Consider the following 207,964-nt stretch of genomic DNA (forward strand, 5'->3'; position numbering starts at 1 on the left):
TTTGATAATAATACCGGTGATACGGGCAGGGAAGTATTTGTAATGCCTTTATAAAATCTGGCTCCCAGCCTAGATCGACGATGTTTTTCATCGTCATGCTTTCTCCGCTGGTCAGCTTATCCAATACCTGATTTGTTACTGATTGGCCGTCTAAATAAACATTTAGCCCAAATACCATGTGGTTGAGTCCGGCGAAATCAATGTGTACTCTCTCCGGAGCGACCTCCAGCATTTCTGCTACACTCATCCGCATACCGATCGGCACATTACACAGACCGACCGTTTTATTAATATTGCTGTATCTTAGAACGGCTTCGGTTACCATACCGGCTGGATTAGAAAAATTGATCAGCCAGGCATCGGGGCATAGTTCTTCCATATCCTTGCAAATATCCAAGATAACTGGAATCGTACGCAATCCTTTAAACAAGCCCCCTGGGCCGTTAGTTTCCTGGCCAATAACCCCATATTTTAGTGGTATTCTTTCATCTTTGGCCCTGGCGTCCAATAAACCGACACGAACCTGCGTAGTGACAAAATCTGCACCTGCCAGCGCTTCCCTTCGGTCTAAAGAAAGCTTAATATCCATCGGCACACCGGCTTTAACTGTCATTCTTTTTGCCAATGCTCCAACTGTCTCTAATTTTTCTTCACCCTCCGGTATATCTACCAGCCATAGCTCTCTAATCGGCAGCTCATCATACCTATTAATAAATCCCTCTACAAGCTCTGGTGTATAACTGGACCCTCCACCTATCGTCACTACTTTTATCCCTGTCATTATCCCACGCCTCCCTATGATTTTAAGCTTCCATTAAGAAAACTTCTCGATTAATGAGCCTTTTGGCAACGTTAAAGACATAGTTGCACTTATGCAGGGAGGTTAAGATTTTATACTTTCCTACCTGCCAACAAAATGCGATGGAAATCACATTTTCTCTAGACAAATAGGAGTGCAGGGGGCATATGTTCCCCGCCGCACCCCTATCAGTCAGCCAAAAAGTTGATCAAAAGCCGTTATTTTCAGATACCTGCTTGATCCAGTCAGCGCTTTTCTTTGGTGTTCTTTCTTTCGTTTCTATATCTACGGAAAAGAAGCCGTATCTATTCTTGTAAGCGTTCATCCACGACCAGTTATCCATAAAGGACCATAAGTGATATCCTTTTGCATTGGCGCCTTCTTCAATGGCCTTATGAAGCCATTCCAAGTGACCTTTAATAAATTCAATACGATAATCATCCTGAATTTGGCCATCCTTGATAAATCGATCTTCATCCTGCACGCCCATCCCGTTTTCCGAAATAAAGGATTCGATATTGCCATAGTTCTCTTTCAGATTCATCATAATATCATAAATACCTTTTTCGTAGATTTCCCAACCACGATATTTATTCATTTTTCTTCCAGGCATTTCATAATGATCAAAGAACCATTCCGGCATAAACGGACTATATGGATTAGGAAGTGTTTCTTTTGCCTTTACCCGTCTTGGCTGATAATAATTAACGCCAAGCAGGTCAACTGTATTGCTTTTGATTAGTTGGCCGTCCCCAGGTTCTGTTACCGGCAGCTGACCATGTTCTTCTAATATATCGATTAGTTCTTGTGGATATTCACCCAATACCGAAGGATCGAGGAAGCTCCTATTAAAGAATAGGTCGGCAATCCGAGATGCCTTTAAATCTGCCGGGTTTTGGCTTCTTGGATAAGAAGGAGTCAGATTTAAAATGATTCCAATTTGAGCACCCTTCATATCAAGGGATCGAAATACTTCGACTGCTTTAGCATGAGCAACCATCGTATGATAACCTACTTGGGCAGCACGCTTGGCATCTACCACATTCGGATAGTGGAAATCATATAGATAACCGCCTTCTACGGGTACAATCGGTTCGTTGAAGGTAAACCATTTGCCGACACGGTCGCCGAACAACTTAAATGCTTCCCTTGCATAGTCTGCATAGGCGTCGACGACTGCTCTGCTCTCCCATCCGCCTTCATTTTGTAATTCCAACGGCATATCGAAGTGATATAGATTTACAAATGGTTCGATATCATTCGCTATTAATTCGTCAATGACATTGTTATAAAAAGCTGCCGCCTCCTGGTTGACTTCACCTCTGCCTCCCGGGATCAACCTTGACCAGGAAATAGACAGGCGGAACGTATTATGGCCGATTTGCTTCATCAATTGTACGTCTTCTTTGTATTTATCATAGAAACCGGAAGTCGTTTGCGGCCCTACTCCTTCAAAAAAGCGATTTGGCTCTACCGCATACCATTCATCCCAAATGTTTTTACCTTTTCCTCCCTTGTCGGCAGCCCCTTCAATTTGGGTAGCTGACGTGGCGCTTCCCCACCAAAAACCATCGGGAAACTTAAACTGAACAGACATATATTATACCTCCAATTATTTGAGTCGATAAATTTCTATAATTTCAATTGCCAGATCTCTTACAGTCATAGAGGTCATGAGGTGATCCTGTGAATGGACAAGAATCACATTCACAGAAGTTCCTTCACCGCTTGCTTCTTCTTGCAGCAGCTTCGTTTGGTACCCATGAGCTTTTCCTAATTCAGCACCGGCTTCTTCAATGAGACGGTCGGCTTCTTCAAAGTTTCCTTCCTTAGCCTCTTGAATGGCTTCCATTGCGCTGGATTTACCATTTCCTGCGTACAGGATGATCTGAAATGCAATTTCTGTAATGTTATCCATAGGTAATTTCACCTCTAAGTCTCAAGTTAGTTACATATTCGTGCTTTCGTTTCTTTCATTTTCAGCTGATTGCTCGTTTTCATAATATTGTTTATCCATAATCTTCAAGAATGGCCACCAAATAACGAACACGACGGCGATATTTACTAATTGCAGGACACCGCCCTGCCAGGCGTTCCCGGTAGCGAGAAAACCGCTTAATACAGCTGGTGTCGTCCAAGGGACAATAACGCCATTTGGATATGGTACAAGTCCTCCAGCCATCGTAAAGTAAGTAATAAACGTTACTACTACTGGGGCGATCAGCCAAGGGATAATTACCAGTGGATTCATGATAATTGGCAGTCCAAAAATGATTGGTTCGTTCACATTAAAGATACCTGCTGGCGCACCTAGTTTGCCTAACTCTTTCAATTGACGGCTTCGGCCGATGAGGAAGATTCCAATAATAACTGCGAGAGTCATACCAGAACCGCCGATACCTACGATAAATGTGTCGATAAATTGTTTTGTAACGATGTTAGGAAGCTCTTGGCCAGCATTGAAGGCTTCCAGGTTCTGATTGTTTAATGCATACCAAATTGGATCAAATACTGAGTTGACAATGATTTGTCCGTGTAATCCGAAGAACCAGAATAACTGAATAAGTAAAACAGCAACCAATGTAGCAGGCAACCCGCTTCCTAGAGCGGTTAATGGCTCCTGGATTAGCGTATAGATGAAATCTTGTACAGTGCCGAATGGTGTATAGCTGAAGATGATTCGGACGACTAAGAAAGTAGACAATGTCATTGTAATTGGAATAAGTGCGCTAAATGAACGTGACACAGCATCCGGAACACCTGCCGGCATTTTGATTGTCCAGTCCTTTTGGACAAAGAAACGGTAAAGTTCGGCAGCAATAAATGCTGTGAAAATACCGAGGAACATACCTTCCGCACCTAAACTTGCGGTTGGAATAACGCCTCCTACTTCTTCAGTAACATCTGCAGAAGTTACAAAATCGATTACTTGCGGAGTCAGGATTAAAAATGATGCAAGGGCAACAGCGCCGCCATAAATGGCTTCTCCGCCATAATGCTCCGTTAATTTATAACCAATCCCGAGGATGACAAATAAGCCCATGATACTAAGTGTCGAAGCAGAAGCTGGGCCTAAAGCGGCTTGATAGGCAGCATAGGCATCCTCACTGATCCATTTATCCAAAAATGGAAAATTGGCAATAACAACGAAAATAGAACCAAAAATGATAAATGGCAAAGCTACCATGAAACCGTTACGTAAAGCGGTCAAATAGCGGTTGTTATTTAGCTTATCCGCTATCGGCATTAGAATATTTTCTAAAACCTCCATAAATCTGTTCATTCTTTTCCTCCCCTTTTCTTTAAACAGCCCGACCATAAATAAATATCCAGCATACGGGCTTGATTTTTACTGTAGATAATTTATTCACCGATTAATTCTAACGCTTTATTTAACACTGCTTCCCCATCAACTCTTCCATATGCCATTGGATCGATAACATCCAGCGGAATACCGACTTCTTCAGCAGTTTTGGAAAACTTTTTCTTCATAAAACGCATTTGCGGTCCAATCAAAAGCACATCTGCTCTTTCCATTTCTTTTGGTGCTTTATCTTGGGCAACTGCCCATATTTCAGCATCGATGCCTTTGGCCTCGGCTGCTTCTTTCATTTTTGATACTAGTAAACTAGTGGACATTCCCGCGGAACAAGCTAGTAGTATATGTTTCATTCTTAATTCCTCCTAATAAGCATGATGGTTGCTGTTGAAGCTAATTTCATTCTAGGTTACAAACGCTTTCATTAACACACATTGTTTTTCCGTTGCACAACGGAAATAATTAATCGCTTACATTTTTAACCTGCTTTCTGCAGATGAGTCATCGAGGACATAAGCTCCAGCAGAGAGACTCCTTGCAGAGTCGAATATTCAAGCCAAAAACACTATTCCTTATATAAAAAAAGGCTGCCCCCATCCGGGACAGCCAGTCTCAGTGCTGCTGCTTTATTTTTTTATGGATCCAAATGGCCGCCTGCATGCCATCTCCCATCGCTATCGTCACTTGTTCTGAATGGGCGACAATATCCCCGGCAGCAAACACATTTTCAATATTTGTCATCTTGGTTCTGGGGTCGACGAGAATGTGCTTGTTTTTATAAAGTTCGACACCAAGCTGTTCGGCGAGCCGGGATCGTACTTCATTGCCACCCATTGCGATAAAGGCATGATTTGCTCTCAGCATTTCACCATCAGTAAGATAAACGCCCTTGAATTGTTCTCCTGAAGTCTCTATCTTCTCGATTTCTTTGTTTATACAGACAATTTGTTTCTTATGAAGTTTTTCCTGCAGATTAGCAGGAATCGGTTCCCGTTCATGATTTATAAAGATAATCTGATTGGTCCAGTTTGTCAGAGCGAGCGCCATTCCTGCTCCTGCTTTCCCAGAACCAATCACAATGACCTTCTTATCAAGCACTTCATAACCATCACAATCAGGGCAAATATAAGCACTGATCCCTAAACAAGGCAGCAGGGAATCAAAGGCAGGCAATCGGTCCATCACTCCTGTAGCAATCAAAAGGGCCTTTCCTTGAAATTGCTGACTTGCTGTCTCAACCGAAAAGCCATCGTCTGCTGGTTTTTTGATAACTTTGGTCGCCTTGTCTTTGACAAACTGGACACCGAGCTGTTCCGCCTGTCTTTTGCCAATATTTCTTAGTTGTTGTCCACTTATCCCGTCCGGCCAGCCGATGACATTGTGATAACAGCGGCATAAATTAGAACGGCCATTTTCCGCGTCAATCACGACTACACTGTCCTGGTAGCGCCCCATTTGGATTGCCGCCTGAAGACCCGCTATTCCTCCACCAATAATGATACAATCATGAGACAAATTACCTCACTCCATTTTCAGAAAGCTATTATCTCTATTGTGAACATAACTGCTTATTTCAAGCTGTGAATTTTTGACAAAAAGCATTATTCCTTAATTCTGTCAGCAAAAAAACCACCTATACATCCGGCACAAGGGTGCTCGGACATAGAGGTGGATGACTGCCTCAATTATAGGATTAGCAGCATGAGCAGCGGTATTGTCAGTATGCTTAGCAGCGTACTAAGCAAAGTGGTACTTGAGACAAACGCTGGTTTTGTATCGAATTGCAGAGCGTAAATCGTCGTATTGGCAGCGGTCGGTGTTGCCGCGGTCAGTATCATAATATCTTTGACCATATCATCTACCGGGAGAAATAGTGTTATAACAAAAGCAATCAACGGAGCAACTGCTAATTTTATCGAGAGTGCAGCCGACAGTTTGCTGTAATCTAACTTCTTTAAAGTAATATTGGCCAGCTGCATTCCTAACACAATCATAACGGTCGGAATCGTAGCATCTGCGACCATACTCACTGCCGTTTCCACTTGGCCGCTAATATTTATTTGAACGACATTAAGTATCAGCCCTAAGATTGCTCCATAAACGATCGGCACCTTCGCCACTTCTTTCAAGGGTGAAACCTTTCGCCCACCGTTTTCTCCTCCCTTAGCAGCGTAATAGATGCCTACTGTACACATGATCAACTGCTGCATTACCATCAAAATGACCGCGTAATGAAAGCCCGTTTCTCCGAAAATCAACAACACTAGCGGTGCTCCATAATTGCCGTTATTCATAAAAGCAGATGAAAGGATGAAACCACTCGTAGTATTTGTATCCCAGCGATTCAAGAAACCTAATAGATAACAAATGGCAATCGATACAGCACAGAGTACTGCTAAATAAATACCTAAATAGAGATAGTCCATCGTTATTTCATTTACATAGAATGTTCGAAATGCCAAAAAGGGGGACATTAAGTATATAGCCACAGTCGAAATGGGCTTGATATCGAATTTCCAAACCTTTTGCCCGATAAAGCCAAGCGCAAACACGCCGAATATTGGAATCAGGACACCAATAAAATCCATGAGCTTCACCTCTTCCTGCCAACATTGCCAACAGAAAGGGACCTTAAGCAAGGTCCCTTTTCCTTGTGAAATCAGTCGCCTTGAAGCGTTTTACCATTTTCGGCAATGACTTGTTTGTACCATGAAAAGCTTTTTTTCTTCATCCTTCGCAAATCTTTTTCCCCTTCTTCATCCCGGTTGACATACACAAAACCGTAGCGTTTTTGATAGCCGTTCAACCAGCTCAGCAAATCAGTAAACGACCATACACAGTAACCCAGCAAATCCACGCCATCCGCGATCGCTTGCTGGCACTCCTGCAAATGGCCTTTGATATAATCAATCCGGTAATCATCATTGATAACGTCATTTTCTTCCAGTTTATCAAATTCGCCTAATCCATTTTCGCTGATCAATATTGGCAATCCATAACGGCTGGTTATCCTTCTCATACCAATACGCAAACCGACAGAATCTATTTCCCAATCCCAATTGGTAGCTTCTAAGTTAGGATTTTTCTTTGTTTTGTATAATCCGGGAATGCCCGTTTCAGGTGTTGTCCCCTTTTTACCGGAGGTGTTCATTCCGCCTTCACCTACTCCCCCTTCCAGGGGATTTCTTTCATAGGTAGTCGACTTATAGTAATTGAGGCCCATAAAGTCCGGCTTACCTTTAGCAAGCAATTCAAGGTCGCCAGCTGCCAATTCCGGTGCAAGCCCATTTTTCTCCAGGTAGTTCCAGGCAGCTTCCGGATATTTGCCCCATGCATATACATCCATCCACCAGCTGCTAAGAAACTCCTCTGCATTCTCGGCAGCCAGAATATTTTCCGGGTGGGAAGTGGATGGATAGGCAGGACTATAAGCAAAGCTGGGGCCGATTTTGCCGTTTGGAACATACTGATGAAAGTCGGCAATTACTTTGGCGTTGGCAAGGCTGGCATGATGGTTTGCCTGGTACATCCGCTTTCTGTCTTTTACTCCAGGGGGATGCAGTGCCAGCTGGTAGCCGAGGGTGATGAAGATATTTTGTTCATTAAGGCTGACCCAATACTTGACCCTGTCGCCAAGACGCTTAAACAGCGTAATGCTGTAACGGTGAAAATCATCAATCACTTTCCGCGATTCCCAGCCGCCGTATTGGTCCTGCAGCGCCTGCGGTAAGTCCCAATGATATAAAGTGACGATTGGTTCAATGTCATGTTTGATCAGTTCATCGACGAGCCGATCATAAAAATCAAGGCCTTCCTCGTTTATCTCCCCGTTCCCATTCTTAATCACACGCGGCCAGGAAACAGAAAAGCGATAGGCCTTCAACCCCATTTCGGCCATCAGTTGAACATCCTCCTGCCAGCGGTGATAATGGTCAACGGCAACGTCGCCATTCGTACCTTTATATGTCTTGCCTGGTATCCTTACGTATTCATCCCAGATGGATGGCGTTTTACCTGCTTCGTTCCAAGCCCCTTCAATTTGATAGGCTGCCGAGGCAGCTCCCCATAAAAAGTTTTCAGGAAATGATTTAAGTTGATTATGTATCATCCTAGCTCCTCCTACTATAAGAATAATTAAAAACAGACATCCATTTACTTCAAGTTACTTTATCGCACGCGTCCTGCCGGCTTTTCGAATGATTTGGTTGATCACTTCAGAAAAAACGAGACCGATAGCGATCGCCCCTGAAATCAAGGCAGCTTTAACAGCGAGCTGAACAGCCAAGTTATAATCGTTTTCGACAAAATTCCTCATTGCGTCATAAGCAAGCCCCCCAGGCACTAACGGGATAATACCGGAAACATTAAAAATGATGACTGGTGTTTTATAGTATTTGGCACAAACCTGACTTAGACCTCCCACAAGAAAAGCACCAGCCAGTGTTGCCGGAACTGTATCCGTTCCCTCGGCTGCCAGCCCAAAATATAATACCCAGCCAAGCATGCCGACAAGTCCGCATTGAACCAAAGAGTTACGCGGTGCATTAAATAGCACCCCAAATCCTGCTGCTGCGATAAAGCTTGTTATCAGCTGTTCACCCATAAAAGACAAACCCTTCTATCATAAAAATGAAATTCCGGCAGCTATCCCTGCGCCAATCGCAAAAGCAGTCAACAATGCTTCAGCCCCTTTGGACAAACCGGCAACCAAATGGCCGGCCATGAGATCCCTGACCGCGTTCGTGATGAGTAAGCCGGGGACAAGCGGCATTACAGCTCCAATGATGATCTTATCCATCTCTGCGCCAATACCGACCTGAATGAATAAAATCGAGACAAGACCTATAATCAATGAAGCCAGAAACTCAGCAAAAAAACGAATTTCCACCCACTCGTGAAAACGGACCATGGCAATAAACCCAGCAGCACCAGCCGCCATTGCCGGCACGAAATCAGGCCAGCTCCCTTTAAACATAATAGCAAAACAGCCACTTACCAGAGCTGCTGCAACTGCCTGAAAAAACAGGGAGTATGTAGGGCTGTTGCCTTCAACCTGTTGAAGTTTCTCCTCAGCTTCGGTTATAGACAGCACTCCGCTGCTGATTTTCCTTGAAATATTATTGACGACCGCCACTTTATGTAAGTCCGTCGACCGCTCCGATATTCTTAGAAAATTGGTTGGTTCTGTCCCGTCTATCGAAAAGATAATTCCTGTCGGCGTAACATAGCTTTGGGAAGTATCAATACCAAACGATCCTGCCATCCGCTGCATCGTATCCTCGACCCGATGTGTCTCCGCTCCACTTTGCAGCATAATTTTCCCAGCCAAAAGACAAACTCTTATAATATTAATTGACTCTGTATTAGCATTCATTTTCCATCGCCCCGCAACTATTGCTATACATGTATTATAAGAGCAATGGCTATGGAAAAACAATTACTACGGGTCTAAAGCATGATGATGAAGACTTGGGGAATAACAGTTTATCAGTCTCATCAACTTTTGCTCTAAAATATAAATAAAAGATTGACTCTCACGTTACGTGATAGCTTAAAGTAATCAGTGAAGGGAGGTTGAACCAATGGCCATGACTGTCAAACAAGTTGCTGACATTGTCGGTATCAGTGTGCGCACACTGCATCATTACGACGAAATAGGGCTGCTTGAGCCCGATGCTTTATCAACAAGCGGCTACCGGATATATTCGGATAATGACTTAGAGAAGCTGCAGCAAATCCTTTTTTATAAAGAATTAGGCTTTCCGTTGAAAAAAATTAAAGAAATCATCAACGACCCTTCTTTCAACCGGCAGGAAGCATTGGAACTACAACGGAAAATGCTGTTGGAGAGAAGGCTGCGGCTCGACAAGATGATTGCATCCATCGAGAAGACGATACAGTATACGAAGGGAGAAATTACGATGAGCAATGAGGAAAAGTTCGAAGGCTTTGACTTCAGCAGGAATCCTTATGAACAGGAAGCAAGAGAACGCTGGGGAGATGAAGCAATTGATGCTTCAAATCAAAAAATAGGGAATATGACGAAGAAGGAACAGCAAGCGCTAGGAGAAGAAATGAATGATATTTATAGGGAACTTGCTTCTCTAAGGGACTTGGCACCAGAAGCCGAACAATCCCAAGCTGTGATCGAAAAGTGGTATCTACTATTAAATAAGATGGGGGATTATTCTCTCGATGCGTTTAAAGGATTAGGGCAAATGTATGTAGAAGATGAACGCTTCACCAAAAACATTGACCAGTTCGGTAATGGCTTGGCTAAATTTATGCGTGATGCTATGGCTGTTTATACAGACAATCATAAATAAAACCAAAGAACAGGCACCACCTTTATTGGAGTGCCTGTTCTTGCTTGACTGTTTCACATGAATCAGAGACAGGCAGGCAAGCTTCTACTTATGGAATTTCTTGTCCGTCAGCTCGAAAAATTCTCGAGTAAACGCGTAATCACCAGCCATCCTGCCGATAACGCTTAATTTGTCAGGATTTACTTTATCCACCTCCTCATAGATTTCATCGTTGATGTGATAACAGACGAGCCTCCCTAAGACAAGGCTGCTATTTCCAACCTCCACTATTCGATCCAATTGGCATTCCATTTGCACAGGAGCTAGTTTCACTCTAGGAACCTTAACCCGCTCGCCTGGCTCAGCATCCAGACCAGCGATAGCAAATTCGTCTGTTTCAGCAGGATAAGACTTACTCGTTTCATACATTTGGTTTGCCAGTTTTTCAGAGACAATATTAACAACAAACGCTTGAGATGCTTTTATGTTTGCTAATGTATCCTTTTCTTTTTCTGCTCCTCCTACAGAAAAACACAAAGTTATCGGATCCATTGAGGCAACTGTAAAAAAACTGAAGGGCGCCAGATTACGGACCCCTTCGCCGCTAATTGAAGAAACCCACGCAATCGGTCTGGGAACAACAGCACCTTTAACAAGTTTACTCATATTTCTATGTTTAAATTGAGCAATATCTATTTTCATTTTATCCTCTCCCTTTCATCTATTTTTTTGGAATAACTTTTTCTCGCGCCATTTTCCATAACGGTAATACAGGAAAGCAAAGACGCTGCTAATGACAAAACTTATCCCCATTCCTATCGCGATTCCTTCTTCTCCCAGCCACGATGAGCATAAATATGTCAATGGGTAACGAAGCACCCAGAACGAAATGATATTAAGAACCAACACTTGATACATTGCGCCTGCAGCCCGAACTGTCCCATTCAAAATAAAATTAATGCCAAGGAAAGGATAAAAGAATGCTACTAGCGTCAAGTATTCCGTTCCAAATTGGACAGAACTCTGCTCGTGAATGAATAATTTTATCGCAAATTCTGCTGACAAGACTAGTAAGAGTGCCAGCACCAGCATAATTACCATGTTGTATAACATGCCGTACCTGGTGATTTTATGTACCCTGTCCCACTTGCCGACTCCAATATTTTGTCCTGCCATACTATTAACAGCTGTGCCTAATGCCTGGGCAGGCAGCATGATGATGCTATCCAGCCTTTGTGCCGCACTAAAACCGGCTACTACCGCTTCCCCATGTGAGGTGACAACACTCATAATCGCCGCTACACCAGCAGATATCACCGACATTTGCAGGCCCGATGGGACACCAAGGTTTAGGATCAGGAATACTTCGGCTTTTTTAGGCAGCTTAGGCATTGAAAAGGGAATTAGCTTCTGTCTTATCACGTAATAAATCCCGTAGAAAAAAGCACTGCCCTGGGAACAAATAGTGGCATAAGCAGCACCATTTACCCCTAAATCCAATCCGCTGATAAATAAGGGGTCCAAGCCAATGTTCAAAACTACCGCAATAATGACAAACCGGAGTGGTGTCCGGCTGTCACCGACGGCACGCAGAACCGTTGCGATAAAGTTATATCCTAATAGAAATAAAATCCCCAGGGCATTGATCCGCAAATAGGATACAGCTTCTGTCATCATCCCAGCCGGGGTTCCGAGCAATTGCAGTATCGGTGCAGAAAAGACAAAGCCAATAATCCCTAATACCACCGCCATTGCTGTCAAGACGACTACAAAGGCATTGAGGTATTTTCTCAGCCCTTCCTGATTGTCTTTTCCTTTTTGCTGGGACAATATCGTCAGGGTAGCATTATTAATTCCGATAATAAAAGATAAGATAGTAAAAATGACAGTACTGGAAACAGCCACTGCTCCTAAGGCATTCCCGCCGAGTAGATTTCCTATCCACAAGCTGTCGGTAAACTGATAGGAAACTTGCAAAAAGTTGGTGAAAATAATCGGTGCAGAAAACACCAGCATCTGTTTTACTATATTACCTTCTGTAAAGTCGTGTTGACTGCTCACAGTTAAGACTCCCTTTTCATCGTTCTCACCTTATCTTATCATGGCGTTTTTTGAGAATCATGGCAGGTGGCTTGTTGCTCTTCTTGATCGCAAATAATGCAGCATGGCCGCAGACTAGATACACTCCTGCACAGTGACAGGCAGATTTCTCCTAAGGAACGGGTCTACGGGAGAATAAAACCCTGTAAGATAATCTCACTTAACGACTGCCAACGAGTACAATGTTTCTTAAAATAAAATGAACAACAGGTTTACCTAAGTAAATTGAAAATAACTAGACAAATGTGCATCTATCATTCCAATCACGAAAAGAGGCGGACCAATGGTAAATAAGGAGGCTGTCGATTTGGCTAAAAAAGTCGTAGAACTTGATATCAAAAGAGACGAAGCGTGGGAAAATCTTGCGGCACTTGCAGGCGAGAAAGCACATGAGCTTTTAAGAATGGTGCAAAACAGCTGATTGAAAAAAGGCAGAGGCTCGTTCTTGTGAGCTGCTGCCTTTTTGATTGCATTCCTTCTGTTTCACTTACTGCAAAGAGGTGCGATGCTTTTCTAACCACTGTCGGGCGGTTTCAGCAAGAAGGGAAACACCGATTGGCAAAGCGTCTTCATTCACCACAAATTCCGGTGTGTGAAGGCTGGCAGCTGGTCTGTCTTCCCAGCCGCATCCTAGGAATACCATGGCTCCCGGGATTCTTTCGGCTATATGGCTGAAATCCTCACCGCCCATCCCGAAAGGTTCCTTATAGATAACCATTTCTGGATATAGTGAACAGGCAGTCTCTCTAAAAAGATCCGTCAAATCTCGATCATTAACCAATGCTGGCTCTCCCTGTTGTAAATCCAGATAGGCTTTTGCTCCGAATGCGGCCGCTATTGTTGTAGTCGCCTCTAGCTCCTTGATCAGCTGTGTCCTCGTTTCCTTCGTATAGGCGCGAATCGTCCCTTTGATTTTTACACTCTCAGGGATTACATTAAAGGTGGTGCCGCCCTCGATTGCTCCAATGCTTATGGCGCCAACCTCCAATGGATTGAGTTTTCTGCTGATTAGTCCGTATAAAGCTTGTAATATATGAGTAGCTATCCAAACCGGATCTATCCCTTGATGGGGGTAGCCCGCATGACCGCCTGTTCCTTTTACCGTCAAAGTAAAATTATCAACGCTAGCCATACTCGGCCCGTGATTTATTTGCAGCTCTCCTGCCCGCCGCCACGGGCACATGTGCAAAGCGATAACTGCTTCCAGGTCTGACAGCAACCCAGACTGCAAAAAATAGGGAGCGCCCGTCAATCCATGTAGATCGGTGTCTTCCTCTGCCGGCTGGAAAATGAATTTTACCGTACCGGTAAGCTTTCCGGCTTTATAATCTTCCGCTAGCAAGGCAGCGGATCCCAAAAGGATAGCCGTATGGGCATCATGGCCGCAAGCATGCATGACCCCCTGATGGATAGAGGCGTATGCAAGCCCGGTCGTTTCCTGGATCGGAAGAGCATCCATATCGGCGCGGATTCCGATGGCAGGGCCTTTACCTGTACCAAGAGCAGCCACAATGCCGAACCCGGCAATTCCTTTTTGTATATCAAATACTTTTAACTCTTCCAGCCTTTCTAAAATATAGCTACTCGTCTGCTCTTCCTGATAGCTTAATTCCGGATAGCGGTGAAAGCGGCGGCGCCATTCGACCAATCGAGGTTTCAGCTGAGCAGCCCTTTGCCTGTAATTCAGATTTGCTTCCTGCAACGGAATCCCCCTTCCTTATCCGTTTGCCAACAATTGCTTAGGCAAAGATTGAAATGCCTGTTCTAAGTCCTCGATTAAATCTTCCAAATCCTCAATGCCAGCCGAATAACGGATTAAGCCTTCTGGAATTCCCATTGCCGCCCGTTCTTCAGGCGTACATTCTACATGGCTGGTCGTCCGCGTTGGACCTACGATCGTTTCCACAGAACCAAGGTTTGCTGCCCTGTTGGCGTATTTCAGCTTAGGGAGCAGCAGCCGAAGTGTCTCTACTCCTCCTTTAACGGAAAAGCTGAGCATTCCGCCGAAATTTGTCATTTGTTCACTGGCAATTTCATGGCCCGGGTGGCTGTCAAGGCCTGGATAAAACACTTCTTCAACCATTTCTTTGGTCTGCAAAAACTTAGCAACAGACAGTGCATTTTCACATTGCTTTTCCACGCGTAGCTTCAAGGTTTTCATGCCTCTCAGCAATAAATAAGCAGCCATTGGATCAAGGGTGGCACCATTTATTTCGCGGTAATGATACACTTGTTCAACCAGCTCCTTGCTGCCGCACAAAGAACCTCCTAACGCATCCGCATGCCCGCCGAGAAACTTAGTTGCACTATGGATTACTAAGTCGGCTCCCAATACCAGTGGCTGTTGGTTGATCGGTGTGGCAAAGGTATTATCTACAATAACAATCGCCCCGACACGTTTGGCAGCTGCGGCCATTCTCTTGATATCTGTAATTTTGACTGTCGGATTGGTCGGTGTTTCTAAATACAAAACTTTACAGCCTTTGGCAACTTCCGCTTCTATTGCTTGATGGTTTCCTGTTTCACATAAAACAACTTCTACTTTTTGTCGGGGGAGAAATTCTGTGAAGATTTTATTTGTCCCGCCATACGTATCTTTAATAGATACCACCCGGTCACCAGGGGCAAGGAAGGTAGCCAGCGTATTGCTAATTGCGGCCATTCCCGTGGAAAAACTTGTGGCAGCTTCTGCACCCTCCAATATTCTGATTTTTTCCTCAAATGCCTGTACTGTCGGGTTAGTATTTCGGCCATAGATATGACCCTGCTTTTGCCCAATCGCTACATCGTACCATTCGTCCATATCATCATACCCAAAAGATACACTGTGGACGACAGGCACTTGTGTGGCCCCGAATGCCAATGAATCCTTTTCTCCAGCCCATACAGCCTGTGTACCTTTTCTGATCTCCTTCATGATAGATTCCTCCTTTTATGAATTGATAAAAGTTCTAAGCCCTTAACTAATCTTGCCGTCCTGCGGATTAGTCGTAAACCGATCCTGGATGATGAGATCGCGCGGAAAATTGGTAAATGTCTCGCAGCCGGTATCTGAGATTTTAATCGTTTCGCTTATTTCGATTCCATAATTGTCAAACCATAAAGCCGGAATCAGGTGAAAAGTCATGTTCGGCTGCAGTATCGTTTGGTCCCCGCTGCGCAGGCTGGCGGTATGTTCGCCCCAATCCGGCGGATAATTTAGACCGACGGAATATCCCAGCCTTGCCTCTTTGACAATCCCATGTCTGTGGATTGATGCTTTCCATATATTGTTGACATCTTCACAGGTCATTCCTGGTTTGATTTTTTGCAGGACTTCGTTTAAACCTTCGGTAACATAAGCAGTTAACCCGAGTATCTTTTCCGGAGGTTTACCAATCGCTGCTGTACGCGCTAAAGGGACATGGTAGCGTTTATAACAGCCGGCAATTTCAATGCTGACCGTCTCCCCTTCCTTGAACCTCCTGTCTGACCAGGTTAAATGTGGGATTGCTGTGTTTTCCCCAGTCGGCAGGAACGGGACAATCGCCGGATATTCCCCGCCATATTCCTCTGTGCCGGAAACAATATGATAATAAAGCTCAGCGGCGGTATCGTTTTGCCTAGCTCCCGCCCTTATGCTTTCCCTTCCTTTATACATTGCCTGCTCTGCAATCAACCCAGCCCGTTTCATGTATTCGATTTCCTGCTCGGATTTGATTAACCGGACTTTGTTAACTAACAAATCAGCATCCAAAAACACAGCGTCAGGTAAATGGCGCATCAACTGGGCATGGGCTTTGGCAGTATAATAATAATTATCCATTTCCACCCCGATTCTCCTGTTTGCCTGACCAATCTGTGTGAGAATTTCAGCGATAAATTCCATTGGGTGATGTGTTGGTGAGTGAACATAATAATCTGGATAATCAATGACATTTTCATCATAAATCCACGTACCGGTTTTAGCCCCTAAGGCATCCATGTGCCTGCCAATCCAAATTGGCTGGGGCTGATCAATGATGAGAACTAGCATTTGATGCACATAAAAGGACCAGGCATCATAGCCGGAAAGGTAATTCATGTTGGCAGGATCCGTGATGAGCAAAACTTCTATCCCTTGTTCTTCCATCCGCTGCTTCGTTTCATTCACCCTCGCCTGATACTCCAAAATATCAAATGGAAGCATGGATACCCTCCTCCTCGACAAACTAATTTCTTACTATTATGATAATTCAAACAAAACACTTTTATAATGTTCAATGTGTATGATTTTTATCTTGGGAGGGCTATACAATTTTTCTTGCCGATGAAGGGCGCCGCTTCCCTTGAGAACAAAAAAACACCTTCCTGCCGGAAAGTGGTAAATGGGTTAATCCTAATCAATTGTTTGCATCATCCAAAGCCGGACGCTTAACTCTAATAAAAATAAATCATCTGAATCTACCAGCGACAGTTGTGTCAATGATTCTATGTTTCTTAAGCGATGCAATAATGATTGCCTGTGCAAATTCAAGGCTCTCGCCGTTTGACTGACATTCCCTTTGTACTGGTTATAAGCCAAAAATGTTTGAATTAAATCTGTTTTTCTTTTTTTATCATACTCCAGTAATGGAGAAAGGGTCTGTGAAACCATATCAGTGATCGCTTTATCCCGGGATACAGCCATAAGCAGGCGGTTTATCTTTGTATCTTCAAAGAAAGTCCTTCCGTTTTCAACGTGCTGCTTTAACCCAATTTCTAAGGCCGTTCTCGCCTCCTGATAACTCTTTTGAAAGGTTTTAATGCCATCCCCGTGCTTGGCGATTCCCCAAGCTACATCCAGATTTGGAACAAGTTCGTATAAACGCCGCTCAATCATATCCAAAAATTGATTGGCTGCTTTATAATAAAGCTGTTGATCATCTTCCAAATAAATGATCGCTTCCCCTTTTTCAAACGTTGCCATTGTTCTTCTTTGCAATAAACTGCCAGCATTAGTGATTTCCTTTTGCAGATTGAAGTTGAGGCTTTGCAGCGAAGAATTGGCAGGGCTGTCATTGGTAAATTGGAAAGTTTCTTTGTATGCCAGCTTACCGACAAAGCAAGTGTACGGCAGGGACAAATCATACCCGAGCAGCTGGGCTGACTGCGCTGACCCTTCAATGATTTGATCATTTTTCGCTAAATCCCGTACATAGGTGTCTTTTAACCGGATTTCCGCCATTTCCACTGCGTTCTCTTTGGCAAACTGCAGTGCATAGGCCGTATGGGCATGCTCTAGGACATTCATCACAAACCAGGTTACCTTCTGTCCGCTTTTTGGCTGAAACACAACATAACCTTGAATCTTATTGTTATTTTGAATGGATAGCCGGTAGCAATGGCAGCCATTAAATGCACCAAAATCCATATAGTGATATAAAGGATGCTCATTTACTATCTCCAGGCCGCCAGCAGTATGTGATTGGTTTGAGTCATCAGGAGCGGGCTCATTAAAAGCATCAGCAATTCGTTTATCAAAGTCCTGGCCTGTCAAAGTATTCATCGTACTATCCAAAACAGCAATCGGCATGGCTATCTGCCTATGGACCAGCTTCGTGATTGCCGACAACCCTCCATCCTGGAGGACACAGCTGATCAACTGTTGCCTAACTCCTTCAGCCATTTGTCTTTGCTCTTGTTTTTCCTGGTTGATTTGCTGCAAAACACTCTGCAGTACATCGCCAAACCGCACTTCCCAAGGCAACTCCAAGATGATGAATTGATGCCTGGAGGCTATCGAAATAACCCGATCAGGAATCGTAAACACATACCTGCCAGTTGCAATGCCTAATAAGGAAGCACCCGATTTGATGACATCTAAAACAAATTGTTCTAATCGATCAGGCTGATCCTCACATCCGATCCCGGTACTTAACACAAATTCATTTTTTCTGACGAAATTTTCCACAGGTCCTTCTATGACCGAAATCCATTCGACTTTCGTACTCTCCAGTAAATGGCCGCCTGTTTTAACCATTGACCTATCCATAACCGGCATTTGTACAATTTCCTGAGCCGTCAACCCCATAGAATCACCTCGACTTAAAAATCGCCTAACGAGTCACAATGATCCCTCTCTTTTTACTTAATATTCTGTTAATTAATGCCCTGTTTTGCTTCTTCCCTTATCCCTTAATAACTAACCTAATTTTTTTGTACGCCAAAGCGGGCATTTATTTGGCCTCTCAGCATTTCTTTCTTTATATTTTTGGCTTCTTCCTTTTTCTTTTCCTTTAGCATTTCCTGTCTAATTTCAAAGGTCTGTACGCCTTCTTCTCGTTTATTTGCGATATCGACCAGTTGCTCCACATCAGCAAAGGAGTATTTTCTGTTCCCGCGCGGAGATCGTTCAGGGAAAATCAATTTTCTCTCTTCATAATAGCGTATCTGGCGTTCTGAAAGACCGGTCAACTCACTTACTACACCTATTGTGATTACTTTTCTCTCCTTGTAAGAGGTTCCATGTTCCATTATCTCACCGCCGCAATCAAAGTTCGTAATCATCTTTACGTTGATTATACATGGCAATGTAATAGATTAGTACTCTTATGTAAGATAATCTAACAATGATAAAAAACCATGTTATTAAACCTTACATGTTTACTGAAAATATAACACGAACCTTTTACGATACGTATAACGAAAGGAGGGATGTCATGTCTTATTTGCGAGAGGCCGTCGATAAACAGCGCAGCATTTTAATTCATAAGTTAATCCACGCTGGAGTATATCATCAAACAGACCCCACTATATATCATAAAACGATGACAGAATTAGTATATGAATATGAAAGGTCAGTTATTAACAAAAATCATCATGCCGTCTAGCAAGACCTGCCAAAAAGGCGGGTCTCTTTTTTTTTCAGGCATCTGGCATCCTCATCCGATTAAAAGCGGGGCGTTTTACAATTACTATTCGGGGCTAATCATTATTTTCCTGCTATTTTTGCCTGCTAATATCCCTTTTAGAGAAAAATAACGGATGTATCGCATAAGATAGGAGAGTTGAACAGAACTTTGCTGACTCAAAAAAGGCAGGGCAGCGAGGAGGCTCGGACGTTTATTCGCGAAAAAGGGCTTGGGCCATAATATACATCCACTTACAAAAACCGAACGATAACAGCATATGGAATTTTAAAAGGCCCTCTTCAAGCATTCGATTGTTGACGCAATAGGATATAAAAGGCGATGGAACATTGGGTGATTCCTTAATGGCATTTACCGTATAAGCGTTAATACATCACGTTCTCAAGTGAATCATAAGCATTGTGCTGAAAACAGTACTCAGACCTTAAGTGGAGGAAATCCACGGAGACTCCTGCGGCAGGAAAGGCCTCGGTGAGACCCCGCAGAGCGCTAGCTCGAGGAGGCTCACCAGCCGCCCGCTGAAAGCGCAGTGTATTTCCGTAGCGTCGTCATGCAAGGTAGTAAGAACAGCCCGTCAGCCGTCACATAAACTCTAGTGTGAACAGCACCTGAAGTCCTACTGTCGGACCTAGAGTTGCCACTGTGTCCACAGGGTATATAAAACATTAGAAAAGAAAAATCGAACGAGTTCGATCTTTGCTTTAGCCACTACCCTTTTGTCCCAATCTCATAGAAAAGCCTGTATTTGTTATTGGATTTGATGAAGATTAGCGAAAACGCCGCCTCTTTGGATTAATTCCTGGTGGCTTCCCTCTTCTTCGATTCCATTTTCCGTTACAACAATAATACGGTCCGCATTACGGATGGTTGCAAGTCGATGGGCAATTATCAAGGTTGTCCTGTTTTTCGCCAGTTCATTTAATGCCTTTTGGATAATTAATTCTGTTTCCGTATCCAATGCAGAGGTTGCTTCGTCCAAAATTAATATCGGCGGATTCTTCAAAAACATCCTGGCAATGGCAATTCGCTGCTTTTGGCCGCCGGAAAGCTTTAATCCTCTTTCGCCGACTGGTGTATCATAGCCAAGCGGAAGCGAATCTACGAAGGATTGCAAGTGTGCCTTGCGTGCGGCTTCTTGAATCTCCTCATCAGAAGCACCAAGCTGGCCATAAGCAATGTTCTCCTTTAGAGTTCCAGTAAATAAAAAGACATCCTGTTGGACGATACCGATTTGGGAGCGCAGCGATTGTTTTTTTAAATCCCTAATATCGAGGCCGTCAACGGTGATTTTCCCTTCATCCACATCATAAAATCGGGGAATCAAGGAACAAATGGTTGTTTTCCCTGCACCTGAAGGGCCTACGAAGGCGACCGTTTCTCCTGCCGGAATATCGAGATCGATATTCTCCAAGACTCGTTTTGAATCTTCGTAGCTGAACGAGACATTTGTAAAACGAATGTTCCCTTGCAGCTGATCCACGGCCTGTGCATCCTGTTTATCCCTTATCTCCGGTTCAATATCGATTAGCTCGATAAACCTTTTAAATCCAGCCATTCCTTTCGGGTAAAGTTCCATTAAGGCACTGATTTTGTCAATCGGTTTAAACAACACATTGACAAATAGTACAAAGCCGACTAATTCACCAGAGGATAAATCGCCAGTGAAGTGCAGCCAGGCGCCGACCACAAGAACTACCAGAACAATGAGCCTGGTCATCATATACATGCCAGAGGTTCCGTAAGACATCACTTTATAAGAGTTAAGCTTTGCCTTGCGAAAGTTCCGGTTGTCTGTTTGAAAGCGGGCGATTTCGAAATTTTCATTTGTAAAAGATTGGACGACCCGAACGCCGGAAACACTGTCTTCGACTTTTGCATTTACATCTGCGATTTCCCGGTACATCCTCTTCCAGGCTTCGTTCATCCGGATATTGCAAAAAGAGATCAACCATACAAGGAAGGGTACAATCAACAGGATAATCAATGCCAGTTTGACATTGATAGCAAACATGATAAAAAAGGCGCCCACAAAGGTCATAATCGAAATAAACAAATCCTCTGGACCATGGTGGGCAAGCTCGCCGATATCAAATAAATCATTGGTAATCCGACTCATGATATGGCCGGTTTTCGTATTGTCGAAAAAGCCGAACGATTGTTTCTGAACATGCTCGAACAACTGCTGGCGCATATCCGTCTCAATATTAATTCCCAGCTTATGCCCCCAGTAATTGACGATGTATTGGAGAAAAGTACTTAACACATACAAGGCTAGCAGCCCAATACTTACCCATACAATCGCCGACCAATTGCCGCTTGGAAGCAGCTGGTCGACAAACCGCTGGACAGCGATTGGAAAAGCCAGTTCTAGTAATGCCACCATAATGGCACAGGAAAAATCTATTAAAAACAACTTCCGGTGTGGAAGATAATAAGAAAAAAAACGCCCGATCAATACATCCACTTCCTTTTTCGTCACTAATTCTATTCGGATTATATGTCCTTGCGTTAAATTAAGCAAGAGCTGGCATGCACCAGATTGCTAGGACATACATTAGTAAGTGAACCCATCCACCTATCCCTCCTTAACAAAAATAGGTATAATCTACCATTTTATAGTAAAAATCTATTTTAAAATAGTAATCTACTAGGAAAATGTGGTATTTTATAAGTTGTAAATATTCAGAAAATTGCGAGGGGGAGTTTTTTTGAAGAACAGAAAAATCGCATCAACTGCCATGGCGGTAGCTTTAGGATTAAGCACTTTGGCCGTCGGCGCCTTAACGCCTGTCCAACAAGCACAGGCAGAAGCCTTAAGCACGAAAGTCCCTGATCAAATCGGAGCTCCGGTTGACTTAGGGATCGCAAATGATGAAAAACTGATCGAAATGCTAAAGAAAGAAGGCAAAATCGATAAGGATGCAACAGCAAGCGAGGCTCAGGAAACGCTTAACCGCTATTTAAAAGCAAAGGCAAATGCAGCTTCCAAGGAAGAAGAAACATCAAGTGAAGTAAAAAATAAAAATAGCTTTAATGATGATAAAAGTAACAACGCGCTGACCAACGGGAAAGGAAATAAACTTGGAAAAACAAAGAAAAACAAAGTCGACAGTGTAGAGGAAGAAGCATATGACGGCTCTGTCAGAGAAGATAAAGTATTAGTGCTTGCCATTGACTTCCCGGATTACGAAAAAAGCTCTATTACAGATGAAGAGACTGACATGTTTTATGAAGAGTATAACCTAGATCACTTTCAGGACATGATTTTCGGCGACAATGGCTATGAAGGCCCTAATGGCGAAAATTTAGTTTCGATGAAGCAATATTATGAGCAGCAGTCCGGCGGCAGCTACACCGTTGATGGTACGGTAGCCGGCTGGTACACAGCTGATCATGATGCGGCTTATTATGGAGGTAATTACCCAACTCCGGACGGCAGTGACGCTCGCCCTCGGGAATTGGTATATGAGGCACTGGCAAAAGCAGCTCAAGATCCGAATGTTGAACTGTCAGAATACGACCAGTGGGATCGGGACGATTTTGACGGGGATGGCGTCTACCATGAACCAGACGGCATTATCGACCACTTAATGGTTATCCATGCCGGTGTTGGCGAAGAAGCAGGCGGCGGTAATTTGGGAGCAGATGCCATTTGGTCGCACCGTTGGAACTTGGGCGGTTTGGTTGCCGTACCAGGTGCAAGCTCTGACAGCCCGCGGTTTGGCGGCCAGCTGGCAGCTTATGACTATACCATCGAACCAGAAGATGGCGCAGCAGGTGTTTTTGCCCACGAATTTGGCCATGACCTGGGATTGCCTGATGAATACGATACGCAATATACAGGCGCAGGGGAAGCAGTCTCTTACTGGTCTATCATGTCAAGCGGAAGCTGGGCAGGAGATATACCAGGAACAGAACCGAGCGGATTCAGCCCATACGCCAAAGAATACTTGCAGGCCGCCCATGGGGGTAACTGGCTGACTGGAACTTCCTTGGATTCTGATGAAATCACTGGAGATGGAATAAGTGTCCTGCTTGATGAAGGTGTAACAAAAGGCACTAACAATGATGCAGTAAAAATTAACCTGCCTGATAAAGAAACCGAAGTAAACCAGCCTGCCAGCGGACAGTATGAATATTTCAGCGGTAGCGGTAATAACTTGGATAATTCCATGACTGTCACCCTTGATTTAACCAATGCATCAAGTGCTGAGCTGAATTTCAATGCTTGGTATGACATTGAAGTGGACTGGGATTATGCTTCTGTAAAAGTTAATGGAGAATCCATTGAAGGGAACATCACAACAACCTCAGATCCTCATGATCAAAATCCAGGATACGGGATTACCGGTTCTTCTGGCGGATGGACTGATGCCAGCTTTGATCTATCCAGCTATGCCGGCCAGGAAATTGAATTAGAGTTTAACTATTGGACAGATGTTGCTGTATCACATCCTGGTTTCTACGTCGATGACATTACGGTTACGACAGAAGGAAATACAGTTATAGATGATGATGCAGAGGGAGACTCTCCCTTCACTTTTGATGGGTTTGCAAAAGACGAAGGAAAATTTTATTCAGAAAATTATTATCTGCTAGAATGGAGATCACATAACGGTGTTGACGAAGGGTTGGCTCACATCCGGCGCGGCGCCAGCTTGATGAGTTTTGATGAAGGCCTGGTTGTCTGGTATGTCGATGACTCTTATGATAACAACTGGACAGGAGTGCACCCTGGAGAAGGATTCCTCGGTGTTGTAGATGCAGATCAGCACACCAATTATTGGAGCGATGGTTCTGTAGCTGATACGCGCTACCAGCTTAATGACGCGGCTTTCAGTCTCAACAAGTCTAGCAAGATGTTCCTAGATTATACAGAGGTTCTAGGTACTACCTTGAAGGACAACCATACGAAACGGACACCATTGTTCGATGACAGTGCAGATTACAGCAACCCCGGCCTTCTTGACGCTGGCCGCAACGTACCGACGCAAGGATTGAAATTCCGCATAGTCGGCCAAAGCAACGACGGCACTGTAGGAAATGTATTAATTTATAAGTAAAAACAAAAGCACTCGAATTACCGTTTGGAAACAAACGGAATGCGCAAAGTCAAATAGAAAAAAGGCTGGCCTTTGGCCGGCCTTTTTTGTTTGCGATACCTGAATATATCCTCAGCATAGTCTATAATCGTTATTTTTTGATATAGTAGGGGAGATAAGGAGGCACAACATGATTTCAATTACACAACCTGCAGCACAATGGTACATAAGAGAAATGGATTTATTCGAAGGAGACTCGATTCGTTTCTATGTAAGGTATGGCGGCCACAGTGATATTCACAGGGGGTTTTCCCTGGCACTGTCCAAAGGGGCAGCAAATAACCCTGCCTTCAGCACTGAAGTGTTAGGAATCACTTTTTATGTAGAAGAATCAGATGCGTGGTATTTTGCCGACCATCATTTCCATATTAAATATAAACGAAAATATGATGAGGTTATTTACGAATTTGAATCTAAAGAAAAAGCATAGACAGCAAAATCCTGGAATGCATTATTATCCTAGCTTAAGGCATATAAGTTAAAAAAACTTGGATCGAGGTTGATCCAAGTTTTTTCATCCTGCTGTTGGAAGGTATGATTTTCTATCAATGCTGCAGCTATTTTGCTCAGGATTCACCGCGTTAAAAACGAACGCTCCCTGGTTAGTAGCGGCTGCCTGCATTCGTTTTACTTTTATTCCTGAATTTTCTAATGACCGGATAAATTAACGGGCCCCATTTTATTAATCTTTTCAGCAATCTTCCCATGTATGATCCTCCTTTGTATTTATTTTTATTTTCCTTTTAACTGAAGAATCTAAACGGGATACTGAATAAAATTATTGCCGGTTGATGGGAGCCATGCGAACATCCAGCCATAAATCGGACTGTTCCAGCTGCCCAGCTATTTGAAGCAGCTGATCCTCTCTACCTTTAGAAGCAATAAATTGAACACCCATCGGCAATCCACTGTCCGCCAAATGAACTGGCACGCTCATCGCCGGCTGGCCAGTAAGATTCGCCAGCTGGGTATGCGGAGTATAGGTCAAGCTCGGCTCGAACATGTCATAAACCATAGCTTGCTGAGCCGTTTTGTTTAGATTGCTGACATTCATCAACGACTCAATTTCCTTGCTGCTATGGGTCAATTCTTCATTTTCCGGGGCTGGGTGAGCATTGGCGGGTGTTATATAAAAATCATACGTCTCATGAAAGCCTGCCATTTGTGCTGCAGCAGCATCCCATTCGGCCAAGCTGCGGGAATACTCCGCCGCGGAGACATTTTGACCAGCCTGGTATAAAACCCACGAAACAATTTCCATGTCATCCGCTGTAACTGAACGGTTCAGCCGTTTTTCCATGAGGCTCATCACGGCAGATATTTCCCCGCTGTTCATTATGTAATAGTTTTCCATTAAACGGACGCCGTCTATCGGTGCAGCTTTTTCTTCCACTTCATGCCCTTGTTCCTCCAGCCATCGCACCACTCGATGGACTGCTGTTTCCGCATCTTTACTGACCGGTGTTCCTACCGGTGACTCTGTGGTAAAGGCTACCCGGTATTTTGGCAAAGCCGATTTTGTGAGTTCTTCTATATAACTGCCCGAATGCAACGGAATGTGAAAGGCAGCTTCAGGCTGGAACGTTTGCAGCAAATCCAGCAGTGCAGCACTATCTCTTACTGAGCGTGTCAGCGCAAAATCAATCGAGGCCCCTTGCCATTGGCGCCCCGTCCCCGGCCCCACAGGAGTCCTCCCCCTTGTCGGTTTTAGGCCAAACAGTCCGGTGAAGGAAGCAGGGATCCTTATTGAACCGCCGCCATCACTAGCTCCTGCAATTGGAACAATACCAGCTGCCACACTGGCTGCTGATCCTCCGCTCGATCCCCCAGCCGCATGGTTCGTATTCCATGGATTCCTGGTTGCTCCGTACAATTCTGGTTCTGTAATATTTTTCAATCCGAACTCCGGTGTGTTCGTCTGGCCGATAAATAAAAAACCAGCTTGGCGGAGGCGGGCTACTAAGTTAGAATCTTGCTTGGCAATATTGTTTTTCATAAGTTTAGCACCAGCTGTCAGGGGTTCCCCTTTGATTGCCTGGGAAATATCCTTGAGGACAATCGGAACTCCAGCAAATGGTTGAGACATATCCATGTCTTCCGCCTCTTTTTCGATTTGTTGCTCTCTGTCTCTGATAACCGCATTCAAAGAAGGATTCACTGCTTCCAGGCGTTGAAATGCTGCATCGACTAATTCTTTTGGAGATACCTGTTTTTGTTTTATAAGGTTTGCTAAGCCAATACCATCATAGTTTTGATAATCCATTATTACCACCTGACTTTCATTATCTATATCTTTCCGTTTTGCAATAACTATCACCATATAAAGGTTGAGACATTCCGTTCGTCCTCTACCCAGCGCTTGGATAAAAAGGAAAATTTGGAGCAGTCTACTAGGAGTAAAAGTTTACCACATCCTTTTTATTAAAAAAATAGTATGAAACTGCAAACGAAAGGACTGCTCTTTATGGAGGACTTACTAAAAGATTCTTTGCTTGTTTTTTTTCGCATTATTACCATTCTGCCGCTATTACTAGTCCTTACGTTATTTATGGGGAAACGGGCGATAGGTGAACTGCCTGTATTTGATTTTCTTATTGTAATTACCATGGGTGCGGTAGTCGGAGCAGATATAGCTGACCCTAGCATTAAACACCTGCCAACCGTGGTCGCTATATTAGCTATTTCTTTTCTGCAGCGAATTGTCGCCAAAGGAAAGTTAGCCAACCGCAAATTCGGAAAGCTGGTAACCTTCGAACCAACGATAGTGATCCAGAAAGGAAAACTACTAAACGATAACATGAAAAAAATCCACTATTCCATTGATAACATTTTACAGATGCTGCGGGAAAAAGAAGTATTTGATATTAGTGAAGTAGAAACCGCAATTATCGAAGCCAATGGTTCAATCAGTGTAATGAAAAAGCCAGCAAAAAACAGCGTCACATTAGAAGACATCGGGATTGTGAAAAAGACAGTAAGTCTTGCTTTTCCCGTCATTGTCGAAGGAGAAATTTATTCCTCTGTATTGGAGCAGCTTAACATAGACGAGAATTGGCTGCTAAAGCGGCTATCAGAACAAAATATTCCGGATAAAGACGCTATCTTTTTAGCAACAATCAATAAAGACCTGCAACTACACGTCTCTTTAAAAAATGACAGTACTATCTCACTGCCTCCTATCTTCCATTAACCTCTACTTGCAGATAGATTCACATCATCCTTTCGGGACTTTCCTTTCTGTCCAACGGTTAATAGCACAATACCAGATAGGAGGAGTATAATCCCAGACCATGATACAGGGGAAAGAATCTCTCCAACCAATAACACTCCTAATAGAGCTGCCGTCAGCGGCTCGGCCAAGGACAAGGTTACAGCAGTTGCCGAAGGCACACCTTTCAAACCAAGCGAAAACAGCAAATAGGCCAAACTAGTTGCCACTATACCTAACTGAAGACTAACAACTACTCCTCTCGCTTCTGCCAGCCAAGACAAATCAAACAGAAATAATATAGGCGATAGCAATATTCCACTGATGGTAAATACAATGGCAGTAACCGATAAAGGCTTGTTGGTCAAAATCAATCGTTTACTAGTTAGAGAATAAACAGCAAATGACAGCCCTGCCCCAATCGCCAGCAGAATTCCGGTTGGTTGTACGGTAACAGATTGATTATTTAGAAATAATGTGACACATCCAATGACAGATAAAAAGGTAGCAAACCACCATGCCTTTGTCTGTCTTTTATTGAACACCATCCTTTCCAGCATTCCTGCCAGTACCGGTGCACTACCGATAGCTACAACGGTTCCGACAGCAACTCCTGTTAGGGTAACTGCTGAAAAGAAAAAGGGCTGGTAGCACGCCATACTCACTGCTGCCAGCATTGTTTCCCTGAAAGACAACCCCTTCAGGGAAAAGCTGCCAAACAAAAACAGTATCAGCAGAAGAGTCCCTCCGCCAACGGCAAGACGAATGGCGCCGATGGCGATAGGATGCGCCGCTTCAGGAGCGAAGGTTTGTGCTGTACCTGTAGTTCCCCAAAGAACCGCTGCTGCCAGGACGAAAAGATACGGGATATTTTCTCTCATTTTATCTAGCACATCCTTTTTTCGTAAATTGACTAAGAGCTAAGTAGATTTTCTTTAAAATAAGTATAAACAATTGAGAATATTTTGACGATAAAAAGAATAGGGGGCATTACTTTTTACCTAGGCATTGGACTTACGTCTAGTACGGAGCTGATAGCACAAGACAAGAGCGAACGAAAAAAGAGGAGGTCTACCAATGAAGACAAAAAAGCACCGAAAAAAGAGCAGAGAGAATTTCTTCACCAAAACCTTACAACGTCAAATCCTCATTCCTTTTATAACCCTAATACTACTTGCAGGTGCAGGAATCGGCTATATCAGTTATACATATAGCACATCTCTGACAACCGGTGAGCTTACCAATAGTATTGAAAGCCAAACAAATGTGTTAAACCAGTCTTTCGAAACCTTTTTTAAAGGACAAGAACAAATTATCGACCATTATGCTGAGCAAAACGAATTTACTAACTTTGAAAACGAACGCAGTGCAATGATGGACTCATTAGCTAATATCTCTTCATCAAATGAAGCCATTTCTACGGCTTATTTAGGAACTGAAACGGAAGGAGAAATGCTGACAGCTCCAGCATTAGATCTTCCCGATGATTACGATCCGCGGACAAGGCCATGGTATCAGCTGGCCACGGAGAATGCAGGGGAAGTAATCTGGACGGAGCCTTATCTTGATGCTGAATCAGGAGAACTGATTGTCAGTGCCGCTAAGTCGGTAGCAAATGTCGGTGTCCTATCCATCGATATAAACATGCAGGCAATTCTAGATATGATTGACACCGTAGAAATCGGTGATTCTGGTTATGCTGCGATTTTGGATCAATCCGGCCTTTTCGTTGTCCATCCTGATTCCTCCTATATTGGCAAGGATGTCGCGGAAGAGGACTTTTATAAAGAAATCATGGCACAAAACAGCTCCTCTGGTTCCGTTGACTTTACCCTTGATGGATCTGGTAAAACGTCCGGCTATACGCTAAATGATCGGTTAAACTGGATCATTTTGGGTACCGTGGATAAAGCTGAACTGGCTAAAAAATCACAGCCAATATTAATTCCGATTGCGATAAGTATTCTAGTTGTCTTGCTTTTATCAGCACTTCTTACATGGATGATCGCCAAAAGGATTACAAGTCCGATTAAAACGCTTCAGGAAAAAATGAAAGCAGTCGAAGAAGGCGATTTATCCATTGATCTATCGCACGAAAGCACAAATGAGGTTGGCCAATTATCTAAGTCAATCGATGAAATGAAAGAGAGCCTCCGAGCCATTATCAAGAATGTTTCAGAAGCTACGACAGCTGTTTCCGGCCAAAGTTCGCAATTGACACGTTCGGCCGACGAAGTAAAGGAAGGAAGCCAGCAAATCGCTTCAACGATGCAGGAACTAACTTCCGGAGCAGAAACGCAAGCTAACAGCTCCACAGAGCTATCTGAAATGATGTCCAGTTTTATGGCAAAAATTCAACAGGCACATGAAGGCGGAGAACAAATTGCCGACACTTCCAGCGATGTCTTGAAAATGACAAAAGACGGCAGTTCGATGATGGTTAGTTCCGTCGATCAAATGAAAAATATTGAAAGAATTGTTAAAGACGCTGTTTCCAAGGTACAAGGCCTTGACTCGCAATCCCAGGAAATCTCTAAATTGATTAAAGTAATTAATGAAATAGCCGAACAAACCAACCTGCTATCCTTAAATGCTGCAATTGAAGCAGCCCGGGCTGGCGAACACGGCAAAGGGTTTGCAGTCGTGGCCAATGAAGTGCGAAAGCTTGCTGAGCAAGTATCGAATTCGGTAGTCGATATTACGGAAATAGTCGGCAATATTCAAAACGAATCCAGCATAGTTGCTAAATCGCTTGAAGCCGGTTATCAGGAAGTAGATGAAGGCTCGAAGCAAATCCAAGCAACAGGAGATACCTTTACCAATATCGATAGCTCTGTCAGCCAGATGGTAGAAAAGATTCAGCATATTTCAGAAAATCTGCGTGATATAGCGGACAACAGCAATAACATGAATGAATCCATTCAGGAAATTGCTGCGGTTTCTGAAGAATCTGCCGCTGGCATTGAACAGGTATCTGCTTCCGCCCAGCAATCGACAAGCTCTATGGAAGAAGTTTCAAACAACGCTGGTGAGCTGTCCCGCTTAGCAGAGGAACTCAATGACCAAATCAAAATATATTTAGATTAATAATGGACTTAAAAGATCGAAATGAACCCAACGAAATAATCGAGCAATATTTGAGCCAATCTGTAACTGAGATCACATATGAAGAGGAAAGACCAGAAGCTGCGGTAACGTCAATTATAAAGAGCTATGAAAGCATCCTGGCTGAAGTGAAAGGGCAACGTGACTTACTGCAACAACTTTATGAAGATTCTCAACAGCAAAATAAAATGCTTATGGCTCAAATGCAAGAAAACACAAAGATACTATCTGAGTTCAAAAACTCTATATCTTCCGATAATGAAGAACAGCAAACAAAAGTGGAGGAGTTAAAAAATTTAATAGAAAAAGATAAAGCCAATAGAGAAGAGGAGAAATCAACGGTTGAACAAAGAGATAAAGAATTAATGAAGATGCTTAGACAACTTAGTGAAAACAAAGAAAACCAACAAGAGAAGCCATGGTACAAGAAAATATTCAAGTAAATATAGAGGGATTCACATTAGAAATGTTGAATGTTTAGCATGAACCGCAAATAAAATAAATAAAATATTTAAAAAGAAGGTGATTCAATGTATCTGTGGGATATATTAACACCAATTATATATTTAGTGTTTATAGTTAACTTGTTTTATTCATATAAGACATACAGAAATAAGTCCACTTTACCTTTTACCATTACTATATTAATTAATGCCTTTATAGGCTTCTTAACTCTCTGGTCAATAGGTATGTACTTATTTATTATCAGTGCTCTTCAATTAGTAGGGTTGCTTATAATATTATTAAAAAATAAAAAAAGCATTATATAACTGAACTATAACCCGAATAATGGACAGTAATTAAAAAGCGTCCATTATTCGGGTTTTTCTATGTTTAAATAGATATCCCGTTTATAATGAAACAAAGTATTGGAGCGGAGGGATATTATGGCGAGAAGCTTTTCAACATTCGAATTAAAACAATTGGAGAACAATCCAAATGTACTGAAAGTTTCTGATCGGTCTATAACCTATCATCCAGAATTTAAAAAGTTGGCTGTCCACGCATATAAAGAAGGGGCTAGTCCTACAGAAATCTTTCTTGAACATGGTTTCGACCTGTCGGTCATTGGAAAAGAACAACCCAAACGGTGTCTACAGCGATGGCGTGATACTTATAGTAAGTATGGGGAAGCAGGATTAGAAAATGAGCGTCGAAGTAAGGGAAGCACTGGTCGCCCTTCTTCCAAGCATCTTACAGCTGAAGAAAAACTAAAGAAAGCAGAAGCACGAATCAAATATTTAGAAGCAGAAAATGAATTCTTAAAAAAGCTCGAAGAGATGGAAAGGCAGGCGATGAAGAAGAAACAAAACTAGCCCCTTGCGAGATATATGAACTTATCGAACAGTTGCTACGCAAGTACCAGCTTAAAAACATGGTCTCCTATTTATGCCAGCTGGCTGGTATAAGCCGAAGTGGTTATTATGCCTGGTTAAAAGGCGAAACAAACAGGCAGCTTAAAGAAGAGAGCGATGAAAAAGATGCTGAACTGCTTATAGAAATCTTTCACGAAAACGATGGAAAAGTGGGAGCACTTCAAATCAAAATGATACTTGAAAACAATTATGACATCATTTTGAATCATAAAAAGATTAGACGATTGATGAAAAAGTTTCGTTTAATGACAAAAATCAGGCGAGCAAACCCTTATAAGCATATGATGAAAGCCACGCAAAAACACAGAACCTGTGATAACCTTCTTAACCGGGAATTCGACAAAAGGGGCCTGGTAAGTTTTTCCTTACAGACATCACATATATCTACTATGGCAGAGCACAAAAAGCTTATTTATCGTGTGTGAAAGACAGTACTACAAAAGAAATTATTACTTATGTGGTATCTAAGACATTGGAGATGGAGATTGCCTATCGTACACTTGATCAATTGAAAGAAGCAGTAGGAATGTTTCACCCGGAAGCCATCCTCCATTCAGATCAGGGAGTTCATTATACACACCCTGTGTTCCAGAAGAAGGTGAAACAAAGGGGGCTCCGTCAATCAATGTCGCGACGTGGTAACTGTTGGGATAATGCACCGATGGAGTCTTTCTTTGGCCACTTCAAAGATATGGTGGACCATAAATCGTGTGAGACACTTGATGCATTGGAGAGTAAAGTTAGTAATTATATCGATAGATATAATAATGAGAGGTATCAATGGGGATTAAAAAAAATGACCCCGGTACAATACCGAGGTCATCTATTGGCAGCTTAGGCCTTTTTTATAAACTGTCCATATTATGGGGTACAGTTCAAACATATAATGCTTTTTTTATTTAGTATTTAGATTTAATTTACTTCTACATCTAAGTCTAAAGTGATCGTGCTTTCTCCTCTTCGACCCCAATCTACCACGTAATCATAAGTTCCATCATTTTGAATATCTACCTTGATGTAATGGTCAACTTCTGTAATTTTATCATTATCCAGGAAGTCGTAATTATAATAGTCACCGGTTCCCTCTACACGTAGCTTTTGATTAGAGTAATATAAATATGGGCTGCTTTTCCATCTATCACTTACATACCAATGGGTTCCTAAAGAAGAAGGATTTGCTGCCCAAGTACTAAGCGAAGATGATCTGTGACCCACCGTACTTCCATAGTCATACCAAGAAAAATTTAAAGTGGTTCTAGTTAAGTCAACACCTACTGGATCATCCGTTATTGCTTTTACCCATCCTGTATAAGTTGTGGCTGCAGGAGAAATTAAGGCATCCTCCTTTACCGAAGTAACCTCTTTTGGTTCAACAGTATAAGTATCTGTTTCAGTATTTACTGTTACATCATAAGCTTCAGTTTTTCCATCAGTCTTTTTTGTCCCTTTAATAATTACACGGTCTTCATCTTCACTTTCCTTTAGTATCACATCCTCAAAAGGGGTTTCATACCCTTTTTCCAGCGTTAAACTTTTTCCTGATTCTTCTGCATTAGCAATAGATGGGGATAAAAAAACGAACAAACCAAGCACAAATAAAAAATTAAACTTTTTCACTTTCATTTCTTATCTCCTCCTTTTTTACTAATAAGTAAGTTCTACGAAAAACATTAAAATCCTTGTATTATATTAAAAAAATTGTAAATTTTTTCATTATTATTCCAGATATCTCGATCATCATCTTTTGGCATATTTTTATTTAGTAATTCATCTAATTCCTTACTCAATCTCAATGTTTCAATATGAGTAAAACCTTTCTTTAATCCACATCTAATCATTTCCTGCCTTTTAGATTCAATGCATTCCATCATCAGAGGATTCCCCTTTGTCGTTATAATAACTTTTAATCATCGATTCCAGGTACATTAGAATCTCATCGGATGAAAGGTACCTAATACTTTTCAGAATCTGTGATTGTTCCGAATGGGGCAGTTGACACAAATGGTCAATAACGGTTTTGCTCTCTATATAAAGTTTTTTCTTTGATGAAATAATAAAAACTCTCCACGGAAGTACATCCAAAGCACTTCTTAAATCATCCATTGAAATCAATCCCTCCAAACAAAAATTACTTTTCATATTAAGTATGCATGAGTTCAGTTAACATCCGCCCCTGCTCTGGAAAGCAGGGGCGGATTTTTTTGTACATCCAATGAAAAAAAGGATAGCTCATAGCATTTCTGCTATGAACCATCCTTTTCCTAACTATTCTACTTGTTCCAACAGTTGATATACATCTTGTTTGGATTGGACATTCAACAGCTTTTCACGATACGTATCATCCATTAGCTTGCGGGAAAGCATCTGCAAAATCTTCAGGTGATCATTTCCTTCTGCCTCTTCTGGAACTGCAATCATAAATATTAATTTCGCATCCGTCCCATCCAAGCTATTCCAATCAATTCCTTCCTTCTTCCTGCCAAAGACCACACTCGGTTTAACAACCGCCTGTGATTTTCCATGTGGGATGGCAATATTCATACCGATTCCGGTAGTACTCTCTTGTTCCCTGTCCAGGATTTTTTGCTTGAATGCCGCTGGAGAATTAACCAGGCCGTTTGTTTCCAGCTTAGCAATTAATTCGTCAATTACTTCATCCCTGGTCGTTCCCTGCAATTCGGTATCAATTAACTCCAAACTGGTTATATCCGTCAGTTTGTTTATCTCTTCCACCTTGTCAGCATCCACTTGCAGGTCATGTCCGCCGGCGCTTCCCTCAGATTGCTGGTCGGCATCGATCCCCAATTGCTCTGTTGCCTCTTCTGCATAGGCATTGTTATCTTCCGCTGTTACCGGCTGGCCGCCGACATCTCTCTTAATTAGTTTAATCATCAAGGCCGTCACAAGGGAACCTATGATAATAGCGATGAAGAACATCACTACATTATCTACTGCGCCGAGCACGCCGACGATTGGACCGCCATGGGCTACCCTGTCACCAACATTTCCAAGCATTGCCACGACAGATCCTGCCATCGAGCCAACCATGATGCTTGGGATTACTCGAATAGGGTCTTGGGCTGCAAAAGGAATCGCTCCCTCTGTTATTCCAAATAACCCCATGGTGAACGACGCCTTGCCAGTTTCTATTTCTGTATTTTGGAATTTTTTCTTGAACATGAAGGTGGCAAGCCCTAGCCCGATTGGCGGTACGGCAATGGCCACCGCAATTGGCCCCATAATTTCATAGTTGCCTTCCCCAATCATCGCCGAACCGAAAAGAAAAGCAACCTTATTGACAGGACCGCCCATATCAAAGGAGATCATAGCTCCTAATATAAGGGCGAGCAAAATGGAACTTGTCCCTTGCATACCTGCCAGCCATGCTGTTAATGATTCAAACACTTGCGCTACCGGAGCGCCGATAATGAATACAAAAGCCAAGCCGACGATTAGCGAGGCAAACACAGGAATAATAATAATCGGCATAATCGGCTGAACCGCTTTTGGCACTTTTATCCGTTTAATCAGCAAGGCTACATAGCCTGCCAGAAAACCTGCAATAATTCCGCCGAGAAAACCAGCCCCCGCTTCACTGTTATAAAAGCTTCCATTGGCAGCTATATAACCACCAATGATACCAGGAGCCAACCCGGGCCTGTCAGCAATACTAAAGGCTATGAACCCGGCTAAAATCGGCACCATAAACGTGAACGATGCAGCGCCAAGATTTTCAATCGTTTTCCAGAAAGAATCCTCTGGAATCTGTATTCCTTCTGCAGTCTGCTGACCGCCCAGGGATAATGCAATCGCAATTAATAGCCCACCAACAACGATGAACGGAATCATATAGGAGACACCATTCATTAAATGCTTGTAAATCGGATTTTCTTTTTCCTTTTTGGTGCTGGCTGATTGGCTGTCCGCTCCATCCTGGCCTTTATGTACCGCGACATTCCCGCTGGTTATTTTGTTAATTAACTCTTTCGGCTGGCGTATACCTTCCTGCACCCCGACAGCCAACAGTTTCTTACCGACAAAGCGGTCCTTTGCTACCGTTTTATCTGCAGCTATGATGACTCCATCCGCTTCTTCAATATCTTTTTCCGAAAACTCATTTTCCACTCCAATCGAGCCCTGTGTTTCAATTTTAATATCGATACCTAGCTCATCTGCTGCCTTTTGCAAATTTTCAGCAGCCATATAAGTATGAGCAATCCCGTTCGGACAGGAAGTAATCGCTAACAATTTCATAAATATCCTCCTCACCTTCGCAATCGATTATAAATAATATACCCCAAAACTACCAGGTCAAAAGTTGCCTGTCCAAATTTTTTATGTTTTCCAAAGATCAATAACTGCAAACACTAGTTTACAATCATTTACCTTCTCAAAAAAGTTTGCTAATTTAGGTAACTATTTTAGAATGAGAATTAGATACATATAAAGAAGTGGACCCAATATGCTTAGTCCTTGCCTATATAACTGGCGGGAAGATGATTATGTATTGAAGAAGCAAAGAAGACTAAGTGACGAGAAGAAAAATTAGTTAAATAAAAAATGGAGGGCTTAATGTGAGAACAAGAAGTAGAAAAAGAGAATATATTGAATTAATTTTAGCCACTATATTAGTTTTAATTATTACATTTGTCTTTGATTTACCACAATTTATTATAGCTTCTTTAGTGATAATAATTGTTATAAATATTATAGCTATTGAAATCAGACAAAAAAGACAATAGAGAAATAACAAAACAGCAGCAAAGAATGACCGCCAAAAAAAGGATTCCTCCGTGGCCTGTCCCCTTTTAATTTCTCGCTGATCCCAATGGCGCTGCTCTGCTGCCGCCGTTTGTTTCTGCCAATAATTTTCATGCTTTTTTGGGAATTTATGTTAAGATAATGGTTAAATTGAGGAGTTTTTTTACCAAACATAAGTCAGGGGGAGATTGTTTTGGGAAAGAAACAAAAGAAGAAAAAAGTCGATAAGGAACATTTTGGAGAATTTTTGGCCTATTGGATACCTGAAATGATAGTGTTCCCTGTAAGGATAATCATTTGGCTGCTAAGAGGATAAGGCAGGTTGATTCGCAATGTCTTTGAAGGAATTTAAATTACTAAATATCAAACAATCCCGATAGGCAAAGTTCCCTGAACTATAAAAAACCCGCCGATTGACGGCGAGTTTTTGTTTTAAGGCTGTGTACTAAACGGTTGTTTTATCTTTTCCTTTTTTTATCTGTTTACTTCGCAGCTGTCCGCAAGCGGCGTCAATATCCGAGCCTTGTTCTACGCGGACACCGCAGTTAATCCCCTGGTTCATCAATGTTTCATAAAACTCCAATATCGCTTTTTTTGTACTGCGCTGGTATTGGTTATGTTCATCTACAGGATTATAAGGAATTAAATTCACATAAGATAAATGACGTTTATCCTTTAAAAGCTTAGCAAGCTCCAACGCCTCTTCCTTATGGTCATTCACATCTCTCAACAAAATATACTCAAAAGTAATTCTCCGGTTGGTTTTCTCCAAATAGTAATCAACGGCCGGCATTAACTTTTCCAATGGGAATGCTTTGTTGATTTTCATGATCCGTGTCCGCAAATCATTATTCGGTGCGTGCAGCGATACTGCCAAATTGATTTGCATATTTTCATCGGCAAAATCGTAGATCCTGTGGGCCAATCCGCTAGTCGAAACGGTAATGTGCCTTGCACCGATGGAAAGGCCTTTTTGGTCATTAACAACACGGAAGAAATCCATCATGTTGTCATAATTATCAAATGGCTCGCCGATTCCCATGACAACAATATGGCTGACTCTTTCTTCCTTGGCAGCTTTGTCCAAATGATGCTGGACATTCATAATCTGTTCTACTATTTCACCGCTGGAAAGATCGCGGTTTTTAGTCAGCAACCCGCTGGCACAGAACGTACAGCCAATATTGCAGCCTACTTGTGTAGTTACGCAAACAGACAAACCATAGTTAAACCGCATTAGCACGGTTTCAATTAAGTTACCGTCCTGCAGTTCAAACAAAAATTTAATTGTTCCATCTTCCGATTCCTGTTTGACAGCTTGCTTCAGGGTTTGGATAACAAAGTGCTCCTCCAGCAATTCGATACAATCGCTATTAAGGTTTTTCATTTCCTCGAATGCTGTAACCCGCTTTTTATAAAGCCAATCCCACACTTGCTTTGCCCGGAATTTTTTCTGCCCGTGCTCAACAAGCCAGGATGTCAGTTGATCTAATGTTAATCCATAGATGGATTGCTTGTTCATTGATTACCCTCATTTCAAAACTTTCATTTCTTTTTCCTATACTCATACTACTTTAAAGTATCGCCTTGTAGCAACCCGTATATGCGGTTATGGCAGAATTTGCAGTATAAGACCTTATTATTCCCTTTCTCCAGACGGATATGATAAGCAAGGCTTTTGACACCCCCGTTTGTCTCCTGTATTTTGTAAAGATGAATTCCGAGTAAAATCATCCGAATTAACCGTCATTACTATCGTAAACATCTTTATCCAAAAAGGAAGGAGACTTTTTTTATGAAAAAAGCCTGGAGAGGGTATCTCGAAGTATCGCTCATTTTAAAAATAACGATTGCGCTAATTCTTGGCGTTATCGTCGGTCTCACTTTTGGCGAGCAGGCCGCTGTATTATCTCCTTTTGGCGACCTGTTGATACGTCTGCTTAAATTTCTGATTATCCCACTGGTATTGTTCACCTTAATTGTAGGAGTCAATCAAACAAAGATTAGCAGCTTAGGCAGAATGGGAGGAAAAGTATTTCTTTATTATCTATTGACTTCTGCCTTAGCAATTATTGTCGGGGTCACAACCGCAAGCATATTCGACCCGGGGATTGGCATGTCTTTAAATACAAATGAAACAGTGGAAGTTCCAGATAATCCCGGGATCATCAGCGTACTTTTAAACATTGTGCCTGATAATATCGTCACAGCATTTTCCGAACTTAACCTCCTCGGGATTATCTTTACTGCCTTTGCTTTCGGCATTGCTATTTCCTCGTTACGCTCATCGAAGGAATATAGCAAATGGGGAAACACGCTTTATCAAGTGGCAGCAGGATTAAACCAAGCTACATTAACAATCATGAAGGCCATCCTCCAGTATGTACCGATTGGTATTTTTGCCATTATTGCCGGAACGGTCGGAAATCAAGGGGCTGACACCCTACTATCTTTAGGTAATATGATTGCCGTATTATATATAGCTTTAATTGTACAAGTCGGTTTGTATACGATTTTTATGCTATTATCTAACATTCGCCCACGAGCTTTTTTTGCACGAGCACGCACCCCGATGGTTACCGCATTTGTTACACAGAGCAGTTCGGGTACACTACCGCTCACCTTGAATGCTGCTAAGGACTTAAGCCTCTCGAAAAGCCTATATGGGTTTAGCCTGCCGTTAGGGGCAACAATTAATATGGATGGGGCAGCAATCCGAATCGCTGTTTCAGCAGCCTTTGCCGCCAATGTCATTGGTGACCCGTTAAGTCTTACAGACATATTGGAGGTTGTCTTGATCGGAACGCTTGCTTCCATCGGTACCGCTGGTGTTCCAGGTGCCGGAATCATCATGATTGCGACTGTTTTCGCCCAATTAGGCCTGCCAATGGAAGCGGTTGGGTTATTGACAGCTATTGATGCCCTTGTCGGTATGGGTTGTACCGCCTTGAATGTAACTGGCGACTTGGCAGGCACTGCTATTATTAATAAGACTGAAACGAATCGAACATCTTCGTATGCTTCTTGAGGACATCGACTGAAGGGCCTGGTGCTGGACTGAATAATAAGCCGGCATCAGGCTATTTTAATGCGAAACCTGCAGGGCATTCCGGCCGAAATTTCTGTCGCAGCCACCAGTTCTCAGTGCATTACTTACCTGTTAACAAAGAAGCCTTTCTGGTATCGGAACTATTCAGAAAACGATAAAGGTATTTTTGCGAATGCCTAGAACTAGTAAATACATATGCTTTACCAGAGAGGAGCTAAGAAATTATGGAACTTTCATCTTTTTTTACCTATCCGATCATTCAAGCGCCGATGGCGGGCGGTACGGCTAACCCCGCACTTGCTGCAGCTGTTTCGAATGCTGGCGGACTAGGATTTTTAGCAGCTGGCTATAAATTGCCTGAAGAGGTTCACCAGGAAATCGCAGACATGCGAAAACGTACAGACAAATTTTTTGGAGTGAACCTTTTTGTCCCAGGTGGCAGAAGTGTCGAAACGAAAGCTGTTGAAAGTTATGCAAAACGGCTTGAAAAAACGGCCCGGAGCTTAGGAGTAGATGTAGGAGAGGCTAAAACGGATGACGATGGCTGGGATGAAAAGCTTGCCGTGCTGATAGAAGAGCGGGTAGCTATCGTTAGCTTCACGTTCGGCTGCCCCTCTTCTAACGTTATTGACAGGCTGAAAAACTGCGGAATCTATGTTATAGTCACCGTTACAACCCCAGAGGAAGCAGTAACGGCATATCAGGCTGGAGCTGATGCGCTGTGCCTGCAAGGGATTGAAGCCGGCGGCCACCGTAGTTCGTTTACAAATGATCGGCAAGGCGAAGATTACTCGCTGCTTGTACTTTTACGGCTAGTCTGCCACCAGATCGAATTGCCGATAATAGCAGCAGGCGGTATCATGCACGGCAAAGATATTGCTGCTTTACTAACCGCTGGCGCAGACGCAGTCCAGTTAGGCACTGCCTTTTTGCGCTGTCCCGAAAGCGGAGCCAGTGAGCTGCATAAGCAGGCACTAGCCGACAATAGTTTTTCGGAAACTACCGTAACACGGGCCTTTACCGGACGAAGGGCCAGGGGATTGGTCAATCAATTCATCAATGAATACAGTGAATTTGCTCCAGCGGCCTACCCGCACGTTCATTATATGACCAAAAATATCAGGAAAGCAGCAGGGAAATCAGGAAATCCACAGCTGATGGCCTTGTGGGCCGGACAGGGACACAAGCTTGCAAGTGATTTACCAGCGGAAGAAGTGATGGCTCTATTGTTAAAACAAGCGTTACAAGCCAAAGAAACTGCACATCAAAAAAAGATATAGACGGCTCGGCTGTCTATATCGCTCATTCATTTAATTAGAAATCAAAATTGTCTGCTCAGGTCCAACCCGGCAGTTCTCATCAACCATTACGAGAGCTGGAGGATGACGGTGTGATCTAAACCGCATTGTTTACAACCAAGTTCTAAGTGATTATGGGAGCCATTTTCTGCGTGAGATAGTCGCTGCCGAAGCGTTCCTTATCCTCAGAAGCACAAACGCCTTCTTCCGGTGTCATCAGACTCGTGCTGTTTTTGCAAGGGGATGTATGTTATGTCCCAACCTCTTTTTCTCACTAAAGTTTACCCCGGCTCTCTTCCAGCTCCATCAGCAACGTATAATATTTGATACTCGTCTGGATATGGCTTTGATTACTTAAAAACAGCTTTAACTCCTCCATTCCTATTCCTAATTCTTTCGCCTCCTCCATTAATTCCACCCACTCCTGATCAAGCTTTTTATAAGCATTCATGATAACTCCCCCTAAAATACAATTGTATTTCAGGCGACCCAGCCGTCATTATTGTATTCCAATATTAGACCTGTGGCTTTGCGTCCCTATTTTTCAATAGGTTTGCCTTTTTCTGAGTGTTTCTGAGACGCCAGAAAGAATGAGCCCATGCGTTGAAGATGAATCATCGTATGTATAATCATTTAATCCATCGTAACAAAGAAGCCATTACACCTTCATTACAGCACCCTCCTTTCGTTAGCATTAATGCAAAAATTGAAAATAAAAAAAGCTGCCAGAATGGCAGTTTCGAATTTTCTTTCTTTATATTTCTTTATTTTTATAGTTACTGCGCCGTTCTTTAAGCTCCAGCAATCGCTCGTAGATCAGTTCATTCTCTCCTCCGTTATATTCATAAGCAATTTCCAGATATTCCAATGCCGATTTTACATCGCTTTGTTTTTCATACATATCAGCTAGAAACAGGGACATTTCCCCCCACTGTTTTTCTATCCAATTTCTCAAATCGAGAAACCAGTCATCATACAATCCAGGCATCATGTTCGCTGTTCTCTCTGCAAGCAATTGTTTATACTTAGCAGTTTTCTGAACGCCTTCTGGCAGTCGATTGGTTATTTTTATAGCTTCTATGTGGCTATGTAAATCGGACAGTATTTTGGCTTGTAAAAAAACATGCTCCCTGTCAGTAATTAAAATTGGCGCCGCATAAGAATGATTATTTCTTTCCAATAAATGCTTTAAGTGATGCAAGGCAACCCGTAACCGGTTGCGGGCATTTTCCAGTTCCACCTCTGGCCAGAAAGTATCACACAGTTCTTCCCGGGTTACCGATTGCTGAATGGTTAAGTACACCAGTATTTGTTTAGCCTTTCTTTTTCCCCATCCTTCAAATATCCTGTTTCCATTTACATATACGGAAAAACCTTGCATGGTATTGACTAGCAGCTCATTGAGCCGTTGGGGTCGATCTGCAGCCTGCTCGATCATCCCCCTGATTTCCGAGTACATTTGGGAGGTCAGATGTTTTTGGTAATCGTAGTCAAGTAAGCTAATATCAGAAGATTTATCGTGGTGTTTTCGAATAAAATGATCGATCCAGTCTGCAGTCAGCTCGGGCTGGTCCATCTGTATCATAAAAGCTGCCTGTGGCACGGTATAACACCTGGCGTTCGGATTGAAGTTCAAGCTTGCACTGGAAAGTTCAGGCGGGAAAATGCTATCTTCTGATCCCGATAAAATCAGAATAGGCACATTAATTTTCCGCAGGTTTTCCACACCTGCTTCCCCAAACCCAGTATGAAATAATTCAAAGTACACGGTTGGGGAGACCTTCCGGTAGGCGTTTAACAGCACCGTTATTTTGGGGTCGCTAGGCAGATAGCAAACCTTATTAACGATTTCTTTTCCCATTGCCAGCATCGAAGTCTGCCCTTCTACCATGCGCTTTCGTTGTGTGGCAACTTTGTCACCCATTTGCTTGGGATAATGAATAGGTACACTGAACAAAATCAATGTCTTTAACGGCTGCGGCCGCCTACCTGCAATTTGAACGCCGACAAACCCACCGAGCCCCTGCCCGATCATATGATAGGCGTCAATCTTTAATTCAGCTATGAGAAAGGTTAGATCGTCGGTCAGCAAATCGATTGTTCTTTGCTCGCTGCCTGCATCACTATCCCCATGCCCGCGCAAGTCATAACGGAGAATATGATAATTCTTTTGAAAATAAGGAATGATAAAATCCCATGAATACATATCCAAACCGATTCCATGAATGAGAATCAACGTCTCTTTTGCCAGCGGATCTGCGGACACTATCCACTCGTAATGAATTTTAATAGAATCTCGATCCATCCAGGACAATCGACCACCCCCATTTTATAATAAATGAATAATTGAATTTATCCTCTAGGTAATTAGTTTCGCTAAAAGTTGACGATATCCTTTTACAAAGAAATCTACGTATCAAATAGCACTCGTTATGCATTCAAAGAATTACCGAAATAATTACACAACCCCTGAATAGAACACAAAGAAAATGAGACTCCTCTGCCTTTCATTACATGCCATTTTATGGTATGAACAGTTAGAGAATCAAAGAACCTTGATATCTCTTCGTATAAGTAGTAACAGATTGAAAGATTTAAAATCTAAATCCAAATCTAAATCCATCTATTTTGCTTTTTTAGTGGCTCTGTTAAAGCCTGTTGTTGATAATTGATTTAGAGGAACAAATGTTCTATAATTGAATTATCATATAAGGGTCGGTGATGAACGTGAGCGTAACAGCCATTCTTAAAGACATTCAAAAACTAAATCCCGCAGAGAAACATCGGTTGCGCGCGTATTTAATCGATGCCCTTACTGCGTCATCATCCACAGGAAATGTTCTTCAGGAGATAACGGAACGAAAAAATAAGAATGGCTATCACTGTCCGGATTGTGAATCGGAACATATTGTTCGATTCGGTAAATACTCCATAGTAGTCCATGGTGAAGAAGTGACGAAACAACGTTATCGCTGTAAAGCTTGTAAAGTGACTTTCACCGACCTCACAAATACGGCGCTGTATCGAACCCGTTACCTTAATAAGTGGATTAAATTTGTTGAATGAATAATCGAAGGATATTCTCTGCGAAAAGCTGCTAAATTGGTTGGGAATGTTACCCACGTGACCCTATTTTACTTGGAGACATAAGCTTCTGTCTTCATTGAGACAAATGGAAATATCGAACTTTGAAGGTATCATCGAAATGGACGAGACCTATTTCCTGTACTCAGTAAAAGGACAAAAAAAGGTTACAGGCAGAAAATCCCGCAAACGTGGAGGTTCCGCAAAGAAACGCGACATAAGCAATGAACAAGTATGTGTGTTGGTCGCAAGAGACCGTGAAAAGATGACTTTTTCGCAGGCTTTGGGAATGGGCCGGTTAACAAAAGAGCAATTGGATAAAGCTATCGGACATAAACTTTCAAGTAAGAATGTTTTATGCACCGATTCTTGGCGTCCCTTTAAAACATATGCCGCTGAAAAAGGTATGAACATTTATCAGTTCAAGTCTGATGGTAAAATCCGAACCAAAGGGCTTTATCATATTCAGAACGTCAATAGTTATCATCGCAGGTTAAAAGGCTGGATACAGCGATTTAACGGCGTAGCGACTAAGTATTTAAACAATTATCTTGCTTGGTTTCAAACGCTGGAAACTATCCAACATCAACGAAACGAAATCACGATGAATGACTTGGTTATTAAAGGAAATTTAATACAAAATGTGGAAACGTATGATACACTTAGGTTATCTAGATTCACGATATAAACACTGTTTCTTATTCAACAGATAGTTAAAAAAGGGGAGATTATTTGAATTCCAGATTGAAGTCGTTCCTTTCTGGTCTTGTGTGTGCACTTGTAGGGATTATGATTTTTAGTATCATAGAGAATGGAAAAATAGATTGGGATGCAATCGGTTTTCTATTGACTGCTATTTTCTTAGTATTATTTATTAGATTAGGCTTAAATTTATATAAAAAGAATGAATAATACTATTGAACAATATAGCGTTAATGAACCTATAATACTAAAGCAAAACTTCCATTAAATTGGGAGTTTTGCTTTTTCACTAAATATCAACACTAAACTTTAACAGAGCCTTTTTAGTAACAATGCCTTCCCTGCATTATCCGGGAAGGCATTGTTTTTATAACTAGGCAATATTGTATTGAGCGTCTTTCTGCTTGATGCTGCGGTATTTGATGATTTGGCCTGCGTACCAAAGGATCACTATGAAAGTCAGCGAGAAGCCGATGATGGCGGAAAGCTGATAATCAAGGTTCAAACCTTCTGGTGCATAGAAAATATACATACAGACGACGCCTGTCATGAAGACTGCTGGAATACCGCAAATCCAATGAAGCTTGAAATTCTTTAATAAATACAAGGTTGCTGTCCAAAGCATCACGGTTGCCACAACCTGGTTGGTCCAGCCTACGTATCTCCATAAAAATGTATAGTCTATTGTCGCCAGCAGGAAGGCCGGAATTGATACCGGTATGGTTACTAGCAGTACTTTTACTTTGCTGTCCATCTTATAAAACTTAGCCAATACATCGGTCAATATCATCCGTGAAGAACGGAGCGCTGTATCACCAGTAGTAATCGGAAGAATGATTACTCCAAAAATAGCCAGGATTCCCCCAAGCGTTCCTAACAACGAGGTGGAAATCTCGTTTACTACTCCAGAAGGACCGCCTGCCGCAAGTGCTTCCGCCAATCCAGCCGTTCCATTAAAGAAGGTCATGCCGGCAGCAGCCCAGATTAAGGCAATCACCCCTTCGATGATCATTGCTCCATAAAAAATCTTGCGCCCATCCGATTCCTTTTTCATCGTACAAGCGATGATTGGGCTTTGCGTACAATGAAAGCCAGAAATGGCCCCGCAGGAAATCGTCACCATCAATAACGGCCAAACCGGCAGGTCACCAGGGTGTAAATTGGCTACCGTCAGGTTCGGCATTGGCTTCCCTGAGAACAGGATGGCAACTGCTACAGCAATCGCCATGACCAGCAGGATTCCTCCAAGCAACGGATAAATACGGCCTATAATCCGGTTAACTGGAAGTACCGTGGCTAATAAAAAATAACTAAAAATAATGACTAAAGCTACCAAGAAACTTAGCGGTGTTATTTGTGAAATCAATTGGGCTGGTCCAGCCGTGAAGGCGGCAGCCACTAAAATCATTAATATGAGTGATAATCCATTAATAAACGTTTTCGCAGGCCTGCCCAGATACCGTCCTACCAATGTAGGGAATTGGGCTCCGCCATGGCGTAAAGACATCATTCCGGAAAAGTAATCATGGACTGCTCCGGCAAATATACTTCCGACCACAATCCAGATAAAAGCCACCGGCCCATAAAGAGCTCCGGCAACGGCTCCATATATCGGACCAAGTCCAGCAATATTTAATAATTGAATTAAATTCCCTTTCCACCAGCTCATCGGTACAAAATCCAGATTATCCCGCTTAGTATAAGCTGGGGTGGGGGTATCATCATCAATTACAAAGGTGCGTTCAACGAATTTGGCATAAAAAGTATAGCCTAGTACTAATAAAAGCAGTGCTGCGAAAAATGTTACCATGGTCCAACCTCCTGTTGAAAATCTAGTAGAGTATGAACATATTAACATTTTTATATAGAAAGTAAATACAATTTTCAGAAAAAAATCACTATTTTGTCGAATAAAGGGCTTTCATAGACATTCGCCTGGATGGAGGGCAAAAAATCCATTGATATTTCCTTCGGCTGTCCTCCGCTAGTCCCGTTTATCACAACCACTTCACCAAATATCCATTCCTTCTTTTACCAACATAGCAAGAATAATTACTGCAAATTTGCTATACTTTCCCTAGGTATTTAAAAATGAAGTGTGGTGAGCGTTTTTGTTTAAAATCCTGTTAATAGAAGATGATGCCTCCTTGTTTAATGAAATAAAGGATCGGTTAGCCCAGTGGTCGTATCACGTGGATGGGATTGACGATTATCAAAAAGTGATGGAAAAGTTTGCAAAAGTACGGCCGGATTTAGTAATTATAGATATTCAGCTGCCAAAGTTTGATGGATTCCACTGGTGCCGGATGATACGTGAGCACTCGAACGTTCCAATTATTTTTCTGTCCTCACGCGATCACCCGACAGATATGGTGATGTCCATGAACCTTGGCGCTGATGATTTCATCCAAAAGCCGTTTCATTTTGATGTGTTGATCGCTAAAATACAGGCGATTCTTCGCCGGGTCTACAATTACAATACAGAGGCAACAGAGTTGAAAACATGGCTGGGGGCAACTGTTGACTTTGAACGGAATCAGGTGGCCAATGAAGAAGGGACCATTGAATTAACAAAAAATGAAATGTACATTTTGCAATTACTGATTGAACGAAAAAATAAAATTGTCAGCCGGGAGAATTTAATCAACCGGCTATGGGATGACCAACGGTTTGTCAGCGACAATACACTGACAGTAAACGTTAACCGATTACGAAAAAGGCTCGGTGAGATTGGGTTAGGTGATGCAATCGAAACGAAGGTAGGCCAGGGATACGTGGCGAAAGAGCAGACTGAACAATGATCAGAAACTTTTTAAGGGAACGTTTAACCTGGGTCCTCCTGTTTCTGTTCCTGCAGCTGCTTGCCTTGTTGATCGGATACTTAGATTCGGATGTCCGCTTCTCTTCCATCCTGTACTATGTGTTTCTTTCTGTTGTTATTTTTACGATATTTTTGGTTGTCCGTTATCATCAGGAGACGAGTTTTTTCAGGGAGCTCGCCAATCGTGAATATGATTTAGACGCAACCAGCCTGCCGGAACCAAGCACGCCATTTGAGCGTCTCATTTTTGACAGCATCTTTGAACCGATTGAACAGTTGAAACGGGAAGCTTCGACTAACCAGCAGCTGCTGGAGCAGGAGAAGGATGAGCTTCTATCCTGGATCCATGAAGTGAAAACACCGCTGACAACCATGCATTTAATTATCGACCGGATGGATGATCAGCAGCTAAAAACCCAATTAACAAATGAGTGGCTGCGCATCCACTTGCTGTTGGATCAACAACTCCATCAAAAACGGATTCCTTTTATCGAAAACGATTTATATATGGAAAATATAGAGTTGGAACCACTCATGTTTAGCGAAATTAATGAACTAAGATCCTGGTGCATGCAAAAAAGGATCGGTATAGATGTCGACCTGGCTGTCAACAGTGTATTGAGTGATGCCAAATGGCTCTCATTTATTATTCGTCAGCTGTTGACCAATGCTGTAAAATATAGTGACATATCATCGGAAATTACCATTAAAAGCAGTCAGCAAAATGGACAGACGCTGCTTCAGATAACGGACACCGGGCGGGGAATCGATGCCAAGGATCTGCCGCGCATTTTTGATAAAGGCTTTACTTCAACAAGCCAACACGAAGACAACGCGGCAACAGGGATGGGGTTATATTTAGCAAAGATGGCAGCAGACTTCTTAAAGATCCATATTAAGGTTGACTCTGTACGTGGATCGGGCTCTAGCTTTATATTAACCTTTCCAGATCAGGATGAATTTGTGAAAATTCGGAGCATGTGACAAAAGTGTCACATGCTTTTGTCATTTGTTCGGACAATGAAAGGACTCATAGGATCGGATATTATAGAATAAACCTAACAACGCATTGGAGGGTAAGAAATGAATATATTGGAAGCAACTAAAATCCATAAAAGCTATGGCAATAAATTTACCAAACAGGAAGTATTGAGAGGCATTGATCTAAGCATTGAAACCGGGGAGTTCGTCACCATCATGGGGGCCTCTGGTTCCGGGAAAACCACACTGCTTAACGTCCTTTCATCCATTGACCGTGTCAGTCACGGCACGATTAAAATTAATGGAGAGGAAATCACCGGCAGAAAAGACAAGCAGCTGGCTGAGTTTAGAAAACACCACCTGGGATTTATTTTTCAGGAATACAATTTGCTTGATACATTAACTGCGAAGGAAAATATTCTTTTGCCGTTATCCATCTCGAAAGTGTCCAAACAAGAGGCCAATAAACGATTTAAGGGTGTAGCTGACGATTTGGGTATTACCGATATCCAGAACAAGTATCCAAATGAGATTTCCGGGGGGCAAAAGCAGCGTACTTCAGCGGCACGGGCGTTCATTCATGAACCAAGCATCATTTTTGCCGATGAACCGACCGGTGCACTGGATTCCAAATCGGCATCCGACTTACTAGCAAAAATGAGCGACTTGAACGAAAAACGAAAGGCAACGATTGTCATGGTAACCCACGACCCTGTAGCAGCCAGTTATAGCAGCCGCGTCGTATTCATCAAAGATGGCAGTATTTATACACAGTTGAACAAAGGCGATCAGACAAGGCAAACCTTCTTGAAAGATATTATGAAGACCCAAGGGGTATTAGGCGGGGTCCAATATGAACATTAATCAACTGATTTGGCGTAACTTGAAGAAGAATTTAAAAAACTACTACTTGTATGTGTTTGCCCTGATCTTCAGTGTGGCGCTCTATTTCGCATTTGTGACACTACAGTATGATCCAGCGATGGAAGAGGCAAAATCGGGAGTAAAAGGGGCAGCAGGGGTACGCGCAGCATCTGTCCTGCTGGTCGCGATTGTCTCGGTGTTTCTTTTATATGCCAACAATCTGTTCATCAAGCGGCGCAGCCAGGAAATCGGCTTGTTTCAACTAATTGGCATGACAAAGAACCGGATTTTTCGGATTCTCAGTATGGAGAACTTAACGATTTACTTTGGATCCTTGCTGATCGGCATTGCAGTCGGTTTTTCCATCTCAAAACTAATTACGATGAGCCTGTTCAAAATTACAGGAATCGAAGCAGTGGCCAACTTACACTTTTCTTCGCAAGCACTCGTACAAACCCTGCTCGTTTTCACCGCTATCTACCTATTGATCATGCTGATGAATTATCTATTTATCAGACGGCAGAGCATACTATCCTTGTTCCGTGTCACTTCGCGTACTGAAGGAAAAGTGAAAAGGATTTCCATCTTTGAGATTCTTATGGGCATCCTAGGAATTGGGTTAATCCTGGCCGGGTATTACGTTTCCTCCAAGCTGTTTGACGGGGATTTCAACTCAATCACAAAGTTGTACATGGTAATGATTTTCATCCTTGGTTCTGTCATCATCGGCACCTACTTCTTTTATAAAGGGTCTGTCCGATTCGTGGCTAATTTGATCCGTAAGAACAAAGGCGGTTATTTGAACATCAATGAAGTACTGTCCTTATCATCGATCATGTTTCGGATGAAATCAAATGCCATGCTGCTGACCATCATTACCACCGTATCAGCACTGGCAATTGGCTTGTTATCCTTAACGTATATTTCTTATTACTCAGCGGAGAAATCAGCTGAAACAATGTCTCCGGACGATTTTTCTTTGATCAGCCAAGATGATGCCGAGGCCTTTACAAAAAGGTTGGCCGAGAATGACATTGGTTTCAACGAGAAAACGACTGAAGTAGTAATAGCCGATGTGAATATTGAGGATATTACAGAGGCAAACTTAGACAACTTCAGCACGGATAATGGATTAATGACCGTACCAGTCATCAGTGATGAAGAGGTCGAGGAATTTGATTTGACGGAAAATGAAAGCCTGTTTACCGGATATAATGACGCCCTGCAGAAAATGATTGATCTTGATGGCCCTGGCAGCGTAACCTTTCATGGAAAAACGGAAGATATTTCGCTTCAGTATGCCGGCCTTGCCAAAGACAAAGTCATTTCCAACTATTTTACAGTCGGCGGGCTGCCAACCGCAGTTGTGGACAAAGCCATCTATCAGCGATTAAAAGATGATGCAAACCCAGAGATACAAACCGAATCTAAGCATTATATCGGAATAACCTTAAAAGATGAAGCAAAAATTGAGGAAGCAAATAACATTTTTCAAAGCATGAAAATGAGTGAAGAGTTCGGCAACTACTCTCTTTATCAATCTACACTTAACCAAAAACAAAACATGGGCCTAATCATGTTCATCGTCGGATTTTTAGGATTGACATTCCTAGTCACATCCGGCTGCATCCTATACTTTAAGCAAATGGGAGAAAGCGAGGAAGAAAAACCGAGCTATACGATTCTGCGCAAATTAGGCTTTACCCGAAAGGATTTAGCAAAGGGTATCCGCGGAAAACAGATATTCAACTTCGGTATTCCACTTGTCGTCGGTCTGCTTCACAGCTATTTTGCTGTTCAATCCGGCTGGTTCTTATTTGGTACCGAGCTTTGGACACCGATGTTTATCGTCATGGGGCTGTACACGGCACTCTATTCAATATTCGGATTCCTTTCGTTCCTCTATTACAAAAAAATCATTCGTGAGTCTTTGTGAATATAAGCCCTGATCCCACTGGATCAGGGCTTTTTCTTTATCATGTTCAACTGCAAAGAAAAAATCATTCGTTGTTACTTACTCCTATTTGGCAACCCAAACCTCCTGAACTGCTAGGCAATAATATTTTAATCCTTGCATAAGCATAAGGTAAAGCAATAAAACCCAAGGATGTGAAGGATAATGAGTCACTTAAACCCCGAAAAGTTATCCGTAGAGTTCAGAGGTGGCATCACACCCACAAGTCCCTTCTTCCCTCGCCATTACACCCTGACCCACTCGGATAGTACCGCTGAACTTTTTGTCACCATTGCACGGAGTTTTGCCTGGGATAAGATCAACCCTTTGCGAGACGAAGTAATGGGCAAATGGATAAAATGCAACAACTCCTTTGCCTTCCATGCTTTTGTTCAGGTTGACGGGCCAGATGCCCAAATATCGGCAACTGTGCGGGACGAGATATTCCGGAGAGAACTTCCACTGGCCTTAAAGGCAATCCGTTATGCAGATCACACTTTTTTTGCAATCCATCCTAGTCTTGATAATTTTCCTATTATAATAGATTTTGTCTCCTCGGACCCCCGTTTTCGGAGGAGGGAAAATTGGGGCACCTTTAAGGACTATACCTCATAGTCCTTTCTTTAAGAATAGAATAATCACCTAGAGTATTATCAAACTGTATTTATTGCTCCTTTTCACGAATACTAAAAACCATTCCGAGATAAAGGACAGCGCATAAAGTTCCCATTAGATAAAAAAGAGTGAAGCCGGAAAATAGCGATGTAATTATCCCAATTAACACGCTAATCAGTAGTCCCACAGAGATCCTCTTCGTGCAGGTGTATCGTATCCTATGTGAAATAATTTTCCTCTTCGCTGTCGCTTAAAAATGATTTCCTATATAAAAAAGGCATAAATAGACCGTAACGGTTATTTACGCCTTCTTTTATCTATCAATTATTTCGAATGAGTATACTCCGGTTCTGCTAAGCCAAGCGTCCGTCCTGTTGAGGTGTGAATGTCGCGTACTAGCTCTGGATTTTCCATTAGCGACTCGCCATAGGAAGGGATCATTTCTTTTATTTTTGGTTCCCATTCTTTTAGATGCTGCGGGAAGCATCTTTCCATTACCTCAAGCATGACGGATACGGCGGTAGAAGCTCCCGGCGAGGCACCAAGCAAGGCAGCTATCGAGCCGTCTGCTGCGCTGACTACTTCCGTGCCAAATTGAAGTGTTCCTTTACCGCCATCCTCCGTATCCTTAATCACTTGGACACGCTGACCAGCAGTTACTAAATTCCAATCCTCGCTTTTGGCGTTAGGGATAAATTCACGTAACTCTTCCATACGTTTTTCTTTGGATAAGATAACCTGTTCAATCAGGTATTTTGTCAAAGAAACGTTTTTCACCCCTGCCGCCACCATGGTAGCAAGGTTATCCTGTTTTACGGACGTTAACAGATCAAGCATGGAACCCGTTTTTAAGAACTTTGGCGAAAAGCCGGCAAACGGTCCAAATAACAGGGACTTTTTATTATCGATAAACCGTGTATCCAGATGCGGCACAGACATTGGCGGAGCACCAACCTTCGCTTTTCCATACACCTTCGCATGGTGCTGCGCGATAACCTCCGGATTATCACATACCATAAATAATCCGCTTACAGGGAAACCACCAATATGTTTTGATTCAGGTATGCCGGTTTTTTGCAGCAAATGAAGACTTCCGCCTCCTCCGCCGATAAAGACAAAGTTTGCGGTATGGTATTCAATTTTTCCGTTCTTGTTATCGTGAACTTTTACTTCCCACGTACCGTCACTCGTTTGCTTAATATCTTCCACACTATGCTTATAGTTTATTTCAAGGCCTTTACCTTCCAAATGATCAAACATTTTGCGGGTTAACGTGCCAAAATTGACATCTGTACCCGTATCGATTTTCGTTGCGGCGATTGGCTCATCCATCGCCCGTTCTTCCATGATAAGCGGAATCCATTTTCTCAATTGTTCTGGATCATCCGAAAATTCCATTCCCTCAAACAAAGGATTGTCTGCCATCGTTTTAAAACGCTTTCTTAAAAACTCCACGTTTCGCTCCCCATGGACAAGACTCATGTGGGGCAAGGGCATGATAAATTCCTGCGGATTTTGTATCCGGTTGTGATTTACCAGATAAGACCAAAATTGTTTGGAAACCTGAAACTGTTCATTCACTTTTATCGCTTTCGAAATATCGATCGAGCCATCCGGGTTTTCATGCGTATAGTTCAGCTCACACAGCGCAGAATGTCCCGTTCCCGCATTATTCCATACGTTCGAACTTTCCTCTCCTGCCCTATCAAGCTTTTCAAACACGCGAATATTCCATTCCGGCACTAATTCTTTCAGTAATGAACCCAGTGTCGCACTCATGATTCCTGCACCTATTAAGATAACATCGGCTTTCGTATATGTTTTGCTCATTTTACCTTCAAACTCCCTAACGTTTTGCTAAAGATGTAGTTACTTCTACGAAGGCGTTTCCAATAGCAATGTCCGTTCCGACAAAGTTCCACATCTTTTCCAAATATTTTTATCCTATATCTAGTTTATCACTATTATCAAAAGATTAAAATATTCATTGCTAGTATAAGGCATTTTATGAAGATGGGGGGGTTTTTCGTGATTATAGATATTACTGAAGAAATAATACGTAGTGAGGAAGAGCTTGTTGTGCTGGCCACTAAATAATGGAGGATGAATTGCTTTTTGTTATGATGGACTTAAATCTAAACTTGCAGTCTCCTGAATTTCAAATGGTTCTCGCCATCAAGCTATCTTCCTGTCCTTTCTGGAGCTGAATAAAAAAAGGAAGGAAACCACTCTCATGGCTCCTTCCCCGTTAAAATTACTTTTCACGGCGAGCTAATTGTCACCTATTTTGAATGAATAGGTAAGGGGGCGTTCTCGGCAATAAAGCCTTTTTCCACTAATTCATTCCAGAATTGTTTCGGAATGTCTCTTTGAATCATCTCGATGTCTTCTATGATTCTCCCTGGATGGGTAGATCCAGGAATCACCGCTTTGACAGCAGGATGAGCAGTCGAGAACTGCAGAGCTGCCGCCTTTAATGGAACATCGTATTTCCCACCGATTTTATTTAGCTGGTTTACTCTATCCAGAATCTCGGGACCGGCTTTCTCGTAGTTATAATGGTCGCCGCCAAGCAATACCCCAGAATTATAAGGACTTCCCACCACAATATCGATGCCTTTCTTTTCAGCGGTCGGCATCATCCGCTGCAATGCGTGCTCATGCTGCAAAAGGGTGTACTGCGTTGCCGACAGACAAACATCCGGCTGGGTTTCCTCCAGCATCATTGCCAATTCGATCGGCTCTGTCGTATTAACCCCAAGTCCCCAGGACCGGATAACGCCTTCTTCCCGCAGACGGGTCAGCACACGAAAGGCACCTTTTCTGGCTTCTTCAAACTTCGCAGTCCATTCTTCTCCGTGAAAGTCAGGAGAAACGTCGTGAACAAACACCATATCCAAACGATCGGTCTTCAACCGTTCCAGACTCTGTTCGATTGACCGCTCTGTTGCATCCTCGGTATAGTCGGTAATCACTTTATTGTTACGGGCATACTGGAACAGCCCTTCTTTCTCTTCTTTCTCATCGAGGACATAGCGACCGACTTTGGTACTTATCACATAATCATCCCGATTATACTTGGACAACACTTCCCCGACACGCATCTCCGCTAGGCCGGCACCATAGAAAGGCGCTGTATCAAAGTAGCGTACACCTTGGTCCCAAGCGGTTTGAATAGTAGTTTGCGCTTCATCTTCCGGAACCTCCCGGAACATATTTCCCAAAGGAGCAGTGCCCAGCCCAACTTTATGGTTTAATGCTTCTTCTAGTGATTTCATGGATTCTTTTCCTCCTTTGTTCAAACCATTTTCTATCATTGTATATCCGGGTACAGGAAAAATAAAACAATTGATACAACATTGCTTTTCAGAACGTATCTCTATAACTTTTTAGTTTTGAACGTTAATCTTGATTCATTTTATGAAAAACCCCTTCTAGATTAAAGGGTCTCCTCATAGTTTCTAGAATAAATGTATAATAAGGTAATTCTCCAATTTGATTATTTCATTTGGGAGGTGTCTTGTGAAAGTAATAATTCTTTTATTATCGATGTTTTCGATAGTATGGTTGATTGCTTGTACTGACACTAACAATACAGCGATAGAGGAAAGTGCAAACCAAGATGGTGAAAATCAAGAAAAAACAGAGAAGGTTAACTACGAAATTCCAGAGAGAGACAATTGGACGCTATCCTCAAAATTTGAACATACAGTTGAACCGGAAAGTGGCGAAGGACATACTTACGAGATTGTAGGAAATAAAAACACTTTAGGATTCACCGGTCCTTTTCCAATTGTATCCAAACAGCCACAAAAATATATGTGGTTTTATTTTGGAAAAGAAAATATATATGATATACCAGTAGAAGTAAAAGCTATAAAAAAAGGGACTGACAAGGTTGTTAATATAGACTCCGGAACCTTTTTTGAGGGCGCAGAGGTAAGCCCTAATAGTGTCAATATGCCGTCTCATCTAAGATTTCCATCAGCCGGCGTTTGGAAATTGCTTATATATATCGACAAAAAGCATTTTGAGAGTATCGTAGTACATGTTGAATAAGGAGAAGGAATCACTAATAAAGAGCTTAATTTATTTTTAGAAGGTTTAAAGCAAACCTAGTAAAATCATTTTACTAGGCTTTTCTTGTAGTATTCATTCTCATGCTAAATAAGATCCCCTTAAAAAGGGGGATCTTAAGTATGTTTATTTCAAATATCGGTATTCCAACAAGTCGTTCAGAATAGAAACTTCCTGTAATAACTCCTCGCCGATATTGGTTTCCCGGACCTTCTTCCTTTCCAGTTCTTTATCGACTAGTCTTTTTACGGATAGTACATCCATTCCATTCTGCAAGATTTCTTCTTTGGAATTAAAATGTTCGTGGGCGACGAGCTGCATGCCGTAGGAATTGTATAATAACGTATAACCGGCAATTCCGGTTGTTGGTTGATAAGCCTTGGAGAATCCCCCATCTATCACAACCATCTTTCCATTTGCTTTAATCGGGTTCTCTCCTTCAATTTCTTTTACTGGTGTATGGCCATTGATGATATGCCCCTGATCTGGATCCATAGCAAACTCTTCCAGGATTTTTCGGCAGATTTCTTCCTGTTCGCGTAAATAATAATAAGGATTCTTTCGCTCCTTATGTGTTTTTTTATCTTTGATGAAATACCTTTCGAAGGTTGTCATCTCTCTTTTGCCAAATAAAGACGAATTTTCTCCGGTCCATAAATACCAGACCATGTCTGTTGCCAGGTCATCTGTATCTTCTGGATGAGCGAAGGCATAGCGTAAATAGTATTCAAAAAGATCAAATAGCTCTCGACCTTTATAGCTCTTCCCTTCGACCACCATGCTTTCCATATTGCCTTCTTCATCCAGTGGAATACAACCATGGATTAACAAGTTGCCGTTATACTTCAAATAAAGACTGCCCTTTTTCATCAGGAACTTCATATGTCTGGCCAGCTTTTCCGAATGCTGGACAGAAAACAGGAGCCTGTCCATCACTTCTGCTTCTTCCTCCAGCAATTGTTCTGGCTGGTCCGGATTAACCGTTGCAAAGCACGGGTTCTCGATTTGATAGGTTTTGCCATGAACCGTCACTTCATTATTGTCATAATCAATTTTTTCAAGCAGCAGCCGATCAGACATATTGAAATTTGGACGCCTTTTGATAATCGGGCTTTCGAGCTTGAACTGAATCATCGCGATCGCCTGGTGGATTTTTGTAATCTGCCATTGTTCATAATCGGACAGCTTTTCATCCGACTGTTTCTTTGGTCTGAAAGCTGGATTGTCTCCGTAGTATTTTTCGGCTAGATTAAGAAGCGGCCGTAGATTGATTCCATAAGCATCTTCAATGATATCCAAATTGTTATAGCGGGCACAAATCCGGATGATATTGGCGAGACAAACCTTTGACCCGGCATATGCACCAAGCCATAACACATCATGATTGCCCCATTGAATATCAACGGAATGGTAATTGATCAGCGTCTCCATGATTTTATCCGGCTCCGGTCCCCGGTCGTAGATATCCCCTACGACATGAAGGTGATCGACAACCAGTTTTTGCGTCGTATAAGCAAGTCCGATAATCAGCTTATCCGCCTGTCCGAGAGCGATAATTTGCTGGACGATCTTTGTATAATATTCTTTCTTGTTAGTGAATTCATCTGTTTTGTACAACAGTTCTTCTATAATGTAAACGAATTGTTTTGGCAATGCCTTCCTCAGCTTGGATCGAGTGTATTTGGAGGAAGCATAGGAAATAAGCTTGATCATCCGCTCGATCATTTGCGTGTACCATTCATTTAATTCTTGTGTACTATTGAAGTTGTTTTTTATAAGCTGAATTTTTTCTTCTGGGTAATATACTAATGTCGCAAATTCAGTGATCTCTTCCTCCGATAACTTCTCTGCAAACAGGTCGCTTATTTTTTCTTTCACTTTGCCCGAGCCATTTCTTAACACGTGCTGAAAGGCTTGATATTCCCCGTGTAGATCACTGACAAAGTGCTCTGTCCCCTTGGGGAGATTAAGGATAGCCTCGAGGTTAATAATTTCCGTCACTACTTTTTCTTCGCTATCATATTTCTGGGCTAGTAAATCTAAGTACCTAGTGTTCAAACCGAACGATTCCCCTTTCGATGCTCCGCCTTACGTTTGATATATAAGCAGCCATTGTGTTTTTGCATTCAAGTCCTTTCATCTTTTTCTCCATATACCATTGGATTTCCTGCATGGCTTTGGGATGAAAAATATCCCAAAAAGAGAAGGAAAGTGCACCGTTATGTCTTGGACTCCAAAACATTAACTTTGCACTCCCTCTAGGTGGTACTTTCCCTTGTAAATACCCATTGTCATCTATTACTAATCAGCCCTTAACTAATCATCGGCTACATGCAGCCCGGTAAAATGAAATTACTCCCTTTAAAGATAAATGGTTAATAGCCCTTTTTAGATCAACATCCTCCTTGATATGCTTTGGAGTACAAGGCACGTAAATATCCGGTTTTATCCCGATTCCACTCATCCCGTCCCCTTCATCAACTCTAGATAATTTAGACGTTGGATACCATAATTCAAATTTATCTGCCCAGCTCCTTACAGCTATATTCGCATAATCATTTAAACCTATTGGTCTTCCTATTACCGTAACCATAGAGGAGTTTTTACACACCTCCACAAATGAATCACCCGAACTTCCACAATATACATCCGTTAACAAAATGATCTTGTCGGGACCAGGTTCTGTATTTATCACCAAACTGTCCTCCGTTTCGCCAAATTCAAGCTCAACAAAACTTCTCCCCCTATTACTTTCCAGTTCCCCGATTATGGAGTTTATCTGATTTAAAGTGGTCGAATTATGGTTGGAGGCAGCAACATGTTTTAGTAATTTAATGCGGAGATTGACATCTCGATTAGTTTATTTTAGGGTTGACATTCCTTAGATTACATATGTAGTATTGTATTACAGATGTAATCTATAGGATAGGAGGGATAAATGCTTAATGTAACGTTGACCCGTTGTGAAGTATTTTACTTTGACAGAAAGAAGGAATCATGATGAGAAAAACAACCCGGAACAAGTTCAGGATGATGAAATTCACACTATACATAGCATTGCTATGTATAGCAATGCTTGCGGCATGTTCAAACGCAGAAAATAAAACAGATGCCTCAACCAATGAAAAAAAGAAATCGGAGAAAACCATCGATTTAGATGAAGAATTCTCCCAAATCGAGGAAGCGTTTGACGCCCGACTGGGGGTCTATGCAATTGATACGGGCACGAATCAAAGCGTCAAATACAATCCGGACGAACGTTTCGCCTACTCCTCCACCTTCAAATTACTTGCCTCAGCATTCTTGCTGAAGCAAAACGATCTCAAAGATCTTGAGAAGGTCGTGACCTTCGTTAAGGATGACTTGGTTACCTATTCTCCTGTTACGGAGAAACATGTGGATACTGGCATGACCCTTTTAGAAATAAGCGAGGCGGCTATTCGAAAAAGCGATAACACTGCCGGCAATTTGTTACTCAATGCTCTTGGTGGTCCTGAGAACTATAAGCAAGCCTTGCGTGAAATCGGCGATGATGTTACACAGCCCGAGCGGTACGAAACTGAATTAAATGAATTCTCACCAGGGAATAAACGTGATACCAGCACACCCAGAGCCTTGGCCAACAATCTGAGAAAAGTCGTACTTGGTGATTTCCTTCCGCGTGAGAAACAAGAGTTACTTATCGATTGGATGAAAGGAAATGCAACAGGCGACGCACTAATACGTGCAGGCAAACCGGAAGGGTGGACAGTCGGGGACAAAAGCGGGGCGGGAAGTTACGGCACAAGAAATGATATTGCCATTGTATGGCCACCAGGGAGAGAACCCATCGTCATAGCAGTAATGTCCCGGCATAAGACAAAGGATGCAAAGTATGACGATGAACTAGTTGCAAGGGCAGCTGAAGTCACACTAAACGCTTTTAAGTAAAAGGAGCACACATGTCGGACAGAACTGGCATGTGTGTAACTTTCTTTGTTCCGCTTTGTTGGCCGTTTCTAACATACCCTGTCATTCTTGTACTTATTTTTCTTTATCAAAAATAGTATACTATTTATCATACTGCAGAGGTTGCCTGCCTTGTTTATCCTTCTAACAACAACATGGACAAATCGATTCCGGATAAGGAGATGAATAGAATGCCGGACTTCCACCTGGCTGTATGCATGTTTGTATCGACTTTCGTGGTCATTGCCATCGTACTGATCCGGAAGATTTTTCAGAACCAGTTATCATCCAAATGGCAATACAATTTATGGTTTATTTTGCTGACTTCGCTAACACTTCCCTTTCTCCCTGCGAATTTATTGAACATTGGATCTTCGTTCGTGTGGAATCGCAACCAAAATAACAATCTATCACCGGCCAATACCTCCACAGAGAATCTCATAACGGAAAACGGAAGAGATTGGGCGCACGATTTTTCCATTTCCGTCAATCGGTTTGACGTGACATGGCTAAATCAAATCCTGACTATTGCCTGGGTTGCTGGCATTCTTGTTATGGTTGCTCTGAACCTGCATGCATGGTTGAAACTGAACCAAGTCAAAAAGTCTTCCAGGCCGATGACGAATCAGGAAGTACTCACTATATTCGATAAATGTAGGCAACACCTGCATATTTCGCAAAAAACTGTACTGGCGGATTCACCGCTAGTAAATTCGCCGATGACGTTTGGTATTTTCAAAACCTACATCATACTGCCCTGTGATGCAAAAGCATGGCTATCCGAGGATGAACTGACATACATTTTTCTTCATGAATTACATCATGTGAAATATAAAGACATTGCGACGAATTACTTGATTGTCCTGTTCCAAATGTTGTATTGGTATAATCCGCTAATTTGGATGGCTTTCCGAAAAATGCGGTTAGACCGGGAAATCGCCTGTGACAGTGCCGTCTTAAAAACACTCGATCAAGACAATTATGCAGCATATGGAGACACCATCATCAAGTTCGCGGAGAAGTCCATTTCTGCAAGCCGGTTTGCCATGGTCAACCAGCTCGCCAGTTCCAAGCAGCACTTAAAAGAAAGGATTGTGCGGATTGCTGCCTTTAAAACAGAATCCAGACTGTTAAAAATAAAAAGCATTCTGATTTTCAGCATACTCGCAACAGTGGTCGTTTGCCAGATACCAGTTGTTTCGGCCATGTCTCACGGAGAGGATCGAGTTGATTTTAAAAATAAACAGACAGTATATGAGGATTTAAACGGTTTTTTCGATGGGTATGATGGCAGCTTCGTCCTTTACGATTTGCAGAAAGCACAATACCATATCTATAATAAAGAGAAAAGTGTGTTAAGGGTTTCGCCAAACTCCACATACAAAATTTACGATGCGTTATTTGCACTCGACTCCGGTGTCATTACACCCGGGCAGACTTCCTTGGAGTGGGACGGCACACCGTATCCATATAAAGCCTGGAACCAAAATCAAAATCTATCTACTGCGATGGAAAACTCCGTATCTTGGTATTTCCAAGAGCTGGACAAAAAGATACAAAGGCATCATATCCAAGCCTATCTTCAAAAGATCCAATACGGAAATCAAAATTTATCCGGTGGAATGGAAACATACTGGCTGGAATCTTCGTTAAAAATATCACCAATTGAACAGGTGCAAACACTAAAAGACTTTTATACAAACCAATTTAAGTTCAAGGAGAAGCATGTTCAATTCGTTAAGAAATCCATTAAGCTGGAGTCAAAAGACCATGCAGCACTATATGGAAAAACCGGCACAGGCACGGTCAACGGAAAAAACGTGAACGGCTGGTTCATCGGATATGTAGAAACGAAAAACAACACTTATTTCTTTGCAACCAATATTGAAAACAACCATCACGCAAATGGCAGTATAGCTGCTGAGATAACAAAATCCATTTTAAGAGACAAAGATATTTACTAAAAAGGCAAGGGCAGGGATTCACATGAAAAATGAGATACCCAGCATTTCAGAGTCGGAATGGGAAGTGTTGAAAGTGCTTTGGAATAAAGCGCCGCAAACAGCGAATGAAATCATTTCCTCTTTGCCGGTCCAAACAACCTGGAAGCCGAAAACAGTGCGCACACTGTTAGATCGACTAACCAAAAAAGAGGTCATCGGCGTTAACAAGGACCAGCGAGTCTATACATTTTATCCACTTTATTCTCAAAACGAATGCCAGCGAGCTAAAACAGAATCTTTTGTGAAACGATTTTACGACGGGACATTAAAATCGATGCTCGTTCAGTTTATGGAGGACGAGGAATTGTCCGATGAGGATATTAAAGAACTTCGGTCAATTTTGGATAGTAAGCAGGACAGACAATAAGACTCTGCAAAGATCCTTTGAATGTTTCTAGTTTAAGGTTCTGAGAAAGCTTGGTTTAGCTGTATGTTGGGTTTGAAGCATCCAGCTATTTTCAGCAGAAGAGATATTTGATATTAAAAAAGCATCGGCAGATGACTGCCGATGCTTTTTTCTATAACCTGTTCAGCTATACTCCTCAGTCACTGTTCTTCTGATAAAATGACCAGACCCAAGCCATGCTGACAGAGCGAAAATCAGATAAATAGCTTGTGTTGCTTGAGCACCCTGTAAGAGCACCTGTAGTCCCATTCCAAGTCCAAGTGCCGGTATCACCACCAGGAAGGTGCGAAAGATACGTTCAAAACCTTTGTGAGAAGGCAGTGGCCAGATACGCGAAAAAGCGATTCCTAGTACGACACCCCATACGGTAACCACAAAAAGTTGGATGAGAACCAGTGGGGTTGGAAACGGCCATTCCAATGCGTAAGAGCCTATCAGGTAAAACAGCTCCAAAAATAGAGTGATGCCAATTGTTTTGCGAAAGGTTTGCAGCCCCATCCAAGGATGAAACCATACGAGCACTGTTGCCGAAATGGCGATAATATTTATTAGATCCAACGTATCCGCCTCCTTCTCGCCAATTGGCTAACTACTTATCTTCTGTCGTTGCTGCAGCTTCAAGCTCACTGTCAATTTCAGGCGCGCGGACATTTTCTATCAGCTGCTGAATTTCAACTGGCGGTTCTGGCGTATTTCGCGATACGACAAAACTAACAATGAAATTTAAAGCCATTCCTATAACCCCGACACCTTGCGCATTTATGCCAAAGAAGCTATTCAAGATGGCTCCATCTGTTCCAAAAATAGATTCCGAAAGAATAAGCCCAATCATCAGAAGTGTAAATATCAAGCCTGTAAGTATCCCGGCAATGGCGCCTTCTTTATTCATTCGCTTATCAAATATTCCAAGTAAGATGACCGGGAAGAGACTCGCTGCACCTAAACCGAATGCTAAGGCAACTACTTCCCCAGCGAATCCCGGAGGGTTGATGCCAACATATGCAGCAATAAACAGAGCAACCAATAATGTGATACGACCAACTCGTAACCTTTGCCGTTCAGAAGCCTCTTTATTAAATATCCGGTAATAGATATCATGAGAGACCGCACTCGACATCGTAATCAATAACCCCGAAGCAGTCGAAAGCGCTGCCGCTAAACCACCAGTTGCAACCAGTGCAATGATAAACGGAGCTAAGTTAGCAACTTCAGGAGTGGAAAGGACAATAATATCACCGTCAATGACAACTTCATTGCCTGCTTCTCCTTCTGAAAAATTAACGATTCCATCGCCATTGAGATCATTAAATTGTAATAATCCCGTTGTTTCCCATTTTTTTACCCATTCGATATTTTGTACTTCTTCCAGCGGTTGATCTGCAATTGTATTAATGAGATTGTACTTTGCAAACGCGCCAACTGCAGGAGCAGTTAAATAAAGCAAGGCAATAAATATGATCGCCCATACCGCTGACCAGCGAGCAGCCCGGACATTTTTAACGGTATAGAAACGGACAATGACATGTGGCAGCCCTGCCGTCCCGGCCATTAACGCCAACGTGATCATGAATACATTAAGCATCGATAGATCCGTGAACGGCGCCATGTATTCGGTCATACCTAGATCAACTTGAATGGAAGTCAATCGATCGACAATATCACTGCCAGTAAGCGCAAGCTGTGGAACTGGATTTCCTGTTAACTGAAGCGAAATAGCAATTGCGGGGATTAAAAAGGCGATAATAATGACAAAATATTGGGTAGCTTGCGTCCAAGTGATCCCTTTCATGCCTCCTAGAAGGGCGAAAAAACCAACAATTGCCATTCCAATCAAAACACCAATAATGATATCTACTTGCAAATAGCGGCTAAAGACAATTCCAACTCCGCGCATTTGTCCAGATATATAGGTCAAAGAAATAAAAATCGTCGCTATTGCTGCAACCGTACGAGCAGAATTGGAATAAAACCGGTCCCCGATAAAATCAGGCACGGTGAATTTTCCGAACTTCCTTAAATATGGTGCTAATAATAAGGCTAACAGCACATATCCACCAGTCCATCCCATCAAGTAGATGGTTCCATCATATCCTAAAAAAGCAACGAGTCCTGCCATGGAAATAAACGATGCGGCGGACATCCAATCTGCAGCAATAGCCGCTCCGTTCGCAACCGTGGGGACATTTTGTCCTGCTACATAAAAACTAGATGTATCCTTTACCCTTGACCACCAGCCAATCCCTGTATAGAGACCAAACGTAATCAGAACCATGATGATGGTAATTGCTTCTACACTCAATGCCATACCTCCCTACGTCCATATTTCTTTTATTGCTCCTTCTTTTCGAAATACTCCCGATCCAATTTGTCCATTCTGATGGCATAACTTAAAATTAATAGGATAAAAACCAGAATGGCACCCTGCTGTGCAATCCAAAATGACAACGTTACCCCGAAAAAGGGTACTTCATTTAGAGGAGCGGCAAAAAGTACACCTCCACCTAAACCAACAAGAAACCAAATAATTAATAATCCCGTTATAAGTTTTATGTTTTTCTTCCAATACCAATTCTGTTTATCATCAAGTGATTGTACTTTTTCTGGTTCACCCATTGTTTAGCCTCCTTTGACCGCTTAATTCGATGCTTATCATGCCGACAGCTTGACCATCCAATTTGGATTCATGCTAAGCCTTCCTCACCCCCTCGGTAAGCGTTTACAACATTTGCGATTAGCCACCTCTTGCTTGGACCTCGACATCCCTGCAGCTTCTTTTCCATTATATGAGAAAAACATATTTTTATTTTTGGAATGTTCTGAAAAACATGCTATTTAATGTGAGATGCAAGGATTCAAACATAAATTGTCTTTCGTGTGCTTGTCTTGGGGAATTAACATGGAACGGTCACGTTCCGTTGCAGCTTGGAAACATGCTTTCTCATTTGGTTTAGATAAATAGTCTGTGGCGTGGATATCAAATGTGTCTACTCCATAATTATCGTATGCAGCAGTAAATACAATATGAGGTTTTGATTCGTGGGTAGCCTTTCACAACGTTTGTACCTTCCAATCCGCTTACTCTAGAAAAACTATTGCCGGTTTTTCCGTAGATAGGGTCTTAACAGATGCTCTTCTTTATGTGCATGGAAAGCACGTTACAACATCATTTCAGCAACACCTTGTTCCCTTATAGATCAGTTAAGGAGAACCATTCCTTGCTAAGTCATTATGCCAGGTTCGATGAAAATAAGGACTTATATGACTGTAGTCACACGGAAATAAGACAGCGCAGTTCAACAAGGTATTCCCCCTTTATATTTTACAGATTATTTCGACTACTATTATTATAATCCTCCCTTTATCCAAAAAGTTTTACACTTCCTATCTAATCCTAATCTATTCAGCTTTTAATCAGGCTCTTCCATAAACAGCTTTTGTCACGCGCCCTGGTGTTCTGCCATTCCTAACGATGGATATTATTAGAAGTTTTTTCCGACATTTGGCTTACTTATTCGATACTTTTAAAACTATTTCTCCATTTACTATAAAGACATAGTCTTCCACCTGAAGATTAAATCTACCAAAAAGAGGTGATGATATGCCATTCCATGGTTGTATTTTTCCTAGAATGCCAGTGCAGGGAAAGCTAACTGCCTATGTGGGTACAGAAGACGGGACATAGCTCTTATCCTCTTTTAAATTACCCTTGGCAATCCATCCTTCTACTGTCTCCAGGTCATTTGGAACATCATAGAGTTACTCACTCGTTATGCAATTCGTTTTTTTAGATCAGCTACAAAATAAATTCACTAGAAAAGAGAGGTTATTATTATGGCAGTAACTTATACTAGTACGATCACTTATATTGTACAGGCTGGCGATAACTTGAGCACCATCGCGCAACGGTTTGGAATGACTTTGGCCGAAATTCAGGCACTGAATAACATTAGCGATCCAGACCTGCTTCAAATTGGGCAGGAGTTGCTGGTTTACGATAACACTGGCAGTGATCCGACTCCGAATACAATCACTTATATCGTACAAGCCGGCGATAACTTGAGCAGCATCGCGCAACGATTTGGAATGACTTTGGCCGAAATCCAGGAACTGAATAATATCAGTGATCCAGACCTGCTTCAAATTGGGCAAGAGTTGCTGGTTTACGATAACACTGGCAGTGATCCGACTCCGAATACAATCACTTATATCGTACAAGCCGGCGATAACTTGAGCAGCATCGCGCAACGATTTGGTATGACTTTAGCCGAAATCCAAGAGCTGAATAACATTAGTGACCCAGATCTAATCCAAGTTGGGCAAGAGTTGCTGGTTTTTGATAATGGTGACACTGATCCGACTCCGAATACGATCACTTATATCGTACAAGCCGGCGATAACTTGAGCAGCATCGCGCAACGATTTGGCATGACCTTAGCTGAAATTCAGGAGCTGAATAACATTAGTGACCCAGATTTAATCCAAGTTGGGCAAGAGCTGCTGGTTTATGATAATGGAGATGGCGATGCGCCGGTAACTCGTGTAACCGAAAGCCAACTGAACCAAATCGGATGGTCAAGCGCTTATCTATCAGATGCTATCTTAGAAGATTTGAATAGTTGCTTAGAAAGATATAATATCACGACCAGATCGAGAATTTGCCATTTTATCAGCCAATGCAGTCATGAGTCGGGGGCTGGCCGTTGGACAAAAGAATTAGCATCTGGCGAAGATTACGAGGGGCGCGAAGATTTAGGCAACACGGAACCAGGTGATGGTCCTAAATTCAAAGGTGCAGGTTATATCCAATTAACAGGGCGCTATAACTACACGCAGTTTTCCAATGATATCGGTGATCCCGAAGTTGTAAACCAAGGTGTTGACTACGTTGCTGCCAATTATCCCTGGTCAAGTGCCGGATTTTGGTGGGATGCTAATAATATGAATGCTTTATGTGACACGAACCCATCCGTTGAAGCTGTTACCTTAAGGGTTAATGGCGGATACAATGGATTAGAAGATCGTCGGATGTATTACAACAGATGTCTTTCTGTATTTTACGCATAAGAAGAAGGGGCTGTTTTTTACAGCCCCTTCTTTTTTACATTAATTATGCAGCTTCATTCAATAAGAACAGCTTCTTATTTATGAATTTTCATGATATGAATCAGCCGTTCGACTTCTTCATCATCACCTGGTTCGACGTACACTTCCTCTGCATCTTCGATAATTCCCTCTGTATATTCCTTCATGAAATCTTCATCCACCTCAGCATTGCCATCCCAGCGCAAAGGAACGTTATATACATTAATCGTTCCATCCCCATTGCTGCTATACGTCACAGATCCATCCACTAATCGAGAACCTGCTAACTGGATAACATCTTTTGGATAGACAGCACTCGTTTCATCATCAGGATTGATCAGCTCACCGGCTGGTATATGATGAACATTCAATTCATCTATTTCCTGATTGGGCCCAAGCTGCAGCCAAACTCGCGCGTATTCGATTTCCTCAGCAGAATACTCAGCCAATGGGTCATTATTTTCTTCATTTTTAGAGGTATTAGTAGAATTTTCATCTGAAGAACCTTCATTAGAACTGTCTGCAGTTTCATCTGTTTCTGTTGAGGAGTCCAATACGTTTCCCTCTTCTTCTGCCTCGTCCGCTTTTTCTTCCGATTCTATAGCGGAATCACTCTCTGAAGGTTCTGTTTTTGATTCATCGTTTGTACTGCCCGTACACCCAGTGAGTAAGAGAACGAATCCTAGCAAGGTAATATTACAACAAAAAATCCTTAAAAGTTTCTTCATACAATCATACCTTTCCTTTTTCTTCCTTTAACTACAACTTAGCATACCGAAATTGCATGTCAAGCAACTAGTGAAAGTAGAAGAGTGTGTCCTTACACCCGCGATACGTCTTGTTATGGATAATACCTTTATTAGAACAATGATTTCCCTTATTTAGTCGGGTTAAAAAAATACCACTAAACAGTCCAATGAAGGGGGCATTTAACCAACCATCCCCGTTTTTTATCTACTTATTTTTAAAACGTGCTTTCATTCCGGTGACCCTGGTTCTTTCTGATAACCTTTTAAATCAGGTTCATAGTCAAACTCTTCTAAGTTTTTATCTATTTCCAGTCTTTCCATATAAAGAGAATTCTTCACCTTGCCGGTCGAAGCATATATTTCGTATTGCATTAATATTCCGGTTTTCTTATCCACCCAAAATCGAAAAGAATCTGCTGAATTTAGCTCTTTTCCATAATCACTGAGCTCTCCTGCAATAACAAAAACTTTTCTACCTACTAATTCTCCATTCTGCTCCTCAATCGACCACAAATCCATGCTTGCCAGGTAATCCATGGCTATATCTCTAGGGAAAAGTGATTGTGTAACAGGTTTTAGTTCAGGTTTATTGTCTTCATTTTTCGTCTTAAAATAAGTCTCTTCCGACTCATATACTTCCCAGATATAATCCTCATTAAAGTAATACCTACTTTTCTCTTCACCGTTAGTATTAAGAGAAGTGGCATAACCTCCGAACGGTTCTTCCATGCTTAATTTAAATTGAACGTCCTCATTCAAATCAATGCTACGGCGGTGATAGTTAAATTCCCCTTTTGCTGTAGTAAAGTATTCCTCAGAATGAAGCATTAGATTCTTAATAGCTTTTTTGGTTAATTGATTCTGTTCCTCATTCGTAGACTTCTCGGAGGAAGAATTATTCTCTCCAATCGACGGATTATCCTCTGAAGAAGAGTTAAACTGATCACCATCACTGATGATATCATATCCGATATAGCTTGCAGCTAGCAATAGGATTGCCGTGAGAATAACATTCACCGGTCCCCTCCAATATCTCTTTTTGTTACTTTTCTCCTCTTTTGTATGGTTTAGTTTGTTCAGGACCTGTTCTCTACTCCTTTTGCTAAACTCTACATTTTTAATTCAGGGGAGTTATCCATTCTTTGTTTTAATAATCGAAAAAATTTATCATCCATTTTTGGACACCTCTTTTTTTAATAAATCCTTCGCCCTTCTTAGTTGTGACTTAATGGTATTTTCATTTCTCCCTAATGTAGTAGAAATATCTTTTATGGTAAGTTCCTTATAATAATATAAAATAATGATTTCTCTGTATTTAAAAGGTAGATTCATAACGGATTCCGTCACTTCATCTTCGAGACTTTTCTGAAGCACCTTCGTTTCTACTGACGGGCTTTTCAGTAAACTGATAAGACTCTCTCCTAATAGGGTTCGTTTTTTATATGCACTCCTCAAATAATCTTTTGACCGATTAATGGCTATCCGGATTAGCCAATTCCTCAGCGACTCCCCTCTAAATTGCTTATAATGTGTAAAACATTTAATAAATGTTTCCTGTGTTATATCGTCAGCCAATGAATAATCTCTCACATACATGTAAACAATCCCCTTAATATCGGTACCGTAGAGTTTCATTATTTCATCAAATTCCAGTTGCTGATCATCCATTTTTTCCCCTCACTTATAAGACGGGAAACCACCTAAAAAAGTTTATTTTATTCTATAAAAGAAACTAAATAGAAACCAATGATGCTCCCTTAAAAGAAGACCCATAAAAGTGAATATTCGAAACTTTCCGAAAAAATGTTTAAATAGAATAAATCATGGCTGATAATGAAGGGGATTTTATGTTAGGTAAAAATCCAACTGTAAATCTTATAATTATTACTTTATTTTTTATATTTTTTAACGTAGTTATTTTCAAAGCTTTAGATTGAGTATTGCGGACTTTTGAGCCACTGTTTGCGGACAATAAAGCCACTAGGTGCGAGATAGAGAGCCAATATTTTGGTTTGTGAAGGACAAAGTAATAACCGGCCAATGGGTAGTACCATTCCAAGAAACAAATAAACCTAATTCCTTTTTCTCTTGGGGAATTAGGTTTTTTTCTTCAACAATCGCGCCCGTTTGCGGCATACCAGCAATAATTTCTTGAGTCACTAATTCAAAGCCTATTGCTTAACAGGAATCTTTACTTTTATAATATTATCTACCACAAATCAAGGCCATAAACTTTGTCACCGAGTGAATCGTCCCTATAACTACCACCCTTGAAATCCTGCATAAATGGCTCATAATACATTTTTCCGTCTAAATGATAATGATCCGAAAGATGATTTTCTTTAACAAGTTTAATATCCCAATTCGTTAAATACCAAGAGTACTCGTTATCACTATATAATCCTTGACCATCTTTAAAATACTTGTTTAGCTGTGAGGGTTTTAGTATGATTCTATCTTCATTATCGACTAAATAATCTACGTAAACAGTGTATTGCTCATGCTTATTATCAAAATGAATTGCTCTGGGTCTAAGAGTTTGATTTTCAGGAAGTTTTGGAGCACTTTCTATGATTTTAAAAATATTTTCCACGTCCCTTAAATCAGGAAAAGTCATAGAAACCCTGGATGATAAATAAACAAAATAATCCTTATAATTGGCTGCCCAGAAAGACGGTGATTCAGAATTATAAATTCTCCACCCAACTTTTGATGAGGAGTTTGAGAAAAACATATGTATTAATGGAAAGCTATTTGGTTGAAATAGTCTTTTTTCTATTTCGATGGAATCCCAATATTTAAATAGAATACCACTTGCTTGTTGGGTATCTTCAAGCCTTTTGACTAGTCCGGAAGTTGGTTGTGTCGAGCACGCAAGTAAATAACCCTCTGCTCCAATAGATCGACAAGAATCAACCATTGAGTTAATTTCATTTATTCCAAGAGATTTCCCCGAAATAGCTTTATGCTTACATTCAACCAACCACTTTCTTTCGAACCTACTGAAAGGGCCAGAAGCTTTTTCAATTAAAACTAAATCTTTACCTTGATCCGGCCCCACTCCAGTCCAATGTATTTCAAATCCTTCTCTTATAAAAATTTCTCTAATTAATTGTTCAAATAATATCCCATCTTCTGGTAATTCTTTGAAATCAATCACTTTTATTAACGCACCTCTTTCAAAAGTTCTTTCTTTCTTAACAAAGGTATATTTTTCAGTTGATGGTGTATATGTTTCAAAAAAATCTAGTGTTTGGAAAAATATCCTTTCCTCATTTTCAAACGATTGTGAGTCCACAATGATTAAATCTTTATCAGAGTACTTTTCATTAAGTTCTTGAACCGAATTGACCAAGTCATCTAGTACTCCGTTTAAATAAACCTTCAACTTCATTATGTTTACATCCCTTTTGTTTTTTATACAACACGGTCTTTCTATGTTTTTACTGAATCACAAATGAGCCCCTTTGCTAAATTTATAGGTTATTCCATTAAATGGCCCGATTGTTTAATACAATTTTTTTAATGCATAGTATTCTTGTACTAAGCAGCAACAAATATTCATTTTAATCCCGGATAATTTCTTTATCATAAATTCAGCCTACGTTTCTTGTATTTTCACACATATATGATAGAGGCATGTAGTTTTTCCCGAACGATTATGGGTTGTTGTCATAAACCTTATGTCAGAATATGAATAATCTTTATCAGCATTAATATCTGACGATATAAGCATTACTGGGTATTCATGGTTCTTAACATGGGCACAATACTTATCCCAAAAAGAACCAAAATCTTTAACTTTGACATATGACAGGCATACATTGAAAACATTTCCTGTTGTATCATAGGAATATATTTTGTCAAGATGTGTATTCAGATAACTAGTATTCAAACTAGATAAATTTAGAGCTTCTATAATGGTAAACGGCATACCGTTTTTTTCAATAAATATATCAACTTCGCCAGATGATTTTCCTATGGCAGAACTTCCGCGTCGAGTTTGATCTTTTAGGCGGTATCCGTTTGTTTCTAGTAAATCTGCAATAAAATCATTACGCTCATCCTCTGTAGCATTCACATAAATTTTTCGTGCTTGTAGCTTGATGCAAGCCAAATAAAGATCACGAATAAATATATCGGGCTGTGATTCAATATTATGCGTAGATTTTAAAAAAATGTCGCTTGTAATTCTTTTTACTTTGATTGCATATAAATTTTTACCTTCAATATTAAGGTGACCAAAATCTACTATCGGTTGCTCAGTTAATAAACCGAGTGCCCGTTTAATAGGTTCATCTATCTTAAACCCAGCACTTATTCCAGTAATTGAATACTGATCTGTATTTTTGCTTGCTCCAATTAAAATGTAACCATATTCGTCTGGCATGTTTGACAGAGCAGCGATAAACATAGCCAAATTTTGTGGCCTGAATTCTAGTGTCCTACAGATAAGATTTTTTGACTCTGGGGATTGTAGTAAATTTAACACTTCATTAATGTTTATCACTTTTCTCTTATGCTCCTTAATGGAATCTTGTTAACGCCAGTTAGCTTCAGTATATTCCCAAAAGTTATTTTTTGCGGAATACTTTTTCCATCTTCAACCCACAATTCGCAATCTTTTTCGTAATCAAGAACATCTAACTCAGAATCATAATATAAAATTATTTGACCATAATCGGATGGGCGAGCAATTAAATAAATTTCAGTATTGTGTTTTCTAATTACAAAGATAGTATCGCTGATTTCTATCAAATTTGAAACATCATATTCCGGCTGATCACTTAAAAATTTGATGATATTTCTCTTGGAACGCTCAAGAATCTCCTTGACATAACTAAACATTTCTAAGCTTCTATTAGAATCATGAAGAAATTCTGTGTTAAGTATATTATTTGTTAGAGCACGATTTAAATCTTCTTCAGTTGAAATACCCCATTGTGCGAGAAGTTCTTTTGATAACTTCACCGTTTCACTTGATCTACTTTCATCTTCAGAATGAGACAATCTCTTTTCTAATTCTTGTATTCCAGAAACGCCGTATTTCTTTAGAACATCGTTTAATTCTGCAATTTCTTGATTATTTGGTTCGTCTTCAAAGTTACGACTAATTTCGAATAATCCCTCTGGTATGTCGAGTTCTTCCTGCATAAAGTACTTTTGAATCTCATCAATAGTAGACCTAAGTAGAAAGTCTAATTTCTTATCGTGTCCATCCAGATAAAAATAACGACATAAAACCTCAGATAACTTTAGTAATACACTATTGGCATTCCAAGGATTTGTTACATAAAGGCTGGATTCATTAAAATGAATATTGACGTTCTTGCTAAAATCAATACCCTTATACGTAATTTGAAGCTCCTCAGCTTGAAAAATTTCTAAGGCTTCAATTTTGTCTCCCAGGTTTTCTAAACTGTCTATTGTACTCACATCACTATATTCATTTTCAATCCAAATTTTTAAAAATGGATTTATAATTTTCAATTGATTTTTCAAGCTTAAACACTCTTCTTCTTGAGAGTGAATTAGCTCAAATTCACTTTGTCTCAATAACTTTACTTTAAAGTGCTTTAAGAATTTTCCTAGATTTGGACTTTTTTTGTTTTCAGCACTAAGCATTATAAAACAATACTGATCTTGAAAGATAGCTTCGTTACCATCTAAGAAATATTTGAGAGTGTTGCATTCTGTGAATTGATTTCTTGTATTTAACAAAAACCCAGTATTAGCCCATTCTTCAACTTTTGAAATATCGTTAGTACTCCAATTAGTACATTGAGCTAATAATGCAGAGTAAATAAATTGAATTTTTTTGTAATTATCATTCTTAATTCTTCCTTTTTCGTCAGTATCTAATGAAATTTTACTAAGTAATTCTAAGTAGTCTGGCAATTCTATGCTTGTTCGAAAATTAAAGAAAGATTTCCAATCTGCAGATAGTTCTGGTCCTTTGAATATAGGTAAATATGTTCCGGCAATTGTTTTTATCTCTTCTGTGTTAAGTAATACAGAAGATGCGGTTTCACATCTTTCTGAAAGAGTGGGAATACATTGTATGTTTTCAATAAACCACGGAACAAAGTTTTCAACTTGATCACCACTTGTCCGTCCTGGCCGATTCTCATAACCCCAATATGCAATTGCAGGTGCTTTGATATTATTTGGTGAATAGTTTTCTATATAATCAGACCAAAATTTGTAAGCAAACTTAGGGCTATTTTCTGTAAGTTGAATAAACTTCAAAGTTACTATATCGCAGAAACAATCAGCTCTAAAAGTACTTTGAAAAGGGGTAAACTTTTTATCATTAGTTTCAAAATATTTTTCATTAATCTCAGCATTAGTTAATTCTGATTTAGAAAGTTTATTTGTGTATGATAATGTTGTAATTCCTTCTTGAACCCCAAGCATTTTAAAGAAACGTTTCCACTCGTCTTTTTCAAGGGCATCTGTACAATATGATTCGTGAACAAAAAAATCTTTTTCTAGTATTTTTTCAATTTCTAGCCTTGGTTTATAATAATCTGAAAGAAAACAATCTTTGGCTGGACGCAGAGAACCACTTTGAGTAAGAATTTTTATTCTCGATAATTGTTCTATTAAGTCATGTTTAAGATTTCCCTTTCTATATAAACTAAACAAATCCTGAACTGTTTGTAAGGCATTCTGGGGGGTTACATAATCATCGATTTTGGGTATAATAGTTTGTCTTATATAGGTAGTATCTGTTTTTTCCTTTACTCCTAAATTCTCTAGCCAATGTCTACATTCCAAATCTTCGAAAAGCCAAGTCTGTAAATCTCGATGTAAAAAAGATAAGTCACTATTAGGATTATCCCAGTTTTGATCATCTGCTGTTGGAAAGCATACTTGAGATGAATAATTAATACAATTCTTATGATCCCAAATAAAAGGCAGTTTTGTGATTACGTCTTTTGAAATATCCTTAACCTGATCAGATTCACATATTTTTTTAAGATGTTTTATAAGTTCAATATTATTAGCTGTAGTATGTGAATTTATAAAATATGTAGAGGAAAGGAAATTCTGTATTTGTTTCCATTCAAAACATGAAGAACCTAGCCTTTTAAATTCAACGAAATAACCACAATTTCCAGCAAATTGTTTTGCGTTATCCTTATCAATAAATTTTTTAATAGGTTCTTCTCCTATAAAAGATTTCTCAGATAAATAGGTGAAATCAACTATTGTTTCTTCAATTTTAATTAGTTGTCCCTCTCTTGAAATAATAAACGGAATATTTTTTTTAGCTTCTTGGATTCCTTCATTAAACTTTTTCCCCAATTCGTCAGTTTCGGTGTACTTAGGTATTAATTCATATGCTTGAAAATGTACCTTAGTAGTCACTAAATATGAGATCCATTTAAAAATCTCAGTGGCAATTGTTTTAAAAAGCCATTGATTCCATTTTGAATCCGTATGAAGCGATTCACGATTAGCAGTGGTTAGAAAGCTTGTATTGACAAGCACAGGAAAGGAATACCTTGATTCATCAGTTGGTAAATATGAATATAGAAGTTTTTCTTGATTAGAAAGTTTAGTAATACCATCACTACCCACTTTGGCAGCTAACGATAACTCTATAGAATCAGCGTTTAGTAACTTTTCAGGAATATTTCTTTCATCTTGTAGGAATGTCTTTATATCATTGGGGACTTTTAAACTTATAGTATTTATCAACCAGTCGACTTTTGAATTGTTACCTTTCTTTAAAATTATCCTATCATCTATTCGATTGATATTAACGGAAACTAATTCTGTTATATCAAAATTAATCTCAGAGATATTTTTAAGAAATAAAAACATGTTTAAGTTCTGTGATAGACTTTGAGCAGCTTGACTCGTCTCATTCACATTCTTCATTTGAATAATAGTTGCAACATTTGCATCAACATCTTGAAGAAATCGATTAATTGGATCAAAAACTTCATTTACCTCTGTATAAATCGGGATTATTTGCCAAGGGTATTGGAATTCTCGACCATTATTTTTCTCCCATACCATCTTTGATTCATTCCATTTCCACTCAAATGAAAAGGAAGAATCAAATCTGAAATATTCATCTTTTGTAAAGATCGTTACTTTATCAGATTGTCCAAAAACAGATTTAAAACCAATGCCTTTATAGCCTGTTTTCGTCAAATCTGATTTTTTAGTGCCATTGTTCACATTACAAATTCCTTTAAGATCACGAGCAGTGAAGGGTCTCCCTGAATGGGCAACGACTAAATTATCATCAATAGTTTTTATCCATACTTTAACAGATTCATTGCTTTGAGAAGAATCGTCTGCATTTTGTAATAGTTCATAAATAAATCGCTTTGAATCAGTATATAAGTCAACTGATAATGCGTTAAGCGAACTTGCTTGGTTTACCGCTTGACTAGGGTTTGTATAGTCAGTGTTCTCTAAAAATATTTTTTCAATGTCTTTTCTTAAACTCATTTAAAGCTCCCTTCCTTCAATCTCCTTCTAACATATAAAGTTTATTCCGTATGTAAAGCTCCGTGAAGTAACCTGGATTTTATAAATATCCTAAAATACAACTTTTACACGCTTTTCTGATATTATACCTGATACACCGCAACACCTCCATATTTGTGCAAAAAAAGCTAAGTTCTTCTGAGTGAACGTAGAGTGTTGAATTCTTAGATTTGCAAACTTTCGAATTTAATGTGGACAGCTTAAGTACAAGTGCATTTTCTAAATGTATAACAAACTCTTTTCAGATGTTCTTGTGATGATACGCATTTCTACAATATAACACTTATAAGTTGTAATGACAGGGATTAAAAATGAAAACAGGCTTATGGGGATAAGCTAAGAAGCAAAAACACTTTTGGAGTAATACAAGAAGAAGAGGAAAATTCAAAACGGATTCGAGGTGCAGAGCCCCTAGAAGCGTGTACCCCGTGACTAAGGGCTCGTTCTTTTAAAGGAGTTTGCTAGAAACGTATTAATTTTTAATAAACCCTTAATACGAGGTAGTTTCCTACACAATCTGGCCCGATTGTTGAAGTCAGTTCCTACTTAACTGGTACAATTTTTGTCATTCAAAGATAAAAAGTATATTCCCTTGGTTCGAAATCAAATTTTATTATACAGTAGAGTATTCAATAAATTGTACTGGCTCTCCACTCCGCAAACGGTGGCTCTTTTCTCCGCAAGGACTGGCTTAAAACTTCGCATAAGTGGCTCAATTCACCCGCAATATTCATAGATAGTAATAATCAAACATGGGAGCACATTTTATTAATGTTATTCTATTTGATGTATCTCTTTCTGTTTCTACGAGAAATTAAAAAAATAATATCAAATAAAAAACGAAGTAAACTTTAAATCGAAATAGACTCCCATATTGATATGAGACCACTGATAAAGTCCTTTTTAACCTAAAGCCGCTGTCACCACCGATCGCCAATCGCGGAATCACCAGAGGCCAATCGAAAAAGAGTGATTTTCTTTGATTTATAAAAGGAAATCACTCTTCTATCTTCTATTAAAATTAATTCGTTAAATACCTCTATTTTAACCAAAGAGTTTTTCCATTGATTCCTACCACTAAATATGGCTTTATACTTATACCCAATTTCTAAAGCTGCTTTTTCTATAAGAATTATAGTTAGTTTGGGGCCTTGGTTTATATGGAGTTTTATAAGGATATTATTGACTAATAGCCAATACTTGAAACTAGTCACACTAAAAGAGAAGTTTGTATTTTAACAAACTTCTCTTTTATGGTTACTGAAGATGTTCTATCTAATATTATTGAGACATCTACTTTATTAACATTCTTCAAAAGGCTTATTAGATTATTTATAGGGAGACTTTCAGTAATGACTTTACTTATTACCTCTATTTTACTATAGAATAACCGTTCGTCTAATCTGTTGCAGTTCGTTTCTCTGTTGCCTGATACTTATAATCACCGAATAAACAAGCTACACGAACCAACCCAGCTTCCAGTAAGGGCTCTCCTTTAGAATTAAAGACCTGGCACAACTAGCGGCCATAATCCGAAAATGGTGAATTGCCACATGGATTAATTACTTGAAATTTAATACAGCACTTTTAATTCCTTGACGCCAAACTCTAGTGCGTCTTCCACTTCCTCCATATATACATCCATTCGGCCTTTGGTGATGGCACTCCCTCTATCTTCACAGGTGAACGTTTTATCAAAGTAAGGAATGTACACCTCTGTTCCAAATGAGAAGGACGGTGGGCAGGCAATTGTCTCTCCTTCTTGTACTTTGGCACCTGATGCTGTGATGCCATATCCGGGATCTCCTGGTCGTTTTCCGGTTGATTCATAACCCGCCGTATAAGCAGATACTTTATATGTTTCTCCCTTTGCGTCAGGAATGGTGATCGTCTGGCCGGCAAAGATAATATCCGGGTTTGTAATGACCGAGTTAAACTCCAGCAAGGAATCTACACTCACGTTATGCTCCATTGAAATTTCTGATAGTACGTCGCCTGATTGGACCGTGTACTTGCTGCTTGCAGCAACTTCGCCTGCAAACAGCAACACTCCTAAAGTTAGTAATGTGACTAGTGTTAAGTATTTGATAGTGATAACCTCCTATGTTTTATCTGCTATAGATATCGTATAAGAGGCTATTTCTTCTGTAGGTTTTAATAGAATTGAAATATAGATGTAAAGGTGATCGATTAAAAAAGTTCGAATGGTTTTCTTTACTTCTATATCAGTCGTTGACTTAGAGGTTATCATTTTTATGATAAAATATTTAAATAGTATTACTCTTTCATTTTCAAGGGGTGTTGATATGTTTAAGAAAAAGGTAAAATCTGGAATAATCTCATCAACCTTTTGTACCTTGGTTATCGCAACATATCTAGAACTTATCAGTTTTCCCGATGAGACTTTTCCTTTTTATTTTTGGCTATTTTTTATTGCAATGTTTATTTTTCCAGCTATATTGATATTTGGATTATTAACATCATATATATGGGATAAAATCTCTAACAAGTATAATGTGAATAACATAATTGGTTTGTTGTTTTACCCTTTGTCCGCACTTATGGTAGCCACAATTGTAGGTTTTTTTATGGATTATGAACTCTTTTTAGTTATTTTGAAACCATTATATTTCATTTCTACTATTTTCTGCGCTGTTACTTTTTGGTTTACTTTGTTGTGGGTGAAGTGAGAAATCTAATAGAAAACTTTAATTTAGAAACAAAACTGTCCACTACCTAGCTGGCTGTTTGATTTATAACATCCTGCTAGTCTTTTTTTTGACGTTCCTTTGTATGATTTTTAAGGGAATATGCGCTAGAATGGCTCCAACTCCTATTACTAGGACAATATGCGACTCCTTGGCCACGTCACCTCCAAAGACACATACAGAACCGTCGTCGGCTGCAGCAATGCAGCTAGCATTCTGATCATGGTAGTCTTTCCTTCCCCATTCGGTCCAACACTCCGTAAATCGAACCTGTAAGCACCTTTAGAAATACACCGTCCGGTTTCCTCCAAACGTTTTAACGATCCCTATCGCTTCGACAGCCCACTCGTCGTAGCCTTTTACGGTTTTTTTCTTATTATTCCTTTGCATTCTGTTTAAATCTCTTATAAATTGAAACAACGCTTTTGTGCGTAATAGGAACACAAGCTGAAATTTTCCTTCTGCGTTTGGTTCCGTTGGTGCTCGGTCAAAAAAACATTACCAATAGAAAATTGTCTGATTTTGGTGTTTACTGTTAATCTTATTAAATTTAGGGTAGATATATAGAATCATAGATAGAAGAAAATCGATACATAAGGAAGTGAACCACATGAAAAAGTTTGCCTTTCTATTCTCTGGAGTAGTTCTGATCTTTTTCCTTTTCGCTTGTTCGGAAAACACTTCAACAGACGATAAAAACGAAGGAAAAAACGAAGATTCACAATCGGAGGAAGGCGCATCAAACAAGAAGGATGAAAACAAAGAAACAGAGGAAAAAGAAGAAACGAAGCCTCCACAGCCTTACGAACCAATAAAGCCGGCGGAAGATGCCCAGCCTCTTAAAGATAAGTTATCTGAAGAGGAAATTGCGAAGATGCCTACAGCTGAAGCACACGGAGGCGATCGCACACGCATGGTTCCAGTTGGAGAAACATTGGTAAAAGGAGCCGAGGATCAAACCGACGGGCCGTTGAAGAATCACAGACTTGTAGCTTACTACGGTCATCCGAACTCTACCAATATGGGAATCCTGGGTGAAATGGAACCCGATAAACTCATGGAAAAGTTAAAAGAACAGGCGCAGGAGTACTCGGATGCCGACCCATCCCGTCCAGCGATTCCAACGATTGAGCTAATTTCGACTGTAGCGCAACGGAACCCAGGACCTGAAGGGAATTACTATCACATGACTCCGCCGGAACAAATCGACGAATATGCCAAGCTTGCGAAAGAAAACAACGCTCTACTTATGCTGGATGTCCAGCTGGGAACAGACTCTGTCCTCAATCAAGTGAAGCTATTAGAAAAATGGCTTAAGCTCCCTTACGTCCACCTGGCCATTGATACCGAATTCCACGTAAAAGAAGGGGAAACACCTGGCATCGACCTTGGCCAAGTAAACGGTGCTGAAGTGCAAGAAGCAGTGGACTACCTGACAAAGATGGTGGAAGAAAATAACTTACCGGATAAAATTGTCCTCGTTCATCAGTTCATGGACGAAGCGTTAACGAACAAAGAAGCCATCCAACCGACCAAAAATGTAGAAGTTACCTTGAATTATGATGGATGGGGGGATTCATCCACGAAGATGTCGCTCTATCGCAAATTCGTGCGAAATGAATCTGTCCAGTACGGCGGATTCAAAATTTTTTACAAAAAGGATGAACCTGTCTTGAGCGCTGAAGATGTATTAAAGCTTGATCCCAATCCAGCGATTATTAATTATCAGTGATGAAAGTAAAAAATAGCCTATGTTTGGCACCCATCAGCGGAAGGAATAAAGATTATCCCTCTCGGTTAAATTAATTGCATTCCCTTTATAAAAGTATTACGGTAAAGAAAAAAAGGAGAGTTGATCAATGAACTATATTACCTTAAACAACGGACTGAAAATGCCGCAGCTTGGATTCGGAGTATGGCAAGTGGAAAATGACGAAGCAACAAAAGCTGTATCAAAAGCTCTCGAGGTTGGTTATCGCTCTATCGATACAGCGATGATCTATAAAAATGAAGAAGGTGTAGGAAAGGCGATCAAAGAATCATCCATTCCACGCGAAGATTTGTTTATCACAACAAAGGTTTGGAATAGCGATCAAGGCTATGAAAACACCTTGCGTGCTTTTGATGAAAGCCTGGAACGACTTGGCCTGGACTATGTTGACCTATACTTAATCCATTGGCCGACACCGGAATATGATGACTATGTGGACACATATAAAGCGATGGAAAAGCTTTATAACGACGGCCGCGTCAAAGCGATCGGCGTTTGCAACTTTGAAATTGAACATCTACAACGCCTTCTGGACGAATGCGATGTAAAACCTGTCCTAAACCAAATCGAATGCCATCCACATCTTGCCCAAAACGACATCAAGGAGTTTGGTGCAAAGCATGATATCTTTGTGGAAGCATGGAGTCCGTTAGAACAAGGTGGAGAAATCTTAAAAGATGATGCCATCAAAAACATTGCAGCATCCCATCACAAAACACCAGCTCAAGTAGTGCTGCGCTGGCATCTGCAAAACAACACGATTGTTATTCCTAAATCGGTGACACCTTCCCGTATCGAAGAAAACTTTGATGTTTTTGATTTCGAACTAACGAATGAAGAAATGGAAAGCATTAATAGCCTTAACCTGGACAGAAGGAAAGGCCCTCATCCGAACGAGATGAACAATCGGTAAGGTATTTTAGAAGTAGGTTTTTTGCTCGATTTTTATGCTGATTTCAACTAGTGTTAAACACCGCTTATTGGCCAAATAGATACGGAGAGACAGTTTCTTTAACTGTCTCTCTTTTTGTTTGCTATTTTTTACACTATTCACTATTGGTAGGCTGTGTCTCCATTTTCCACTTATATTTCATGAACAACTTGTTCTCTTTCAATTCTACAGAAAGACTATCGTTCATTTTTCCATTAAGCTTTTTAGAAAGGATAATCCAAAACCTCTTTCCTTCTCCCTATCCTCTTTACAACCGAGAAATCCTTGAGATTAGATTCTTATTGTCCCTTGAAAGTAGGGTGAAATTTATTTATCACCTCGTCACATTTATCCACCCTTCCTCGTCTTGAGTATGAAATAATTAGGTAATCTTATGACTCAAACGTGGGATGTTGTCATTGTTGTTAGTGGATTAGCAGGTTAGGTTGCAGCAAATGACTTAGGAAGAAACGATTTATCAATACTACTATTAGAAAAAGGCGGGAGGGTTAGAACAATTGAGATTAATCGCCAGTATTTGAATCTTGGCCCCCCATGCCTTTTATAAAAAAGGAAAAGCCAGATCCTTCTCGAAGAAAACAGATAGAACACAATTACATCCACCCGACCGAAAATGTAGAAGTCACCTTGAATTTATGTGGATGGGTTTCATCATTTCATGATTTAAGTGTTGATTATGAAAATCTAAAGAAAGAAAGGAAGCGTTACTATTAAGAAATTTTCCAAGCTAAGCTATTGGGCTTTGTTCTTAAGTGTTTTTCCTGTTACATTAGTGCTTGCAAGATTGTATTTCTTGCTGAAAATAAATTTTACCTTATTACTGATTGTAGCTTGGGGAGGATTATTGCTATCAATTTTTCTTTCTATTTGTGCAATTTCTAGAAAAAATGAAAAAAACCTAATTGCCATTTTTTCCATAATTATTTCTATAGGCAGCGGGGCTTTTATAGCGTTTGGTCTATACATGTCACAAATGGCATAATGACCTTGTAACACAAATTATCGAATCTTGATAAATGGCACGATTTCATCCAAAGGGATCCCAATCCGGCGATTATTAATTATCAGTGATGAAATTAAAAAATAGCAGAAATAATCTCAATGGTTATAAATGAAAATAGTTACCTGCTCCTTTTATTATTAGCTTGCAGAGAACCCCTGGTTCTTCTGGAGGGCACTGAAAAACTGAAGCTCTATGATAGGTAGAATTTATAAAAGCGGTCTGTGTGGTATTTAATTTCCATACAAACCGCTTTTCGTCTAATTTCAAGAGTTTTGTGCCCTCTATTCTTTCATTAGTGGAACGATTCGTTTCACATTCGCCGTGAAAATCGCCATCGCCCCTTGAATGCGCATGCCGTCGAAACCCGAAGATGAGGCGACCTCATATCCGTGTCTATGTTGATTCCGCGATGGGCGATCGGTGGTGACGCCTGCGGGAACAGCACGAGCCGAAGATCCACTTGGTCAAGTGATCTTCTTGACCAAGTTAGCTGAGGCCGTGCCCGCGGCAAGCATCCCCCCGACAAGCGATTCGTGGAATCAACAACAAACTTTGACAGCCCCTTTAGATTAAAAAAGACTTTTTCAGTGCTCTCGTCAATTGGAATTATAAATGGTAATTTTCCTGAGCACTGTCACTAGGAGTGATACCCCTTAATCATTTCATGTACTTTTTTAACCTCCTGTTCTGCGACAATGAGATACCATATATCACCGATAAAATCTCCTTCTCCTTGCACTTGATAGGTATGAGTATTTTTACGGGCTCCTCTATAATCAGTCATTAATCTCTTCATATCAGCAAAAGCCATATTAGTGTTTACATTCTCCCCTAATACACCCATGACGTCGCTGATTCGATTGACACCACTAAAGCTTGCACCTTTTTGAATTAATCCTTCAATAACTTGCCGCTGCCTTTCGTTCCGTCCAGCATCACCTTTAGGGTCATCCTTGCGCATCCGTACAAATGCCAAGGCTTCTCTTCCATTTAACTCTAGTTCGCCTTCAGGAAATGTAAAACGCCCATTTTTGAATGCGAGTTTATTATTAACAGTTACTCCATCCACTGCGTTTACGAGCTGCTGCAACCCCTCCATATTGACTTTAATATAATAATCTAACTCGATATCCAAAAAATTCTCCACAGTATCTACCGCCATATCACTGCCGCCAAAAGCATAGGAATGATTGATTTTATCTACTGTCCCATGGCCAATAATATCCGTGCGTGTATCTCGCGGGATACTAATCATTTGCATCCGTTCATTGTTAGGGTCGAGTGTCATAACTATCATGGTATCTGAGCGGCCTTTATCATATTCTCGCTCATCAACACCAAGTAAAAGAATATTTAAAGGCGTTTGATTGTTTATCTTTTGTTGGGTTACTTCATCATCAATCGAATTGACTTTCTCATATAGATCATCGTTAACTGTATTTTTAATATCTGAGTAAATCGAAAAGAGAAAGCCTCCTATCCCGACAATAACTATCCCCAAAATAAGGAGTGATACCTTTTTCCAATTGCTTTTTCTCCTTTGTCTTCTTTTTTTATCAACTCTTCGCATATTCCCCCACCTTTATAAGTCATACGTCCTATCTCATTATACAATAATAGGTGGGAAATTTTACATGGTATTCGACAAAAAATTAACTCATTTAACGTTTATTGCCAATGGGGTATGTACATAAAAAACTTGGATAATTTGAAAGAATCTTAGACTATAGGTTTATAGTTTATGGTTGTAAGAATCAGGAACAGTATCAGAATCCTCTAAGTTTCTGTATTCTATCATCCTTTGTCTTTAGTTCCCTTTTTTGTATTAACCATCGCTTATGATACGATTCCTTAAAGCGGTTGGGTAAAGCCCAAGACTGTATTTGTAGATTTTGATTCCATGAGGTTCTTTAGGATAAAGTAACTGCCTTCCCTTAATAGCACTGGTAATCGGTATCCAAGGGCAGCCTGCCTTTCATGATTGCACCACCCTCTGGGTAATTTTCTGCGATTAGTTCTCCACCATGTTGTCTAATAATTCGCTGTGAAATAGTTAACCCTAACCCGGCTCCACCGATTGATCGATTGCTACTCGAACGCCATAATATATTTTCCATAAAGACAGAAACCATGGTACATCTGGCTATCCTGTCTACAATTTCGTATAGGCGTCATGCTCAGTGACCGCACTTACTCATGGTTCGGTGAAACGTAGCATAAATAGTGGTGAAGCAAAGAATCGAAGTAACTCTGGATAAAGAAGTATAAAAAAGGCTAAGTTAAATTGAAGGAGACCCTTAGTGTATTTAGACGGTCTCCTTTTGGTCTTCTTAAACTTGTTTTTCACTCATCAATTCATGAGTATTATCTTCTGTATCATTAAATACCATCCATGTTTCTGTTTGTCCGATTTTAGCTACAACATGTGGTTCGTCGATAAAAGTAACTTCTTTATCTACTAAGTGTTCAAAAGTATCTTTAATATTATTTACTTGAAAATAAATTACTGAACTTGAATGGATGAGGTCTTCTTTTTTGGAAGTGTTAACATGAGCCGCTGATCATCGCATTCAAAAAATGCCATACTATCAGTGTTAAATAGAAGAGAGAGACCTAATTTCTCGTATCCAATATCACCTTTTTTCAATATTCTATAAGAGATATACCAATATGTTGTTTAAACATTTTACTAAAGAACAGGGTTTTGAAATCCAAGTAAAAAGGTAATATCATTCATATTTTTATCTACATTTGATATAGTGGCTTTTGCTTTTTGTATTCTAAATTCTGAAATATGTTGATGGGGTGTTCTACTATAAATTTGATTTACGAATTACATGTAATGATTCCATTTCTTTATATGTATTAAAGTGTTCATTTAAAATAGGATACATTATATTATGAAATTGTTTCTCATCACCAACGGAAGCAATATCAAGACAGTAATATCTGCATGAAACTTTCCAGTTGTGAAGCTAGAGTATTACTTTTATAATAGGTCTTTTCAAAAAAAACAATAAAACAACGATTATGAGAATAACAAGGACGCTAAACCCTTAAATCATCAGGTTTCGAAAAATACGAACGCTAGATGAAGTAAAATACGAACAACGAAAATCAAAATCCTGTTTTACATATTATTCAGAAACATTTCATGTTTAGAGAATTAGGCGATTTTCTACATGAGAAAGGTTTTGGTTCTAAAACTATCATTCAAACGATTCTAACAACCTATCAAATTGGATTAACATTCTTCAATATAAACACATGACGGAAAAAAGATCATGGTGTAGCTGATAGTCATAAAAATTCCCCTCTATATTTCGCAAATGGGTTACATATGAGAGCAGAACAGACCTTATCAATGTAAAAAGTAACAAAAAAAAGAACGTTAATACAAGCTTGCCATGGAACGTAGAGAAGAAAAAAGAAAGATCAAAACAAAATAAAGAATTATATTATAACTGGTTAGAAGAATATAGATCAGAAGCTACCAATTCATAGAAGTAATAGGAAAGGGTAGTTCCATATTAGAACTAGGTGTATCAGGCTAAACTTTAGCCACTTACTAAGAATCACTATGCACTAAAAAAATAAAAAAGTCCGGTTAAAAATGTGGAATTTAAAAAGGGTAACCGCAGATAAACCGTCTTTATTTAAAATCTAGCATTTTTATACTTTTTGGAAAAAAATAGATATTTTGCAGGAATATAACATTATATCAAGAAGTTGTAACACAGAGGATGAATGGGAGGTGAAAAGGTCCTTATTTTTATGAAATTAATAAAAAACAGGAGGGTATTATTTTGAAAAAGATTATTGCTATTGCCGTATTTGTATTCTCGTTAGCCGCGCTTTCTGTAGGGTTTGGTACAATGACTGCTTCTGCACAAGAAAAGTATGAGGCAGTTAAAACTCCAGGTGACTATATGGAGTATCTAAACGAAAAAATCGAGCAACACGAAACTTTAAATAAAAAAACTTTAAATATGAATTCAAAACCAGCCCCTGCACAAGAAGTACTTCAAAAATTCAAGGAATTGCCTAAAGAAAAACAAAAAAAATTCGTGGAATACCTTAATGATCCTGAGCTTATGAAAGAAATAATGGAAAGTATTAATGAGCTTAAACCTGGCGAAAGCTTAAAATTGAAGGGCGGAGACGTTACAGTGTCTTCGAGTATAAATAAAAGTAACTTTAGCACTATGTCAACTCGATGGGATATTTGGCATGAATGGACTCACTCGCAGTTTGGTCTTGATATAATGAGGCTAAGAGCAGAAGCTGCGTATACAGCTAATAGCTCTAGAGTCACTGGAATGATAGACGGTAGAGGGAATGTGGAAAGAGAATTAACCGCATTTACTACGTTAACTAAAATAAGGGATGAGGAATTTACTAATTTGGGTCTAGCTTATGGGGGAGCTTATTATTCTTATAATATCAGATTTCCTAATGGGGGCATACAAGCAGGTACCGTCACACACCATGTATTTGGAGATGAAGATGGTGTTATAGGTGGTTATGTAGACGGAGATTTGTAAATTTCTATTTTATTTCAGTTTCACATTAACACGGTATTCCAAATTGGAAAATCGTTATGGTTATTCCTTCTTTTAGGGTTATTTGCTTAAACAAAGCGAATAAAGTTGGTAAAGGGGAAAAGCATAATAACTCGGCTGATAACTTTGATTATTGGCTGAGTTGGCCATATTTTTCAACTGCGCTTCCCCTTTTTTCCTCTCTATTAAATTAATTCCAATTCCATAAACGCGCTTCTCCCACCTGAACAGTAGACACCCAATCTTCATTTTGAAGATTAAGAATTTCTTTCTTTGGTCCAGTGATAACAGCGCCATATATATTGACACCATGTTCCTCAATATATCGAATAATATTTTCTAAGTTAAAAGATGGGTATGTTGATATTCCCTCCGCTATATGTTCATAATCTTTTATTAAATGTAGTGTTTGAATAAATTTACTGTTACGAGTATCAGGGTTATTAATTATTTCTTGAGAAGAAATACCCCCACTCTCTGAACTGCTAGTTTGTTTAACAGGAATAAAAGGCATACCAATAGGATTGTTATTTACTTTATAATTGTTATCACCCTCCGTTTTTGGCCCGGAGTTTACAGCAAACCAAACAGGTCTATAATTTTTTCCTTTCAATTTGTTAAATACTTGGGCGGTTGTATAAAATTGGTCAAATGAAATATAAGCTTCCACTACGGTTCCTTCAGGCAACACTTCCAATTTACCCCAATTGTTCCTAAGAGTCTCATTATCATTAGGGCTAATAAAATAACTATTTTGGTCATCTTTAGTCTGTAGATTAAAATTGATAGGAGAATGAAGTAAAAATTTCATATCTAATTTATTTATGGTTTCAACATCATTTCCTATTTCTTTGGCTAATTCCCCACTCCAATTCATAGTAAAAAAAGAGTTGGGAGAAAAGCTTTTACTTGTTACTCTTAAATTTGGTTCAGTTAAAGCTATAGTTGACTCAATAACATCATCGTAAACTGCTCCCCGGTCTCCCCATGCATAGAATACATTAGTGATAAAGCTACATAATATTGTTATAACGACCAAAATGCTTAATGCAGTTATGGCGTTCTGAAAACGAGCTTTCCATTTCCCCTTTTTTAAAATTTCTTTTTGTCTTTTATTGTTAAGTTCAGGGTCTATATTATTTTTATTTGGCCCCACTTGTTCTTCTATATAAGCTTGGTATTGTTCCATTTTTTCTAATTCCCTATTTAATTCCATTTCCTCTTCTGAGGATAATTTCCCTTCTGCGTAATCATCCAATTTTTTTTTAAAATCATCACTCATCGAATTTACTCCTTTCATATTGACGCTTAACAACAGCTTTTCGAGCACGGAACAATAATACTTTTAGATGTGGTACATTCACGCTCATAACGGTTGCAGCCTCTTGGTAAGATAATTGATGAAAATCAACCAACAATATTGCATGCTTTTGTTTTTCTTTCATTTTATTTATAATTTGTCTTATCTCTTGTACTTGCTTTTTAAGTATTACCTTTTTTTCTGGTGAATCCATCTGCATAATATTTCCGAAGAAATAGTCTTCTTTTATAACGTTAAATTTTGCTTTACGTTTAACGTCAACAAAAGTGTGATATGCGACACTAAATAACCAGGGTTTAATATTATTTATATTATTAATATCCTCGATATAAAGGAATGCTCTTAAAAAGGTTTCTTGAACTATATCTTCTGCAAGGTATGAATCTCCACAAAGAGAAAGTAAATAGCGATATATATCTATCATATATGAGCGATATATAGTATCCAATGATTGATTATCCATTTACTTCCCCCTTCAATATATCCACGTATGGATTTAAAAAAAGTTACAGTTATAATTTGTGTATGTTTAAAAAATAGAAACTATGATACTACAACAGTGTAAAAATTTAGACAATAATACAATATTTTTTTTACTAGTGATAGCGAATCAATTTTGGCCTTATTTTCTGAATTGATTTTATCCTCGGAGAGCATACGAATTAATGACTATGTAAATAAGGCTGTATCAAGATGCTAGGGACGATTGAAGAAGCCGTATAATCCCCGTTCCCCCCTTTCAAGATCCGAGGAATCAGTGAAACATCCTCAATATTGAGGATGGGGTTTGGGAGATTTGCGTTTAAGCAAATAATCCTTCTTTTATGGTTTTGACTTTTCAATCGTAGTTGCGATTGATCGACTAGAATAGTCGAACATATTTAGCGTCGCACACCACACGTTAACTTTACGAAGTAAAGTGTAGTGTGGCTACACCTTAACTAGACGCTGACGCTTAATGGGGGCTGTGATTATATGAGTTATGCTGTGGTACATATGCAGAAATTGAAGGGGCAAGCCATAAAGAGAATACAATTTCACAACCAGAGAGAACGTGACAGTAGCACGAAAAACGCGCTCTCCTCGACTGTGAAATTTAGTAAAGTGTATCGGACCTTAACGAAACTGTCCAACCAAGTGTAGCCTATCCAAGTGGCTGTTGGAAAATGAGTTTGTAAATATTAATGTTGATAAGATTTGTACTAAGGAGAAAGAAGGCTTTGTAGATTCGGGTTATAGTTTTGAAATTATTGTTCATAGAGTTTTTAAGCCGGGAAATATTAACACAAGAGCAAATAAAAGAGTTATTGATAAATGATGAAAATTACCATAATTCTTTGATAGTTGATTTTAATGGTTATCCAAGGCTTGTAAAGTTAGTAGGCCAAGCTCCGGCATCATTAAAGGGATATGCTGGTCGTTTCGAAACATTTGGGGCAGGAAATGGCTATGTTGGCTCTTCCTCTAGTTTAAATCATTTAGAGGGGACTTACCAAGCTAAACTAGAAGCATGGTGTTTGCATTTATCTTCGGAAAAAGAAATTAATCGTGATTATTCGACGAATGAATACTCTATAGAAGAACAGATAGATGAAATTAATAGGCAAGTATCAGTATTAAAATAGATAAGATTATTTAATTGATTAGCCAAAGGAGTTGTAATAAAACACCTCTTCATTTATTTTACCCTAAAAAAACCGGTACAGTTAAGGTACCGTATTAACTTGCCGTCTCATCAAAAAAGCCATACACACTTAACCTCAGATACAATCATATAGCTAAGCAGTAAATAGTATTCTTGGATCTGATACACCACCATAAAAATTAAATTTCTAGCTGGACCGCTTTTTCAAGCATAAAAAACAGGCACTCGCCTTCTCTTATAAAGAATGCGTTGCCTGTCAATGAAGAAAATTATCCTAAGTTTATAATTTACTCACTCGTACAGTCAGTCATCTGTCCTTTCCTTTTTAAAACAGATATAAGTGAAGAGTGCTGCGCCGATTGTCCAAATCGCAACCACACCTATTGGGACCCAGGAATTGGTGTCGTGCATTTTGATTAACTGCATGATCGGAAATAGATCTGCTATCGTAATAGCGATACTGTCTTCTCCAAGACCAAAAAATTCAATCATGGGTGTGAACCCAAACAAAAACATAACCGGCATTAGGTAGGCAGATGTTGAGGCAACAGATTTCGTGAATAGGCCGATACCAATGCCAAGGAATAAAAAGAATAGAAATAATAGTATTAACCCAATGATAGCCTGAACACTTAAGAAAGGCTTAACGCCAGCGAAAAACAGAGAGATAGCTAAAGCTATGAAAGTCATGAGCCCCACTACTAGACTTTTACCAATAATGATATCCATAAAAGAGGCGGGTGACAGCATAAGTCCACGTAATGTTTTCTTTTCATTTTCTTCAGCCATCATGGTCATCATGCAGCTTGCTGTTACAGAGGAAAAGGTGACACCGACAATTAAATATAACATTGGGATCGGAAGCTCTTCACCTTCACCCAATCGACTGTAAATTAACGCCAGTATAATAGGGACAATCGGCATCATCAAAAGCATCATGTTCTTCATGAAATCTTTTATATCTTTTTCAAAAATGGCGCCTATACGTTGGGTGTTCATTATACCAGCTCCTTCCCGGTTACTTTTAAAAAGATCTGACCAAGTGTCGGATTGTCCGATTGTATTGATTTTACTTCTCCGTTTGCAATTAGATCCCTAATTTTATCGGCGTTCCCGGCCTCATTTTCAATGACCAGTCGTTCATCATCAAATGTTTCCACATGGAAGGCATGCGTAGAGTATTTATACCGGAGTTCATCCGGGCTGCCCAACTCCTGTATTTTACCTTTGTCTAAAAAGGCGACACGGTCACATAACTCTGTTGCTTCCTCCATATCATGTGTGGTTATAAAAATCGTCGTTCCAGCTTCATTCAGCTTCTGCAGTCCACGATGGATATGGGCAGCATTCCCGGGATCCAAAGCGGAAGTAGGTTCGTCTAAAAATACGAGTTCTGGTTTATGAATAAGTGCCTTTGCCAGCAGAACACGCTGCTTCATCCCTTTCGACAACTTTGACACGACTTTGCTGCGCGCCTCCTTTAAATTTACTTCATCCAGCATTACCTCAATTTGTTCCAGCGGTGCATCATACAACTTACAAAACAATTTCAAATTATCATACACCGTGAGGCGTTCATACAACGAACTATTATCTGATAATATCCCAATTCTGGATTTGAAATCAGCTGTACCAAATAATGGAGCATTTATATCTAATACGTATACGTCACCTGCTGTTTGTCCAAGCTCTCCTGTTAGGATTTTTATTGTTGTTGTTTTTCCGGACCCACTCGGTCCCAACAATCCAAAAATTTCTCCTGGCTTTACACTGAAACTGATATCTTCAATGGCTGCATGTTGATCGAATACCTTTCTCAGCCCAGTTACTTTAATGGCATTTTCCAATTGAACTCCTCCTTTGATGATCTGAACCTATCGTATCCTGTATTGTTTATGAATGCAGTAATATCAAGGCGAGATGTACTCAAAGGAGGCCTAATTGTACCCGTTTAAAGTTGAGTGAATCCCTCAAAAGGAGCTTTGTTTCATGGAACAACCGAACCGTTCGCAACGTCACATGGATACTACTAATATTGCTAAATCAGTTCCGGAATTCGTGGCAGCACTCATTCAAAAAGAACAGGACACTTTATAAAAGCGTCTTGCGCTTACAAAGTTAAACTTAATATTTTAGCATGATTATGTGACTAAGAGTTAACATGTATATAAATGTAACACTCTTACATTTGCTTCAATGTAATCCATCTTAAGGTTATGTGTTATGTAACATATTGTATAGTCTTATTTACTATTCCATTTCTTTAATACACAAAGGGATCAAGGAACTGTTCTACGCACATTTTAAAGGCAACTATGGTAATCCCATTTGTGACATCAGTATCACAAAGTAAAGTATATCCCAGCACTTGCTATCAAAGCGATAATGATAGACCTCCTATTTATCATACGATAGATATAGACACGCCTACATACTAAAGAATTCTGTATTAAAAGACCCGATATTTTCATGAAAATTGTATTGGCTCTCTTCACGCTCCCCCTTCTGCATTAATATTTGTCCATTATGCCAAAGTTAATCAAACATGAAATGATCACTGATACCTGATCAGTATAGTCTATAATATCACCACGATATGTCACACCGCACATTCAAAAACATACATTGCATTACATATCGTATGCGTAAGGAGTCATATATCGTATGAGATCTCATGGTATATCTAACAGTCATACGTCATTTCATATGATATGCATACGGCGGATGATATGTTGTATGAATGAATAGCGTACACACCGAGTGTGTTATTGCGTCCATCTATTATGCGCATAATAGATGATAAGATGATACGAAGTGTGTTTGTTGAGAGATGTTACACAGGATGTGTTTTAAATTGTGTACGGTATGAGACACGGTATGTAAATTACAATGATTAGAACTGGCTGCTCGGTCCTGCAGTAGCAACATACCAATAAGACTATTTTCAAGTTTGGATTTTATTTAAGAATTCCTTTATATAACTATGAAAATTATAAAATAACTAAAAAGACAGCAATCCTACAGATCACTGTCTTTCTTTTATTGATTATTTTTAGTATTCCTCTTTTTTCTATTTCTTAGAATTAGGATGTTATACGGTATAAACACCGCTAGGGGCAAAATAGCTATCGGTACAATCGCTATATCGCTTGGAACAAACCAAAATATTAATAATGCCAATAAAATATAAACGAGCATAAAAATCCAAAATATTTTACCTTCTAGCATATTTTACACTCCTTTCTCTTCATAATATAAATAACCACTCTAGTTGAGTGGTTATTTATATTATATACCTGTGTACTTCTCTTCGTAATCCGTCGAAATATCTAATAGATTATCGTGACTTGCGTTATCCCATGTAATTTTCAAATATATAAAATACACCCCAGAAATCCAAAAACAGCTAACAGAAAGGTGGGCACTAAGATATGCTGTACTTATTTCAGGTTAAACATATCCTGGATACCCTGTATTTTCGTCCGCGCTAACGGAATGGTTGATTTTGCTTGGTTATCAATTCGGAGTGAGTAGGTATTTTTGGACCATGTAATGATTTCACGTACTTTTTGCAAATTGACGATGTATGATCGGTGACACCGATAAAATCCATAAACTTCTAATTTCTTTTCTATTTCAGCCAACGTCGAATCAAGTGCGAAAGATTCATGGTTTATAACAATCGTGGCCTTACCATCCTGGCTTTCGATATAATCAATTTCCATCGGATCGAACAAAATCACTTTATCATCTATCTTCGCAGGAATCTTGAATAATTTTGCTGTGGATAGTGTAAAAGCTGGTTCCTCCGCAGGTGTACTCTCATCCTTCTCCCCGTTATCTAATTCAATTTCCAGTAGACCTTTTTCCTGCAGCCGATAGGCAACATCGCTAAGAAGCAGAGCATGTTCAATATTAGATACTAGAATAAGTGCTGGTATCTTGTTGTCTGTTATCTTTTTAAGCATGTTGATAAAGGTATTGATCGTCTTTATATCAACACCATGAATCGGCTCTTGAAAAACCATTGGATACGTTTTCATCATAAAATACTTAGCATAGTACACACGAGCAATTTCAGACTGCGTGCATTTCCGCAAAGGTTTTTTGGCACACATTTGCAGCTCGAACATCACGAGAATTTCAGGCAATGGTATCGAACAACCGAACCATTTATGATAGAAAGTGACATTATCCATTACTGTCAAACGATCATATAACCCTTCGTTCCGATCAAACACGGTAATATCTTCGTTACGGAGCAGTGTATGTATTAACTCCGCCTGCATATCCGTATCACTGGAAATCGCTGTGGTATGTGATTCACTTAAACTAAGAGAAATCGGCGGCAGTATTCCGCTTTTCCCAGCTTCATAATCTATTTTAAAACTCGTCATCTTACAAACTCCTTTTAAACTGTAAAGTCCACGCATCATTTACATAGTATACCATTATATGTACTATATTCTTCGTTTATCTTAATAAAACCTGTTTATGGACTTTTCAGACTGCAGACAAACTCAGGAATGACTAATTAAAACATTCCTTTTTCTTTTGAATATAGAAATTGATAAGCAGAGGAAAATTACGTAACAAGTTATTCTTTTTAGAATTGATTATGCCTTCCCCCAATATATACAAAGTATTAATTATTTTATAGTTTATATAAACGAAAATAAGCCAGTAATACATTATGATGACTTATTACAAAATCCGCCTTACTTAGTAAAGCGGAATCCATTTAAACATTATTTGATTTATACAGAGGCAATCTTGAATATTTTTGTAATTCATTTCTAAGATTCTCCCAATTCATTTGAGTTGCTGTTGCGTAATGTCCATAATCTGTGCTATAAATGGTTTCTTCTAAACAATTATAATTTGTATAAAAACGCTCATTATAACTTTTTTCAGCAAATAAGAATCCCGTAGTTAATGATTCTAATAATTTTTCTTTGTTATCTCCAGCCCTATAATTTATCTTATACATACCGTTATCTATAATATTTATTATTGACCCTAGTATTAAAATCCAGCGCGCTACACTCGGCAAATGCTTTTTATCTGTTCTATATTCTTCATCGCTTATAATTCTCTGTGTTATTAAAAAATTACTTCTAATTGCAAATGACCACCAGTAAAATAATTCTATTGGTTTTATATTTAAATCTTTGTCAACCATGTCTTCAAATTTTTCATAAAGTAAGATTAAATTTCTAAAATTATCCGTAGCGGCAAATGCATCCGCATCCATTTCTAAAGTTCTGAAATCTAATGATGATACGTTTTTTATAGTTTTGCTATTGTCTTCTTCAAACATCGAAATGTATTGCACACTATTCTTCTCTTTTGAGATTAAATATTCACAATGCCCGTTAAGTAGATGGCCTAATTCATGAGTAATAATAAAACGAGATACAAAAATTGTAAGTAATCCAGCTAATTTGTAATCTATAACTTTACTATCAAAAAGGTCAGCTTTACCATTATCATCAAATTTTATAAACTCATACGATACTTCTCCATCGTCATCAATACGTAATTTTTCCAAAAAACCATCCGTTTGCATTTTTGTAAACCCATAAAAATAATCAAAATAATTATCTATAACCCCTTTATTTACTTGTATATTGTCTAAATAGTTAGTAGACCAAGCTTTTCCTCCTAAATTTGAATCTTCTTTAAGATAAAATTTCAGACTATATTTTGAGATATCATTTTCATTTTTTAAAGCTTTTTTACAAGGTATTGGTATTGTTCATAAATATCCATCGCTCTATTTTTAATATCAATATAAAAATTTTTTTTATTATTCATAATTACTATTTAAAATGACTCCTTCCTAGATTTAATTAATTATTTTTATTAATGAACTATATTAATCTGCTAAAAAAACATATATCCTTTTGACCTGCAATCATATGCCCTAAAAAAATTCAACCTATAAACTTCTAATGTTTAACATTACATAAGTATATTCACTACAAAATTTACCATAAATAATAAAATAAAACAGCCTCACTTCAAATTAGTAAGACTGTTAATTCTATTAATACTAATTATTTAATCATAAATAATTAGTTGATTAAAACCGCACTCACTTATGGTACGGTTCTTCGTGATAAGTCTAAATGAGGTACTTTAGCGCTCTCATTTCTACTGATATTCCTTATTACAACATCTCTCATGTTGTAGTAGACATTTTTTTCTCCATAGACCTCTTGCATAACCAGTTAATTTCCCATTTGAACCAATTACTCTGTGACAAGGAATGACAATGCTTAATTTATTTATCTTTCCATTTGCACTCCCTACAGCTCTGCTGCTTTTTTGTCTGCTGAGGTTTATTAAGAACGGATAGATCTTAAACCTTAATATCTTTTTTACTAAAAATGACCACTGTCACAGATAAAATAGTAACTAGATAGATCGATATCATAAGTAAAGATTCTGTAAGCGTAAAGCCTACACTATTAACCTTGGAGTTGATAAATTCATTTAAATTCAAGTGAGAAAACAGAATATATTTTGCCCATTCTTTTCCTTGAAATAGGTTATAAAAAATAGAGCTGCCAAGAAATAAAAATAAGGATATAGCGGTCGCTATGCTATTGTTCCTTAATAAGGTAGAGATGGTAAATGATATGGCGGCAAACACCAATATTTGAATGGACTGGAAGATGATTTTCAGTAATAACAGCTTTCCAGTTGAATTCATGACAATCTCACCGTCTGCACTGTTTATATGAGGGATGTTAAAATCACCAAGACCGCCAAATAAGGCCGATCCTATGATTAAAGTTAGTATAAACCAGCTTATAATCAACATCCAGGAATATAAAGTTAATGCTGTAAATTTTGATAAGAGTATTTCCCACCTATTTATAGGCCTTATAAGTAATATTTTGATTGTCCCCTTGCTAAATTCCCTTGCAAGTGAATCACTGGAAGCAATAATAATAATGATAGTTAAAATCATCATGACACCAGATGATTTATTAATAAGTTTCCACACATTAGCCTCATAGGGTGAAATATTTTTTTCTAAATAATAGCGATACAGTTCAATCTCATCATTGAGAATTTTTTTGTATTTATAGGGCATTTCTTCCATGTTTTTAAGTTCCATCTCAGTTGACTGTAATTTAGATTCTACATCTGCTTTCCAATCCTGGTTATCCCTGTTTTCTTTAAATAGGCCAACGGCGGTAATGATGCTTATTCCAAGGATGATGATTAAGGTAATCCATGTTCTTTTACCTATTAGAAGCTTAATCAGCTCATTTTGTATACTGGAAATGAACACTCTCATTGGATCCCCGCCTTATTCTTAACAATATCCATAAACTTTTCTTCTAAATTTTCCTTCTGAATTGAGACTTGTATAAACTGTATCTTAACTTTATGGAATAAGTTATTTAATTTAAGTATCTCACTTAAGTGGTTTATCTCAATAGTGATCAGCTTATCCCTATCGTTAATATGGATCTTCATGTTATGTTCCCTGAGGATTTTTTTTGCCTTTTCTGCACTGTCTTTATCCCATAATTGGTAGGTAACTTTATTAATGCTCAGATCTAAATCACTTATTGTGGTGACTTTAATAATATCTATTAACTTTCCTTCTTGAATGATCGCCACTCTGTCACAGATGATCTGCATCTCAGACAGAAGATGGCTTGATATTAATACGGATATCCCCTTTCTTGTTAGCGTATGTATATAATTTCTTAATTCATATATTCCTTCCGGGTCCAGTCCATTCGTTGGTTCATCCAAGATTAATAATTTTGGCTCATGCAATATGGCTTGTGCGATCCCTAATCTTTGTTTCATGCCCAGGGAATAGGTTTTCACTTTTTGATTAATGGATTTTGTTAATCCGACCAGTTCGACTGCTTCTTGTATCCTGCTACTGTTGACATGAGAGTAGAAGCGAGCGCAGAACTTTAAATTTCCCAATCCGGTCATATTGTCATATAGGTCAGGACTTTCAATAATGGCACCAATTTTTTCAAGGCATTTTTCTTTATTACTCGCTATATTAATTCCATCTATATAAATTTCTCCTTCCCCAACAGAGTAAAATCCAACAATCATCTTTAATATGGTTGTTTTGCCTGCTCCGTTAGGTCCTAGCAGCCCTACAACTTCTCCAGGCTTAACTTCCAGTGAAACATTATGTATAATCTGTTTCTTGCTAATCGCTTTACTCACATCTTTAATTTCCAAAATAGATTCGCTCATCATAACAACTCCTTAAATAGAAAAAAGAGCGGGATAAAACCCTCTCCTTTTTCATAGTCTGGCATTTGATAAATTAGAGTTTACCTTTGGTGTAGCCCTATATGAGTCTATTATTCCGTAAATATATACGATAGGAAGCAAGAATGCTCCAACTATAACAGACATTAGTAATATGGAGATAATGTCTGCTAAGACCAGGATTACGCCTTTCTTCGGCTGCCCCAAATAAAAATGTCCAAATCCTGGAAAAATTACTGATAATAAAACGGCAATCCAAGTTCTTTTCAATGTTATTCCTCCTGAATGGTTTATTAAAGATATTGTACCATCAAAAAATCAAAAAATTAAAATTATGGTGTAATTTGTCATTTTTTATACATATCAGGGGAGTAATCATGTGCAAATATATTATTATCGAGAATTTTGTAAATATTTGGACTTTTATTGAGGGAATAATCAACAAAACAGAGACTATAAACCATAAATTGCACTAAATTCATAATTCTCCCATGTTAACCAAGAAAGATTGGTAAATTATTAATGAGCGCTGCGCCAAAAATAATAACACTTGGAGGAGATAATAAGATGAACTTTTTATTTAACGCTTTTACTGGTTCTACTAATCCTGGAGACGTAGCATGGGCAGTTGCACGTGCATTTGCAAGAGAATTTAATGTTGTGGAAAATGTTAATAATATTGCAGCTAGCTTAACAACTAAGATCCGTGCAATCTATAACAGCTTTGGTGGCGATTTTGCCTGGTCTGACCTTGGTGGAGCAATCTTAGACATTGGTGAACTTCTATTAACTTTTGCACCATCTGCAGGTTTATGGAGAATTACTAAATTCTTATGGGCTTCAGCAAACATTCTGTAATAGTCTCAATGAGAAGAACATTAAGTGGCCTCAGCTGATGCTGAGGTCTTTTTTATTCCTTTATTTTTTCTCCTAATTCCCCATTATTCCCGAAAATAGACCCATTATACAAATATTTAGACAAATTAAGACAATTCGATATATGTACAGGCAAAATATTCTATAATCTATTTACACCTATAAGAAGAAGGGGGTTAGGCATTTGATATCAAGCCCAATCAAATATAGTTTATATTTTTTCTTTGGTTCTATACTGTTAGTGGTATTCGGTTATATCAGTACGGAGCATAGTGGCAACCCTGAGGTAATTTCTGATTTGAATATGGTCGATCTAATGTATATTGCTTTGATTAATGGGGGAATTTATCTGCTTCTTTTGCTGTTTTCTTTTACAGGCATCCCGCTTTTATTTGTGCTTAAATTCCTCATCGGTATAGGGGCAAGTGGAAAGCTGAGTGATATTCCTCCCATGCAATATTACCTCTCTTCTTTTATTCATGGTATTGGAGAGATATACATATGTTTTTTAATTACTTCGGTCACTATTACACAAATAGCCATAATATTTGGAGTGATTAGAAAGAAAATGGATGTCAGCGAAATAACCATATTCTTAAAGCGGACATTTCCTAGATACATTCTTATCGGCCTGGGGATAGTAGTTATTAATGCATTTACGGAAGTTTATATTTCTAATACTCTCATTAAACTTTTTCAATAAAAGGAGGCATAGTTTTGGAAATCAGGGTGGATCAAAATAAATTAATAATTCAGCTAAGAGAGCAAATACACTTGTTAAGTTATCAGCAGATTTTATATATTGAAAGATTTGGCAAAAAAACTTTAGTGCACACGCATGATAAAGAAGTTTCTATTCACATGTCACTTAAAAGGATTGAAAAGGTATTACCAGCCTACTTCATACGGACTCACCAATCTTACTTAATTAATAAACATCGGATTAGTGAATTAATAGCCATAAACAAAGATTTATACGAATGTGTATTTGAAAATGAAAAATCTGCACTTGTTAAAAAGAAAGTTATCGAAAAATTAATCTCTTGAGGTGGATTCCGTATGCTGATGAACTTATTGATTGACCTGGTAAATCATTTAGGTCTGCTGCTGAATAGCTATGGTTTAGCTATTGTCCTATTCACAGTATTATTTCGAGTGATATTTTTCCCCTTAGCCATACTCCAGGAGAAAAACTCGAAGTTACAGAAAGAAATAAAACCAAGGTTAAAAGAAATAGATCGTGAATACGATATTTATAAAAAAGATATTACCAAAGAGGAACTGGAAATCCGTAAAACAAAAAGAAGGCAAATCATTCAGGAATCCGGGGTTAAGCCTTTTTCATTAGGCTGTCTGCCGTTCTTAATTCAAATTCCGATCTATATAATTATTTATCGCTCTCTCAGCCAAAATGTTACTCTTTATGAAAATAGTTTTTTATGGTTTTCGTTAGGGGGAAGTGATCCTTATTATTTAGTCCCATTTTTTCTGGGTGTTGTTTCTTACACTCAAATGTTAATTACAAATCCCCAAATGAAGAAAATTGGCATGATTTTGTCTTTAATTTTGGCTGCTTCATCTTTTATCATGCCTGCCTGGATAGCGGTTTACATAGTAACTTTGAATATATATAGCATTTTTCAGCACTTTATCATAAAAATAATCTTGCATAATGGACGGAGGAGCAGTAATGAAAGTGTATACCTTTAAAAGACCATTTATAAATAAATCTCAAAAAGAGTTTGCAGTTTATGATCATATCGGCAAGGAAGCAGGGGTAATGCAAAGGTATTTTAAGAGCAATATTCAACTGGCTACAAGTGCGGTAATTAATGTTTCAAATGTAAAAGTAAAAGATGTTCACAATCATGTATCAATGGATATAAAAGAAAAAGGGATTTTACAAAATTTATTGTTTAATAAATGGGACATTGTATATAGAGTTGATAATGAAGAGCATAAGTTTGAACTACACGATAAGACCAAAATTCAGACGAATGTGAAGATGATCTATTCAATTGGAGACCGGCATGTAACGGTTAAGGATGAGATAGGGGATAAGACGGTTAGATTCTTTAACTCTGATAATAAGATATTTGCTGAAGCTTCTTATAAATCCCTTATTCCCCCGATAGAATATGAAGTTAAGATCTTTGATGAAAACGTCCATTTCTGTGAGATATCCGGCATTTATTTTCTGCTTCTGCTGCATAAAGCTGATTAAAATAGAAAGGCCTTGGTAGGGAATTAGATTGGTTCATGACCTTACATAATAAAAACCCCCACTGGTTAAGGTGGGGGTTTTCGTTTTTCGGTACTTTATTCAATTAAATGAGTCTCAAAATTGTTTAAGATTGCTTCTTTTAAATTCTTATACTTGTGCTTGCTTACTTTTATTTTTGTATTTGTATCTTTGAGAAGCAGGTTATACGATTTCATAAACTCATCTGGTAATATGCCTCTAATATTATTTAAAGGAACCAGATAGGACTGATGAGGACGATAAAATCCATGGGGCCGCAATTTATTCTCTAGAATTCTTAAATTTTCTGTTGTCTCAATATGTTCTCCATTCCTTAAAAAGATATGTGTTTTTCTGCTCACTTTTTCTATGTAAGAAACTTCATTAATATTGACCAGAATTAACCCTTGCCGAACCTTTATTCCAATCCGTACATTCTCCTTTTTGACAGATGTGCTTTCTGTTGCACCATGGCCAGTCAATTTTAGAAGAGTTTTATTTAATCGTAAAGGATTGATTGGTTTGGTAATAAAGTCGAATGGATAATATTGATATCCCTCAATTGCATAATGGTGATGTCCAGACATGAAGATAATCTTTATGTCTGGGTAGTTATCACTAATGAATTGTGCTACCTCAAGACCGTTGATATCTGGCATTTCGATGTCTAACATGACTGCATTCACATCTTGATTTTCCAAAATTGTCCCTACGTTCCTTCCGGTATTAACCGCTTCTATTACTTCAATATCTTTTGAGTATTTTAGGAAATCTTTGATGTATTCCAGAACATGCATGTCATCATCGATAAGTAGTATATTTACTTTTTTCGTTCTCATTGCTTTTCATTTTTGTTTTTTGGTAATTCAGGTTCATAGGCAAACCAAAAGCTTGCAAGGGTACCTTTGCTCGCTAATAACCCCAGTTTTCCTATTAATAATAATAAGATTTTAAATAAGGTTTCCATTTTTCTTCCTCCATTTCAATTTAGTAATATTATCTATATATAAGATTACTTTTTCACCACAATTTGTCAATGAAAAACCCTGAAAAAAGATGGAGATCCAAATGCAGAGTATGTATCTATAATCTTTTACTAAGAATTCAGTTAGTAAAAAGAAAATAATTAATAATAGAATTGATAACAACTTGAATCGTTCTTTTTGTTTTTGGCTAAAAAGTGTCTTTGTTTTATATAATTTGGGTGCATAAAGATAATATATAATGAACAACAAGACAACATTACCATAGTATAAGGACCAATGATTGAATGCCTTAGAATAGAGTTTGGAAACAAATGCGACTATAATTATGATTGTTGAACTAAAATATACGCATTTTATGTAAGTATTGAAGTGTACTCCGCCGGTTAACATTCTAAATATTGCTCCAGTAACTAAAGAAACCAAAGAAAAAGGGGTTAAGTTTAAAAGGTACGATACAGTCAATATTAATAAAGTCTGAAATAAACCGGATAAAATCCATTCTAGACCATACCTGATATAGTCCTCTTGCTGTTTTAAATTCGGGTTATAAGTTGTTACTAAGTTTGCCAGGGAAACACTGAGTGTATTGAGATTTATATTCATCTTTAATCTGCACTTCCTGCCGGTATAATGACAAAGAATTCAATGTCTTCATCTGTTAATTCTGGATAAATTTCCCCGGTATATCTATCGACTATTCTTTTAACAGAAAAAAGACCGTTTCCTTCATTGTTTATATTATTTTTCTTGGAATACCCGTCAAGAAATAATTGGTTTATCTCCTCCGGAAGCAGCTGCCCGGGATTTCTGACTGAAATCACATAATGACTGCTTTGGCAAGAAATCCTAACATTTATTTCTTTTCTTAGTTCCGTGTGTTCTTCGATATGTTCAAAAGCGTTTTTTAGCAAATTCCCTAATACCTGATTTATCTCATAATTCTTCATCGGCATATCCTTTAAGTTGTCTTCTATTTCAAGCTGAAAATCTATTAATGCTTTCTTGGCATATTCAATATAGTATAAAAGCAATCCTGAAACCGGGACCGAATGCAAAGGCAGGATATTGTTTATAGTATTGACTTCATCGGTAATCCCCTCTATATATTCACTAATTTCATGGTATTTGCCTTGTTTTGACATTAGGTTAAGAGTATTAAGATGGAAAACAAAATCATGCCTTTGTGACCTGATCGTACTAATAAAATTGGAGGATTCCCTCTCAATAATTTGTGTGTACTTGCTTTTAATCTTACTGCTTTCGTGCAGAAATATTATTTTAATAATATAGAGAGAAAGTATAATTAATAATATGATCACCAGCATACTCAGTACTCCTAGATTAAGAGTATTATTCACTGTAGAATATGCAGGAAGTGTTGAAATTAGCAAGATTAATAGAAAAACAAGGCCGATATACAAATTATCTTTTCTGCCGTGAAATTTTAAATCTGTATAATCAATTAAATGTAAGTTGTTTTTCTTAAGAAATAAATAGAGCAGAAACATAAAAATACTATGTATGATAGCTGCTTTCATTCTGGTGCCTGAATGCCATACCTCATTGGATTCTAAAGCTGCATTAATAAAAGAGATGCTGAAAAATTCAAAAATAATTAAAATGAAACAGCCAAAAATAATCGAAAACAAGGAATATAAAAAAGGAATTGATAAAGAAAGAGCCAAAAAAGATGAAACAAAAGTGATAACAGATATTAAATATAGGAATTGGTCCGTATTAGGTTTAACCAGCAAAATAAAAACACTCGCTAAGGTGCTAACAAAAAGTAATCTTAGGCTATCTGACTTTTTAATATTTATATTATTTAGTCTGGTACCAACGAGTATAATTACAACGGTTTCTAATAATGCACCTGAAAAATTGAATATGTTCATTGTTTCACTTTCCTTTATACTAAGTCTAATATCCTAGGTTTTCCATTTATAGTGTAATATGAAATGAAGAAGAAAGGAAGGCTCATTCGGTACAAAAGGTTAAATATTACAAAATAGGGATTACCAGGTTGCGTTTTTGGAATCGCTGAGGATCGGGACTCTTGTAAACCATTCATTTTGGTAATTGACCGTACCATCCTCTTCGACACTTATCTCTTCGAAAAACGTATCATTTAATTTCTCAGTTATTGATGAAATATTAATAGACTTTTCTCTAATACTTTCTAATACATAACTTATATCCGGAATTAATGTATTTAAATTATAATTAGCCAAATTCATACTTTGAATTTGCTTACTTAATTCCACAACCGGCATAGTTATACTCTATTAGTACTAATAGAGTGCCTAATACTAGAAAGATTGAGGTTGGAATGTATTTGACTCATTGCCTTTGTCAATTTAGAGATTTCTGTAAAGTAACTCGTATGAACTATTCCTGAAAGTCAGTTGATTGAAGAAATAGACTCACTTATCCCAGATAATCTAAGTGTATCTTGAATATTAATAACAGGTAATTGAATTCTTTGTAATTGATTAACTGCGTCTAGCACGCCACTTATCTGCATGTTTCTGTGCAATTCAAGTAGTGGCATTCTCATTTGTTCAACCATTCGCTTGCTGCAAATCCAATTGTTCGCATTTCTCTATGTGCCCTAAATATAGGACTAAAATCTATTCTACTTGTTAACCTGTTAATCTGTTGTAATTGCTCACGGACGCCAGCAAAACTATCATTGATATTTTTATAGTCTTCTAAATTCAATTAAGTCCCTCCTCTGCTTCTTGTTAATAATGATTAAGCAGTTTTGATATCTTTCTTTTTATTCAAAGCTCTATACGGCTCTCCAGTAACTTCAGATATTAGAAAGTTATCAAGCAATAGATCTAAAACATTCTTCAATTGGGAATCGCTTTCGAATGAGATTGTTTTACTACTTTCGTCAACTACAAAATCAATCCCCCTAGACTGCTTCAATTCTAGAACTTTACTAAAGGTAATTTTGTTAACTGATGACTGGTCGATTTTACTTATCTTTTTTACATAGGATATCCGTTGTTCACAGTGTTCTTTTAATGTATCAAAACCATTAACTAAATTAAGATTTCCAATATCATTTAGTACTTTATCTGCCTTTTCTCTTTCTTTTTTATAATAGCCCGTCATTTGAGCAAATTGTTTATCCCGTAAGACGAACACCTTATCTCCTTGAACAAAAGCGTCAATCGCTGTTTCAAGTGTAAATACCTTATTGTCCTTTACATGCTCAAAAGTATTTTCTTTTCTCACTAGAAGTACTTGTCTTGGTGCCATTAGTTTGTTACAAGAATAACGCCTGATAAAGTAGTGGCTTTCTCCATTATGGCTGAGTTCAAGAACATAGAATTTTAACTTTTCCAAAAAGTTAGTAGAGTCACTGTAACCACATAATCCTCATCCTGCTTGTCCAACTTTTCTATAGCAATTGCTTCTTTTTCTGAAAAGCCTTGCATACATGTAGAAATAATTTCCTTTGCAGTCTCAATCACACTATCGTTTATATTAAGTTTTGCCTCTTTGTAACTATTCTCTTCGTTATATTGAGGATTTACAAAGTATATTCTCACGGTATCTGCATTATCTATCTGTGAAACAATTTGTTTTGAGATATCTTTCAAGTTAACCCCTTCTCTCCTTAATCTCAACAATTAAAAATCGATCCTTTAATTCAGAAAAAGTGGTTCTTTGGGTATTCCTTATCTCCTGTATCGTTCTCTTCGATAACAATATCCTTTTCTGATTATTCTCGAATGTAACGGAATAGATATTGTAACCAAACACCATTAATACAGGATTGATAAATATTAAATCGGCTTTTATATATAATAATCCCACTGCCATAAAATAAGATAATTAACGCTATAGAATCACTTAAATTTGTTAAGTTAAACCCTAAAAAGGGTAGAAGGTACGTTACTAAGTAACTTAATACCTTTTCATTTTCAGCATTAACTTGAATTACTTTTCTAGACTTCCTATTAACCCCGTGGTCTTAATAATAATTAATGTATATAAAACACCAAATAAAGAAACACCCAGCATGCCAAGAGTAATTTTATTAAAGTCATATTTTACTGCAACAGCCAAAAAAAAGTAGAAAATAAGAGGAAAATAACATAGGAAATTTACTTAGTAGTCCTAATTCCATATGAAATCCTCCCTCCTTTTCTAAGTAATTTAAGAATCAATTGGCCAATCTTTAAACTGTTCTTTCGCTTCCTCTACAAAGGCATTAGTCAAAAACTTTAATTGTTCTGGTTTTATTTTATTTTTCATTAATGTAGCCTTTACTGCGAGATTAACTTTTGATAAGATATCTTGGCGGTGTGGGTTGGTCCAATCAACTTGAAATTCTTTTTTCATGTTTTTCACAACTTGATGGACTAAACCTGCCATAAACTGATTATCGAATGTAGCGTTTTCCATATTTGCGATTATTTCATAAAACGCTACTTCCTCTTCAGTTAGCCCTAAATCCATTCTTCGCTTTGTCTCTTCGTCTAGGTTATTTCTCATCTCAACCATAAAGCGAATAACATCTGCTGCTGATATTACTCTGTTGTGATACTCTTCGATCGTTTTATTTAACATTTCACTCATCTGTTTACCTTTTGGGTTCTTCTTTTTAAATTTAACCTTAATTTCATCCTCCAAAAGTTGCCTCAACAATTTCATTCGTAAATCAATATGGGGTTTTTCGACTAATCCTGCCAAAAAAGCATCATCTAGTACTGATATGTTAGGCTTTTCGATTCCTGCAATTTCAAACAGATCCAAAGAACCATAAGAACTTACACTTTCATTTACTATTTGACCTAATTTTTTCTCATAACTGTTATCGTTCTGGCCATCTCCACCAATTGGTTGAGATATTTTTCGTAGTTGTGTCTTAACAATATCATATAGTAAAACTTCTCCTGAAACTGCAGTTACAGAGGAAAGGTGAGAAACAAGTTTGTGGGATTTAGCAAGTTTTACTTGTGATTCTAAAAATACTTTTTCTTCACCACCTAAAAAGTGATTAACCACCTCTGCAATAAAATCTTCCCGTTCAACTTTTGGTAATGCTCGCCACTCATTTATGGACAGGTTGTTTGGATAAAGTTTTTGAGGTATAAGTTCCCTTACATCTTGTAAAAAGCCCCAAAATAAACCTTCTGCTTGCTCAATGTCAAAGGTTAGCAAACTCTCTTTGCCCCAAGCAAGATACAAATTGTTATTATACTTTGATTTTAAATACACTGGTAAATCGACATGATATGCTGGTTCATCATCTAATGAATAGGTTATGGTAACATAGGGGTTTTTTATCTTAGGTGGAGTATTAGTGTGGTTTACAAGTATATCTCTAATCATCTTTTTAAGTTCGACACTGTCTGTATAATCTTCTTTATAAAGGTCAAAGATTACACCCTCGTCTATATCATAATCTTTATCTTCCGGTACAATCCCTAGATCTACAGCATAACTAACTACCTTGGTCAATGAACTCTAGACTAGGAGCATCTTTTTCCATTTCTTCAAACTTGGTCTTAACACCATTCTTTATTTTATCTGTTATAATATCTCTTTTTTCACGTAACCCTTTATTTTCCTTAAGACGTTTTAGTTTAATTGCATCATGGAACTCTTCGAATTGTTTTTGAATATCTGCCATTTTTTAACCCCCAAAATAGTTTATTATCTATTATTATACGACAAAATCTGGTAATCAAATAACTTTCTAAAATAAAATGCATGTTTAATAGAAATATTTTACTTGTTATAGGCTGATTAAGTATTTATAAACTCCTTCGAAAAAATGTAAAATCCTGTAGTTATATTGTACCATAAATTGTATAATAGAGGACAAACAATACGAACGTATTTTCGTAATAAGAATTGGAAGGTTGCATATGGATATATTTAATCAAATGTTTATCAGAAGTAAAGTTTCTCCATTACAACGTAATTACGATATTGGATACGAGGTAAAATATCATACTAATTTAATAACTAATAAAGGCTTTGAAATAATATCAAGCACTCAAAACGGGGAATTCAAACTAATTTTGTATAGACACTTTTACGACGATACTCCGAAAGATAAAGAAAAAACAATCATTCTTGGCATACGAGTCATTACTAATGAAAGGAATACTTTATCCTGATCCCGTTTTAAAAGCCTTTTTCAATGATGACCTTACTGAAATATCTTTAGCAGATATTGATATCGAAGAGTACCTTTCTAATTACGGTGTCGGAAGCATACTATTAAGCACTCTTATTGACATTGCAAAGAACAGAAAAATAAACAGTATTTCTGGCTGGATATCCAATGTTGATATTGATCATATAGAAAGATTGGTTCACTTTTATAAGAAGCACAATTTTGAGGTAATCTTAGATGACAATAATAAAGACAGCCTTAAAATTGGTAATTTAATATGGCAACGTAAGTAATGGAGGGGAGTTAATGGACAGCCTGTTAAGTAGTAATTCATTTGAGTATCTGTTGGAGACAATCATTAAAAATGAGATATCTGATTCATTAAATAATCTGTATCAGGCTAAAGACTATTCCACCAAAAAATATTTAACTATCAAAGAAGTATCCTCATTAACCGGCATTGGCTCTTCCGTAATACGTCAGTTGACATTTTCAAGAGCAATGCCTCACCGAAAAGTTAAATCTCGCATTATTCTAGATAAAAACGAAATAAAAGAAACAATTGATAGTTATAAAAAGTTTGGTTGGACTGATCCAGATAATAATTGGGATGTGAATTCCGTTCAGAATGAAATTGATAACTTCCACAAAACGAAGGGGGAGCCTACAATGATTGATGAAATAATTAGAAAAATAATAAGAGAAGAATTAACTATTTTTTCAAATGAAATAAAAAATTTCACAAAAAAAGACAAAGAAAGTTATTATGGCAGGACTGTTCTAACTATAAAAGAAGCAGCAAATCATTTTCGAACAAGCCCTTCTACTATTTATAGTTTAATTAAAGATGACGGAATGCCTCACTTTAAAATCCATTCTCGCCATTTTATAGTACTTGAAGAGGCAGAAGCATATTTATGGAGAGAAACTGCAAAATCGTATGCTGAAGAGGGAAATATATATTGGCAACGAATTTTACAAAGGCTAGATTGGGAGGAAAAAGAAAGAAACGCCGCATATGAGAAGGCTCTTAAAAGACTTGAAGAAAGTACATATTAAGTTTTAGAATTGCAAAGAGCACATTCCATACAAGGAGTGCGCTCTTTTACCATAACAAATTACTAGATTTTTATTATCCATTCTTTATTTATAACAATTTCTACTCGCTGTTTTACCACTATTTGTGATACGGTTCACCGTTATATATCTAAGTGCGATTTTTATAATTAGTTATGATATTTACTAAATTCTATCCTCCAATAACTCGGTATTACAGGTAATCTATGCAATCTACTTATAATTAAGCCAATTGTAGGGAATGAATATTTATTAAAACTAAACTTTAAAAAATCTTCGAAGTCATCCTTATCATTAAATAAATCTATTAAATCCTTGTCTTCTAATTTATTGTAGCTACTAGTATAACCTTGATTATGTGCTTCAGAGACATTAAATAGTCCCTCTTCATCTAGGCTCTTACAATTCCAATTTTGTATATCAACATCTTTTAAAAGTTCAGTTTCCGATATAAATTCACTTAATTCCTTTTGCTCAGTCAGAACTGTCCATTCTTTAATAATACCCCAAAGAAAAGAACTTTTATATCGCTGCATATAATCAATATCTCCAAACTCAACATCCAAAACTAATGAAAATCGTCTTTCTAGTACTGGATACTTTTTATTTTCTATCATTGATGTTATATGCGCTATGTATCCATTCAATATATTAGCTAGATCTTCACTTCTATTTTGTCGCTTAAGTAAAAGAAGTAACATCGAAATTTCTATTCCATCATTATCATAAAGCGGATAGAAGAATCCAGAATTATTATTTAACAGTTGAATAATTATATTTGTAATGCTTTTCGAAGAATATTTTATCTGACGGAACAATTTTTCTGCACCACATAAAAATAATCCATAAACGGTCAATATTCCTAATATATCAAAGCACAGTAATCTATGTTCTAAAGAATTATGAGCTGGAATTCCTTGTGGCAAATCAATAAATTCAATTAAATTATCAAGGAATCTCTCATTAGTTTTACTATAATTGTTAATTAATTTATACAACCATTCAGTTTCTAATTCCTTTTCAAAAGCTTTCTTTTTCTTCATATATTTCCACATTGAAAACAAAGCAACTTCTGAAAATTCAACGCAGACCCTGTATCTTCCTTTTTCAAACGCATAAGAATTAACAAGATTAATAAGCATCCACATTGAATTAAATATTCTTCTTTCTTTTTTTTCATTTTGTGTATTCAGAAGTTCTTTAAAGTATTCATTAATAATTAATTTAAAGTAGGTAGTTTGATAATCTGTTTCATCCAAATAATATAAACATTTTCGTAAATTTGAGTGCATTTCTATACTAAATAATGTTTCATTAAATCCGAAGTTACTTACCATCTTTACCAGATCTGGTAAAAGTATCGTATCGAATTTAATAAGATTTGTTGTATGTCTTTTTTTATACCCTTCCCAATTAGGTCGAACAGCATCTCTGATAAGACCATTCGTTACAAATACTATATTTTTTTGCTTATTAATATAAATTGGGTCTACCATTGTACTAAGGTACACATCAAATATTTCATCAATACTTTGCCTAACGGCATTGACTTCATTGTCCCACGAATTACGCGTTAAATCCCCTTGCTTTATCACATATAAAAATAATTCATCATTCTTTTCAGCTAATAAATCCACACCAAACTGTCTTTCACCAGTCCTAGGTAAATTTTTAATAGAATAACCTTTTAATTTTAATAGGTTTGGCAAAAGCACATCCAATTCATCTTTTTCTTTTAGGGAAGCTACATAGTCTTCTATTACTAAATTAATCATCTAAAAAACCCTCTTTTAAATTATTAATTTCTATCTTGTAAAATAAAGGATCATGAATAAATCTCACTGGTAGAGCAATGCTGTGTTCCATTTTTGCCATTGTATTCTCTTGTGTATGAACTTTTCCATCTGGGTCTTTATAAATATTCTTAACCTTGTTCCCATAAAGAATTGTTTGATTCTGCACAAAACTAAGTAAAGCTGAGCCCTCTCTTGCCTTTTCATGAATTTTTCTATCTAAGTCGATTTTCTTCTCGAAATAGCTCTCCATATTTTTAGTAGAAGGTTTAAAATCTGGATTACTCATGCCGCGTTCTATTAAGTCATCTTTTTTAATTAAATAATCATTTAAGCTGTCTAATTCTGGATCATTGATACTTGACACCATTTCCTTCATAGTCATGAAGTAATTTTCACTTATACTTGAAACGATATATTCAAGTATCTTATATTTCGTTTTCTCATTTGATGAGTTTAGATAGAATTCGATTGCGATATCACAAATAAACGGAGCCTCACCCATTTCATAACAATGAAAGCAACGTAACAAATATAAATAGTATTTTTCATTAATTGATTTTACATCCACTGTTTTACCTTTTAATAAAACCTTTAATACCTTAATTGCAATCTTAGTTTCCCTATTAAATACCAAAGACGACTCAACCAATCCATTCAAATAGACTTCAATATCTTTTTGCAGTCTTTCCATAATGCTTTTGCCTAAGCCATCTCCCCTGAGTGACAATATGGTAAGATAATATTTCTCAAATTCAATAGGACCTAATTGCGAAAATAAATCATCCAACACATAATCATTACGCTTTTGTTCATCATCTCTCATTTTATTCACAACTAAGAATAGGCTTTCAGCAAGGTTCGCTGACACTTCCTTCTTTATTGGATATATCATTCTCAATAAACCTGCTGGATCCCAATTTTCAAATTTATTTACGATTCTTTTAATTTCACTTATTACTATTGCTTCCTCATCTTCCAATAGAAGATTAAATAATAATAGTATATATTGATTTACTAGCTCTAGTTTGTCCAGTTTGGGAACTACTGCTAATGATAGTTTGCTAGTTATAATATTCACTGTAAATTCCCGTTCATTTTCTATGATTAGTAGGCAAGCTCGGACAATAAATAAAATATTGATATAGTTTTCACTATTAATTTCAGTAATGAAATTTTTAATTTTATCACTTGATTCTAACAAATAGATAGTTAAATAAATGTTTGACTTATTAGGATCTAATTTGTATTCCTCGGTTATTTCATTGGAAAGATTTGTTTTGCTTTTGATAAGATGGGCTAACGATTTATATGTTTCAATATTATTAAACGGAATATCAGCAATCATTTCGCATAATTTATAGACATCATCTTTTGAAATTTGAATTTTTCTTTGTTTTGTTATAGCCAATATTGCATGTGAAAAAACATCGAAATCATAATAATCATTTTTTTGGGGGGAGTTTATTAGTAAGCTTAATAGTGATGTTTTGGTGTTTATATATTGTAATAACACTATTTTAGATTGTTTATCTAATTCGAATTCCGTTTGAAATATATCTCTTATTTCAAAATACAGTTCATCTTCTTCAGCTTTTACTCTATGGCAAATATCTTCAAGTAACGCCGATTGTTCAACTGTCAGTTTCACTTCTAGGTATTGTTCAATAATAGTATTCTGAACTCCTATTTCCCTGAATAAACAAAAATTATTATCCATTTAGAATCATCCTTTAAATAACTTTCAATCTAATTTATCATACACCTTGTTCATGTATCTCTTGAACTTACCTTTGGCATTATTTCACTAAGCGATGCAGCCTCGACTTCTTCAATAAATATTATAAGTTCTATTATAAATTAACAACTACAAACAATATACGGTGAGAACGAATGTTTCCCTACCTATCCTTTTATTTTTTTAGGAAGCTTTTACTCTCAATTTTTGCAAAGTCAAAGAAATAGTCAAAAAAAATTGTCGATAACACCTCTATTAATTTCTATTTTATCAATTTGATTTTCAGACCAAGCCTTCCCACCTAATTCCCGTCTTCTTTATGATAAAATCTCAATTGATGATTTAATGAATTAATTTCCTTTTTGAATACTTCCTTTATAAAGTATTGGTATTGTTCATATATGTCTTGTGCTCTTTTTTCAATATCTGCTTAGGCATTTTGTTTTCCTTGGTGGGAAAAGTATTCTTGAATGAACCATTCACTTTCCTCAAGTGCACGAAACATTGCTGCTTGCCATGAATTTAAATGTACCTGTTCTACACTCTCTGCATAGTCTTTAAGTTGCAACCTAAGTATGTCTGAGCCTGCTTTGTAATAAATCCGATTTAATGTTAATTCTCGCATTGGTAATTCGCCTGCTGCAAGAATACTAAAAAGTTTACCTAGTTCAAATACTTTAAAATGGTTCTTAACACGTTGAAATGTTAGCTCATCCCAATTATCTGGCTTGTCAACATAATATTTAAAGACAATTGGAAATTGCTCGATAACATTAGCTTTTAGCCATAAATCATCCTCCACATTATCAAAATATGGGTGTAATGTTTCCTCTTGAGGAGTTAAAGGTCTAACAGCTGTTTTTGTTTTATTACAATCAAAACAGCTAGGTATTAAATTTGTTGGAGTGACTGCTAATGTTGGGTATTTAGCTTTTGGAAGATGATGGTCTAGGGTAGACACAACTCTATAGCCACAAAAAGGGCATTTGTTTAGTGTAGGAGCGTTTAATAACCTATCATAAATATCACGCCCTGGTTGTCCCTTTTTTACAAATTTATCATTATAAACATTTTTCATTTCCTGTGTGGTTACAATACTCATAACATTATCATGGGGCTCAAGTGTATGTAATCTTTGATTTTTTACTTTATCTTCAAATATCTCCGAAACTGCTTCAACTTCCGGTCCAATTGATTTCAGTCTTTTAACTAGATAACTATCTTGGTAATTACTTATACAAGTTAACAGAACATCTAACGGCAAGTCATTTGGTCTTTTTACTTTTCTCATTTTTATCCTAACCTTTCAGTCTCGAAATAATAGTAGAGCTCTTATAATACCACGAGCTTCCATTCCAAGTTCGTCATTAAAATAATCTATAATATCATCAAAATCCCCTAATTCTTCGACAGCGCTAGACATTAATTTATGAAACCCTGATTGTGTCACCTCTAGTCCAAATACTTCTCTTGTTAAGGTCCCTATGTTCTCTCCAAAAGTTTCAATTTCAGGTCTTTCTATCGATATGTCTCTATTACGCCTATTGACTATTAGTACACAACTTTTTGGAACTTCTTGAAGTACTACCGGTGAATGTGTAGCAATTATTCCAACTCCATTTCGAGATTTTAATAAATCTGAGAGAGCACGAGTAAATGCAGATAATAGGGGAGGATGTAAATGCCCTTCAGGTTCATCCATAATTACTAATGTACGTTCTTCAACAGTTTCAACCAATTTTGTTATAGTCAACAAAACGATCTTGTGACCAGAGCTGAGGTTTTGATAAATCATACCTGCACGCTCTAAATTTCTTTTAAAAACTATTTGTGAGATGCCAATTTCTTTGAAGATTGGATCTGCTTCGAGTGTCCGTAAAGCCTTTAATAATCTAGTTGTTTTTGAAGCTGTAATGATTGCCCCTAAACTTTCGAGAAATTCATTGCCTAGCATCTCAATATTTTTCGGAAAGTATTGCTTTTCTCCTTCAGCCTTTATTAATTCATCAGTTAATACTTTACTATCAGTTGAGCTCTGTATCTGCAATCCTACGTAAGAGTATTTCATACCTTCTGAATTGTCCTCCTTCTGAGGTAGTGGTTTACTCTGGTCAAAAGCACTAAAGGAAACAGAAACTACACTTGCAAATATTTCATCTTCATCTTCTTCAATTTGAGAGTTAAATCTCCCATAGTCTTCCTTACTACTAGATAGCACTAATGATTTAATCATATTATTAAGCATGTGTGTCTTTCCAACCCCATTACGGCCAATTATAATATGGAGATTTGTAGGAGGTTTAGAGTCTGGTACCACTTCAAACATTAATTCATTTAATTGATTTTGCCTTGGAGGAATATATGCAAATTTATAGGGTGTTAAACTTGAATCTCCATTTGCTAAGCGTCTGAATTGTCCCCTGACTGATGTACGGCTTACTGACCTTAATAGAGAACGTCCCATAACATCCTCATTCAATGCACTTTCAAATAGTTTAGTATTTAATGCTATATCATTTAACTTAGTTAAAATTTCAAATCGGAGATCTTCTCCCAATTTATTTAAACTCTTATAATAACTAACATCCTGTCCCAAGGAAAAACAATGAGAGTCAATTTGTTCAAATGTATCTGGTAAATTAGGAGACACATGGCTTTCCTCATTTGGCTCCATGCCAAATTCGCCTATTTTAACCTCGCCTATTTCTTTTACTCGACGTTTATTTTTATAAACCAATCTATACAAAGTTTTGTAATCAAACCAATCATTCCAATTATCTTTAATCAAATAAATTATTTCATCATCTAAATTTTCACTTGATGGAATAAATCCAGGCTCTCTCACTTTAAATAACAAGTTATATCCCCCTTAAAGATTACTTAGCACCCTTTATTAATACTTTATTTTATGTGTTATTCGAATATAAAAACCTTATTTACTTATGATACGGTTCTCCCCGATTAATCCGAAACGCTCTGTACACCTGCTCCAGCAGCACGAGCCGCATCAGCTGGTGGGGGAAGGTCATTTTCGAAAAGGACAAGGCATAGTCGCTGCGTTGTCTGACTTCGTCGCTGAGGCCGAGGGAGCCGCCGATGACGAGGGCGATTTTGCTTTTGCCGTGGGTGGCTAGGTTGTCCAGTTTTTTGGCGAATTGTTCAGAGGTTAACATGTCGCCCATTATTTCCAGGGAAATAATATAGGAATCTGTCGAAATTTTGGAGAGGATCCGTTCTCCTTCTTTCTGCTTCACAATCTCCATATCTGCTTCGCTCAGGTTCTCGGGAGCCTTCTCGTCCGGGACCTCGATTACCTCCACATTGGCATAAGCGCTGAGCCGCTTAATATATTCCTGAATCCCTTGCTTTAAATATTTTTCCTTTAATTTACCGACGGATATAATCGTTATTTTCATTGCCTACTTCCTCTCTGTTCCACTATCTCTATCTTTAGTTTATCAAAATTTCCCCTGCTTCCCTAATCCAATCTGCAGTTTGTTGTTGGTTTTATCCGGGAAATGGTTTGTATAAAGATAATGTTGTCCACCACTGACGCCTAAACAAATCTCTATACAATGAAAAGGAGAGATTTTTCTGATGGATCAAATTTTATTTGTACAAACTGGCACGGGGATTGATGTTCATGGACAAAATATCACCAAGGCAGCTGTCCGGGCAGTAGAAGATGCTATTCTGCCTAATTCCATGCCCGGTATTGAAAAAACACTGCCGGACCATTCCACAGAAAATATGAAAGTAAATGTGCGGCTGGCAGTACCACTCGATCGTCAGCAGGTGGATAAGCAGGAAGTGAAAAAGGTTATACCATTTGGATCAGCAACCGTTGAGATTACCGAAGGCGGTATGGCGACTTCCAGCGGAGTGATCCTGGAAGAGGAAAATGACGATAATGATTTGATGTATATCGTCAATGCTGCCGTTGAAGTCGGCTATTGATGAATCAGTCAGCTCCCGGAAACGGGGCTTTTAGGCTGTCGAGGCTTTCTCGACAGCCCTATTTTTTGGTCTTTTTTCTCTTGGAAATAAAGGGTTTCACCAATTGACACCGAAATTATACAGTGCGCAAGAAGCTCTCACAAGGAGGATACGTAGATGGGTTACATGCCAAATGAAAACCGTTATGAATCAATTACTTATAATCGCTGCGGCCGATCCGGGTTGAAGCTTCCCCCGATATCGCTCGGTTTATGGAACAATTTCGGCGGGGAAGATGTATTGGAAAATCAACGAAAGATGCTGCGCAAGGCATTCGACCTTGGAATTACTCACTTCGATCTAGCGAATAATTACGGTCCGCCGCCAGGCTCTGCCGAAGAAAATTTCCGCCGGATGATGGAAAAGGATTTCACCGGTTACAGGGATGAAATGGTTATTTCTACAAAAGCCGGCTATACGATGTGGCCTGGACCTTATGGCGATTGGGGATCGAAAAAATATTTAGTTTCCAGTCTCGACCAAAGTCTGTCACGGATGGGACTTGACTATGTAGATATTTTTTATCACCACCGCCCAGATCCGGAAACTCCCTTAGAAGAAACAATGGCTGCTTTAGACTTGATAGTCCGACAGGGCAAAGCACTATATGTAGGTATCTCCAACTATAATGCCGAGGATACCGAAAAGGCGATCGATATTTTGGAAAAACAGGGCACTCCTTTTATCATCCACCAGGCTTCCTATTCGATGCTGAACCGCTGGGTGGAAAACGGCTTGACTGATTTACTCGACAAACGCGGTGCCGGCTGCATTGCTTTTGTTCCGCTCGCCCAGGGATTGCTGACAGATAAGTATGTAAATGGCATTCCTAAAGATTCGCGGGCCGCCAAGCAATACATCCGGTCGTTGAACGAGAAAGATATCTCCACAGAAGTGATTGAAAAGGTGCTGCAGTTAAATGAAGTAGCCAAAAACCGGGGACAGACACTCGCCCAAATGGCACTCGTCTGGATTTTACAGGAAAAGTCCGTTGTTTCTGCCTTGATTGGAGCAAGTAAGGTGTCACAAATCGAGGAAAATGTGAAAGCATTGGAAAACCCTGACTTTACCGCTGACGAACTAACCAGAATCGAAGAGATTTTAACATAAAGAGGTTGGGACAAAAGGATAACAGTCAAAACAAAAATCGAACTCGTTCGATTTTTTTCTAACACTTCATTTAACCTGCGGACACAGTGACATCTCTCTTTCTTCCTTCGAAAAAGGTTCAGCGCTCACTTGCGTATTGCTTTCCGTGGGCACGGCTTCTTCCGGGGTGCTGGTCCCACTGGAGTCTACGTATTCTGCCTGCGCTGAGGGGCTGTTGGTTGAAAACAGTACGCATATTTTCAGAGAAGGAAATTCACGGAGACTCCTGCGGGAAGGAAGGCCTCGGTGAGACCCGCAGAACGCAAGCTCGACGAGGCTCACCATCCGCCCGCGGAAAGCGCAGTGTATTTTCGTAGTACTGTACTAGCGCTGATCAGATACTACTGTGTTATGTCCCAATCTCTCATTTTCCCCTGTACAGCTGCTATCTATCGATTACGGATGGGAAGCGATGAAGGTGGCTTTGCCTGATAGCTGGTAGCTGTCTACCGTGTTCGGAATGATAAAGTGGTCGCCCTTCCGTAAGGTAAAGGTGGTTCCTTCCACCGTAATCTCCGCCTGGCCATCCAGTACACTAACCTGGAGAAAATCTCTATCTGCCTTTCGGTCTGCATCCCCATTCAGCTCCCATTGGTAAACAGTGAAATACTCCTGTTTCACCAGCTGTTTGGATAATAACCCTTGATGGGCCGTTTCCTTTTGCTCAATCTTTACTGTTTCATGTGGAACGGTAGATACGGCGATCGCCGAATCAAGATGGAGCTCTCTAGTATTTCCCTGGGCATCGGTACGGCCATAATCATAGACCCGGTACGTTATGTCTGAGCTTTGCTGGGTTTCCAGAATGACGATGCCTTTTCCGATTGCATGGATAGTACCGCTAGGCACATAAACAAAATCGCCTGCTTTTACCTTGACTCGGCGCAGCAATTCATCCCATTGCCCGTTATCGACCATTTCCTGAAATTCTTCCCGGCTTGCGGCATGGTGGCCAAAAATAATTTCCGCATCAGCTTCTGCATCGATTACATACCAGCATTCTGTCTTGCCATACGGCTGTCCTTCTACCTCTCTGGCATACGTATCATCAGGATGAACCTGTACAGACAAATCGTTTGCTGCATCGAGTATTTTGACTAACAACGGGTACTCTTTGCCGCTTCCCTGCTGCTTTGCAAATAGTTCTCCATGGTTTTCCCAGGCATCAATCAGTGTCTTGCCTTGTAACGGGCCATTGATGATTTTGCTTGGTCCATTAGGATGGGCAGAAATGGCCCAAGCTTCTCCTGTCGTTCTGTAAGGTATATCATAGCCGAATTCAGTCTTTAATTTCTGGCCGCCCCAGATTCTTTCCTGAAATACCGGCTCTAAAAAAATCGGTTCTTTGTACATTGCTAGTCCTCCTTTGTTATTTCTCGCCATCTCCATAACGGCGTTCCTCTGTTATTCTCCCAGAATGAGTCCGGCAGCGCCGACTACGCCTGCATTTTGGTCTAGCTGTGCTGGCACTATTTCCGTTTGTCTGCCAGCAGGATTTAAAGCGTAGCTGCTGACATACTCCTTTACTTTGGCAAACAACGGTTCACCGACTTTAGAAACACCTCCGCCGAGTACAATTTTCTCCGGATCAAAGGTATTGATTAGGGAGACGCAGGCAACACCGAGGATACGAAATACATCCTCAATATAAGCGGTAATATCCTTGTTCCCCTGCTGGTAAAGCGCAAAAACCTCTTGAGTGGTCAATTGTTTGCCGGCGATGGCAGATCCCCTGTTGGCAATCGCTGTACCTGAAGCTATATATTCCAGGCAGCCATATTGACCGCACGGGCATTGACCATACGCAGGATCGATAACAGTATGCCCTATATCTCCTGCATTGCCTCTGGAACCTCCAAGCAGCTTGCCATCGGCAAACAGGCCGGCCCCAATCCCTGTACTAATCGTCATGTAAGCAAAATCCTGATTGGCTTGCGCTGCTCCTAGCCACTTTTCTGCCATAGCTGCGGCATTGGCGTCATTTTCTAAAACGATCGGGATCGGAAAATGAGCTTTCATTTGTTCTACGATCGGAATATCACGCCAGTTTGGCAAGTTCGGCGGGTGCGTGATGATACCTGCTTTACTGTTCAATGGCCCCGGAGAGCCAATTCCGATTCCTAGTATCTCTGTTATCGATATATCGGCCGCTGAAATCAGCTTTTCGATCGATTCGATAATTTTTTCAATCATTTGTTTCGGATCAATGGATGTATCTGTCGGTATTTTTGTCTGTTCGCTGATTTCGCCTTGTTGGTCAACTAGCGCGATTGCTACCTTTGTTCCACCAATATCTACTCCTATTGCAAATACCATTCCCTCTCACCTTTTCTGTAATTTTTTATGTAGCCCCTATCTTGCTGACAGCAGTTTATCTGGATGCATAAACAAGTGATCGATAATTGCTGCTGCCGCTCCTATTAATTGTGCATCTTCCTTAAATTGTGACCTTTTAATGATGGTTTTATTGTGCTTATCATACAGGCTGCGGTTGTTCACGATGTGAGTGATGGTTTCCAAGCCTAGAGGATACCCATGCATAATCGCACCGCCAATAATTATTTCTTCCGGATTAAGGATATTGGCTGCATTGGCAATACCAACGCCTAAGTAATTGGCTGCTTCCTCCAATAATTGCTTGGCAAGCGCATCTCCTTGATTGGCAGCTGTGAAAATTGCTTCCAATTTTATTTCCTGCTCCCTGTCAATTGAGGAGGAAACCTTGCTCGTCAATCGCTGCTTTTCTATTTCTGCTTTTTTTATCAGGGCTATGCCCGATGCGAATGTCTCCAAACAGCCGTAACTTCCACAGCTGCACTTCGGGCCATTCATGTCAATGGTATGATGGCCGATCTCGCCGGCTCCGTTTAAAAAACCCCGGTAGATTTCCCCTTGAACAATCAGCCCGCCGCCTATCCCCTGATCCGCCAAAACATAAAGCATGCTGTCCTTTTTTTGGGATGAGCCAAACCAGTGCTCTCCCAATGCAGCTGCGTTGGCATCCCTTTCCACTACTACCGGAAGGCGGTGCCTGCTTTCTAACTGTTCAGCGATCTTTAAATGGCCGATTTCTTTTAGATTGGGAGGCGTCAGGATCATACCTTGCTGAGAATCAACAGGTCCTGGTGATGAGACTCCGATGCCTTTCGTTCGTTCTTTACAGCTGCCTAGCAGCTGATCAACTAACAGATGTACATGGTCTGTAATCGATGCTTGCTCTTCCTGGTTATGGATAGATTTGCTGACGGTATCGATAACTTCTCCTCGAATATTAATTTTGGCAGCTTGAATGTTATCCACATTTATATCAACACTTATCACCTGATTTTTCGTACTCAATCGATATAGTGCCGGCTTTCTGCCTCCAAGGGACGCCCCCATGCCGCTCTCTTCAATGATGTCTGCGGCAAGCAATTCCTGGACAATATTAGAAATAGACATAAACGACAGCTCTGTTCGTTCGGCTAAATCAGCCTTAGAAACAGGTCCATGCTTTCGAAGTTCATGCATCACAACCGTACGATTTTGTTTTTTCATTATATCTGCATTGCTTCTTGTTGATGTTTTCTTCATGGCCTGCCCCCTTATCATTTGGCTTATTAAAACGGTTTTAATAAGTCTAGCTTATAATGATTCTCCAAAAAAAGCAACACCACTGATTAACCCTTTAAACCGCCTTTGAAAATCCACTAAAGTTATACACAGTCTTGTCCACAGCAACCTCATCAACTGTGTTATTCACAAGTTTTCCTACGGCTATGAACAAGTTATCCACTGATTTTATCCACACATTATTTGATTGCAAGCTTATTTTGTGGAAGAATAAATGTTCGCCACCATATATGGTCAGTTATCCTCAATTACATCCACAGGGTGTGCATAACTATGTTAGTTTCTCCAAATAAAAAAGCGGTCTGTGTGGAATTTGATTTCCATACAGACCGCTTTTCGTCTAATTTTTAGAGGTTTATGCCCTTTTTTCCTTCATGAGTTTAACGATTCTTCACATTTGCCGTGAAAATCGCCATCTCACCTTGAATGCGCATGCCTTCGAGACCCGAAGAGGAGGCTGCCTCATATCCGGTCTATGCTTCCTTTCGGCAATGATTTCCCGATTTAGATGGACCTCTGTTGATTCCATGAAGAGCGATCGGTGGTGACGCCTGCGGGAACAGCACGAGCCGAAGATCCACTTGGTCAAGTGATCTTCTTGACCAAGTTAGCTGAGGCCGTGCCCGCGGCAAGCATCCACCGACAAGCGATTGGTTCAACAACAAACGTTGACAGCCCCTTCAGATTAAAACGCACTTTTTCAGTGGCCTCTCCTGTGAATCTGCTTTTTTTATTTAATTGTCCATAATAAGACCCTGTGCAGTAGAGTTTTTTTGTCTACTACACAGGGTACAGTTTATATTGATCCAGCTTTGCTTTTCGTTATTAATATTCTTGAGAAGACAAGGAAACCGTCGTTTCTCTACGTTCGCCGTCGCGATAATAAGTGATCGCCATTTCATCGCCTACTTGTTTCTCCTGGTAAAGGTGTTTTCGCAGGCCAATGACGTCTTGAATAGGCTCTCCGTCCAATTCGGTAATAACGTCCAGTTCTTGAAGCCCTGCTTGATCAGCAGGTGACATCGGCTCAATGCTTCTTAAATAGATGCCGCCCTCTACATCTTTCGGCAGGTTCAGCTTCCGCTGCCATTCTACCTGGGCTACTTCCTCAAGCGAATATGCTTCTACACCTAAGTATGGGCGGGTAACTGTCCCTTCCTGTTCCAACTGCTCGATGATGGGAGTCGCGCTGTCAATCGGGATGGCGAAACCTATGCCTTCCACAGAGGATTGCGCGATTTTCATCGAGTTAATGCCAATTAATTGGCCGCTCATGTTAATTAATGCACCGCCGCTGTTTCCGGGATTTATCGCTGCATCTGTTTGGATAACCTCTGCCTGCCAATCGGCCCGGCCGTCACCGTCAAAGTCCTGAGGAATTGCCCGTTGTTTGCCGCTGATAATTCCTTGGGTTACCGACCCGGAAAACATCAAACCAAGCGGATTGCCAATTGCTATTGCCGGTTCTCCGACCTTTACATTCTCAGAATTGCCAACCTCGATTACTTTGTCCACTTGGGCAGCATCCATCTCCAGCACTGCTAAGTCAGTAAACACATCGCTTCCCAGCAGTTGTGCAGATACGTGCGTTTCATCAGAAAGAACCACTTCAAGTTCATCGGCACCTTCTATCACATGGTGATTGGTAACTACGAAAGCACGGTCGTTCTCTGTTTTATAAATAACGCCAGATCCTGTGCCAGCTTGGCCTGATTGTTCCTGCTGCCAGAAATTCGTCGAGGATTGGATGTTTACTACTCCTACGACAGCAGGGGTAACCTCGCCGACAACCTTCGTTATTTGGGTGGAAACATCGACATTCATATTTGCTGTTGTCCCACCTTGAGTCTCTGTATCTCCGTTACCCTGGGTAATTTCATTGCCAGCTTCCTGCTGGTCAGAATAAAAAGGGAGTAAATCAGCTGCTTGTAAAGCTGGCAACGCCAGAATAATTATCAGTGCGCCGATTACAGCCCCGATGAGAGAAGGCAGGAACCAACCCTGCTTCCGCCTGTTGGACCTGTTTACCTGGTGATGATCATCATAATAGCCCATCACACCCATCCTTTCTGCCATTCAAACGCTAATGTTCAACTACTTTATTGTTTCCTATCTAAATACGGATTAAACTACTTCATACAATGGGGTCGGAACTTTCGGGTCTGTGTCATGCAAATGCAATTTATCGCCGATAGAAAAGCCATATTCGCTTAAATAGTTTTGCACCGACATACGAGCCAATTCTTTCATGTTGTTATCTTTGCTTAAATGGGCCAAATAAATACGTTTTGTCTGGTCACCGATAATTTCGCTTAAGGCCAATGCACAGTCATCATTGGAGACATGCCCGCTGTCTCCGAGGATTCGCCGTTTAACGTTCCATGGATACCTTCCCATCCGTAGCATCGAAACGTCATGGTTTGATTCAAAAATATAAGCATCGGCATTTTCCACCGTTTTTTTTATTCGCTCGGATACATAACCCAAATCGGTAACTAGTGCTACTTTTTTCCCTTCATGATGAAAAGTGAAAAACATCGGTTCTGCTGCATCATGGGAAACGCCGAATGACTCCACATCCAAGTCGCCAAACGTTTTCGTTTCCTCCATATTGAAAAGAAACTTTTGATCGAGGGCAATCTTTCCGATCGATCCGGCCATCGCCTTCCATGTTTTTTCGTTAGCAAAAATGGGCAGCTGATACCTTCTCGCCATGATGCCCAGCCCTTTTATATGATCACTGTGCTCATGGGTGACTAACAATTTCGTCAAACTGTTCGGGTCAATATCCACTTCCGCAAGCAAACGCTCCAATTCCTTGCCGCTCACACCTGCATCCACTAAAATTTTCTCTTTCTCTGTTGCTATATAAAATGCATTGCCAGTGCTTCCAGAAGCAAGCACACTAAAGCTTAATGTCATTCTTCACCACTCACCCTTGTTGATTCCAACAAATCGCTGAAAGTATTTCGCAAATAATCCATATCTTCCTCTTCTAAAAGGGTCGTTCTGAGGCCATCCTGGGCTCGTCTAATCGAGTTTCTGATAAACATCGGGTTATCATGGGATGAAAATTGGCCTTCGAAGCCCATTACCACATAATGCTTGGATTCATTAATCGTAATATCCCATGAAGGAATAAACACCTGCTGTCCTTCATTAAGGTCCACAAACGAATAGTAACCGACTTCCGGCTGCTCGGTAATTTCTGAATCAAGTGTCAGCTCACCAGCATTATACAGGTTAGAGACGGCTTTAAAAGCAGATATCATACTTTTTGGTTCCTTTCTGTCAACTTCATCGAGAGCTGCCTGGATATAACTGGTGATTTCGTTGTCTTTGTTGACAAATGCTGCAATAAAGCCGCTCTGGCTATAATAGATTGGCTTACTGTTATTCGTTTGAAAGAAAATCAAAGCTCCTGTGACTTCATCCTGTCCCCAATAGACATACTCACTGCCAAACAGCATGTTTTCCGTGACTTTCACTTCCTTTTCTGACTTGGTGCTGTCAGCCTCAATCGGTATCGGTTCCTTAAATTGAGAAAAGAGAAGGTCTCCATCACTTAAAATGAAAGCATCCTGCTCTCTCCTGGCAGTCAGTTCTGTTAAATCATCCTCTGTAAAATCCCTTGCTTTGAACGTGATAAATGAATCTTTAGGAGTTTCCCCGGGAAGGTTATCCAGCCCTTTAATATTCTCTTTTATCACTTCCTCCTGCGAGGAATAAGGATTAGATTCTGATGGCGCCCGGGAATCTATCACACTGAGAAATTGCTGCAGTAAAAAGATATCCAAAATAAGAAAACATAGGATAAAAAGCGTTTTTATTTGGTTCCACTGCATTTTTATCCCTCCTCTAATCCGGACAATTCACTTAAATCCAACTCACTCCAGCCTCCGCCATCCTTTTTAAACCACGTGGGTTCAAGTCTGACAGAAATGCCTTCATCTACTAACTTATAACCAATCATGATATCTTTAATTCCGCTGCTTCCTTTCGTGTTATCCAAGAAGTTAACGATATCCGTTCCCATCGGTAAATTGGAAGGACTGCCATAATCAAAGGAATCTCCCAACTGAAACAGCGGACGGTTGTATTTATAAGGCTGGTTTCTCCATACAATGTTAATGGTTGCCAGCTGATCCATCTCGCCGAATACTGGATATTCTTTATAAACGAGACGGTAAGTGACTTCGTTTTGCTGGGCGTTCAATTCATACAGCTGGTATTCATCTTGGGAGGAATTGGTCCAGCCTTTGTGGGTATTTAAAAAATTAACCGTTTGATTGACCAGCTCCCAATTGTCTATTCTTCTGTTTTCCGGGAGCGGATTAATATATTCCATATATTTTTCGCTTTCGTGGGCTCTAAGTTCCCGGATACCATCAGAATAGGAGCGTCCGCCGCCTTCCATCCGGTTGGATTTCAATACTTCCCGATTCAACAACAACGAATTCAATAGCGGATCCAGCTCTGCTGTGGTAGTAAAGGCATCCGCAGAAAAGGTAAGCTCTTTTAGTTCGCGAGATTCCCTCGGAAGGTAAATAGGTGTATCCGCACCAGCCTCATAACGAATATAGTCGATCTGGTCATCGATTTCAGCATATTTTTCCACAAGGTTGGCGGCATTGGCATTTTGGACCGTTGACTCCATACTCATCATTGCTTCTGTATTAAAAAACGTCATATTTATGGTGTCGTCTTCGTTTAAGCGGAGAAAAATCCGGTCGAAAGAACCTCGCTGCACCTGCTCGATGTTATGGTCCTCTACTGTGAACAAATCTCTGATAGCGCTGGCGGGAACTTCTAAAGGAAAGATCAATTCCACCATATATTCATCGCTGTCCGGCAATTCCTGGTCCGTTTTTATTCCTTCTTCAAAGCCGATTAAGGACCAATCTTGCATTTTCCTGTAAAGCTCATCCTGCCTCGTTTTATCATTAAAACCCGAATAGCTGCCATTAGAGTTGATAATAACCTTCGAAGGCTCCACAATGCTTTTTTTGGTCTCTTCTTTCCCGCCTCGTAACGTTTCGTTCGTATAATTGCTGTTGTCCAGCTCATCATAATTAGGCTGATAGTTCCAAATACCAAGTGTCAACAATAAGCTGGCTGCTATCAAAATCGATAATGCTACCGTTTTTAAGAATTCACGCTTCATCGTTTATCTCCTCCGCTTCTCTTGATCAGCGGCAGTGTAAAGTAAACAGTCGTTCCTTTACCTTCTTTGCTTTCCGCCCATATTTGGCCATGGTGGGCTTCGATAATTTCTTTGGCTATCGCCAGTCCAAGTCCGGTTCCGCCCAAATTCCGAGAACGGGCTTTATCCGCACGATAAAAACGATCAAAGATTTTATCGACCTTTTCCTGGGCGATCCCCATTCCCTCGTCAGAAACGGAAACCGTCAGCTTATTACGGTTTTTAGCCGCATTAAACGTAAGCGTTCCGCCACCCGGAGAGTATTTAATAGCATTCGATATAATATTATCGATTACCTGGGTCATCTTGTCCTTATCGATCCAGACATAAGATTCACTGTTCGGCAGCTGCCGGTTGAGTATAATATCATCGGCCTTGTTCATCTCAAAACGGTCAATGATGTTGTGGAAAAAGGTAATAAAGTTGACTCTCTCCATATATAAGTCAGTCGTCTTGTTATCCATTTTCGATAGCTGCAAGAGATCATTAACAAGACGTATCATGCGGTCTGTTTCATTTTGCGTAACATCCAGGAATTTGGGAGCAATTTCTTTGTCCTCCCAGGCACCATCTGTTAATGCTTCCAGATAACTTCGCATCGTTGTCAATGGCGTCCTTAGCTCATGAGAAACATTCGACACGAACTCTCTTCGTTCTTTTTCTACTTTTTCCTGTTCTGTTACATCGCTGATTACAGTAATAAAGCCGCCGATCTTTCCATCTTCATCCTGAATGACAGAAAAATTAGCCTTGATTAAATAAAATTCTTCATCATCGCTGAAGTCAATTGTTACAGAGCCGGTATCTGTCTGAATATCATCGGTGATTTCATCCTCTAAATGCAGTACTTCAATCAATGGTTTCCCTTTTACTTGATCAAATTCTTTGCGCATTAAATAGAGTGCCGGTTCATTCATAAGCGTTACTTTTCCGGTTTCATCCGTAGCAATCACACCGTCTGACATGTTGGACAACACCGAGCTAAGCTTCCTTCGCTCCCCTTCAGTCGCTAAGTGGGCCTGCTTGAGTTTGTCATTCATATCATTAAACGTAGTCGCCAACTGCCCGATTTCATCTGTTCCATATACGTTCACTTTTTGGGAAAAGTCACCTGTCGACACGATTTTTGCCTGTTTACGCATCTCGGTAATTGGCTTTGTAATCGTTCGGGCTACCAAAATCCCCAAAATCGCAGAAATCGCAACAGCTAGTCCGGTACCTTTGGCAAAAATATCATTAATACTTGCCAGCTGCTCATAGATCCCTTCCATGGAAGCCTCTATATAGAGAATCCCTACTGGTTCATCCTCGTCGCCAATCGGTAAAATCCTGACTTTCATCCGTTTGTTGGTCTCCGGGTCTCTTACCACACTGTTCTCTTCCTGGCCGTAAATAAATGCCCGCGTAATTCTCGGGTCTCCAGTAATCCGGCTTCCGATAATATTGCTGTCTATGACATTTTTGGCGCCAACTACCCGGTATTGCCTGTCTAACACTTGCAATGTGGAAAAAACACCGCTGTCCACCCGGTTCAAGATGTTCTGGACATCTTCTTCCAATGTCGGTCCTTCTTCGTCTTCCGGCCGCTCCTTTTGGAAAGCCTGCTCTAAATAGTACGTCAATCCATCAATCCGCTCTTCAATCGTTGCATCAAAATTCTCTTTTAAGTTATCTTCCAGCCTCAAAGCAAAGTAAGAACCGATCACTTGGATTGCCAATAGTAATAATAAAATATAAATAATGACGATTTTTAGCCGAATCGACTGAAAAAAGCCCACTTTCTTCATAAAGCATTACTCCTGTTCAGGGTTACGCAAATAATACCCAACACCTCTTCTAGTTACGATCCATATTGGGGTACTTGGATTATCCTCGATTTTTTCTCTCAATCTGCGGACAGTAACATCAACGGTACGGACATCGCCATAGTAATCATAACCCCATACGGTTTCCAGCAAATGCTCCCTGGTCATTACTTGTCCAATATGCCTTGCCAGATAATGAAGCAGTTCAAATTCCCGGTGGGTCAACTCTACCTGTGCACCATCACGGGTGACTGTATATGCATCGGGATGGATAATCAAGCTTCCAATTTTGATATCCTTATTGGCTCGGCTGTTGTCTTCCGGTACTACCTGCTGCCGTCTTAGATTGGCTTTGACCCGGGCGATTACTTCTCTATTACTGAATGGCTTGGTAACATAATCATCCGCGCCAAGTTCCAAGCCCAGCACCTTGTCGATTTCGGCATCTTTTGCGGTAATCATAATGATAGGCATTGTATGGTTCTTCCTCACTTCACGGCAAACCTCGTTGCCATCTTTGTTGGGGAGCATAATATCCAGCAAAAGAAGATCCGGATTTTCTTTATTTGTTACCTCAATAGCTTCATCGCCATCATATGCACAGACTACCTGGTAGCCTTCTTTTTCAAGATTGAATTTCAATATATCTGCAATTGGTTTTTCGTCATCTACTACAAGAATTTTTTGACTCAATTTTGCCACATCCTTTTCTTACTCTGATAGTTTTATTTTAACGTACTTTCACTTGTCTGTCTTTTGTCACCCTATTTGGCGCAAAATGATATATTAAGAGAACGAGCAGAAACTGTACAAAAGCCCTTGTCATTTCATTGACAAGGGCTGCATCGTTTACTTTAGTAGGTAAATCTATTATTCAGTTTGTTAGAAAAGATTTGCCGGGTTTTGTAAGGAACCGTTCTTGTACACTTCAAAGTGCAAATGCACGCCGGTTGAATTCCCAGTAGAACCCATTACCCCTATTTTACTACCTTTCGTAACTGTTTGTCCAGCACTGGTACTAATCGAAGCCAAATGTGCATAAACAGTGCGGTAGCCGTTTTTATGGTCAATGATTACCTTGTTGCCATAACCACCGCCGTCCCATCCTGCTGAGACTACAACTCCGTTATCTGCAGCAAGGATTGAACGATTGCTGACACCTGCTATGTCGATACCTTTATGGTGTGAACCCCATCTTTGCCCGACATGGCTGGTAATACTGCCTCCGACAGCAGGCCACTGAAAGGAGCCGCTACCTTTCGTCTCTTTTACTTTTGTTCCTTTAATAACTATTTCTTTTACTGGTTCGCTTATCGTTTTTTCGTCAATAACCTGCTTCGAAACAATCTGGCCGTTTTTCTTTTCAATCGCATATGTTACCTCTTTTGTTCCGGTCTTTCCTTCTTGTTTTACTTCCGTCTCGCCTTTATAAAGCTTATCAGAATCAACGGTTTCCTGCTCATAGGCGATCGTTTCTTCCTCGACAGCTTCTTCCTCCGCAATCACATGCAAAAACGGCTGGTGGTTTGTTACCTGGATCTCCTGGTCGATTTGCAGCAAGGATTCTTCGGTTAAATCAGGGTTCAACTTAAGCAATTCATCTATATCCAAGTTATACTTGCTGGCAATTTCACCTAGCACTTCGCCTTCTTTAACGTAATGGACCGTTTCTTTGGCAGTGCCTTTCTGCAACAAGTCCATTGCTTGTTTTTCATCCAGTATTTCACCAAAGTCTGCCTTATCTTCCACATAGGAAATCTCTTCTGAAAGCTTCACTTTCTTAACCACCGATTCGCCAGCGGCTAAATCCGTGTCTGCTGATTCTTCTTCTGCCAGCTTTTCGAGACTATCAGTATCTACATACTTTTGTTTATATTTAGTCAGAACGTCCTCTGCTGCTTGTTTACTTTTAAAGGGACCGATCATATCGTCGCCTATTTTCAGTTGGTATGCTTTTGCCTTTACAGTCAGCTGACTATCCAATGCTTCTGTTATCTGTTCTTCGTCTGTCGAAGGATCAAAGACCTTTTCAGGGACGTAGGTAATTTCCTGGGCCGTTGTCAGCGAGAATCCCTCAACCTTTTCCTGTTCATTTACCAGCATGTCATTGACAAACCCCTCGATGGTTTCTTTGTCATCTACCGTTCCTACATGCTCTCCATCCAAATAAACATGAAAAATAGTAGCAAGTTCATCTTCTGCAGCATGGGCGACATTAAAAGTCAGGCCAATACCAAGCAAGGCAATGACAGCTGCTTTCGTGAAAATCTTCGCTGTTTTTTTTCTAGTTGCATTCGCGTGCTGCTTCTTTCCATCCTTCATCTTCCACATAGCCAGTGTCCTCCTAAATCGTTCCGTTCTATATCCGAGTCTATTATTACACTATCTTAATCTACCATAGGTAATAGAGAGAATGACACCGTTTCTGGACAGATGTAAACAAACTGTATAAAAGCTGGGAAAAATAACCTAGTTAGCCAGCTTTTAAGCGCTCTATTAGTGTATTAGGTTAAATAAAGTGTAAAATTACTATTTACTATGCTGTAAATTTTTCATTTTTGTTACAAAACTATCTCTAAATAACAACAACCCAAGAGAAAGTCCGTTTAAAAGTAAGCAAAAAAAGGTATTGTACTAGTTTTTGATGTATCCATGTGGTTAAAAAAGGTTAGGACACAACATACATCCACTTGCAAAAGCCGAATGGTTACCGAATAGGAAGTTTTAAAAGACATCTTAAAGCATTCGATTGATGATGCTATGGATATAAACGGAGCTGTAACAGTTGGTGATACCTTAATAACGTGTCTCAAGTAAATCTTAAGCATTTGTGTACTGCTGAAAACAGACGCAGACTCAGTGGAGGAAATCCACGGAGACTCCTGCGGGAGGGAAGGCCTCGGTGAGACCCCGCAGAGTGCAAGCTCGAGGAGGCTCACCAGCCGCCCGCGGAAAGCGTAGTGGATTTCCGCAGCGGTCGTTATGCAAGGTAGTGAGAACAGCCGTATCAGCGCAGGCAGAATGCGTAGACTCCCCGTGGAACAGCACGAGTGTGCAGACCTCGGAAGAAGCCATTTCTGCTTCTGAGGACAAGCTTCGGCAGCGACTCATCGCACGCAGAAAATGCCTCCTTATTTTTCAAGGAGGCTGAGGCCGTTGAGGCCGTGCCTACGAAAAGCGAAATATGCTGCCTGAGCAAGTTGAAGCATCCAATCTTGTTAGAAGGAAGAAATAGAGTATATTAAGCTGTAGAAAAAAATCGAACGAGTTCGAATCCTAAGGATTTCGAATCATCGTTCGATTATTGCTTTAGCTTTTGTCCCAAGCTCTGGGTATTTTCATCTATTAGCTATAAACACTTCTTACCACATTGGTTTGTTTGCGGTCAGGCCCTACAGAGAAAACCGACAGTGGGATTTCCGTTAATTGGGAAATCCGCTCTAAATAATGGCGGGCATTTTCCGGTAATTCATGGAGGCTTCTAACTCCTGTAATGTCTTCTGTCCATCCTGGCATTTCTTCATAAACAGGTTCACATTCCGCCAGATCCCTTAAGCTTGCTGGAAACTCATGGATTGTTTCCCCTTTGTATTGATAGGCTGTGCAAATCTTCAATGTTTCAATTCCTGTCAAAACATCCAGTGAATTCAAGGACAGGTCAGTTATGCCGCTGACACGGCGGGCATGGCGGACAACAACACTGTCAAACCAGCCAACACGACGCGGGCGGCCTGTAGTCGTACCATACTCTTTGCCGACTTCCCTGATTTTGTTTCCTATTTCATCATGTAATTCCGTCGGAAACGGTCCGTCTCCTACCCTGGTCGTGTAAGCTTTAGAGACGCCTACTACATGGTTGATCTTCGATGGTCCCACTCCTGAACCAATGGTTACTCCACCGGCAATTGGATTGGAGGATGTTACGAATGGATAAGTCCCCTGGTCGATATCGAGCATCACTCCTTGGGCTCCTTCAAATAACACCCTGCGTCCTTCATCAAGTGCATCATTTAAGACAACGGACGTATCGCAGACATAATCCTTTACTTGTTGTCCGTATTCAAAGTACTCCTCTAGAATATCTTCTACCTTCAAGGTATCTGTCTCGTACACCTTTTCAAATAAGCGGTTTTTATCTTTTAAGTTTTGTTCCAGCTTTTCTCTAAATGCCTCTTTATCCAATAGATCAGCAATTCTGATACCGACACGGGCTGCCTTATCCATGTAAGCAGGGCCTATGCCTTTCTTGGTCGTTCCAATTTTATTGATGCCCTTTTCTTCTTCTTGCAGAGCATCCAGCTTCAAGTGATATGGAAGGATAACATGGGCGCGGTTGCTGATACGCAGGTTATCCGTTGATACCCCTTTATCATGTAAGTATTTTAGTTCTTCCACCAATGCTTTAGGATCGATCACCATGCCGTTTCCTAGTACACAAGTCTTATCATTAAAGAAAATCCCTGAAGGAATTAAATGTAGTTTATAAGTAATGCCATCAAATTTAATCGTATGTCCAGCATTATTGCCGCCTTGATATCTGGCTACAACTTCTGCATTTTGTGATAGAAAATCCGTTATTTTACCTTTACCCTCATCGCCCCATTGGGTCCCGACTACAACTACTGAGGACATATAGGCACCTCCGCCGCAAAATTATTTATTAGTTGTTAATTCCAAAGTAAGTTTACCAACCCAAAACAACAATGTCAATTGTATATACGAACATTACAAACGAAAATCAATTCTTTGTTCGTGAATACAACAGGTATTGTTCTGCTCCTTCCATAATAAAAAGCAGACTGTCTCGTCTGCTTTTTATAGTTTACTCTATATGCTTAAGATTAACCGCCGGCTGCTCCAACAGGCGGGATGTCACTTTCTTGATAGCGGTGGTCTAAGTCGACGAACTTATTATATTCTTTTACGAATGCTAATTCGACGGTACCGACCGGACCGTTACGCTGCTTGGCGAGGATGATTTCAATGATGTTCTGTTTCTCGGATTCCTGATCGTAGTAGTCATCCCTATATAAGAAGCCTACGATATCTGCATCCTGCTCAATACTTCCTGATTCTCTTAAGTCGGACATCATCGGACGCTTGTCCTGACGAGATTCAACCCCACGGGAAAGCTGGGACAAAGCAATCAAAGGTACATTTAATTCTCTGGCTAGCGCTTTTAAGGAACGGGATATTTCCGAAACTTCCTGCTGCCTGTTTTCTTTCGAGTTGGCACTTCCCTGAATCAATTGCAAGTAATCAATCAAAATCATTCCAAGCCCATGCTCCTGCTTCAACCTTCTGCATTTACTTCTAATATCGCTGACACGGATGCCCGGTGTATCATCAATAAAAATGCCGGCGTTGGACAGGCTCCCCATTGCCATCGTCAGCTTGCTCCAATCCTCAGCTTCCAGCTTTCCTGTCCGAAGCCGCTGGGCGTCGATATTCCCTTCCGCACACAGCATACGGGACACCAATTGTTCCGCACCCATTTCCAAGCTGAAGATAGCTACATTCTCTTCCGTATGGATGGAAACGTTCTGGGCGATATTTAAGGCAAATGCCGTTTTACCAACCGATGGACGAGCAGCAATGATAATTAAATCGTTACGCTGAAAACCGGACGTCATTTGATCTAAGTCACGGTAGCCAGTGGCTATTCCGGTTACAGTTTCGTCATGGTGGTGCAATTGTTCGATGTTGTCATAAACCTCGATCAATACATCCTTAATATTTTGAAAAGCTCCCGAGTTTTTCCGCTGCGAAACTTCCAATATACTTTTCTCTGCATCGTTCAGGACGTCGCTTACCTCATCCTCTTTCGAAAAACTGTCCGTGACGATATCTGTCGCTGTCCGTATTAATCGTCTCAACAATGCTTTTTCTTCAACTATCTTACTATAGTATTCTATATTTGCCGCCGTAGGTACCGAGTTTGCCAGATCACTTAAATACGAAACCCCGCCAATCTCATCAAGTATCTTTGTGTTCGATAGAGCAGTAGTCACCGTAACCAGGTCGATCGGTTCTCCTTTATCGGATAAGCTTGTCATTACACCGAAAATACGCTGGTGGCTTGCCCGGTAAAAATCGTCCGGCACTAAAATTTCTGAGGCTCTTGATAAAGCTTCCGGTTCTAAAAAAACCGCCCCAAGAACAGCTTGTTCAGCTTCAATGTTATGAGGCGGTGTACGATCGTTCCATTGTTCATTCATACCTTTATCTTTTCCTCCTTTGCTTGGAAAAGGAAGCGAGCTGCCGCCAGAGCCAGCAGCCCCTTCTTTGAAGACTTCTCATGCTGTTGAATGTTTAAAAATTCCTTTAACGGATGATCCGCTCTAGTTTACTTCGCTTCAGCAACGTGAACCTTCACTGTTCCGGATACTTCTGGATGAATTTTCACAGGAACATTCGTATATCCAAGTGCTCGAATCGGTTCATCTAATTCAATCTTCCGTTTATCTATCTTTATCTTATGGTTTTTCTTAAGCTCTTCAGAGATTTGTTTGCTTGTAATCGAGCCGAACAACCGGCCGCCTTCTCCAGATTTGGCTGTCAATTCGACGGTAAGGCTTTCTAGCTTTTCTTTTAGTTGTTTCGCCTCTTCTACTTCTTCTTGTTCTTTTTGCTGTTCTTTATTTTGTTTTGCTTCCAAGGCCTTCATATTTCCAGCAGTTGCCTCTTCTGCTAAATTGTTTTTCAATAGATAATTACGGGCATAACCGTCTGATACGTTCTTTACTTCTCCGCGTTTTCCTTTACCCTTTACGTCTTTTAAGAAAATTACTTTCATTCTGAAGTTCCCCCTTCAAAGTATTCATCGATAATTTCCTTCAGCTGGCTTGTTGCATCTTCTACAGATGAATCATCCAGCTGCGTTGCAGCGTTTGTTAAATGTCCGCCGCCATTCATCCGTTCCATAATGACCTGTACATTCACGTCGCCCAACGACCTGGCACTTATACCAATTCGATTGTCTGCCCTTTCCGAGATAACAAAAGAGGCTACGATTCCACTCATTGTTAGTAGTGTATCAGCGGCCTGGGCAATCACAACCGGCCCGAATGTTTCTCCAGGATCTCCCGTTGAGATAGCAATGCCGTCCCGATATATGTGAGTGTGTTCGATTAAACGGCTTCGCTTCACGTAAATTTCCAGGTCTTCTTTCATGAATTTCTGGACAAGAACCGTATCCGCACCCTTGGACCTTAAATAGGATGCTGCGTCGAATGTCCGTGATCCCGTTCTGAGGGTGAAACTCTTCGTATCTACAATAATGCCTGCTAGTAAAGCTGTCGATTCAAGCATGGTCAGCTTCAAATTCTTAGGCTGGTACTCGAGTAACTCGGTTACCAATTCAGCCGTTGATGAAGCATAAGGCTCCATATAGACTAGCGTAGGGTGGTTTATAAACTCTTCTGCACGTCTATGATGATCGATGACCACGACATGCTCTGTCTTACTGAGCAGCTTCTCTTCTGCGACCATAGAAGGTTTATGGGTATCCACCACGACCAGCAATGTGTTCTTCGTAACAGTATCCAATGCGGTATCCGGATCTACAAAGTAAGAACGCAGCTCTTCGTTTTCATTTATTTCTTCGACCAAACGCTGGACGCCAGTATCCACATCCTCCGGGTCCATGATAATCCGGCCCTCTACATCACTTGCCTGGGCAATTTTCAGGATACCTATGGCAGCTCCTATCGAATCCATGTCTGGAGACTTGTGGCCCATGATTAACACTTTGTCGCTCTCCCGGACCAGCTGGGTCATAGCATGCGAGATCACCCGCGCCCTGACTCTCGTCCGTTTTTCCATAGGATTCGTTTTTCCGCCATAAAAACGGACCTTCCCTGATTCCTCTTTAATGGTAACCTGGTCGCCTCCGCGTCCGAGGGCAAGATCAAGGCTTGACTGGGCAAGTTCTCCTAAGTTAGGTAAAGATACTCCGCCAAGCCCAATTCCGATGCTCAACGTCAGCGGTACGTTTTTATCTGAAATCAATTCCCTGACTTCATCCAATATCTCGAATTTCGTTTTTTCCAGCTGATTTAAAATCTGCTGATTCATAACTGCCAGGAATCGCTCCTGCGAAGTTCTTTTTAAATAAATACCGTATTCTGTCGACCACTCATTCAAAATTGATGTTACTTTTGAATTGATCTGGCTCTTCGCGGTATCATCCATGGCTTGCGTGATTTCTTCATAGTTATCCAGAAAGATAATGCCAAGCACTGTTTGTTCATTGTGGTACAGATTCTGGATTTCCGTCTGCTTGGTCCGGTCAAAAAAGTATAACAATCGTTCATCCTTTTTGATTAGTACCTGGAATTTATAATCCTCCATTGGCAGCCAAATCTCGTGGTTATCCTCCTTTACCTTTAAAACAAGGTCTTCGGATAGTTCATTTAACGATTTACCAACAAGGGAATCCTCTTCCTTCAGCCTATTCATATATGGATTGGTCCATTCGATGGCATAGTCCTCACTATATAATACAATACCAATCGGCATTTCGAGAAGCGCCTCTTCTCCCACCTTTTTAACACGGTAAGAGAGTGTTGATATATATTCTTCCGTTTCGTTAATCATCATTAATTCTTGTCGATAGCTATAATATAAAGAAAAAGCTAAAAATACTGTCATAATTAAGCCAAGCATCCACTGGTAATACCAAAGAAACCCGAGGAATACCAAGGATAAGATATAGATAAACCATAGATGGCTGCCCATTGTTGGCTTTTTAAATAATTCTGGCATGAAAGTCAGCTCCTAAACCCTTTTCTGAGCTTATTTTTTATCATTGGCGATTCTATCCCGTAAAGAGAATCCTAAATCAATTATACCTAAGATTCGCAGAAGATACAGTCCTATAAAGGGAAAAAGAATCGTAATAATTATAGTAATAATTGGAATCGCTTTTGATTTTCCCTTTTTAAAAGTATAAAAGAAGATAAATGATAATCCTTGCAAGGCAACAAATATTCCTGCCAGATTGGTGACATTTACAGCTCCTACATACCATAGGCTTTCAGTATCTCCGTATAACCAGGTGACTACAAGGGCTGCAAAATAAATCCACACTAACGAGACCGGCAGGCGGAATTCCCTAAACGGAGGAAACGCCAATTCCCGCTTGTCCAATAGACGCAGCGTTTTGTAGCCGATCCACTGGCTGGCCAAGCCTAGCAGCATAGCAATCACTACTAAAATGACTGGCAGTAAATCAAGGATTTGCCTCATTTGATCTGTGATTGTTTGAAGGTTTTCCGAACTGAACGCCATTCCGAAATCCGTTAGAATCTGTTGGCTTTGTTCAATAGATTCATTTATCGACTTATTCATTTCGCTGATTATATTGAGGCTAAACAGCCATTGGACAGTTAAAAACGTCAAAACCAGACCGATAACAAATCCTACGGTTCCTCTGGCCCAAGTCTCATAAGCTGTCAAGTTTTGAGATACTGCACTGCCGATCATCAGGCCGCCAATCACTGTCAGTAACACTAGCGGCAGTGCTGCTAAGGATAGTATCAAGACAGATGCCAATCCAATGATGACAGCCAGTCCTGAAGCACTTTTCCATCCATGCCTTGCTGTAAAAACAATGAATGGTAAAGGTAACAAAAACAGCGTGACAATTTCAATCAGTGGAACAAATAATGTGACAAATAACAATAGTATATATAGAACAGCAATGACTGCTCCCTCTTTTATTAAGTTTTGGTTGTCCATGCAGCGGCACCTCTTTTTCCACTCGCTTCTTAATTACATGATAACATGCTAGCAATAGGATTCTTTTTTTATGCGGCCCAGATCCTCTGCCCTGTTAGAAAAAGCACAGCAAATACGCTGTGCTTTTTCTTATCGTCAAATGGCCTGTTCTGCCATAAACCATAGAGAGCAAAAGACCACTAACCTAATGAAATCCACTAACCGATTATAAACGACCAGAGGGTGTTTTTACAAATCAAACTATCTTTTGTTATGTCTAATTGGCAGGTGTTACAAATTATTTGGCAATATTGCATAGCTGTTTACTTCCAGCGGTTTTCCCTGTAAGCTGTTTTTAATTAAACTAGAAAAGGAGAAGCCCCGATGATTAAAGCGATTTTCTTTGATTTGGATGACACCTTGCTATGGGACAAAAAAAGTGTCAAAGAGGCATTTAAAGCGACCTGCCTGGCCGCCCATGATAAATATGGGATAGACGCAAGCCTTCTGGAAGAAAAAGTGAGAGAAAAAGCCAGTGAGGTATATGCTGGGTATGATACATATGAGTTCACACAGCTAATTGGCATAAACCCTTTTGAAGGGTTATGGGGTGAGTTTCTGGACGACGGAGAAAATTTCCGGAAAATGAGCCAGTTAATGCCAGATTACCGTAAACAAGCCTGGGCAAAGGGTCTGCAAGCAGTTGGCATAAACGATGCCACACTAGCTGCCGAGTTAGCCGAGCGATTTCCAAAGGAAAGAAAAAAACACCCATATATATATGAAGAAACCTTTCAAGTTCTCGATCAGCTAAAAGAGAGTTACCAGTTGATACTGCTAACCAATGGTTCTCCTGATCTACAGCATACCAAGCTGCAGCTTTCTCCTGAAATTCCCCCGTATTTTGACCAGATTGTAATATCAGGGGACTTTGGAAAAGGGAAACCAGATCCTGCTATCTTTGAACATGCATTACAGTTCGTTTCTGCAGAAAAGGATGAAGTCCTGATGGTAGGTGATAACTTGATGACTGACATTTTAGGTGCTTCACGGGCGGGTATTACTTCTGTATGGATCAACAGGCAGGAAGCTCAAGCAAAGGAAGTTATCCCTAGTTATGAGATCACTAGTCTCGACGAGTTATTTCCCATTATTCAACAATTAAACAAACGCTGAGGTTGGGGCATAACATACATCCACAGGCAAAAACCGAACGAAAACAGCATAGGAAATCTTCAAAGGCCATCTTCAAGCATTCATTGTCGACGAAAAGGAATATATATGGCGATTAACAGTATTATCGGAGAAGCGCTAGTACTGCGCTGCGGAAATACACTACGCTTTCCGCGGGCGGCTGGTGAGCCTCCTCGAGCTTGCGCTCTGCGGGGTCTCACCGAGGCCTTTTCTCCCGCAGGTGTCTCCGGGGATTTCCTCCACTGAAATTCTGGGACTGTTTTCAACCAACAGCCCTATCATCGCAGCCAAAAATGGCTCCTTTATTTTCAAGGGGGCTGAAGCCATGCCCGCGGAAAGCGAAGTATTCTGTCGGCGCAAGTAAGTACTGAGCCTTGTTTGAAGGATGAAATAGAGTTGTCACTGTGTCCGCAGGTTATATTAAACAATAGAAAAGAAAATCGAGCGAGCTCGAATCCTAAGGATTTCGAATCATCGTTCGATTTTTGCTTTAGCCAGGGACTACCAGTGACTTGAGGGGCTTCCCTCCCTGCTCCTTCAATAAGTCTAGCTCAAAAAGAAGAACCATCTTTTTGGCTTTCCTTTATCTTGAACAGGTCAGTCCATCCCCTTCGTCACTATCGGTGTCCTACGCTTTTCTTTATAAATCAATGGCGGTTACGTGGTAGATGTCGGTTAGTTCTTTTAATTCATTTAATCCGTTTTCCTCCAAATGTTTGTCTATGGTCAGCATCATGATTGCATCTCCACCGGCATTTGATCGGCCTACCTGCATCGTCGCTATATTGATATCCTGCTGTGCTAACAGGCTCCCGACTCTACCGATAGCTCCCGGCTGGTCTTTATGGTGAATAAAGACCATATGGCCTGCTGGTGTGACATCGACACTGTAATTATCGACTTTGACTATTCTAGGGCCAAAGCCATTGAGCAATGTTCCAGAAACCCGCCGTTTCCCAGATTTTGTTTTTACCTCAACTGTCAGCAAATTGGTGAATCCTTTGGTTGATGAAGTTTTATGTTCATTGACAGTAATCCCCTTGCGGTCCGCTAAATAAGTTGCATTTACATCATTAACATGGTCACCTAAATGCCTTTTCAACAGCCCTTTTACCGTATTCCTCGTCAAGGGGGCTACTTCTACTTCCGTCAGATCGCCAGAGTAATAGATATTGATCTCTTCTGTAACCTCTTTGGTAAGATCGGTCAGAAAGGCGCCTAGTTTTTCTGCTAGGTCGAAATAAGGTGCGATTTTATTCATGATTTCCTTTGGAACAGATGGAAGATTAACCGGATTTCGTGCCAATCCTCCATTTAAAAAGCTCGCTACATCGTGGCTGACATCGATTGCTACATTCTCTTGGGCTTCCACCGTGCTGGCACCTAAATGAGGTGTAGCTATTACTTCTGGTAATTCTAATAATTTATGGTCCTGAATCGGTTCTTCTTCAAATACATCCAAAGCAGCTCCTGCTACTTTGCCATTTTTAATGGCATCGTATAAGTCATCTTCGTTAATAATACCTCCACGCGCACAGTTAACAATTTGGACACCGTCCTTCATAGATTGAAAGGCTTCCTTGTCGATTAGATGCCTAGTTTCTTTTAATAAAGGCGTGTGGACAGTGATGAAATCAGCGTCTTGTAAGACTTCCTGCAGTGTGCCATAGCCTATGCCCATTTTTTCTGCTTTTTCCTCGGTTAAAAATGGATCGTAGGCCTTGATGTTCATCCGCTGCCCTTTCGCCCGGGCAGCAACTTCCGCTCCAATCCGGCCAAGCCCTACAATACCGAGCGTTTTATTTTTTAATTCTACACCGATATATTTTTTTCTATCCCACTTATGATTTTTCAGCGCATAATAGGCCTGCGGAATATTCCTGGCCAAAGACATAATCATTGCCATCGTATGTTCTGCTGCCGAATTAGTATTCCCATCCGGTGCATTGACAACGATGATTCCATGCTCGGTGGCTGCCTCTAAATCAATATTATCAACTCCTACCCCGGCGCGTCCGACAATTTTCAATTTGGCAGCTTTGCTGATTAGCTCTCTTGTAACCTCTGTTTGGCTTCTTACTAATAGCGCGTCAAATTCAGAGATCCGCTCTGCAAGCTCGTCTGGCGAAAGGCCGGTTTCCATTACCACATGGATATTCTCTGCTTCTCGAAGAGGTTGAATTCCTTCTTCACTTAATGGGTCACTGATTAATATCCTAAAAGTCATCCTTGATCCTCCTACGAAATTTATTCTGACATTCAAAATCTATGAAACTCATGGTAAGAAACTAGTAGTTGAGGTAAACCTCCTGGGCCGCTCTTGTTCCTCTGCCCAGTTCTATCTCCTTGCCAACTTTTTTCAAGCCAATTTCCATTGCACCGATGACTTGTAAAACATCGGCAGGGGAGCAATATCCCATATGGCCAATCCGGAAAATTTCTCCTTTCATGTGTTGTTGACCTCCTGCAACAGATAGCCCGAACTCCTGCTTCACAACCTTTCGTAAGTCCTCTGCTTTGAAGTCCTCGGGCTTTATTGCTGTAACTGTTGGAGAAGCAGCTATTTCACTGGTCAGCAACGGCACCTTTAGTGCTCGAAACGCTTCCCTTGTCATTTCCATCATCAATCGGTGTCTGGCATAGACATTTGCAAGGCCTTCTTCCTCAATTAATAGCAGCACTTGATCTAAGCCGAACAAAAGGGATAATCCTGGCGTAAATGGTGTGGAATCCTTTAATTGGTTATCCCGGTATTTTCTTAAATCCAAATAAAAGCGGGATTGTTGATTTGCTTCAATAACCTTCCAAGCCCGATTGCTGGCAGCGATGAACGTTAGCCCTGCCGGCAGCATCATTGCTTTTTGGGAACCGGTCACCAAAACGTCAATTCCCCATTCATCCATTTTTGTCTCCACTCCTCCAACACAGGAAACGCCATCTACAACAAGGAGAGCATCTGAATGATTATGGACAGCTTCAGCAATTTCCTTTATTGGATTCAGGACTCCTGTAGATGTTTCGCAATAGGTTGTAAAGACCACCTTAATTTGTGGATGATCTTGCAAATATTGTTTGATGCTGTTTGGGTCAACTGCTTTTCCCCATTCCACATCATAGCGGTGGGCATTGATTTGATAAGCATCACAAATCTTAGTAAAACGGTCTCCGAAGGCGCCCGTGACTACAACAAGAACTTCGTCACCTGGCTGGACCGTGTTGACAACTGCGGTTTCCAACCCGGAAGTACCGCTGCCTGTAATTACCAACACTTCTTGATCAGTGCCAAAGATAGGCCTTAATCTCGGCCTTATGGCATGTAATAATTCCTTTGTTTCTCCTCCTCTATGCCCAATCATCGGTTGGGCCATCGCCCGCTGTACACTCGGCGGTATCGGTGTTGGTCCAGGTATTCTTAAAAGTTGCTGGTCTGGTAACATCTTCATTCTCCTCTCTTGTATAAGCACAGTATGGAAGCAAATAAATTTGCGTACTAAAAAAACTTTCCACCCCCTATTTGGTAAGGGGCGAAAAGTTATTATTTACGCGGTACCACCCTTTTTCGCTGTTGTGTATCCAATAACAGCCTTCATTGGCGCCATGCGTAACGTGCATGCAGCGGGCAATCCTACTAAAGATTCAGCTTGCCTATTCCGAAGTGCTATCCAAATATAGACAACGCTGGTTTGCACCAACCACCAGCTCTCTAAAGGCTGCCGTATATTGAACCTGTCTTCATCACTATATTTATGTAAAGATTTGAATTTTTATTTATCATAGCAGATTGAATATTATTGTCAATATATTTTGTCAATTTAAATTTGAAGCCTCAGAAGAGACCGCTTTCCATGAAAACGTTTCATCCATTGATATAAATAAGCGGACATTGAATTTTTATTGTTAAAAAAAATTATCATCACTTATTGCTTAATCACTCGAACGATGCTTGAAAGAAAAAGCACTTCTAAAGGTGGATGAAGAAGTGCTTTATTAGTGTTAGTCAATATCGATATTATTGCTGCTTTTCACATCTTTTGGTCCTCTGATTTCTAATATTCCATTATTGTACTTGGCTTTTGTTTTTTGCTTACGGACATTATAAGGCAGTTGTACAATCCTCTCAACGCCTTGGATTCTTCTTTCTCGGCGATAGTAGTTATTGACCTCATTCGATTCTTCTGTTTGTTGATCATCAATGACAGCTATTTTTATTTTGTCGCCCATAGGTTCAATTCTAATGTTCTCTTTTCTGACACCCGGGATATCTGCCTCGATTACCCACTCAGTTGCGGTTTCATAGAGATCGACAGCAATATGTGTTTTATGAAACAATGGCTGCTGAAATAGTGTATCAATAGAACTTAGCAATCCATTATACGGTGCGTTTTTAAAAAAATCTTCCATTTGCTCCATCGGATTGGTTTTTCTGGATTGACGTATCTTTCCATGGTTTTGAGTCTTGTCGTCCTCCATTCAAATTCCCCTTTCACCTATAAATATATATTCTTCTGATAGGATATGGCGGAAACTGTTGAACGGTATGGACGAATGACCCGAACGGGCGGCTATCAAGCTGAAATCTTAAAATATCGAGCAAACAAAAAATCCCTTTACTTTCGTTCCACTTAAGGAAATAAAGTAAAGGGATAATATATTACTCCGTCACGTATGGCAAAAGAGCCATTTGACGAGCACGTTTGATTGCTTTTGTCAGTTTACGCTGATATTTTGCAGAAGTTCCTGTTACACGACGAGGAAGAATTTTTCCACGCTCGGAAACGAAACGTCTTAGCAAATCAACATCTTTATAGTCAATGTGTGTGATGCCGTTAGCTGTGAAGTAACACACCTTACGACGCTTTGCACGACCACGACGAGCTGCCATAGGTATTACCTCCTTTTATTATGAATTTACAATGCTGTGACGCTTTGCCAACTTTTAGAATGGTAAATCATCATCAGATATATCTATAGGTTCCCCGTTATTGCTGAACGGGTCCTCTTCGTTTTGTTTTGAAAAATCATTGTTGTTTGATTGGTTCTGATTCGACTGGTATCCAGATGAACCTTGTCCTCCACCTTGGGATGATCCTTTGGTTTCAAGAAACTGGACAGTATCGGCCACTACTTCAGTGACAAACACTCTTTTTCCATCCTGGCCTTCAAAGCTTCGTGTTTGCAGGCGTCCGTCCACACCAACTAGGCTGCCTTTATTCATAAAGTTAGCCAGGTTTTCAGCGGCACGTCTCCATACAACACAATTGATAAAATCGGCTTCTCTGTTTCCTTGTTGGTTAGAAAAAGGACGATTAACAGCTAATGTGAAATTAGCCACAGCTACTCCATTTGGTGTATAGCGTAAGTCTGGATCCTTCGTTAACCTGCCTACAAGTACGACACGATTTAACATCAGAACCTCTCCTTATTGGTCGTCTTCGCGAATTGCCATGTGACGAATAATGTCATCAGAGTACTTCGCTTGACGATCGAATTCATTAATGGCGGTTTCATCGCCTTTAAAGTTAATTAGTACATAGTAGCCATCACGATACTCGTTGATTTCATATGCAAGGCGTTTTTTGCCTTTTTCATCAACTTTTTCGATTTCCGCTCCATTATCAGTAAGGATTTTGTTAAAACGCTCAATTAAAGCTGTTTGAGCTTCCTCTTCAATGTCTGGGCGGACGATGTACATGATTTCATAATTTCTCATCCGTTTGCACCTCCTTTTGGACTTAGCGGTTCCTTTTTATTAAAGGAACAAGGAGTAATCGTTAATTACTCACAATGTTGAATTATACCAAAGTTGATAGGAATACGCAAGTGCCCGCTGCTATACGTCCTTTTTTTATACAGGCATCTCAACGACTTGTTTACGGAAAGATCTTTCCTTACACATTAAAGCGGAAATGGATAACATCTCCGTCTTTCACCAAATAGTCTTTTCCTTCTAATCGTACTTTTCCTTTTTCTTTTGCCGCATTCATCGTTCCTGCCTCTGTTAAATCATCATAAGAAACGGTTTCCGCCCTGATGAAGCCTCTTTCAAAGTCAGTGTGAATAATACCTGCTGCCTGCGGAGCTTTGATTCCCTTTCGAAAGGTCCAGGCTCTTACTTCCTGTTCACCAGCTGTGAAATAGGTAGCTAACCCTAATAGCTGGTAGGTTGCTTTGATTAATTGGTCTAAACCTGATTCCTTGATGCCCAGCTCTTCAAGGAACATTTCCTTTTCTTCGCCTTCCAATTCAGCAATCTCCGATTCTACTTTTGCACTGATTACGATAACCTCTGCATTTTCCGTTGCTGCAAATTCACGGACAAGCTTCACGTTTAGGTTATTGTCTGCTTCTAATAACTCGTCTTCGCCGACATTAGCCACATAAAGAATTGGTTTGCTAGTCAATAAGTGAAGACCTTTGACTACCTTCTGTTGTTCCTCTGTAAATTCAACCGCTCTAGCCGGCTTCTCTTCTTCCAGTCCATCCTTTAGTTTGCTAAGTACTTCTTGCTCGGCCACAGCCTCTTTATCCTTCTGCCTTGCCATCTTCTCTACACGTAGCAGCCGTTTACTAACCGTTTCCAAGTCCGCCAATATTAATTCCAGGTTAATGGTTTCAATATCGGAAATCGGATCTACTGTCCCGGAAACATGCGTAATGTTTTCGTCTTCAAAGCAACGCACCACATGGCAAATAGCGTCTACCTGGCGGATATGCGACAAAAATTGGTTGCCGAGCCCTTCGCCTTTGCTTGCGCCTTTCACAATTCCTGCTATATCTGTGAATTCAAATGCTGTCGGAATTGTCTTTTTCGGTTTCACCAGCTCGGTTAGCTTGCCTAGCCGGTAGTCTGGAACTTCTACTATCCCAACGTTTGGATCTATTGTACAAAATGGGTAATTTGCCGATTCAGCGCCAGCTTGGGTAATTGCATTAAATAATGTAGATTTCCCAACGTTTGGCAGACCGACAATTCCTGCTGTTAATGCCATAAAAACTTCCACTCCTTAAGGATACCGCTCATATGAACGTTTCAGTCATACCAATTATAGATACACTTTCTTAAAATGACAAGTTATCAAAATAGAAAAACAAGGGGTTCTTCTTCCCTTGTTTTTCTATTCTTTTCATCAGTATCTAACATTTCAATGGTAGGCTTTCCTGGATTCCTGCATTTTCGTCTGAATAATAAATTTTAATGTTTCACGTGAAACTTTCTGTAACGGATGCTGCTAATTCTTTATTCTTCTTCAGCTTTGACCAGTACTTTTTTCATCTTACTGTTGAATTTCTTTCTGGGAATTAACACACTATGGCCGCAGCCTTCACATTTTATCCGGATATCCATCCCCATCCGGATAATCTTCCAGCGATTCTCCCCACAAGGATGGGGCTTCTTCATTTGTACAACATCGTTTAATTGGTATTCTTTTTCCTGCATAAACTCAGTCCCCTCTTTCCCCTTGGTTGCTATTGGCCTTCGCATTATCTCTGGAATACATAACAAGCCGCGGCAGCGGAATGTCTATTCCATGCTGATCAAGCCTTCCTTTAATTTCTTTTCTCAATGCCCGGGCTATTGCCCAATGCTCCATCGGATGGACTTCGGCAATTACCCGCAGAACCACATGGGAGGTCTCAAGCATCTGTACTCCCAATAATTCCGGGATATCGACCATTTCCTCGTATCTAACCGGAAGCTCAGGCAGCAGTGACTCAATGATTCTCTCTGCATTCGCAATATCTGCTTCATAAGGAATATTCACATCCACTACCGCAATGCTGTTATGGATCGAATAGTTGGTCACCTGGTTGATGCTTCCATTTGGGATGATATTTAATTCTCCCGTCCAGCTTAGGACTTTTGTTGTCCGTAATCCGATTTCCTCCACCATTCCTTCTACACCAGAAGTTTGGATATAATCCCCCACAGAGAATTGATCTTCAAAAATGATGAAGAAACCGGTAATTACATCTCTGACAAGGTTTTGGGTGCCAAAGCCTATGGCCAATCCTGCTACACCGGCCCCTGCAAGCAATGCTCCAATCGGAATCGTCAATACGTCCAAAATCATCATAAAAGCAGTGAAGTAAACGACGTAAGTAAGTGTATTTTGGACAAGTTTCTTTAGTGTATTTTCTCTTCTTTCACTTATTCTGAATGGACCGTGGTCTCTCTTGCTGAATATCCTGCTAATTAAGGAGGTCCCTATTTTGATGATAATTCCGGACAGGGCTACTATCAGTAAAATCCTCAATGCTCCCTCGCCCAGCGTTATCCATAGCTCCGGGCCTGCCAGCCTCTCCATTAATGCAGCCCACTGTTGTTTTATTTGTTCCATATGTCCCCCAAAATATAAGGTATAAATTATTTTACCACTTTTCAATCGATTTTGTACCTATTGACGATTGGATAAAGAATAATACAGGAAAGAACATAGAGATTTAAAACACCGTAGAGTGGGTATAGATATTCTATCAAGGTAGAAAAACCTATTTTAGTCAGCGGAACCATCAACAATACAGTTACAATTGCCAGTGTCCATAACGGGTAGTCCAGCTTGTCCTTGACCCTGGTTACCAAACCAAGAGTCCCTGAGACAGCTGTTGTAAAAATGGCGAGCCAAAGTAACACAGAAATGAATAAGAACATCATGTAAGGATAATGTCTTAGTATGGCAAACAACGGTATTTCATATAAAAGTACTTCATCAGAAATTTGGACAAGGCTGTTGTTGTAAATATATGAAATGATGCCTAGGATCAATCCACTGCCCAGGCTGGCGATCCATATCTCCCCCTTGCCCTTCATTTCGTTTCCAACCGCGCCAAGCACGGCAATCAGGGGAAGGATATTTAACGCTGTAAATGGAAAGGCTGCTGTCCAATTTCTTTGTTTTGCTAAATCAGGAAAAAAAGATAGATGCTGTTGTAAAGAAAAGAAAATCAAAATAGCTAAAAGGCCTGTAATTAATAAAGGGAGAATGAAACTATTAAGGGAAAGTACCCCTTTAATATCCCATTTGAACACAAGGATAAGGGGAATTACTATTGCGAGTATGCCCCACCAGTTCGGAAAACTAAAGGCATGCCAGGTAGCGCCGCTTCCTGCCAGCATAATGACAGTGGTAGAAAACAAATACACGATGATCATTCCATCATATAGGATGGTCAGTTTCTTTCCAACAATTGAGCGCAATACTGGCAAGTAATGAGTCGATTGGTTATCATAGCTGATTTGCAAAATGACAAAGCAGCTTAATGAAAACAGTATGGTGAACAACAGGATAGCCAGTCCACTTTCATTGCCGAAAAACTGCCAGAGCTCCCGGCCTGAAGCATAGCCGGCGCCAATCATTGTTCCTACTATTAAAAACATCCATTTTAAACCTGATTTCCACATCCTATTTTCTGCCACCTTCTCTTCACCCTTTGAATTTTATTCTCCAGGTTTTATCAGAACTTTTAGCAACCCTTGTACACAGGTATAAAAGTATGAAAAATCCGTATACTAATACCAATATGTTTCTGGAGGAACAGCTATGAATCTAAAAAAAAGAATTTCCGTTAAAAAGGAAGGCCGGTTCCATTTTGAAGATGCTTCTTTTAAGCAGAATATGCGCCAATCCCTGGCTGAATTACTGCCAGAACACGCCCCTGAAATAGTCGTTGTCTGTATCGGCACCGATCGCTCAACAGGGGATTCATTAGGTCCGTTAACAGGCACTCTGCTAAACGAGAAAGTGAATCACATGATTTCGGTTTACGGCACTTTGGCAGACCCAATTCATGCAGTCAATTTGGAAGAAAAATTGCAGATGATAGAAACCAAGCACCCGGGGGCTTTTATCATTGCAATTGACGCGTGTCTGGGCAGAATCGACTCGATTGGGTCTATCATCCTGTCACCAGGTCCATTAAAGCCTGGAGCAGCACTTAAAAAGCCATTACCGGATGTCGGAGACATTCACCTCACTGGAGTAGTGAATATCAGCGGCTACATGGAGTTTCTCGTTCTGCAGAATACCCGGCTTAACATTGTCATGCAAATGGCTCGCAGAATCACAGAATCGCTTCACCAGCTGGATCTCGAATTAACAAAAAGAAAACCCCTCCCCTTTCAGGTCAAGTAGCTTTGTCCATAGAATGGGCACAAAAAAAGAGCCGAGCCGAGGCCACTCTGAAAAACTGAATCTCTAGGATAGGTAGAATTTAAAAAAAGCGGGCTGTGTGGATTTTAATTTCCATACAGACCGCTTTTTGTCTAACTTCAATCCCCTCATTATTTCACATTTGCCTTTTAAATCGCCATTGCGCCTTGAATACGCATGCCTTCGAAAGCTCGAGGATGACAACCTCCTACCTGTGTCTATGTAACATCACTCTTTTAGATCGGCCTTTGTTGATTCCACGATGAGCGATCGGTAGTGACGCCTGCGGGAATAATACGAGCCGAAAATCCAATCGGTCAAGCGATTGGTGGCATCAACAACAAACTTTAACAGCACCGTTACATTAAAAAGGACATTTTCAGTGACTTCAAAGAGACCGTTTCTCTTTTTAGTAGTATTATTTATCTTCTTATACGATTAATCCATAAATATAATAGATGATACCCACAGTAACTAAAGCTGGCAGCAAATTGGCAACTCGAATATTTATCAATTTCAACAAATTCAACCCAATAGCGACAATTAGCAAGCCCCCTGTTGCTGTCATTTCTACAATAAATCCATCCAAAAACGCTTGAGGTATCCAGCGATCTATCTGGGTTGACAGTAGTGCAATCCCGCCTTCATACAACACAACTGGAATGACAGAAAAAATCACACCGATTCCCATCGTAGTCGTTAACACCAGTGCGACAAAACCATCAATAAATGCCTTGGTTATGAGCACCTCATGATCTCCGCGCAATCCGCTGTCAAGTCCGCCAATAACGGCCATAGCACCAATCACGAAAACCAGAGAAGCGGTAATAAACCCCTGGGCGACACTTGTTTCTCCTTTTGTTGTAAATTTACTTTCTATCCAGTAACCAAAATTGTTCAGCTTTTCTTCTAAGTGAGCAGCTTCTCCTATAATGGCACCTGTTAACAAGCTTAATAATACGATAACAATATTTTCGGAGGAAAACGCCATTTGCATGCCTATCAAAATAACTGCAAGGCCTATTCCATGCATAACCGTTTCTTTGTAGCGCTCCGGTATATTAGTGAAAAACAATCCAATTGCCGCTCCGGCAATGATGCATATTCCATTGACTAGTGCTCCAAGCAAGACCATCATTCCATCTCCATCTCAGTCAAATGATTTTTTCTTTTTTGGCTCGACTGCTTCCAATTCCAACGATTGTTTCACGTGAAACAATCTCTTTCTTCAAACATAAAATAAAAAATGGCCTGGCCCAAAGGGTTTATTTCCCCTCTCGGATCAGGCCTTGCTAGTTAATTATTGAAACTTGCCCAGAATTCTATCTAAATCATCATTTGAAAAGAATTCAATTTCGATTTTTCCTTTGCGCTTTCCTCTATGGATAGTGACCCCAGTACCTAAGTGGTCGCGCAATTGGCTTTCTCGTTCTGAAATGAAAATATCCTTCTTTGGCTTTTCTTTTTTCTTTTTAACAGGGGTTTTCTCGTTAATTTGAACAATCAACTGTTCCACCTGACGGACATTTAACTCTTCTTTACGAATTTTTTCGACTAACGGCATTAGTTTTTCTTTATCCTTCAAGCCAAGCAATGCCCTGCCATGCCCCATAGTTAATTCGCCATTGTTAATCAATGCGCTGATTCGCTCGGGAAGGCTTAACAGTCTGACGAGATTCGCGATATGCGGCCTGCTTTTCCCAAGCCTGCGCGCTAACTCTTCTTGTGTGATTTTTAACTCTTTCATTAAATTTGCATAAGCTGTAGCTTCCTCAATCGGTGATAAATCTTCCCTTTGCAGGTTCTCCAACAAGGCCAATTCCATCATTTTTTCATCGGTAAGATCCTTGATGATCACTGGAATAGTATCTAAACCAGCTTCCTTGGCAGCACGGAAACGCCTTTCCCCTACTACTATTTCGTACCCTTTAATACTTTTTCTCACAATCAACGGTTGGAGAATACCGTATTCGATAATTGAATCTTTTAATTCCTCTATCGCATCAGCATGAAAGGTTTTCCTTGGCTGATATGGATTCGGCCTGCATTCTTTCACTGATATTTCTTGAACAGATTCCTCTTCCTTTGTGTCCAACTCAGGAAAAAAAGCGTTAATACCTTTCCCCAACCCTCTCGCCATTAGCGATCACTTCCTTTGCTAAGTCTAGATAAACTTCTGCGCCTCTAGATTTGGGATCATAAATGATTATAGGTTGTCCATGGCTGGGCGCTTCTCCAAGCCTGATATTTCTTGGAATGATAGATTGATAAACTTTATCTTGAAAATATTTCTTCACTTCTTCAATCACCTGGATGCCTAAATTCGTTCTGGCATCAAGCATGGTCAATAGTACCCCTTCAATCAACAACTGCTTATTCAAATGCTTTTGTACCAGTCTGATCGTGTTTAGCAGCTGGCTTAGCCCTTCCAATGCATAATATTCGCACTGCACTGGGATGAGTACTGTGTCTGCAGCCGTCAATGAATTAATGGTTAATAATCCAAGGGATGGCGGGCAGTCGATGATTACATACTCATAGTCTTCCTTTACGCTGTCTATAGCCTTTTTCAGCCGTACTTCTCTCGAAATAGTCGGAACTAGCTCTATCTCAGCACCGGCTAATTGTATCGTTGCGGGTATGATATCTAAATTTTCTACTGATGTAGGAACACAGACTTTTTCAGCTTCTAAATCTTCAACAAGCACATTGTAAATACACTGTTCCATATCTGCCTTATTTATTCCTACACCACTTGTAGCGTTTCCTTGCGGATCAATATCTACAAGCAGGACTTTATGGTTTAAATATGCCAGGCATGCACTTAAATTGACTGCTGATGTTGTTTTTCCTACGCCACCCTTTTGATTAGCAATGGCGATTACTTTTCCCAATGGTGTCACCTACCTACTTTTTAAAACTTGTTACTGTTTTTTATTCTATCACTTATTTGGCAATATGAATGAATTAAAATCTAGTTTTTATGAAAAGTTACTTATTTGTAATCTTTTTATTATAGAAATGCCTTATTTTATCTGATTTTTAACTGCAAAAAACACCCACCTTTTGGAAAGATGGGATTAGCCTTTGTTGTTTTTTTTCGGGATCTTTATAGTGATTTGATAATAATTTTCGTGGTCTTCTTCATCCGTTTCTAAATCAATACCTGTATCCGACACCATGCTTAATGATTGCCTTATCGTGTTCATCGCGATTCGCATATCTTTATTGATGCCTTTTAATGTGGCCTTTTTCGCTTTTGGCTTCTGATCAAACAGCTTGGCAATACGCTCTTCCGTTTGTTTAACATTTAAATCCTTTTCAACAATTTCATCTAGGATTTTTTCCTGTTTTTCAGGATCCTTTAAGACAATTAACGAACGAGCATGCCGCTCTGTTATTTGTTTTTCCAATAAAGCCTGTTGAACTCTATCTGGAAGCTTTAACAACCGCATCTTGTTAGCTACAGTGGATTGGCTTTTACCAAGCCGCTGGGCCAACGCTTCCTGAGTAAGACCATGAAGATCGAGCAGTCGCTGATATGCCATTGCCTCTTCAATGACAGTCAACTCTTCTCTCTGCAGGTTTTCTATCAGAGCTACGGAGGCCGTTTCTGTATCACTCATATCCCTGATAATTGCAGGAACGTTTTCCCATTGTAAAAATTGGACAGCCCGCCACCTTCGCTCACCGGCGATCAATTCATAACCCGCTTCATCCTGTTCGATTTTTCGTACAACAATGGGCTGAATCATCCCATGTGTATGTATGGTTTGAGCAAGTTCTTCGATTTTTTCCTGAGAGAAAATCGATCTCGGCTGGTACCGGTTGGGCTCTATTTGACTAACAGGAATTTGTATTACTTCGTCTGGATGATATTCTTCTTGCACTTCTGAATCTGCTTTATCACCTATGCCAAATATACGGCTGAAAGGGTGTAACATAGTCAGACACACCACCTTTATTAAACGGTCATCGGCTATCATATTTTCTAGTTAACATTCTATGTTCCACGTGAAACATAGAGACAAGTAAACAGAAAATGCGCTGCAATAAGAAGCTGCTGCGCATTGATTGCCATTTCAGTTTCCTTTTTTTATTTTATCATAGATTTAGAAGGAAAAGTATGGTTCTTGATTGTAATTTAATAAAATTAATCAATTCCCTCTATAATTTTTTCATCCATCATGCACAAGAATATGATCTAACCCCCTTCCCCCTACACTAGGACGCTAAATTAAAATAACCCGGCTCCTGTAGAAAGCCGGGTGGATTAAAACATTCTATTTCCATTTGTTAATCTGTTTGATCAACGAGTTTTTCTTCATCAATTCTAGCAACTAAATCATATCTCGCTAATTCTATATCAGGGGTGGATGATAGCCATTCCTCTTTCATTGTTTTGCCCTCACTTAGTGCGATAAATGCTGCCGGGATATCTGCGCCAGCTGCATGGGAGAAAGCATAACCGCCGCCGAACCTTGGGTTAATGTCAATCACATAATAATCTTTGCCGTCATAAAATACATCCGTATTTAAATAACCTTTATGCTTCAATTTTTCTCCAATTGTTCTTCCTAAATCTATTATAGCTGGTTCATGGCTGATGATGGTTCGATCAACGTCTCCTCCACGCATGGCTAATTGTTTTCGCGCCAATGATGTTAGGAAGTTACCTTCCAGGTCATTTACAATATCCAAGCTGTACTTTTCCCCATCAATTACTTCCTGAATAATGACATTATCTTCTGCGGTTATTTCTGTATCAAAGCGAAGCGGTGATTCCTCAATTTTGTGAACAGCCAGCTTGTATGCTGATTTTAATTCTTCCATATCATTGACTATTTCTATTCCAATGGAAGCCGAACCATTGCGCGGTTTTACAATAAATGGAAAGTTGCTTTCTTTCTTTTTGACAGCTTCTTCTACTTCTTCACTAGTAAAATAGGTTTTTGGGGCTTTTAAACCGAGTTTCCCTAGAAGATTTTCATAGTTGCCTTTATCTCTTACTTTTTTGACTACTTCATAATCTGGAACAAACAATTTAACTCCGAGTCTGTCAAACTCCGGTTTGTTTTCTGCTAGTTTGGGTACTTCCCAATCATTTAATGGGATAAGCATTTCTATTTCATTTTCTTCGCATATATTTAGTATCTTTTCTGTATATTTATCATCGGTTTGATGAGGAATCACATAGGACCTGTCTGCTACTTGAAGGGATGGGGCATTATAATCTGGATCTGCTACAATCACATTTCCTAAGGTTCCTGCATCCTTCAATGCTTGTTGAAAAAATCCGATAAAATCGATGCGCCTTGCTCCGGACGTCAATAAAATGTTCATATTCGTTCCTCCATATCTGTATTTAATGGTTTCTGCAAGTAATATTTATATGCCCCGATTATGTTTAGTACAAACCTTTGTAATGTAATAGTTAACTAAATGTATTACTATCCTATGTACTTTTCCATCGTTATCTAATGAACAGGTAATTTAGGGGTTTTTCTATGAAAAAGGTGGTTGAGGCATAACATATATTCACTGCAAAAACCACTCAGTGGAGGAAATCCACGGAGACTCCTGCGGGAGGGAAGGCCTCGGTGAGACCCCGCAGAGTGCAAGCTCGAGGAGGCTCACCAGCCGCCCGCGGAAAGCGTAGTGTATTTCCGTAGCGGTGGTTATGCAAGGTAGTAAGAACAGCCCTATCAGTGCAGGCAGAAGATGTAGACTCCAGTGGGAACAGCACGAGTCTGAAGACCCCCGAGAAAGCCGTTTTTGTTTCTGAGGACTGGAAGGCTTCGGCAGCGAATCATCGCACGCAGAAAATGGCTCCTTTATTTTCAAGGAGGCTCACCAGCCGCCCGCGGAAAGCGAAGTGTTTTGTCGGCGCAAGTAAGTACTGAGCCTTGTTCGAAGAAAGAAATAGAGTTGGCAGCAATGGTCCAAGGTTATCTTAAACATGTGAAAAGAAAAATCGAACGAGTTCGAATCCTAAGGATTTCGAATCATCGTTCGATTTATTCTTTGGCTACTACAACCTCTTTTATTCTATCGGTGTTCTATTTGGAACTCCTGGTTTTCGCGGATATTTGTTTGGTGTTTTTCTTTTCTTTTTGATAATGGCAATATTTCTTTCCCCGTTATCCCCTGGCAGTTCAAAGGTATGGGTATTTAACAATTCACCGCCAAGCACACTAAGCGCATTCTCTGCATCCTTCATTTCCTCGTTTAAGTTCGGCCCCTTCATGGCAATGAAGGTACCATTTGTTTTGCAAAGCGGTAAGCATAATTCAGCTAACACAGACATACGGGCTACTGCCCTAGCTGTCACAATATCAAATTGCCCGCGGAATTTTTCTTTTTTTCCAAAGGATTCAGCCCTGTCATGATAAAAAGCCACATCACTTAATTCCAATTGGCCTGCCAAATGGTTCAAAAACGAAATTCGTTTTTGAAGGGAATCCACGATCGTCACTTTTAATTCCGGAAAACAGATTTTCAATGGCAGACTGGGGAATCCCGCCCCAGCCCCTACATCGCACACGTGGATAGGCCCCTTGAAATCATGGTAGAAAGCCGCTGATACGGAATCGAAAAAATGCTTTGCATAAACTTCTTCTTTATCCGTAATTGCTGTTAAGTTCATTTTTTCATTCCACTTCACGAGTGTTTGAAAATACGTGCTAAACTGATCCAGTTGTTTTCCGGTCAGTTCTATTCCCTGATTTTTTAAATTCGCTAGAAAGGCTTCCTGGTTCATTTAAAAATCCTTTCCGATCACCTTATTTATTGATTCGCTACGCGAGATACATTTCCTTGTTCGATATAGACAAGTAAAATCGATACATCCGCCGGGTTGACTCCGGAAATACGTGATGCCTGGCCGACAGAAAGCGGTTGTACCTGCTTCAATTTTTCTCTTGCTTCAGTAGCAATTCCGCTAATCGCATCATAATCAATATTTTCTGGTATTTTTTTGTTATCCATCTTTTTCATACGTTCTACTTGCTGATTGGATTTTTCAATATAGCCTTGATACTTCGTTTGGATTTCTACTTGCTCTTTCACGCCTGCCGGAAGTTCTGCTTCCGGAGAGGTTACTCTTTCGATCATTTCGTATTTCATTTCCGGCCGTTTCAGCAAATCAGAGGCTTTAATGGCTTCTTTTAATGCTGTGCCGCCAGCCTCCTCAATGATTGCTTGTAATTCCTGTTCAGGCTTGAGAATCACTTTTGACAACCGTTTCTTTTCTTCCTCAATCAGCCGCTTTTTCTCATTAAACCTATCATAACGTTCCTGTTTGATCATACCCATTTGAAAACCGAGATCGGTTAGACGCAAGTCGGCGTTATCATGGCGCAGAAGCAAACGGTATTCTGCACGAGAGGTCAGTAAGCGGTAAGGTTCATTGGTGCCCTTAGTAACTAAATCATCAATCAGGACGCCAATGTATGCCTGAGAACGATCCAAAATCAACGGCTCAATATCAAGGGCTTTGGCAGCAGCGTTGATTCCAGCCATGATTCCTTGGCCTGATGCTTCTTCATAACCGGAAGTTCCATTGATTTGTCCGGCAGTAAATAGACCGGGGATATTTTTTAATTCCAACGTCGGCCATAGCTGTGTCGGGACCACCGCATCATATTCAATGGCATAGCCAGCTCTCATGATTTCGGCATTTTCTAAACCTGGTATTGTTTGCAGCATATCTTTTTGTACATATTCGGGCAGTGAAGTTGAGAGCCCTTGTACATATACTTCTTCTGTATTACGCCCTTCTGGTTCCAGAAAGATTTGGTGGCGCGGCTTATCATTAAACCGGACAACCTTATCTTCAATCGACGGACAATAACGAGGTCCTGTCCCTTTTATCATACCGGAATACATTGCTGACAAACTTAAGTTATCATCAATAATCTTATGCGTGAATTCATTGGTATAAGTCAACCAACAAGGAATCTGGTCGGGAATGATCTCGGTTGTTTCGTAGGAAAAGCTTTGCGGGTGTTCGTCTCCCGGCTGGATTTCTGTTTTCGAGTAATCAATGGTATGGCTGTTTACCCGCGGCGGGGTCCCTGTTTTAAAACGAACCAATTCAATACCCAGCTCTTCCAAATGTTCAGAAAGAGAAACAGAGGCTCGTTGGTTGTTCGGTCCGCTTTCATAAGACAAATCACCGATAATTACTCTCCCTCGCATGAAGGTTCCTGTGGTAACAACGACCGACTTAGCGTAGTAAGCCGCTTTCGTTTCGGTAATGACTCCTTTACACTCGCCATCCTCCAGGATAAGCTTTTCTACCATTCCCTGCCTCATTGTCAGGTTGTCTTCATTCTCTAAAACACGTTTCATTTCCTGAATATACAATGGTTTGTCTGCTTGTGCGCGGAGAGCACGAACTGCCGGACCCTTTCCTGTATTAAGCATACGCATTTGAATATACGTTTTATCAATTACCTGGCCCATAACTCCGCCTAGTGCGTCAATTTCCCGGACAACTACACCTTTAGCCGGCCCTCCTACTGAAGGGTTGCAAGGCATGAATGCGACCATATCCAAGTTCATTGACAGCATGAGTGTTTTGGCTCCCCGCCTTGCGGAAGCAACTGCAGCCTCACAGCCGGCATGGCCTGCACCCACAACTATCACATCATAATGTCCAGCATCGTAAGTCATTTGCTGTCACTCCTTTTTTTGAAAAAGCTGCTTCCTGTAAGCAGTGCTGTCGCACTAACCCATTCGGCACCTGTTTCTATTATTTACCTAAACAAAATTGAGAAAATAATTGGTCGATTAGACTTTCATGAACCGTGTCTCCAATAATCTCACCAAGTATCTCCCATGTTCTGGTCACGTCGATTTGCACTAAATCAATCGGCATTTCGGTTTCCATGCCATTCATCGCATCTGACAAAGCTTCCAAGGCCTGCTTCAATAACTGGATATGCCTGACATTAGAAACGTACGTCATGTCGCCAGCATCTAAATCTCCTTCAAAGAAAGTGTCAGAGATAGCTTTCTCCAGTTCATCAATGCCTTTCTCTTCTATTAATGCTGTGGTAATAACGGGATTGGCTTGTGCCAATTGTTTTACCTTATTCATATCGATTTTACCCGGCAAGTCTGTTTTATTGATGATCGTAATTACTTCCAAACCTTCTACCGCTTTAAATAAATTGATATCTTCTTCTGATAATTCCTCGCCGTGATTTAACACTAACAGGATTAAATCGGATTCTTGCAGAACTTTTCTTGACCTTTCCACGCCAATTCTTTCTACAATATCTTCCGTTTCCCTTATTCCTGCAGTATCTACTAGGCGCAATGGCACACCACGCACATTTACATACTCTTCAATGACATCTCTCGTAGTTCCAGGGATCTCTGTTACGATTGCTTTGTTTTCATGGACTAAAGCATTCATTAAGGAGGACTTTCCGACATTTGGCCGTCCAATTATCGCCGTGGCCAAACCTTCCCGGAGAATCTTGCCTTGTTTCGCCAATTCCAGCAGACGCTCGATTTCTCGATAAACTTCTCTTGTTTTTGTCATCATCATTTCATGCGACATTTCTTCCACATCGTCATATTCCGGATAATCAATGTTTACCTCAACATGCGCTACTGTTTCTAATAACTCCTGGCGTAATTTCTGTATTAACTGAGATAAGCGTCCATCCATTTGTTTTAATGCTACATTCATTGCTCTATCTGTTTTCGCCCGGATTAAATCCATGACAGCTTCAGCTTGGGAAAGATCAATTCGTCCGTTCAAAAAAGCCCGTTTAGTGAATTCCCCTGGTTCTGCAAGCCTCGCTCCTTGAGCAAGCACAATCTCCAATAAGCGATTAACCGAAACCAACCCTCCATGGCAATTGATTTCTACCACGTCTTCTCGAGTAAATGTCTTCGGCCCTCTCATTATTGTTGCCATTACTTCCTCAGCTACTTCGTTTGTATCTGGATCAATAATTTTTCCATAATGGATCGTATGGGAATCTGCCAAAGCCAATTGTTTGCCGTCAAACAATTTGTCAGCTATCGAAACCGCTTCCGGACCGCTTAACCGGACGATAGCAATCGCCCCTTCACCGATCGGTGTTGATATCGCCGTTATTGTATCGGTTTCCATATGCTTTTCACCTCCATCTTTCCAGGATTTTATATTTATCATGCATCATTATTTGCAGAAATCTTTTTAAAGCAGTGATCTGCCTTATAACAGTCACTAACTTATTAGAATATCATAATCCCTTACTTTTGAGAATATCCACAAGACAATTTCTGTTTTAGGTTGTCCACATGTGCATAAATCCAATCTAACTTCACTTTTTTTATCCACACTTATCTACAACATGCTATTTTACCACCTTAGTGGATAAACACCTAGAAATAAATTTCTCCGATTTATACGCTAATTAAGGAGATAACAATTCATTTTTAGCTTTCCGGAACAATATATGAAATGAATGTTTATTTTTTTGAACATAAAAAAAGCCCCTATATAAGAGGCTTTTCTTGATTGTATTTAAGGTTTAATAACTACATGGCGATTAGGCTCAACGCCAGCAGAAAAAGTGGAAATTCTGCTGTGGTTTTGCAAGGCCGTATGGATGATTTTCCTTTCATACGATGGCATTGGCTCTAAAGCAACTTCTTTTCTCGTGTTCGCCGCTTTATCCGCCATCCTATTTGCCAGGTTTATCAATGTTTCCTTCCGGCGGCTGCGGTAACCTTCCGCATCAAGCACCAACGTATAGTGTTTGTCCGCATTTCTATTCACTACTAATTGCAGCAAATATTGAAGTGAATTCAATGTTTGGCCTCTTTTGCCGATAAGGATTGCGATTTTTTCTCCAGAGAGTTCAAAGGTGACCTGCTTGTCCTGGACGATTGTTTCTACGTCTACTTCTGCTCCCATTTCTGCAATTATCTTTTTTAAATACGTTTCGGTTTTTTGAATCGGGTTTAAAGCAAGGGTTACTTTGACGATCGCTGGCTTAGAACCAAAAATCCCCAAAATCCCTTTTTTTCCTTCATCAATGACTTCCAAATCTACTTGGTCCCTCGAGGTGTTTAACTGCTTCAATGCTGATTGGACCGCATCTTCAACTGTTTGGCCAGTAGCAGTTACTTGTCTCACTATTTGTTTCCTCCTGTTTGAGCATCCTTATCTTTCATCATCGGCCGTCTTATTATCAAAGTTTGGCCTACCATGAAGATATTACCCACTACCCAGTACAACGCTAATGCGGATGGGAAGAAAATAGCAACAACACCAATCATGACTGGCATCATATAAAGCATCATCGTCATTTGCGGCATCATGGAATTCTGAGTAGTATTGGTGCCTGCCATCATTAATTTTTGCTGTAAAAATGTTGCACCCGCAGCAACGATCGGCAGAATAAAATACGGATCTGGTTCACCTAGCTGGAACCATAGAAAACTATGTTCTTTGATTGCAGCTGTACGCATAATGGCATGATAGAATGCTATTAAAATCGGCATTTGCACAATTAACGGCAAACATCCTGCAAGCGGGTTGACCCCGTTTTTTTGGAAAAGCTCCATTGTTTCCTTTTGCAGCTGCTGTTGGGTATTGGCATCCTTGGAGCTGTATTTTTCCCTGACTTTTTGCAATTCTGGCTGAATGTCCTGCATTGCTTTCGAACTCTTTAACTGCTTGATATTCAACGGTAACAGAACAAGTCGTATTAATATTGTAACAATTACTATTGACAGCCCATAGCTATCATTAAAAGTTTCAGCTACATATTTAATTAACATATGGAGTGGATATACAAACCATACATTCCATATCCCGGTGCTTTCCGATGTGATATCCTGGTCTACTTGCGTACACCCGGAAAGTAAGCCTAGTACTACTGTCAAGGCCATTAACAGCAAGACCTTTTTACGCAATATACTTCCTCCTTACTTTAACTTCCTCGATGAATTCATATTATATTCTATCATTTATTGTCTACCTGTTCTATATAAATTATCTTTACCTATTTAGTAAGCAATTTTGATTTATGGAGAACGTGTGACAAACTTTTTTTCATCTGGTGAAAATCCATATCTTTTGCCGGTTTTCGGGCAATGATAATATAGTCATAATTATTGGCGACACGCTCATCAAGTTCATGGAAAGCTTGTCTTAGATAACGCTTTATACGATTACGGACTACAGCATTGCCGATTTTTTTGCTGACAGACAATCCAATTCGATAATGGCTTTGTCTGTCTTTCTTCAGAAAGTAAATAACCAGCTGGCGGTTAGCAAAGGATCTCCCTTTATTAAATACGTGCTGGAATTCCTCATTTTTTTTCATTCGATGGGCTTTTTTCATAATTGGATCCCCTCCATCTGAGAGTACATTCCTCAGCAGCTTAGAGGATAAGGTAGCTTTATCTATTTTCATAACATACAGCATTACACAGCTGCCTGTCCTTTTTTATCAGTAAGTAAGGTTTTTTCTACATTTTATAAGTATATGCCGCTAATTTATCTGGTTTATTCACTATACTTCCCATTTTAAAGTGAAAAAAGACCACTGAGATCTTCAGTGGCCTATGCAGATAATACTTTTCTTCCTTTACGGCGACGACGAGCTAGAACTTTACGTCCGTTCTTTGTGCTCATACGAGTACGGAAGCCGTGAACTTTTTTACGTTTACGATTATTTGGTTGAAATGTACGTTTCATCTATAATACACCTCCCTGAGGATGAAAAAATTCTTCTATTCAAGACAGTCCAATTCATTATACGTAATAGAGGTTTCTCCTGTCAAATAAAATTAGTAAAAGACTAGGGACATACAGAATTTATGACTATTATAGTTTATCATAGTTTTTTCGTCATATCGTTAGTACTATCATCTCAATTTTGTTTATTTTTTACATAATTGGAAGGTTTATTAGTAAAAGTGAAGAATTTGTTTATATATGCCAATTCTTGTCTCAGAAAGGAGGAGAGATAAACAAGTATTGGCTAAATTACTAAAAGGAGATGGTATGACAATGAAAAAAATAGCTACGATCCTAACTTTATTTATGCTTACGTTCCTTATCCCTACGGCTGTCTTTGCAAGCAATGGAACACTAGGAGCTGGGGAGTGGGATTACTTAGGCAGCGATTCAGTATATGCAAACGGGGACTATAACTATACAGATACTTTTTATTCCGGTGGAGGAAACCTCAAAGTTTGTGTTTCTAACTTTGATTCTAATAGCGGAAATGACTCAGTAAGAATAAATTTATACAATTATAATCCAAATCATCACTTTTTAGTAGCAGCTCATGACGAACAAATAGGTTCAGATGGAGTCGCTTGCAAAACATTTACCGATTTATCTTTTTGGGTAGATGGCTCAAATAATAAAGCGGAATTTAAATTTGTAATAGAAGGAACTTATAGTTCCTGGAATCCAGAATGGGTTACAGTTAAAGTTTGGGACTAACAACATGCAAGACAAAAAAACCTGAAGAACTACTTGAAAGGTGGTTTCTTCAGGTTTTTTCTATATCACTTTGTTTATAGTTTCTCACTTATCCACAGTGCATGTAAATAAGTTTTTCATCCACGATTATTTTTCCACACCATTTATCGACAAATTAATCACAAAATATAGTGCTGTGGATAGAGTTTGTCTACAACCTGTAGTTTTTGTGGATAACTGTCGAAAAACCATTGCGTCATCCCTTTTTATTTGATATTATATTTGTGTTTTAACAGTTGAAAACTATCAAGCTCAATTATTGTTATCCACAGATTGTGGATAGTGTGTGGACATTTACACACATGCCTGTTTTTAAAGTTATCAACAATGTTGTGGAATACTTCGATAATTAGACTAATCCCCTGCAATTACCGTACTTATTTATCCACATCTACTATTAATAGTTCATACACCTTTCGATCTTTCTCTGCTTAGGCGTTACTATGAGGAAAGATTGCGAGAGGTTTTTTATTTCCTTCTTACTTATGAAAGGGGTGACGACGAGTTGGAAAACATCCAAGAGTTATGGACAAACACGCTGAAATCCATTGAACAAAAGATTAGCAAACCCAGTTATGATACTTGGCTGAAGAATACAAAAGCGGATGAATTACACGATGATACGTTAATCATTTCAGCACCAAACGAATTTGCACGTGACTGGTTGGAAAGTCGTTATACCAATTTGATATCTGATGCTTTGTTTGAAGTAACTGGAGCTGAGCTTAAAACGAAATTCATTATCCCAGAAACGGTTCATGAACTGGATGAAGTAAAACCGCCAGTGAAAAAAGTACCTGATGTGAAAAACAATGATAATGGAGAATCGCCTAAATCGATGCTGAATTCCAAATACACGTTTGACACATTTGTCATCGGTTCAGGCAACAGATTTGCCCATGCAGCTTCTCTGGCAGTTGCTGAAGCTCCGGCCAAAGCCTATAATCCTTTATTTATTTATGGAGGAGTCGGTTTGGGGAAAACACACTTAATGCATGCGATCGGGCATTATGTACTGGATCACAATCCATCAGCTAAAGTGGTTTATTTATCATCCGAAAAATTCACGAATGAATTTATCAATTCAATCAGGGATAACAAAGCAGTCAATTTCAGAAATAAATACCGGAATGTTGATGTTTTACTAATCGATGATATTCAATTTTTAGCTGGAAAAGAACAGACACAGGAGGAATTTTTCCATACCTTCAATACGTTGCATGAGGAAAGCAAGCAAATTGTCATATCCAGTGACCGGCCGCCTAAAGAGATTCCTACTTTGGAAGACAGACTGCGGTCAAGATTTGAATGGGGATTAATTACAGATATTACGCCGCCTGATTTGGAAACAAGAATCGCTATTTTAAGAAAGAAAGCAAAAGCAGAAGGCCTTGATATACCAAATGAAGTCATGCTTTATATTGCCAATCAAATAGATACGAATATTCGCGAACTTGAAGGAGCACTTATCCGGGTAGTCGCCTATTCGTCCCTCATCAATAAAGACATTGATGCCTCTTTAGCTGCTGAGGCACTAAAGGATATCATTCCTAGTTCGAAGCCGAAGGTCATCACGATTGATGCCATCCAGGAAGTTGTCGGTGATAGGTATAATGTTAAATTGGAGGACTTTGCTGCTAAAAAAAGAACAAAATCTATTGCTTTTCCGCGGCAAATCGCTATGTATTTGACACGGGAATTAACGGATTACTCACTCCCTAAAATAGGAGAGGAATTCGGGGGGCGAGACCATACAACTGTTATCCATGCCCACGAAAAAATATCGAAAATGATTGCCCAGGATCATTTACTGCAAAAAGATATCGAAGAAATTAAAGAGCAGTTAAAATCTTTATAGGCCCGGATTTTTTCATGTGTACATCTCTTTTTATAACTTAAAGGTGTTTTCCACATGTGAATAACGTGGATAACCGGGCCAAACTTACCAACAGTCTATCCACAGCCGGATAGGCTTTGTTTCCAGGAATAAATTTCAGTTATCCACATAATCACAAGCCCTATTACTATTACTACTATTTTTTTATTAATAATAAATATATAATATACTTCCCCTAGGAGGATTATTTTTATGAAATTTGTAATTCAACGTGATGAATTAATGAATAGTGTTCAAGATGTAATGAAAGCTGTATCCTCACGAACGACCATACCTATCTTAACGGGGATCAAAGTAGAAGCTACAGAAGAAGGATTAAAACTGACAGGCAGTGATTCAGACATTTCAATTGAATCATTTATCCCAAAAGAAGAGGATGGCATTGTTTATGTAGAGCAAATTGAACCTGGTTCGATTGTTTTGCAAGCAAAGTATTTCCCCGATATTGTAAAAAAACTGCCGGAAAAAACGGTTGAAATCGAGTCAGATGAACACTTAAAGGTGACTATCCGTTCTGGAGGATCTGAGTTTCATTTAAACGGACAGGATGCAGATGAATATCCACAGCTTCCTCAATTAAATACAGAGGATAGTTTCGAGTTACCCACAGACTTGTTAAAAAACCTGATTAAACAGACCGTTTTTGCTGTATCCACAGTGGAAACACGACCTATACTAACTGGTGTAAATGTGAAAGTCGAAGAGGGTTACCTTAATTTTATCGCAACGGACAGCCATCGATTAGCTTCCAGAAAAATCCCGTTGGATGCTGAAAATAATAATTTAAAGTTTTCCAGTGTAGTAATACCAGGGAAAAGTTTAACCGAGTTGAATAAAATCTTGGAAGGCACACAAGATAGCATCCAAATCAGTGTGACAGAAAACCAGGTATTGTTCAGAACCAAGCATTTATATTTCTTATCTCGTTTACTGGATGGTAACTATCCTGAAACTTCCCGGTTAATCCCTGAACAAAGTAAAACAATCGTTTTCAGTGCGACGAAAGAACTTCTCCAGTCTATCGATAGAGCTTCGCTGCTTGCTAAAGAAAGCAAGAATAACGTTGTACGGCTAATAACTAAACAGAATAACCAAGTCGAAATAAATAGTAATTCGCCAGAAGTTGGAAATGTTACTGAAGAAGTGGCTGCTAAATCGATTGAAGGAGATGAACTGAAAATTTCCTTTAGTGCCAAATACATGATGGATGCCTTAAAAGCAGTTGATAATGATCAAGTGAAAATTGAATTTACTGGCGCCATGCGGCCATTTATTATTAGGCCGATCGATGATGATCATATTCTCCAGCTTATCTTGCCAGTACGGACTTACTAAGATTAGACAAACTCTTGCCGTGAAAGATACGGTAAGAGTTTTCGACTTTAAAGGAACAGCCAGCCGAATCAATATGTACATTCGTCTTATTACTTTTTTGCCCAAGAGGAGAATTTCTCAAAAAGGATGAGGCAAACTACTATTGGTACAGAAAAAGGCACTTGCTCTTTTCTTATTCCTAAATGTTTAGTAAAATAAAAGGAAGGCATAAAAATCAGGTGATATAATGAGCGAAGAAATTGAAATAAATACAGATTACATCCAATTAGGTCAGTTTTTGAAACTGGCCAATATTTTAGAAACCGGCGGAATGGTAAAGATGTTCTTAGCTGAATATGCGGTTTATGTGAACGGTGAACTTGAAAACCGCAGGGGAAAGAAACTATACCCAGGAGATACAGTTGAAATAGAGGAAGTTGGTTCGTTTACTGTGGCTAAACAAAAGTGACGGTTTTTCCTCGTTAATCGGCAAAGAAAGGGAATCCTGATGCATATTCACCAACTAGCCCTTAAAAATTATCGAAACTACGACCAAATGACATTAAAATTTGATGATAAAATAAATGTAATCATCGGAGAAAATGCGCAAGGCAAGACAAACCTTATGGAAGCCATTTACGTATTGGCCTTTTCTAAATCACATCGGACTCCAAGAGATAAAGAACTCGTACAATGGGAGAAAGAATATGCTAAAATAGAGGGGAGTGTCTTCAAAAGGAACAGATACTTCCCTCTTGAAATCGTCATTTCTTCCAAAGGAAAAAAAGCAAAGCTTAATCATTTGGAGCAACGGCGTTTAAGCGATTATATCGGGGCGCTGAATGTAGTTATGTTCGCTCCCGAAGATTTAAATCTTGTAAAAGGCAGCCCCCAAGTCCGCAGGCGTTTTATTGATATGGAAATTGGCCAAATACAACCTACTTATATTTATCATTTAGGCCAATACCAAAAAATATTAAAGCAGCGGAACTTTTTATTGAAGAGTCTGCAAAGAAATCAACAATCAGATCGAACCATGCTGCAGGTACTAACAGAACAATTAATAGAGCATGCAGCATTTATTATAGAAAAACGATTTACCTTCCTGGACTTACTCAGAAAGTGGGCCGGGCCTATTCATAATGGTATAAGCAGAGGAATCGAACAGCTGGAAATAAACTATCATGGTTCTATCGAGGTATCAGAAGAAAGTAATAGGGAAAAAATAACAACTATCTACCATGAACGATTTGCAGAAATGGAAAATAGAGAAGTAGAAAGAGGCAGTACGCTGATCGGTCCGCACCGTGATGACTTGATTTTCCATGTGAATGGAAAAGATGTGCAGACCTATGGCTCTCAAGGGCAACAGCGGACAACCGCATTGTCCTTAAAATTGGCTGAAATCGAATTGATTTTCAATGAAGTCGGCGAATATCCGATATTGCTGCTTGACGATGTCTTAAGTGAGTTAGATGATTTCCGGCAGTCACATCTGCTGAATACGATCCAGGGGAAAGTGCAAACATTCGTATCAACGACAAGTGTGGAAGGCATTAAGCATGAAACATTGGAAAAAGCAGAACTGTTTCGAATTGAAAACGGCAAGCTCTTAACTTAGAAATGGGGGAAAATCTTGTTTATCCATATCGGCGATGATAATGTCATTCGGTCAGAAGAAGTAATTGCAATTATTGACCACCAATTAATCTCTTCCTCTACGATCAACGAACAAATGCTTTTTAATCAGCGCAAGAATAAAAAAGTGCTTGATCCCTCTGATGAAGGGACGAAATCAATTGTCATTACGAGAGACTATATTTATTACAGCCCGCTGTCTGTACTCACGTTAAAAAAGAGGGCAAGCATGATTTCAACCATCAGCAAACTAGAAGACTATTCGGAGTCTTTTGAAGAATAGATCCAATCGATTAAACCCTTTAGAAGTGTAGGTGAAAGAATTGGCAGATAATTTAATGAATGAACAAACGTATGATGAAAGCCAGATTCAGGTTTTAGAAGGTTTAGAGGCTGTTAGAAAACGGCCGGGAATGTATATTGGTTCCACAAATGAACGCGGCCTTCATCACTTGGTTTGGGAAATAGTCGATAATAGTATAGATGAAGCATTGGCTGGCTATTGCGATACGATAGAAGTCATCATCGAAAAAGACAACAGCATAACTGTAACCGATAATGGTCGCGGAATTCCGGTTGGTATTCAAGAGAAAACCGGCAGGCCAGCTGTAGAAGTTATCATGACTGTTCTCCATGCCGGCGGTAAATTCGGCGGCGGCGGTTATAAAGTATCAGGGGGACTTCACGGTGTAGGAGCCTCGGTTGTTAATGCTTTATCGACAGAGTTGAATGTATATGTCCACCGGGATGGGAAGATCCATCACCAAAGCTTCCAGCGCGGTGTACCTACTGGAGAACTAGAAGTAGTCGGAGATACTGAGACGACAGGTACACGGACGCATTTCTCGCCAGATCCGGAAATTTTTGATGAGGTAAGGTACAATTATGACACGCTGGCACTACGTTTAAGAGAATTAGCGTTCCTGAATAAAGGTCTTACGATTACCATCCAGGATAAACGAGAAGACAAAGAAGCGGAGAGCTTTTTCTACGAAGGCGGCATCAAGTCTTATGTGGAGCATTTAAACCGCTCAAGAGAAGTTTTGCATGAACCTTTCTTTGCAGAGAAGGAAGAAGAGGAAATCACCGTAGAGGTTGCCCTTCAATATAACGACGGCTTTGCAAGCAATATTTATTCATACGCAAATAATATTCACACATATGAAGGCGGTACGCATGAATCTGGATTTAAAACAGGCCTTACGAGAGTGATTAATGATTATGCACGTAAAAACAATATGTTTAAAGAAAACGACCCTAACTTAACAGGGGATGATGTTCGGGAAGGCTTAACGGCGATTATTTCTATCAAACATCCAGACCCCCAGTTTGAAGGACAAACAAAAACTAAGCTTGGCAATGGTGAAGCTCGGGCTATTACGGACCAGGCCTTTAGCGAACTCTTTTCTAAGTTCTTATTTGAGAATCCAGATTCCGCGAAAACAATCGTGGAAAAAGGATTAATGGCCTCCAGGGCAAGAATTGCTGCCAAAAAGGCAAGAGAACTGACACGGAGAAAAGGAGCACTGGAGATATCCAACCTGCCTGGTAAATTGGCTGATTGTTCCTCAAAAGATGCTTCTATCAGTGAACTGTATGTCGTTGAGGGAGACTCTGCCGGGGGATCAGCAAAACAAGGTAGAGACCGCCATTTCCAGGCAATACTGCCACTAAGAGGAAAAATTATCAATGTAGAAAAAGCGCGATTGGATAAAATTTTGTCCAATAACGAAATCCGGATGATCATCACAGCTTTAGGAACAGGGATCGGCGAAGATTTTGATATTACGAAAGCAAGGTATCACAAGATTGTGATCATGACCGATGCAGATGTGGATGGAGCCCATATCCGTACATTATTATTAACCTTCTTTTATCGTTATATGCGTCCATTAATAGAATATGGATATGTCTATATTGCCCAGCCGCCTTTATATAAAATACAACAAGGCAAAGCTGCTTACTACGCTTATAATGATAAAGAAATGGAAAGAATCCTATCGGAAATTCCAAAGGCTCCAAAGCCTGGTTTGCAACGTTATAAGGGTCTTGGTGAGATGAATGCAACCCAGCTTTGGGAAACGACGATGGATCCTGATACACGGACATTGCTGCAGGTAGGCCTGGAAGATGCCATTGATGCAGACCAAATTTTCGATATATTAATGGGCGATAAAGTAGAACCGAGAAGGAACTTTATCCAGGATAATGCCCAATATGTTAAAAATCTTGATGTCTAAATTAACGTTTTACATTGAGTTAAACTAAATACTATACAGAGCATATTTGCAGAGACTGACGTTAAGTTGACAGGCCGAAGAAACCCGTGTGCATGTCCGCATAGCTTTTAAATGATCAGTCTCTCTTCCTCATTCGGATAGGAGGTAATCCCATGGCGGACCAACAACGCCCGCAAGTTCAAGAAATTAATATTAGCCAGGAAATGAGAACATCTTTTTTAGATTACGCGATGAGCGTAATCGTCTCTAGAGCGCTTCCCGACGTCCGGGATGGATTAAAACCGGTACATCGCAGGATTTTATATGCCATGCATGATTTAGGCATGCACTCAGATAAAGCTTACAAGAAATCTGCACGTATCGTGGGAGAAGTTATTGGTAAGTACCATCCGCATGGTGACTCGGCTGTTTACGAAGCAATGGTCAGAATGGCACAGGATTTCAGTTACCGTAACATGCTGGTGGACGGGCATGGAAACTTCGGTTCTGTGGATGGAGATTCAGCAGCAGCTATGCGTTATACAGAGGCGCGTATGTCAAAAATCTCCATGGAGTTATTAAGAGATATCAATAAGGACACCATTGGTTATACCGATAACTATGACGGCTCAGAGAAAGAACCGGTAGTATTCCCTGCCCGATTCCCTAACCTATTGGTAAACGGAGCATCCGGAATTGCAGTAGGTATGGCGACTAATATTCCTCCTCACCATTTAGGAGAGACAATTGATGCCGTTTTGGCAGTGAGTAAAGATCCGGAAATAACCATTGAAGAATTGATGGAAAACCATATTTATGGACCTGATTTTCCAACAGCCGGCCAAATACTCGGGAGAAGTGGAATTAGAAAAGCGTTTGAAACTGGTAAAGGATCTATTACTATCCGGGCAAAGGTACATATTGATGAGCATGCAAATGGAAAATCGACTATTGTTGTCTCGGAATTGCCTTACCAGGTAAATAAAGCAAAGCTTGTTGAAAAAATAGCTGATCTTGTCAGGGATAAGCGCATTGAAGGCATCACCGACTTGAGAGATGAGTCAGACAGAAACGGCATGCGCGTAGTTATTGAACTGAGAAGAGATGCCAATCCAAATGTCATCCTGAACAATCTGTATAAACAGACAGCCTTGCAAACTTCTTTTGGCATTAACATGCTTGCCCTTGTTGATGGACATCCGAGGGTTCTGAATCTAAAGCAGACGCTTGTTCATTATTTAGATCACCAAAAAGTGGTGATCAAGAGAAGAACGGCTTATGAACTAAGGAAGGCAGAAGCGAGAGCCCACATTTTGGAAGGCTTACGGATAGCCTTAGACCATCTGGACGAAGTGATTGCGTTAATTAGACAATCAAAAACAACCGATGTTGCAAGAGATGGTTTGATGAATCAGTTTGAGCTGTCGGAAAAACAAGCGCAAGCCATTCTTGATATGCGCCTCCAGCGTTTAACAGGCCTGGAGCGTGAAAAAATTGAACAAGAATACCAGGAGTTGGTTAAACTCATTGATGAGCTAAAAGCTATTTTAGCTGACGAAGAAAAAGTTCTAGAAATCATCCGTGAGGAATTATTAGAAATAAAAGAACGTTTCAATGACGATAGGAGAACAGAGATTATCGTCGGTGGCACTGATTTTATCGAAGACGAAGATCTTATTCCTGAAGAAAGTGTCGTTATTACTTTGACTCATCAGGGGTATATCAAGCGTCTGCCATCTTCTACTTACCGTGCTCAGAAAAGGGGCGGAAGAGGAATTCAGGGGATGGGAACAAATGATGACGATTTTGTTGAGCATTTAGTCTCTACATCGACTCATAATACCGTTCTATTCTTTACGAACAAAGGGAAAGTTTACCGGACAAAAGGGTATGAAGTTCCTGAATTTGGCCGGACTGCCAAAGGCCTGCCGATCATTAACTTGTTGGAAATTGAGAAGGACGAGTGGATCAATGCAGTAATCACAGTTGATGAATTTAACGATGACCATTACTTATTCTTTACGACAAGACATGGGATTTCTAAACGGACCAAGTTATCTCAATTCGCCAATATTCGAAAAGGCGGACTGATTGCTTTGAATCTGCGGGAAGAGGATGAGCTAATATCCGTTAAACTGACTGACGGCGACAAGCACATCATGATTGGAACCCAGAATGGTTATCTTATTCGCTTTCCTGAAGAGCAAATACGTTCAATGGGACGTACAGCTGCAGGGGTAAAAGGAATTTCCTTGCGGGACGATGACAAAGTCGTTTCCATGGAAATCATCGAAGACGGGTACCATGTAATGAATGTGACTAGTAAAGGTTACGGTAAAAGGACACCAGCAGCTGATTATCGGATAACCAACAGAGGCGGAAAGGGCGTCTTTACTTCCAACCTGACGGATAAAACGGGTAAAATTGTTGCTGTAAAAGCAGTAACAGGAGAAGAAGACATTATGATTATTACTGCTTCTGGAGTATTGATCCGTATGCCTGTAGAAGGAATTTCGATCACTGGCCGGAATACCCAAGGTGTCCGACTGATAAGACTCCAGGAAGGCGAAGAAGTTGCTACAGTAGCGCGTATCGAAACAGAAGAAGAAATTGAAAATGAATTGCCTGAAGAAACAGCAGAAGAGAATGAACAGGTTCCAGTAGAACCGGCAGAAATAGAGGAAGCAGAACAACAAGCAGAAACTAATGATGAAGAAGAGTAACAAATGGTTATAAGTTTGAAGGGCTGGCTTGTATAGTCAGCCTCTCTATTCACCAATGAAGTAATCATAATCTCATTACATACAGAATAAGGGGTGGAGTAAAATGAAGGTACACCCGTCTCAGCTAATACCGGGTTGTTTGGTGATAAAAGATGTCAAAGGTAAAACCAATCGCCCTATTATGCAGAAGAATACTGTTTTAGATGAAGAATTGATTGAAATTCTGCAAAAGTTTCTAGTCAAAGAGGTAGAGGTCTCCCCACGCCTTTCTGAGGGCACGCCGTTTATTCCGGGAAAAGTATCTAAGCAAAAACCAACAGAAAAGCGGGAAAGCCAGAAGGATAAAGCCGCTTTGTCTTACCATGAACTCTATTTGGATGCTGTGGACCAGTATAAGCATATGTTTCATGATTGGCAGAATGGTAAGAATGTAAATATTACAAACGTTAGACAGTTGATTAATCCATTACTGGAAAGAATTGATGAAGTCGGCTTAAGCCTGTACAATTTCCATCAAAACTCTACGAAGGATGATTATCTATATCATCACAGCATTGTTACTTCATTGCTGGCGGCCTTTTTAGCCAAAAAAAGCCCATATAAAAATGAGTGGATGCAAATAGGAACAGCTGGTTTTTTAGCTGACTGCGGAATGGCTAAGATAGACGAACAGATTGTAAAAAAAGAAGGTACTCTAACTTCGGAAGAATATGAGGAAATAAAGAAACATCCGGTTCTTTCCTACCGGTTGGTTGAGAAAATTCCATCTTTATCACAGGGAATTAAGCTTGCAATCCTCCAACATCATGAAAGGCTTGATAGAAGCGGCTATCCGCTTGGCGTTGGAGGAGATAAAATTCATCCGTATGCTCGATTTATTGCAATCAGTGATATTTACCATGCGATGACTTCGGAAAGAATCTATCAACCTCAGCAATCGCCATTTAAAGTCATTGAAGAGATGGTTTATGAACAATTTGGCAAATTAGATCATCCATTGGTACAGTCGTTTGTCAGCAGTTTAACTAACTTTGGAACAGGCACAAGGGTCAGGCTTTCCAATCAGCAACAGGCGGAAATTGTATTTGTTGAAGTAAATTATCCAACAAGGCCGATGGTCCGTTTGGATACTGGAGACAAAGTAATTTCCCTCAAGGATGATCAGTCCATTTATATTGATGAAATATTGACATGATTTTAACAAAGGTCTGTGAAGCACTGAAAACTTTCACAGATCTTTGTTTTTTTGATTGAATAGGAAACAACCAAGCAAGTTAGGTGCTTTTTCTGCAGTAGTTTGCAGGAAATGATAGATAAACGGATAATCCTCATTAGGTAATGTGTGCAACAAATCGCCCCACCACTCTGTTTCATATCTGCAAATCATCCCCAAGTTATACAGCAAGAGATAGTGGGCCATGACCTCATGCCAATCGGTAAAGTAATATCGATTGCTCGGAAAGTAAATGGCTTCTTCTTCCCAATGGACAAAAGCCGGACCTTTCGATATCGGGGATATCTCTTCAGCAATATCGATAATCAGCTGTTTATTAGTAGTCCTGCTATGTTGAAAATCAGGAAAATAATTACTTATTTTCGTTTGGAAGCTGCCCGCTGTAGCATGGTACGTATCCAGACAAGTTAACGGGAAAGCTAACTGTTTGTCTTTTATACTGCCTATTTTAATCAGAGGGCAATCATTAAAATGATAGGAAAACAAACGGTTCATTTCCGGTATTTTGGCAAAAAGACTTTTCATAGAAATTTTCCCTGCTTTTCTCGGATCGATATGGAATAGGTTTTCGGAAAAGTAAGGAAACAATCCGTTATGCTGGATTTTCACTTCATCCTTCATAAAAGAGTATTGTTGTTTTTTTCTTTTCCTCGTAGAAACTCCATGGGCCAGCAGTGCTGTGTTCTCTGGATAACCAGGCCTTCTTGTGAGCAAGCAAGCTTTTAAGAGGTGGACCATTCCATAAAACAGCAAAATAGGCTTGATCATTAAGGGAGCATTCCTGCTTGTTTCGTAAAACGTATGCCCATGTTCCAAATAATAGAGAAATCTGTAACAGTTTTGGTAGCTGTTGGCTTCTGGATCTTCCAGTTCAAGTTTCTGGTAACAACCAGCTAAATAAGTTTGGGCTGTTTCTGCTGACTTAAGGTAAGTAAGAAAGTTAATGATAGCGTTCTTATCCATTTGAAAATCCTTCCCGGCCATGGATTAAATGTTTGACTATTCTTTCTGTTTATCACTGAATTCGTTTGCATGCCAACATACTGTCGTCCTTATTATCCATCATTTATTGTAAACAATTTCCGGCTTGTAAATTTGTTAGTAAAAGCTTGAAAAAGCCTAACGGTTGTCGTATTGTAAATAACAATAAGTTTTTATCGTACGCTTAGGTTACCCAAATTTTTATAAAACAATAAGATTAGTTTAAAGGGAGGAAAAAGAAATGAGGGAGGACAAGTTTGCAAAAGAAGGCTTAACATTTGATGATGTGCTTTTGGTGCCAGCCAAGTCAGAGGTATTGCCAAGAGACGTGTCACTTAGCACGGAGCTTTCAGCGAATATTAAATTGCAAATGCCATTAATCAGTGCAGGCATGGATACAGTAACAGAAGCGGCTATGGCTATTTCGATGGCAAGGCAAGGGGGCCTTGGGGTTATCCATAAAAATATGTCAATTGAAGAACAAGCAGAAAATGTGGACATGGTAAAACGTTCAGAGAGCGGCGTCATCACTAATCCTTTTTTCCTGCTGCCGGACAATCAAGTATTTGATGCCGAACATTTGATGGGAAAATTCCGCATTTCTGGTGTTCCGATTGTAAATAATGCAGAAGATCAAATATTGGTAGGTATCATTACTAATAGAGATCTTCGTTTTATACAAGATTATTCCATGAAAATTTCAGATGTGATGACTAGTGAACAGTTAGTTACTGCATCGGTAGGGACTACCCTAGCAGAAGCAGAAGAAATCTTGCAAAAGTATAAAATTGAAAAGCTGCCATTGATCGATGAGCAAGGTGTTTTAAAAGGATTAATTACTATAAAAGATATTGAGAAGGTAATTGAGTTCCCGCATTCCGCCAAAGATAGCCAGGGCCGGCTGTTAGCTGGAGCAGCTGTCGGAGTTACAGCTGATGCCATGACAAGAGTAGACAAACTGGTTGAAGCTGGTGTGGACGTATTAGTAATTGATACAGCCCATGGACATTCGCAAGGGGTTATCGAACAAGTAAAAAGAGTTAGGGAAAAGTATCCTGATATGGATATTATTGCAGGAAATGTTGCTACACCTGAGGCTACAAGAGACCTCATTGATGCGGGTGCTAATATTATAAAAGTAGGTATTGGACCTGGTTCTATTTGTACTACCCGCGTAGTTGCAGGGGTAGGTGTTCCGCAAATCACTGCGGTTAATGATTGTGCGGAAGAAGCCCATAAACACGGCATCCCTGTTATTGCAGATGGTGGAATCAAGTATTCAGGCGATATTGCTAAGGCAATGGCTGCTGGAGCCCATGCTGTTATGCTCGGCAGTCTGTTCGCTGGTGTGTCAGAGAGCCCTGGAGAAACGGAAATCTTTCAGGGAAGGCGTTATAAGGTATACCGCGGCATGGGGTCTGTAGCGGCCATGAAGTCCGGCTCTAAAGATCGTTATTTTCAAGATACAGAGGAGTCCAAGAAGTTGGTTCCAGAAGGAATTGAAGGAAGAGTTGCTTATAAAGGGCCATTAGCAGATACTGTACACCAGCTGCTTGGTGGATTAAGATCAGGAATGGGGTATTGCGGATCGAAAGATTTAGATACCTTTAGAAATGAAGCAAGGTTTATTCGGATGACGGGGGCAGGACTTAGAGAAAGCCACCCTCACGATGTCCAAATCACCAAAGAATCACCCAATTATTCCCTGTAATGAGTAAAACCTGAACCTTTAAGGTTCAGGTTTTTTGTTGGTTGTAAAGCTTCTGGCAGGAAAATTTGTCTGGAAGTTTGTCGAAAGATCAACAAATATTTGAATTAAGAAAACTTACTTTGCTATAATAAGTTATATTTTAAAAGGGGGAATAGTATGAAAAATAAACATTGGTTATTAACGATGATCATGATGATTGCTTTATCCTTGTTTTTAGTTGCCTGCGGCGGCGGAGAAGCTGATCCGGAATCCGATAGCAACGACAACGCTGATGGTGGAGACGGAGAAAGTGCCGATAGCGGCGACGTTCAATTTGTCAGTGTGTTGACAGGTGGAACAGAAGGTACATATTATCCGCTTGGAGGTACCTTTGCTCAAATTATCAATAGTAACGTAGATAATGTTGAAGCAAACGCACAATCCACCGGTGCTTCTGTTGAGAACATGAAGACGATGAGAGACGGAGATGCTGAGCTTGCCTTCACACAAACGGATATTGCTGCTTATGCGGCGGAAGGATCTGTTATGTTTGAAGGTGATCAAATTGATAACATCCAAGCAATTGGAACTCTTTATCCAGAAACAATCCAAATCGTTACTACTGCTGATTCAGGTATTGAAACAGTTGCTGATTTGGAAGGGAAAGTTGTATCAGTCGGTGCACCAGGGTCTGGTACCAATGCTAGTGCAACAGATATTTTGGAAGTATACGGCTTAACCATGGATGATATCACAGCACGTGATTTAGATTTTGGTGATTCAACTTCTGGAATCCAGGACGGCACTATTGATGCCGCCTTCATTACCTCTGGAACGCCGACGGGGGCAGTTGAGAGCCTTGCGGCAACAACCGATGTAAATATCGTTCGGTTCGAAGAAGATAAAATCCAAGAGTTGATTGATTCTCATCCTTACTATGCAGAAGATGAAATTGAAGATGGCACATATGATTTGGAAGAACCAGTAAAAACTGTTGCTGTGCAAGCAATGTTAGTCACTTCTGCTGATCTTAGCGAGGATCTGGTTTATAATATTACTCAAGCTATCTTTGAAAACACTGATCAAATCAGCCATCCAAAAGGAGAGTTTATCTCTGCTGAATCAGCCCTTGAAGGTGTAGGAATTGACTTACATCCGGGTGCTCAAAAGTACTTTGATGAAAAAGGGATTGAATAAAAAACCAGGATAGCAATAAGAGTGTTGATGAGGATGTCCTATCCACAGAGCCACCTCCCATTTCCGCAACAAAATCCGGTTTTATGAGCCGAATTTTAAACATTGGATGGAGAAGGGGGAAGTGGTCCTGCTTGGACAGCCTCATCTTTTCATGTGAGAAGGGATTAGTTATGTTGACTGATAAAAAAAGGTTGTTAGTAATCAGTACAGTTCTATTATTAGCAGCTGCATTATCTATGTTCTTATTTTACCCTTATCGTTATGTGCTCTCTTTCCACGAACCTTTCTCGGAAGAAATTTTGGCTTACTTACCAATAAAGGAAACCGACCACTTTCAAATAAAATACACCCATTCTGTTCACCTCTCCGATGTAATTGAGGAGTACGAAATAAAGGATGAAACGATCTACCCCTATCAGCTGATTTACGAAGATACCGCAATTGGTATGCCTTCCAACGCAGGGGAAGGAGAAACATTTGAAATGAAGGACGGTAAATATTATATTTCCAATCTCCAAGGTTCTTTCCAGGAAATCAATCTTGCAGTTGGACAGGTAAGGGCTAACCATGCCATCATTTACAAAAACCAAAGCTATTTACTTAAGGATTATGTAGGAGCAGGAACAAAAGTCTCCATTGCTCCCACTCGTGAAAGTAACTGGCATCTTTTTAAAGGGGTGAATATTCATGAGCGCAAACAATGAAACGCTTTCAGCTGAACAACAAAAGGAAATGCTGCAGAAGTACGATCAGGAGTCAGCTTTTAGGTATTTAACTGGATTTATGGCTAAAGTGGTGTTCTTTGGGTTGTTGGCTTTTTCACTATATCAACTTTTTGCTACAACTATTTATCCTCTTCCTGCGCAAATGCATCGTTCCATTCATATCGGGTTCGGGCTTGTTCTCATCTTTCTTTTGTTTCCTGCCACAAAAAAAGGAAGAATGAGCGGCAAGATTGCCTGGTATGACTATATTTTAGCAGCTTTAGGCTTTGGTGTCGGGGCATACTGGCCGTTGATGTATGAGGAAATAGTCAGAAGAGCCGGTGAGATAAACCAGTTCGATATGTTTGTCGGTATCGTGGCAGTACTTCTAGTACTGGAAGCGACACGGCGTTCAGTCGGTCTGCCGATCACAGTCATCGCTGCATTGTTTTTGGCGTATGCATATTGGGGAAGGCAAATGCCTGGTTTCCTGATTCACCGGGGAGTGAATCTTGATAATTTAGTGCAATCGATGTTTTTCACTACAGAAGGTATCCTAGGTACACCGATTGCTGTTTCCTCCACTTTTATTTTCCTCTTTCTATTGTTTGGTTCATTTTTAGTAAAAACCGGTGTTGGACAGTATTTTAATGATCTCGCTGTATCATTGGCAGGTAAACGGACGGGGGGGCCGGCAAAAGTTGCTATCTTCTCCAGTGCTTTGCAAGGTACTATCAGCGGAAGCTCTGTTGCAAACGTTGTAACTTCCGGCTCGTTTACCATTCCCATGATGAAACGTCTAGGGTACCGGCGCGAGTTTGCTGGCGGCGTTGAAGCGGCAGCATCTACTGGAGGACAGCTAATGCCTCCAATTATGGGAGCTGCTGCATTTCTGATGATTGAATTTATTGGAATAGATTATTGGACGATAGCTAAGGCGGCCGCTATTCCTGCTTTGCTTTACTTTACTGGTGTTTGGATTATGACCCACTTTGAAGCCAAACGGACAGGTCTAAGCGGGTTATCGGACGAGGAGATTCCTGACCGCAGAGAAGTTCTAAAAAAGATTTATTTACTGCTTCCGATTGTGGCTATTGTCTTCTTCTTAAGCAGTGGGTTAAGTGTCATGCGGGCAGCCATTTACGGGATATTAACAACGATTCTTGTCGGGGTGTTAAGGGAGGAAAGATTTCGAAAGATTTATCCAATCGTATTTGGAATCGTTTTCGTCCTCACTCTCGTTTATGGCTGGATCACCGGGGGAGCTTCCATTACCTCTGGGCTGATAACGGCAGCGCTTGCCACGGTTTTTGTTAGTTACTTTTTTGACGGTAATTTCAAGGAAACAATTGAAGCTCTGGTTGATGGCGCCAGAACGGCATTAGCAGTAGTAGCTGCTACTGCTGCTGCCGGGATTATTGTAGGAGTTGTAACAAAAACGGGACTTGGTTTGAAGTTGGCCAATAGTTTAGTTTCTCTCGCAAATGGCCAAATTCTGCTGACATTATTCTTTACGATGATAGCGGCAATCATACTTGGTATGGGATCGCCTACTACAGCCAACTATGTCATCACATCAACAATCGCTGCACCTGCTATCATTCTGCTAGGTGTCGCTGATTTACCTGCTCATTTATTTGTATTTTATTTCGGGATTGTGGCAGACATAACACCTCCTGTAGCATTGGCTGCCTTTGCTGCGGCGGGAATTGCTTCAGGAGAACCGATACGGACAGGGCTCAATGCTGCAAAAATAGCAATAGCGGCTTTTATTATTCCGTATATGTTCGTCCTGCAGCCGCAATTACTGATGATTGATACAACTGTGATTGAATTGCTTTGGATTTTATTCACAGCTGTCGCTGGCATGATTGCTATCGGCGCCGGCTTAATCGGTTATTGGTATCGGAAAGTTTACTGGCCGGAAAGAATATTTGCGGTGGCCGGCGGACTGACCTTGATTTATCCTGGAGTGCTTTCAGACGTCATCGGATTGTCCGTGTTTGCTATCCTGCTATCCTTGCAGTTCTTTTATATGAAAAACAAAATAGGAGTACCGGAAACGAGAGCAAAAGCTTAATTATTAAAACTGTCCCGTTAGAAATACGGGGCAGTTTTTTATATGATAGGATAAGAAGTTTTGTAAATTTAATAGCAGGCAATTAATAAAAATTCGAAAGGGAAGGCACAGAATGAGTAAACAAATATTGGTGAATGACTGGAAGGATAAGCTTGAACAGGAGTTCGAGCAGGAATACTACCAGGAATTAAGAGAGTTTTTAAAAGCAGAATATGGACAGCAGACAATCTATCCAGCAATGGAGCATATTTATGAGGCTCTCAATCTCACCTCTTATTCAAACACAAAAGTGGTCATTCTTGGCCAGGACCCTTATCATGGTCCCAATCAGGCTCACGGTTTAAGTTTTTCAGTTCAACCTGATGTCACCCCGCCGCCATCTTTAAAAAATATTTTTAAAGAATTGCACAACGATCTTGGCTGTCCTATCCCGAAGCACGGCTTCTTAAAAAAATGGGCAGAGCAAGGAGTTTTATTATTGAACACCGTATTGACTGTCAGGAAAGGACAGGCAGCCTCCCATCGCGGCAAAGGCTGGGAAAATTTCACCAATAAAGTTATTGAAGTATTGAATGAACGCGAGACCCCCGTTGTGTTTATACTTTGGGGGAGACACGCCCAGGAAAAACAAGCACTATTGGATACAGAGAAACATCGGGTAATCACCTCTCCCCACCCTAGTCCTTTTTCAGCCAATAAGGGATTCTTTGGCAGCAAGCCATTTTCTAGGGCAAATACGTATTTAAAAGAATTAAAGGAAACACCGATCGAGTGGTGTTTAGCAGAGGAAGAGAAGTAGAAAAACAGTAATCTATCTATCTTTTACACTACGAGGTAGTGGTATAGGTAAAATTATTCATCTTAAAAAGCAGGAGGAAACGCTTGGCAAAAGCAGTTTCGCTTTCTAATGACCTGTGATAGAATAAGTGAGATGCATACTATTTTTGGTGGAGGTAGAGAAAGTTGAAACATAATTTGAAAGCATCTTTTTTTATAATAATGGCGGTATTTATCGCATGTACGTCACTAATCGCAAATCCTGGTAAAGCAAGTGCTGAATCTTTGGATTTGAACGCTGAATCTGCAATATTAGTCGACGCTGAAACTGGTAAAATATTATATGCGAAGCAGCCAGATATAAAATTGCCTCCAGCTAGTATGACCAAAATGATGACAGAATATCTTGTATTGGAAGCCATCGATGAAGGTCAAATCAGCTGGGATACAACAACACAAATAAGCGATTATCCATATCAAATTTCGGCTAGCAGCATATCTTCAGGAGTTGGCTTAACACAAGATATTGATTATACAGTGAGAGAGTTATATGAGGCAATGGCAATCATCTCTGACAATGGCACAACGATTGCGCTTGCCGAATTAATTGCCGGATCAGAAGGCGAATTTGTAAAAATGATGAATGAAAAAGCAGAAGAAATGGGTCTTCCTGATTATCAATTTGTAAATTCTACAGGGCTTTCCAACTCTGATTTAGGAGAAAATTATCCGGAAGGGACAGAACCAGATGCAGAGAATTTGATGTCTGCTGAATCAACTGCACTGCTTGCTTATCGTCTAGTTAATGATTACCCGGAAGCATTGGAAATTTCCAGTAAGATGACGACGGAATTCGAAGGTAAGACTTTGGAAAATTTAAATTGGATGCTGCCTTGGGACAATGTGAACTTTAAGCAATTTGGTTTTGAAGGTGTCGATGGTTTAAAGACTGGCTGGACAGATCTTGCTGGTTACTGCTTCACCGGTACAGCAGAACGTGACGGAAGACGCCTGATTTCTGTAGTGATGAAAACCGATAGCAAGGAAGCACGATTTGAAGAAACAGCCAAGCTGTTAGATTATGGATTCTCCCAGTTCGAGAATAAAGAAGCTTATCCGGAAGGTTATCAAAAGGAAGATCAGACATCTCTCCCAGTAGCAAAGGGGAAAGAAGATCAGGTAGAAATAGCTGCTAATCAAGCTATCAATGCAGCTGTCAAGAAAGGTGAAGAGGAAAGCTATAGCGTAACCTACAATATTGACCAAGATAAATTAAATGAAGATGGGGAACTTGTAGCGCCTATTGAAGAAGGGGAAACAGTAGGGACAATGGAACTTGCTTACGAAGGCGAAGCTGATTACGGGTATATCACCGGCCAGGAAGCAGCACAATCCGTTGACTTGGTAACGAAAGCTTCTGTTGAAAAAGCAAACTGGTTTGCACTTTCCATGAGTGCTGTCGGCAGCTTCTTCAGTAATATTTTTTCCTCAGTAACAGATACTGTAAAAGGCTGGTTCTAGTCAATATAATAGGCACTTTACAGTTGGGTATTTGGCTAAAATAAGGTACAATATTCTTTAATTAACGAAGAAATAAAATATTATTTAGTTCATTTATATGGGAGGAATACAAGAATGTCTAATTTGGGAACCGATCGTGTAAAACGTGGAATGGCAGAAATGCAAAAAGGCGGCGTCATTATGGACGTGGTAAATGCAGAACAAGCTAAGCTTGCTGAGGAAGCAGGGGCTGTAGCTGTTATGGCATTGGAAAGAGTTCCTTCTGACATTCGTGCTGCCGGTGGTGTAGCAAGAATGGCAGATCCTACAATTGTAGAAGAAGTAATGAATGCCGTTTCTATTCCTGTAATGGCAAAAGCACGGATTGGCCATATTGTAGAAGCTCGTGTATTAGAAGCGATGGGTGTCGACTATATAGATGAAAGTGAAGTATTAACTCCAGCGGATGAGGTTTACCACCTTAACAAAGCGGATTATACAGTACCATTCGTATGCGGCTGCCGTGATTTGGGAGAAGCTTCCCGCCGGATTGGAGAAGGTGCTTCCATGCTTCGTACAAAGGGAGAACCAGGAACAGGCAATATTGTGGAAGCAGTTCGCCATATGCGCGAGGTTCAATCCCAAATTCGCAAGCTAATTGGTATGTCCCAAGATGAAGTAATGACATTTGCTAAAGAGCTAGGGGCTCCTTACAATGTGCTATTGGAAATTAAGGAAAAAGGCCGTCTTCCAGTTGTGAACTTCGCTGCTGGTGGTGTAGCTACTCCGGCAGATGCTGCATTGATGATGCAATTGGGAGCAGATGGGGTATTTGTTGGCTCAGGCATTTTCAAGTCTGACAATCCTGAGAAGTTTGCTAAAGCAGTAGTCGAAGCAACAACACATTATGAAGACTACGAGCTAATAGGACAGATATCTAAAGGGCTGGGTACAGCCATGAAAGGTATTGAAATTGGTACCATAGCTCCGGAAAACCGCATGCAAGACCGCGGTTGGTAAAAAAATATCTACTTCATTTCTATTAACTGAATGAAGGATGACTTTTTTAAAAACTTTGTTAGGTGTTTATGATTGTGGACAGTAACCCTTAAAAGGAGAAATGCATCATGATGAAAATAGGGGTATTAGGCTTACAGGGTGCTGTAAGAGAACACGTGCGTTCTATTGAAGCATCAGGAGCAGAAGGTATCATTGTAAAGAAAAAAGAGCAGTTAGAAGAAATAGATGGCTTGATTCTTCCTGGTGGCGAAAGCACTACCATGCGCCGTTTAATTGATAAATATGGTTTTTTTGATGCACTTGTAGAGTTTGGAAACCAAGGCAAGCCGATTTTTGGTACGTGTGCAGGTTTAATTTTGCTGGCTGGAGAAATTGCCGGCCAGGAAAATGCCCATTTAAAGCTGATGGATATCAAAGTAGAGCGGAATGCCTTTGGACGTCAAAGGGAAAGTTTTGAAGCAGAATTACCTATCAAAGGTGTAGGGGAAGGCTTTAATGCTGTCTTTATCCGTGCCCCTTATATTGTGGATGTAAATGAAAATGTGGATGTGCTGGCTGTCTATAATGATGCTATTGTGGCAGCTAGACAGGGTCATTTCCTTTGCAGTGCTTTTCATCCAGAACTTACCGATGATGACCGCATGACAGCTTATTTTGTAAAAATGGTCGAAGAATCATTAAAGGAACTTGCATCTTAAGGTGATTTTCGCTATTCTATATAATAATATCTGAATGTAATGATAGGAACTAGTAACAGTTCACCTTTCTGAAGAGAGCCGGTGGTTGGTGTGAATCGGCGGAAGGACCTGTGAATCCATCCTTGAACTGGTGTAGAGCAATCTGCACCCGGCAAACGCCGTTATCGTAAGTGAGCCGGAGGACTTTGTTCCTCAACAAGGGTGGTATCGCGGGAAAAATACTCTCGTCCCTATTTTATAGGGATGAGGGTATTTTTTAATGATTTTTAAAGGAGGAAAAAATTATGCTTGATATGAAATACTTAAGAAATAATTTTGCAGAAGTGAAAAATAAGCTGAAGCATCGCGGAGAAGATTTATCGGAGCTGGACAAATTTGGTGATTTGGATGCCAGAAGAAGAGAACTAATTGCCGGTACAGAAGAATTAAAAGCAAAACGGAATGAAGTATCAAAACAAATAGCTGCTTTGAAGAAGGAAAAGAAGGATGCTGACGCCTACATTACAGAAATGCGCGAGGTAGGAGAGAAAATAAAGGCCTTTGATACAGAATTGAAAGAAGTAGAAGAGAACTTAGAGACACTTCTATTGACGATTCCCAATATTCCTCATGAAAGCGTACCTGTCGGCGAAGATGAAGACGATAATGTTGAAGCCAGAAAGTGGGGAGATGCCCCGCAGTTCAGCTATGAAGCAAAAGCCCATTGGGACATAGCGACAGATTTGGATATCCTGGACTTTGAGCGAGCCGCAAAAGTGACCGGCAGCCGCTTTGTATTTTATAAAGGTTTGGGAGCAAGATTGGAGCGGGCCCTAATTAACTTTATGATGGACCTGCATGCAGAGGAACATGGCTATCAGGAAATGCTCCCTCCATATATGGCGAATCGTACGAGCATGACCGGAACAGGACAACTGCCAAAATTTGAAGAAGATGCCTTTAAGGTTGCTGATTGGGATTATTTCTTGATCCCTACTGCAGAGGTCCCTGTCACTAACTACCATCGGGATGATATTCTGGCAATGGAAGATTTACCTAAAAAATATGTTGCTTACAGTGCTTCTTTTCGTTCAGAAGCGGGGTCTGCCGGCAGAGACACAAGAGGATTGATCCGTCAGCATCAATTTAATAAAGTGGAGCTTGTACAGTTTGTTAAACCGGAAAATTCTTATCAAGTTTTGGAAGAATTAACAGGGAACGCTGAAAGGGTGTTGCAGCTGCTGAAGTTACCGTACAGGGTAATGAGTATGTGCACAGGCGATCTAGGCTTTACTGCTGCCAAAAAGTACGATATTGAAGTCTGGCTTCCTAGTTACAATGACTACAAAGAAATATCTTCTTGCTCTAATTTTGAAGATTTCCAAGCGAGAAGAGCCGGAATTCGTTTTCGGAGGCAGGAAAAAGAGAAACCGGAATTTGTTCATACCTTGAATGGTTCAGGCCTTGCGATTGGCAGAACTGTTTCAGCTATCCTGGAAAACTACCAGCAGGAAGATGGCACGGTGATAATTCCGGAGGTATTAAGGTCTTATATGGGTGGGAAAGAAGTAATAAAATAACCCGCTTGCAGTTGTCTGTCGGATCTCCCAAAAGACTTTGAAACAGGATTTATGGAGACCGGCGGACATTTTTAAAAATCTTGTTTTTTCTGTTGACATGGATTTTTAGAGATGTTATATTAAATCTTGTCGGCACGGAGGATTACCCAAGTCTGGCTGAAGGGAGCGGTCTTGAAAACCGCCAGGGGCTTCACGGCCCGCGGGGGTTCGAATCCCTCATCCTCCTCCATTAAATTACACGCAAACAAATTGGAGATTATACATGAAAAATCGTTACTTCGTAACGATTTTTTTTATTGCTAACCAAAAGATCATAAATAGGACTACGGCCTTTTTGTTAAAACATAGATAAATTAATCTTGACAACAACTTGTTTTCCTTGCATAATACATAAAAAATAACTTAATTGCGAAGAACAGGCCAGTAAATAATGATCGGCGAAAGAGATTGGAATTCATCGGCTGAAAGATTCCATCGAAACGACATTATTGAAACCTACCTGGGAGCAGTCAGGCTAAAAACCTGGCCGTTTACCGAACGTTATCGGATCAAGCGGGCATCTGTTTCACATGGAACAATGCCAATTAAGGTGGTACCGCGGTTAACTCCATTCCGTCCTTCATATTCCAAGGATGAGTGGAGTTTTTTATATGCTATGGGACTTAAATTTAAAAATTAACATTTAGTAAGCTGGTGGAAGGTATAAGGGAAATTTTGTTATGGGATGATAAATTACGAACATATAAGGAGGAACATACATGTTTAAAAAAGTTGCTTTTATCGGAGCAGGCTCAATGGCAGAAGCAATAATGACAGGTATTTTGGCAAAGGGTTTTTTACAATCGGAACAAATTTGGGTAACGAATAAAGAGAATAAAGAGCGGTTGGAACGCTTGAAAAATATCTACCATGTACAATGCTCAATGGATAAGCAAAAGGTGGTCGTAGAGGCGGATGTCATTATCTTATCGATGAAGCCTAAGGACATTACCGAAGCCCTTCACAATATTAGACAGTATATTCAGCCAAACCAGGTGGTTGTTTCTGTTTTGGCCGGAGTTTCAACTGGCTATATATCTGATCAATTGGAGAAGAATTGTCCTGTTGTCCGAGCAATGCCTAATACCTCAGCGACTATCGGCTTTTCAGCGACTGCAATAGCCGGAGGACAATATGCTGAGGAACGGCACATTGAATCAGTCAAAAATTTGTTTCAAACGATTGGTACTACCACCGTTGTAGAGGAAAACGACCTACATGCGATTACTGGTTTGTCCGGAAGCGGCCCTGCTTATATTTATTATTTTGTAGAAGCGATGGAAGAAGCAGCATCAGAAGCAGGATTAAAACAAGACGTTGCAAAAGAATTGATCATCCAGACGCTTGTCGGGGCTGCCGAAATGCTGAAAAGCTCCGATGAACAACCCTCTGTTTTAAGAGAAAAAATAACCAGTCCTGGCGGTACTACTCAAGCAGGGTTGGAGACGCTGGAGAAATATAAATATCAGGAAGCAATGATGGCTTGTATTAAACAGGCGGCAGCACGTTCTATTGAATTGGGAAGTCCTTACCGAAGTAAAACAGATAAAGACAACTAAAAAAGTGGTTGGGACTTAACATCCCTCCACTTGCAAAAATTGAACAATTACAGCAGATGAAGTTTTAAATGGCCCTCTTCAAGCATTCGATTGATGACGCAATGGTTATGAATGGCGATGTAACAGTAGGTGGTTTCTTAATAGCATTTATCGGATAAGCGCGAATACATCGCGATTTCAAGTAAATCATAAGCAGTTGTGTACGGCGTAAAACAGTACGCAGACTTTCAGTGGAGGAAATCCACGGAGACTCCTGCGGGAGGAAAGGCCTCGGTGAGACCCCGCAGAGCGCTAGCTCGAGGAGGCTCACCAGCCGCCCGCGGAAAGCGTAGTGTATTTCCGCAGCGGTCGTCATGCAAGGTAGTAAGAACAGCCCTAACAGCAGGCAGAATACGTAGACTACCAGTGGAAGAGCACGAGTATGAAGATGCCGGAAGAAGCCGTTTTTGCTTCTGGACAAGGAATGCTTGGACAGTGACTCATCACATGCAGAAAATGACTCTTTATTTTCAAGGAGGATGAAGCCGTGCCTATGGAAGGTGAAGGATTCGACCGGGGCAAGTAAGTACTGAACCTTGTTCGAAGGAAGAAATAGAGTTGTCACTATCCGCAGGTTATCTTAAATATTCGAAAAGAAAAATCGAACGAGTTCGAATCCTAAGGATTTCGAATCATCGTTCGATCTTTGTTTTGGCCACTATACTCTTGTGTGCAAATCTCTTTTTTAAATTAATTATGTTACCGTACCGCAATCATTCTGTCTCTACGATAAGTTCCTGCGGCGCAGTCCAGCCCGTACATCGCCAACCGGTCGCTTTCGCTTCCAATCTAGCTCCAGCTCCCGGCGATTAGCGTGACTTCCTTTACCTTCGTCCGATAAGTCAACATCATCGCTGCTGCTCTGTGTTTCCTTTATCTCCTGCGGCGCAGTCCAGTCCGTACATCGCCCAACCGGTCGCTTTCGCTTTTTAGGTTAACTGTCGGGATTTCCATTTTCTTGACTGTTGGATAAAGTGTCCGATTTTCTCTAATACTGGTTCAATCGATCCTTCATCATTTAATAAATCATAGTCAGCTATGTTAATGCGAAGAATCGGACAAGAATTGAAGTTATTTATCCAATTTTCATACCGTTTAAACATTTCATCCCAGTAATCTAATGGGGTCTGTTGTTCCATAGGCCGTCCGCGTTCTTTAATGCGTCCGATAATGTCCTCAAAGGAACCTTCCAGATAAATCAGCAAATCCGGATGCGGAAAGTAAGGGGTCATAACCATAGCATCAAATAAACTCTTGTAGGTTTCATAATCGACCTCTGACATGGTTCCTTTATCGTAATGCATCTTAGCAAAAATTCCAGTATCCTCATAGATGGAACGATCTTGGATAAAACCGCCGCCATATTCAAAGATGCGCTTTTGTTCCTTAAACCGTTCAGCAAGAAAGTATATTTGCAGGTGGAAGCTCCAGCGCTCGAAGTCTGCATAAAACTTATCTAGGTAAGGATTAGTATCTACTTTCTCCAGTGAAGTACGGAAATTCAGGGCCTCTGCTAATGCATTAGTCATTGTCGATTTTCCAACACCAACAGTACCGGCGATGGTAATGACGCTGTCATTCGGGATATTATATCGTTCTCTCAAGCTCATTTGATTACTTCCCCTTTTCTTAAATGCTTGTCAATGGTATCGATAATTTCGTCTAAATCCTCCTGGTGCTTCACAAAATCCAAATGATCTCCATTCAAGCGAATAACAGGAATCCCAGGATTCATTCGTTCAAATTCATTCATAAAGTTGCTATAATCATGAGATAATTGCTCAAGGTATGCCGGTTGTATATTTTGCTCTACTTCACGGCCGCGCATGCGAATTCTTTCCAGCAAAGTGGTTAGGCTCGCGTCAAGATATACCATCATGTTAGGCTGTGGCATATCAGCCGTTAAAATGTCGTAAATCTTTGCATACTTATCAAATTGTTTATCTTTCAATGTCCGTTTAGCAAAAATCATGTTTTTAGAAATATGATAATCAGCAATCACTGCTTTGTTGTCATTTAAGTATTTGTTCTCTATATCTTCTAACTGTTTATACCGATTACATAAGAAAAACATTTCCGTTTGGAAGCTCCATTCTTCAATGTCATCATAAAACTTCCCCAAGAAAGGATTCTCTTCCACTATTTCTTTTAATAAATGTAATTCAAAATGAGCGGAAAGCTTCCTGGCAAGTGAAGTTTTACCCACTCCAATTGGTCCTTCTACAGCAATAAAAGGAAGTTGTCCCATTTTTTCCTCCTCCAATCATCCATAACCTTATCTTAAAAGAAAACACATGCTCAGTGCGCTTCTCAAATCGTCTTTCGCTTTCTATTATATTACTCCAAATTCCATTATAATTCGACAGACAGCTTCCATTTTATCATAAGATGATATATCTGGAATAGGATTCGGAGAAATTGTTATGTTTTTCCCTTTTACAAGCTGCCAAGTATTTTGTATAATGAATATTGCTTCCATTTTTCTTGTGGAAAATATGGCTCCATAGCTCAGGGGATAGAGCAATGGTTTCCTAAACCATGTGTCGCAGGTTCGAATCCTGCTGGGGCCACTAAATAAGGGGCTGTCCTTTTTTCAGGACAGCCCCTTATCATATTTCTTAGTTATGGGTAATCTTATGAGGAACATCAAAACTTGAAAAATAAATACGGAGAGGCAAGGGCACAGATTACTAAAAAACCAATGGCAACGGCGCCGGCCTTATTCCCTTCTTTATAAACTGTCCGGGAATAGGAACCGCAATAAAATGCTATATACAAAGAAAAAAGCGCAATAATTATTACCGCCATTATCAATCCCTCACTTCACCTAAATTGGAGTCATCAATCATTTTTCCAAAATATAATTGTTTTAATTTATAGTCTACATTGATTTCTGCATTGGGATAAATTTTGTTGTTCCAATCCGCTTTTTCATATTCATCAATCGAGGTAAAGTATTTTCTAATATACAATGACCAATAAAATATATCTGTTTTATACTGTTCCTGTGTTTTCTTTACTAGGTTATTTGCTTGCTCCTCAGCCAGCTTTGGAATATATGCTTCTAAAAGCTTTCGGTTCTCTTTATTTTTGGAATAATCCACAAGGCTTGGCACCCCGACCACTTCAATTGTAAATGGGATAGTTACATTGATCTTAGTTGGTTGATTCTTGTGATACTCAATTTTCACATCAGTAGGCCGATCCTTGGAAAAATTTGTGGCAATCCGATATCTTTTATCTTTAGGGTCGGGAAAAGTACTATATAAAGCCTCCATATCCATCGTGTCATCGAGAATATTTGCCACTCTAGTCTCCTGGCCGCTGAGGATATCGATCATTTTTCCTTCAACAAAGACTGCTGACCCCATAAATTGGGTAGGATTACCGCCTTCAACTGGAATCTCCCCTGCGATATATTGATCCTCATTTCCAGTTTCTTTCGGTTCCGTCTGTTCTGTAGTTGCATATATAGCCAGGAAAGCATCGGCATCCCCCTCAGTGATTTGGAAGAAGCGATGAATTTCTGATTCGGGAATAATCCCTGTTTGGGTGGCACGTGTGAGCATATATTGATAATACTTATGCGGGCGGGTTTCCAGCAATGGCTGATTATTCTTCAGAAAATCACTAGCATTTTCTTTTGATACGATAATTTGAACCGATCGCCTTAATTCCGTCGTCCGGGTGGCCGCTTGGATAATGCGGAGAAATTCACCAGATCTGGCCAATTCCTCTGAAACCACGACCACTTTTGTGTGGTCTAAGGCAATTTGTTTGGTCATTACAGAGTTTGCTGTATCTTTGGCTGCTATCAAGTCATTTCCCTCTAGGGTAACAGTCTCTCTAGGTTCTTCCTGTGAGCCCCCGCTGCTAAGCGTACTGCCGACCTCCGGGTTTGCGGCTTGAAAAGTTATCCGAAATGTACCTTCATCATCTGTTTTATCTAGTCCGATGGCGATGACATAGGATTGTTGCTCTACTTCGGTTTGGTCATAGCAGCCAGCAAGCGGCACAAGCAAGACAGTAAACATCAATAATTTTCTCATCATCGTTTTAAGTCTCCTTTGAATTTAGCTGTTACCCACAATAAAAAGGGGAAGAAAATAAGAAAAGGAGTGATCATATCCATAAAGTTGGACTTGAATACAAGTTCATTAATTACGGCATTTTCTGGAACCATTCCTGCTACGATCCCGAAAAAAGCAAACGGCAAAATCAGTGGTTCAAATTCTTTAATATTGAAAACCGCACCAAATATCCAGGAAATCAAATACAAGTAGATCATATATTTGATTAGAGCAGCAAATAACCAAAAAATCATGAAAAAGGTTTCGATGTTGGTAAAAAAGTTACCCATATTGACATACTGAGTTATCTCGTGAAAGGGAAAGGCAACTTTGTCAATCGAGTTATAGTCAAAAATAGTACAGTAGAGGAGGAAAAAGAACGTCATTTCCAAAAATACGAAGGCAAAGCCGCTAAACACACCCTTTCTGAATTTTTTTGTACTGTCAAAGGCCGTATAAGCCATTGCTAGCAGAAATATATCAGAAAATAGTGATGCTTTTTTTGCTCCTTCCGTTAAAAGGGGCACCAAGCCATTTCCGAATATAGGGAAGATCCTGGCGAAAATCACCTCTCTTAAGGCAAGGAAAGCCAGTAAGATCACAGAAGCCTTGATATAAAAAAAGAATGCCCAGGCGGTTGATCCAATCGTCTCCAATCCTCTTTTTGCTCCATAAAAAGCTATCATGAAAAAAATAAAAAAGATAAAGGGAGTCGGAGATTCCGGGAAGTAGAGCATCTTCAGCTGTTCAGTATAGCTTCTTCCTTCGATTGCCAGCAGTGTAAAGAAAATAACAAACAACAGAAAAGCGACAAACTTTCCCACATGTTTACCTAAAATGTGCTCGGTTAGCTCAACTAAATTTTTATCTTTGTATCTTTTTAGTAAGTAATACAACAAAATAACAGAAGGAAGGATGACAGACATCGATATCAATGGCATCAGCCAGAAAGCATTAGCTCCTGTTTGGGCAAACATAGAAGGTGTTGTATTAGATATTTTTACACCTATCATCATGGTAATCATTGCAAAACCTTCTCTGGCTCCCAGCCGTGATTCTTTTTTGAACATCATCAACCCTCCCGTTCCATTATCCTTTTTTTCTCATATCCTTAGGTTTTAGCTGGCCTGGCCTAAAGTACTCATTTTTTATCATTTTTCTAAATATTGTATCCCGGTTAGACTGAAAGTTAGGAGATAATGGTGCAAGGAAAGGCACTCCAAAAGATCGAAGAGATGCTAAGTACATCACCCACAACAAAAATGCGCCAGTTAAAGTTAACATGCCGAAGAAGGCAGCAGAAAAAATGAAGATAAACCTGGTTAGGCGTATCGTATAATTCATACTAATATTAGCGACGGCAAAGGAAGACAGTCCAGAAAGGGCAACGATAATGACAACAATCGGGCTGACAATGTTCGCTTCAACGGCTGCCTGGCCGATGATTAAAGCTCCGACAATCCCAATCGTAGGTCCTAAAGGGTTTGGAATCCGTAAACCTGCTTCCCTGATTAACTCAAAGGATACCTCCATAAGCATTATTTCGAAGACGACTGGAAAGGGTACTCGTTCTCTCGCGCTGACAATTGCTAAAAGCAAGTCAGGAGGAATCATTTCATTATGATAGTTGGTTACCGATACATATACTGCTGAAATTAATAAAGAGATAAGAAAGGCTAAGAACCGGATCAGTCTGGAAAAATTTCCGAACAAAAATCGTAAATAACGATCCTCTTCTGAATGAAAAAAAGACCAAAAGGTAACTGGTAATATCAAACAAGCTGATGAATTTTCCATCAGCAGGACAATATATCCATCTTCCAAATAAGAGGCTGCACGATCGGGACGCTCCGTGTACAACAAACTGGAAACAATCGAATAAGGCCGATCCTCAATATATTGCTCAAGTGACTCAATATTCCTGACATTATCGATGGTTAAATTATCCAGACGTTCCCTTACATTTTCGAGCACTTCATTATTGACCACATCTTTAATGTACATGACGGTGACATCAAGTTTGGAACGGGCTCCTACTGGTTTTGCTTCAGCAATAAGTTGTTTATCATGAAATCTTTTTCGTATCAATGAAATGTTCACATATAAAGATTCCGTGAAAGCCTCTTTAGGTGCCTTTACAGCATTCTCATTCTCTGGTTTTTCAATCCCGCGGTGTTGGAAATCAGCTACATTTACGGAAAAAGCTTTATTGCTGTCTTCTAAAAATAAGACAATGTTTCCGCTGTTAATATCATCCACTACTTCTCCGAAATCTTTGCTCTCTTTAATATTTTCGAGCGTAATGATTGTAGTTAAATCGTCTCCTTGCGCTTCGAGCAAAGGACGGATAATACCCTCGTGGATTTTCGTGCTGTTTACTATTGATGAATAAAAAAATAAGTTTATCTTCTTATTTGAATATCTAGCAGTTATTTCGCGGACAGAGAAATCTTTATTCAAACCAAAAGAAAACAATTGTTTGAGATGTTTTGTGTTTTTTTCCAAGCTGTTGCTTATTGGCACTTCTTTCGGATCTTCCGTTTGTTTCTTTTTTTTAAAAAACACGAGATCACCTCTACTTGAAAAGGACTAAGTTATACTGCTTTCTAGTGTTTGTAGAAATCGATAATTTATGACTAAATATTAACGGGAATAATTTTTAGAGGCTGAAGAGTAAGGGGGGGCATCCAGTGGAGATTGCTAATGGATTCAGAGCGTTGATAGGATTATATAAAAAATAAGGCAATCACCAGTGATTGGTGATTGCCTTATTTGTTTTATGCTTCAGTAGTTGCTTCCAGTTCAATGGTAACTTTAATATCGTCACCGATTAACACTCCGCCAGTTTCAAGGGCAGCATTGTAAGTCAAGCCATAGTCGCTGCGTTTGATTTTACCTTCGCCGCTGAAACCATATACTTGATTTCCCCAAGGGTCTTTTCCGCTTCCTTCGAAGTCAACCTTGAAAGTTTCCTGGCGAGTTGTTCCTCTGAGAGTCATATCACCTGTTACTTCATATTCATCGTCTCCGACTTTTTTTACATCGGTAGATTTAAAAGTCATTTTAGGGTTGTTTTCTACGTCGAAAAAGTCTCCGGAGCGCAGGTGTGTATCACGTTGGTCATTGCGCGTGTCAACACTGTTTACGTCTACCACAAATTCAATATCTGCAGATGTTAAGTCTGCTGGGTCAGCAGTAATGGTTGCTTCAAAATCATGGAAAGTTCCTTTCACTTTCGAAACCATCATGTGTTTAACTGAAAAGTCGATGCTTGTGTGGGTTGGATCCACTTTAAATGTTTGTTTTGCCATTTTACAAAATCCCTCCGTTTTTTAAATATAACCTTCATGGTGCGTTATTTTTAATGATTTAGTTACTTTCTGTAAGTAAGTATATAATAGTAAATACCTATCGTCAAGATATATTATTTCGAAACTAGGATTTTTTCAGGCTATTTCTTGTTATAGGTGATTTTCCTCGGCATTGTTCTCAAGGTATAAAGGAAATGAATGGGATTTTCTGATGGTTATCTCTTTAAAATCATCGGTAAATCAGCTAGAATAGAAAATAATTAAAGGAATTTTTCAAATATTTAATAAACAGAACCATGGTTTCATAAGGTGGGAAAAGGAAGCTTTAGTAAGTGTTTTTTGAAATCGTTTGCAAAAATATTCCGATGAGGTGATCTAATGGACATGCAACCTATTCTAGCTCGTGAAGGGAACCATAACCTGAGAAATTATGAAAAAATTAGAGAATCATTTGATTGGGAGGATGTAAGGAAAACATTCAGCTGGTACGAGTCAGGTAAAGTGAACGCCGCCTACGAAACGATTGACCGCCATGCTGATGACCCTGCAAAAAAAGACCAGCCAGCTCTGATATATTCCTCACCCGAAAGAGAAGAGACATTAACGTTCGGACAGTTAAAAGCGCTCAGCAATAAGTTTGCTAATCTATTGAAAAAGCAAAATATCCAAAAAGGCGACCGTGTCTTTCTTTTCATGCCGAGGAGCCCGGAATTTTACGCCAGCTTCTTTGGTATTCTAAAAGTGGGAGCGATTGCCGGACCGTTATTCGAAGCGTTTATGGAACAGGCGGTGCGTGATCGCTTAGAGGATAGTGAAGCAACCATGCTGATAACGACACCGGAATTGCTGAAGAGAGTTCCGCAGGAGGACCTGCCTAACCTTAAGAAAATTGTGTTAATAGGATACCATTCCGAGACAAACGAAAAGTATGTGGACTATTATCATGAAATGGAACAGGCATCCGAAGAATTTGAAATAGAGTGGGTAAGCCTGGAGGACGGTATGCTCCTTCATTATACCTCGGGGTCCACAGGCAAGCCGAAGGGTGTATATCATGTCCATAATGCGATGATCCAACATTATGCAACAGGTGATTGGGTACTCGATTTAAAAGAGGACGATATTTATTGGTGTACAGCTGATCCAGGCTGGGTGACAGGAACAAGTTATGGAATATTTGCCCCCTGGCTAAATGGAGTGACTAATGTCATCCGGGGCGGTCGCTTTACAGCCGAATCCTGGTATGAAACGATAGATAAAAATAACGTAACTGTCTGGTACACAGCCCCGACTGCTCTTAGAAAGCTAGTAAGTGCGGGAGAAAAAGTCGTAAAAAAATATGACCTTTCTTCTTTGCGCCACGTCTTAAGCGTTGGTGAGCCGTTGAACCCAGAAGTCATTACTTGGGGCGTTAACGCATTCAATTTACGGATCCATGATACTTGGTGGATGACAGAGACGGGGGCTATGTTGATTGTCAACTTACCTGATATGGATATCAGGCCGGGTTCCATGGGGAAACCAATCCCTGGAGTGGAAGCTGCTATCATCGATAATGAAGGAAATGAGCTGCCGCCTAATCAGATGGGAAATCTGGCAATCAAACAAGGATGGCCTTCTATGATGCGGGCTATTTGGAATAATCCCGGCAAGTACGAGAGCTATTTTATCAATGGCTGGTATGTGTCAGGGGATAGTGCTTATCGGGATGAAGACGGCTATTTCTGGTTTCAAGGCCGGTTAGATGATGTTATTAATACTTCTGGAGAGCGGGTAGGGCCGTTTGAAGTAGAAAGTAAATTAATTGAGCACCCGGCGGTTTCAGAAGCAGGGGTCATCGGTAAACCAGATCCGGAGCGCGGAGAAATTATTAAGGCATTTATTACTTTGAATGAAGGTTACCAGGCCAGCGATGAGTTAGTTGAGGAAATCCGTAAATTTGTCAAAACAGGCTTGAGTGCCCACGCTGCCCCAAGGGAAATAGAAATTAAAGACACCATTCCTAAAACAAGAAGCGGCAAAATTATGCGCCGTCTCTTGAAATCTTGGGAGCTGGGCCTGCCGACCGGCGATACTTCTACCTTGGAAGAGTAATGGATCTGCGTTTTGGAGATTACTTTGTGGGACTAAAAACACTTTTTTCCTATGCCGCGTTTAGAACGAATATACACGGGTAAATTATCGTTGTAACCAGGAAAATCCTAATGTTTTAAAGGAGTGTTGTTACAATGAGTAAAAAAATAGCCTGTGTAATAACGGATATGTTTGAAGATGTAGAATATACAGATCCAGCCAAAGCCTTTAAAGATGATGGACACGAAATTGTCACCATTGAAAAAGAGGCAGGAAAACAAGTGACCGGAAAACAAGGCGAAGCAAAGGTAACCATCGATAAAAGCATTGATGATGTAAATCCTGCTGATTTTGATGCTTTATTAATCCCAGGAGGATTTTCTCCTGACCAATTGCGCGCAGATGAACGCTTTGTCACATTTTCTAAGCATTTTATGGAGGAAAAGAAGCCTGTATTAGCTATCTGTCACGGACCACAGTTATTAATAACTGCAAAAGCCTTGGAAGGCCGTTTGGCAACAGGTTTTAAATCCATTCAAGTCGATATGGAGTATGCAGGGGCAGATTTGAAAGATGAAGAAGTAGTTGTTTGCCAAAATCAATTAGTAACAAGCCGCCAACCAGATGATATTCCTGCTTTCAATCGTGAATCACTCAAAGTATTAGCATAATAGTTGATGCCAATTAAAGAGGCTGTCCATCAAGGGCAGTCTCTTGTTAATGAGAAAGAGGAGAGCCATGATAATTAAAAAACTCAACGGTAAATTAGAGATTATCAAACAGCAAGATCATGCGTATTTGTCTTATCAGATAGCAAACCATTGGAACAAGGAAGAATTTCCTTATCCTGAATTAAAACAGGAAGTGTTATTTGCCATCCGCCACCATGACCGTGCCTGGCTGTCACTTGATAGAGAATTGACTTGGAATGAACAAAAAAACCGTCCTTTTGATTTTACTGACTATCCATTGACCGAAAAACTGCAGGCATACTCCCAAGGAATAAACGAAGTTGAGGAATGCTCACCATATGGGGCGATTTTATGCAGTTTGCATTACTCTTCCTTTTTCAAAAACAATCAGGAAGCAGAAGCAGCTGTTTTCTGGCAGGAAGAACGGAAAAGGAGACAAAGGTTAGGAGCCGAAGTAAATATACATAACCTAGAAGCAAAAATTGAGAGACACGTAACCCTGCTGCAATTTTGTGATGATTTATCATTATATAGTGCGATGAATACACCGGGAATAAGCAAGAAAAATGAGCTGTCATGGTTCCAAAATGGATTCCGACAAAGGTTTTCTTTTGCTCCGAATGGAATGGAAGCTGCTTGGCTTGATGAGAAGCAAATACAGGTACAGCCTTTTCCCTTTGAGGCACCATTTACGGTACGGCTGCCATTCAAACAAACTTCCCTTAATCGTTCTGAAGCAGAAGGTGATTGGTATGAAGATAAGGGGGATATCAGAACAATCACCTATACTTCTGCTAATTTTAGTTAAGCTTATCAGCATGGTCTTCCTTATGGTTAGTGGTAATCTCATTAAATAGCTGGTTTTGAGATTGGGATGATTCTTGGTTTTGCGGCAAGGGATTATTAGCTGGGTTCAACATGCTCGGATGGATTAGTTTTTTAAATTCTCCAATTGTTAGCGGACGCGCATCTTCCATTAACTCATAGCCCAGCTGTCCATTTGGTTCGATTGTAGCCTTTTTAACATCCGACATTTTTGTAATCCCCTGTTGGCGCAGGAACATTTCAAGTTGGTCTACCGTTAACCGGTGTTTTTTTAAAGTTTGCGTTTGCAGCTGGCCATTTTCAATGATGATTTTTGACTTTCCGGTAATAACCTTTTCTACTATGTTGAACTTAATTTGCAGCCATTCCACTATGATTAAAGTAAAAATGAAAATAGCAGCAACAATAATCGTACGTAAAACGCTTTTTTCCACGATTGGCTGGATGATAACAGAACCAATTGAAATCATGATCACAGTTTGGGCCAGTGTCATTTGGGAGATGGACTTCCTGCCGGAAACACGCAAGAGTAGAATTCCCGATAATACTAGTATCGCTGACTTGAGAATAAAGGTTAAATCAACATTCATTAACAACACCCTTCCTTGCGGTTTTACCTTAGCTTTAGCAAAAAAGATTAAGCTAAACAAAATTGAACCGGTAATTATAGTAAAGGAAGGATAGAACATAAAAAAACCAGGAAGTTTATCCTGGTTTTGCGATCGTAAAATTATCCTGAAGCAATAACCAATTTTGCGGAAAAGCTAACCCCAATTTCCAATAACTTATCCCCCGCAAATCCAGTTCTTTGATTAAGTCAAATTTTGCCTGAATGGACCGAGCATCTTCAAACCATACTTCATGTTGGTTGCCTTCGTCATCATAATAGAAAAAGAAAGGGGCTTGTGCTGTCTCGTCATATTGAATGTTCACGTTTTCGGTTCTGGCAAGAGCAATCGCTTGCTGCGGGCTTAATGCGTCTGCATATTCACCGCCAGGTTCATATGGGAGTGTCCAATCATAACCATATAAATTTTGGCCCAGCATAATTTTGTTGGCAGGCATTTCGGTTAGAGCATATTCAACTACATCTCTAACTGGGCCAATTGGAGAGACTGCCCTCGCAGGGCCGCCACTGTAACCCCACTCATACGTCATCAATACGACAAAATCAGCAACTTCCCCGTGGACAGCATAGTCATGGGCTTCATACCACTCGCCTTCCTGGGTGGCACTTGTTTTTGGCGCTAATGCAGTAGACATTAGGAGTCCCGCTTCGGACAACCGTTGTTTTGCCCTTCTTAAAAAATTATTGTAATCCTCCCGGTTTTCCGGAGGCAAAAATTCAAAATCGAAATGGACGTCGTTGTATCCGCCTGTATTCGCTGTTGTGATAATCTCATCCAGCAGGGTATTTTCCACTTCCCGGTTTGTTATGATCACTCTCCCAAGTTCTGCACTGAACTCTCCTTCTTCCAGATTGGTTACTGCCAGCATAAGTCCAGCTTCATTATTTTCGGCAATGGAGGGAAAATTATCTAATGGAGGGGGAATCAATGTACCGTCCCGATTGATTTGATAACTAAAAGGTGCCAAATAGGTAAGATATGGAGCATTTTTTTCAGCTGAATTTATTAGTGTTTCTGAAACTGTCTCTCCGTATGGTTCTACATAAGCGTTCACTTCTATCCTGCTCTTTTCTTTAGGCGGAATATAAAGGCGAAAACCAACTGGAAGACTGCTTTCCGGGTTAATATTGTTGATTCTTGCTAATTCTTGAAAAGAAATCCCGAATTTTTGTCCAATAGCGTATAAGCTATCCCCTGGCTGAACGAAATAGAAATTTCCTTCGATTGGCACTACTAATGCTTGACCGACTACTAATTGGCCTGGGGCATCCAACTCATTTGCTGCCTCCAGTGCCTCTACTGTGGCCCCATATGTATTGGCTATGGAGTAGAGAGATTCCCCTGGAGCTATTACATGAATTTGCAAAGTTCACTCCTCCTCTTTCAATGCACAGTTATCCAGCAGTCCTTCTATTTCTAGGACCACTAGCAAGTGAATTGTATATTTTATCCTTTTAATACTATGAGGAGGTGGAAGGATATATGATTAAATTGGATTCGTGGAAGCACTTAATTTGTCTTCCATGAGTTTTAATGCCCGATCATTTTGTTGTTGTTCATTGGAGGCTGTACAGTTTTTTGGTACACTTATATCGTATTCACGCATATGAGCATCATTGGCTGTGAAAAGGACGCAAATGTCTCCAGCTATTCCGGCAAAAATGATATGGTTAACACCTAATTCATTCAGTAACGATTCAAGGGCAGTCCCATAGAACCCGGAATGTTTCGGTTTAATTAAAAAGTAATCGTCTGCATCGGGCATCATCTGATCAATGATTTCCTTGTTTTTTTCATTACGGCAATATTCTCCTACCTTTGTAAAATCGGACTGCCAGATCCCATAATGATCGTTGACATAAATAATTGGAATATCGTTTTTTTTAGCATTATCCCTAAGCTTCAGTAAATCAGGCAGTATTTTCTTTGTGTTTTTTAATAATTCATCGCCGCCCGGAAAGTCGAACGTGTTGATAATATCAATAATTACGACAGCAGTGTTCTGATTGGCTGATTTCATAGGATCTACTCCTCTCTCTTCCTTATTATAATATATTTATCTTTTTTTAATTAATTGAAACCTTTAAATGAAAAGTGGGATTGTTCATGGATGACAGAAAGTATATGGAATTAGCAATTGCAGAAGCCAAAAAAGCAGAACAACTCGGCGAAGTTCCGATTGGAGCAGTGATTGTTTTTCAAGATCGAGTGATCGCTTCTTCATTTAATTTACGTGAGTCGCTACAAACAACTGCTTCTCACGCTGAATTAATTGCTATCGACAAAGCAAATGAAGTGGTTGGAAGCTGGCGCTTGGAGGATTGTACATTATATGTCACTCTTGAACCCTGCCCGATGTGTGCCGGGGCAATTATCCAATCAAGAATCTCCAGGGTGGTATTTGGAGCTTATGATCCCAAAGCAGGTTGTGCAGGTACATTAATGAATCTATTAGAGGACAGCAGGTTTAATCATAGAGCAGAAGTGTGCGGAGGAGTAATGGAAGAAGCATGCGGACAATTGCTTACAAATTTTTTCCGATCGTTAAGACAAAAGAAGAAGAGCAAGGAATAAGCCAAGACCTCTTTTGGTTTATTCCAATCTCTACCTATTGCATTTTTGGCTGATAGTAGTTATACTATAAATTGCGCTACAAAAGCGCACCTTAATAATTGTTAGCAAATTTGTCGTGCTAGGCGGGGAGGTAGCGGTGCCCTGTACTCGCAATCCGCTGTAGCGAGGCTGAATTCCCATCCGAGGTAGTACGGCTTTAAGGCCTGCCTTAAGGGACTGGTGCTGACACCCGGGTCCTGCGCAATGGGAACCCGTAAATTCTGTCAGGTCCGGAAGGAAGCAGCAGTAAGCGGTCATTCCCGTGTGCCGCGGGGAAGCCCGGGTCGAGCCATGAACTTGAGTAACGCTTAGGGCTGTACTATCGAAGATGGGTGCACGGCTTTAAATATTTCAATGATTTTACCTCTTGTCGTTGTTCGGCAAGAGGTTTTTAGTATATAAAACGAGTGCTTATAAAACATATCTAGTTTATTATATATCGAAGGTTTCCAACTATATCAGTATTCAGTTATAATTAAGAAAGCAATTATAAAGGGGCAAGTAATTCATGAGCTATCAGGCACTGTATCGCGTTTGGCGTCCAAGAAGCTTCTCCGACGTAGTCGGGCAAACCCATATTACCCGGACATTGCAAAATGCAATCGTTCAACAAAAGTTTTCGCATGCATATTTATTTTCGGGCCCTCGTGGTACTGGAAAAACAAGTGCTGCTAAAATATTTGCGAAAACAATCAACTGCGAGCATTCACCTGTTAAAGAACCGTGTAATGAGTGCTCTGCTTGTTTAGGAATACAAGACGGCTCGATTTCCGACGTGATCGAAATTGATGCTGCATCTAACAATGGAGTAGAACAAATCCGTGATATCAGAGATAAAGTAAAGTATGCTCCAAGTTCAGTAGCTTATAAAGTTTATATTATTGATGAAGTGCATATGCTTTCAATAGGAGCTTTTAATGCTTTGTTGAAAACATTGGAAGAACCGCCGAAACATGTGATTTTCATTCTGGCTACTACAGAACCGCATAAAATCCCTTTAACTATTATTTCCCGCTGTCAGCGTTTTGACTTTAAGAGGATTACGCAGTCTTCTATGGTAGAGCGGATGGAAACAATCATAAAGGCAGAAAGTATTGAGGCTTCTCATGAAGCTTTAGAGGCTGTAGCCCTTTCTGCAGAAGGCGGAATGCGGGACGCACTTAGTTTGCTGGACCAGGCAGTGTCCTACAGCGAAGACCAAGTCGTTTTGGAAGATGTCTTAGCTGTTACAGGCTCTGTTTCCCAGGAGAAGCTGACCCTTGTCACTCAGGCTATGTACCATCAGGATATACAACAGGCATTACGGTATGTAGATGACTTAATCCAGGATGGGAAAGACCCCGGTCGTTTTGTATTTGATTTGATTTATTATCTAAGAGACTTACTGTTATTCAAAAGTGCTCCAGACCTGGAAAACATTTTAGAGCGGGCATTGCTGACGGACAGTTTCAGAAAGCTTTCTGAGGAGATAGATGCTGCTTGGATGCAAGAAGCTATAAAGCAGTTTAATACCTGCCAGCAAGAGATCAAATGGACAAATAGCCCAAAGGTTTTTATTGAAATTGCTGTTCTTAATATTTCTGATCAACAACCAAAGTCAGCAGAGCAAAGTTTAGAAGAGGTACCGGCCTTATCAAGAAAACTTGCGGAATTAGAAAAGGAAATACAGGAATTGAAAAAGAACGGTGTTGCCGCGCAACCAGTTGAAACGCCTGCTGCAGCTTCCCCGCGTCCACAGCAAAGACAAACAAAAAACAGCTACAAAGTTCCTTACGAGCGAATTAGACAAGTATTAGGCGAAGCCACAAAAACAGAATTGAAGAAGGTGCAAACACAATGGGCCGACTTTATGAATGCGCTCAAGAAACAAAGTGCCCCAGCCCATGCCACTATTTTGAATAGTAAGCCTAGAGCAGCATCTGACCAAGCCTTAGTTATAGCCTTTAAATATGAAATTCATTGTTCGCTTGCTTTAGACCATAAACAAGCGATAGAATCATTATTAACGGAAATGATCGGTAAATCGTTAACGATTATTCCGATTCCCGAATCAAATTGGCAGGAATTACGAGAAGAGTACGTCGGCAAGCAGCGCCAACAGGAAGCGGAAGATCCAAATGAGGCTTCTGCGGAGGACCCCCTAGTGGAAGAGGCGAGAAAGCTTGTTGGTGATGACTTATTAGAAATTCATGAATAAAATAAAGGAGGGATTTCCATGCGTGGTGGTGGAAATATGAACAAAATGATGAAACAAATGCAGAAAATGCAAAAGGATATGATGAAGGCTCAGGAAGAACTGCAAGATATGAGTTTTGAAGGTACTGCCGGCGGGGGAATGGTAAAAGTAACAGCCAACGGCAAAAAAGAAATTACAGATGTGCAAATTGATGAAGAAGTTGTCGATCCGGAAGATGTGGAAATGCTGCAAGACTTAATACTTGCTGCTACCAATGATGTAATCAAGCAAGTCGAAGACAAAACAAATGATACAATGGGACAATTCACAAAAGGTTTAAATATGCCTGGAGGAATGTTCTAGGAGGCATGTTTCATGTATTATCCAGAACCGATTTCAAAGCTGATTGACAGCTTTACAAAACTGCCGGGAATCGGACCGAAAACAGCAGTCCGCCTGGCATTTTTTGTTTTAAATATGAAGGAAGACGACGTGTTGGACTTTGCAAAAGCATTAGTAAGTGCCAAAAGAGAGTTGACACACTGCTCTATTTGCGGACATATAACAGACCAGGACCCTTGTTCTATATGTCAGGATGACACAAGGGATAATTCCGTCATCTGCGTGGTACAGGATCCAAAGGATGTTATTGCAATGGAAAAAATGAAGGAATTCGGCGGTAAATATCACGTTCTGCATGGTGCCATTTCTCCAATGGATGGAATAGGACCGGAAGATATTAATGTACCTGGCCTATTAAATCGCCTCAAAGACGAGGGAGTGGAAGAATTGATTCTTGCGACCAATCCAAACATTGAAGGGGAAGCTACGGCAATGTATATTTCCCGATTGGTCAAGCCTTCTGGCATTAGAATTACCAGGATTGCCCATGGACTCCCGATGGGGGGAGACTTGGAGTACGCCGACGAGGTGACTTTGTCTAAAGCTATGGAAGGCAGAAGAGAGTTGTAAGGTACGCAGAAACTTATAGGGAAACCCTTATCATGGGTTAAACTTAAGGATAGGTGATAAAATGATTGGCGGAAAAAAAATAAAAAAGAGCCACATAGATGAGCAGTTATTAGATGATATTTTCACACTCAAAGAAGATTGGATGAGTATAAAGTCTATAATAGAAAGAAGTGTAGAGCCTAGCGAGCGGGGGATATATGAGCTTGCCGTGGCAGAAGCCAAGTATTTTTATTTGCTAAGAGAAGCAAGACAGCGAAAAGTTAGTGCTTTAAGGTGATCAGGTTCTTTTTCTCCTTTGTTAGTCATATTCATATGATATGAAGAAAGGACAGGCAAAGGAGAGAAAAAAATGAACTCTACCATTATAATAGCAGGCATGGTGGCATTGATAGCTTTGCTGTTGATTTTAGGAGCCCCAATCAAACCATTAAGGTTCTTAGCGCAAGGATCTGTAAAGTTAGTAATCGGAGTTTTGTTTCTTTTTTTCTTCAACGTGTTTGGAGCTTCGGTCGGTCTGCACCTGCCGATAAATATTTATACCGCTCTGATTACTGGCTTTTTAGGAATACCTGGCTTAGCCTCTTTAGCAGCAATCCATATCTTTGTATTTTAAAAGAGCTTCCTTTAATTGGAAGCTCTTTTCTATTGCATCACAAAACCAGCCATGATATATTATAAATTGTCGCTTCGACAGAACGTTTCGAGAGAGAAACTGCGGAGCAATTAAAAAAAGTTGTTGACTTAACATTATCGGCATGGTATATTAATAAAGTCGCTTTTGAGAGCGACCCATCAAAAAAACTACTATATTACTAAAAAGTTGTTGACATTCGATTGATAACTTGGTATAATATAAAAGTTGTCGATAAAAACGACACAAACTTTTGATCTTTGAAAACTGAACAAAACAACCAGTATGTCAAGTAAGAAACAAGCTAGTTTTTTGAACGAGCAAGCAAGCTCATATTTTATGGAGAGTTTGATCTTGGCTCAGGACGAACGCTGGCGGCGTGCCTAATACATGCAAGTCGAGCGCGTGAAGCAGCCGGATCCCTTCGGGGTGAAAGCTGTGGAACGAGCGGCGGACGGGTGAGTAACACGTGGGCAACCTGCCTGTAAGACTGGGATAACCCCGGGAAACCGGGGCTAATACCGGGTAATACTTTTCTTCGCATGAAGGGAAGTTGAAAGGCGGCTTTTCGGAGCTGTCACTTACAGATGGGCCCGCG

Annotated in this window: 184 protein-coding genes, 2 tRNA genes, 1 rRNA gene, 1 other RNA gene, 5 pseudogenes, 1 riboswitch and 3 other annotated features (1 of these 197 only partly in view); of the genes and pseudogenes, 74 read left to right on the plus strand and 119 right to left on the minus strand. The window is 39.9% G+C overall.

Going from position 1 to position 207,964, the window contains the following annotated elements:
• The 10 genes from BLR93_RS10700 to BLR93_RS10745 form a co-directional block, all read right to left on the minus strand.
• A protein-coding gene (locus BLR93_RS10700; RefSeq protein ID WP_093214195.1) for a 6-phospho-beta-glucosidase crosses the window boundary here: on the minus strand, positions 1-781 show its 5' portion. The gene continues 539 nt to the left of window position 1, outside the view; 781 of the gene's 1,320 nt are visible here — the first part of the coding sequence; its start codon is at positions 779-781; the stop codon falls past the left edge of the window.
• A gap of 226 nt (positions 782-1,007) precedes the next feature.
• A complete protein-coding gene (locus tag BLR93_RS10705; protein ID WP_093214197.1) occupies positions 1,008-2,396 on the minus strand; it encodes a glycoside hydrolase family 1 protein in 1,389 nt (462 codons plus the stop codon).
• A 15-nt stretch (positions 2,397-2,411) separates the two neighbouring features.
• The gene (locus tag BLR93_RS10710) at positions 2,412-2,717 is read right to left on the minus strand and encodes a PTS sugar transporter subunit IIA (RefSeq protein ID WP_093214200.1); all 306 of its coding nucleotides are present in this window, start codon (positions 2,715-2,717) and stop codon (positions 2,412-2,414) included.
• Between the two features lie 30 nt (positions 2,718-2,747).
• A complete protein-coding gene (gene celB, locus BLR93_RS10715) occupies positions 2,748-4,082 on the minus strand; it encodes a PTS cellobiose transporter subunit IIC (RefSeq protein WP_093214203.1) in 1,335 nt (444 codons plus the stop codon).
• A gap of 80 nt (positions 4,083-4,162) precedes the next feature.
• Positions 4,163-4,471, minus strand: coding sequence for a PTS sugar transporter subunit IIB (locus BLR93_RS10720; RefSeq protein WP_093214205.1), 309 nt, complete (start codon positions 4,469-4,471; stop codon positions 4,163-4,165).
• Between the two features lie 259 nt (positions 4,472-4,730).
• A complete protein-coding gene (locus tag BLR93_RS10725) occupies positions 4,731-5,633 on the minus strand; it encodes an NAD(P)/FAD-dependent oxidoreductase (RefSeq protein WP_093214208.1) in 903 nt (300 codons plus the stop codon).
• A 170-nt stretch (positions 5,634-5,803) separates the two neighbouring features.
• Entirely contained in the window at positions 5,804-6,706 is a 903-nt protein-coding gene (locus BLR93_RS10730; RefSeq protein ID WP_093214211.1) for an AEC family transporter, read from the minus strand.
• A gap of 71 nt (positions 6,707-6,777) precedes the next feature.
• A complete protein-coding gene (locus tag BLR93_RS10735; RefSeq protein ID WP_093214214.1) occupies positions 6,778-8,226 on the minus strand; it encodes a glycoside hydrolase family 1 protein in 1,449 nt (482 codons plus the stop codon).
• A 54-nt stretch (positions 8,227-8,280) separates the two neighbouring features.
• Positions 8,281-8,721 (minus strand): threonine/serine exporter family protein, encoded by a 441-nt coding sequence (locus BLR93_RS10740; protein WP_093214217.1) that lies wholly within the window; start codon positions 8,719-8,721, stop codon positions 8,281-8,283.
• A gap of 18 nt (positions 8,722-8,739) precedes the next feature.
• Positions 8,740-9,492 (minus strand): threonine/serine exporter family protein, encoded by a 753-nt coding sequence (locus BLR93_RS10745; RefSeq protein WP_093214220.1) that lies wholly within the window; start codon positions 9,490-9,492, stop codon positions 8,740-8,742.
• A gap of 208 nt (positions 9,493-9,700) precedes the next feature.
• Between BLR93_RS10745 and BLR93_RS10750 the strand changes: the two genes are divergently transcribed.
• Complete coding sequence (locus BLR93_RS10750; RefSeq protein ID WP_093214222.1) at positions 9,701-10,444, plus strand: MerR family transcriptional regulator; 744 nt, start codon at positions 9,701-9,703, stop codon at positions 10,442-10,444.
• An 84-nt stretch (positions 10,445-10,528) separates the two neighbouring features.
• On the opposite strand, the gene BLR93_RS10755 is transcribed toward BLR93_RS10750, so the two are convergent.
• The gene (locus tag BLR93_RS10755) at positions 10,529-11,125 is read right to left on the minus strand and encodes a flavin reductase family protein (protein WP_093214225.1); all 597 of its coding nucleotides are present in this window, start codon (positions 11,123-11,125) and stop codon (positions 10,529-10,531) included.
• A gap of 15 nt (positions 11,126-11,140) precedes the next feature.
• The gene (locus BLR93_RS10760) at positions 11,141-12,484 is read right to left on the minus strand and encodes an MATE family efflux transporter (RefSeq protein WP_093214227.1); all 1,344 of its coding nucleotides are present in this window, start codon (positions 12,482-12,484) and stop codon (positions 11,141-11,143) included.
• A gap of 322 nt (positions 12,485-12,806) precedes the next feature.
• Here BLR93_RS10760 and BLR93_RS18035 point away from each other — a divergent pair, with 322 nt between their 5' ends.
• Positions 12,807-12,944 (plus strand): hypothetical protein, encoded by a 138-nt coding sequence (locus BLR93_RS18035; protein WP_175559323.1) that lies wholly within the window; start codon positions 12,807-12,809, stop codon positions 12,942-12,944.
• 66 nt (positions 12,945-13,010) lie between these two features.
• On the opposite strand, the gene BLR93_RS10765 is transcribed toward BLR93_RS18035, so the two are convergent.
• The 5 genes from BLR93_RS10765 to BLR93_RS10785 form a co-directional block, all read right to left on the minus strand.
• On the minus strand, positions 13,011-14,225 hold the full coding sequence (locus tag BLR93_RS10765; RefSeq protein WP_245690119.1) for a M20 metallopeptidase family protein: 1,215 nt from the start codon (positions 14,223-14,225) through the stop codon (positions 13,011-13,013).
• Between the two features lie 15 nt (positions 14,226-14,240).
• Positions 14,241-15,440 carry a cystathionine gamma-synthase family protein gene (locus tag BLR93_RS10770; protein ID WP_093214230.1) on the minus strand — a complete coding sequence of 400 codons (1,200 nt, stop codon included), beginning with the start codon at positions 15,438-15,440 and terminating at the stop codon, positions 14,241-14,243.
• A 42-nt stretch (positions 15,441-15,482) separates the two neighbouring features.
• Entirely contained in the window at positions 15,483-16,691 is a 1,209-nt protein-coding gene (locus BLR93_RS10775) for a M24 family metallopeptidase (RefSeq protein ID WP_093214232.1), read from the minus strand.
• Positions 16,692-16,880: 189 nt separating this feature from the next.
• On the minus strand, positions 16,881-18,554 hold the full coding sequence (locus BLR93_RS10780; protein WP_093214235.1) for a PucR family transcriptional regulator: 1,674 nt from the start codon (positions 18,552-18,554) through the stop codon (positions 16,881-16,883).
• 116 nt (positions 18,555-18,670) lie between these two features.
• Entirely contained in the window at positions 18,671-18,997 is a 327-nt protein-coding gene (locus BLR93_RS10785; protein WP_093214237.1) for a MerR family transcriptional regulator, read from the minus strand.
• A gap of 185 nt (positions 18,998-19,182) precedes the next feature.
• On the opposite strand from BLR93_RS10785, the gene BLR93_RS10790 reads away from it, so the two are divergent.
• Positions 19,183-19,353 carry a Fur-regulated basic protein FbpA gene (locus tag BLR93_RS10790; RefSeq protein WP_175559324.1) on the plus strand — a complete coding sequence of 57 codons (171 nt, stop codon included), beginning with the start codon at positions 19,183-19,185 and terminating at the stop codon, positions 19,351-19,353.
• Positions 19,354-20,140: 787 nt separating this feature from the next.
• On the opposite strand, the gene BLR93_RS10795 is transcribed toward BLR93_RS10790, so the two are convergent.
• Entirely contained in the window at positions 20,141-21,847 is a 1,707-nt protein-coding gene (locus BLR93_RS10795) for an ABC transporter ATP-binding protein (RefSeq protein WP_093214242.1), read from the minus strand.
• Positions 21,848-22,100: 253 nt separating this feature from the next.
• Between BLR93_RS10795 and BLR93_RS10800 the strand changes: the two genes are divergently transcribed.
• A complete protein-coding gene (locus BLR93_RS10800) occupies positions 22,101-24,455 on the plus strand; it encodes an immune inhibitor A domain-containing protein (protein WP_425440936.1) in 2,355 nt (784 codons plus the stop codon).
• Positions 24,456-24,624: 169 nt separating this feature from the next.
• Entirely contained in the window at positions 24,625-24,924 is a 300-nt protein-coding gene (locus BLR93_RS10805; RefSeq protein ID WP_093214245.1) for a HesB/YadR/YfhF family protein, read from the plus strand.
• A 348-nt stretch (positions 24,925-25,272) separates the two neighbouring features.
• On the opposite strand, the gene BLR93_RS10810 is transcribed toward BLR93_RS10805, so the two are convergent.
• A complete protein-coding gene (locus BLR93_RS10810) occupies positions 25,273-26,766 on the minus strand; it encodes an amidase (RefSeq protein ID WP_093214698.1) in 1,494 nt (497 codons plus the stop codon).
• Between the two features lie 192 nt (positions 26,767-26,958).
• Here BLR93_RS10810 and BLR93_RS10815 point away from each other — a divergent pair, with 192 nt between their 5' ends.
• On the plus strand, positions 26,959-27,684 hold the full coding sequence (locus BLR93_RS10815; protein ID WP_093214248.1) for a DUF421 domain-containing protein: 726 nt from the start codon (positions 26,959-26,961) through the stop codon (positions 27,682-27,684).
• Here the strand turns inward: BLR93_RS10815 and BLR93_RS10820 are convergent.
• On the minus strand, positions 27,681-28,583 hold the full coding sequence (locus BLR93_RS10820; protein ID WP_093214250.1) for an EamA family transporter: 903 nt from the start codon (positions 28,581-28,583) through the stop codon (positions 27,681-27,683). The two genes, BLR93_RS10815 and BLR93_RS10820, sit on opposite strands and share 4 nt — an antisense overlap.
• Before the next feature lie 196 nt (positions 28,584-28,779).
• Here BLR93_RS10820 and BLR93_RS18295 point away from each other — a divergent pair, with 196 nt between their 5' ends.
• From BLR93_RS18295 to BLR93_RS10835, 3 genes and pseudogenes are all read left to right on the plus strand, one after another.
• A complete protein-coding gene (locus BLR93_RS18295; protein ID WP_093214253.1) occupies positions 28,780-30,789 on the plus strand; it encodes a methyl-accepting chemotaxis protein in 2,010 nt (669 codons plus the stop codon).
• Positions 30,790-30,791: 2 nt separating this feature from the next.
• Positions 30,792-31,250 (plus strand): hypothetical protein, encoded by a 459-nt coding sequence (locus tag BLR93_RS10830; protein ID WP_093214255.1) that lies wholly within the window; start codon positions 30,792-30,794, stop codon positions 31,248-31,250.
• Positions 31,251-31,694: 444 nt separating this feature from the next.
• A pseudogene (locus BLR93_RS10835) lies at positions 31,695-33,021 on the plus strand (IS3 family transposase).
• Positions 33,022-33,095: 74 nt separating this feature from the next.
• Here BLR93_RS10835 and BLR93_RS10840 read toward each other — a convergent pair.
• The 3 genes from BLR93_RS10840 to BLR93_RS10855 form a co-directional block, all read right to left on the minus strand.
• Positions 33,096-33,806, minus strand: a complete 711-nt coding sequence (locus BLR93_RS10840) for a hypothetical protein (RefSeq protein WP_093214257.1) — start codon at positions 33,804-33,806, stop codon at positions 33,096-33,098.
• Positions 33,807-33,853: 47 nt separating this feature from the next.
• Positions 33,854-34,054 (minus strand): aspartyl-phosphate phosphatase Spo0E family protein, encoded by a 201-nt coding sequence (locus BLR93_RS10845; RefSeq protein ID WP_093214259.1) that lies wholly within the window; start codon positions 34,052-34,054, stop codon positions 33,854-33,856.
• A gap of 394 nt (positions 34,055-34,448) precedes the next feature.
• The gene (locus tag BLR93_RS10855) at positions 34,449-36,437 is read right to left on the minus strand and encodes a PTS fructose transporter subunit IIABC (protein WP_093214264.1); all 1,989 of its coding nucleotides are present in this window, start codon (positions 36,435-36,437) and stop codon (positions 34,449-34,451) included.
• A gap of 320 nt (positions 36,438-36,757) precedes the next feature.
• Between BLR93_RS10855 and BLR93_RS18045 the strand changes: the two genes are divergently transcribed.
• On the plus strand, positions 36,758-36,925 hold the full coding sequence (locus BLR93_RS18045; RefSeq protein ID WP_175559325.1) for a hypothetical protein: 168 nt from the start codon (positions 36,758-36,760) through the stop codon (positions 36,923-36,925).
• A 212-nt stretch (positions 36,926-37,137) separates the two neighbouring features.
• Positions 37,138-37,260: a hypothetical protein gene (locus tag BLR93_RS18390; RefSeq protein ID WP_281241700.1), complete on the plus strand. Its 123-nt coding sequence runs from the start codon at positions 37,138-37,140 to the stop codon at positions 37,258-37,260.
• Positions 37,261-37,389: 129 nt separating this feature from the next.
• On the opposite strand, the gene rlmN is transcribed toward BLR93_RS18390, so the two are convergent.
• A complete protein-coding gene (gene rlmN / locus BLR93_RS10860) occupies positions 37,390-38,466 on the minus strand; it encodes a dual-specificity RNA methyltransferase RlmN (RefSeq protein ID WP_093214266.1) in 1,077 nt (358 codons plus the stop codon).
• A gap of 273 nt (positions 38,467-38,739) precedes the next feature.
• Between rlmN and BLR93_RS10865 the strand changes: the two genes are divergently transcribed.
• Together BLR93_RS10865 and BLR93_RS10870 are read left to right on the plus strand one after the other, a co-directional pair.
• Positions 38,740-39,972 (plus strand): dicarboxylate/amino acid:cation symporter, encoded by a 1,233-nt coding sequence (locus tag BLR93_RS10865; protein WP_093214268.1) that lies wholly within the window; start codon positions 38,740-38,742, stop codon positions 39,970-39,972.
• A gap of 245 nt (positions 39,973-40,217) precedes the next feature.
• On the plus strand, positions 40,218-41,273 hold the full coding sequence (locus tag BLR93_RS10870; RefSeq protein ID WP_093214271.1) for an NAD(P)H-dependent flavin oxidoreductase: 1,056 nt from the start codon (positions 40,218-40,220) through the stop codon (positions 41,271-41,273).
• Positions 41,274-41,565: 292 nt separating this feature from the next.
• Here BLR93_RS10870 and BLR93_RS17785 read toward each other — a convergent pair whose 3' ends face one another.
• Together BLR93_RS17785 and BLR93_RS10875 are read right to left on the minus strand one after the other, a co-directional pair.
• Entirely contained in the window at positions 41,566-41,742 is a 177-nt protein-coding gene (locus BLR93_RS17785; RefSeq protein ID WP_139184413.1) for an anti-repressor SinI family protein, read from the minus strand.
• Between the two features lie 29 nt (positions 41,743-41,771).
• Positions 41,772-41,859: riboswitch (cyclic di-GMP riboswitch) on the minus strand.
• A gap of 186 nt (positions 41,860-42,045) precedes the next feature.
• Positions 42,046-43,596 carry an alpha/beta hydrolase gene (locus BLR93_RS10875; RefSeq protein WP_139184414.1) on the minus strand — a complete coding sequence of 517 codons (1,551 nt, stop codon included), beginning with the start codon at positions 43,594-43,596 and terminating at the stop codon, positions 42,046-42,048.
• Positions 43,597-44,012: 416 nt separating this feature from the next.
• On the opposite strand from BLR93_RS10875, the pseudogene BLR93_RS10880 reads away from it, so the two are divergent.
• Together BLR93_RS10880 and BLR93_RS10885 are read left to right on the plus strand one after the other, a co-directional pair.
• Positions 44,013-45,063: pseudogene (locus BLR93_RS10880) on the plus strand (IS1595 family transposase).
• Positions 45,064-45,107: 44 nt separating this feature from the next.
• A complete protein-coding gene (locus tag BLR93_RS10885) occupies positions 45,108-45,287 on the plus strand; it encodes a hypothetical protein (RefSeq protein WP_093214276.1) in 180 nt (59 codons plus the stop codon).
• A gap of 163 nt (positions 45,288-45,450) precedes the next feature.
• Here BLR93_RS10885 and BLR93_RS10890 read toward each other — a convergent pair whose 3' ends face one another.
• Positions 45,451-46,887 carry a carbon starvation CstA family protein gene (locus BLR93_RS10890; protein WP_093214279.1) on the minus strand — a complete coding sequence of 479 codons (1,437 nt, stop codon included), beginning with the start codon at positions 46,885-46,887 and terminating at the stop codon, positions 45,451-45,453.
• Positions 46,888-47,188: 301 nt separating this feature from the next.
• Between BLR93_RS10890 and BLR93_RS10895 the strand changes: the two genes are divergently transcribed.
• The 5 genes from BLR93_RS10895 to BLR93_RS10915 all read left to right on the plus strand — a co-directional run bounded on the left by BLR93_RS10895 (position 47,189) and on the right by BLR93_RS10915 (position 52,312).
• Complete coding sequence (locus BLR93_RS10895; RefSeq protein WP_093214281.1) at positions 47,189-47,878, plus strand: response regulator transcription factor; 690 nt, start codon at positions 47,189-47,191, stop codon at positions 47,876-47,878.
• Positions 47,875-48,882 (plus strand): sensor histidine kinase, encoded by a 1,008-nt coding sequence (locus BLR93_RS10900; RefSeq protein ID WP_093214284.1) that lies wholly within the window; start codon positions 47,875-47,877, stop codon positions 48,880-48,882. The genes BLR93_RS10895 and BLR93_RS10900 overlap by 4 nt, the downstream gene beginning before the upstream one ends.
• A 99-nt stretch (positions 48,883-48,981) precedes the next feature.
• Entirely contained in the window at positions 48,982-49,743 is a 762-nt protein-coding gene (locus BLR93_RS10905) for an ABC transporter ATP-binding protein (RefSeq protein ID WP_093214286.1), read from the plus strand.
• On the plus strand, positions 49,733-51,679 hold the full coding sequence (locus BLR93_RS10910) for an ABC transporter permease (RefSeq protein WP_093214289.1): 1,947 nt from the start codon (positions 49,733-49,735) through the stop codon (positions 51,677-51,679). The genes BLR93_RS10905 and BLR93_RS10910 overlap by 11 nt, the downstream gene beginning before the upstream one ends.
• Before the next feature lie 183 nt (positions 51,680-51,862).
• On the plus strand, positions 51,863-52,312 hold the full coding sequence (locus BLR93_RS10915; protein WP_093214291.1) for a staygreen family protein: 450 nt from the start codon (positions 51,863-51,865) through the stop codon (positions 52,310-52,312).
• A 324-nt stretch (positions 52,313-52,636) separates the two neighbouring features.
• Here BLR93_RS10915 and BLR93_RS10920 read toward each other — a convergent pair whose 3' ends face one another.
• Both BLR93_RS10920 and BLR93_RS10925 read right to left on the minus strand, forming a co-directional pair.
• Positions 52,637-54,142 carry a malate:quinone oxidoreductase gene (locus tag BLR93_RS10920; RefSeq protein ID WP_093214294.1) on the minus strand — a complete coding sequence of 502 codons (1,506 nt, stop codon included), beginning with the start codon at positions 54,140-54,142 and terminating at the stop codon, positions 52,637-52,639.
• Positions 54,143-54,594: 452 nt separating this feature from the next.
• Entirely contained in the window at positions 54,595-55,590 is a 996-nt protein-coding gene (locus tag BLR93_RS10925) for an aldo/keto reductase (RefSeq protein WP_093214296.1), read from the minus strand.
• 244 nt (positions 55,591-55,834) lie between these two features.
• On the opposite strand from BLR93_RS10925, the gene BLR93_RS10930 reads away from it, so the two are divergent.
• The gene (locus tag BLR93_RS10930) at positions 55,835-56,371 is read left to right on the plus strand and encodes a hypothetical protein (protein WP_093214299.1); all 537 of its coding nucleotides are present in this window, start codon (positions 55,835-55,837) and stop codon (positions 56,369-56,371) included.
• Positions 56,372-56,515: 144 nt separating this feature from the next.
• Here BLR93_RS10930 and BLR93_RS10935 read toward each other — a convergent pair whose 3' ends face one another.
• From BLR93_RS10935 to BLR93_RS10945, 3 genes and pseudogenes are all read right to left on the minus strand, one after another.
• Positions 56,516-58,447, minus strand: coding sequence for a fructose-1,6-bisphosphatase (locus tag BLR93_RS10935; RefSeq protein WP_093214301.1), 1,932 nt, complete (start codon positions 58,445-58,447; stop codon positions 56,516-56,518).
• On the minus strand, positions 58,437-58,631 hold the full coding sequence (locus BLR93_RS10940; RefSeq protein ID WP_093214304.1) for a hypothetical protein: 195 nt from the start codon (positions 58,629-58,631) through the stop codon (positions 58,437-58,439). Before BLR93_RS10940 ends, BLR93_RS10935 begins: the two co-directional genes overlap by 11 nt.
• Positions 58,632-58,709: 78 nt before the next feature.
• Positions 58,710-59,090, minus strand: a pseudogene (locus BLR93_RS10945) (S41 family peptidase); the annotation flags it as partial.
• Positions 59,091-59,419: 329 nt separating this feature from the next.
• Between BLR93_RS10945 and bla the strand changes: the two are divergent.
• The 3 genes from bla to blaI all read left to right on the plus strand — a co-directional run bounded on the left by bla (position 59,420) and on the right by blaI (position 62,707).
• Positions 59,420-60,319, plus strand: a complete 900-nt coding sequence (gene bla, locus BLR93_RS10950; RefSeq protein ID WP_425440943.1) for a class A beta-lactamase — start codon at positions 59,420-59,422, stop codon at positions 60,317-60,319.
• A 209-nt stretch (positions 60,320-60,528) separates the two neighbouring features.
• The gene (locus BLR93_RS10955) at positions 60,529-62,301 is read left to right on the plus strand and encodes a BlaR1 family beta-lactam sensor/signal transducer (protein WP_093214312.1); all 1,773 of its coding nucleotides are present in this window, start codon (positions 60,529-60,531) and stop codon (positions 62,299-62,301) included.
• Between the two features lie 22 nt (positions 62,302-62,323).
• Entirely contained in the window at positions 62,324-62,707 is a 384-nt protein-coding gene (gene blaI, locus BLR93_RS10960) for a penicillinase repressor BlaI (RefSeq protein ID WP_093214314.1), read from the plus strand.
• Positions 62,708-62,869: 162 nt separating this feature from the next.
• On the opposite strand, the gene BLR93_RS10965 is transcribed toward blaI, so the two are convergent.
• The 3 genes from BLR93_RS10965 to BLR93_RS10975 are packed head-to-tail and all read right to left on the minus strand — an operon-like array spanning position 62,870 to position 65,359.
• Positions 62,870-63,304, minus strand: coding sequence for a hypothetical protein (locus BLR93_RS10965; RefSeq protein WP_245690121.1), 435 nt, complete (start codon positions 63,302-63,304; stop codon positions 62,870-62,872).
• 31 nt (positions 63,305-63,335) lie between these two features.
• Complete coding sequence (locus BLR93_RS10970) at positions 63,336-65,045, minus strand: sodium:solute symporter family protein (RefSeq protein WP_093214317.1); 1,710 nt, start codon at positions 65,043-65,045, stop codon at positions 63,336-63,338.
• 29 nt (positions 65,046-65,074) lie between these two features.
• Positions 65,075-65,359: a DUF4212 domain-containing protein gene (locus BLR93_RS10975; RefSeq protein WP_093214319.1), complete on the minus strand. Its 285-nt coding sequence runs from the start codon at positions 65,357-65,359 to the stop codon at positions 65,075-65,077.
• Between the two features lie 1,218 nt (positions 65,360-66,577).
• On the opposite strand from BLR93_RS10975, the gene BLR93_RS10980 reads away from it, so the two are divergent.
• Complete coding sequence (locus BLR93_RS10980; protein WP_093214322.1) at positions 66,578-67,810, plus strand: LysM peptidoglycan-binding domain-containing protein; 1,233 nt, start codon at positions 66,578-66,580, stop codon at positions 67,808-67,810.
• A gap of 74 nt (positions 67,811-67,884) precedes the next feature.
• Here BLR93_RS10980 and BLR93_RS10985 read toward each other — a convergent pair whose 3' ends face one another.
• The 8 genes from BLR93_RS10985 to BLR93_RS11025 form a co-directional block, all read right to left on the minus strand.
• The gene (locus tag BLR93_RS10985; RefSeq protein ID WP_093214324.1) at positions 67,885-68,556 is read right to left on the minus strand and encodes a hypothetical protein; all 672 of its coding nucleotides are present in this window, start codon (positions 68,554-68,556) and stop codon (positions 67,885-67,887) included.
• 249 nt (positions 68,557-68,805) lie between these two features.
• Positions 68,806-69,594, minus strand: a complete 789-nt coding sequence (locus tag BLR93_RS10990) for a hypothetical protein (protein ID WP_093214327.1) — start codon at positions 69,592-69,594, stop codon at positions 68,806-68,808.
• Between the two features lie 150 nt (positions 69,595-69,744).
• A complete protein-coding gene (locus BLR93_RS10995) occupies positions 69,745-70,245 on the minus strand; it encodes a sigma-70 family RNA polymerase sigma factor (RefSeq protein ID WP_093214331.1) in 501 nt (166 codons plus the stop codon).
• Between the two features lie 312 nt (positions 70,246-70,557).
• Complete coding sequence (locus tag BLR93_RS11000; RefSeq protein WP_093214334.1) at positions 70,558-70,737, minus strand: hypothetical protein; 180 nt, start codon at positions 70,735-70,737, stop codon at positions 70,558-70,560.
• A gap of 49 nt (positions 70,738-70,786) precedes the next feature.
• Positions 70,787-71,971 carry a restriction endonuclease gene (locus BLR93_RS11005; RefSeq protein ID WP_093214336.1) on the minus strand — a complete coding sequence of 395 codons (1,185 nt, stop codon included), beginning with the start codon at positions 71,969-71,971 and terminating at the stop codon, positions 70,787-70,789.
• A 207-nt stretch (positions 71,972-72,178) separates the two neighbouring features.
• A complete protein-coding gene (locus BLR93_RS11010; RefSeq protein WP_093214339.1) occupies positions 72,179-73,087 on the minus strand; it encodes a hypothetical protein in 909 nt (302 codons plus the stop codon).
• Entirely contained in the window at positions 73,084-77,049 is a 3,966-nt protein-coding gene (locus BLR93_RS11015; RefSeq protein ID WP_093214341.1) for a sacsin N-terminal ATP-binding-like domain-containing protein, read from the minus strand. Before BLR93_RS11015 ends, BLR93_RS11010 begins: the two co-directional genes overlap by 4 nt.
• A 1,612-nt stretch (positions 77,050-78,661) precedes the next feature.
• Complete coding sequence (locus BLR93_RS11025) at positions 78,662-79,138, minus strand: LysM peptidoglycan-binding domain-containing protein (RefSeq protein ID WP_245690122.1); 477 nt, start codon at positions 79,136-79,138, stop codon at positions 78,662-78,664.
• A gap of 1,268 nt (positions 79,139-80,406) precedes the next feature.
• Between BLR93_RS11025 and BLR93_RS11035 the strand changes: the two genes are divergently transcribed.
• The gene (locus tag BLR93_RS11035; RefSeq protein ID WP_093214350.1) at positions 80,407-81,528 is read left to right on the plus strand and encodes a hypothetical protein; all 1,122 of its coding nucleotides are present in this window, start codon (positions 80,407-80,409) and stop codon (positions 81,526-81,528) included.
• 127 nt (positions 81,529-81,655) lie between these two features.
• Positions 81,656-82,480 (plus strand): aldo/keto reductase, encoded by an 825-nt coding sequence (locus tag BLR93_RS11040; protein WP_093214353.1) that lies wholly within the window; start codon positions 81,656-81,658, stop codon positions 82,478-82,480.
• Positions 82,481-83,251: 771 nt separating this feature from the next.
• On the opposite strand, the gene BLR93_RS11045 is transcribed toward BLR93_RS11040, so the two are convergent.
• From BLR93_RS11045 to BLR93_RS18300, 4 genes and pseudogenes are all read right to left on the minus strand, one after another.
• Positions 83,252-83,515, minus strand: coding sequence for a hypothetical protein (locus BLR93_RS11045; RefSeq protein ID WP_093214355.1), 264 nt, complete (start codon positions 83,513-83,515; stop codon positions 83,252-83,254).
• Between the two features lie 644 nt (positions 83,516-84,159).
• The gene (locus BLR93_RS11050; protein ID WP_093214358.1) at positions 84,160-85,092 is read right to left on the minus strand and encodes an LCP family glycopolymer transferase; all 933 of its coding nucleotides are present in this window, start codon (positions 85,090-85,092) and stop codon (positions 84,160-84,162) included.
• A 364-nt stretch (positions 85,093-85,456) separates the two neighbouring features.
• A complete protein-coding gene (locus tag BLR93_RS11055; RefSeq protein WP_425440937.1) occupies positions 85,457-85,639 on the minus strand; it encodes an ATP-binding protein in 183 nt (60 codons plus the stop codon).
• A gap of 213 nt (positions 85,640-85,852) precedes the next feature.
• A pseudogene (locus BLR93_RS18300) lies at positions 85,853-86,184 on the minus strand (VOC family protein).
• A 1,144-nt stretch (positions 86,185-87,328) separates the two neighbouring features.
• Here BLR93_RS18300 and BLR93_RS11070 point away from each other — a divergent pair.
• Positions 87,329-88,066: a hypothetical protein gene (locus tag BLR93_RS11070; protein WP_093214363.1), complete on the plus strand. Its 738-nt coding sequence runs from the start codon at positions 87,329-87,331 to the stop codon at positions 88,064-88,066.
• Between the two features lie 208 nt (positions 88,067-88,274).
• Here BLR93_RS11070 and BLR93_RS11075 read toward each other — a convergent pair whose 3' ends face one another.
• Together BLR93_RS11075 and BLR93_RS11080 are read right to left on the minus strand one after the other, a co-directional pair.
• Positions 88,275-89,366, minus strand: a complete 1,092-nt coding sequence (locus BLR93_RS11075) for an anti-sigma factor (protein ID WP_175559326.1) — start codon at positions 89,364-89,366, stop codon at positions 88,275-88,277.
• Positions 89,359-89,868, minus strand: a complete 510-nt coding sequence (locus tag BLR93_RS11080) for a sigma-70 family RNA polymerase sigma factor (RefSeq protein WP_093214368.1) — start codon at positions 89,866-89,868, stop codon at positions 89,359-89,361. Before BLR93_RS11080 ends, BLR93_RS11075 begins: the two co-directional genes overlap by 8 nt.
• Before the next feature lie 512 nt (positions 89,869-90,380).
• Between BLR93_RS11080 and BLR93_RS17790 the strand changes: the two genes are divergently transcribed.
• Positions 90,381-90,548 carry a plasmid recombination protein gene (locus tag BLR93_RS17790; RefSeq protein ID WP_139184415.1) on the plus strand — a complete coding sequence of 56 codons (168 nt, stop codon included), beginning with the start codon at positions 90,381-90,383 and terminating at the stop codon, positions 90,546-90,548.
• 98 nt (positions 90,549-90,646) lie between these two features.
• On the plus strand, positions 90,647-91,030 hold the full coding sequence (locus tag BLR93_RS11085) for a hypothetical protein (RefSeq protein ID WP_093214371.1): 384 nt from the start codon (positions 90,647-90,649) through the stop codon (positions 91,028-91,030).
• Between the two features lie 323 nt (positions 91,031-91,353).
• Here the strand turns inward: BLR93_RS11085 and BLR93_RS11090 are convergent, their stop codons facing one another.
• The 8 genes and pseudogenes from BLR93_RS11090 to BLR93_RS11130 all read right to left on the minus strand — a co-directional run bounded on the left by BLR93_RS11090 (position 91,354) and on the right by BLR93_RS11130 (position 99,585).
• Positions 91,354-92,049, minus strand: a complete 696-nt coding sequence (locus BLR93_RS11090) for an ABC transporter permease (RefSeq protein ID WP_093214374.1) — start codon at positions 92,047-92,049, stop codon at positions 91,354-91,356.
• On the minus strand, positions 92,049-92,897 hold the full coding sequence (locus tag BLR93_RS11095; RefSeq protein WP_093214377.1) for an ABC transporter ATP-binding protein: 849 nt from the start codon (positions 92,895-92,897) through the stop codon (positions 92,049-92,051). The genes BLR93_RS11090 and BLR93_RS11095 overlap by 1 nt, the downstream gene beginning before the upstream one ends.
• Positions 92,898-94,490: 1,593 nt before the next feature.
• Positions 94,491-95,447 carry a LytTR family DNA-binding domain-containing protein gene (locus BLR93_RS11105; protein WP_093214383.1) on the minus strand — a complete coding sequence of 319 codons (957 nt, stop codon included), beginning with the start codon at positions 95,445-95,447 and terminating at the stop codon, positions 94,491-94,493.
• A 344-nt stretch (positions 95,448-95,791) separates the two neighbouring features.
• On the minus strand, positions 95,792-96,619 hold the full coding sequence (locus BLR93_RS11110; protein ID WP_245690123.1) for a hypothetical protein: 828 nt from the start codon (positions 96,617-96,619) through the stop codon (positions 95,792-95,794).
• Positions 96,620-97,206: 587 nt separating this feature from the next.
• Positions 97,207-97,380: pseudogene (locus BLR93_RS11115) on the minus strand (methylated-DNA--[protein]-cysteine S-methyltransferase); the annotation flags it as partial.
• Positions 97,381-97,414: 34 nt separating this feature from the next.
• Positions 97,415-98,362 (minus strand): ABC transporter permease, encoded by a 948-nt coding sequence (locus BLR93_RS11120; protein WP_093214385.1) that lies wholly within the window; start codon positions 98,360-98,362, stop codon positions 97,415-97,417.
• Positions 98,359-99,297: an ABC transporter ATP-binding protein gene (locus BLR93_RS11125; RefSeq protein ID WP_175559327.1), complete on the minus strand. Its 939-nt coding sequence runs from the start codon at positions 99,295-99,297 to the stop codon at positions 98,359-98,361. Before BLR93_RS11125 ends, BLR93_RS11120 begins: the two co-directional genes overlap by 4 nt.
• A gap of 51 nt (positions 99,298-99,348) precedes the next feature.
• Positions 99,349-99,585, minus strand: coding sequence for a TM2 domain-containing protein (locus tag BLR93_RS11130; RefSeq protein WP_093214389.1), 237 nt, complete (start codon positions 99,583-99,585; stop codon positions 99,349-99,351).
• Between the two features lie 297 nt (positions 99,586-99,882).
• On the opposite strand from BLR93_RS11130, the gene BLR93_RS11135 reads away from it, so the two are divergent.
• From BLR93_RS11135 to BLR93_RS11155, 5 genes are all read left to right on the plus strand, one after another.
• A complete protein-coding gene (locus BLR93_RS11135; protein WP_093214392.1) occupies positions 99,883-100,173 on the plus strand; it encodes a hypothetical protein in 291 nt (96 codons plus the stop codon).
• Positions 100,174-100,375: 202 nt separating this feature from the next.
• Positions 100,376-100,894: a hypothetical protein gene (locus BLR93_RS11140; RefSeq protein WP_093214394.1), complete on the plus strand. Its 519-nt coding sequence runs from the start codon at positions 100,376-100,378 to the stop codon at positions 100,892-100,894.
• Positions 100,895-100,908: 14 nt separating this feature from the next.
• Positions 100,909-101,238 carry a LytR/AlgR family response regulator transcription factor gene (locus tag BLR93_RS11145; protein WP_175559328.1) on the plus strand — a complete coding sequence of 110 codons (330 nt, stop codon included), beginning with the start codon at positions 100,909-100,911 and terminating at the stop codon, positions 101,236-101,238.
• Positions 101,239-101,250: 12 nt separating this feature from the next.
• The gene (locus tag BLR93_RS11150) at positions 101,251-101,901 is read left to right on the plus strand and encodes a membrane protein insertase YidC (protein ID WP_093214400.1); all 651 of its coding nucleotides are present in this window, start codon (positions 101,251-101,253) and stop codon (positions 101,899-101,901) included.
• Positions 101,882-102,415 carry a tubby C-terminal domain-like protein gene (locus BLR93_RS11155; protein ID WP_093214402.1) on the plus strand — a complete coding sequence of 178 codons (534 nt, stop codon included), beginning with the start codon at positions 101,882-101,884 and terminating at the stop codon, positions 102,413-102,415. The genes BLR93_RS11150 and BLR93_RS11155 overlap by 20 nt, the downstream gene beginning before the upstream one ends.
• Before the next feature lie 95 nt (positions 102,416-102,510).
• On the opposite strand, the gene BLR93_RS11160 is transcribed toward BLR93_RS11155, so the two are convergent.
• From BLR93_RS11160 to BLR93_RS18050, 4 genes are read right to left on the minus strand one after another with little or no spacing between them, the layout of a single operon-like run.
• Positions 102,511-103,272: a LytR/AlgR family response regulator transcription factor gene (locus BLR93_RS11160; RefSeq protein WP_093214404.1), complete on the minus strand. Its 762-nt coding sequence runs from the start codon at positions 103,270-103,272 to the stop codon at positions 102,511-102,513.
• Complete coding sequence (locus BLR93_RS17795) at positions 103,269-103,400, minus strand: AgrD family cyclic lactone autoinducer peptide (RefSeq protein WP_139184416.1); 132 nt, start codon at positions 103,398-103,400, stop codon at positions 103,269-103,271. The genes BLR93_RS11160 and BLR93_RS17795 overlap by 4 nt, the downstream gene beginning before the upstream one ends.
• Complete coding sequence (locus tag BLR93_RS18510) at positions 103,384-104,022, minus strand: accessory gene regulator ArgB-like protein (protein ID WP_093214407.1); 639 nt, start codon at positions 104,020-104,022, stop codon at positions 103,384-103,386. The genes BLR93_RS17795 and BLR93_RS18510 overlap by 17 nt, the downstream gene beginning before the upstream one ends.
• A gap of 2 nt (positions 104,023-104,024) precedes the next feature.
• A complete protein-coding gene (locus BLR93_RS18050) occupies positions 104,025-104,744 on the minus strand; it encodes a sensor histidine kinase (RefSeq protein WP_175559329.1) in 720 nt (239 codons plus the stop codon).
• 238 nt (positions 104,745-104,982) lie between these two features.
• Here BLR93_RS18050 and BLR93_RS18055 point away from each other — a divergent pair, with 238 nt between their 5' ends.
• Positions 104,983-105,351, plus strand: coding sequence for a hypothetical protein (locus BLR93_RS18055; RefSeq protein WP_175559330.1), 369 nt, complete (start codon positions 104,983-104,985; stop codon positions 105,349-105,351).
• Positions 105,352-105,434: 83 nt separating this feature from the next.
• On the opposite strand, the gene BLR93_RS11175 is transcribed toward BLR93_RS18055, so the two are convergent.
• The 6 genes from BLR93_RS11175 to BLR93_RS18065 form a co-directional block, all read right to left on the minus strand.
• Positions 105,435-105,692 (minus strand): hypothetical protein, encoded by a 258-nt coding sequence (locus BLR93_RS11175; RefSeq protein WP_093214412.1) that lies wholly within the window; start codon positions 105,690-105,692, stop codon positions 105,435-105,437.
• A gap of 280 nt (positions 105,693-105,972) precedes the next feature.
• Positions 105,973-106,140, minus strand: a complete 168-nt coding sequence (locus tag BLR93_RS18060) for a hypothetical protein (protein WP_175559331.1) — start codon at positions 106,138-106,140, stop codon at positions 105,973-105,975.
• A 33-nt stretch (positions 106,141-106,173) separates the two neighbouring features.
• Complete coding sequence (locus BLR93_RS11180; protein WP_093214415.1) at positions 106,174-106,776, minus strand: Kiwa anti-phage protein KwaB-like domain-containing protein; 603 nt, start codon at positions 106,774-106,776, stop codon at positions 106,174-106,176.
• A complete protein-coding gene (locus BLR93_RS11185) occupies positions 106,764-107,033 on the minus strand; it encodes a hypothetical protein (protein WP_093214417.1) in 270 nt (89 codons plus the stop codon). The genes BLR93_RS11180 and BLR93_RS11185 overlap by 13 nt, the downstream gene beginning before the upstream one ends.
• Before the next feature lie 559 nt (positions 107,034-107,592).
• The gene (locus BLR93_RS11190) at positions 107,593-108,900 is read right to left on the minus strand and encodes a type I restriction enzyme endonuclease domain-containing protein (RefSeq protein ID WP_245690124.1); all 1,308 of its coding nucleotides are present in this window, start codon (positions 108,898-108,900) and stop codon (positions 107,593-107,595) included.
• On the minus strand, positions 108,884-109,072 hold the full coding sequence (locus tag BLR93_RS18065; protein ID WP_175559332.1) for a hypothetical protein: 189 nt from the start codon (positions 109,070-109,072) through the stop codon (positions 108,884-108,886). The genes BLR93_RS11190 and BLR93_RS18065 overlap by 17 nt, the downstream gene beginning before the upstream one ends.
• Positions 109,073-109,542: 470 nt before the next feature.
• Between BLR93_RS18065 and BLR93_RS11205 the strand changes: the two genes are divergently transcribed.
• A complete protein-coding gene (locus BLR93_RS11205; RefSeq protein WP_093214422.1) occupies positions 109,543-109,857 on the plus strand; it encodes a GNAT family N-acetyltransferase in 315 nt (104 codons plus the stop codon).
• A 13-nt stretch (positions 109,858-109,870) separates the two neighbouring features.
• The gene (locus BLR93_RS11210; protein ID WP_093214425.1) at positions 109,871-110,623 is read left to right on the plus strand and encodes a helix-turn-helix domain-containing protein; all 753 of its coding nucleotides are present in this window, start codon (positions 109,871-109,873) and stop codon (positions 110,621-110,623) included.
• 167 nt (positions 110,624-110,790) lie between these two features.
• On the opposite strand, the gene BLR93_RS11215 is transcribed toward BLR93_RS11210, so the two are convergent.
• From BLR93_RS11215 to rlmH, 5 genes are all read right to left on the minus strand, one after another.
• Positions 110,791-112,416 carry a hypothetical protein gene (locus BLR93_RS11215; RefSeq protein WP_093214427.1) on the minus strand — a complete coding sequence of 542 codons (1,626 nt, stop codon included), beginning with the start codon at positions 112,414-112,416 and terminating at the stop codon, positions 110,791-110,793.
• Positions 112,409-114,154 carry a hypothetical protein gene (locus BLR93_RS11220; RefSeq protein ID WP_093214429.1) on the minus strand — a complete coding sequence of 582 codons (1,746 nt, stop codon included), beginning with the start codon at positions 114,152-114,154 and terminating at the stop codon, positions 112,409-112,411. The genes BLR93_RS11215 and BLR93_RS11220 overlap by 8 nt, the downstream gene beginning before the upstream one ends.
• 448 nt (positions 114,155-114,602) lie before the next feature.
• Entirely contained in the window at positions 114,603-115,463 is an 861-nt protein-coding gene (locus tag BLR93_RS11225) for an HNH endonuclease (protein WP_093214432.1), read from the minus strand.
• 15 nt (positions 115,464-115,478) lie between these two features.
• Positions 115,479-117,029 carry an AAA family ATPase gene (locus BLR93_RS11230; protein ID WP_217629285.1) on the minus strand — a complete coding sequence of 517 codons (1,551 nt, stop codon included), beginning with the start codon at positions 117,027-117,029 and terminating at the stop codon, positions 115,479-115,481.
• 79 nt (positions 117,030-117,108) lie between these two features.
• The gene (gene rlmH / locus BLR93_RS11235) at positions 117,109-117,588 is read right to left on the minus strand and encodes a 23S rRNA (pseudouridine(1915)-N(3))-methyltransferase RlmH (protein ID WP_093214434.1); all 480 of its coding nucleotides are present in this window, start codon (positions 117,586-117,588) and stop codon (positions 117,109-117,111) included.
• Between the two features lie 181 nt (positions 117,589-117,769).
• On the opposite strand from rlmH, the gene BLR93_RS11240 reads away from it, so the two are divergent.
• Positions 117,770-118,129: a Lin0512 family protein gene (locus BLR93_RS11240; protein WP_093214437.1), complete on the plus strand. Its 360-nt coding sequence runs from the start codon at positions 117,770-117,772 to the stop codon at positions 118,127-118,129.
• Between the two features lie 156 nt (positions 118,130-118,285).
• Positions 118,286-119,278: an L-glyceraldehyde 3-phosphate reductase gene (gene mgrA / locus BLR93_RS11245; protein WP_093214440.1), complete on the plus strand. Its 993-nt coding sequence runs from the start codon at positions 118,286-118,288 to the stop codon at positions 119,276-119,278.
• A 435-nt stretch (positions 119,279-119,713) separates the two neighbouring features.
• Here mgrA and manA read toward each other — a convergent pair whose 3' ends face one another.
• The 15 genes from manA to BLR93_RS11320 all read right to left on the minus strand — a co-directional run bounded on the left by manA (position 119,714) and on the right by BLR93_RS11320 (position 139,678).
• Complete coding sequence (gene manA / locus BLR93_RS11250; protein WP_093214442.1) at positions 119,714-120,670, minus strand: mannose-6-phosphate isomerase, class I; 957 nt, start codon at positions 120,668-120,670, stop codon at positions 119,714-119,716.
• A 51-nt stretch (positions 120,671-120,721) separates the two neighbouring features.
• Entirely contained in the window at positions 120,722-121,633 is a 912-nt protein-coding gene (locus BLR93_RS11255) for an ROK family protein (RefSeq protein WP_093214445.1), read from the minus strand.
• A 36-nt stretch (positions 121,634-121,669) separates the two neighbouring features.
• On the minus strand, positions 121,670-122,890 hold the full coding sequence (locus BLR93_RS11260; RefSeq protein WP_175559333.1) for an ROK family transcriptional regulator: 1,221 nt from the start codon (positions 122,888-122,890) through the stop codon (positions 121,670-121,672).
• A gap of 864 nt (positions 122,891-123,754) precedes the next feature.
• Entirely contained in the window at positions 123,755-124,984 is a 1,230-nt protein-coding gene (locus tag BLR93_RS11265) for a S1C family serine protease (RefSeq protein WP_093214450.1), read from the minus strand.
• A 69-nt stretch (positions 124,985-125,053) separates the two neighbouring features.
• Entirely contained in the window at positions 125,054-125,851 is a 798-nt protein-coding gene (locus BLR93_RS11270; RefSeq protein ID WP_093214453.1) for an MBL fold metallo-hydrolase, read from the minus strand.
• Positions 125,848-126,774, minus strand: coding sequence for a two-component system regulatory protein YycI (locus BLR93_RS11275; protein WP_093214455.1), 927 nt, complete (start codon positions 126,772-126,774; stop codon positions 125,848-125,850). Before BLR93_RS11275 ends, BLR93_RS11270 begins: the two co-directional genes overlap by 4 nt.
• A 2-nt stretch (positions 126,775-126,776) precedes the next feature.
• Positions 126,777-128,093, minus strand: a complete 1,317-nt coding sequence (locus tag BLR93_RS11280) for a YycH family regulatory protein (RefSeq protein WP_093214458.1) — start codon at positions 128,091-128,093, stop codon at positions 126,777-126,779.
• The gene (gene walK / locus BLR93_RS11285; RefSeq protein ID WP_093214460.1) at positions 128,090-129,919 is read right to left on the minus strand and encodes a cell wall metabolism sensor histidine kinase WalK; all 1,830 of its coding nucleotides are present in this window, start codon (positions 129,917-129,919) and stop codon (positions 128,090-128,092) included. The genes BLR93_RS11280 and walK overlap by 4 nt, the downstream gene beginning before the upstream one ends.
• Before the next feature lie 6 nt (positions 129,920-129,925).
• Positions 129,926-130,630, minus strand: coding sequence for a response regulator YycF (gene yycF, locus BLR93_RS11290; RefSeq protein ID WP_093214463.1), 705 nt, complete (start codon positions 130,628-130,630; stop codon positions 129,926-129,928).
• A 189-nt stretch (positions 130,631-130,819) separates the two neighbouring features.
• Positions 130,820-132,268, minus strand: coding sequence for a M23 family metallopeptidase (locus BLR93_RS11295; RefSeq protein WP_245690125.1), 1,449 nt, complete (start codon positions 132,266-132,268; stop codon positions 130,820-130,822).
• A 1,014-nt stretch (positions 132,269-133,282) separates the two neighbouring features.
• Complete coding sequence (locus tag BLR93_RS11300) at positions 133,283-134,569, minus strand: adenylosuccinate synthase (protein ID WP_093214466.1); 1,287 nt, start codon at positions 134,567-134,569, stop codon at positions 133,283-133,285.
• Positions 134,570-134,778: 209 nt separating this feature from the next.
• A complete protein-coding gene (gene dnaB, locus BLR93_RS11305) occupies positions 134,779-136,155 on the minus strand; it encodes a replicative DNA helicase (protein ID WP_093214469.1) in 1,377 nt (458 codons plus the stop codon).
• Positions 136,156-136,283: 128 nt separating this feature from the next.
• Positions 136,284-136,733 (minus strand): 50S ribosomal protein L9, encoded by a 450-nt coding sequence (gene rplI / locus BLR93_RS11310; protein ID WP_093214471.1) that lies wholly within the window; start codon positions 136,731-136,733, stop codon positions 136,284-136,286.
• Positions 136,730-138,703 (minus strand): DHH family phosphoesterase, encoded by a 1,974-nt coding sequence (locus tag BLR93_RS11315; RefSeq protein WP_093214474.1) that lies wholly within the window; start codon positions 138,701-138,703, stop codon positions 136,730-136,732. The genes rplI and BLR93_RS11315 overlap by 4 nt, the downstream gene beginning before the upstream one ends.
• A gap of 30 nt (positions 138,704-138,733) precedes the next feature.
• Positions 138,734-139,678 carry a YybS family protein gene (locus BLR93_RS11320; protein ID WP_093214476.1) on the minus strand — a complete coding sequence of 315 codons (945 nt, stop codon included), beginning with the start codon at positions 139,676-139,678 and terminating at the stop codon, positions 138,734-138,736.
• A gap of 363 nt (positions 139,679-140,041) precedes the next feature.
• Between BLR93_RS11320 and BLR93_RS11325 the strand changes: the two genes are divergently transcribed.
• Positions 140,042-140,833 carry an HAD family hydrolase gene (locus BLR93_RS11325; RefSeq protein ID WP_093214479.1) on the plus strand — a complete coding sequence of 264 codons (792 nt, stop codon included), beginning with the start codon at positions 140,042-140,044 and terminating at the stop codon, positions 140,831-140,833.
• Between the two features lie 658 nt (positions 140,834-141,491).
• Here BLR93_RS11325 and serA read toward each other — a convergent pair.
• The 10 genes from serA to BLR93_RS11375 all read right to left on the minus strand — a co-directional run bounded on the left by serA (position 141,492) and on the right by BLR93_RS11375 (position 150,251).
• Positions 141,492-143,078 carry a phosphoglycerate dehydrogenase gene (gene serA, locus BLR93_RS11330; RefSeq protein WP_093214481.1) on the minus strand — a complete coding sequence of 529 codons (1,587 nt, stop codon included), beginning with the start codon at positions 143,076-143,078 and terminating at the stop codon, positions 141,492-141,494.
• A 61-nt stretch (positions 143,079-143,139) separates the two neighbouring features.
• Positions 143,140-144,288 (minus strand): pyridoxal-phosphate-dependent aminotransferase family protein, encoded by a 1,149-nt coding sequence (locus tag BLR93_RS11335; protein ID WP_093214484.1) that lies wholly within the window; start codon positions 144,286-144,288, stop codon positions 143,140-143,142.
• A gap of 80 nt (positions 144,289-144,368) precedes the next feature.
• Positions 144,369-144,599: a binding site (T-box leader), on the minus strand.
• A gap of 245 nt (positions 144,600-144,844) precedes the next feature.
• Entirely contained in the window at positions 144,845-145,321 is a 477-nt protein-coding gene (locus BLR93_RS11340) for an Hsp20/alpha crystallin family protein (RefSeq protein WP_093214486.1), read from the minus strand.
• A gap of 181 nt (positions 145,322-145,502) precedes the next feature.
• The gene (gene rpsR / locus BLR93_RS11345; RefSeq protein WP_026568902.1) at positions 145,503-145,733 is read right to left on the minus strand and encodes a 30S ribosomal protein S18; all 231 of its coding nucleotides are present in this window, start codon (positions 145,731-145,733) and stop codon (positions 145,503-145,505) included.
• 54 nt (positions 145,734-145,787) lie between these two features.
• Positions 145,788-146,258, minus strand: coding sequence for a single-stranded DNA-binding protein (ssb, locus tag BLR93_RS11350; RefSeq protein WP_093214489.1), 471 nt, complete (start codon positions 146,256-146,258; stop codon positions 145,788-145,790).
• A gap of 12 nt (positions 146,259-146,270) precedes the next feature.
• Positions 146,271-146,561, minus strand: coding sequence for a 30S ribosomal protein S6 (rpsF, locus tag BLR93_RS11355; protein ID WP_093214491.1), 291 nt, complete (start codon positions 146,559-146,561; stop codon positions 146,271-146,273).
• 178 nt (positions 146,562-146,739) lie between these two features.
• Positions 146,740-147,840, minus strand: a complete 1,101-nt coding sequence (gene ychF / locus BLR93_RS11360) for a redox-regulated ATPase YchF (RefSeq protein WP_093214494.1) — start codon at positions 147,838-147,840, stop codon at positions 146,740-146,742.
• A gap of 248 nt (positions 147,841-148,088) precedes the next feature.
• The gene (locus BLR93_RS11365) at positions 148,089-148,289 is read right to left on the minus strand and encodes a DUF951 domain-containing protein (protein ID WP_093214496.1); all 201 of its coding nucleotides are present in this window, start codon (positions 148,287-148,289) and stop codon (positions 148,089-148,091) included.
• 4 nt (positions 148,290-148,293) lie between these two features.
• On the minus strand, positions 148,294-149,190 hold the full coding sequence (locus BLR93_RS11370) for a mechanosensitive ion channel family protein (RefSeq protein WP_093214498.1): 897 nt from the start codon (positions 149,188-149,190) through the stop codon (positions 148,294-148,296).
• A gap of 41 nt (positions 149,191-149,231) precedes the next feature.
• Positions 149,232-150,251: a YkvI family membrane protein gene (locus tag BLR93_RS11375; protein ID WP_093214500.1), complete on the minus strand. Its 1,020-nt coding sequence runs from the start codon at positions 150,249-150,251 to the stop codon at positions 149,232-149,234.
• A 139-nt stretch (positions 150,252-150,390) separates the two neighbouring features.
• On the opposite strand from BLR93_RS11375, the gene yyaC reads away from it, so the two are divergent.
• Complete coding sequence (yyaC, locus tag BLR93_RS11380; RefSeq protein ID WP_093214502.1) at positions 150,391-150,981, plus strand: spore protease YyaC; 591 nt, start codon at positions 150,391-150,393, stop codon at positions 150,979-150,981.
• Positions 150,982-151,429: 448 nt separating this feature from the next.
• On the opposite strand, the gene BLR93_RS11385 is transcribed toward yyaC, so the two are convergent.
• The 12 genes from BLR93_RS11385 to rpmH all read right to left on the minus strand — a co-directional run bounded on the left by BLR93_RS11385 (position 151,430) and on the right by rpmH (position 163,711).
• A complete protein-coding gene (locus BLR93_RS11385; protein WP_093214504.1) occupies positions 151,430-152,134 on the minus strand; it encodes a DUF554 domain-containing protein in 705 nt (234 codons plus the stop codon).
• 165 nt (positions 152,135-152,299) lie between these two features.
• Entirely contained in the window at positions 152,300-153,139 is an 840-nt protein-coding gene (locus BLR93_RS11390) for a ParB/RepB/Spo0J family partition protein (protein WP_093214507.1), read from the minus strand.
• On the minus strand, positions 153,111-153,893 hold the full coding sequence (locus tag BLR93_RS11395) for a ParA family protein (RefSeq protein WP_093214509.1): 783 nt from the start codon (positions 153,891-153,893) through the stop codon (positions 153,111-153,113). Before BLR93_RS11395 ends, BLR93_RS11390 begins: the two co-directional genes overlap by 29 nt.
• A gap of 186 nt (positions 153,894-154,079) precedes the next feature.
• Positions 154,080-154,943, minus strand: a complete 864-nt coding sequence (gene noc, locus BLR93_RS11400; RefSeq protein ID WP_093214512.1) for a nucleoid occlusion protein — start codon at positions 154,941-154,943, stop codon at positions 154,080-154,082.
• A gap of 352 nt (positions 154,944-155,295) precedes the next feature.
• The gene (locus BLR93_RS11405) at positions 155,296-156,342 is read right to left on the minus strand and encodes an ATP-grasp domain-containing protein (RefSeq protein ID WP_093214515.1); all 1,047 of its coding nucleotides are present in this window, start codon (positions 156,340-156,342) and stop codon (positions 155,296-155,298) included.
• A 700-nt stretch (positions 156,343-157,042) separates the two neighbouring features.
• Positions 157,043-157,759, minus strand: coding sequence for a 16S rRNA (guanine(527)-N(7))-methyltransferase RsmG (rsmG, locus tag BLR93_RS11410; RefSeq protein WP_093214518.1), 717 nt, complete (start codon positions 157,757-157,759; stop codon positions 157,043-157,045).
• A gap of 26 nt (positions 157,760-157,785) precedes the next feature.
• Entirely contained in the window at positions 157,786-159,675 is a 1,890-nt protein-coding gene (gene mnmG / locus BLR93_RS11415; protein ID WP_093214521.1) for a tRNA uridine-5-carboxymethylaminomethyl(34) synthesis enzyme MnmG, read from the minus strand.
• 79 nt (positions 159,676-159,754) lie between these two features.
• Positions 159,755-161,131: a tRNA uridine-5-carboxymethylaminomethyl(34) synthesis GTPase MnmE gene (gene mnmE, locus BLR93_RS11420; protein ID WP_093214524.1), complete on the minus strand. Its 1,377-nt coding sequence runs from the start codon at positions 161,129-161,131 to the stop codon at positions 159,755-159,757.
• 396 nt (positions 161,132-161,527) lie between these two features.
• Positions 161,528-162,142: an RNA-binding cell elongation regulator Jag/EloR gene (gene jag / locus BLR93_RS11425; RefSeq protein WP_093214528.1), complete on the minus strand. Its 615-nt coding sequence runs from the start codon at positions 162,140-162,142 to the stop codon at positions 161,528-161,530.
• A complete protein-coding gene (gene spoIIIJ / locus BLR93_RS11430) occupies positions 162,142-162,924 on the minus strand; it encodes a YidC family membrane integrase SpoIIIJ (protein WP_093214531.1) in 783 nt (260 codons plus the stop codon). The genes jag and spoIIIJ overlap by 1 nt, the downstream gene beginning before the upstream one ends.
• 89 nt (positions 162,925-163,013) lie before the next feature.
• The gene (gene rnpA, locus BLR93_RS11435; protein ID WP_093214709.1) at positions 163,014-163,355 is read right to left on the minus strand and encodes a ribonuclease P protein component; all 342 of its coding nucleotides are present in this window, start codon (positions 163,353-163,355) and stop codon (positions 163,014-163,016) included.
• Between the two features lie 221 nt (positions 163,356-163,576).
• Entirely contained in the window at positions 163,577-163,711 is a 135-nt protein-coding gene (gene rpmH, locus BLR93_RS11440) for a 50S ribosomal protein L34 (RefSeq protein WP_019377820.1), read from the minus strand.
• Positions 163,712-163,993: 282 nt separating this feature from the next.
• On the opposite strand from rpmH, the gene BLR93_RS11445 reads away from it, so the two are divergent.
• The 9 genes from BLR93_RS11445 (at position 163,994) to BLR93_RS11485 (ending at position 175,492) form a co-directional block, all read left to right on the plus strand.
• The gene (locus tag BLR93_RS11445) at positions 163,994-164,467 is read left to right on the plus strand and encodes a hypothetical protein (RefSeq protein ID WP_139184417.1); all 474 of its coding nucleotides are present in this window, start codon (positions 163,994-163,996) and stop codon (positions 164,465-164,467) included.
• A gap of 544 nt (positions 164,468-165,011) precedes the next feature.
• The gene (dnaA, locus tag BLR93_RS11450; RefSeq protein ID WP_093214537.1) at positions 165,012-166,364 is read left to right on the plus strand and encodes a chromosomal replication initiator protein DnaA; all 1,353 of its coding nucleotides are present in this window, start codon (positions 165,012-165,014) and stop codon (positions 166,362-166,364) included.
• Between the two features lie 231 nt (positions 166,365-166,595).
• The gene (gene dnaN, locus BLR93_RS11455; RefSeq protein WP_093214540.1) at positions 166,596-167,738 is read left to right on the plus strand and encodes a DNA polymerase III subunit beta; all 1,143 of its coding nucleotides are present in this window, start codon (positions 166,596-166,598) and stop codon (positions 167,736-167,738) included.
• A gap of 226 nt (positions 167,739-167,964) precedes the next feature.
• On the plus strand, positions 167,965-168,186 hold the full coding sequence (yaaA, locus tag BLR93_RS11460; RefSeq protein ID WP_093214544.1) for a S4 domain-containing protein YaaA: 222 nt from the start codon (positions 167,965-167,967) through the stop codon (positions 168,184-168,186).
• A gap of 39 nt (positions 168,187-168,225) precedes the next feature.
• Entirely contained in the window at positions 168,226-169,338 is a 1,113-nt protein-coding gene (gene recF, locus BLR93_RS11465; RefSeq protein ID WP_093214547.1) for a DNA replication/repair protein RecF, read from the plus strand.
• Positions 169,339-169,353: 15 nt separating this feature from the next.
• Complete coding sequence (gene remB / locus BLR93_RS11470) at positions 169,354-169,638, plus strand: extracellular matrix regulator RemB (protein WP_093214549.1); 285 nt, start codon at positions 169,354-169,356, stop codon at positions 169,636-169,638.
• 55 nt (positions 169,639-169,693) lie between these two features.
• The gene (gyrB, locus tag BLR93_RS11475; protein ID WP_093214711.1) at positions 169,694-171,595 is read left to right on the plus strand and encodes a DNA topoisomerase (ATP-hydrolyzing) subunit B; all 1,902 of its coding nucleotides are present in this window, start codon (positions 169,694-169,696) and stop codon (positions 171,593-171,595) included.
• 152 nt (positions 171,596-171,747) lie between these two features.
• Positions 171,748-174,297, plus strand: a complete 2,550-nt coding sequence (gene gyrA / locus BLR93_RS11480; protein WP_093214552.1) for a DNA gyrase subunit A — start codon at positions 171,748-171,750, stop codon at positions 174,295-174,297.
• A 103-nt stretch (positions 174,298-174,400) separates the two neighbouring features.
• Positions 174,401-175,492, plus strand: coding sequence for an HD-GYP domain-containing protein (locus BLR93_RS11485; RefSeq protein WP_093214557.1), 1,092 nt, complete (start codon positions 174,401-174,403; stop codon positions 175,490-175,492).
• Between the two features lie 33 nt (positions 175,493-175,525).
• Here BLR93_RS11485 and BLR93_RS11490 read toward each other — a convergent pair whose 3' ends face one another.
• The gene (locus BLR93_RS11490) at positions 175,526-176,494 is read right to left on the minus strand and encodes a YaaC family protein (protein WP_093214561.1); all 969 of its coding nucleotides are present in this window, start codon (positions 176,492-176,494) and stop codon (positions 175,526-175,528) included.
• A gap of 259 nt (positions 176,495-176,753) precedes the next feature.
• On the opposite strand from BLR93_RS11490, the gene guaB reads away from it, so the two are divergent.
• The 11 genes from guaB (at position 176,754) to proI (ending at position 189,335) form a co-directional block, all read left to right on the plus strand.
• Positions 176,754-178,223 (plus strand): IMP dehydrogenase, encoded by a 1,470-nt coding sequence (gene guaB / locus BLR93_RS11495; protein WP_093214564.1) that lies wholly within the window; start codon positions 176,754-176,756, stop codon positions 178,221-178,223.
• A gap of 156 nt (positions 178,224-178,379) precedes the next feature.
• Complete coding sequence (locus tag BLR93_RS11500) at positions 178,380-179,399, plus strand: TAXI family TRAP transporter solute-binding subunit (RefSeq protein ID WP_093214566.1); 1,020 nt, start codon at positions 178,380-178,382, stop codon at positions 179,397-179,399.
• 170 nt (positions 179,400-179,569) lie between these two features.
• Positions 179,570-180,103, plus strand: coding sequence for a DUF1850 domain-containing protein (locus tag BLR93_RS11505; RefSeq protein ID WP_093214569.1), 534 nt, complete (start codon positions 179,570-179,572; stop codon positions 180,101-180,103).
• Positions 180,087-182,183 carry a TRAP transporter permease gene (locus BLR93_RS11510; RefSeq protein WP_093214572.1) on the plus strand — a complete coding sequence of 699 codons (2,097 nt, stop codon included), beginning with the start codon at positions 180,087-180,089 and terminating at the stop codon, positions 182,181-182,183. The genes BLR93_RS11505 and BLR93_RS11510 overlap by 17 nt, the downstream gene beginning before the upstream one ends.
• A gap of 112 nt (positions 182,184-182,295) precedes the next feature.
• Positions 182,296-182,982, plus strand: a complete 687-nt coding sequence (locus tag BLR93_RS11515; RefSeq protein WP_093214574.1) for a uracil-DNA glycosylase — start codon at positions 182,296-182,298, stop codon at positions 182,980-182,982.
• A gap of 164 nt (positions 182,983-183,146) precedes the next feature.
• Positions 183,147-184,481, plus strand: a complete 1,335-nt coding sequence (locus BLR93_RS11520; RefSeq protein WP_245690126.1) for a serine hydrolase — start codon at positions 183,147-183,149, stop codon at positions 184,479-184,481.
• 114 nt (positions 184,482-184,595) lie between these two features.
• On the plus strand, positions 184,596-185,480 hold the full coding sequence (gene pdxS, locus BLR93_RS11525) for a pyridoxal 5'-phosphate synthase lyase subunit PdxS (protein ID WP_093214577.1): 885 nt from the start codon (positions 184,596-184,598) through the stop codon (positions 185,478-185,480).
• A 110-nt stretch (positions 185,481-185,590) separates the two neighbouring features.
• A complete protein-coding gene (pdxT, locus tag BLR93_RS11530; RefSeq protein ID WP_093214716.1) occupies positions 185,591-186,178 on the plus strand; it encodes a pyridoxal 5'-phosphate synthase glutaminase subunit PdxT in 588 nt (195 codons plus the stop codon).
• Between the two features lie 30 nt (positions 186,179-186,208).
• Positions 186,209-186,413: a binding site (T-box leader), on the plus strand.
• Positions 186,414-186,462: 49 nt separating this feature from the next.
• Positions 186,463-187,737 carry a serine--tRNA ligase gene (serS, locus tag BLR93_RS11535; protein WP_093214580.1) on the plus strand — a complete coding sequence of 425 codons (1,275 nt, stop codon included), beginning with the start codon at positions 186,463-186,465 and terminating at the stop codon, positions 187,735-187,737.
• Between the two features lie 136 nt (positions 187,738-187,873).
• Positions 187,874-187,966 (plus strand) — tRNA-Ser (locus BLR93_RS11540).
• A gap of 173 nt (positions 187,967-188,139) precedes the next feature.
• Positions 188,140-188,360, plus strand: a binding site (T-box leader).
• Positions 188,361-188,495: 135 nt separating this feature from the next.
• Positions 188,496-189,335 carry a pyrroline-5-carboxylate reductase ProI gene (gene proI / locus BLR93_RS11550; RefSeq protein ID WP_093214585.1) on the plus strand — a complete coding sequence of 280 codons (840 nt, stop codon included), beginning with the start codon at positions 188,496-188,498 and terminating at the stop codon, positions 189,333-189,335.
• Between the two features lie 968 nt (positions 189,336-190,303).
• On the opposite strand, the gene BLR93_RS11555 is transcribed toward proI, so the two are convergent.
• Both BLR93_RS11555 and BLR93_RS11560 read right to left on the minus strand, forming a co-directional pair.
• Entirely contained in the window at positions 190,304-190,984 is a 681-nt protein-coding gene (locus tag BLR93_RS11555; protein WP_093214587.1) for a deoxynucleoside kinase, read from the minus strand.
• The gene (locus BLR93_RS11560; RefSeq protein WP_093214590.1) at positions 190,981-191,622 is read right to left on the minus strand and encodes a deoxynucleoside kinase; all 642 of its coding nucleotides are present in this window, start codon (positions 191,620-191,622) and stop codon (positions 190,981-190,983) included. The genes BLR93_RS11555 and BLR93_RS11560 overlap by 4 nt, the downstream gene beginning before the upstream one ends.
• Before the next feature lie 249 nt (positions 191,623-191,871).
• Between BLR93_RS11560 and BLR93_RS11570 the strand changes: the two genes are divergently transcribed.
• Positions 191,872-191,944: transfer RNA gene (locus tag BLR93_RS11570), tRNA-Arg, on the plus strand.
• A gap of 240 nt (positions 191,945-192,184) precedes the next feature.
• Here BLR93_RS11570 and BLR93_RS11575 read toward each other — a convergent pair.
• The 4 genes from BLR93_RS11575 to BLR93_RS11590 all read right to left on the minus strand — a co-directional run bounded on the left by BLR93_RS11575 (position 192,185) and on the right by BLR93_RS11590 (position 196,755).
• Positions 192,185-193,426, minus strand: coding sequence for a Ger(x)C family spore germination protein (locus BLR93_RS11575; protein ID WP_245690127.1), 1,242 nt, complete (start codon positions 193,424-193,426; stop codon positions 192,185-192,187).
• Positions 193,423-194,514, minus strand: a complete 1,092-nt coding sequence (locus BLR93_RS11580; protein WP_093214596.1) for a GerAB/ArcD/ProY family transporter — start codon at positions 194,512-194,514, stop codon at positions 193,423-193,425. Before BLR93_RS11580 ends, BLR93_RS11575 begins: the two co-directional genes overlap by 4 nt.
• A gap of 19 nt (positions 194,515-194,533) precedes the next feature.
• Positions 194,534-196,009 (minus strand): spore germination protein, encoded by a 1,476-nt coding sequence (locus BLR93_RS11585; RefSeq protein ID WP_093214598.1) that lies wholly within the window; start codon positions 196,007-196,009, stop codon positions 194,534-194,536.
• Between the two features lie 212 nt (positions 196,010-196,221).
• Positions 196,222-196,755 carry a YceI family protein gene (locus BLR93_RS11590; protein ID WP_093214601.1) on the minus strand — a complete coding sequence of 178 codons (534 nt, stop codon included), beginning with the start codon at positions 196,753-196,755 and terminating at the stop codon, positions 196,222-196,224.
• Between the two features lie 378 nt (positions 196,756-197,133).
• Between BLR93_RS11590 and acsA the strand changes: the two genes are divergently transcribed.
• From acsA to BLR93_RS11605, 3 genes are all read left to right on the plus strand, one after another.
• The gene (gene acsA / locus BLR93_RS11595) at positions 197,134-198,849 is read left to right on the plus strand and encodes an acetate--CoA ligase (RefSeq protein ID WP_093214603.1); all 1,716 of its coding nucleotides are present in this window, start codon (positions 197,134-197,136) and stop codon (positions 198,847-198,849) included.
• 134 nt (positions 198,850-198,983) lie between these two features.
• Positions 198,984-199,499, plus strand: a complete 516-nt coding sequence (locus BLR93_RS11600; RefSeq protein WP_093214606.1) for a type 1 glutamine amidotransferase domain-containing protein — start codon at positions 198,984-198,986, stop codon at positions 199,497-199,499.
• 67 nt (positions 199,500-199,566) lie between these two features.
• The gene (locus BLR93_RS11605; protein WP_175559335.1) at positions 199,567-200,328 is read left to right on the plus strand and encodes a DUF3891 family protein; all 762 of its coding nucleotides are present in this window, start codon (positions 199,567-199,569) and stop codon (positions 200,326-200,328) included.
• Here BLR93_RS11605 and BLR93_RS11610 read toward each other — a convergent pair.
• The 3 genes from BLR93_RS11610 to BLR93_RS11620 form a co-directional block, all read right to left on the minus strand.
• On the minus strand, positions 200,321-200,935 hold the full coding sequence (locus tag BLR93_RS11610; RefSeq protein WP_093214611.1) for a DUF421 domain-containing protein: 615 nt from the start codon (positions 200,933-200,935) through the stop codon (positions 200,321-200,323). The two genes, BLR93_RS11605 and BLR93_RS11610, sit on opposite strands and share 8 nt — an antisense overlap.
• Positions 200,936-201,050: 115 nt before the next feature.
• Positions 201,051-202,340, minus strand: coding sequence for a glycoside hydrolase family 18 protein (locus tag BLR93_RS11615; protein ID WP_093214614.1), 1,290 nt, complete (start codon positions 202,338-202,340; stop codon positions 201,051-201,053).
• 120 nt (positions 202,341-202,460) lie between these two features.
• Positions 202,461-202,994 carry a cysteine hydrolase family protein gene (locus BLR93_RS11620; RefSeq protein ID WP_093214616.1) on the minus strand — a complete coding sequence of 178 codons (534 nt, stop codon included), beginning with the start codon at positions 202,992-202,994 and terminating at the stop codon, positions 202,461-202,463.
• An 86-nt stretch (positions 202,995-203,080) separates the two neighbouring features.
• Between BLR93_RS11620 and tadA the strand changes: the two genes are divergently transcribed.
• The 8 genes from tadA to BLR93_RS11660 all read left to right on the plus strand — a co-directional run.
• Complete coding sequence (gene tadA, locus BLR93_RS11625) at positions 203,081-203,548, plus strand: tRNA adenosine(34) deaminase TadA (protein ID WP_093214619.1); 468 nt, start codon at positions 203,081-203,083, stop codon at positions 203,546-203,548.
• Positions 203,549-203,661: 113 nt separating this feature from the next.
• Positions 203,662-203,927: signal recognition particle sRNA large type (gene ffs / locus BLR93_RS11630), an RNA gene on the plus strand.
• A 168-nt stretch (positions 203,928-204,095) separates the two neighbouring features.
• The gene (gene dnaX / locus BLR93_RS11635) at positions 204,096-205,784 is read left to right on the plus strand and encodes a DNA polymerase III subunit gamma/tau (protein ID WP_093214621.1); all 1,689 of its coding nucleotides are present in this window, start codon (positions 204,096-204,098) and stop codon (positions 205,782-205,784) included.
• Between the two features lie 18 nt (positions 205,785-205,802).
• Entirely contained in the window at positions 205,803-206,126 is a 324-nt protein-coding gene (locus BLR93_RS11640) for a YbaB/EbfC family nucleoid-associated protein (RefSeq protein WP_093214624.1), read from the plus strand.
• Between the two features lie 12 nt (positions 206,127-206,138).
• On the plus strand, positions 206,139-206,735 hold the full coding sequence (gene recR / locus BLR93_RS11645; RefSeq protein WP_093214627.1) for a recombination mediator RecR: 597 nt from the start codon (positions 206,139-206,141) through the stop codon (positions 206,733-206,735).
• A gap of 61 nt (positions 206,736-206,796) precedes the next feature.
• Positions 206,797-207,012 carry a YaaL family protein gene (locus BLR93_RS11650; protein ID WP_093214629.1) on the plus strand — a complete coding sequence of 72 codons (216 nt, stop codon included), beginning with the start codon at positions 206,797-206,799 and terminating at the stop codon, positions 207,010-207,012.
• 72 nt (positions 207,013-207,084) lie between these two features.
• Positions 207,085-207,348, plus strand: a complete 264-nt coding sequence (locus BLR93_RS11655; protein WP_093214632.1) for a pro-sigmaK processing inhibitor BofA family protein — start codon at positions 207,085-207,087, stop codon at positions 207,346-207,348.
• A gap of 354 nt (positions 207,349-207,702) precedes the next feature.
• Positions 207,703-207,964 (plus strand): 16S ribosomal RNA (locus BLR93_RS11660); the annotation flags it as partial.

Source organism: Sediminibacillus albus, from assembly GCF_900101125.1.
Classification (GTDB): domain Bacteria; phylum Bacillota; class Bacilli; order Bacillales; family Amphibacillaceae; genus Sediminibacillus; species Sediminibacillus albus.

Bases quoted from the DNA above. Each gene is read 5' to 3' on its own strand.
- BLR93_RS10705 (WP_093214197.1), bottom strand. From the start codon at position 2,396: ATGTCTGTTCAGTTTAAGTTTCCCGATGGTTTTTGGTGGGGAAGCGCC.
- BLR93_RS10710 (WP_093214200.1), bottom strand. From the start codon at position 2,717: ATGGATAACATTACAGAAATTGCATTTCAGATCATCCTGTACGCAGGA.
- celB (WP_093214203.1), bottom strand. From the start codon at position 4,082: ATGAACAGATTTATGGAGGTTTTAGAAAATATTCTAATGCCGATAGCG.
- BLR93_RS10720 (WP_093214205.1), bottom strand. From the start codon at position 4,471: ATGAAACATATACTACTAGCTTGTTCCGCGGGAATGTCCACTAGTTTA.
- BLR93_RS10730 (WP_093214211.1), bottom strand. From the start codon at position 6,706: ATGGATTTTATTGGTGTCCTGATTCCAATATTCGGCGTGTTTGCGCTT.
- BLR93_RS10735 (WP_093214214.1), bottom strand. From the start codon at position 8,226: ATGATACATAATCAACTTAAATCATTTCCTGAAAACTTTTTATGGGGA.
- BLR93_RS10740 (WP_093214217.1), bottom strand. From the start codon at position 8,721: ATGGGTGAACAGCTGATAACAAGCTTTATCGCAGCAGCAGGATTTGGG.
- BLR93_RS10745 (WP_093214220.1), bottom strand. From the start codon at position 9,492: ATGAATGCTAATACAGAGTCAATTAATATTATAAGAGTTTGTCTTTTG.
- BLR93_RS10750 (WP_093214222.1), top strand. From the start codon at position 9,701: ATGGCCATGACTGTCAAACAAGTTGCTGACATTGTCGGTATCAGTGTG.
- BLR93_RS10755 (WP_093214225.1), bottom strand. From the start codon at position 11,125: ATGAAAATAGATATTGCTCAATTTAAACATAGAAATATGAGTAAACTT.
- BLR93_RS18035 (WP_175559323.1), top strand. From the start codon at position 12,807: ATGGTAAATAAGGAGGCTGTCGATTTGGCTAAAAAAGTCGTAGAACTT.
- BLR93_RS10770 (WP_093214230.1), bottom strand. From the start codon at position 15,440: ATGAAGGAGATCAGAAAAGGTACACAGGCTGTATGGGCTGGAGAAAAG.
- BLR93_RS10775 (WP_093214232.1), bottom strand. From the start codon at position 16,691: ATGCTTCCATTTGATATTTTGGAGTATCAGGCGAGGGTGAATGAAACG.
- BLR93_RS10780 (WP_093214235.1), bottom strand. From the start codon at position 18,554: ATGGGGTTGACGGCTCAGGAAATTGTACAAATGCCGGTTATGGATAGG.
- BLR93_RS10785 (WP_093214237.1), bottom strand. From the start codon at position 18,997: ATGGAACATGGAACCTCTTACAAGGAGAGAAAAGTAATCACAATAGGT.
- BLR93_RS10790 (WP_175559324.1), top strand. From the start codon at position 19,183: ATGTCTTATTTGCGAGAGGCCGTCGATAAACAGCGCAGCATTTTAATT.
- BLR93_RS10805 (WP_093214245.1), top strand. From the start codon at position 24,625: ATGATTTCAATTACACAACCTGCAGCACAATGGTACATAAGAGAAATG.
- BLR93_RS10815 (WP_093214248.1), top strand. From the start codon at position 26,959: ATGGAGGACTTACTAAAAGATTCTTTGCTTGTTTTTTTTCGCATTATT.
- BLR93_RS10820 (WP_093214250.1), bottom strand. From the start codon at position 28,583: ATGAGAGAAAATATCCCGTATCTTTTCGTCCTGGCAGCAGCGGTTCTT.
- BLR93_RS18295 (WP_093214253.1), top strand. From the start codon at position 28,780: ATGAAGACAAAAAAGCACCGAAAAAAGAGCAGAGAGAATTTCTTCACC.
- BLR93_RS10830 (WP_093214255.1), top strand. From the start codon at position 30,792: ATGGACTTAAAAGATCGAAATGAACCCAACGAAATAATCGAGCAATAT.
- BLR93_RS10840 (WP_093214257.1), bottom strand. From the start codon at position 33,806: ATGAAAGTGAAAAAGTTTAATTTTTTATTTGTGCTTGGTTTGTTCGTT.
- BLR93_RS10845 (WP_093214259.1), bottom strand. From the start codon at position 34,054: ATGATGGAATGCATTGAATCTAAAAGGCAGGAAATGATTAGATGTGGA.
- BLR93_RS10855 (WP_093214264.1), bottom strand. From the start codon at position 36,437: ATGAAATTGTTAGCGATTACTTCCTGTCCGAACGGGATTGCTCATACT.
- rlmN (WP_093214266.1), bottom strand. From the start codon at position 38,466: ATGAACAAGCAATCCATCTATGGATTAACATTAGATCAACTGACATCC.
- BLR93_RS10865 (WP_093214268.1), top strand. From the start codon at position 38,740: ATGAAAAAAGCCTGGAGAGGGTATCTCGAAGTATCGCTCATTTTAAAA.
- BLR93_RS10870 (WP_093214271.1), top strand. From the start codon at position 40,218: ATGGAACTTTCATCTTTTTTTACCTATCCGATCATTCAAGCGCCGATG.
- BLR93_RS17785 (WP_139184413.1), bottom strand. From the start codon at position 41,742: ATGAATGCTTATAAAAAGCTTGATCAGGAGTGGGTGGAATTAATGGAG.
- BLR93_RS10875 (WP_139184414.1), bottom strand. From the start codon at position 43,596: ATGGATCGAGATTCTATTAAAATTCATTACGAGTGGATAGTGTCCGCA.
- BLR93_RS10890 (WP_093214279.1), bottom strand. From the start codon at position 46,887: ATGGTAACATTTTTCGCAGCACTGCTTTTATTAGTACTAGGCTATACT.
- BLR93_RS10900 (WP_093214284.1), top strand. From the start codon at position 47,875: ATGATCAGAAACTTTTTAAGGGAACGTTTAACCTGGGTCCTCCTGTTT.
- BLR93_RS10905 (WP_093214286.1), top strand. From the start codon at position 48,982: ATGAATATATTGGAAGCAACTAAAATCCATAAAAGCTATGGCAATAAA.
- BLR93_RS10910 (WP_093214289.1), top strand. From the start codon at position 49,733: ATGAACATTAATCAACTGATTTGGCGTAACTTGAAGAAGAATTTAAAA.
- BLR93_RS10915 (WP_093214291.1), top strand. From the start codon at position 51,863: ATGAGTCACTTAAACCCCGAAAAGTTATCCGTAGAGTTCAGAGGTGGC.
- BLR93_RS10920 (WP_093214294.1), bottom strand. From the start codon at position 54,142: ATGAGCAAAACATATACGAAAGCCGATGTTATCTTAATAGGTGCAGGA.
- BLR93_RS10925 (WP_093214296.1), bottom strand. From the start codon at position 55,590: ATGAAATCACTAGAAGAAGCATTAAACCATAAAGTTGGGCTGGGCACT.
- BLR93_RS10940 (WP_093214304.1), bottom strand. From the start codon at position 58,631: ATGTTTTGGAGTCCAAGACATAACGGTGCACTTTCCTTCTCTTTTTGG.
- bla (WP_425440943.1), top strand. From the start codon at position 59,420: ATGATGAAATTCACACTATACATAGCATTGCTATGTATAGCAATGCTT.
- BLR93_RS10955 (WP_093214312.1), top strand. From the start codon at position 60,529: ATGCCGGACTTCCACCTGGCTGTATGCATGTTTGTATCGACTTTCGTG.
- blaI (WP_093214314.1), top strand. From the start codon at position 62,324: ATGAAAAATGAGATACCCAGCATTTCAGAGTCGGAATGGGAAGTGTTG.
- BLR93_RS10975 (WP_093214319.1), bottom strand. From the start codon at position 65,359: ATGGGTGAACCAGAAAAAGTACAATCACTTGATGATAAACAGAATTGG.
- BLR93_RS10980 (WP_093214322.1), top strand. From the start codon at position 66,578: ATGGCAGTAACTTATACTAGTACGATCACTTATATTGTACAGGCTGGC.
- BLR93_RS10985 (WP_093214324.1), bottom strand. From the start codon at position 68,556: ATGAAGAAACTTTTAAGGATTTTTTGTTGTAATATTACCTTGCTAGGA.
- BLR93_RS10995 (WP_093214331.1), bottom strand. From the start codon at position 70,245: ATGGATGATCAGCAACTGGAATTTGATGAAATAATGAAACTCTACGGT.
- BLR93_RS11005 (WP_093214336.1), bottom strand. From the start codon at position 71,971: ATGAAGTTGAAGGTTTATTTAAACGGAGTACTAGATGACTTGGTCAAT.
- BLR93_RS11015 (WP_093214341.1), bottom strand. From the start codon at position 77,049: ATGAGTTTAAGAAAAGACATTGAAAAAATATTTTTAGAGAACACTGAC.
- BLR93_RS11035 (WP_093214350.1), top strand. From the start codon at position 80,407: ATGAAAAAGTTTGCCTTTCTATTCTCTGGAGTAGTTCTGATCTTTTTC.
- BLR93_RS11040 (WP_093214353.1), top strand. From the start codon at position 81,656: ATGAACTATATTACCTTAAACAACGGACTGAAAATGCCGCAGCTTGGA.
- BLR93_RS11050 (WP_093214358.1), bottom strand. From the start codon at position 85,092: ATGCGAAGAGTTGATAAAAAAAGAAGACAAAGGAGAAAAAGCAATTGG.
- BLR93_RS11055 (WP_425440937.1), bottom strand. From the start codon at position 85,639: ATGGAAAATATATTATGGCGTTCGAGTAGCAATCGATCAATCGGTGGA.
- BLR93_RS11075 (WP_175559326.1), bottom strand. From the start codon at position 89,366: ATGAGTGATGATTTTAAAAAAAAATTGGATGATTACGCAGAAGGGAAA.
- BLR93_RS11080 (WP_093214368.1), bottom strand. From the start codon at position 89,868: ATGGATAATCAATCATTGGATACTATATATCGCTCATATATGATAGAT.
- BLR93_RS17790 (WP_139184415.1), top strand. From the start codon at position 90,381: ATGAGTTATGCTGTGGTACATATGCAGAAATTGAAGGGGCAAGCCATA.
- BLR93_RS11090 (WP_093214374.1), bottom strand. From the start codon at position 92,049: ATGAACACCCAACGTATAGGCGCCATTTTTGAAAAAGATATAAAAGAT.
- BLR93_RS11105 (WP_093214383.1), bottom strand. From the start codon at position 95,447: ATGACGAGTTTTAAAATAGATTATGAAGCTGGGAAAAGCGGAATACTG.
- BLR93_RS11110 (WP_245690123.1), bottom strand. From the start codon at position 96,619: ATGCAAACGGATGGTTTTTTGGAAAAATTACGTATTGATGACGATGGA.
- BLR93_RS11120 (WP_093214385.1), bottom strand. From the start codon at position 98,362: ATGAGAGTGTTCATTTCCAGTATACAAAATGAGCTGATTAAGCTTCTA.
- BLR93_RS11125 (WP_175559327.1), bottom strand. From the start codon at position 99,297: ATGAGCGAATCTATTTTGGAAATTAAAGATGTGAGTAAAGCGATTAGC.
- BLR93_RS11135 (WP_093214392.1), top strand. From the start codon at position 99,883: ATGAACTTTTTATTTAACGCTTTTACTGGTTCTACTAATCCTGGAGAC.
- BLR93_RS11150 (WP_093214400.1), top strand. From the start codon at position 101,251: ATGCTGATGAACTTATTGATTGACCTGGTAAATCATTTAGGTCTGCTG.
- BLR93_RS11155 (WP_093214402.1), top strand. From the start codon at position 101,882: ATGAAAGTGTATACCTTTAAAAGACCATTTATAAATAAATCTCAAAAA.
- BLR93_RS11160 (WP_093214404.1), bottom strand. From the start codon at position 103,272: ATGAGAACGAAAAAAGTAAATATACTACTTATCGATGATGACATGCAT.
- BLR93_RS17795 (WP_139184416.1), bottom strand. From the start codon at position 103,400: ATGGAAACCTTATTTAAAATCTTATTATTATTAATAGGAAAACTGGGG.
- BLR93_RS18510 (WP_093214407.1), bottom strand. From the start codon at position 104,022: ATGAATATAAATCTCAATACACTCAGTGTTTCCCTGGCAAACTTAGTA.
- BLR93_RS18050 (WP_175559329.1), bottom strand. From the start codon at position 104,744: ATGCTGGTGATCATATTATTAATTATACTTTCTCTCTATATTATTAAA.
- BLR93_RS11175 (WP_093214412.1), bottom strand. From the start codon at position 105,692: ATGCCGGTTGTGGAATTAAGTAAGCAAATTCAAAGTATGAATTTGGCT.
- BLR93_RS18065 (WP_175559332.1), bottom strand. From the start codon at position 109,072: ATGGCAGATATTCAAAAACAATTCGAAGAGTTCCATGATGCAATTAAA.
- BLR93_RS11205 (WP_093214422.1), top strand. From the start codon at position 109,543: ATGAAAGGAATACTTTATCCTGATCCCGTTTTAAAAGCCTTTTTCAAT.
- BLR93_RS11210 (WP_093214425.1), top strand. From the start codon at position 109,871: ATGGACAGCCTGTTAAGTAGTAATTCATTTGAGTATCTGTTGGAGACA.
- BLR93_RS11215 (WP_093214427.1), bottom strand. From the start codon at position 112,416: ATGATTAATTTAGTAATAGAAGACTATGTAGCTTCCCTAAAAGAAAAA.
- BLR93_RS11220 (WP_093214429.1), bottom strand. From the start codon at position 114,154: ATGGATAATAATTTTTGTTTATTCAGGGAAATAGGAGTTCAGAATACT.
- BLR93_RS11225 (WP_093214432.1), bottom strand. From the start codon at position 115,463: ATGAGAAAAGTAAAAAGACCAAATGACTTGCCGTTAGATGTTCTGTTA.
- rlmH (WP_093214434.1), bottom strand. From the start codon at position 117,588: ATGAAAATAACGATTATATCCGTCGGTAAATTAAAGGAAAAATATTTA.
- BLR93_RS11240 (WP_093214437.1), top strand. From the start codon at position 117,770: ATGGATCAAATTTTATTTGTACAAACTGGCACGGGGATTGATGTTCAT.
- mgrA (WP_093214440.1), top strand. From the start codon at position 118,286: ATGGGTTACATGCCAAATGAAAACCGTTATGAATCAATTACTTATAAT.
- manA (WP_093214442.1), bottom strand. From the start codon at position 120,670: ATGTACAAAGAACCGATTTTTTTAGAGCCGGTATTTCAGGAAAGAATC.
- BLR93_RS11255 (WP_093214445.1), bottom strand. From the start codon at position 121,633: ATGGTATTTGCAATAGGAGTAGATATTGGTGGAACAAAGGTAGCAATC.
- BLR93_RS11260 (WP_175559333.1), bottom strand. From the start codon at position 122,890: ATGAAGAAAACATCAACAAGAAGCAATGCAGATATAATGAAAAAACAA.
- BLR93_RS11265 (WP_093214450.1), bottom strand. From the start codon at position 124,984: ATGGGCTATTATGATGATCATCACCAGGTAAACAGGTCCAACAGGCGG.
- BLR93_RS11270 (WP_093214453.1), bottom strand. From the start codon at position 125,851: ATGACATTAAGCTTTAGTGTGCTTGCTTCTGGAAGCACTGGCAATGCA.
- BLR93_RS11275 (WP_093214455.1), bottom strand. From the start codon at position 126,774: ATGCAGTGGAACCAAATAAAAACGCTTTTTATCCTATGTTTTCTTATT.
- BLR93_RS11280 (WP_093214458.1), bottom strand. From the start codon at position 128,093: ATGAAGCGTGAATTCTTAAAAACGGTAGCATTATCGATTTTGATAGCA.
- walK (WP_093214460.1), bottom strand. From the start codon at position 129,919: ATGAAGAAAGTGGGCTTTTTTCAGTCGATTCGGCTAAAAATCGTCATT.
- BLR93_RS11295 (WP_245690125.1), bottom strand. From the start codon at position 132,268: ATGTGGAAGATGAAGGATGGAAAGAAGCAGCACGCGAATGCAACTAGA.
- BLR93_RS11300 (WP_093214466.1), bottom strand. From the start codon at position 134,569: ATGTCCTCAGTAGTTGTAGTCGGGACCCAATGGGGCGATGAGGGTAAA.
- dnaB (WP_093214469.1), bottom strand. From the start codon at position 136,155: ATGAATGAACAATGGAACGATCGTACACCGCCTCATAACATTGAAGCT.
- rplI (WP_093214471.1), bottom strand. From the start codon at position 136,733: ATGAAAGTAATTTTCTTAAAAGACGTAAAGGGTAAAGGAAAACGCGGA.
- BLR93_RS11315 (WP_093214474.1), bottom strand. From the start codon at position 138,703: ATGCCAGAATTATTTAAAAAGCCAACAATGGGCAGCCATCTATGGTTT.
- BLR93_RS11320 (WP_093214476.1), bottom strand. From the start codon at position 139,678: ATGGACAACCAAAACTTAATAAAAGAGGGAGCAGTCATTGCTGTTCTA.
- BLR93_RS11325 (WP_093214479.1), top strand. From the start codon at position 140,042: ATGATTAAAGCGATTTTCTTTGATTTGGATGACACCTTGCTATGGGAC.
- serA (WP_093214481.1), bottom strand. From the start codon at position 143,078: ATGACTTTTAGGATATTAATCAGTGACCCATTAAGTGAAGAAGGAATT.
- BLR93_RS11335 (WP_093214484.1), bottom strand. From the start codon at position 144,288: ATGTTACCAGACCAGCAACTTTTAAGAATACCTGGACCAACACCGATA.
- BLR93_RS11340 (WP_093214486.1), bottom strand. From the start codon at position 145,321: ATGGAGGACGACAAGACTCAAAACCATGGAAAGATACGTCAATCCAGA.
- rpsR (WP_026568902.1), bottom strand. From the start codon at position 145,733: ATGGCAGCTCGTCGTGGTCGTGCAAAGCGTCGTAAGGTGTGTTACTTC.
- ssb (WP_093214489.1), bottom strand. From the start codon at position 146,258: ATGTTAAATCGTGTCGTACTTGTAGGCAGGTTAACGAAGGATCCAGAC.
- rpsF (WP_093214491.1), bottom strand. From the start codon at position 146,561: ATGAGAAATTATGAAATCATGTACATCGTCCGCCCAGACATTGAAGAG.
- ychF (WP_093214494.1), bottom strand. From the start codon at position 147,840: ATGGCATTAACAGCAGGAATTGTCGGTCTGCCAAACGTTGGGAAATCT.
- BLR93_RS11365 (WP_093214496.1), bottom strand. From the start codon at position 148,289: ATGCAGGAAAAAGAATACCAATTAAACGATGTTGTACAAATGAAGAAG.
- BLR93_RS11370 (WP_093214498.1), bottom strand. From the start codon at position 149,190: ATGGAACAAATAAAACAACAGTGGGCTGCATTAATGGAGAGGCTGGCA.
- BLR93_RS11375 (WP_093214500.1), bottom strand. From the start codon at position 150,251: ATGTGGAAATCAGGTTTAAAATGGATGTTTTTAATAGTAGGAACAATG.
- yyaC (WP_093214502.1), top strand. From the start codon at position 150,391: ATGAATCTAAAAAAAAGAATTTCCGTTAAAAAGGAAGGCCGGTTCCAT.
- BLR93_RS11385 (WP_093214504.1), bottom strand. From the start codon at position 152,134: ATGGTCTTGCTTGGAGCACTAGTCAATGGAATATGCATCATTGCCGGA.
- BLR93_RS11390 (WP_093214507.1), bottom strand. From the start codon at position 153,139: ATGGCGAGAGGGTTGGGGAAAGGTATTAACGCTTTTTTTCCTGAGTTG.
- noc (WP_093214512.1), bottom strand. From the start codon at position 154,943: ATGTTACACCCTTTCAGCCGTATATTTGGCATAGGTGATAAAGCAGAT.
- BLR93_RS11405 (WP_093214515.1), bottom strand. From the start codon at position 156,342: ATGAACATTTTATTGACGTCCGGAGCAAGGCGCATCGATTTTATCGGA.
- rsmG (WP_093214518.1), bottom strand. From the start codon at position 157,759: ATGAACCAGGAAGCCTTTCTAGCGAATTTAAAAAATCAGGGAATAGAA.
- mnmG (WP_093214521.1), bottom strand. From the start codon at position 159,675: ATGACTTACGATGCTGGACATTATGATGTGATAGTTGTGGGTGCAGGC.
- mnmE (WP_093214524.1), bottom strand. From the start codon at position 161,131: ATGGAAACCGATACAATAACGGCGATATCAACACCGATCGGTGAAGGG.
- rnpA (WP_093214709.1), bottom strand. From the start codon at position 163,355: ATGAAAAAAGCCCATCGAATGAAAAAAAATGAGGAATTCCAGCACGTA.
- rpmH (WP_019377820.1), bottom strand. From the start codon at position 163,711: ATGAAACGTACATTTCAACCAAATAATCGTAAACGTAAAAAAGTTCAC.
- dnaN (WP_093214540.1), top strand. From the start codon at position 166,596: ATGAAATTTGTAATTCAACGTGATGAATTAATGAATAGTGTTCAAGAT.
- yaaA (WP_093214544.1), top strand. From the start codon at position 167,965: ATGAGCGAAGAAATTGAAATAAATACAGATTACATCCAATTAGGTCAG.
- recF (WP_093214547.1), top strand. From the start codon at position 168,226: ATGCATATTCACCAACTAGCCCTTAAAAATTATCGAAACTACGACCAA.
- gyrB (WP_093214711.1), top strand. From the start codon at position 169,694: ATGAATGAACAAACGTATGATGAAAGCCAGATTCAGGTTTTAGAAGGT.
- gyrA (WP_093214552.1), top strand. From the start codon at position 171,748: ATGGCGGACCAACAACGCCCGCAAGTTCAAGAAATTAATATTAGCCAG.
- BLR93_RS11485 (WP_093214557.1), top strand. From the start codon at position 174,401: ATGAAGGTACACCCGTCTCAGCTAATACCGGGTTGTTTGGTGATAAAA.
- BLR93_RS11490 (WP_093214561.1), bottom strand. From the start codon at position 176,494: ATGGATAAGAACGCTATCATTAACTTTCTTACTTACCTTAAGTCAGCA.
- guaB (WP_093214564.1), top strand. From the start codon at position 176,754: ATGAGGGAGGACAAGTTTGCAAAAGAAGGCTTAACATTTGATGATGTG.
- BLR93_RS11500 (WP_093214566.1), top strand. From the start codon at position 178,380: ATGAAAAATAAACATTGGTTATTAACGATGATCATGATGATTGCTTTA.
- BLR93_RS11505 (WP_093214569.1), top strand. From the start codon at position 179,570: ATGTTGACTGATAAAAAAAGGTTGTTAGTAATCAGTACAGTTCTATTA.
- BLR93_RS11510 (WP_093214572.1), top strand. From the start codon at position 180,087: ATGAGCGCAAACAATGAAACGCTTTCAGCTGAACAACAAAAGGAAATG.
- BLR93_RS11515 (WP_093214574.1), top strand. From the start codon at position 182,296: ATGAGTAAACAAATATTGGTGAATGACTGGAAGGATAAGCTTGAACAG.
- pdxS (WP_093214577.1), top strand. From the start codon at position 184,596: ATGTCTAATTTGGGAACCGATCGTGTAAAACGTGGAATGGCAGAAATG.
- pdxT (WP_093214716.1), top strand. From the start codon at position 185,591: ATGAAAATAGGGGTATTAGGCTTACAGGGTGCTGTAAGAGAACACGTG.
- serS (WP_093214580.1), top strand. From the start codon at position 186,463: ATGCTTGATATGAAATACTTAAGAAATAATTTTGCAGAAGTGAAAAAT.
- proI (WP_093214585.1), top strand. From the start codon at position 188,496: ATGTTTAAAAAAGTTGCTTTTATCGGAGCAGGCTCAATGGCAGAAGCA.
- BLR93_RS11555 (WP_093214587.1), bottom strand. From the start codon at position 190,984: ATGAGCTTGAGAGAACGATATAATATCCCGAATGACAGCGTCATTACC.
- BLR93_RS11560 (WP_093214590.1), bottom strand. From the start codon at position 191,622: ATGGGACAACTTCCTTTTATTGCTGTAGAAGGACCAATTGGAGTGGGT.
- BLR93_RS11575 (WP_245690127.1), bottom strand. From the start codon at position 193,426: ATGATGAGAAAATTATTGATGTTTACTGTCTTGCTTGTGCCGCTTGCT.
- BLR93_RS11580 (WP_093214596.1), bottom strand. From the start codon at position 194,514: ATGTTCAAAAAAGAATCACGGCTGGGAGCCAGAGAAGGTTTTGCAATG.
- BLR93_RS11590 (WP_093214601.1), bottom strand. From the start codon at position 196,755: ATGGCAAAACAAACATTTAAAGTGGATCCAACCCACACAAGCATCGAC.
- acsA (WP_093214603.1), top strand. From the start codon at position 197,134: ATGGACATGCAACCTATTCTAGCTCGTGAAGGGAACCATAACCTGAGA.
- BLR93_RS11600 (WP_093214606.1), top strand. From the start codon at position 198,984: ATGAGTAAAAAAATAGCCTGTGTAATAACGGATATGTTTGAAGATGTA.
- BLR93_RS11605 (WP_175559335.1), top strand. From the start codon at position 199,567: ATGATAATTAAAAAACTCAACGGTAAATTAGAGATTATCAAACAGCAA.
- BLR93_RS11610 (WP_093214611.1), bottom strand. From the start codon at position 200,935: ATGAATGTTGATTTAACCTTTATTCTCAAGTCAGCGATACTAGTATTA.
- BLR93_RS11620 (WP_093214616.1), bottom strand. From the start codon at position 202,994: ATGAAATCAGCCAATCAGAACACTGCTGTCGTAATTATTGATATTATC.
- tadA (WP_093214619.1), top strand. From the start codon at position 203,081: ATGGATGACAGAAAGTATATGGAATTAGCAATTGCAGAAGCCAAAAAA.
- dnaX (WP_093214621.1), top strand. From the start codon at position 204,096: ATGAGCTATCAGGCACTGTATCGCGTTTGGCGTCCAAGAAGCTTCTCC.
- BLR93_RS11640 (WP_093214624.1), top strand. From the start codon at position 205,803: ATGCGTGGTGGTGGAAATATGAACAAAATGATGAAACAAATGCAGAAA.
- recR (WP_093214627.1), top strand. From the start codon at position 206,139: ATGTATTATCCAGAACCGATTTCAAAGCTGATTGACAGCTTTACAAAA.
- BLR93_RS11650 (WP_093214629.1), top strand. From the start codon at position 206,797: ATGATTGGCGGAAAAAAAATAAAAAAGAGCCACATAGATGAGCAGTTA.
- BLR93_RS11655 (WP_093214632.1), top strand. From the start codon at position 207,085: ATGAACTCTACCATTATAATAGCAGGCATGGTGGCATTGATAGCTTTG.